Here is a 230,686-nt window from a genome sequence, read left to right as displayed (position 1 = left end):
CGTAGGAGCCCTCCCCGTTGTAGGCGTCCCCGGGGCCGCCCGTGCTGACGGCCACCAGCAGCTCCTTGCCGGCCAACGCGTTGCCGGTCGAGCCGTAGGCCCAGCCGTAGAGGAGGACGTCGTCGAGCCACTGCTTGAGCAGGGCGGGGGTGGAGTACCAGTACATGGGGAACTGGAGGACGACGCGGTCGGCGGCCTCCAGGGCGGCCTGCTCGGCGGCGACGTCGACCTTCTGGTCGGGGTAGATGTCGTACATGTAGCGCACGGTGACGTCGTCACCGAGGGTCTCGGCCTTGGCGGCCAGGGGACGGTTGGCGCGCGAGGCGGACATGTCGGGGTGGAAGACGAGGACGAGGGTCTTCATGAACGCTCCTGCTTTCAGGTGGTGATGGTGGACGGTGAGCCGGCCGGTCGGTGACCGACGGCGTCGTGCCCGCCTGCTCGATGCTACGCACAGGCGGCACAGGGCGGGGGCCTTACGGAGCCCGCGGTAGAGGCGGTCCTCACAGTGTGTTGTCCAGCTGCTGCATGGCCGCCTGCGTCGTTGAGCCCGGTGCGCAGGTCCAGACGATCATCTGCTGGGTCGGTGCGGTGGCACAGGTCAGGGTCGACCACTCGAACTCGAGGTCGCCGGCCGTCGGATGGTGCAGACGCTTGGTCCCGGTGGTGCGGATGTTGACCTCTCGGGCGTCCCACCAGGCGGTGAACTGCGGACTCAGTGCGGACAGCTCCTCCACCAGGGACAGCAGCCGGGGGTTCTCCGGGTCGTAGGCGGTGTGCATGCGCAGCTGGGCGATGGCCAGCTGCGCCACCCCGTCCCAGTCGGCGTAGAGGGACCTCAGGGACGGCTCGGTGAAAAGGAGCCTCACGAAGAGGCGCTGATCCACCGGCACCTGAGCGAAGTCGATGAAGACCCGGGCGGCCAGCCGGTTCCAGGCCAGGACCTCCGTGAGTGGTCCGATGACGAAGGCCGGGGTGTGCTCCAGGCTGTCGAGGATCCTCTGGGTGGTGACATCGACCTTCGGGTCCTCCTGCTGCTGGAGATGGTGGAGGGGATTGTCCACGGCGAGCTTGAGCATGTACATCCACCCGTCCGGGCTCAGGTGGAGCGCCTGCGCCAGGTTGGCGAGCACCGGAAGCGACGCGGTGATGCGCCCCTGCTCGATACGCGTGTAGTAGTCGGTGCTGATACTGGCCAGGGCCGCCACCTCCTGGCGGCGCAGGCCGGTGACTCGCCTGCCGTCCTCGGCATCCGGCAGTCCCACCTCCTCGGGCGTGCGTTCGTAGCGACGACGGCGCAGAAAAGCCCCGAGCTCGGTGCTCCGGTAGGTGCGAGGCATCATTGCGCTCCTCACTCTAAGTTCTTCGCGGTTACAGGTACAGGTCAGTGGCGTTGAGGGCATACGTGCCCGGACGCCCAGGAGCGCGGCGGCATACCCGACGGCGGGCCCAGCGGAAGCGCCGTCGGGCCCGCCGTGAGTGAGTACGAGGTCGAAGGAGTCAGCTGATCTCTTCGACCACCCGCTGCGCCAGAGGCGTGGCAGAGCCGGGGTTCTGGCCGGTGAACAGGTTGCGGTCGACCACCACGTGGGGCTCGAAGGGGGCAACCTCGGAGTAGTCCGCGTGCAGATCCGAGATCAGACGGTCCTGCAGGAGCCACTTGGCGCGGTCGGCCAGACCGTTGGCTCGTTCCTCTCGACGTCGGCCACCGCGATCGGCTCACGCAGCTCGGTGGCGGCGTAGTAACCGGTCACAAAGACGTGGTCAGTTCCCTCAGCGCCATAGAAGTTCTCCGGCGTGGCCTTCAGTGAGGTGAGATGAGGGAGGAGCCTGCCGAAAAAGTCTGCGGTCACCTGGGGCCAACCGTGGTACACGCCTCCGAAAGGTGCTCCTGGAGTGATGTCCCAGACGAGATCGTCCGCGACGATCTCGTCAACGACATCGGGAGCCATTCCTGAGTCGTAGAGCCTACGGACAAGGGCCACATTTGCGTCGGACATGGTGGTAAGTACTCCTGATCCGGATACCTGGTACCCAGGAAGACTGGTCCCCGCAAACAGGTTCCTATGTTGATACGTAAATCTTCATAGTGAACGCGTGGGACTCGTTCTTTACACTAAGCGGAGCACCCGGCCGACGTCGTATAGTGGAGTTTAAACGAGATTATTTTGTGAGTCGGTAGGGGAACTTGTTTGCCTGGATGAAGGTCTCGAATGCTTGTCGGGTTTGGGGGAATGTGGCTCTTTGGTGGTTGCTGATACTGTCCTTTGCTTCTTTCCAGACGTGCTCGATGGGGTTCTCGTCGGGGCTGTAGGCGGGTAGGTTGATCAGGTGGATCCTCTCGAGGTTCTTGATGGTCTTGAGGCTGTTTGTGAGCTTTGCTGAACGGTGCCAGGAGGCGTTGTCCCACACGATGACGATCTTCTTCTTGTCGGGGTGCTTCACGGTCAGGTCGATCAGGGCCTGGGTGATGGTGCCGGTGTCCTGCCAGTCGAGGGTCATCAAGTCGACGGTGCCGTCGGTCTCGTGCAGGAAGCCGATGTAGGACTGGGCCTGGCGGCGGCGGTCGACCTCCAGGCGGGCGGCGTCCCCCCGGCGGATCCACGCCCTGCGCACGATCGCCTCGTGCTCGATACGCACCTCGTCGGCGCACACCACCATCACCTCGGGATCGGACCACTTGCGGACGATCTCGGAACGGATCTGGCTCATGCGCTGGTCAACGTCCGCCTGGGGCGGGCGGCGCTGGTCAACGGTCTGGGGGCGGTGGAAGGACAGGCCCGCCATGTGCAGCAGGAACCGGTAGGAGGCGGCAGAGGCGTACTCCACCTCGAAGTGGTCGTAGACCCAGGCCGCCAGATGGGGCACGTCCCAGAACCCGATGGGCAGGCCCTGCTCCGACGGGGGCCGGGACAGTACCCCGGCCACCTCCTGGCGCTGGGTGGCGGTGAGCCTGGAGGCGTTGAGGTTGCCGGCGTGACCGGTGTGGATTGAGGCCAGGCGGTACCGGTTCCACTCCCGAGCCCAGCTGCGCACCGTCTCGGGCGTGCGCTCGACGACCTGGGCCACGACCGCGGTATCCACACCCTTGGACAGCAGCACGACCGCCTCGGACTTCAAACGCATCAACCTGTAAGGCGCCTGGTGCTTATAGCCCTGCAAAACAGTCCACTCATCATCACTAACCACGACCCTGTCCATCCCAGCATGATATTCCGCCCTCGACCCGAGAGCTCACACGAAACGCCGACAACACAAGAGACGACAACAAAAGAAGCCAGCACCAGCAGCCAAGCACCCCACGAGAAAGCGACACCCCCACATCGGACGCCCCACGAATACCCGATCACCAACCCAACAACAAAACCAGCAACACGAATCTTGTTTTAATCACACTATAGCAGGAAAGGGGGAAGGATTCCTCCCCCAAATGTTCGCGGCGACCGGTTCAGCTGAGTGGTCCCGTGAAGGGGAACTCGGCGGGGTCGTAGGACTGCTCGGGGTGGTTCGGCCAGCCGCTGGATGAGCGTCCCCGGTCCAGTGCGGCGACCTCGGCCAGCTCCTGCGCGCTCAGCTCCAGATCGGCCGCCGCCAGGTTCTCCACCATGCGTTCGCGGTGAACCGTCTTGGGGATCGTGATGACACCGGTCGCCACCTGGAAGGCCAGGGCCACCTGAGCGGGCGTGGCGTCGTGAGCCTCGGCGACGCGTTCCAGGACGGGCTCCCTCAGGAGCTCCGACCGGCCCGCCCTCAGGGGGCTCCAGGCCTCGATCCTGATGTCGTAGGGGGCCAGGGTCTTCTGCAGCCGGCGCTGCTGGAGGTAGGCGTGCGTCTCCACCTGGTCCACGACCGGCGGGATGTCGGTGGCCCGGACGATCTCCTGGACCTCATCGCCGTAGAAGTTGGACAGGCCGATGGACTTCAGCAACCCCGCCGCGCAGGCGTCCTCCAGGGCCCGCCACGTGCTGAGGTCGTTGCCCTGGGGCCAGTGGATGAGCATGAGGTCGATGTAGTCCAGGCCGAGGGCCGCCAGCGACTGCTCGATGGCGCGCTTGCCCGCCCGGTGACCGGAGACGGCGAGCTTGGTGGTGACGAACAGGTCCTCGCGGGCCACGCCGTCGGACACCGCACCGCGCACGGCCCGCCCCACCCCCTCCTCATTGCGGTAGTACTGAGCGGTGTCAATGAGGCGGTACCCCACCTCGATCGCCTCGCGCACATGGTGCTCGGTCTCGGACTCCGGGGTCTGGTAGACCCCCAGTCCCAGGACGGGAATCCGGGTGCCGTTGTTGAGGGTGATGTGCTTCATGGCTGCCTCCGAGTCGTCTGAGCGGGTGGATCGGTGCCGCGGGTGGCTGGCTGTGCGTGCGTGGAGAGTGCGGGAGTGATGGCGGGCGTGGAGTGCGTGGGAGCTGTGCGCAGACGGGCCTCCCCGCAGGCGGCGCTGACGGAGTGCGCGCCTGCGGGGAGACTCGGTGATGATCGGTGGTGAACGGGGTGCCTCCGGTGCGCGGCTGGCACGTGGTACGTGACTGGTGTGACCGCGGGGAGCGCCGGAACCGGATCAGGGCTCCAGGAGCACCTTGATGGCGCGGCGCTCGTCCATGGCCTTGTAGGCCTCGGCGGCCTCCTCCAGGGGCAGGCGCAGGGTGAAGACCTTGCCCGGGTCGATCTCGCGCTTGAGGATGCGGTCGATGAGGTCGGGCAGGAAGCGGCGCACGGGGGCGGGACCGCCCAGCATGTTGACCTCTGCCCCGAAGAGCATGTCACCGGGCAGGGAGACGCCGTGGGCCACGCCGACGAAGCCGAGGTGCCCGCCGGGGCGGATGGAGGCGAAGGCCTGGTCCATCGAGGCCTGGTTGCCCACGGCCTCGACGACGCCGTGCGCCCCGTAGCCGCCGGTGAGCTCCTTGACCTTGGCGGCGCCCTCCTCGCCCCGCTCGGCGATGACGACGTCGGCGCCGAACTCGCGGGCCAGCGCCGCCCGGTCCTCGTAGCGGGAGAAGGCAATGACCCTCTCGGCGCCCAGGGCCTTGGCGGCCAGGACGGCGGACAGGCCCACGGCGCCGTCGCCGACCACCGCGATGGTCTTACCGGGCGCGGCGCCGGCGGCCACGGCCCCGAACCAGCCGGTGCCCAGCACGTCGGAGGCCGTCAGGAGCGAGGCGATGATCTCCGGGTCCTCGGGCTTGCCGCCCGGGACGGCGACGAGGGTGCCGTCGGCCAGGGGCACGCGGGTGTACTCGGCCTGGGTGTCGCCCATGAAGCCGCCGTTGGCGCAGCGGGACTGGTAGCCGTCCTCGCAGATCTCGCAGGTGTTGTCGCTGATACAGAAGGAACCGACGACGAAGTCGCCGACCTTGATGCTGGTGACGTCGTCGCCGACCTCGACGACGGTGCCCACGTACTCGTGCCCCATGGGGCGGGCCTCGTCCACGGGGGAGATGCCGCGGTAGGGCCACAGGTCCGAGCCGCACACGCAGGCGGCCTCGAGCTTGATGACGGCGTCGGTGGGGTCGACGACGTGGGGGACCTCGCGGTCCTCGACGCGCACGTCGCCGGGGGCGTGCAGAACGACGCCGCGCATGGTGGTGGGCAGGGCGGTGGCAGAAGCAGTCACAGGTAAGTCCTCACATCAGTGCGGGTTGATATGTGGAGCATAAGGCGGCCCGCCGCGCCGGTCCACCGCGTGGGAGGTTCTGTCAGGGCCACCCACGGGTGCGGGGAGGTGTCCGGGACGGCGTCAGAGCTCGGCGTGTTCGGCCTGGATACCGGCAAATGTCGCTGCCGGCGGCCGGGGCCGGTGATCGCGCTCGGCCGAAGCCGTCAGCCGGTTCTACCGTTCCTGCTCGGCCTGCTCGTCCGACGTCGCCGCGTCGGTTCCGCGCGGAAGCGGCAGCACCAGCGGGGTCCCGGTGAGCGGGTCGGAGATGACCTGGACCGGCAGGCCGAAGACCTTCTCGACCATCTCGGCGGTGACGACCTCCTCGGGCCTGCCGTGGGCCAGGATGCTGCCCGCCCGCATGGCGATCACCTCGTCGCCGTAGCGGCAGGCCTGGTTGAGGTCGTGGAGCACGGCCACGATCGTGGTTCCCAGCTCGGAGTTCAGGTCCCGGCACAGCTCGAGCAGATCCACCTGGTGGGCCAGGTCCAGATAGGTGGTGGGCTCATCGAGCAGGAGGATGTCGGTGCGCTGGGCCAGGGCCATCGCCACCCACACCCGCTGGCGCTGACCGCCGGAGAGGGCGGCCACGTGCCGGTTCGCCAGACCGACGACGTCGGTGCGCTCCATGGCCTCGGTGACGGCCGCGTCGTCGTCGGCCGACCACTGGTGCAGGAGCGACTGGTAGGGGTAGCGCCCGCGCGACACCAGCTCGTGGACCGTGATCCCGGGAGGGGCGATCGAGGACTGGGCCAGCATGCCCACCCGCCGGGCCAGCTTCTTGGGTGCCAGGGAGGCGATGTCGCGGCCGTCGAGGACCACCTGGCCGGCCCCCGGGGAGATGACCCGGCTCATGGCGCGCAGCAGCGTGGACTTCCCGCAGGCGTTGGGGCCCACGATCATTGTCACCGCGCCGGGGGTGATGGCCGTGCTCAGTTCCTCGATGACGGGGTGGCTGGGGTGGTAGGACAGGGAGATGCCCCGGACGCCCAGGCCCGTGGTGGGGACCTGGGCGTCCGCGGCTGCCTCTGATGAGACGGGGGAGGGCACGGACTACTTCTTCTTCATGGAGTCGGAGACCGTGGTGAGGATGGTGCGGATGGCTGTCGGGCCGGCGTTGAGGAAGAAGGCGTCGTCGTCGACCTGGACGGCCTGCTTGGCGTCGACGGGGGTCAGCGCCTGCCACAGGTCCAGCGAGGTGACCTTCGAGGCGTCACCGCCCTGGACGCCGTAGAACAGCCAGTCGCCGTTGGCCTGCTCGAGCTGCTCGGCGGAGATGTCCTTGGAGGTGTCGTCGGTGAACTGCTGGGTGTCGGGGCGGGCCACGCCCATGTCGGACAGCACCGAGCCGGCGGTGGAGATCGGGCCGAAGATGCGCAGGCGCTCCTCGTTGTGACGCAGCAGGGAGACCGTGGGGTTGCCCTCGATGGCGGCGCCGGCCTTGGCGGCGTCGGACTGGTAGGTCTCGATCCACTTCTTGGCGGTGTCCGGCTTGCCCAGGGCGTCGGCCACGAGCAGGAAGTCCTGCTTCCAGTACTGACCGGTGCCCTGCGTGACGACCGTCGGGGCGATGGCCGACATGGAGGCGTAGACCTCGTCGGCCTTCTTGATGGCGGCGTTCATGAGGATGATGTCGGGGGCCAGGTTGCTGACGGCCTCCACGCTGGGGTCCTTGCGGGAGCCGATGCCCGTGATCGAGCCCAGCTGCTCGGCCTGCTGGGGGAAGGCCTTCTTGAGGTACTCGGGGACGGCCTCGGCCCCGTCGCCCTTGGTGGATCCTACCGGGACGGTTCCCAGGGTGAGGACGGCGTCGAGCTGGCCGGTGGCGATGACGACGACCTTGGTGGGGGCGGCGGGGATCTCCGCGCTGCCCTTGAAGTGGACGACGGTGCGGGGGAAGACGTCGTCGGCCTGGCCCGAGCCCTTGCCCTCGGGCATGCCCGTGGGCACCGAGGAGGTCGGGGTGGGCTTGGCGCCCGCGGAGGCGGAGGAGCCCGAGGAGGCCATCGAGTTCGAACCTGAGTTGCTGGAGGAGCAGGCGGCCAGGACGGGCAGAGCAGTGGCCAGTCCCGCGAAGGCAAGTGCGGAACGGCGGCTGTAGAGCGATGTCATGTGCTTAGGCTAGCCTCAGCCAAACCGCTTTGATCAAGAACCAACCCGGAGGAAACGTGGCAAGAGTGGGCAAGATCGCCTTCCGGTCCCATGTTGGTGCTGTGCTGCTCATCTGCCTGGTGCTGCTCGCGGCACTGACCCTCGTCAGCCTCGCCGTCGGAACCCGCGGCCTGAGCCTGGAGGAGATCATCACCGGGTTGACCGGGCAGAGGAGGACCATCGCCTCCATCATCATCTGGAGGATGCGCATGCCGCGCACCGTGCTGGCGATCGTCGTCGGGGCCGCCCTGGCCGTGGCCGGGGTCGTCATGCAGGGGCTGACCCGCAACCCGCTGGCCGAGCCCGGAATCCTCGGCGTCAACGCCGGAGCCTCCCTGGCCGTGGTCCTGTCGCTGTCCGTCCTGGGAGTCAGTGACGTCAGCGGCTACCTCTGGTTCGCCTTCGCCGGGGCCGCCCTGGCCGCGGGGCTTGTTCACCTCATGGCCCGCCGCAGTGCCGACGCCGGGCCGGCGCGCCTGGTGCTGGCCGGGGTGGCGCTGGGGGCCAGCCTGCGTGCCATCACCGGCACCATCACGATGTACGACTCCAAGACCTTCGACTCCTACCGCTTCTGGGTCCTGGGGTCGCTCGCCAGGCGCGACGCCGGCCTGCTGGTGTGGATCGGGCCCTTCCTGGCCGTCGGCCTGGGGCTGGCCCTGGCCTCCGGACTCACCCTCAACGCCCTGGCGCTGGGGGAGGAGCAGGCCAAGGCCCTGGGCGTGAGCCCCGCGCGGGCACGCGCCCTGGCGCTGGCCGCCATCACGCTCCTGTGCGGGGCGTCGACGGCGGCCGTCGGCCCGATCTCCTTCGTCGGGCTCGTGGTGCCCCAGGTGCTGCGGCTCGCCCTGGGGGCGGACCAGCGCAAGCTGCTCGTGGTCTCCCTCGTGGCCGGGCCGATCCTGCTCCTGGGAGCCGACATCCTGGGCCGCGTCCTCATCGTCCCCGCCGAGATGGAGGCCGGCGTCGTCACCGCCTTCATCGGTGGGCCCGTCCTGCTGGCCATGGTGGTGCGTCGCATGGGGGTGAGGACCCGATGAAGGACCCGATGAGCCGACCCCCCTCGAACCAACGGCTTCAAGACGTGGTGGAGCCGCAGGAGAGGCCGGAGGGCCCGGAGCGGTCGGAGCGGCCCGCCTACCTGGGGCCTCCCATCTCCGTCAGGAGGCTCCCCGTGGGGCCCCGGCAGGAGCTTCTGCTCCACCGCCGCGCCGTCACGGTCACGATCATCCTGGTCCTGGCGGCCCTGGCGGTCATGGTGCTGACGGTGCTGACGGGCACCTACAACATCTCAGCGGCGGACGCCCTGGGGACGCTGCTGCGCGGAACGGGAAGCGACCTGGACCGCTTCATCGTCATCGACCAGCGACTGCCGCGGGCGCTCGCGGCCGTGCTGGTGGGGGCGATGCTGGCACTGTCGGGGGCCATCTTCCAGAGCCTGTCCCGCAACCCCCTGGGCAGCCCCGACATCGTCGGCTTCACCACTGGCGCCTCCACGGGAGGGTTGCTGGCGATCCTGCTGGTCTCCGCCTCCTCGACCTACCAGATCGGTGCGGGCACGATCATCGGCGGTCTGGCGACGGCGGGGATCGTCGCACTCGTGACGCTGCGCCGCGGTGTGGGCGGCGACAACCTCATCCTGGCCGGTATCGCCCTGTCGGAGATGCTGTCGGCGGCCAACAGCTACCTCATCTCCCGCGCGTCCCTCCAGAGCGCCGAGGCGGCCAAGGCCTGGCAGTACGGCTCCTTCAACGCCATCTCATGGGGACAGGTCCGCCCGCTGCTCATGGCGGCGATCGTGCTGCTGCCGCAGGTGGTCTGGTTCGTTCGGCCCGCGGCCATGCTGGAGATGGGCGACGACGCCGCCACCAGCCTGGGGATGCGCGTCGGAAGAATCCGTGGGGCGATGCTGGGCTACGGCGTCGTGCTGGCGGCCGTGTGCGTGGCCGTGGCCGGGCCGATCGGCTTCCTGGCGCTGGCGGCCCCGCAGCTGGCGCGGCGTCTGAGCCGGTCGGTCGGGATCACGATGGTCGCCTCGGCCGCCATGGGGGCCCTGCTTCTGGGCGGGGCCGACTTCCTGGCACAGCGGCTGCTCAGTCCTTTCCAGATCCCGGTGGGCCTGATCAGTGCCGCGCTGGGCGGGATCTACCTCATCTGGCTGCTCATGTTCCCCACTGACCGTGCTGGGCAGGCCGGTTGAGGTTCTGTCCGGGGTTTTCCACAGGGTGGTGTCCGGGTCTGGCGGTGGGTGGGTGTGTGCGGGTAGTGTCAATACACCGCTCGGACGGACAGTGTTGCCCGGCCCGGTGGTGTGAGGAGTTGTGTCGGTGGCGAGGAGGCCTTCCGCAGATGAGTACGTCTCTACGATCCCCTGCGACTACGCGCCCACGACGGTCGGTGGCCGACCGTGGCCGGCCTGGAACGCGTCGCAGGCGCCGCCGTGCGGCAGCCGGTGTGGTGGCCGTGTGCGCGCTGGCGCTGGGCGCGGCTGGCTGCTCGCTGAGGGACGCGAGGGCTGAGGCCAGTGTGAGTGCCAGTGCCAGTGCCTCGGCGGCCGTCGCCCGGGCCGAGAAGGGCCTGGCCGAGGCCAAGGCCTCCGCCACCGCCTCGCGTGAGGCGGCCCTGACCCCTGAGCTGCGGGCCCAGCGCGAGGCCGCCCTGGCCGAACCCGCACCCGTCAAACCCCCGAACATGAACGACAAGACAGGTGAGGGTGCGTCACTGACGGCGTGGTACTTTCTCGAGCTCTACCGCTACGCCTACATGACCGGCGACACCACCGAGCTCGCCGCCATGAGCGAGGACCGCTGCCAGTTCTGCCGATCCGTTATAGACCGAGCCACCAAGCTTCACCAGAACGGCGGCTGGGCGGACAAGTGGGAGCAAGAAATCACAGACTTCACGTTCTACGAGAAGATCGACGGATACGACTACAATGAACTGGATGTCACTGCCAATCAAGGGCAGGTGGTATCGCATCCTGAAGTGGGAAGTGACCCAATAATCTCCGCTCCTAAGGAGAATCAAGTTCTGGACTTCTCGGTCCGATACAACGGAACTCGCTGGATGATTGGCGGGGTAGAGGTGTTAAACAAATGAGTTTTCGCCGTCATATCGTTGTGGTAGCAGTGGTTTGTGTGATGGCGCTGTCGCCAACCGCTGCGAGCAGCCCGGGTACTTCTCAGGACTCTGGAGCGCCCATAAGCTGGGAGGCAGAGGCTGGCGATAATCATGTGGTTACTCATGGAGAACGCCGCGAAACTGTAGCACCACCCCAGCCAGCAGAACAACCTGACTCTCCCGCGTCGCCTGGAACAACGGTCCAATACTCAGATAGTCAAACCAAGGCGGCAACGTCTCATGGACGCTGTAAGCCCTATCAAGACGAAAACAAGAAGATGCAGGCTGTCTGCAACTGGGATAAGCCTGCTGAGCCCACACCGCATCAGGACCCCGCCCCGGAGATGGGACCTGTCACGATCACCACCCGCCAGGCCGCCACCCTCATCGCCTCCGGCTCAGGCATCACCCGCCAACCACCCGGCCCCAGGGTCATCATCTCCAAGGCCTTCATCGTCTACACCGACCCCAGCCCCCGCTACCAGACCACCACCATCCTGGGCACCCCCATCGACGTCGAGTTCACCCCCACCTCCTACACCTGGAACTGGGGAGACTCCACCACCACAACCACCACCGACCCCGGCCACCCCTACCCCAACCACACCGTCACCCACTACTACCAGCACACCGCCACCGGGGTCACCACCACCCTGACCACCACCTGGAGAACCCGCTACCGCCCCCAAGGCGACACCCAGTGGCGCACCATCGAGGGCACCATCACCACCACCGAGACCTCCACCCCCTACGACCTCGTACGCATCGTCACCTACCTCACCGACGACGCCGAAGAAGCCCAAGGCCACTAACGAGCCCCCAACACATCAACCGGATGCCCAGGCCTTCATGCCGCCCTCGAGGCTGAGGAGCCGGCCGGGGTAGCCGGCCGATTTCAGGGCCTCGACGGCCCGGGCCGAGCGCGCCCCGACGGCGCACACGACCACGGTCGGACGGCTCCCGTCCAGCTCATCCATCCGCGCTACCACCTCGCGCAACGGAATGTGCAGGGCGCCTTCCATCGGCTCAAGCGCCACCTCGACATCCTCCCGGACGTCCAGCAGCGCCGGCGGTTCGGCGCTTTCCAAGAGCCTTCGGAGCCCGGTGGCAGAGACTGAGTTCTCGCCGTCCTCGCCGCATGCGCCGTCGTTCTCACTCGGCTCGGGATCAGGGACCCCGGCGTTCCCGGGCCTCATGGACGGTGTGCAGGAAGCAGTCTCCGCCGCCAGCTCCGTGATGCTCGGGTCATCCCCGCACACCGGGCAGGCCGGGTTCTTCGCCACCGGAATCTCCCGCAGGCGCGCCCCCCAGGCGTCCAGCACCGCCAGACGCCCCAGCAGCGGCTCGGCGCCTCCAATGATGAGCTTCAGCGCCTCGGCGGCCTGTATTGTCCCGATGATCCCGGGAAGAACCCCCAGCACTCCGGCCTCCGCGCAGGAGGGCACCGAGCCCGTGGGCGGAGGTGTCGGGTGCAGACACCGGTAGCACGGCCCCCGTCGGGCGTCGAAGACCCCCACCTGGCCGTCGAAGCCCAGCACCGCCCCGTGCACCAACGGCAGCCCCAGCATGACGGATGCGTCATTGACCAGATACCGCGTGGGGAAGTTGTCCGTGCCGTCGATGACCACGTCCCAGCCGTGCAGCAGACCCAAGGCGTTGTCGGCGCTCAGACGCGTGCGGTGGGTGATGACCTCGACGTCGGGGTTGAGCGCCCTGATCGCCTCGGCCGCAGAGTCCACCTTGGGGCGGCCCACGGCGGCGCTCGTATGGATGACCTGGCGCTGAAGATTGGTGACGTCGACGTCGTCGTCGTCAATGAGACCGATCGCGCCCACCCCGGCGGCCGCCAGGTACAGGGCCGCCGGTGACCCGAGACCGCCGGTGCCGATGAGCAGGGCTCGGGCGGCCCGGATGCGCTGCTGGCCGACCACCCCCACCTGTGGCACGAGCGCGTTGCGGTGATAGCGCTCCAGCTCCTCACGGCTCAGCGGTCGCAGATGCTCATCGGCGATCACCGAGCCGTAGGTGCGCTGGTCGACCCTGATCATGGTGTCCTCATCTCTATTCGCTCCTCGTTGATGCTGTCTTGATCTCCGGTGCTGGAGGTATCAAGCCCGGCGGCCCACGATGCGCACCTGCACCGCCTTGATGACGCAGAGGACCTCCCGGCCCTCGGTGATGCCGAGCTCGGCAACGGCCCCCGCCGTGACCGCCGCCGACAGGTGCTGGCCCTCCTCCAGCTCCAGGTGCACGCTCACCAGAGTCCCGGAGCGCTCCAGCCCCGTCACCCGGCTGGCCAGGACGTTGCGGGGACTGCCGTGCGGGGCCTCGCGATAGAGGGCGACGGCGTCGGGCGGCACCAGCGCGATACCGGGGGCACCGGGGTGACGGGCCCCGTCCCGATCGGCCTGACCGCCCGCATTGTCCTCGGCAGGGCCTTCCTGCGGGCGACCGTGAACGACCCGCCCCGAGGGCAGCCTCAAGGCCGGGGCCCCGGCCTCGCCGTTGAGAACACCCGTGAGCACGGCCGTCCCCGTCAGGCGGGCGACGAAGTCCGAGCGCGGCGCGGACAGCACCCGCGCCGTCGGCCCCTGCTCCACCACCCGGCCCCGGTCCAGGACGACGACGTCCTCGGCCATCGCCGCCAGGTCCAGGACGTCGTGCGTCACCAGCAGCAGCGTCAGGCCCTCCTCGGCGCACCGGCGCGCCACCAGGCGGCGCATCTCCTGGCGGGCCGTCACGTCTAGGGCCGACATCGGCTCATCGAGAACCAGCAGGCGCGGGCCCGTTGCCAGAGCCCGGGCCAGGGCCACGCGGGCGGCCTGCCCGCCCGAGAGCGCTCCGCCCGGGCGGGAGACCAGGTGAGTGGCCCCGACGGCGGCCAGCTCGGCCCGGGCCCGACGGATAGCCTCGCCCCGGCCCACCCCCTGGCAGCGCAGTGCGAAGACCACGTTGCCCAGGACCGACATGTGGGTGAAGACCCCCGGGTCCTGGCTGAGCAGCGCCACCCGACGGCGCCCCGCCCGCACGAAGCGCCCGGGGTCGTCCAGGACCCGCCCGCCCAGGAGCACATGGCCGCGCTCGGCGTCCAGCAGACCCGCCACCACGGAGCAGACCGTCGACTTGCCCGAGCCGTTGGGTCCGATGAGTGCCACCGTGCGCCCGGCCCCCACCTTCAGGTCGACGACGACGTCGCGCGCCTCCAGCGCGAAGGCGACACGCAGGTCCTGGCCCCGTGCAGGCCCCCTGACCGGTGCGGCGCGGTGGGAGCCCGTGAAGCCTGCGGCAGCGTCGGGCTCAGCAGAGACGAGAGCCTCGGCGGTGGGTGCCAACGGGTGTACTCCCTCGGAACGGTCCACAGGGGCGGGGCGCAGCGAGCCGGCCAGACGGGACCAGTCCACGGTGGTCGCCCCGACGATGAGGAAGGACAGAGCGATGAGCACGGCCGCCAGAGCCAGTGAGGTGGCCGTGTCCTTCTCCCGCTCCAGGTAGATGGCCAGCGGCATCGTGCGGGTGACCCCCTCCTTGGAGCCGGCGAAGGCGATCGTCGCCCCGAACTCGCCCAGGCTCCGGCCCAGGGCCAGGGCGGTGCCACGAGCCAGCGCCGGGGCCGCCAGCGGCAGCGTGACCTGGACCAGGACCCGCCACGGCCCCGCCCCCAGGCTCCGGGCGACCGTCTCGGCCCGCCCGTCGCGGCTGCGCAGCGCCGCCTCCAGGGTCACCACCAGGAAGGGCATGGAGACGAAGACCTGGGCGATGACCACCGCCGTGGTGGAGAAGGCGATGGGCAGGCCCCACTGGCGCAGCTGGGCACCCAGGATCCCGCGGTTGCCCAGGGTCGACAGCAACGCGATTCCGGCCACCACCGGCGGCATCGTCATCGGCAGGACCGCCAGGACCCGCGCCAGCCGCACGCCCGGCCAGCTGCGGGACAGCAGCAGCGCCAGCGGCACGCCCAGCACCACGCAGGCCGCCGTGGAGGCCACGCAGGTGCGAAGCGACAGCCACAGGGCCGTCCGGGCCGACGGCGTCGCCAGCAGCTGGGGCAGCTGCCCCCAGGACACGCGCGTACCCATGCCCACCAGGGGCAGGACGATCGCGCAGCCGCCCAGGAGCGCCAGCACCGTGACAAGCACCGGCAGCGGTGAGTGAGCAGCCCGCCCGCGCCGGGTCAGGACGCGGGCGGGTCGCGACTGCGGTGAGGGTCGCGCAGTGGAGGGCATCGAGTTCACAGGGCCATGTCTACAGCGGCTACAGCGTCTACAGCGTGCGCTGCGCGAGCGGCGTGAGCCCTCACGGGGCCGTCGTCTCGACGGTGGGCTTGTCCGCCTCCGGGGAGCTTGACTCACCGGCGGTCGCGGCCGCAGACGGAGCGCCGCTACTGCCGGTGCTCGCCCCGGCAGTAGCGGTACCGGGAGCCCCGAAGCCGTGCCTGGCCAGGACCTCCTGGCCGGTCTTGCCGGTGACGGCGTCGATGAAGACCTTGGCGCCCTCGGGGTTCTCGGGGCTGGCGGTCTGGGCGATCGGGTAGTGGTTGACGACGCCGCCGTCGGGGATGTCGATCTTGTCCGCCTTGTCCTTGGCGGCCGCGGCGTCGGTGGTGTAGACGATGCCGGCGTCGGCCTCACCGGACTCGACCTTGCCGCGCACGTCGGTCACCTTCTGCTCCTCGGAGACCGGGTTGAGGGTGACGCCCAGGGCGGTGGCGAGCTTCTGGGTGGCCTCGCCGCAGGGCACCTCGGGGGCGCAGACGACCAGGTTGGCGCCGTCGAGCGAGGAGTCCAGGCCGGTGATGTTCTTGGGGTTGCCCTTGGGGACGATGAGGGTCAGGACATTCGTGGCGAACTCGGTCTGCGTGCCGACGAGCTTCTGGTCCGCGGCGTCCTTCATGGTGGAGGTGTTGGCGGTGGCCAGGACGTCGGCGCTGTTGCCGCCGGCCAGCGAGGTCACGAGGTCCTGGGAGCCCTGGAAGTCGAAGGTGACGTCCAGGCCGGGGTTGTCCTTCTCCACGGTCTTCTCGATCTCCTCGAAGGCATCCTGGAGGGAGGCGGCGGCCAGGACCGTGACCTTGCCCGTGGCCTTTCCGGATCCCGCTGCCGTGGCGGCGCCGGTGGAGCTGTTGCTGGCGGCTCCGCCGCAGGCGGCCAGCGAGAAGGCGGAGATCATACTGACGGCGGCGATCGCTGCACGGTGGGTGATACTCATGAGTCCGAGTCTCCTTGTCGAGGTCGGGGCGAGCGGTTCAGGCGCCTTGGGAGGGGGTGATGTCGTTGAGCCCCTGGTTGCCGGTTCCCTGGGTGCGCACCAGGGTCCATCCGCGTGAGGGAGCGGTGGTGGAGGTGGCCGCCTCGCGGGAGCGGTAGACCACGTAGGGGCGGGTCACGTAGCCCACGGGCGCGGAGACCGCGTGGACCAGGCGGGTGAAGGGCCAGACCGCCAGGAGCAGGAAGCCCACGACGATGTGGAGCTTGAAGGAGACCGGCACGTCGCTCATGAGCTCGGGGCGAGGCTGGAGCACCAGCACCGAGCGCAGCCAGGGGCTGATGGTCTCACGGTAGTCGTAGCCGTGCTCATCGGTGAGCTGGTTGAGGACCGTGGCCGCCGTCCCCAGCAGGACCGGCACGATGAGGAAGCAGTACATGACCAGGTCGTTTCGGGTGGTGGCCAGGCGCACGCTCTTGACGACGACGCGCCGGTAGATGAGCCCGGCCAGGCCCAGGATCGTCATGATGGCCGCCGCCGTGCCCAGGTAGGTGGCGCCCAGGTGGTACATGTGCTGGGAGACGCCCAGCATCTCGGTGACGTCCTTGGGCACCAGCAGCCCGACGACGTGCCCGCCCATGACCATGAGGAAGCCCAGGTGGAACAGGGGCGAGGCCAGGCGCAGGATGCGCGACTCGTTCCACTGGGAGGACCGGGAGGTCCACCCGAACTGGTCGGTGCGCCACCGCCAGGCCATGCCGGCCACCAGCAGCACGAGACTGGCGTAGGGCAGGGCCACCCACAGGAGGTTCTGCTGAATCGGGCTCATGTCATGCTCTCCTGGCTGCTCGTGGGGCGGAAGGGCCGGTCAACGGCGAGGGGGCCGGCGTCGTCGGCGGGCCGGACAGGTTCGGGTGGCGCACGGGAACGCTCGGGAAGGGCAGGGTGCTGGTGACACCGACGGTCTCGGTGGGCGGTCCGGCCGCCACGAGGGCGCGCACGCGCTCGGCGGTGGCCTCGTCGATCCGCGGCAGGGTCATCGAGACCGCCTCCACCAGCCCCGCGTAGGGGGAGGCGGCGTCGGCCAGGGCGCTGCGCAGCACCTCGATGCCCTCGCGGTGGGAGGACAGGAGCGCATCGGCCACCTCGTCACCGCTGCGGGCGGACAGCTCGAGGACCACCGGCAGGTAGTCGGGCAGCTCATCGGCGGCCATCTCGTAGCCGGCCGCGGCCAGCGCCTGCTTGAAGGCCAGCAGCGCGGCGCCCCGGTGGCGGGTGTCGCCCACCGTGTAGTACGTCAGGTACAGGCAGCAGCGCCGACGCCGGTCGAAGACCTCCACGTAGTGCTCGGCCATGGCCCGCTCGCCGCGGCGTCGGGCCACGCTGATGAACTCCTCCAGCACGACGGCCACCTCCGCGGGCAGGCGATCCAGCTCGGCCTCGACGGCGTCCAGGCGCCCGGCCAGGGTGCCCTCGACCGGGTAGTCCAGGAGCAGGGCCGCCGCCATGTGCACGGTGGCACGCTGGGAGGCGTCCAGCGGCACCTCGGCAGGGGGCGCAAGGACTCGCGGGGCGCGGACGAAGGAGACCATCTCAGCGGTCCCTCGGGACGGGACGGACCGGGCCGGCCGTCGAGGCGGTACGGGAACCGGTGGTGGTGCCGCGCGAGCCCGTGCGGGTGCCGGCTCGCGTCGTCGACCCCGGTGATCCCTGGCCGATGACCTCGGGCACGCCGACCTCCGGCATCCCCGGCAGCCCGGGGCCGGCGGCGGGCACCGGCTCGCGGCGCACGGTCGGCAGCGGCAGGCTCACCGGGCCGCTGCCGACGCCGCCCTGGCCGTGGAAGGAGGCGACGTCGGGGTGACAGCCCGCCGGCGCCCCCTCACCCAGGAGGGTCCGCACGTCGTCGCCCATGTCCGCCATGCCCCGCGGGACCTCGGGCTTGGTCGTGGGGATGACGTAGCGGTCGTCGTACTTGGCGATGGCCAGCAGCCGGTACATGGCCTCGAGCCGCTGCCCGCTCAGACCCACGGCGGCGGCGATGGCCGGGTCGGGCTCGCGGCCCAGGCGCACGTCGCGCATGTGGGAGCGCATGGCGGCCAGGCGCCGCAGCACGAGCTCGACCGTGTTGGTCTCACCGGCCGTGAACAGGCCCGCCAGGTACTCCAGCGGGATGCGCATCTCGGACACGGCCGTCAGCAGCACCTTGTGGTCCTCACCGTCCAGGCCGGCGGCGGCCACCTCGTCAACGACCGGCGAGAGCGGCGGGATGTACCAGACCATCGGCATGGTGCGGTACTCGGGGTGCAGCGGCAGGGCCACCTCGTAGGTGTCGATGAGGTCCCAGATGGGGGAGGCCTGCGCCGCCTCCACCCAGCTGGCGGGGATCCCCTCGGCCTGGGCCCCGGCCACGACCTGCGGGTCGTGGGGGTCGAGGAGGATCTCGCGCTGAGCCATGTAGAGGTCCTGCGGGTCCTTGACGGCCGCGGCCTGGGAGACCCGGTCGGCGTCGTAGAGCAGGACCCCCAGGTAGCGCAGGCGACCCACGCAGGTCTCCGAGCACACGGTGGGCTCACCGACCTCCAGGCGCGGGTAGCACAGGGTGCACTTCTCGGCCTTGCCGGTGGCGTGGTTGAAGTAGACCTTCTTGTAGGGGCAGGCCGACACGCACATGCGCCAGCCGCGGCAGGCGTCCTGGTCCACCAGGACGATGCCGTCCTCGGTGCGCTTGTACATGGCGCCCGACGGGCAGGCGGACACGCAGGTGGGGTTGAGGCAGTGCTCGCAGATGCGCGGCAGGTAGAACATGAAGGCCGACTCGATGTCGGTGCGCACCTTGGTGCCCATGGCCTCGATGACCGGGTCCTGCTGAAGGGTCTCCATGGAGCCGCCCAGGTCGTCGTCCCAGTTGGGGCCCCACTGGATCGTGGACATGTACTCGCCCGTCAGCTGGCTCCTGGCGCGGGCCACCGGCAGGGTCGGGGAGTCCTTGGGAGCCGAGAGCAGACGGTCGTACTCGTAGGTCCACGGCTCGTAGTAGTCCTCGACCGTGGGCATCTCGGGGTTGGCGAAGATGTTGACCAGCCGGCGCAGGCGCCCGCCCGAGCGGGGGCGCAGGCGGCCCGAGGCCGTGCGCTCCCAGCCGCCGCGCCAGGTGTCCTGGTCCTCCCACCCCCTGGGGTAGCCGACGCCGGGACGGGTCTCGACGTTGTTGAACCACATGTACTCGGTGCCCTCGCGGTTGGTCCAGGCCTGCTTGCAGGTCACTGAGCAGGTGTGGCAGCCGATGCACTTGTCCAGGTTCATCACCATCGCGATCTGGGCCATGACCTTCATCAGAACGTCACCTCCTGGTTGCTGCGGCGACGGATGAGCGTGACCTCGTCGCGGTTGTTGCCCGTGGGGCCGATGTAGTTGAAGGCGTAGGACAGCTGCGCGTAGCCGCCGGCGAAGTGACTGGGCTTGAGCACGATCCGGGTCAGCGAGTTGTGCGTGCCCCCGCGCCGGCCGCTGGACTCGGTCAGCGGGGTGTTCATGGTGCGCTCCTGGGCGTGGTGCATGAAGACCATGCCCTCGGGGATGCGGTGGGAGACGATGGCTCGGGCCGCCACGATGCCGTTGCGGTTGTAGGCCTCGACCCACTCGTTGTCCTTGACGCCGATCTTGTCGGCGTCCTGGGGACTCATCCAGATGGTCTGGCCCCCGCGTCCCAGCGTGAGCATGTGCAGGTTGTCGAAGTACTGGGAGTGGATCGCCCACTTGTTGTGCGCGGTGATGTAGCGCACCGCCACCTCCGCCGTTCCCGCCCGGCTCGTGCCCACCGAGCCGGGGGCGGCCTCCCCGTAGAGGGCGTGGAAGTCCAACGGCGGTCGGAAGATCGGCAGGGCCTCGCCCATGTCCAGCATCCAGTCGTGGTCGAGGTAGTAGTGCATGCGCCCGGTCAGCGTGTGCCAGGGCTTGGCGTGCTCCACGTTGACCACGAAGGCCGAGTAGCGCCGTCCGCCGTGCTCCGAGCCGGACCACTCCGGGGAGGTGATGACGCCCTGGGGCTTGACCTGGGTGTCGGCGAAGGTGATGAGCTTGCCGGCCTCCTCCTCGCTGAGCTCGACCAGCGTGGTGCCGGTGCGCTGGGACAGCGTCTCCCAGCCCTCGGTGGAGATGCGCCCGTTGGTGGTGCCCGACAGGGCGAAGATCGCGTCGGCGGCGCGGATGTCGGTGTCGATCAGGGGCCGGCCGGCCGCCTGGCCGTCGGTGGAGACCCCGTGGTTGCGGGCCAGGCGCTCCACCTCCGGGCCGGGCCTCAGCATGATGCCCTTGCACGGCAGCCCCAGCTTCTCGGCCAGGGGGCCCAGGGCGTCGAACTTGGCCCGGATCTGGGTGTAGTCGCGCTGGGTGGGCACGAGCTTGGGCATCGTCACCCCCGGCACCCACTCCTGGGGCAGGGCCGAGACGTCGCCGTGCGCCATGGTCATGGCGTCGGGGGTGTCGTGGTTGAGCGGCGCGGCCACGACGTCGGTCTGGGTGCCCAGGTAGCGCGGCGCCCAGGCGGAGATGAGCCCGGCCAGGGCCTGGAAGACCTGGAAGTCGGTGCGCGCCTCCCACGGCGGGTCGATGGCCGCGTTGAAGGAGTGCACGAAGGGGTGCATGTCGGTCGAGGAGATGTCGTGCTTCTCGTACCAGGTGGCCGCCGGCAGGACGACGTCGGAGTGCAGGGTGGTGGAGGTGTTGCGGAAGTCCGCGGTCCACATGAGGTCGAGCTTGCCGACCGGGGCCTGCTCGCGCCACGTCACCGAGGCGGGCCGCTGACCGGGCGGGGTCTCGACGGCGTTGACGTCGTTGTCCGCCCCCACCATGTGGCGCAGGAAGAACTCCGTGCCCTTGGCCGAGCTGCCCAGCAGGTTGGTGCGCCACGAGCACAGGATGCGGGGGAAGTTCTCGGGGGCGTCGGGGTCCTCGCAGGCGAAGCGCAGCTCACCGGAGCGCAATTGCTCGACGACGTAGTCCTTGGGGTCCATCCCGGCCTCGGCGGCCTGCTGGCCCAGCAGCAGCGGGCTGCGGTTGAAGGTCGGGTAGGACGGCGTCCACCCGCGCTTCATGGCCTCGACCATCGTGTCGGTCGTCGTCTTGCCCGCCAGGCTCCCCGGCCCCAGCGGCGAGGCCAGGCGCTCGGCCGATGTGGTGTCGTAGCGCCACTGGTCGGTGGTGATGTACCAGAAGCCGGTGGAGATCATCTGCCGGGCCGGGCGGTGCCAGTCCAGGGCGAAGGCGTACTGCTGGAAGCCGCTGAGCGGGCGCACCTTCTCCTGACCCACGTAGTGGGCCCAGCCGCCGCCGTTGACGCCCTGGGTGGCGCACATGGAGGTCAGCGCCAGGATCGTCCGGTAGATCTGGTCGGCGTGGTAGTAGTGGTTGATGCCGGCGCCCATGACGATCTGGGAGCGGCCTCCTGACTCCACGGCGTTGAGGGCGAAGTCGCGCGCCACCCGGATGATGGCCGGGCCGGGCACGCCGGTGATCTCGCTGGCCCAGGCGGGGGTGCCCGGCACGGTGGCGTCCTGGTAGTCCGCGGGCCAGTGGCCCGGCATGCTCGGCCGCTCGACGGCGTACTGGGCCAGGAGCAGGTCGTAGACGGTGGTGACCAGGCGCTCCCCGATCCGCGTGACCGGGACCCCGCGGCGCACGACGCCGCCGCCCACCGAGCCCTCGGGGGTGGCCGAGCCGGGCAGGTCGAAGCGGGGCAGGAGGACCTCGGCGGCCTGGACCCTAGGGCCCTGGTCGTGCAGGTCCAGGATGCTCATGACCGGGTCGACGCCCTCCATGAGCAGGTTCCACCGGCCCTCGCCCTCGGGGGTGAAGCGGTCCGCCAGGGTGCCGCCGGGGTCGGCCGGGCCGCGCCTGCGGTCCCACACGAGCGGGCGGAACTCGTTCCTCGGGGCGCCGGTGGCGACGCCGTCGACCTCGGAGGCCGTCACGAAGCGGCCGGGCACGTAACCGGTGCCGTCGGGGGAGGGCTCCAGCCCGATGAGGAAGGGGGAGTCGGTGTGGCGGCGCATGTAGTCCAGGAAGAAGGGCTCGCGGCGAGCGACGTGGAACTCCTTGAGGATGACGTGCCCCATCGCCTGGGCCAGGGCGCCGTCGGTGCCCGGGGCCACGCGCAGCCACTGGTCGGCGAACTTCGTGTTGTCGGCGTAGTCCGGGGAGACGGCCACGACCTTCTGCCCGTGGTAGCGGGCCTCGGTCATGAAGTGGGCGTCCGGGGTGCGGGTCAGGGGCAGGTTGGAGCCCCACATCATGAGGTACTGGGAGTTGTACCAGTCCCCGGCCTCGGGGACGTCGGTCTGGTCGCCGAAGACCTGCGGGGAGGCCGGGGGCAGGTCGGCGTACCAGTCGTAGAAGGAGAGCATCGTGGCGCCGATGAGCTCGTGGAGGCGCCCGCCGGCTCCGTAGGAGACCTGGGACATGGCCGGGATGACGGAGAAGCCGGCGATGCGGTCCGGGCCCCAGGTGCGGATGGTGTGGACGTAGGCCGCCGCGACGATCTCCATGGCCTCGTCCCAGCCCACGCGCACCATGCCGCCCTTGCCCCGGGCGGACTTGTAGGCCCTGGCGGTGGTCGGGTCACCGGTGACCTGCGCCCAGGCGGCCACCGGGTCGTCATTGTTGGCGGCCTTCGCGGCGCGGAAGGCGTCCAGCAGGACCGAGCGCACGTAGGGGTAGCGGATGCGCGTGGGGGAGTAGGTGTACCAGGAGAAGGCCGCGCCGCGCGGGCAGCCCCGCGGCTCGTACTCGGGCATGTCCGGACCCGTGGTGGGGTAGTCGGTGATCTGCTTCTCCCAGGTGATGATGCCGTCGGAGACGTAGACCTCCCAGGCGCACGAGCCGGTGCAGTTGACCCCGTGGGTGGAGTGGACCATCTTGTCGTGGCTCCACCGGTGCCGGTAGAAGGTGTCGGACTCGCGCCCGCCGGTCAGGAACAGGCGGCGGGCGTCGGCCGAGGCCTGCCCCCGACGCAGGTAGGAGCCCAGCGTGAACAGTCCGGGGGTCTCCTCGACCTGGTGGTCGGGGCCCGGGACGATCCCGGGGCCGGTGGGCTGGGTGCCGGTGGTAGTCATCAGTGGTCCTTGGTTCGTGAAAGGGGCCTTCGAGGCTGGTGGCGGCGGGCGGGAGGGTCAGCCCGGGCGCTTGGCGCCGGGGGCGGCGTAGCGGACCCAGCAGATGACGGCGCACACGACGCAGAAGGCCGCGCAGCCGTAGAAGAAGACGTGCGTGGGCATGAGGGTGAGCGCGATCCCGACCAGGAAGGGCCCCAGCGAGGCGACGGCGGCGGTGAATCCGATGGCGCCGCCGGCCTGTCGCTTGGGCATGATCATCGGCATCTGCTTGAAGGTCGAGGCGTTGCCGACTCCGGCGAAGAAGAACATGGCCAGCAGTCCGATCATGAAGACGGTGAAGTCGGCCGGGTCGTCCGCGCCCGCGACCAGGTAGCCGCACCAGGCCATCGTGACGGCCATGCCGATCGCCGAGACGAAGGTCCAGATGGCCCCGCCGAAGCGGTCGCACAGGGGGCCCCAGGCGAAGCGCAGGAAGGAGCCGATAAGGGTGCCGATGAAGGCGTAGGAGGCGCCCTGGGGCAGCTCGGAGGCGGCGAAGCTCTTGGCCAGGTGGGAGCCGGCCCCGTAGTTGTTGTTGATGATGTTGGCGGTCTGGGCGGCGAAGCCGGAGAAGACGCCGAAGGTCATGATGTACAGCACCGTCATGAGCCAGGTGTCGACGTTGCCGAAGATGTCCATCTGCTCCCTGATGTTGGCCTTGACCGGGACGTCCTTGATGTAGCGGAAGGTCAGGGCGGCCGCGATGAGGGACCAGGGCAGGAAGAACACGGTGGCGTTGACGACCATGGGGGCGCCCTCGTGGTGGGGCGCGACCCAGGTCAGGCCCAGCAGGCTCGTGCTCATCAGGAAGGGCGCGGCCAGCTGGATGACGCTCATGCCCATGTTGCCCAGGCCTCCCTGGAGGCCCAGGGCCGTGCCCGCCAGGCGCTTGGGGAAGTAGAAGCCGGTCGAGGGCATGTAGCCGGAGAAGGTGGCGGCCCCGATGCCGCAGGTGAAGGACAGGGCTAGCAGCACCCCGAAGGAGGTGCCCGGGTTCTGCACGGCGAAGAACCAGCCGAGCATCGGCAGGATGTAGAGCAGGGAGGACCAGCCGATCATCCTGCGCGTGCCGATGGTGGCGGGCAGGAACATGTAGACCAGGCGCAGGGCCCCGCAGGACAGCCCCGGCATGGAGGTGATCCAGTAGATCTGGTTCTTGGTCAGGTGGAAGCCGATCTCATTGAGCCTGGGGGCGATGGCGCTGGGCAGGAACCAGACCGTGAATCCCAGCATGAGGGAGAAGGTGGTGATCGCCAGGGTGGTCCAGGCGATCTTCGCGGACCAGTTCTCGGGCTCCTCGGGGTTCCACCCCGTGAGGACGCGTCCGGAGGTGTCGAGCGTGGACATGGGGCTCCTGTGTGTGGGGCTCGGTCACCTGGGCGACGGCGCCGTGACCGGAGGCGGTGTGAAGGTGTCTGTGAAGGTGTCGGTGAGTGCGCGGAGGCGCACGTCACTCATGATGCATGTCGGGGAATCTTCCTCCAGGGTGCGGCCGCATCCCCTGGGAATGCTGGGAGAAACGGTTTTCGAGACGGAATAAATATGGCTTAAAATAGGAAGAATAGGTGTCACTTAATTCTGTCGACCGGCTGGTCCTGACCTTGTCGGGACCAGCCGGGCACGTGGGGCTACGGTGAGTCCATGAGCCAGACCCCGATCGTCCAGAAGGGCCTCGTGCCCCTGCCCGAGCCCGTCAAGGGCGCCGTCATCACCGTGTCCGACCGCTGCGTCAGCGGGGAGCGCGAGGACCTCTCCGGCCCGCTGGCCCAGCGCCTCCTGGCCGAGCACGACGTCGTCGTCGACGCCGTGGACCTCGTGCCCGACGGCGTCGAGCCGGTGCGCGAGGCGATCACGCGGGCGGTGGCCGCCGGCGCCCGGGTCGTCCTGACCACGGGTGGCACCGGGGTCACGCCGCGCGACCTCACCCCAGAGGCCACGGCCCCGCTGCTGACGACCCGGCTGGAGGGCATCGAGGCCCAGGTCCGCGCCCACGGCCTGAGCAAGACCCCGCTGGCCGGCCTGTCGCGCGGCCTGGTGGGAGTGACCTCCCGCGGCGACGACGGCGCCCTGGTCGTCAACGCCCCCGGCTCACGCGGCGGGGTCAAGGACACCGTCGCCGTCATCGGCCCCCTGGTGCCCCACGTCCTTGAGCAGCTCGGCGGCGGGGACCACTGAGCCCCGCACCGCCTGCCTCACCGCTGTCCTACCGCTGCCTTGCCGCTGTCCTACCTCGGTGACGGTGGCGAGGACCTGCTACTCCGGCGTGCCGGAGTCCCAGGCGCGGACCTCGGCCCAGGTGTCCAGGTCCCGCACGACGCCCTGCGGCACGGGCAGCGCCGTGACCCGCAGGGCCCCGAGAGCCCGGCGGACGGCCACATCGCGCAGTGGCGTCCCGCCCGGGGCGACCGCCGCGGCCAGTGCCCGGCGGCGGTAGAGGCCCAGCAGGTACTGGGTGTGGTCGCCAACCCGGGCGCAGGCGCCGTCGAGCTCCCGCTCGCCGTCACGCAGCGCCTCGATGAGGGCCGGCAGCGCCCGCCACGAGGACGGGGCGTCGCAGGTGAGGACGCCGGCCGGCCCGGCAGCCGGTTCGCACTGGCTCAGGCGCGCCAGACCGGCCGCGATCCCGGCGACCGGCCCGCCCAGCGGCGGGTCCTCCAGTGCCCGCAGGATGCCATCGGGCAGTGCCACCTCCTCAGGCGCGACGACGCACACGTGCCCCAGCAGGAGGCCCTGTCCCCGCAGCTGTTCCAGGCCTGCCAGGACGTGGTCGAGCAGGCGCGCCCCGCGGGCGACGACGTCGGGCTTGGAGGCCCCATCCAGCCGCCTGCCGGTCCCTCCGGCCAGCACGACGACGTCGATGGCGAACCCACCAGGGGGAGCGGCCGTGCCCGCGGCAGAGGCGGCAGAGCCGGTGCCGGCGGCCCAGGTGTCCTTGGCGGCCCTGGGGCCGCGGTCCGCCGGCCGGTCAGGCGCCGTCACCGCGCACCCAGTCCCCGGAGCGGCCCCCGGACTTGGCCACCACCTTGGCCTCGCGCAGCTCGACGCCGCGGTCCACGCCCTTGACCATGTCGACGATCGCCAGGCCCGCCACGGTGGCGGCGGTGAGCGCCTCCATCTCCACCCCGGTACGGTCGGCCGTGCGCACGGTTGCCTCGATGCGCACGCCGCCGTCGGCGACCTCCAGGTCCACGCGCGCCCCGTGCACGCCGATGACGTGCGCCAGCGGCAGCAGCTCGGGGACCTTCTTCGTCGCCGCGATCCCGGCGATGCGCGCCACGGCGAGTACGTCGCCCTTGGGGACCGAGCCCTCGCGCAGGGCGGTCACGATCGCCTCCGAGCAGGCCACGAAGGCAGTGGCCCGGGCCTCACGGACGGTCGGGGTCTTGGCGGTGACGTCCACCATGTAGGCGGCGCCGGCCTCATCGAGGTGGGTCAGGGTGATCTCTGGGCGGGGTTCCATGACGAGGCTCCTTGAGTGGATGGGGTGGATGGGAGGGCGTGGGGCTGCTCGTCGCGGACGCACCATAGGCATTGACGGCGCACCCGCGGGGGCCGTCCGCGGGCCCTCAGGTGCGTCCGCGCGTACCGGCGGGACCGGTCCTGCCAGGGGGATACAGGGGGATGAGGGCCAGCTCGTCGCCGACGTCGACCGCCTCGACCTCGGCGCCCACGACCGCCAGCGCCTGCGCGGCGGGCAGAGAGGCCACCAGGTGCGAGCCCGAGCCCAGCCGGTGGGTGGGCGTCACCCAGGGCAGACCCTCACCGGTCCCGGCACCGTCCTTGGAGCGGTCTTCGGAACCGTCTTCCGCAGCGGTCGGGTGAGTGGGCGGGGCGGTGAAGCGCACCGGCACGTGCTGCCGTCGACCCGGCGGCGTCCGCCAGGCCGCCGCCGCGCGTGCCGTCAGCGGGGGACAGCCCGGGGGCGTCCCAGTACGCCATGCGGCGCTCCCCTCGGCGTCCTGCCCGGCCAGGCGCGCCAGCGCCGGGGCCACGATCGTGGTGAAGGAGACCAGGACGCTCACCGGGTTGCCCGGCAGGCAGATGATCGGAACCCGCCGGCCGTCGTCGGCGCGCACCCAGCCGTGACCCTGGGGCTTGCCCGGCTGCATGGCCACCTTGACGAAGTCCAGACGCACCTGAGCCTGCCCGCCCCGCTCCTGCCGGGCCAGCATCGTCAAGGGGTCGAAGGCCCCCGCGGACACGCCCCCGGAGGTGACGATGAGGTCGGCGCTGTCCGCGGCCCGGCGCAGCACCACGGCCAGGTCCTCGGCCGTGTCGCCGCTTCGGTCCACGCCCGTGCACAGGGCCCCGTGCTCGGCGACCAGGCCGGCCAGCAGCAGGCCGTTGGAGTCCGGGATCGTGCCGGGGGTGAGTGCCTGCCCGGCGTCGCGCAGCTCGGCGCCGGTGGAGACCACGGCCACGCGCACCCGCGGCGGCACCCGCACCGATCCCAGCCCCACGGAGGCCAGGGCGGAGAGCCCGGTGGCGGACAGCCTCGTCCCCGCCGCCATGACCGGGTCGCCCGCGCGCACGTCCTCTCCGGCGCCGCGCACATTCGTTCCCGGTCCGACCTCCGCGCGGATCTCGACGCGCCCCGGCAGCGGGTGCGGGCCGGCAGCCTGATCGGTGTCCTCCACCTTGACCACGGCGTCGGCACCCTCGGGCAGCATCGCCCCGGTCATGATCCGCTGCGCGCTGCTCGGGACCAACGGGGCCGGTGCGGCACCCGCCGGCACGTCCCCGGTCACCGGCAGCACCACCGGCGCCTGCGGCGAGGCACCGCTCGTCTGCTCGGCGCGCACCGCATAGCCGTCCATCGCCGAGTTCGTCCACGGCGGCACCGGGACGGCCGCGACCACGTCCTCGGCCAGCACCCGCCCGTGCGCCTCGGCCAGCGCCACGCGCTCGCCCTCCAGGGGCACGAGCGGCTCCAGCACCTGGGCGACGTAGTCCTCCAGAGGGATCAGCTGCGCCATAGCGGTCCTTTCTCCACGAGTCTCAACGAGCCTGACTGGGCCACCGCGATTGAGCCCAGGGGCCTCGCGACCCGTCAGCGGGTCGGCGGCGACGCGGCGAGGCCGGTGGCACGGTGCCGTCGTCGCCCCCGTCGCATCCCTATCATGCCTGTTCGGTCCGCCCGGTCGGCGTAGGTATGCTCCCGATCGGGACAAGCCCGACCTCAGCAGTGTCCCAGCTCAGTACGACGCCCAGGACGAGGAGACCTTCGTGAGCACCAGCCCCCGCAGCGCCGGGCCCGCCCGCGTCGTGCGCGCCGAGGTCACCGAGGCGCCCATCAGCCTCACCGAGCTCGCCGACGCCGTCCACGACGCGGCCGCAGGCGCCGTCGTCACCTTCGAGGGCGTCGTCCGCAACCACGACGACGGCCGCGCCGTCACCGGCATCGGCTACTCCTGCCACCCCACCGCCGGCCAGGTCGTCGAGCAGATCGCCCACGACGTCGCCGGAACCGGCCGGGTACGCGCCCTGGGCGTCGTCCACCGCGTCGGCGACCTCGCCGTCGGGGACGCGGCCCTCGCGGTCGCGGTCAGCTCCGACCACCGCGCCGAGGCCTTCGCCGCCTGCAGCCGGATCGTCGAGGAGGTCAAGAAGCGCCTGCCCGTGTGGAAGCGCCAGACCTTCACCGACGGCACGGCCCAGTGGAGCAACCTCGCCTGACGGTGTCCCTTCATCGCCGAGCCGGGCACTTCTCGCGCAGCCGGACAGAAAAACCGTAGGGCTACGCGAGAAGTGCCCGGCTCGATGCAGATGGGGCCGGCTGGGGGCGGAGTGGGAGACAGTAGAAGACAGTTGGGAGACTCAGCCGCCGGCGAAGGGCGGCAGCACGTCGACGGCGTCGCCATCGGCCAAGGGGGTCAGGGAGTCGGCCGGGGTGGAGACCGAGTTGACCAGGAAGCTGCAGATCGGGACCACCCGCGCCATCTCCAGCCCGCGCCCGGCCAGATGCTCGCGCAGGCCCGCCAGCGTCGTGCCGACGGGCAGGTCGAGGCGCTCCTCGGGACGACCGGCGGCGTCCGCGGCCGCGGCGAAGTAGCGCAGGGTCACCGACAGCGTCTCAGACTGCGTCTGAGAGCCTGTTTCCGGTCGCGACTGCGCCTGTGCGGCGCTCGCGGGCTGGGGGGAGGGACTCATGGGGACTCCTTCATCGGATATGGCTTGGGCTCGGATGAGTATCAGTCAGCCGCCGATGGCCGACATGGTGCGCTGCGGCCTGGCGAAGCCGTCGGCCACGGGCGGTGCGTCCGAGCCGTGCGCGCGGGGCTTGAGCCAGGTGGCCCCGGCCCAGATGCGGATGAGCTCATCGTCGTCGGCCCCGGCGCGCATGGGGCCGCGCAGATCGGTCTCGGTGGTGGAGAACAGGCAGGTCATGAGGCGCCCGTCGGCCGTGACGCGGGTGCGGTCGCAGTCCGAGCAGAAGGGCGCGGTGACCGAGGCGATGATGCCCACGCTCCCGGCCGGGTGGGCCCGGCTCTCATGCGTCCCCGCCGCCACGTGCCACAGGGCCGCCGGGCGCCGGTCGGGGCGGCCCGCCTCGGTCAGCGTGAAACCGTCCGCTCGCAGAGCCGCCAGGACCTGCTCGGCCCCGACGACGTCCCGGCTGCGCCAGGTCTCGCGCGGTCCCAGCGGCATGTGCTCGATGAAGCGCAGCTGCCAGCCGCGGCGCAGGCACTCGGCCAGCAGCCGGGGCGCGCGCGCCTCCACGGTCCCGGGCAGGGCGACGGCGTTGACCTTGATGGGGAACAGGCCGGCCTCCTGGGCCCCGGCGATCCCGGCCAGGACGTCACCGAGCCGGTCCCGTCGGGTGATGGCGGCGTAGTCCCGGGGGTCCAGGGAGTCGATGGAGATGTTGACGCGGTCCAGGCCCGCCTCGCGCAGACCGGCGGCCCGCTTCTCCAGGCCCAGGCCGTTGGTGGTCAGGGCGATATCCGGCTTGCCGCCGGCCGCCGTGCGCAGCGTGGACAGGGAGGCAACGACCTCCTCCAGGTCCCGGCGCAGCAGGGGCTCGCCCCCGGTGAGGCGGATCCGCTCCACCCCCAGGCATTCGACGGCCAGGCGCCCCAGCCGCGTGAGCTCGGCGGTGGTCAGCAGGTCCGGGGTGGGCAGCCACTCCAGGCCCTGAGCCGGCATGCAGTAGGTGCAGCGCAGGTTGCAGCGGTCCGTGATGGACAGGCGCAGGTCACGCACGGTACGCCCATACCGGTCGGTGAGACGGTCCACAACGCCGTCGGGCACCAGGGCCGCCAGCTGTGGAATCGGCTCGGCCGGGCGGACCGGTACGGGTGACCCGGCTTCCCCTGCCGACCTGGCCGAGTCGGGCAGCACCGTCCGGGCCCTCGGCATGGGCAGGTCCGTGAGGCGAGCACGGGAACCGCCCGCGCCGACGACCTCGGAGCTGACGGCGTCGAGTGGCGCTGGCGTCATGGAGCGAGCATATCGGCCGGACGATTCAGGCCGGCAGGCGCGCTGCCCGGTCGGGAATCAGGCGGTGCGCAGGATCTCGACGCGGGCGAAGCCCTCGGACTCCTCCAGCAGCGTGTGCTGGAAGGTGAAGGGCAGCTGGTCGATCTGGGCCAGTAGCGGGGTGGGGACGTGCGGGGCCACCAGGTCGAAGCCCTCGCCCGGGTTGAGGGAGGAGGCCGCCCCGATGACCGCGGCGTGGCGCAGACGGTGGGGGATGGCGCGCGCGTCCAGGGTCAGCCGCTCGTCGCTGTGGCCGTGGCAGCCGCAGCCGTGCTTCTTCTCGGTGACGGGCAGCAGCTCGGGGTTCTCGCTCATAGGGGTCTCCTTCAGTGCGTTCGTACTGGTGGGCGCGACCTTACTACCGAGGCGGGCCGGCGGGAACGCGCGTCCGCTCCCGGCGGCACAGTTCCCATCGTCAGGAACCGGGGTGCGCCACCTCTCGAACACGTTTCCAGCCCCGTTGGATACGGTTGGCCCGTGGAGACGGACAAGCCGGCATCGGCGCCAGGAGCGCATCCCGAGGCGCAGGGCGCCGACGGAGCATCCGACCGTCAGACCCGGACCTGGACAGTGACCGCATCGACCTCATCGACCTCGTCGACCGTATCCACCGGCATGACCACTGGGACGGCTACTGGGACAGCTACTGGGCCGGCCCACTGGGTGACCACCCGGGTGGCGCCGCGGCTGGTGGCCCTGGCCCTGGGCGCCGCCTGCATCCTCATGGGCCTCAACGCCGCCCTCCTGCGCCTCAACCTGCCCGCCCCTGTCGATGGCGCCACCCTGGCGGCGCTCCACGGCCCCCTCATGCTCGTCGGCTTCCTGGGCACCGTCATCGCCCTGGAGCGGGCGGTCGCGGCCCGCACGCCCTGGGCCTTCCTCGCCCCGCTCGGCAACGCCGCGGGCTGCCTGACCCTCATGGCCGGCGCCCCCGATGTCGGCGGCCGGGGACTCATGACCGCCGCGGCCACCATCCTGTGCGCCATCTACCTGCGGGTCCACCGACGCGCCCCTAGCGCCGCCGTCGACGTCGAGGCCATGGGAGCAGTCGCCCTCCTGCTGGGAGACGTCCTGTGGCTGGGCGGCCGCGGCATCGAGGACGTCGTCCCGCTGTGGCTGCTCTTCCCCGTGCTCACCATCGTCGGCGAGCGCCTCGAGCTGGCCCGCATCGCCTTCCTCGACGAGACGGTCGAGACCGTCGTCGAGGCCCTCTCCGGTGCCGCCGTCCTGGGCTCCTGCCTGCTGCTGGTCGGGTCGGGCGCCCACCTCGTGGCCGGCCCGGCCCTGCTGGGACTGGCCGTCATCATGGCCTACTACGACGTCGCCCGGCGCACCGTCCGCGCCCGCGGCGGGGTCCGCTTCATGGCGGCCTCCATGCTCGCCGGATACGTCTGGCTCGCCCTCGCCGGGGCGGTCTGGTCGCTGTGGGGCCTGGAGGGACTGGGCGGCTCGGCCTACGAGATCGTCATCCACGCCATCACGGTCGGCTTCGCCTTCTCCATGATCCTGGCCCACGCCCCGGTCATCATCCCCGCGATCGTCCACCGCTCCCTGCCCTACCACCGGCTCATGTGGCTGCCCTACGTCCTGCTGCACGCCGGCCTGGCGGTGCGCGTCGCAGGCCTGCTGGCCGGGGCCGCCGGCGCCTGGCAGGTCGGGGGAGTCGTCGGGGTGGCGGCGATCCTCGTCTTCATGGTCCTCACCCTGGCTCGTGTCCTCACCTCCGGCAGCATCCGCAGGGCTGTCCGGACGGGCCGCCCGGCCACGGCGCAGGCTCCCGGTGCGACGACGACGCCACGAGGCGGGAGCCCGGTATGAGCCTGTCCATCGGCTCTCCCGGTACCCGGCCCGGCCCCGGGCGGCCGCAGGGCGCGGGCGGTCGCCCCGCCAGGAAGCCCTCCCGGCGCACCACCCAGGTGCGCCGCAACGCCGTCGTCATGGCCTGGCTGCTGGCCGCCGCGGTCCTGGCGGCGCTGACGATCGTGGGCCCCCTGGTCTCCTGGGGCACCTGGCTGCCCCTGCACGCCCTGCTCCTGGGCGGGATCGGCAGCGCCATCACCATCTGGTCCGCCCACTTCGCCGACACCCTCCTGCACCGCCCGGCCCTGGGCGGCGCGGCCCTGCTGGACGCGCGCCTGTACGCCCACAGCCTCGGCACGGTCATCGTGCTGACCGGCATCACCATGGGGCACCAGGTGCTGGCCCTGACCGGAGCCGGCATCGTCATGGCCCAGGCCCTGACCGGCGTCGTCGCCATCACCGTGCAGTACCGGCGCGCCATCGCCCCGCGCCTGGCATCCCTGGCCATCCACTACGCCGTCGCCCTTGTCCTGCTGGCCACCGGCGCGCTCCTGGGCTTCCTCATCTCCTGGTCCAGTGCCCGCGGGCGCTCCAACCTGGCCGACGGCTTCTACCTGGCCCACACCACCACCATGCTGCTGGGCTTCGTGGGCACCACCGTCCTGGGCACCCTCACCGTCCTGTGGCCCACGATGCTGCGCACCCCCATGGAGCCGCAGGCCGCCCGCTGGGCCACCCGCGGCCTGCCCTACCTCGTGTGCGGCACTACGCTCGTGGCCGCCTCCGGGTTGTGGCCGCCCCTGGCCGGCCTGGGCACCCTGGTCTACCTCGGCGGAGCCTGCGGGGTCCTCGTCCCCGCCTACCGGACCGCCCGCCGGGTCCCGCCGACCTCCTTCGCCACCGCCTCGGCCACGGCCGCCGTCTCCTGGTTCGTCGGCTGCGTCGCCGTCCTGGGGGCCCGCATGGCCCTGGCCGACGACGTCGCCGCCGCCCGCGACGCCATCCACACCCTGCGCCTGCCCCTGGCCGCCGGCTTCGCCCTGCAGATCCTCGTGGCCGCCCTGAGCTACCTCGCCCCGGTGATGCTCGGCGGCGGGCCCGCGGCCACCCGCGCCACCAACGCGATCATGGACCGCCACGCCGCCTACCGAGTCACCGCCGCCAACGCCTGCCTCCTGCTCGCGGTCAGCCCCGCCGTGCCCTGGCAGGTGCGCGTCGTCGCCGGGGCCCTGGCCGCGCTGGTGACCTCCTACCTGCTGGTGGGCATCGTCCTGTGCCTGCGCGAGCTCTCCCGCCGCAAGCGGGCGCCACGCGCAGCCGGTACACCCACCGCACCCGACCCGACAGACCCCGCGGGCCGCCGGCCCGCCCAGCCCCGAGAGGGACCCCGATGACGACACCCAGCGATCGCACGCCCTCCCCGGACTCCCCGGAGGAGGCCGCCAAGGGCGCCGTACCGAGTGCCGTACCGAGCACCGGCCAGACCGACGCCGCCCACCGCCGGGCCGTCACGGCCGGTACCGCCCCGGCCATCGACCGCAGCCGCCGCCAGCAGGCTCAGTCGGCGGGCTCGTCCGGAGCCTTGGCAGCAGCCGGTTCGACGGCGTCGTCAGGGTCGGCAGGGTCATCAGCGTCAGCAGCATCATCGTCGGGCGGCCTGCTGCACTCCGCCGACCGCCGCGGCGTTCTCATGGGCCTGCTCACCGCCGGCGCGGCCGTCGTCGTCGGCAGCGTCATGGGCAACCGCGGCCAGGGCGGAACCACCCAGGACGTCCGGGCAACCGGCAACACCGTCAACGCCACCATCAAGGTGGAGGGCATGCGGTTCGTTCCCGACACGGTCGACGTCACCCCCGGCGACCGCCTCGTCCTCACCCTGGACAACACCGCCGACCAGGTCCACGACCTCGTCCTGGCCACCGGCCAGTCCACCGGGCGCGTCGCCGCAGGCGCCACGGGCACGCTCGACGCCGGCGTCGTGGCCGGGCCGGTCGAGGGCTGGTGCTCCATCGCCGGACACCGCGCCCAGGGCATGGTCTTCCACGTCACCGCCGGCGGAAGCGGGGCGAGCGCCCACCAGCACGGAGCCGGCCAGAGCGGCTCAGCCGGTTCGGGCGGCGACGCCGTCCCCGACTACTCCGCCGCGCTGCCCGCCGACTTCACCGCCTTCGACGCCGCCCTGCCGGCGGCCCCCACCAACCCCGACGGATCGAGCGGGCCGGTCACCCACCGCCACACCTTCACCGTCAAGGAGCAGGTCATGCAGGTCGGCGGCGGCGTCACCCAGCGGCGCATGACCTTCAACGGCCAGGTCCCCGGCCCCGTCCTGCGCGGCAAGGTGGGGGACACCTTCGAGATCACCCTGGTCAACGACGGCACCATGAGCCACTCCATCGACTTCCACGCCGGTATCACCCCGCCCGATGAGGCCATGCGCTCGATCAACCCCGGCGAGTCCCTCGTCTACACCTTCACCGCCCAGCACTCGGGGATCTGGCTCTACCACTGCTCCACCTCACCGATGAGCCTGCACCTGGCCTCGGGCATGCACGGCGCCGTCATCATCGACCCGCCGGGCCTGAGCACCGTGGACCGCGAGTACGCGATCGTCGCCTCCGAGGTCTACCTCGGCCCCGAGGGCGGCGAGCCCAGTACGGACAAGATCGCCGCCAAGACCCCGGACCTGACCACCTTCAACGGGGTGGCCTTCCAGTACTCCCAGCAGCCCCTCAAGGCCCGCGTGGGCGAGCGGGTGCGCTTCTGGGTCATGGCGGCCGGCCCCTCGCTGCCGACCTCCTTCCACGTCGTCGGGCTGCAGTTCGACCAGGTCTTCTTCGAGGGCGCCTGGATGCTCGGCGGCCCCAGCCAGATCGGGGCCGCCTGGTCCGGCGGCTCCCAGGCCCTCGGGCTGCAGCCGGCCCAGGGCGGCTTCGTCGAGTGCGTCGCCTCCGAACCGGGCCACTACGTATTCGTCACCCACGCCTTCGCCGACATGGAGAAGGGCGCCCGCGGCGTCCTGGAGGTCACCGCCTGAAGATGGGCCGGGCCTTGTGGCACGGCCCCGAGCGTCTCTGAGCGCGGCACTCGGCCCCGGGCGACTGTGCCCGGGGCCGAGGCCTTGCGATCTCAGTAGTGGTTGGCGGGGTGGACGGTGGCGGTTGTCAGAGCTGTACGGCTCAGGCGACGTCGGCGTGGACGACCTTGAGCTCGGGCTCCTGCTGACTCTGCTGGGCCGGTTCGGCAGGACTGATCTGGCAGCCGTCGGGGCCGTTGGGCAGGAACTTGATGCGCTCGTAGGCCGCCGGGTCGGGGCCGACGACTGCCCGCAGGAACCCCTCGTGCATAGTGCACACCAGGTCGCGCGGCCGGTGGCTGCGCGTGACCAGCGGGCAGGAGCGCAGAACGACGGTGTCGCCGCAGACCTCCGGGGCGAAGCCCATGACTGCGAGGTAGGGGATGAGGGCAGTGACCCGGTCCACCTCCTCGCCGTCGACGGTCGACTCCGCGACGGTGCCGGGGGTCAATTCGGCCCAGCGGCGACCGATCTCCAGGGCGGTGGCGTGGGCCTCCTCGCCCTCACCCAGGGTGTCGGCGATCGCGTCGAGCAGCAGTAGGTAGGCGTCGACCATCTGCTGGGGGTCGGGCGCCGTCGAGGCGTAGCGCAGAGCCGGGCGGCCCCGCTTGCCCGTCGGCTTGGTGGACACCGTGACGAACCCGGCGTCGACCAGGGCGTCGAGGTGCTCACGGACGGTGTTGTGGTGCAGGTTGAGTGCGCTGGCGACCTGAACGGCCGTCATCGCGTCGTTTGAAGCCTCCACGACCTCCAGGACGCGCCGGCGCGCCGCTGAGAGGTTGGCGCGCGCAGACAGGTCGCCCAGGGCGGGACGTGGAAGTGAAGGGATCGGACGGTTGTGCATGTCCTGAGACTAACGCGCTTTCGCTTGTGGGAACCGTCAAAATCGGCTTGTAGTTGAATCCTGCAACGGCCTTGTGATGTGAGTTTTAGCACACACCCTCCGATGAGGATTCCGTTGAATCGTGAAAAACTCAGTGTTGGCGCCGTTTTGGCCGGGTCATGGCCCAGTAGGTGGGCAGGCGACCCTCAGAGTCAAGGATCGCGCTGTCGACGAAACCGTGACGCTCATAGAAGGATGCCGCTCGGCGTGTCGTGGCCTCCAGGTGGGCGGCCGTGACGTCGGCGTCTACTCGCTCCAGGCCTCGGCGCAGGAGCGCGGCCCCGGTGCCGGTGCCCCGAGCATGCGGAGCGACGGCGATCATGTACAGGTACCAGTGGGGCTCTTGAGGGCGCTTGGCCTCGCACATGGCGCCGTCGAGCAGGCACAGCTCCCACGCCTCCCCCAGAAGGTTCAGGTCGAGTCCGGCCGGTGTCTCGTCGTACGGTCTGAGCGGGCCGGCGGGGGCGTCCCACAGGGTGACCCCGATGAGATGACCGGCGTCGTCGACGGCTAGGTCAACCATCGCCCCGGAGTACTCAGAGTTGAGGTAGGTGGCGCTGAGCTCCACGCGGTGCAGGTGCTCCAGGGCGGCGCGCGGGTCGGGGGCGGCGCCGGCGATGGCACTCATGAGCGGGTCTACCAGGAAGACGTCGGTGAGCAGGTCGCACACGGCATCGAGGTCGGTCGCCTCGGCGGGACGCAGATGAGGGCTGGGCATGGTCACGCCCCTGTATTTACCACGGCAGGCACCCTGCTCTCCTCCGGGACGACCGGCAGGCGGCGGGCATGGGGCGCTGCGAGAGCCTCTGAGCCGCGTCGGGAGCTCTCAGGACCGCTTGTGGGGCGCCGTCGCTTCGGGGCGGAGGGGTGCTCAGGGCTTGGTGGGATCCTCGGCCTCCAGCGAGGGCGCCAGCAGCCGCCGGAAGGAGTCGACCCGTTCGCGCCGACCCCTGGGCGCGGCCGAGTCATCAGCCGACTCAGCCGCCCAGGCGTCCAGCACGCAGTCGACGGCGCCGTCCTCGTGGGTGCAGCCGCGCGGGCAGTCCTCGGCCACGGCCGCCAGGTCCGGGAAGCCTCGCAGGACGTCCGCGCTGCTGACGTGGGAGACCCCGAAGGAGCGCACGCCGGGGGTGTCGATGACCCAGCCACCACTGGGCAGTTCGAGAGCCTGGAGGCTGGTGGAGGTGTGGCGGCCGCGCCCGGTGACCTCGTTGACGTGGCCGGTGGCACGGTCTGCGCCGGGGACGATCGCGTTGATGAGCGTCGACTTGCCGACTCCGGAGTGGCCCACGAGCACCGAGACGGTGCTGGTAAGCGCCCGGCGGATCGCCTCGACGCCGTCGTCGGCCCGCTCGGCCGGGCCGACGGCCTCGGGTGTTCCGGTCTCCGCCTGGCCGCAGTGGGGGTGCAGGCGCGTGGCCAGGCAGCGCACGCCCAAGGGGCTGTAGAGGTCCGTCAGCGGGGCGGCGTCGGCCAGGTCGGTCTTGGTGAGCACGATGAGCGGCTCCATGCCGGCGTCGTAGGCGGCCACGAGGTAGCGGTCGATCATCCGCGGACGAGGCTCGGGGTCGGCCACGGCGGCGACGATGACGAGCTGCTGGGCGTTGGCGACGATCGCCCGCTCGGTCCCGGCGGCGTCCCCGTCCTCGGCGCTGCGGCGCAGCAGGGTGGTGCGCTCCTCGATACGGACCATGCGGGCCAGGGTGCCGCTGCGTCCGCTGGTGTCCCCGACGACGGCGACCCGGTCCCCGACGACGACCTTGCCGCGGCCGAGCTCGCGGGCCTTCATGGCGGTGATGTCACCGCTGGAGTCCTCGGTGAGTCCCGGGTCATCGAGGCGGATGCGGTAGTGGCCCCGGTCGATGCGGGTGACCATGCCCAGGACCGCGTCGGCGTGGCTGGGGCGCTGCTTGGTGCGGGGGCGCGAGCCCCGGCCGGGGCGGACCCGGACCCGGGGGTCGTCGGTGCCGATATCGCGTCGGGCCATCAGGCGCCGGCTCCCTGAGCGTCCGGGAGCGTGCCCGAGTCCGTACCCGGCCGGGGGCTCGGCTCGTCGCCCGCGGTGGCGAGCATGGCGTCCCACAGGCCCGTGAATCCGGGCAGTGTCTTGGAGGTGCACTCGACGTCGTCGAGGGTGACCCTCTCCACGCCCAGGCCGATGATGGCGGCGAAGGTGGCCATCCGGTGGTCGGCGTAGGCGTGCAGGGCAGCGCCGTGCAGCGGCGCGGGGCGGATGATGAGCCCGTCGGCGGTCTCCTCGGCGTTGCCGCCCAGGCGGCGGATCTGGGTCGCCAGGGCGGCCAGGCGGTCGGTCTCGTGCCCGCGCAGGTGAGCGATGCCGGTCAGGGCGCTGGCGTGGCCCTGCGCCCCGGCCAGGGCCGCCAGGGCGGCGACCGTGGGGACGAGCTCGCCGACGTCGGACAGGTCCGCCTCGATGCCAGTGAGCCGCCCGGTGCCGCTGGCCGTCAGGGTGGAGTCAGTGGAGGAATCAGTGGTGGAGCCGGTGAGGGTCACGGCTCCGCCCATGCGGGGCAGGAGCTCGCGCCAGGCGTCGCCGGCCTGGGTGGTGGCCGCCGGCCAGTGGGGGACGCTCACCCGGCCGCCGGCCACGAGGGCCGCCGCCAGGAACGGCCCGGCGTTGGACAGGTCCGGCTCGATCGTCACCTGCCCGCCGCGGGGACGGCCGGGGTGGACCCGCCAGGTGCGCTCGCCGTCTCCGGCCCCGGGGGAGGGCTCGTCGACGGCGACGCCCCGCTCGCGCAGCGTCGCCACCGTCATGGCCACATGCGTCAGCGAGGGGACGGCCCCGGTGGGGGTGAGCTCCAGGCCGCCGGGCAGGAGAGCGCCCAGGAGCAGCAGGGCGGAGACGAACTGGGAGGAGGCCGAGCCGTCGACCGCCACCTGGGCGCTCTCGGCGCGCAGCAGGGCGCCGTCACCGGGCCCCACGCGCACGGGCAGGAAGCCGGGCTCACCGAGGTAGGTGACCTCCGCGCCCAGCAAGGCCAGTGCGTCGAGCAGCGGCGCCATGGGACGGCGCCGGGCGGCCTCGTCCCCGTCGAGGACGACCGGGGCGTCGGCCAGGGCGGCGAGCGCGGGCACGAAGCGCATGACGGTCCCGGCCAGGCCGACCTCGATGCGGCCGATGCCGTCGGGGCCGGCCTGCACGTGCAGCGGCAGGGGAGCCGGGGTGACGCGCAGCCGCGTTCCCGAGGCGTCCAGGTCCTCGAAGCGGGCGCCGAGCACGCTCAGGGCGGCGATCATGAGCTCGGTGTCGCGCGAGCGCAGGAGCCCGGTGAGCGTCGTCGGCGCGTCGGCGACGGCGGCCAGCAGCAGGGCGCGCGCGCTCAGCGACTTCGACCCCGGCAGCTCCACGACGGCGTCCAGCGCCTCCGCCGCCACCGGGGCGCGCCACGGCGCGGTCGAGCCGGCTGAGGTGACTGAGCCGGCTGAGGCCGCAGCAGCACCGGCAGTCCCGGGGCCGTCGGTCATACCAGCGCCTCGACGACGGCGTTGAGGGTCGTCGAGGGGCGCATGACGGCGTCGGTCAGGGCCGCATCGGGGCGGTAGTAGCCGCCGATGTCCACCGGTGAGCCCTGGACGGCCAGCAGCTCGGCCTGGATCGTGTCGTTGAAGGCCTCGAGCTGCTGGGCGATCGGGGCGAAGACGGCGGCGAGCTCGGGGCTGGTCTCCTGGGCGGCCAGCTCGCCGGCCCAGTACAGGGCCAGCCAGGCGTGCGAGCCGCGGTTGTCGACCTGGCCCAGGCGGCGAGCCGGTGAGCGGTTGTCCTCCAGCAGCCGGGTCGTGGCCGCCTCCAGGGCGTCGGCCAGGACCTCGGCGCGGTCGTTGCCGCTGACCTGGGCCACGTGGTGGAGGGCCTCAGCCAGGGCCAGGAACTCGCCCAGGGAGTCCCAGCGCAGGTAGTCCTCCTCGAGCAGCTGGCGCACGTGCTTGGGGGCCGAGCCCCCGGCGCCGGTCTCGTACAGGCCGCCGCCGTTCATCAGCGGCACCACCGAGAGCATCTTGGCGCTCGTGCCCACCTCGAGGATGGGGAACAGGTCCGTGTTGTAGTCGCGCAGGACGTTGCCGGTCACCGAGATCGTGTCCTCGCCGCGGCGGGCGCGCTCCAGGGACAGGCGCGTGGCCGCCATCGGGTCGAGGACGCGGATATCCAGGCCCTCGGTGTCCTCCTCGGCCAGGTAGCGGCGCACCAGGTCGATGAGGACGGCGTCGTGCCCCCGCTCGGGGTCCAGCCAGAAGACGGCCGGGGCGCCGGTGGCCCGGGCCCGGGTGACGGCCAGGTGCACCCAGTCGCGCACGGGGGCGTCCTGGGTGGTGCAGGCCCGCCAGATGTCTCCGGCCTCCACCTCGTGGGACAGCAGCACCGTGCCGGGCTCGGCGCCGGCGCCCTCAGTGACGACGACCTCCACGGTGCCGTCGGCCGGGACGAGGAAGGTCTTGTCGTGGCTGCCGTACTCCTCGGCCTTACGGGCCATGAGGCCCACGTTGGGAACCGAGCCCATGGTGGCCGGGTCCAGGGCCCCGTGGGTGCGGCAGTCATCGATGACGGCCTGGTAGACCCCGGCGTAGGAGGAGTCCGGGATGACGGCTATCGTGTCGGCGGTCCGGCCGTCGGGCCCCCACAGGTGGCCGCCGCCGCGGATCATGGCGGGCATGGAGGCGTCGATGATGACGTCGCTGGGCACGTGCAGGTTCGTGATGCCGCGGTCGGAGTCCACCATGGACAGGCGCGGCCCGGCGGCGAGCTCTGCCTCGATGGCGGCGCGGATCTGCTCGCCCTGGGGCAGGGCCTCCAGGCCGGCCAGGATCGAGGCCAGGCCGTCCTCGGCGCGCAGGCCCGCCTCGGCCAGCGCCTCGCCGTAGGTGGCGAAGACGCCCGGCAGGGCGGCGCGCACCGCGTGACCGAAGATGAGCGGGTCGGAGACCTTCATCATCGTGGCCTTGAGGTGCACCGACAGCAGCAGGTCCTCGTCCTTGGCGGCGGCCACCTGACGGGCCAGGAACTCGTCCAGGGCGGCGGCGCTCATGAAGGTGGCGTCCACGACCTCCCCGGCGCTCACCGGCAGCGACTCGCGCAGGATGACGGGGGCCGCGCCGTCGGCCGGGCGCAGCCGGATCTGCAGGGTGCCGGCCTCGGGGACGACGACGCTGCGCTCGTTGTGCCGGAAGTCGCCGGCCTCCATCGTGGCCACGCGGGTGCGCGACTCCGGCGACCAGGCCCCCATCGAGTGCGGGTGGGAGCGGGCGTAGGCCTTGACGGCCGCGGGTGCCCGCCGGTCGGAGTTGCCCTCGCGCAGGACGGGATTGACGGCGCTGCCCTTGACGGCGTCGTAGGCGGCGCGCGCCTCACGCTCGGCGGGCGTAGCGGGGGCGTCGGGGTAGTCGGGGACCTCGTAGCCCAGGGCCTGCAGCTCGGCGATGGCGGCCTTGAGCTGGGGCAGCGAGGCGGAGATGTTGGGCAGCTTGATGATGGTGGCCGTGGGGGACTGGGTGAGCTCGCCCAGGCGGGCCAGGTCGTCGTCGGCCAGGGAGAAGGCCGCCAGGATCCGCCCGGCCAGTGAGATGTCCGCGGTCCCCACGCTCACGCCCGCCCGCTGGGCGAAGCCCCGCACGATCGGCAGGAAGGAGTGGGTCGCCAGCATCGGCGCCTCGTCGGTCCAGGTGTAGATGACGTCGGGCTCGGCGGCCTGGGCCGACTGGCGTGACTGGGCCGGCTGGGCGGACTGGACGGTCATAAGGGCTCCCTGCGTGTCGATGACGTGTCTGCGCGTGATGAGATGGGCTGGGGTGGACCTGAGGTGGACAGGGCGAGACTAGTCGCCACCTGTGACGCCCAGGTGACGGCGGTACCGGAGCGGGGCCGGGGCCAGCGGGCCCGGACGCGGACGGCTCAGGCGGTCGCGTAGCGCTGGCGGACCGCCTCCTGGGCGGCCTCAATCGCCTCACGCTGCAGACGGGAGTTGCGCATCCGCCAGGCCAGGGAGGGCCTGCCCTGACGGTCGACGGCGGCCAGGACCAGGCCGGCGCCCACGGCGGCTCCGCGCAGCAGACCGGACAGGGCCTCCTTGCGGGCCTGGGTCCCCTTGACCGCCCACACGGGGTTGTTGACGACCGTGAGCGGAACGTTGAGGGCCGCCAGGACGGTGGCGTTCGTGCGGGGCGCCCGGCCGGCGGCCAGCCCCAGGCCGGCCACGAGGCTCACGGCGCCCGAGGCGCGGGTGAGCATGCGGGCGTCGGAGGTGAGCACCGGCGGCAGGCCGGCGCGCTCCAGGGTGGGGGCGACCTTCTCGAACTTCTCCACGTGGCGCGACGGGCGCACGAGGGCGTCGAGCCCATCGACGATGAAGGGCGCAGCGAGCATCGGGCGGGCGAAGGAGCGCAGAATGTTCATGTCCCCATCCTGACGCACCGGGGCGGCTCGGGCCAGCAGTATCGCCGCTCGAACGTGGCGCGCGCCTCGCTGAGCGCGGACGGGGAATGAAACCGGGTCACCGTCCTGTTGGTCAGGACATGAGCACTCAGCAGCCGACCGCGTCGACGTCGAGCCGCACCGCCCGACGTCGCAGCGCACCAACGAGCGGCCCGCGGCGCCGGCACGACCGGCTGGGCGGGCCCGGCGGGCACGCCTCACACGGGCCGACCCGGCCCGATGCCGGATTCCCGGGCCGACCCGCCACATTGACCAGGCCCCTTGGCGCTGATGACGGCTGGGAGGCCCGCCTCGGGCTAGGCTCGTGGACGATGACGGACATCGACGACCACACAGACGAGATCGCCCTGGATGAGGTGATCGATCCCGACGACGGCGCGGACGGCCTGGACCGGGCCCCCGCTGACGAGGACGAGGCGGCCCGGGCGGCCCGCTTCGAGGCCGAGGCCCTGCCCTACCTGGACCAGCTCTACGGTGCCGCCCTGCGCATGACCCGCAACCGGGCCGACGCCGAGGACCTGGTCCAGGACGCCTACGCCAAGGCCTTCGGCTCCTTCCACCAGTACCGGCCCGGCACCAACCTCAAGGCCTGGCTCTACCGGATCCTGACCAACACCTTCATCAACTCCTACCGCAAGAAGCAGCGTGAGCCGCTCCAGTCCGACGCCGACGCCGTCGAGGACTGGCAGCTGCACCGGGCCGCCTCCCACGACTCGGTGGGGCTGCCCAGCGCCGAGAACCTCGCCCTGGACGCCCTGCCGGACTCCGACATCAAGGAGGCCCTGGGTCAGCTCACCGAGGACCGGCGCCTGGCCGTCTACCTGGCGGACGTGGAGGGCTTCTCCTACAAGGAGATCGCCGAGATCATGGACACGCCGATCGGGACCGTCATGTCACGGCTGCACCGGGGGCGCCGCCAGCTGCGCGAGCTGCTGGCCGACTACGCCCGCGAGTACGGCTACGGGGAGGAGGAGAAATGAGAGACCGTATGGAGCCGGCGGCCGGCAACGAGACGAGTGCTGAGGCTGCCGGGACCAACGAGGTCGCAGCCGGGGTCCCGGACTGCTCCTGCGCCGAGGCCCGTGCCCACCTGGAGGCCTTCCTCGACCGCGAGTGCACCGCCGACCTCACCGAGCGGCTCGCCCAGCACGTCGCCACCTGCCCGTACTGCTCGCGTATCGCCGACGCCGAGACCCACCTGCGCGAGATCCTGCGCTCGCGCTGCGCCGAGCAGGCCCCTCCCGAGCTGCGCGCCCGGGTCCTGGGGCGCCTGTCGACCCTGCGCGCCACCGCGGTGAGCGTGACGACGACGTCGACGACGACCCAGACGCGGACGACTGCCTCCGGGCGGGTCGTGCGCATCGTGGAGTCCCGGGTCGAGTCCTCTCGGACCGTTCACGTCGAGGGCGACTGAGGGCGCCTCGTCTCGAACGGGGCCGGTTCCGCCCCGGTGCCCGACCTCCGTCCGCAGTGGCGTGTGGTCGCCTTCACCGGCTGGTCGGCGGCGCGAGACTGGCCGGGTCAAGTCGCCGTGTGCGACAATCAGCGGCGTTCCGTGCCCCCTCGTGGGGCAAGTCCAGACACGAGGAGGCAGTTATGAGCAAGCGCGGTCGTAAGCGTCGTGCACGTGCGAAGTCCAGCGCCAACCACGGCAAGCGTCCCAACGCCTGAGCCGGGTAGCGCACCGAGCGCGGCACCCCCAGACGCGATAAGACGTCGGCCGGTCACCACCACGGTGACCGGCCGACGTCGTTCCCGGAGCCGTTCCCGAACCGTCCTGGAAGCGGATCGGCGCCGACCCGGAAACGCCCTGCTCAGGTGCTGACTCGGTGTCGCATTCTGGGTCCTACGGCCTTGACCGCCGTGAGAGGCTGACGTGTGAGCCGCGGAACACAGTGGTGGTTCGTGGTGTGGGAACGCCGATCGTTATCCACCCGCGCTCCACGACTGATTCCGTTGGCATGGCCTTGATTCCTCCTCCTCAACGATGGCGGTGTGACATGAACCTCAGGAATCTGACAGCGAAAGACCAGTGGACACTCTCCGACAACTCTCTCCTGCGGCGCATCCTCGTGTGCTTCCTGGGGGAGGTGATCACGGCCGTCGGGATCGCGATCTGCCTGGAGGGCAAGAGCGGCGTCGACCCCTTCACGGCCTTCCTCCAGGGCGTCTCCCACGTCTCGGGGATCTCCTTCGCCGCGATCGTCCCGATCGTCAACATCATCATGCTGATCCTCGTCTTCCCCTTCGACCGGTCCATCTTCGGACTGGGGACGGTCATCAACTTTACGATCGTGGGCGTCCTGGTGGACTACATCCGCCCGATCTACCGCAGCTTCTTCCACATCGAGTACTCCTTCGGCAGCATGCTCCTCCACCTGGCCATCGGTCTGCCGCTGTTCTGCCTGGGGGTGTCCATGTACATCACCTGCGACCTGGGACAGTGCCCCTACGACGGGATCGCCCCCTCCCTGAGGCGCCACTTCCCCCGCTACAGCTACCGCGCCTACCGGGTGGTCCAGGACATCATCACGATCCTCCTGGCCCTCCTGCTCATCAGGTTCGACCTCTCGCTGGGCATCATCGCCCTGGGGACGGTCATCATGGGCTTCTTCATCGGCCCCATCGTCGGCTTCTTCAACAAGCACGTCTCCAACCGCCTCGTGGGGATCTCCGGCGACATCTTCGCCGCCTCCGCGTCCGCCTCGCAGGCGTCACCGGCCCCGGCCTGACCGGCGCCCCGGCAGCCTCTCAGGACTCGGGGCGCTCGACGCCGAGCCACTCGTACCAGCCCCGGTGCAGCACCAGCCAGGCCAGCAGCCCGTAGCCGGCCTGGCCCGGGTGCGTGCCGCCGGCGGCGGCGACGTCGGCCGTCCACTGCTCGTGGTTGCGCAGCGGCTCGAAGGCGTCCACGTAGGGCACGTTGCGGCGCAGGCACACCTCCTCGGCGGCCTGGGACAGCTGGGCGGTGGCGTCGGGATCGGCCTCGGGCAGGGGCGGGGGCCCGACGACGAAGCACTCGCGGTGGTCGGAGGCGGCGGTGTCGAGGATGTTGGCCAGGGCCAGGCGGGAGCGGGCGTAGGAGATGCCGGCGAGCACGTCGGCCACCCCCAGCCCCACCACGAGCCGGTTGATCCCGGTGTGCGTGGAGCGGCGGGCCACCTCGGGTCCCCAGCGGTCGGACATTTGCGCGGTCGTCTCCCCGGGAACCGCCAGTGAGGTCCACAGGATGTCGGCGTCCCGGGGCGTGCGGGCCATGACCCGGCCCGTCCATCCCAGGGCGCGTCCGTCACCATGACCGGCCACCAGCTCGTCGCCGATGAAGCTCAGCCTCGTCTCACGCATGGCAGCGCCTCCTCATGCCTCATGATTCCTCATGCTGCCTTGACATTATCGTGACCTCGCGCTGTGGCGCGGGAGGCTGACGGCATTTCGGCGGGGTTGGCCGGGTATGACCAGCATGCTCTCAGTCTCGGGCGAAGGCCTGGTGGACGATCTCCTCCTGCTGGGCGCGGTGGACGCCGGCGGTTCCCACGGCCGGGGCGGCGGCCTCGGGGCGCGAGACCAGCGTGGGCAGCACGCCTCCGGTCAGGTCGGTCGGCAGGTGCAGCGCCAGGTAGGGCCACATGCCCTGGTTGGCCGGCTCGTCCTGCACCCACACGAGCTCGGCCCCGCCGAAGGGCGCCAGCGCCTCGGCGATGGCCTCGGTCTCCAGCGGGTAGAGCTGCTCGAGGCGGACGATGGCGGTCCTCGTGTCCCCGGTCCTGGTGCGGTGGGCCAGCAGGTCGTAGTAGACGCGCCCCGAGCACAGCAGCACCCGGTCCACGCCCTGACCGGCCGCAGCCGCCAGGACGGCGTCGTCGACCTCGCCGATGACCGGCTGGAAGGTGCCGGAGGTGAAGTCCTCCACCGGCGAGCAGGCGGCCTTGAGGCGCAGCAGCTGCTTGGGGGTGAAGACGATGAGCGGGCGGCGCGGGCGGCTGTAGGCGTGCTCGCGCAGCAGGTGGAAGTAGCTGGCGGGCGTGGAGGGCTGGGCGACCAGCATGTTGTCCTGCGCGCACATCTGCAGGTAGCGCTCGATACGGGCCGAGGAGTGGTCGGGGCCCTGACCCTCCTGGCCGTGGGGCAGGAGCATGACCAGGCCGGAGCGCTGCCCCCACTTCTGGGCGGCGGAGGTGACGTACTCGTCGATGACGGACTGGGCGCCGTTGGCGAAGTCGCCGAACTGGGCCTCCCACACCGTCAGCCCTTCGGGCCGCTCCACCGAGTAGCCGTACTCGAAGGCCAGGGCGGCGTACTCGCTGAGCAGCGAGTCGTAGATCTCCAGGGGCGCCTGGTCCGGGGTGAGGAAGCTCAGCGGCGTCCACTCCTGGCCGGAGGCGTGGTCGTGCAGGACGGCGTGGCGCTGGGCGAAGGTGGCGCGGCGCGCGTCCTCACCGGCCACGCGGATCGGCACTCCCTCCATGAGCAGGCTCCCCAGGGCGATGAGCTCGCCCAGGCCCCAGTCGATGCCGCCGGCGCGAGTGGCCTCGCGGCGCTTGGCGAGCATGGCCTGGAGCTTGGGGTGGACGGTGAAGGACTCGGGCCAGGCGACCTGGGCGTCCCCGATGCGCTCGACGACGTCGCGGGCCACCGCCGAGGTCCAGCCGATCATCATGCCGCTGCCCGCCAGCTGGGAGGAGGGGACCTCCAGGGAGGAGCGGGGCACGCCCACTTTCGTGGGGTCGGACAGGTCCTGGGTGGAGGCGTCGGTTCCTGACGCGGTCGCGCCGTCGGCGTCCTTCCCGCCGTCGACCTGGACACGGGCCTCGGTGAAGATCCGCTCCAGCTCGCCCTGGTAGCTCTCGGCGATCTCGTGGGCCTCCTCCGGGGTGATGTCGCCGCGCCCCACGAGGGCGGCGGTGTACACCCCGCGGGTGGAGTCCAGGGAGTCGATGAGCCGGTACATGAGCGGCTGGGTCATCGAGGGGTCGTCGCCCTCGTTGTGTCCGCGGCGCCGGTAGCAGATGAGGTCGATGATGACGTCCTTGTGGAAGGTGCGCCGGTAGTCGTAGGCGTGGCGGGCCGTGCGGGCCACCGTCTCGGGGTCGTCGGCGTTGACGTGGAAGATCGGCACCTGCAGGCCCTTGGCCAGGTCGGTGGCGTAGGTGGTGGAGCGGGCCGAGGCCGAGCCGGTGGTGAAGCCGATCTGGTTGTTGACGATGATGTGGACGGTGCCGCCGGTGCGGTAGGCGGGCAGCTGGCTCATGTTGAGGGTCTCGTAGACCACGCCCTGCCCGGCGAAGGCCGCGTCGCCGTGGACGAGGACCGGCATGACCGTGTAGCCCCGCTCGCCCAGGCCGATGCGGTCCTGCTTGGCGCGCACGATCCCCTCGACGACGCCGTCGACCGTCTCCAGGTGGGAGGGGTTGGCGGCCAGCGACACGCGGGTGGACACGCCGTCGGTCCCGGAGAAGACGCCCTCGGTGCCCAGGTGGTACTTGACGTCCCCGGTGCCGGCGCCCTCGATGACGCCGTTGCCCTCGAACTCGTCGAAGACCTGCCCGTAGGACTTGCCGGCGATGTTGGTGAGCACGTTGAGCCGGCCGCGGTGGGCCATGCCGATGACGACCTCGTCGAGGCCGTCGTGGGCGGCGGCGTCGAGCAGGCGGTCCAGGGCCACGATGAGGGACTCCCCGCCCTCGAGGCTGAAGCGCTTCTGGCCCACGTACTTGGTCTGCAGGAAGGTCTCGAAGGCCTCGGCCTGCTCCAGCTTGGTGAGGATCCGACGGCGCTCCTCGTCGCCGACGTCCTCCCACTCGCGCTCCAGGCGCTCCTGCCACCAGGTGCGCTGGGCCGGGTCCTGGATGTGCATGTACTCCACGCCCACCGTGCGGCAGTAGGCGTCGCGCAGCATCTTGAGGATCTCGCGCAGGGTGGCGCGGTCGCGCCCGCCCAGGCCCCGGGTGGGGAAGGAGCGGTCCAGGTCCCACAGGCTCAGCCCGTAGGAGGTGATGTCCAGGTCGGGGTGGCGGCGCAGGCGGTAGGTGAGCGGGTCGGTGTCGGCGGCCAGGTGGCCGCGCTGTCGGAAGGCGTGGATGAGCTCGGCCACGCGCGCCGGCTTGCCGGTCTCCAGCTCAGGGTCGTAGGTGGTGTCGCGGGCCCACTCGACCGGCTCGTGGGGGATGCGCAGGGACTCGAAGGCCCGGTTCCAGAAGCCGTCCAGGCCCAGGAGCTTGCGCTCCACCAGGCGCAGGAACTCGCCCGAGGCGGCGCCCTGGATGACGCGGTGGTCGTAGGTGGAGGTCAGGGTGACGACCTTGCCGATGCCCTGGCGGGCCAGGGTGTCGGGGCTGGCGCCGGCGAAGGCCGCCGGGTAGTCCATGCTCCCGACCCCCACGATGAGCCCCTGACCGGGCATGAGACGGGGCACCGAGTGCAGGGTACCGATCATGCCGGGGTTGGTCAGGGTCACGGTGGTGCCGCGGAAGTCGTCGAGGTCCAGCCTGTTCTCGCGGGCCTTGGCGACGAGCGCCTCGTAGGCCTCGACGAATCGCGACAGGTCCATGAGGTCGGCCTGCTTGATGGAGGGCACCAGCAGGCGGCGCTGCCCGTCGGGGCCGGGAACGTCGATGGCCAGGCCGAAGGCCACGTGGGCGGGCTCGCGCAGGACCGGCTTGCCGGCCTCGTCGACGCCGTAGGAGACGTTCATCGAGGGCATCTCGGACAGGGACTCCACCACCGCCCAGCCGATGAGGTGGGTGAAGGAGACCTTGCCGCCGCGCGTGTGGGCCAGGTGGCTGTTGATGATGGCGCGGTTCTCGATGAGGACCTTGGCGGGGACGGCGCGCGCGGAGGTGGCCGTGGGCATGGACAGGGAGTCGTCCATGTTCCTGGCGGTGCGGGCGGCCGCGCCCTTGAGCCGGGTGGCGCCGTCGTTGCAGGCCTCGCCCTCCAGATCGTGGACGTGGTGGGCGGCCAGGCGCTGGGCGTAGGGGGAGGTCGGGGGAGCGGTGTCCGACGGCGGGGCCGGGGGCAGGTCCGAGCGGGTGACGTCCTGGATCGCGGAGGAGCGGCGCTGGGGGACCGGGGCCTGGGGCGTGATCGTGGCCCGGCGGGGCTCCCCGGGGGCCGAGGACGCGAAACCGTTGCCGTCACCGTTCGAGGCCGTGGAGCTCGGCCGGCGCAGGCCGGCGCTCGGGTCGGTCTCGAAGAGCTCACGCCACTGGGGGCTCACGGAGGAGGGGTCCGCCGACCAGGCGACCCGCATCTCCTCCACCATCCACTCGTTGGCGCCGAAGCCTGGGCTGGTCTGGTCCGTGGGCACGTCGGGTCTCCTCGGTGAACTCGTCAGTCTGCCGTCCCGGCGGTGGGGCCATGGGTGGGACCCGGGGAGGAACGGCGGTGTTCGTAGGACATCCTAGGAGGTGAAGAGCGTCTCAGGCGAGCAAATGCGGGACTAAGGACACATGCGTGTCCCGACCGTGACGCCGCTCGCGGCGCGGCTCGTGACCGTCCTGAAGGAGCGCTGCGGTGGTACCGTTCGGTCACTATGCGATCGGCTTCCCGCCGGGCCCGCAGGCGCCGCGTCCGCACGCGCCGCGCCTCCTCGCCCGCCTCTGACCACCCCCACCCCGACTCGTCCACCGAGCACACTGGGCGCACTGACCGGCCCGCCTCCGGCTCCTGCGCCGCGCCCCGCCTGGGGGAGGGGCTCGCATGACCGACTGGCTCATGATCGCCGTCGGCGTGGTCCTCACCGTGGGAACCGCCCTGTTCGTGGCCGGTGAGTTCTCCCTGGTGGCCCTCGACCCCTCCACCGTCGAGACCCGCGCCGCCGCCGGGGACAAGCGCGCCGGCACCGTGCGGCGCGCACTGGGGCGCCTGTCCACCCTCCTGTCCGGCGCCCAGGTGGGCATCACCCTGACCACCGTGCTCCTGGGCTACACGATGCAGGCCGCCCTGGCGAACCTGCTCACCGACCTCATGAGCCGCTGGCTGGCCGCCTCCGTGGCCACCGGCGCCGCGGTCGTCATCGCGCTCATCGTCGTCAACGCCTTCTCCATGGTCATGGGCGAGCTCATCCCCAAGAACGCCACGCTGGCCGACCCCATGCGCGCCGCCGGCTTCGTGGCCCCCTTCCTCATGGGCTTCACCACCCTGCTCAAGCCCCTCATCGTCGTGCTCAACAACGCCGCCAACGCCGTCCTGCACGCCATGGGCATCGAGCCCGCCGAAGAGCTCAGCGGTGCCCGCAGCGCCGGTGAGCTCGCCTCCCTCGTGCGCCACAGCGCCGAGGAGGGCACCCTCGACGCCTCCACCGCCACCCTGCTCACCCGCTCCATCGGCCTGGGCGAGCTCACCGCCGTCGACGTCATGACCGACCGCGGCCGCCTCCATACTCTTGAGGCCGACGACTGCGCCGACGACGTCGTGCGCCTGGCCCGCGCCACCGGCCACTCCCGCTTCCCCGTCATCGGCCGCGACGTCGACGACGTCATGGGCATCGTCCACCTGCGCCGCGCCATCGGCGTCCCCTACGAGCGGCGCGCCGACGTGCCCGTGGCCTCCACCTCCCTCATGACGCCCGCGCCCCGCGTGCCTGAGACCATGCCGCTGGCCGACCTGCTGGTCGAGCTGCGCGCCCAGGGCTCCCAGATGGCGATCGTCGTCGACGAGTACGGCGGCACCGCCGGCGTGGTCACCCTTGAGGACGCCGTCGAGGAGGTCGTCGGGGACGTCGCCGACGAGCACGACCGCCGCCGCGCCGGCGCCCACCTCGACCCCTCGGGCCACTGGGTCGTTCCCGGGTGGATGCGCCCCGACGAGCTCGCCACCCGCGCCGGCATCCAGGTGCCCGACGACGGCCCCTACGAGACCCTCGGCGGCCTGGTCATGACCGAGCTCGGCCGCATCCCCGCCGTCGGCGACGTCGTCGAGCTGCCCCACGCCTCCCTGAGCGTCGACGCCATGGACGGGCGCCGCGTCACCCGCCTCCACGTGCGCCCCACCGACACCGACGCGGCCCCGGGCGCCCAGGAGGGGAAGCGCCGATGAGCACGCCCCTGGCCCTCCTGGTCACCGTCATCCTCCTGGCCGGCAACGCCTTCTTCGTCGGCGCCGAGTTCGCCGTCACCTCCTCGCGCCGCAGCCAGCTCGAGCCGCTGGCCGAGGCCGGCGACGCCCGCGCCACCACCGCCCTGTGGGCCCTGCAGAACGTCTCGCGCATGCTGGCCACCGCCCAGCTCGGCGTCACCCTGTGCTCCACCGGCCTGGGCGTCGTCGCCGAGCCCGCCATCGCCCACGCCCTCGAGCCGCTGCTGGCCGCTGTCGGCGTCGGGCACGCCGGCTCCCACGCCGTCGCCGTCGTCATCGCCCTGGTCATCGTCGTGGGCCTGCACGTCGTCGCCGGGGAGATGGTGCCCAAGAACATCTCGATCGCCTCCCCGGAGAAGGCCGTGCGCTGGCTCGCCCCGCCCCTGGTGTGGTGCTCGCGCGTCTTCAGTCCGGTCGTCAACGGGCTCAACGGCTTCGCCAACGGGGTCCTCAAGCTGCTGGGCATCGAGGCCAAGGAGGAGATCTCCGCGGCCTTCAACGCCGAGGAGGTCGCCTCCATCGTCGAGCGTTCCACCGCCGAGGGGGTCCTGGAGGACTCCACCGGCCTGCTCAGCGGCGCCCTGGAGTTCTCCGAGGAGACCGCCGGCAGCGTCATGGTGCCCCTGAGTGAGCTCGTCACCCTCCCCAAGGGCTGCACCCCGGAGGAGGTGGAGCGGGCCGTGGCCTCCACCGGCTTCTCCCGCTTCCCCCTCGTCGCCGAGTCGGGGGCTGACGCTGATGGAGGAGACGAGAGGGAGCCCGTCATCACCGGCTACCTGCACCTCAAGGACATCCTCTACGCCGACGGCGCCGACCGCAGTGAGCCGGTCCCCGCCTGGCGGGCCCGCGCACTCGTGCCCGTGGGCTACGACGACGAGGTCGAGGAGGCGCTGGCCGCCATGCAGCGCTCGGGGGCCCACCTCGGGCACGTGCGCAACGCCCAGGGCCGGTTCGTCGGCGTCCTCTTCCTGGAGGACATCCTCGAAGAGCTCGTCGGCGAGGTCAACGACGCCATGCAGCGCGAGGAGCACCAGCGCCGTGATTAAATCGTGATCTCACGGCGGCGCCCAGTGGATAGCCACAACGCGGGCCGTGTTGGTCGCCGGTGGTCGGCCCGCCGGCGGAACCCGGCGATCCGGGGTGGATTCGTTCGTATGACACGTGTTTCCGCCTCTGCATCGACATGATAGGAATAACCTTTCGACTTGTCTGAGAAGTACAGGTCACACAAAGGTGTGCTGGTTCTCCTGGCAAGACCCACAGCGGACCGCTACTGTTTTAACCGAGCACAACCTGAGACTGTCGCCCCGGCAGCCAGACACGTCGTCAACCACCGGGTCTCCGGTGCCGACGACTTCCCCTATGACACCAGCCACCTGGAGGCTTCCCGCGTGACCCCGCAGCCCATGAGTCGACGCCAGCGTCGCGAGGCGGAACGTGCTGCCGAAGTCGCTCGCCAGCTCGCCGAGGTGGAGGCTGGAGCCGGCGAGCCGTCAACGTCGACGACGCACACCACTCACGTCGCCGGCCCAACTCGCCGCTCGCGTCGTGACCTCCACTCTCACCGCTCCCAGACCGGCGCCCCCAGCGCCGTCACCGCGCCGAGCCCCTCCGCCCTCCCGGACGTTCCGGTGGCCCCTCAGAAGCAGAACCACCCGCAGCGGCCCGTGACCCAGGCGGCCCCTTCGGCTGCGGCCCCGCCCGCGCGATCAGGGGCGCACGCGGCCGCAGGACCGGCGCGACCGGCACCCGCCGATCAGGCCGGGAGGGGTGACCAGCAGCAGGTCGCCCCGATGAGCCGCATGGCCCGTCGGCGACAGGGCGCCGTCCAGCAGCCCGTCCAGCACGCGGATCCGGGCCCTCGCGCACATGCTGCGACCGAGCCCGCCACTCCTTCCGTGCCTGCGGCGGGCCCTGTATCGAACGCTGTGCCGAATGTGATGGCCGCTGCGCCGCATGCGGCCTCGAGCACCGTTCAGCCCTCCCCGGCGGCACCCTCCGTCTTCTCCGCCAGCCCGCAGGTGCGCGAGGAGACGCGTCCCGCTCGGCGCTCCCGCAAGGACCTGCGGGCCGCCCACGTCTCCGAGGACACTCGGCAGACGCGGGAGAACCCCGCCGTCGCGAGCCCGCAGGCGCCCCAGTCTCCTCAGCCTGAGGCCCAGCCGGAGAGCCGTCGCAGCCGACGTCGTTCCCAGGCCGCCGGGCAGCCCGCCGTCTCACCGACACCATCGGCGCCCTCGGCCCTGTCGCCGCTGGTGGCGGCCTCCCCGGCCGAGTCCACCTCCAGCCGTGAGCCGGCAGCCGGTCAGCCCGTCGGCAGCACTCCGTGGTGGGCCGCCAGCGGCGCAGCCCCCGCCTCGCCCAGCACGGCGCAGTCCCACAGCCACGCAGCCCCCACCGGGCCGGGTACCGCTGCGGCACCTGGTGCCGCCACCCGGCCGGAGAGCCGCCGCAGGAGGCGCGCCTCCGCGGCGACGCCCGCCGGCGTCTCGGTCAAGCCCGTCGTCGCCTCCACCACCCATCACAGTGCTCCCAGTGCCTCCAGTGCTCCGGCGAGCATCTCCACCCCGACGCCGCAGTCCGGACCCGAGGTGAGTGTCGAGGCCGCCCCCATGGCGTCGTCGGCTCCCGACGTTCCCCATGAGATCCGCTTCTCGCGGCGGATCACGGACTTCCGCGGCGCCGAGACCGTTGAGGTCCCCGAGGTCCGTAGGCTCATGGCGGCCCGCAAGGCCGGGGTGCCCCTCGCCGACGAGGCGGCCATCCGCGCCGCCAAGGCCGACCAGAAGGCTCAGAAGGCTCAAAGGACCGCGTCGGCGAGGAGGCCGATGGAGGCCGAGGAGGCCGGGGCCTCGGACGAGGCTGCCGCGGCGACGCCGTCGGCCAGGGTGTCCGCGGCCTCCAAGCCGGAGACTCACCGCGACTCCTCAACCGGGCCGGCTCCCGTGCGCCCCGCCCGGCGCCGCACCGGATCCGGGATCCTGGGACGCACCGCCGTGCTGTCGGCCCTGGCCATGGCCACGGTCCTCGCCCCGCTGGCCAACCATCTCGACAACACTCCGCTGGCCTCGGCCGCGATGAAGATGCACGCCGGAGCCGCCGCGCCGAGCCAGGCCGCCGCCGGGACCAGGCCGTCGTCCGTGGCCAGCGCCGTGCTCGGCAGCGATGACCTGGATGAGGACTCCGACACCCAGCTGTCCAACGTCCCCGACGCCGCCACCCGAGCCAGGATCCGCGAGGCCTACCAGAACGCCGCCAAGACCTGCTCCTCGGCGACCGGCGCCTCCGGCGACACGAGCGCCTTCAGCTCCAAGCCGCAGCTGTTCTACCCGATGCTCCCGGACACCTACACGATCTCCTCCGAGTACGGCTACCGCACCCACCCCACCCTCGGCATCCAGAAGCTTCACGCCGGCCAGGACATGGCTGCTCCCGTGGGAACGCCCATCTACGCGGCCGCGGCCGGCACCGTCACCACCGCGGGCATGGTGGATGGCACCGGAACCGTCACCATCAAGCACGAGATCGACGGCCAGGTCTGGTACACCAGCTATCTCCACATGTATGAGGACGGCATCTACGTCAAAGCCGGCGACACCGTCACGGCCGGCCAGATGATCGCCGGCGTGGGCAACACCGGCCGGACCTCCGGTTCGCACCTGCACTTCGAGGTGCGCACCAAGGACGACACCGCCGACGAGTCCACGGTGGAGCCGTGGGGCTGGCTCAAGCAGCACGGCGCCGTCGAGCTCACCACCAACTGCAGCTGAGGGAGACCCACTGTGCCGCCTGCCGCGTCACGAACCCGCCGTCCTGCCGTCATCGCCCACCGCGGCGGCGGGCGCGAGGTTCCTGAGAACACCTGGAGCGCCGTCGAGCACGTGGCCGCGCTCGGGCTGGAGTGGATGGAGACCGACCTGCGGCTGACCGCCGACGGCATCGTCGTCCTCAGCCACGACGAGGACCTGCGCCGGACCGCGAACGACCCCCGCACCGTTCGCGAGGTGATGTGGGCCGAGCTGGCCGACCTCGACTCCGGCGACGGGCGCGGTTTCGTCAGACTCGACGACGCCTTGCGCGCCCACCCGACGATGAGGTTCAACGTCGACCTCAAGGACTCCAGCGTCGTCCAGGCCGCCCTGCAGACGGTGCGCGACGCCGAGGCCCTCGAACGGGTTCGCTTCGCCTCCTTCTCCGCCCGGCGGCTGGCCGTGCTGCGTCGTCAGGAGCCCCGGGCCATGACCTCCCTGGGCGTCAGCGACGTGCTCGGGCTCATGCTGCGCAGCGAGGCGGCCGTCCCGCTGCCGCAGACCCGCTGGGGCTGGACCCGGGGGAGGGCCGACGCCGTCCAGGTCCCCGAGAGCTACCACGGCGTCCCGGTGATCACCCGGCGCTTCGTCGCCTCCGCGCACACCGCCGACCTGGAGGTCCACGTGTGGACGGTGGACGAGCCGGCCCAGATGCGCCGGCTGGCCGACCTCAACGTCGACGCCATCATGACCGACGTCCCCACCCTCGCCCTCCAGACTTTGGGCTGACCTCGCCCTCCAGGCCCTGGGCTGAGCCGCGTCGGCTCCCGGCACCCGCCGTTCGTCCCACCCAGTCCCGTCCAGTGACGGCCGACGGCGTCGCAGGCCGAGCCGGGCACCTACTGCACGAGGTCGGGGTTGCAATGGCCGGGAGCTGACCGCACTGCACGGGACTCCGGTCCTCGTGGAGTGCACCCGGACCTCCCCCAGTAGCACCCCGTCCTCGTGCAGTACGGATGGGCGTCAGCGGAACACGGTGCACTTTCGTGTCCACCCACGGATATGACCTCTCACTGGATCAGGGCGCAGAAATGTCACTGTCTCCTGTCATGATTGTGACCTGACTTGGCTCATTGCGGGGTGGTTGGGTCGCTGGGGGTGTGGTTGTGGTTGGGATTGTGCGGGTTGCGTGGGTGGGGGTGCGCACTAACGTGGGGGTATGAGTCCGTACGTTCGCGCGGTCAGGACGGCGTCGGGGGCCCGTGCGGTGCAGATCGTGTACTCCTCCCGCAAAGGAGCCCGCAGCATCGAGCACATCGGCTCAGCCCATGACGATGCTGAGCTGGCGGCGCTTAAGGAGGTCGCCAGGCAGCGTCTCAACGCTGGCCAGCTCGGCCTTGACCTGCCGGGCCTGAACGGTGCGGACGTCGGGGGAAAGGGACCGCAGGCGCTGGCTGGGGCCGGGCGCGTAGCGCCGATCACCTCCAACCGGATGGGAGTGCTCCTGGAGACGCTGGAAGCGGCTTGGAAGGCAGTGGGCCTGGACGGGCTCGGTGGTGCTGACGAGGTCTTCCGCCAGCTCGTTACCGCCAGGCTGATCGAGCCGACCAGCAAGCAGGACTCCCTGCGGGTCCTGGCCGAGGCAGGTCTGACGCCGGTGTCCTACGCCACGGTCAAGCGTCATCTGCCCCGCTACGCCGCTGAGGAGTTCACCCGGGGCCTGTCGCGCCTGCTGGCCGGACGCGCCCGCATCGACCGGGCCTCGCTGGTCCTGTTCGACGTGACGACCCTGTACTTCGAGACCGACAAGGCCGACGGTTTCCGCGAGCCGGGCTTCTCGAAGGAAAGACGCCTGGAGCCGCAGATCACGGTAGGGCTGCTCACCGACGAGACCGGGTTCCCTCTACGGGCCGAGGCCTTTGAGGGCAACAAGGCCGAGACCGCCACCATGATCCCGACGATCAACGACTTCATGAACGCCTACAACCTCGACGACGTGGTGGTCGTCGCCGACGCCGGGATGATCGGCGCCGCCAACAAGCAGGCCCTGGAGGCAGCCGGCCTGTCTTACGTGCTGGGCTCACGCACCTCACGCGTCCCCCACGTGATCAGCTCCTGGCACGACAGCCACCCCGACCAGGACGTCCCCGACGGGCTGACCCTGACCCAGCCCTGGCCCGCCGGAGCCAGCGACCAGCGCCGTGACGAGACCATCTGCTACCGCTACAGCGCCGACAGGGCCCGACGCACGCTACACGGGATCGACACCCAGGTCGCCAAGGCCGAGAAAGCCGTCGCAGGAAAGATCCCCGTCAAACGCAACCGCTTCGTGCACCTGTCCGGCGCCACCAGGAGCATCAACCGCGACCTGGAGACACGGGCCCGGACCCTGGCCGGGTGGAAGGGATACGTCACCAACCTGCCCAACCCCGACCCCGAGACGGTCATCGGTGCCTACCACCGCCTGTACAACATCGAGAAGTCCTTCCGCATGTCCAAGTCCGACCTGAGAGCACGCCCCATCTACCACCACCTGCGCCAGTCCATCGAGGCCCACCTGACCATCGTCACCGCCGCCCTGGCCATGGCCCGATGGCTGGAGAACACCACCGGCTGGTCCATCAGACGCCTGATCACCACCAGACGCCTGATCACCACCGCCCGCCGCTACCGCACCATCACCATCAACATCACCGGACACACCCTCACAGCCGCCGCCCCACTCCCACCCGACCTCATCCAAGCCCTCAACAACATCCACCACGACACTAAATGAGCCAACTCAGGTCACTGTCTCCTGTCATGATTGTGATGCCTCCACGGCGTAACCCCGGGTCAATGCAGAAGACGCTCTGCCGGGGAGTGCACCGAGAGGAGGTGACCTCTGGGCATGTCGAAGAACCGGAAGCGCCGACGTCGTCGAGCGGTGGCGCGTAAGGGGATGACGGGCAGGCAAAGAGCCCAGATCTGGCGGACGGCCTTGGAAACTGTTCCGCCGTTGATCTGGGCCCTTGCGGCTCTGATCAGCGTCCTTAGACGTTGATGTCAACATCCCAGAAGAGTCTGGGGAGTCGGGCATGAGTGGTGCTCGACTCCCCTTCATTGTGCCATACGAACGACATGGGGCGAGGGGGTATGTCAAGATCCAGATGTAACTTCTCGTCACGAACTACACTTGTCGTATGACCATTGCATCAGTTCAGGACACCGATTCATTGACCGTCCACGAGGCCGTCGGCGCCGCCGTGAACCAGGGGCTGTTCCTGCTTCACAAGACTCGCCGCAGCCTCGCCAGTCACCTTGGAATGACCGGCCCTGCGGTCAGCCGCAAGCTTCAGGGCACCACAGGGTGGAGCGTCGAGGACCTGATTCTCACGGCCGAGTTCCTCGGCGTTGACCCCGCCTCTCTGCTGCCTCGCAAGGTCGAGGAAACCCCCGCCGCGGGTGGCGACGGGGGCTCGGGGGTGGTGCCCCGGACAGGATTCGAACCTGCGACCTTCTGCTCCGGAGGCAGACGCTCTATCCACTGAGCTACCGGGGCCCGAGGCGTGACTGTACCAGCGTCCCGCCCCAGGAGCGAAACTGACGGACGACTGCGACATGTCCCACGAAGCCCCGCGGTCGCCGGCCTCCCTCGCGATCCGGCCCGGCCGATGACGGTACGCTGACGCGCGTGACTCCAGAAGAGCTTGCCGCAGCCATCCGCACCGTCCTGGAGGAGGCCTCCGCCGAGGGCTCCCTCGCCCTGCCCGCCGCCGAGATCCCCGACCCTCGCGTTGAGCGCCCCCGCAACCGCGACCACGGCGACTGGTCCACCAACGTCGCCATGCAGCTGGCCAAGAAGGCGGGCACCAAGCCGCGCGATCTGGCGGATCTCCTCGTTCCCCGCCTTGAGGCCCTCGACGGCGTCGCCTCCGTGGAGGTCGCCGGCCCCGGCTTCCTCAACATCCGTCTGGACGCCGCCAGCGCCGGTGAGCTCGCCCGCTCCATCGTCGAGGCCGGCGAGGCCTACGGTCGCAACGACTCCCTGAGCGGCCAGCACATCAACCTCGAGTACGTCTCGGCCAACCCCACCGGCCCGGTGCACCTGGGCGGCGCCCGCTGGGCCGCCGTCGGCGACTCCCTGGCCCGGATCCTGGCCGCCTGCGGCGCCACCGTCACCCGCGAGTACTACTTCAACGACCACGGCACCCAGATCGACCGCTTCGCCCGCTCCCTGCTGGCCTCCGCACGCGGCCAGGAGACCCCCGAGGACGGCTACGGCGGCGCCTACATCGGCGAGATCGCCCAGCAGGTGACCGCCGACGAGCTGGCCGCCGGCCGCCCCGACCCGGCCACCCTGCCCGACGGCGAGGCCGCCGAGGTCTTCCGGGCCCGCGGCGTCGACCTCATGTTCGCCGCCGTCAAGGCCGAGCTCCATGCCTTCCGCTCCGACTTCGACGTCTTCTTCCACGAGGACTCCCTGCACACCTCCGGCGCCGTCGAGCGCGCCATCGCCCGCCTGCGCGAGCGGGGCGTCATCGAGGAGCGCGACGGCGCCACCTGGCTGCGCACCACCGACTTCGGCGACGACAAGGACCGTGTCCTCATCAAGTCCGACGGTAACGCCGCCTACTTCGCCGCCGACCTCGCCTACTACCTGGACAAGCGCGAGCGCGGCGCCGACTGCGCCATCTACCTGCTGGGCGCCGACCACCACGGCTACATCGGCCGGATGATGGCCATGTGCGCGGCCTTCGGGGACACCCCTGGCACCAACATGCAGATCCTCATCGGCCAGCTCGTCAACCTCGTGCGCAACGGCGTCCCGGTGCGCATGTCCAAGCGAGCCGGCACCATCGTCACCCTGGAGGACCTGGTCGACGCCGTCGGCGTGGACGCCGCCCGCTACGCCCTGGCCCGCTCCTCCATGGACTCCATGATCGACATCGACCTGGACCTGCTGGCCTCCTCCACCTCCGACAACCCCGTCTACTACGTCCAGTACGCCCACGCCCGCACCCGCAACGTGGCCCGTAACGCTGCCGAGCACGGTGTGAGCCGCGACCCGAATGAGGCCCCCTTCGAGCCTTCGGCCCTGGACGACCCGGCCGACGCCGCCCTGCTGGGGGTCCTGGCCCAGTTCCCCGCCACCGTGGCTCAGGCCGCCTCCCTGCGCGAGCAGCACCGCGTGGCCCGCTACCTCGAGCAGCTGGCCGCCGCCTACCACACCTGGTACGGCGCCACCCGCGTCACCCCCCGTGGGGACGACGCCGTCAACGCCGGCCACGTAGCCCGCCTGTGGCTCAACGACGCCGTCGGGCAGGTCCTGGCCAACGGACTCGGCCTGCTGGGCGTCTCCGCACCTGAGAGGATGTGACACCATGACGAACCAGATTCCCGCCGGTGAGCCGCCACTTGGGGCCCTGGCCTGCCCCGAGCCCGAGGACCGCCCCGACCTGTGGCCAACGACCGCACGGCGTACACCCGACGGCGAGCTCGCCCTGGGCGGGCTGAGTGTCTCCGAGATCCTCACCGACGCCCCCAGCCCCGTCTTCGTCCTGGACGAGGCTGACCTGCGCGGCCGCGCCGCCGCCTGGAGCGCCGCCGTGGCCGAGGAGTTCTGGTCCGGGTACGGACTGCGCGGCGGTGAGGCCTTCTACGCCGGCAAGGCCTTCCTCACCACCACGGTCGCCCGGTGGGTCCTGGAGGAGGGCATGGGCATCGACGCGGCCAGCCGCGGCGAGCTCGCGGTGTCCCTCGCCGCCCTGCAGGAGGTGGACGGGGTGGAGGCCACTATGGCCGCCACCCGTGTGGGCCTGCACGGCAACGGCAAGACGCAGGCGGAGATCGCCGTCGCCCTCACCCATCACCTGGGCCACGTTGTCCTCGACTCCCTCGAGGAGATCGAGCTTGCCGTCCGTGCCGTGCGTGACCTGCGTGCCAGTGGCGTCTACGGGCCCGAGGAGACCGGCAAGGTCATGGTGCGCCTGACCACCGGTATCCACGCCGGCGGGCACGAGTACATCTCCACCGCCCACGAGGACCAGAAGTTCGGCCTCTCCGTCCACGCCGGGACCGCCCGTCAGGCCATCGACGCGATCATCGCCGCCCCCGAGCTCGAGCTGCACGGGCTGCACTCCCACATCGGCTCCCAGATCCTGGACCTGGCCGGCTTTCGGGAGGCCGTCGGCGTGGTGCTCGGCCTGCGCCACGAGGTCGCCGTCGACACCGGACACCTGTGCCCGGAGGTCGACCTGGGCGGCGGCTACGGCATCGCCTACACCGGCGCCGACCCCGTAGCGCCCTCACCGGCGCAGGTCGCCCGCACCCTCGCCGAGGCCGTGCGTGAGACCTGCGAGCGCCTCGGAGACGAGGTCCCCACCGTCTCGATCGAGCCCGGCCGCGCGGTCGCCGGCCCGACGACGGTCACGCTGTACACCGTCACCGGTCTCAAGCGCGTCGAGCTGGGGGAGGGGACCTCGCGCCTCTACGTCAGCATTGACGGCGGCATGAGCGACAACATCCGCCCCGCCCTCTACGAGGCCGCCTACACGGCCCTGGTCGCCAACCGCCGCCCCGACCCGCAGGCCGGACTGGTGCGCAGCCGGGTGGTGGGCAAGCACTGCGAGTCCGGCGACGTCGTCGTCCGGGACGTGGACCTGCCCGCTGACCTCGCCGTCGGCGACGTGCTGGCCGTGCCCGCCACCGGCGCCTACGGGCGATCCATGGCCTCCAGCTACAACCTCTTCACCCGCCCCGGCGTGCGCTGGGTCCGCGAGGGCGAGTCCGGCTGGATCCTGCGTCCTGAGACCATCGAGGACCTGCTGCGTCTGGAGGGCTGAGGCCCGTATAGACTCCGGGCATGGGTGACAGTGACCGGGACTACCGCAGAGCCTTCTACAGAGCGCTGAACGTCTATCAAGGTGCTCGGCTCCTCAGCGAGGAAGAGGAGTTCGAGCGCTACTATGTCCCGATCTACGACCAGCCCGACGGTCCGGCCGGACCGGACCTGGTTGCGGAGATCGCCACCGCGATCGACTTCACCGCCGGTGGTTCGGTCCAACTGCTCTCAGGCTATCGCGGCGCTGGAAAGACCACCGAGCTCCTGCGGCTATGCCAGGAGCTCGATCGTAACGTCTACGTCCCCGTCTACTTCGACATCGAGGATTACTTCAACACCGAGCTTCCACTGGAAGTGGGAACCTTTCTCATTGGCCTCGCGGCCGGTTTCGTTGACAACTGCGAGGCGATCGACGGACTCAAGCAGAAGCTGTACCGTCGGGTTCAGACCTTCTTCCAGCGCCTCAACATTGATGCCGAGGTCAGCGCCTCCGTCAACGGGGGACCGGCCTCTCTTGACCTGAGGGCGACGCTTCGCGACGACGAGAGTTTCCGGGCGCAGGTCAAGAAGGCCCTGGAGTCCAACCGCAAGACGTTCAAGGAGGAGATGCATGCCTTCTTCAGCGATCTCGTGAGTAGCCTCCCTGCAAACAAGACGCCGGTCTTCATCGTCGACTCCATTGAGCACTATCGGGGGCGGTCATCCACCTTCGACGAGGTCCGTGACTCCGTGGAGTCGATGTTCTCCCTCTACGCCTCGGAGCTGGCACTGCCCGGGATGCACGTGGTCTATACGGTGCCGGTGTACGTCAAACCCACCGGGTGGGGTGGTGAGATCTGGCCGGTTCTCAATGTCAAGGTGCGGGAGCGCAGTGGCGAGAACTGCCAGGAGGGCATCGACCTGCTGCGTCAGGTGCTGGCCCAGCGTGCCCCGGACGGTGACGTGGAACGGCTCCTGGGGGCGGAGGTGGACCGGGTGATCCGAGCCTCAGGTGGCCTGTTCCGTGAGCTGTTCCGGCTGGTCTCGAGCCTCCTGCTCAAGAACGGCCCGCTTCCCGTGAGCCCCGAGGACGTCGACCAGGTCGAGCGCCAGCAGCGTTCTCAGGCCGTCGCCGGGTTGACTCAGGAGCAGTGGACGATTCTTCGCCAAGTGAAGGAGACTCACCAGCTCATCGTGCCTCGGGAACTGACCTCGGAGGCTTGGACTCTCCAGGCACTCGGGTACGTGTTGTGTTATCGCAACGGAACGGTCGACTGGTTCGGGGTGCACCCCCTGCTGGAGAGCCTTCTCGACGAGGGCTAGCATGCGCGTCCCGACTGCCCCCTCGACGGTGAGCGTCGACCATGCCTGGTCCGATCTGCGCCGCCACTTGGAGTGGACGAGGAATGAGCCCACCGTCGTGATGATTGCGACACAGACTCGTGCCCAGACTCAGGACATGAAGGAACGTGCCGCACTGTGGTGCCAACGGGCTCATGAGCCCTGGTCTGAACCGGAGTGGCTTCTGACCTCATGGCTGAGCCGCCACCTCCCCGTTCCCGGTGTTCTCTTCCTGGATCTGTGGGATGACGAGGTACGTCGTAGCGTCTTGTACGCACTCAACGAGATGCGGATACGCCTGGCTCGTCCCGGGAGCGGATGCGTCATCGTCTGCGGGCCGTTCGCCTTGCTCGGTGACGCCTCCCACGAGGCCGCAGACCTGTGGTCCATCCGGTCCTTGACCTGCGTCATCGGTTCCAGTTCCAGGGAACTGGTGGACCGGCCGCAGCGCCGCGAAGAGGACGACAGTTCTAGCTCCGTGGGAGCAAACGATGGTTCTCGGCATCGCTCTACCTGGAGTATTACTGTTCCTTCGGATCGGCGGACACCCGAACTCGCCATCACCATCCGGGAGACGGACCGGGCCCGGCGTCTGCTGCCTACCGAGCCCTGGAGGGCCAGAGAGGTCCTGGATGCTCTGCCCGAGGATCCATCTCCGTTGGCGTCGGCATTCAGAGGACTGACCGGCGCCGAGATCGGCGGTCTGCTCGACGACGCCGTCACCGTGGAGGTGAATCTCAAGGCCGTCCTGGAGACCCTCGCTGATTTTCCGGCCCCTCTCCGCTCTCAGGTGGCGGATGCGGTTCTGGACATCGCCATGACTTTCGGAGCTGTTGACGTTGCCGAACCAGCAGCTCGGGAGCTGGAACGGTTGGCTCGGGGGCTGGAGGAGTCGTTGGGGACGCCTGAGGCGCACCGTTATCTATCGGTGGCTTTGGACAATAAGGGCGATGTGGCTCGGGCTCGTGGTGATTGGAATGCCGCGGAGGCTGCTTACCAGGAGTCGCTGGGGCTGGCTCGGGGGCTGGAGAAGGAGTTGGGGACGCCGGAGTCCCGCCGTGACCTGTCGATCGCCTTGAACAGCGTCGGGCGGGTGGCCGAGACCCGTGGTGACTGGGATGCTGCAGAGACTGCTTACCAGGAGTCCCTAAAGATCCGGAGAGACTTAGCAGAGTCGTTGGCAACGCCGGAGACTCAACGTAACCTGTCGATCGCCTTGAACAGCGTCGGGCGGGTGGCCGAGACCCGTGGTGACTGGACCTCGGCTAAGGCTGCTTACCAGGAGTCGCTGGGGCTGGCTCGGGGGCTGGAGAAGGAGTTGGGGACGCCGGAGTCCCGCCGTGACCTGTCGATCGCCTTGAACAGCGTCGGGCGGGTGGCCGAGACCCGTGGTGACTGGGATGCTGCAGAGACTGCTTACCAGGAGTCCCTAAAGATCCGGAGAGACTTAGCAGGGTCGTTGGCAACGCCGGAGACTCAACGCGACTTGGCGGTCGCTCTGGGCAATGTGGGGCGGGTGGCCGAGACCCGTGGTGACTGGGATGCTGCAGAGACTGCTTACCAGGAGTCCCTAAAGATCCGGAGAGACTTAGCAGGGTCGTTGGCAACGCCGGAGACTCAACGCGACTTGGCGGTCGCTCTGGGCAATGTGGGGCGGGTGGCCGAGACCCGTGGTGACTGGGATGCTGCAGAGACTGCTTACCAGGAGTCGCTGGGAGTGATTCGGGGGCTCGTGGAGGAGCTGGGGACGCCGGAGACTCAACGCGACTTGGCGGTCGCTCTGGGCAATGTGGGGCGGGTGGCCGAGACCCGTGGTGACTGGGATGCTGCAGAGACTGCTTACCAGGAGTCGCTGGGAGTGATTCGGGGGCTCGTGGAGGAGCTGGGGACGCCGGAGGGTCGCCGAGACCTGGCGGTTGCCCTCGATCATGTGGGTGACATGGCTCATGCTCGTGGCGACTGGGATTTGGCGGAGTCAGTTTACAGGGAATCCCTGAAGATCCGGAGGGGCTTAGCGGAGTCGTTGGGGACTTCGGAGGCTCGTCGGGATCTGTCGGTTGTCCTAGATAATGTGGGGCGGGTGGCTCGGGCTCGTGGTGACTGGGATGCGGTGGTGGCTGCCTACCTGGAGTCGCTGGAGATCCGGAGGGAGCTCGAGGACCTGCTGCGTCTGGAGGGCTGACGCTCCTCACGTCTCACCGAGCGTCTCACAGGGGCGCCGTCGTTCCAGGAACAGCTCCTGCCTCGACGGCGCCCCTGAGTGTGTCCCAACAGGTAGGTGCAAGAGGTCTGAAGGCGGTAGTCGTCTGAGAAAATGCTGAAGGCAACTGTGGCTCAACAGAGATGAAGGCTGTCTGTTTGGAGGCTTGGAACAACCGCAACGCGGTCTCTCTGATAGGAGGGGCACAGTGCCAGCACAGGTACAGCACATGAATGTTGTGGAATACCTACAAGATCGCGTCGTGCCGGTTGTCTGAAACCTAGATCACAGTTGTGTTGAGATTGTGACCTCGTGCGTGTTTTGTGTGTTCGCTACTCCCAAACAGTCGGTTTGTGAAACAGTGGTCTTTGTCATCACGGGCAGCCTTTCCGTCTCCTGAACGGCTGGTGGAAGCGTCCGGTGGTGGTTCACGAGGCAGACCCTTGTCATCTATGCCAGGAATCCGGAGATCCCATGAACACATTGTCCACGGGCGCCACCTCTCGGCCGGCCCTCTCACGAGGGGCGGTGAGGGGACTCGTCGCCATCCTTGCTCTCTTCCTTGTCGCGATCATGTCCCAGCTCTCGCCCCAGGCGAGCGCCGACGAGAACAAGAGCGTCAACGTTTCCAACCTGTCTCTGACACGTGTGGACGGCAACAACGTTGAGCAGGAAGGAAAGCTCAACTACTACGACCTCGCTCGCCTGAGCTTCGACTGGAGCGGCGTCGACGCCAATCTCAAGTCGGGCGACTCCTTCACGATCGGTCTGGGTGAGTACTTCACCAACCTGCAGAACAGCGCCACCCACCCGATGACCGTCGAGTACGGCGGCAAGGACGTCGAGGTCGGCACCTGCACCCTCACCGTCAAGGACGTCACCTGCACCTTCAACTCCAAGGTTGACGAGCTCAAGGCCGCCGGCTTCCACAACTTCAAGGGCAGCGGGTCCGCCCTGGTGGCGGTCGCCAAGACCACCGACGCGCAGACCGTCGACCTGACCGCCAACGGCATGACCACCGCTGTCACCCTGCCCGGTGGCGGCGGTATCGGCGGCCCTGACGAGAGCAACTGGGAGCTCACCAAGTGGGCCTCCAGCTTCTACAACAACTACAAGGAGCTGACCTGGGGTGTGAACTTCGGGACCAACCAGACCACTGGTGACAAGCTCGGCAAGACCTTCGACGGCTCCCGCCAGACCATCGTCTTCACCGACACCCTCGGCGGCGGTATGAGCTTCAACCAGGCCGACGCCACCCGCACGGTCCTCAACCTGCGTCCCGCGGACGGCAAGTCCATCCCCGTGACCAACGCCGCCGGCCAGGACTCCACCACCCAGTACGGTGACTTCGACGTCAAGGCCAGCTACTCCGAGGACAGCCGCACCGCCACCTACGAGGTGACCGGTCCCTTCCAGAACGGCACCAACTTCACCCTGGAGTACCCGGTCTCCTTCGTGGACGCCAACGGCAACGCCGTCGCCGCCACCCAGGGTGCCGCCTACGAGAACACCGTGAACCTCAACGGCACTGACCTGACCAGCACCCAGCAGCAGTCCTACGTCCAGTACTTCGACATCTCGGTCCAGATGGAGCCCGGCTTCGGCGGCTTCAGCGTGACCAAGGTCGTTGAGGGCAGTGCCGCCGCACAGGCCGCCGGCTCCTCCTTCGTCGTCGACGTCGCCTACGAGCTGCCGGTCGCCGCCAGCTCCTACCCTGACTGGAAGGCTCCCGAGGGTCAGAAGGCCACCGGCGAGGGCCGCACCGGCACCTCCTCCATCACGGTCAAGCCGGGTGAGCCGGTCGCCTTCGAGGGCACCTTCCCCGTGGGCACCAAGATCACGCTGAGTGAGGACACCTCCAAGGCTCAGCCCGCCGCCTCCGGCTACGGCTGGGGCGAGCCCGCCTTCTCCGTGGACGGTCAGAACACCAACACCTTCACCATCCGCGACCAGGAGGTCGTCAAGGTCTCCCTGACCAACACGACGACCACCACCACGACCCCGCCGACCACCACGCAGCTGCCGCCCACCGAGTCGAACCCGCCGGCCACCGTGGCGCCGCCGAGCACCCCGGGTGCTCCGCAGACCACTCCGGCCGCTCCGGTTCCGCCCACCTCCACCCCGAACACGCCGTCCAGCACCCCGCCGCTGGCGCACACCGGTGCTAACGCCGTTGCGCTCCTGCTGCTCGCCGGTGCCGGCCTGGGTAGTGGCGCCCTGCTCATGGCTCGCCGCTGCAAGGCCTCCTGAACGCGGGTAACCGCTTCTCGAGCCTGAGCGCTCTGCAAAAGTCCAGTGGTCCCGTCCGGTTCACCCGGGCGGGACCACTGGCGTTGAGCGGTGGTCGCCTTCCCAGAGGCCCTCCTGCCCGGCAGTGACTGTCTGCCTCGAGCAGGAGCAGTCAACGGGCTGACTCAGCCCTAGGGGTGAGTGCTCCTCCCCATCAATCGTTCTCTCGGGGGTCACGTCGTTGGCACGCCGGTCCCTAGCCTTGAGGCATGAGCGCCACCACATCGTCCTCACCCTCCTCTCTGAGCTCCTTCGTCTCCTCCCTGGAGCAGCCGCCCCCGGCGTGGGCCAGGCCCGACGACGGGGCGTTTCCGATGCCCACGAGTCTGACTCGGGTGATCGGTCGACTGCTCAAGCAGATCATCTGGCGCCGCTGAGGATCCCGGGCCGCGTACCCGCAGGCGGACGTGCACGCTTCCTGAGGGCGATGACCCTTATGCTGGCCCGCAGCGACCGCCAGCACAGGCGGACAGCCGGACGGACGTCCCCGTCGTGCCCGGCTCCATCGCATCACCCAGTCGAAGTGCCCGCGCACGGCACGCAACACAGCAAGGTGGTCATCCCGTGGCTCAGGAGCTTTCACCCGCCCAGCGCACCCTCACCGTCGGCGTCCTCGGCGCCGGGACCGTCGGCAGCCAGGTCATCCGTCTGCTCACCGAGCAGGCAGACGACTTCGCCGCCCGCTCCGGTGCGCGCCTCGAGATCACTGGCGTTGCCGTACGCGACGTCAACGCGCCGCGCGACGTCTCCGTCCCCCGAGACCTCCTTACCGATGACGCCACCGCCGTCGCCACCGGAAACGACCTGGTCATCGAGCTCATCGGCGGCATCGAGCCGGCCCGCACCCTCATCCTGGCCGCCTTCAAGGCCGGGGCCAGCGTCATCACCGGGAACAAGGCACTCATCGCCGCCCACGGCCCCGAGCTCTACGCCGCCGCGGCCGCCGCCGGCACCGACTTCTACTACGAGGCCGCCGTCGCCGGTGCCATCCCGGTGGTCTACGCGCTGCGCGAGTCGATGGCCGGGGACCGCGTCACCAGCGTGCTGGGCATCGTCAACGGCACCACCAACTACATCCTCGACGAGATGAGCACCAAGGGCCTGTCCTTCGAGACCGCCCTGGCCACCGCCCAGGAGCTGGGCTACGCCGAGGCCGACCCCACCGCCGACGTCGACGGCCTGGACGCCGCCGCCAAGGCGGCCATCATCGCCTCGCTGGCCTTCCACACCCGGGTGGGTCTCGACGACGTCTCCGTCCAGGGCATCCGCGAGGTCACCGCCGACGACATCCGCGAGGCCCACGCCTCGGGCTGCGAGCTCAAGCTGCTCGCCATCGCCCAGCGGCGCGACGACGAGCACGCCCACGGAGTCTCCGTGCGAGTCCACCCCGCCCTGGTGCCCAGTGACCACCCGCTGGCCAGCGTCCACGGCGCCTACAACGCCGTCCTCGTCGAGGCCGAGAGCGCCGGGCGCCTCATGTTCTACGGGCAGGGCGCCGGAGGAGCCCCGACCGCCTCGGCGGTCCTGTCCGACGTCGTCGCCGCCGCCGCCCACCGGGTCCACGGCGGGCAGGCTCCCCGCGAGTCGTCCTACGCGCACCTGCCCGTCCTCGGCCCGGAGGCGGCCGTCACCCGCTACCAGATCCAGCTGCGCTCCGACGACGCCGTCGGTTCCCTGGCCGCCATGGCCTCCGTCTTCGCCGAGAACGGGGTCTCCATCAACTCGGTGCGCCAGAGCGCCTACGTCACCGCCGACGGCAGCGACGACCAGGCCGTCGTCACCTTCGTCACCCACCCGGCCCCGGTCTTCCACCTCGATGCCGCCGTCGAGGGACTGCGCGCCTCGGACCGGGTCGCCGAGATCGTCTCCATCCAACGCGTCGAGGGTGAGTGACATGCGCATCGTCTACGAGCGCGCCGCCGTCCGCGTTCCGGCCACGACGGCGAACATGGGGCCCGGCTTCGACTCCTTCGGCATGGCGTTCCGCTACTACGACGAGGTCTCGGTACGGCCGATCACCGGCATCACACGGGTCATCGTCGAGGGCGTCGGCGCCGAGACGGTCCCCACCGATGACGACAACCTGGTCGTCCAGGCCCTGCGGGCCGGCCTGGACGCCGTCGGCGCCCCGCAGGCCGGCTTCGAGATGCGCTGCGTCAACCGGATCCCCCACGGTGGAGGCATGGGGTCCTCGGCCAGTGCGGCGGTGGCCGGGCTCATGCTGGCGCGCGGCCTCATCTCCGAGCCGGAGGCCCTCAGCGACGACCGGATCTTCGCCCTGGCCACCGACTTCGAGGGGCACCCCGACAACGTCGCCCCTGCCGTCTTCGGGGGCGCGACCGTCGCCTGGGTCGAGCGCGGCGGGCACCCGCGCATGGCGCCCATGCCCGTGGACGCCTCCCTGGGGGTCAGTCTGCTCATTCCGCCGTCTACCACGCGCCTGTCCACCAAGGAGGCCCGCCAGGTCCTGCCCGTCTCCGTGCCGCGCGAGGACGCCCTGTTCAACACCTCCCGGGCGGCCGTGCTCATGCTGGCGCTGGCCGGACGCCCCGACCTGCTCATGGCCGGCACCGAGGACCGGCTTCACCAGGAGTACCGGCGCGGGGTCCTGCCCGCCTCCATGGCGGTCATGGACTCCCTGCGCGAGCAGGGGTACCCCGCCGTCATCTCCGGGGCGGGGCCCACGGTGCTCGTCCTGTCCACCCTGGCCGACCAGACCCGCTTCGCCCTGGAGAACCACGGTTGGAGCGTGCTCAGTCCCGGCATCGACACCCGTGGTGCGGTCCTGACCTCCTGAGCCGCAGCCGGCTGTTTCCGCATCGCTTCCCGAGTGGGGGCGCCCTCAAGCGAGAGGGCGCCCCCACTCCGTGTCTGCCTCTGCTCCTACCCGATGACTCCGCCCTCATCTCTGCCGGCTCGGCCCCGCGATGGGGAGCGCGTCACACTCGAGTAGTTGAGAAATAAACTATGGATGTCTCCGGTTTCATCAGTCAGCAAGGAACGAGCATCGAACCGGTGCAGAGGTAGAGAAAGGACGTGTCATGCAGTTCGGAATCTTCACGGTCGGAGACATCACCACCGACCCGGCCACCGGCAAGGCCCCCAGTGAGCACCAGCGCATCAAGAACACCGTCGAGATGGCGGTCCTGGCCGAGCAGGTGGGCCTGGACTTCTTCGCCACCGGGGAGCACCACAACCCGCCCTTCGCGCCGTCGTCGCCCACGACCCTGCTGGCCAACATCGCCGCGCGCACGGAGTCGCTGCTCCTGACCACCGCGACCACCCTCATCACCACCAACGACCCGGTGCGCCTGGCCGAGGAGTACGCCTACCTCCAGCACCTGTCCGACGGTCGCGTCGACCTCATGATGGGGCGCGGCAACACCGGGCCGGTCTACCCCTGGTTCGGCAAGGACATCCGCAAGGGCATCTCCCTGGCGGTGGAGAACTATGACCTGCTGCGCCGCCTGTGGCGCGAGACCAACGTGGACTGGGAGGGCGAGTTCCGCACCTCGCTGCAGGACTTCACCTCCATGCCCCGCCCGCTCGACGGCGTCCCTCCCTTCGTGTGGCACGCCTCCATCCGCTCGCCCCAGATCGCCGAGCAGGCCGCCTACTACGGGGACGGCTACCTGCACAACAACATCTTCTGGCCCATCGACCACGTCAAGAAGATGGTCGACCTCTACCGCGAGCGCTTCGCCTTCTACGGTCACGGCACCCCCGAGCAGGCGATCGTGGGCCTGGGCGGGCAGGTCTTCGCCGCCAGGAACCAGGCCGAGGCCGTCGAGCGCTACACGCCCTACTTCCGCAACACCTACGTCTACCAGGGGGCCGGCCTGGAGGAGATGACGACCCACACGCCGCTCGCCGTCGGAACACCCGAGCAGATCGTCGAGAAGTACCTGACCTACCGGGACGCGATCGGCGACTACCAGCGCCAGGCCTTCAACGTCGACATGGGCGGCGTCCCCCACCGGGAGGTCATGAGGCAGATCGAGTACCTGGGTACCGAGATCGTCCCGGCGCTGCGCGCCGAGCTGGAGTCCACCAAGCCCGAGGGCGTCCCGGACGCGCCGCTCCACCCGCGCCACCGTGCCCTGCTGGAGGGGACCGAGCCTCCGGTCGAGGAGCCCTTCTCCCTGTCCAACGAGTTCGACCCGCTCACGGGCCGGAAAGTGAGGATCTGAGATGAACCGCGAAGCACTCGACCCGACCGGCCAGGTGCAGGAGGGGGATGGCATGGCTGCCGGTATGGCCGCGCCCGTCGCCCCGTCCGGGGGCACCCAGTCCCTGGCCGGCTCGCCGACCTACGACGCCTACGCCAACACGCAGATGGGGCGCCTGAGCCGAATCGTGGCCCTGCACGCCGGGGTCTCCGAGCCCTCGACCTCCCAGATGCTCGCCGAGCGGCTGGCCGAGTCCACCCGCAGGGCCCTGGAGGCCGACTCCCGCCTGGCCAGTATCGAGGTCATCGGGCTGCGGCCCCTGGTCAAGGACATCGCCCTGGCCAGTGTGGGAGGGCCGGTGTCGGCCGAGCTGCAGAAGGTCGTCGACGCCCTGGCCGCGGCCGACGGCGTCGTCCTGGTCAGCCCCGTCTTCCAGGCCTCCTACTCCGGGCTGTTCAAGTCCGCCATGGACGTGCTGCCCGCCGGCACGCTCGAGGGCGTTCCCGTCCTGCTGGGCGCGACGGCCGGCACCGCCCGCCACAGCCTCGTCACCGAGACGGCGCTGCGGCCGCTGGCCACCTACATGAAGGCCCTGCCGACGACGACCGCCGTCTTCGCCGCCAGTGAGGACTTCGGGGCCGCCTGGCAGACACCGGCCTCCTCGGACCAGCCCGAGGCCCCCTTGAGTGAGCGGGTGGCCCGGGCGGGGCGCGAGCTGGCCACGCTCATCGAGCGCTTCCCACGGCGCGCCCCGCTCGACCCGCTGGCCGACTTCGCACCCATGGGCGATCTGCTGGGAGGCCGGCGCGGCTGAGGCCGTCGGGCCGGGGAGAGCAAGGGCCTAGCAGGGACCCGTTGTGTATGTCCGAGTGAGGGCCAGTTCTCACCGGTCGCCGACGCCGCGGACGCACCGTAGGGCCCGCGGACTGCCCCCTTTGGGGCCGTCCGCGGGCCCTACGGTGCGTCCGCGAGGGTTGATGGAGGCGCCCGGCAGGATCTGGGGGCGGTCGGCGGTGTGGTCGGGTCGAGCATGTGTGGAATAACGGCGGAGTGTTCGGCGTTGCTCACCGGTGTTCCGTTAGGCACTGCGCGAAGGGGCTGCTATGCTGACGCCGTCGGCCGCGCGGATTGCACCACGCCGCTGACCGCACCAGCCCCGGACCTGAGGCTCATGCCTCAGCAGGAACCGGCAGTGCATGACCCTCCCCGTGAACGATTCCGGGGGAGTCTCCCCAGTTGAACGTCTCCTCCCGCGGAGCGTCATCACACCGTTAGGACACTCGTGACCGAGACCTCCAGCGCCCAGCCCTCGCTTTCCACCATGCGTCTGGCCGAGCTCCAGTCGCTTGCCAGCTCCATGGGCCTCAAGGGCATCTCCCGCATGCGAAAGAGTGAGCTCGTGGCCGCCATCCGTCAGGCGCGCGGCTCCTCCGCCCCTGACACCCACAGCGCGTCGAGCACCTCGTCCGACGCCGGGGCGACCGACGCCCCCGACTCCTCTTCCTCCTCCTCCTCCGGCGAGTCCTCGCCGGAGCCCACCCAGACCACCGCTTCCGGACGCTCGCGCCGTCGCCGCGCCACCGCGGCCTCCGGTGCCCCCGAGGAGCAGCAGTCCTCCCCGGCTCTCGACCTCGGCATCGACCTGCCCGACCGGTCCGGATCCTCCAGCAGCTCCTCTACCGGTGACTCGGGCAGCGGCTCCGGTCGTGACGAGGAGCGTCCCGCCCGCGGCCGGTGGCGCGAGCGCACGGAGCGTTCCGAGCGCTCTGAGCGAGGCGATCGCGCCGAGGCCGGCGATGGCGGTGACTCCTTCGGCCGCTCCGAGCGCGGTGAGCGCTCGTCCCGGGACCAGGTCCGCCGCGGCCGCCGGCGCGCCCAGGCCTCCGCCGGCGCCCCCGAGAACCAGGAGCGCTTCTCGCGCGAGCCCCGTACCGACTCGCCCGAGGACCACGCCGATGCCAAGGCCGCCCTCATGCGCGACCTGGCCGACGCCACCGGAACCTCCGTCGTCGAGCCCCAGGAGCGTTCACGCCGTGGCCGTGACGGTAACGACGACAACGACGGCTACGACGACGAGCGCGGCGGGCGTCGCCGTCGGGGCCGTAAGCGCGGACGCGACCGCTTCGACCGGGACGACCGCGACGGCGGTCGTGAGAGCGGCCGCGAGGGCCGTGACGGCAACAGCGGCCGCAACCGCAACCAGTCGCGTGAGGACGAGGTCCTCCTGCCGGTGGCCGGCATCCTGGATGTCACCGACAACCAGCACGCCTACCTGCGCACCTCCGGCTACCTGCCCGGGCCCAAGGACGTCTACGTCTCCAACCAGCTCATCAAGGACAACGGGCTGCGCGCCGGCGACGCCGTGACCGGCTGGGTCCGTGAGGGCGGAGAGTCCTCCACGCCCCACCAGGGCGGACGCAACAACCGCCGCCAGAACCGTGCCGGCCGCGTCAAGTACAACCCGATGGTCAGCGTCGAGACCGTCAACGGCATGGACGCCGAGCGCTCCAAGCGCCGTCCCGAGTTCGCCAAGCTCACCCCCCTCTACCCCCAGGAGCAGCTGCGCCTGGAGACCACGCCCAAGGCCGTCACCCCGCGGATCATCGACCTGGTCTCGCCCATCGGCAAGGGGCAGCGCGGGCTCATCGTCTCCCCGCCCAAGGCGGGCAAGACGATCGTCCTGCAGCAGATCGCCAACGCCATCAGCGTCAACAACCCCGAGGCCCACCTCATGGTCGTGCTCGTCGACGAGCGCCCCGAGGAGGTCACCGACATGCAGCGCACGGTCAAGGGCGAGGTCATCGCCTCCACCTTCGACCGGCCCGCCTCCGACCACACGATCGTGGCCGAGCTGGCTATCGAGCGGGCCAAGCGCCTCGTGGAGCTGGGGCAGGACGTCGTCGTGCTGCTGGACTCCATCACCCGGCTCGGACGCGCCTACAACCTGGCGGCCCCGGCCAGCGGCCGGATCCTCTCCGGCGGTGTGGACGCCTCAGCCCTCTACCCGCCCAAGCGCTTCTTCGGCGCCGCCCGCAACGTGGAGAACGGCGGCAGCCTGACCATCCTGGCCACGGCCCTGGTGGAGACCGGCTCCAAGATGGACGAGGTCATCTTCGAGGAGTTCAAGGGCACCGGAAACATGGAGCTGCGCCTGTCGCGCCAGCTCGCCGACAAGCGCATCTTCCCGGCCGTGGACGTGGCGGCCTCCGGTACCCGCCGCGAGGAGCTGCTCATCGACCCCGCCCAGCTCAAGATCATGTGGCGCTTGCGCCGGCTCTTCGCCGGGCTCGAGCAGCAGCAGGCCCTGGAGCTGGTGCTGTCCAAGCTCAAGGACACCCAGTCCAACGCCGAGTTCCTCATGGTCCTGTCCAAGACCACCCCGGCCGGCACCTCGCTGGCCGACGGCGAGGACGAGTAACGCAGTCGGGTTCGGTGCAGGTTCCTCGGGCCTCAGTCGAACCCGGCGGGTGCCCGGTCTCACGCGGCACAACCGTTGCGTGGTCGCCGCGGCCGGTGGCAAAATCTGCTGCTGGCCTCCGGTTCACCTGCGCTTCCGCGTGGGACCCGGGACCCTCTGACGCTTAAGGAGAAACCTATGAAGCAGGGCATCCACCCCGACTACGTGGCCACCACGGTCACGTGCACCTGTGGCAACACCTTCGAGACCCGCTCCACCGTCACCTCCGGTGAGATCCGCGTGGACGTGTGCTCGGCCTGCCACCCCTTCTACACCGGCAAGCAGAAGATCCTCGACACTGGTGGCCGCGTTGCCCGCTTCGAGGTCCGGTACGGCAAGCGCAGCAAGTAGCCGCGTCCAACGACGCCGGCGGCCGGCTCCCAGAGCCGCCGTCGGCGTCGTTCGCATATCGCCCGCGTATCACCGGCGCGCATCAGCACGACTCCTAGCCCGTGAAGGAACCCGAGTCCATGAGTGAGGACTTCTCCGCCGCAGAGCCGCTCCTGGCCGAGTACGCGGACATCGAGGCCGAGATGGCCGGGCCGGCCGCCGCCGACCCCGGCGCCATGCGTCGGCTGGGGCGCCGCTACGCCGAGCTGGGCAGGGTCGTGGCCGCCTACCGGGCCTGGAAGACCGCCAGCGCGGACCTGGCTGACGCCCGCGAGCTGGCCGCCGAGGACGAGGACTTCGCGGCTGAGGTGCCCGCCCTGGAGACGGCTGCGCAGGAGGCCGGCGAGCACCTGCGCGAGGTCCTCGTGCCCCGCGACCCCGACGACGCCCGTGACGTCATCATCGAGGTCAAGGCCGGCGAGGGCGGTGAGGAGTCGGCACTGTTCGCCTCCGACCTGGCCCGCATGTACTCCCGCTACGCCGAGCGTCAGGGCTGGGCCGTGGAGGTCCTCGATGCCACCGACTCCGACCTGGGCGGTTACAAGGACGTGCGCCTGGCCATCAAGACCCGCGGACCCGTGGAGCCCCAGGACGGGGTGTGGGCGCACCTGAAGTACGAGGGTGGTGTCCACCGCGTTCAGCGCGTCCCGGTCACCGAGTCCCAAGGGCGCATCCACACCTCGGCGGCCGGGGTCCTGGTCATGCCGGAGGCCGACGACCCCGGCGAGCTCCAGATCGACGCCGCGGACCTGCGCATCGACGTCTTCCGGTCCTCGGGCCCGGGGGGACAGAGCGTCAACACCACCGACTCGGCCGTGCGCATCACCCACCTGCCCACCGGGATCGTCGTGTCCATGCAGAACGAGAAGTCCCAGCTGCAGAACAAGGAGGCGGCCATGCGGGTCCTGCGGGCCCGGCTCCTGGCCGAGCGGGCGGCTGAGGCCGCCGCCGAGGCCGCCCAGGCCCGCCGCAGTCAGGTGCGCACTGTGGACCGCTCCGAGCGCATCCGCACCTACAATTTCCCTGAGAACCGGATCGCCGACCACCGCACCGGCTTCAAGGCCTACAACCTCGATGCCGTTCTCGATGGTGATCTCGGCCCGGTGATCGCCTCGGCCATCGCCATGGACGAGGCCGAACGGTTATCCCAGGTGGGTGAGGGCAGTGGTTCCTGAGTTGTGCGGCGGCGCGCCGGCGGGCGCGGTGGACCGTTACGGGCTGCGGGCGCTGGTGCGCCAGGCGGCCGGACGGCTGGCGGCGGCCGGAGTGACCAGTCCCCAGGTCGACGCCCGGATCCTGGCCGAGCACCTGCTGGGGCGGGCCCTCCTCCTGGCTGACGGCGCCGACGGCGACTTCCCGGCCGCCTACGACGCGCTGGTGCTGCGCCGCGAGTGCCGTGAGCCGCTCCAGCACATCATCGGGCGCATGTGGCTGCGGGGCGCCGAGCTCATCAGCCGCCCCGGCGTGTTCATCGTGCGCCCGGAGACCGAGGTGGTGGCCGGAGCCGCCATCGAGGCCGCCCGCGAGGTGATGACCAACGGCGGGGGAGTGGTCCTCACCGCCGACCTGTGCACCGGCTCGGGCGCGATCGCCGCCTGCATCGCCAAGGAGGTGCCGGGCGCCCGGGTGGTCGCCGTCGAGATCAGCGAGACGGCCGCGGCCCTGGCCCGCGAGAACTGCGAGCGGCTGGTTCCCGGACGTGTCGAGGTGATCCACGCCGACGCCACCGACCCGCTGGTCCTGCACGATCTCAACGGGCTGGTCGACGTCGTCGTCTCCAACCCGCCCTACGTGCCGGCCGGCGCCGTGGAGGACACGGAGACCTCCCGCCATGAACCCACCGTGGCGCTCTACGGCGGTGGGCCCGACGGGCTGGACATCCCGGTCGACGTCCTCGTGCGCTCGGTCGCCCTGCTGCGCACCGGCGGCGTGCTCGTCATGGAGCACGACCATGAGCAGGGGGCGCTGCTGCGGGCGGCCGCGCTCGGAGCCGGCTTCAAGCAGGCCGAGACCGGTAAGGACCTCACTGGCCGTGACCGCTACCTGCGCGCCGTGAGGTAGGCCCTTTCTCCGGGCTGATGGTGGTTGGGGAGCTTGTCTGCCTTCGCTGCGCCGAGCTCCCTGGCCAGGTTCCAGCAGTTCTGAGAGAATAGCCGTGTGTCTGCAAGAGTGGCGATTGATGCTCAAGCGCTGTCGGCGGCGTGCGCCCGGTTCGGTGTTGCTCGACTGCGTCTTTTTGGCTCAGTGCTGACCGATCGTTTCGATCCTCATGCCAGCGACATCGATTTTCTTGTTGACTTCCAAGCGGGGCGCGAGGATCGATTTGCCGATTTCTTTGGTCTGCAGGATGAGTTGACGAGGATCTTCGGCAGGAAGATTGACCTGATCGTTGCGGAGTCGGTCAAGAATCCTTACTTCAAGTCCTCGGTGCTGAGGAACGCTGAGGATGTCTATGCGGCCTGAGTCCTATGCTCACGTTTGGGATGCTCTTCAGGCAGTGCAGGCCCTGGGATGATTCATGCAGGGTGTGAGTGAGGAGGAGTACCTGTCAAATCTGATGTTGAGCTCTGCTGTTGAGCGGCAGATCGAGATCCTCGGTGAGGCGCTGAATAGGGTACGGCGATCCGATCAACACGCGGCTGACAAAATTCCCGACCTTCATCAGATTATTGGTATGCGCAATATCATCGCCCATGAGTATGGCAGTGTAGATGGTCGAATTGTCTGGGCTGCGGCAAAAACTCGGGTACCGTCGCTGGAGACGGTATTGATGAGGCTGCTCAACGAAGAGTGTTGAATTGTTTTCAGGAGTTTCTATCCTGTTGGCATAGTGGTCGACGAATTGAAGATCATGCCTAATCCGTTGTTTCAGTCGGTGGCGAGTCGGTCCGCTGACTCACGGATCACCGCCGTCGCGTCCTCGAGGAAGGCGACCAGCTGATCGACCTGGGGAGCGGGCCAGTCCTGAACCAGGGCAGTCAGCTGCTCGTTCGCAGGACGGAACACCGTAGCCAGCCGGTCCGTACTGGCCACCTGAATGGTGAAGGAACGCAGGTCCTTCTTGCTGGGACGGCGCTCGATCCATCCGTCGCGGCTCAGCCGACCCAGGACGCTGGCCATCGTCGTCGTCGCCATCCGTGTGCGACGAGCCAGCGCGGTCGGCGTCTGCGGGCCCTCCCGGTGCAGAATGTCCAGGACGGCCAGATCGCTCTCATTGAGTCCCAGTCGGCCTGCAACGGCGCGGTTGCTGGCGGCCAGCTCGCTGTTCATGGCGCGCAGCGCCCGAATCAGACGCTGATCGTGAAGCGGCTGCCCCAAACGATCCTCCTCCTGCAGAGCCGACGTCGCTATCGGTGCAAAGCACCTGTCAACGCACGCTGACAACGAGCTTGCCGCGGACATGTCCCCCGGCCAGCTCCTCGTAAGCAGTCCGGACGGCCTCAAGCGTAAACGGGTACAGGCCGGCTGTCTCCACCGTGATCACCCCGTCGGCCACCAGGTGCGCGACCGCGTCAAGATCGCCCGGCTGAGCGTGCCGGGCTCCGGTGAACTGCGCGCCCCTCAGGAGTGCCCGAGGCGAGGGGACCAAGGTACCGATGGAGTGACCCGACAGGCCCAGAGCGAATCCGAGCCCGGTGTAGTCGCCTCCGTAGCAGTCGAAAAGCTTCGTCACCGGTGACGGCGCAGCCTTGCGCAGTCGGTCGAGCAGCCCGTCACCGTAGGCCACGGGAATGGCCCCCAGGCGGCGGAGGTAGTCGGCGTTGCGCTCGCTCGCGATCCCGATGACCGTGGCACCCCGGCTGACGGCCACCTGCACGGCGAGAGAGCCCACACCGCCGGCAGCAGCGCTGATGACCACGACGTCCTGCGCCTGCAAGTCCAGTCGCCTGAACGCCCCACAGGTGGTTTGCGCGGCGACCCCCAGAGAGGCCGCCACCTCGAAGCTCATGTCCTTCGGCTTCACGGTGAGGTCACCGACGGGTGCTATCAGCTCGGTGGCGAGCGCGCCCCGGGGGCTCACCTGACCCGGAGCGCTCCTCAGGGTTCCGAGCACGGCGTCCCCGACGTGCAACCCTCCCGAACTCGCCGTGCGTGCCCCACCCGCACCGACGGCCTCGACAATGCCGGCGAAGTCGTGGGCGACACCCCGAGGGAAACGAGGCGTGCGGCCGTTGCGCACGGGATGGATCAGGCGCTGAATGTTCTCGACGACGCGCAGGTCCCCGCCGAAGGTCTTGAAGTCGATGGGGTTGAGACCGACGGCGTGAACGGCGACCCGCACCTCGCCGTCGCCCGGTTCCGGATCAGGGACCTCAGCCTCCTCCAACACCTCGGGGCCGCCGATCCTCCGGTACTGAACGATCCGACTCATGAGACTCTCCTGGACTCGCTTCTCCGCAGTGAAGGCTCTCCATCGTGAGGGAACGTGACGTGGCCTTCGCCCAACACCATACGTCGTTAGTACGAAATTCGCACTAGATCGATCCCGGGAAGCCACCGAGAGAGTGGTCCGCAACATGGCACTGCCGATACCTGGCGCAGCGCAGAACGAACCGGCAGAATAGTTAGCGCTCGCACACTCTCCGACGAGACGTGCTCGGTCACCGCACAGGGGCGGTGATGAGCACGTCCGGGCCTACCGTCCAGGCGCTCTACGCGCCTTCGTCCTTTACCGCGAACGGAGTCGTTCATGACCACGTCCTTCGAGTACAAGGAGGCCGCTCGTGAGCAGCGCTTCGTCATCAGCGAGACCCGATCGCTCTGAAACATCCTGACAACTGGAGGTCACCGATATGTCGCAACCTACTGCGCGCCGTTCCTTCATCGCCCTGTCCTCAGCCACAGCCCTTGCGGCCATCGGCGGGTGCTCGATCCTGGGACGGGAGGATGAGGCGGACGCGCCTCGCGGGCAGACCACGCAGGTCGCCATCGCAACCGACTCCTCGCGCACGATCGTCGTCTACTTCTCCATGCCTGAGACGGACAAGACGACCGGCCTGACTGAGGAGGAGGAGAACTCCGTCGTCGTGGTGGACGGCAAGGCCCTGGGCAACACCCAGTACGTCGCCCAGCTCATCGCCCAGGAAACCGGGGCGCAGACGACGCGGATCGAAACCGTTGAGGCCTACCCGCTGGACCATCAGCGGCTCAGTGACAAGGCGCAGAAGGAGCAGGACGACAAAGCGCGTCCGCAGATCAAGAAGCTTCCGGACATGAGCGGCTACGACACGATCTTCCTGGGCCACCCCATCTGGGGCTCCGACATCCCAATGCCTCTGTACACCTTCCTGGAGCAGACGGACCTGAAGGGCAAGACCGTCGTCCCCTTCTCCACCCACGGTGGTTCCGGCCTGGCCGGGACCCCGGAGGCCATTGCGGGTGCCGCGTCGGGCGCCACGGTGAGCGACCACGCCCTGTCCGTCTCACGTGACCAGATGGACGGCGCGCCCCAGGCCGTCACCTCCTGGCTGTCGGAACTGGGGCTGTGACGAGGGCTGCCGTCGACGACGCCCAGCCGACGTCGTCCTCACAGCCCAATGCCGAGAACCGGCTGCGCAGGAGGCATCTGCTGGCTCGTCTGACGTTGTGGGCCGTGGCCGTCGTGCTTCCCCTGCCCCTGGTGGCGGCCTACGGAAGCCAGGCCATGGGGCCGCTGGTCGTGCGTCAGGCGGTTGCTCTGTCAAGCCCCGGGTTTTGTGGAGGCTGGTTTAGTTGGTTGTGGTTGTTCCTGGCGGTGGTGGTCGTGGTGGGTGTCGGGGGCCCAGGCGGCTTCGTGCTCGGCGGGGGTGCGCATGCCGATGGCGGAGTGAGGGCGAATGGTGCCCGTACCAGTGGACCCACTCGGCGGTGGCGACCACGGGCGGCGTCGATGTCCTCCCAAGGTCCCTGGTTACGGATGAGCCCCGGCCTTGTACAGCGAGTTGAGCGCCTCGGCCAGAGCGTTGTCGTAGGAATCCCCCTTAGAGCCTACAGAGGCGACTGCCTCGCAGTCTGATAGGGCCTGCCCGTAGCGGATGGACCGGTACTGCACGCCGCGGTCGCAAGTGGTGCACCAGGCCAGAGAGATCAGCCCCGGTGCGTTTTCGCTGCCAGACGGCCATCTTGAGGGCGTCCAGAGCCAGGTCGGTGCACACTGGCCGGTAGGTGGTCTGCCACCCCACGATCCGCCGCGAGAACACGTCGGTGACGAAGGCGACGTAGACCCACCCCGAGAACGTACGCACATAGGTGATGTCGGCGACCCACAGCTCGTTGGGCCTGAACGCGCTGAAATGCCTTTTGACGAGGTCGGCCGGGCACCGGTCCGGAGGTGCCGAGCGGGTCGTCCTGGGCGACTTGGCGCGCCTGACACCGTGCAGACCCAGGTCGCCCATGAGCCGCTCGACGGTACAGCGGGCCACGTGACCGGCTCCGTGACGCTCGGCGACCTCAAGGGCGACCCCGCATCACGTGCATCTTGCGGGCCCCCAGCACCGAGTAGCTGGTTCTTGTGGACCCTGGATATCTCCGCCTTGAGGGCCTCGTCGAGCAACGACCTGGCTGATGGAGGACGGCTACGACGGGCGTAGCAGGCACTCGGGGCGATCTGCACACCAGCCTCGCTGAGCGTGGCGCAGATCGGCCAGGCCCCGAGCTCCTCCTTCTTGGCCTCGATGTACTGACAGATCAGCGCGACGGGCGCTCACACTCCGCCGCGAAAAAAGCCGACGCGCTCTTCAGGATCGCGTTGGCTCTTCGCAGCTCTCGGACCTCCCTTCTCCAGCTCCTTGATCCGCTGCGCTTCATCGGTGGTGGTTCCCGGTCTTAGACCACCATCGACCTGGGCCTTCTTGACCCAGGAGCGCAGAGCCTCGGGGTGGACTCCCAGCTCCTCGGCGATCCTGCGGATCGCGCCCTTGGCCCGCGCCGGGTCGGCCAGCGCCTCCAAGGCCCGTCCTCGTGGCCCGCTCGCGCAGCTCATCGGGGTACTTCCTCTGTCCCATGACAGTGATCCTTCCGTGTCATCACCGCCTCCATCAAACCCGGGGCGATTCACTGGGGCTGGCAGCCCTGGTCCTGGCCTGGCTGCACCAGCGGACTACCTACGGAGCCGATCCCCTCGGGGCCCGTCTGGGGACATGGGCCTGGTACCTGTCGATCGCGACGGTGTCCCTGGCGGTCTTCTTCCTGTCCGGGTGGATCGTCGACCACGTCCCCGGGGCCGCGAGGCTGCGCTCCTGGCTGGAGCGTCTGCTGCCCCACGGCCTGGGGGTGTGGCTCCACCGGATCAACCTCGTCATCGTGGTGATGGTCCTGGTCCACGCCCATATCCTCGTGCGGCTGCGCGGCGGGTACGTGGGCTTTCTCCTCCTGCTCGACGTCGTCACCGCGGCGGTCCTCATCGCCTGGGCGTGGTGGGCCTGGCGGCGGCGCCGGCCCCGCGCCACCGTCATGGTCAACGAGGGCCTCAATGCCGATCTGCGCAGGCTCGTGCTCGCTCCGGATACTCCGATGAGCCGTCTGGAGCCGGGCGACGTCATCTTCATCAAGGTGGTCCCGCGCTCGTGGAGTGCGGCGCTGGCGCGCCTGTGGCGCCAAGGGGTGCCCGGGGACTGGCATCCCTTCTCGGTGACCGGTGCCGACCCCGAGCGCCTGAGCTTCCTCATTCGCCAGCTCGGAGACTTCACCCGTTCCCTGTCGGAGCTTCCTGTCGGTGCCCGCGTGGCGGTGCAGGGACCCTACGGGCGCTTCGGCCGTATCGCCGAGGCTGGTGGTGATCGTCCGCTCGTCCTGGTGGGAATGGGAGCGGGCAGTGCGCCGCTTCTCAGCATGATCGAGACCTACGCGCGTCGTCGGCCGGTGCACCTCCTGTGGAGCGTGCGTCCCGCCGGCCGTGAGGCCGCCACGGCCCTGGTCGCGCCCTACCGGGACGCTGCCCGCCTCACGGTGCAAGAACGCCGCTTCACCGAAGACGACCTGACCCGGATCCTGCAGGACCGGGAAAAGACCCTCGGTCAGTTCTTCATCGTCGGTTCTCCCCGAGCAGTCATCGCGATGCGTCGCACGCTCCACCGGGTCGGGGTCCCGCGCGGTCATCTCCACGACGAACGCCTGACCATGTGACGAGACGGGCAAGGGCCAGGGGACTGACCTACGAACCCTCGCTCGAGCCCTCGTTGGTGGCCTGCCGGTAGCGGCGTGAGGCGTCCGTGACCCGGCTGATCAGGGTGGCCAGGGTCCTCAGGTTCTTCTCGCCGATCTCCTGGCCGACGGCGTCGGCCCAGGCGTGCTGCTGCGTGGCCAGTGCCGCGACTGCTCGCCTTCCCTTGGCCGTCAGACCGAGCAGGTTCTGGCCGCGTCGCCCGGGGTTGGGCTGCCAGTGCGCCCAGCCCCGGGCGACGACGTCGTTCGCGACCCGTTGCACGCTCTGCCTGGTCAGCCCCAGACCCACCCGGCGCGCGATCTCGGCGACCGGCAGCGGCTCGTCCAGGACGGCGCCCAGTACCCGCCACCGGGCGGGGGTCAGCTCATGAGGCGCCGTGATCGCCGCGGCCGCCTCCAGAAACTCCCCGTTGAGCGCGAAGACGGGAAGGACCAGCGCCGTCAGAGCATCGCCCTCAGGCGTTCTGCCAGGCACTGGTCGCCTCCATGAGAGCCGCGTAGCTCTTCTCATCGCCACTGAGGAACAGCGCCTCCCAGGCATCGGCCATCGAGGTGGGCACGAGCCCGGTGACCCGCATGACCTCAGCAGTGAAGGGAATAGCAGCAATGCCTGAGGCCGTCGTCACGCCCCGGTCGGTCACCACCGGAGCCTCCACATAGTGCGCACCACCGACGTATCCGCTGGACTCAAGGTACGAGGCGGCGTTCGAGGTGTGCTGACGGGTATCCAGGAAGCCGGCGCGGGCCAGCAGGAGCGTGGCGCCACAGATCGCCGCCACCGGAACCCCTCTGCCCATGAGGCGCTTGACAGCCTCGATGAGCCGCTCGTGCCCGGAGGCGTAGTGGTCCCCTCCGGGAATGACCAGGGCGGCGAGCGAGCCGGCGTCGGCGAGCGCCTCCAGGTCATCGAGGTCGGCCTCCGGCGTGAGCGGCAGGTTCCCGAGGGTGCGCACCGGCTCCAGGTCATCGCCCACGAGCAACAGCCGGAACCGCCTGGGCTTGAGCCGCTCCGCACCGGCGAGCTGAGTGGTGAGGTAGGCGTACTCCCAGTCCGCCATGGTCTCGGTCGTGTACAGGGCGATGGTCCGCATCTCGGTTCCTCCCCGATCGGTGTCCGTGATCCGTTGACTGTGCGTTAACCACACATTGACAGCATGTTGTCAACAGTGACAGTGTGCTGTCAATGATGGAGGTGGAGCCTGCGGGCGCGCTGAGTGCGGAACGTGTCGGTGGGCTGGCCTAGGCTTGGGTCCGAGATGAACGCGATGAACTCCCTCTTCGGTGCCCTGCCCATGCCCGGCTCCAGCGGCGCGGCCACGCCTCCGCCCGAGGCCGCGCTGCCCTCCCTCATCCCCACCGGCGGTGCCTTCGACGACGACTCCTGGGCCGACGTCGAGGCGCCCGAGGAGGACTGGGGCCCTGAGGACGCCCCGCCGCCCGAGGACGAGGCCTCCGTCGCCCCCACCTGGGAGGAGCGCCAGGACGAGGTCTCGGCCCTGGTCGCCCGGGCCCAGGCCAACGCCGCCGCGGCCCGCGCCCGGGCCGGCGAGACCGCGCCGTCGGGCCGCCCATCCGGTCCCGCCTGGGGCGTGACGGTCTCGGACCCGGCCGAGTTGGTCGCCGGCCTCAACCCCGCCCAGGAGGCCGCCGTCACCCACTCGGGCGCTCCGCTGCTCATCATTGCCGGGGCCGGGTCGGGCAAGACCCGGGTCCTGACCCACCGCATCGCCCACCTCATCGCCACCGGCCGCGCCCGCCCCGGCGAGATCCTGGCCATCACCTTCACCAACAAGGCCGCCGCCGAGATGCGCGAGCGCGTCACCTCCCTGGTGGGGCCCGCCGGCGAGCGCATGTGGGTCTCCACCTTCCACTCCGCCTGCGTGCGCATCCTGCGCCGCGAGCACGAGGCCGCCGGCCTGCGCTCCACCTTCTCCATCTACGACGCCGCCGACTCCACCCGCCTCATCACCCTCATCGTGCGCGAGCTGGGCATTGACCCCAAGCGTTTCACCCCCAAGACCTTCGCCCACCGCATCTCCGACCTCAAGAACGAGCTCATCACCCCGGCCCAGTTCGCCGAGCGGGCCGTCACCTCCAACCCCCTTGAGCGCCACCTGGCCGAGGTCTACCGCGCCTACGCCGAGCGCCTGAGCGCCGCCAACGCCCTGGACTTCGACGACATCATCATGCGCACCGTCGCCCTGCTCCAGACCCGCCCGGCCGTGGCCGAGATGTACCGGCGCCGCTTCCGCCACATCCTGGTCGACGAGTACCAGGACACCAACCACGCCCAGTACGTCCTCGTGCGCGAGCTCGTCGGCGGGCCCGGCACCTCCGGGGCGGGCTCGGCGCTGGCGCCCGGCGAGCTCACCGTCGTCGGCGACTCCGACCAGTCCATCTACGCCTTCCGCGGCGCCACCATCCGCAACATCGAGGAGTTCGAGCAGGACTACCCGACGGCGCGCACCATCCTGCTGGAGCAGAACTACCGCTCCACCCAGAACATCCTCTCGGCCGCCAACGCCGTCATCACCCGCAACAGCGGACGGCGCGAGAAGAACCTGTGGACCGCCGCCGGCGACGGCGCCCCCATCACCGGCTACGTCGCCGACTCCGAGCACGACGAGGCCCGCTGGATCAGCCAGGAGGTCGACCGCCTGGCCGACGAGCACGGCGTGCGCCCCCGCGACGTCGCCGTCTTCTACCGCACCAACGCCCAGTCCCGCGCCCTCGAAGAGGCCTTCATGCGCTCCGGCCAGCCCTACAAGGTCATCGGTGGCACCCGCTTCTACGACCGCCGCGAGATCAAGGACGCCATCGCCTACCTGCGCGCCGTCGACAACCCCGACGACGACGTCAACCTGCGCCGCATCCTCAACGTCCCCAAACGGGGCCTGGGGGACAAGGCCGAGGGCGCCCTGGCCGAGCACGCCGCCCGCTACGCCGTCTCCTTCGGGCAGGCCGTCGCCGACGCCGCCGGAGCCCCCCGGGAGGTGCCGGCGGACGGGGGCGACGACTCCGACGGGCAGGACCCCTCCGCCACTGAGGCCGGCGAGCCGCCCGAGGTCGAGGGACTGACCACCCGGGCCCGCAACCAGGTGCGCGGCTTCCACGAGCTGCTCACCACCCTGCGGCACATGGTCACGGCCGGCGACGGCGTCGCCGACGTCCTGGACTCCGCCCTGGACGCCTCCGGCTACCTCGCCGAGCTGCGCGCCAGCGACGACCCCCAGGACGCCACCCGCGTGGAGAACCTCGCCGAGCTCCACTCCGTGGCCAGCGACTTCCAGGCCGCCAATCCCGACGGCACCCTGGCCGACTTCCTCGAACGCGTCTCGCTCGTGGCCGACTCCGACCAGCTCCCGCCCAGCGCCGACCTGGAGGACGAGGAAGCCCGGCGAGCCGAGGAGCAGGGGCAGATCACCCTCATGACCGTCCACACCGCCAAGGGCCTGGAGTTCCCGGTCGTCTTCGTCACCGGCATGGAGGACGGCACCTTCCCGCACACGCGCTCCCTGGCCGAGGAGACCGAGCTCGCCGAGGAGCGACGCCTGGCCTACGTGGCCCTCACCCGCGCCCGCGAGCGCCTCTACCTCACCCGCGCCGCCGTGCGCTCGGCCTGGGGGGCCGCCAACGCGATGCCCGCCTCCCGCTTCCTCGACGACGTCCCGGACGAGACCATCGACTGGAAGCGCCTGGCCTCCTCCATGGAGGCGCTGCGCGGCGGCGGCACCGGCTGGGGGAGCAGCTGGGGTGAGGGCGGCTTCGGCTCGGGCGGACGGCGCTTGGGAGGAGGGCGGCGGGGCTCCTACTCCGGCGGCTACTCCGACGACGATGACTTCGCCCCACCCGTCGGGGCAGGCGCCAAGCGCTCGGGCAAGCTGGGGCGCGTCGAGACCGCCCAGGACCGGGCCGCCAAACGCGCCTCGGCCCGCCTCGAGGCCCGCGGCAAGCAGGGCGTCACCTCTCCGGTTGGTGGAGCCGGGGGAGCTGCCGGAGGCGCCGGCGCCACCGAGGACCTGCCCGCCGCCGTGGCCGGACTGAAGCCCGGGGACCAGGTGCGGCACGACTCCTACGGGGTGGGCACCGTCGTCGGGCTGGAGGGCAAGGGGCGATCCCTGACCGCCCGCGTCGAGTTCGTCATCGACGGCGCCCCCGCCACCAAGCGCCTCATCCTGCGCTACGCCCCCGTGACCAAGGTCTGACCGTCCAGGCTCCCGTATCCGGGACCTCCCTGAGCACAGGATCAGGGGCGGTTCCTCCCGGTGGGGGAGGCGCTGCCACCGGAGGGGAGGGGATGCTGGGGCCATGAGCAGCGTGGTTCCTCCTCCGGCTTCTACGGCAGAAGCACAGCCTCGTCACCTTCTGGACCGGCTCGTTCCGGTCAGTCCTCAGTGGCGCACTCCTCCGCGAAAGGCCGAGCGCCTCGGCTGGCTCCAGCTCCTTCTGGGAGTCCTGATCGCCTTCGTCGTCCAGCTCCTAGCCGGAGCCCTCGCGCTGGCCACCGGTTTCACCCGGCTCAAGGCCGGCGGCGGCACGGAGGCCCTGCCGGGCTCCATGCTCGTCATGGCGATCGCCGGGGCGCCGCTGGCCCTGTTCGGGTACTGGCTGCTGGTGCGCTTCGTCGGCGGGCGACCCGTTATCGAGCTCGGTGGGCGCCGGGCGGCGCTGCGCGAGCTCGTCGTCGGGCTGTCCATCGGGGCGCTGCTCATGTGCGCCGTCATCGCGGTCCTGGCCCTGCTCGGCTCCTACCACGTGGTGGACGTCGGCTGGAGCACGGGGATCCTGACGGGCCTCGGGGCCGGAGTCTATGCCGGATTCGTCGAGGAGATCGTCGCCCGCGGGGTCCTGCTGCGCCTGATCGAAGGATGGTTGGGGACCTGGTGGGCGCTGGGAATCACCGCCGCGCTCTTCGGCGTCGCTCACCTCGGCAACCCTCATGCCACGGCCTTCGGCGCCGTCGCGATCGCGTTGGAGGCGGGCATCCTGCTGGGCGCCTGCTACCTGCTGACCCGCCGCCTGTGGCTGGCGATCGGCGTGCACATCGCCTGGAACTTCGTCCAGGGCGGCATCTTCGGCTCCGACATCTCCGGCATCGGGACAGGGCGCGGGCTCATCGAGGCCCGCTTCACCGGCCCCGACCTGCTCACCGGCGGGTCCATGGGGATCGAGGGCTCCATCGTCGCGATCGTGCTGTGCACGGCTGCCGGTGTAGCCATGCTGGTCACGGTGCGCCGGCGCGGGCTCATCGTCCCGCCCCGCTGGCGGCGCAGCTAGGTCGTGTTGCGAAAGCACGGCGAGGCATCCGCGGGTTCGTAGGGTAGGTCGCGCGGTCGTACCCTTTACCCCTCGAACGCGCGACCTACCCTACGACCGCGACGAGGCGCGTGCCTTGCTGCGGCTCTGAGAGATCCCCGCGGGCCTAGTTTCGCAACACGACCTAGTTGTTGTGGGTCATGAGGTTGTAGTCGTGGGGGCAGCGGGGCTTGGGCTGTCAGGATGGGTGGTGCTGAATCATCCTTCTGACATAGAAAGCCCTGCTGCCATGACCCACCGTAACGCTCCGCTGACGCCTCAGGGCCGCTACCGGCTCGTGATGCGTGTCCAGTCCGGTCGTCCTATCGCCCATGTAGCCGCCGAGGCCGGCATCGCCCGCGCCACGCTGTCGAAGTGGGTCGCCCGTTACCGCCAGGGCGGAACCGAGGCGCTTGAGGACCGCTCCAGCGCCCCAGTCCACCGTCCCACCCAGACCAGTGCCGAGACGGTGGACCTCATCGAGCACTGGCGCCGCACCCACAAGTGGTCTGCCCGCCGCATCAGTCATGAGCTCGCCGCGCGCGGGACAGTGGTGTCGGTACGTACCGTGACCCGCTGGCTGGACAGAGCCGGCCTGAACCGACGCCGCGACACCAGGCCCCACCGGGCAGTCCAACCGGGTCAGCAAACCTATCGTGGCCCGTTTCCCGGGCCACATGATCCACCTGGACGTCAAGAAGGTCGGACGCATCCCACCCGCAGGGCGGCTGGAGGGCCCACGGGCGCGGTACCCCTGAGGCGAAGGCCTCCAAGCGGGGCAAGGCAGCCAGGATCGGCTACACCTACCTGCACACCGCTATCGACGGTTTCTCCCGCCTGGCCTACACCGAGGCCCTGGATGACGAGAGGGCCTCGACCACGATCGGCTTCTTCTGCCGGGCCCGGGCCTTCTTCGCCGACCACGGCGTGACCAGGCTCGTGCGGGTCGTCACTGACAACGGAGCGAGCTACCGGGCCCGGGCCTTCACCACAACCATTACCTCCCTGGCCTCACGCCACCAGAGAATCCGCCCCTACACCCCGCGCCACAACGGCAAGGTCGAGCGCTACAACCGCATCCTGGCCGAGGAGTGCCTCTACGCCCGCAGCTACTCCTCAGAGCAGCAGCGCCGCGACGCCATCGCCGTGTGGAACCACCACTACAACTACCATCGGCCCCACACCGCCTGCCACAACCAGCCACCCGCCACCCGCGTCCCAGCACACGTCACCAACGTCATGACCTCATACACCTAGTGCCTGGGGCCGAAGGTGGAGTCGTCCAGCCGGCGCAGGACGCGGGCCGGGTTGCCCACCGCCAGGCTGTCGGCGGGAATGTCCTTGGTGACCACCGAGCCCGCGCCGATGACGCAGTTGTCCCCGATGCTCACGCCGGGGCAGACGATTACCCCGCCGCCCAGCCACACGTTGTCGCCGATCGTGATGGGGTCGGCCGCCTCCAGGGAGCAGGCCCGCGGCGTCGGCTCCAGGGGGTGGACCGGGGTGAGCAGCTGGACATTGGGACCGATCTGGCAGTGCGCGCCGATCCGGATCTCCACCACGTCCAGGGCCACGAGCCCGTAGTTGGCGAAGGTCCCCTCACCCACGGTGATGTTATCCCCGTAGTCCACGCGCACCGGTGGCAGGAGACGGGCCTTGTCACCCAGGCCGGGGATCGCCGAGCGCAGCAGGTCCCAGCAGTCCTCCTCGCCCTCGGCGAAGGCCCGCTCGAAGCGGTAGAGCATCTTGCGGGCGTGCGCCGCGATCCTGGCACTGTCCGGGTCGTCGGAGACGTACCAGTCGCCGGCGAGCATGCGCTCGCGGTTGGTGCGGTCATCGCCGACGAAGTACGGCTCGGCCTCGGGGAAGCGCGGGGCGGGGTTGTCACTCATGCCCGCCAGCCTAACCGCGACCCTCGACGTCGCCCGATGGTTTGAGCCCATCACAGCGCCGGTTCCCGGCGACCGTCGCCGACTCTTTCAGTGGGGCAGCACCTCCGCCACGGCCGAGCGCAGCGTCTCCGGCAGGCCCAGGGACTCCAGCTCCCCGAGGAGCGCGGTCCCGTCCAGGCCCCGCTGCACGGCGCCCCAGGCCTGGTCCTTGGCCGCGTAGGCCACGCGCGCCGCATCCAGGATCTCGTGGACCTCGCCGCGCCAGTCGGCCGGAGACTGCTCCACGCCGCGCAGCACCAGCCCGACGCCGTCGGCCAGCTCCTGGCGGCTCAGCTCACCCAAGTGCACGAGCGTGCCGGCCCCCAGGGTGAAGCCGTCGCCGTCCACCTCCTGGGTGGTCAGCCGGCGCGCCTGGCCGGCCACCCTCAGCAGGGCGTCAGACACCCGGCAGGCCAGAAGCCTCACCGTCACCAGCCGCAAGTCCGGGACCACCTCGTCGGCGCCCTCCAGACGGATACGGAGCACCACGTCTCCAGTGTCTCCAGTGCCTCCGCTGCCCCCGCCGTCCTCGGCATCCGGCCAGGTGAGCTCCATACGGGTGCGGGCAACCCGGTCCGAACCGGGATCGGCCGAACCGTCGTCCTCCTCCAGGGTGAAGGATCCCGAGCCTCCGGGCACGACGACGACCTCCAGCTCGCGAGGATTGTCCCCGGCCGCCTCCGTCAGGCTCCCGGCCAGCGGGATGACCGACCCGGCCCGAGCCAGGACGCCGATGCGGTCCAGGGGACGCGACAGGCTCAGCATGCGCCCGTGCCCGCCGGTGGTGGCCTCGTAGCGGCGCCCCGTGGGCAGGTCGTACCAGACGCCGTCGGGCAACCAGGTCATCTCCCGTCCCAGGCCGGTGGCCTCATCCAACGGGGAGGTGAAGGGCACCACCAGCAGGTCCCCGAAGCAGAAGCTGTTCCGGTGCTCGTAGGAGGACATCTCCCGCGGGTGGTCGTGGTAGAGCGGACGCACCGGTCCCACGCCCTCACTCACCGATCGCCGCGCCCACGTGTACAGGTAGGGCACCAGCCGGTGACGCAGCCGCAGATGCGCCTCCATCGTGGCGCGCGCGTCGCGCGAGTAGCGCCACGGCTCCTTGGAGGTGAAGGCCGAGTTCGACGAGTGCAGGCGGTTGATCGGCGAGAAGCAGCCCAGCTGGAACCAGCGGGCCGCCATCGCGTCGTCGCTCGTGCCCAGCATGTGCCCGCCGATGTCGTTGGACCACCAGAAGTAGCCGATGTTGGCGGCCGTGGCCGTGAACCGCGGCTGGAAGCGCAGCGAGGCCCAGCTGATGATCGTGTCCCCGGAGAAGCCCACCGGGGTGCGGTGGCTGGAGGCGTCGGCGAAGCGCGAGAAGGTCACCGGCCGACGGCGCTCCACGCCCCCTGAGGCCACCGGGCGCTCGCGGCCCGAGTCGAGGTAGTGGACGTGGTTGAGCATCCACAGCGGGTCCAGGCCGGGAACCGTGGTGCTGCCGCCCTGCTGCCAGTCCAGCCACCAGAAGTCCACGCCCTCGTCCTCCAGGCGATGGTGGAGACGCGAGAGGTAGGAGCCCATGAAGTCCCGGTCGGCGACGTTGAAGGGCACGTCCTGCCCGCCGGCGGCGTCCAGGCCCAGGTCGGCGCACACCTCCTCGTAGGCCTCCTCGTGGCGCCGCACCCCCTGGGCCGGGTGGACGTTGAGCGTGGTGAGCATGCCCCGCTCGTGCAGACCCTCCAGGAAGGCCCGTGGGTCCGGGAACAGCTCCCGGTTCCAGGTGTAGCCGGTCCAGCCCGTCCCGATCGCCGGGTCGATGTCGGTCAGGTGCCAGTCCATGTCGATGACGGCCACGGAGAAGGGCAGCTCCTCGGCGGCGAAATGGTCCATGAGCGCCAGGTACTCCCGGGCGCTGTAGGGGTGGTAGCGGCTCCACCAGTTGCCCAGCAGCGCCCGGGGGATCAGGGGGCTCGGACCGGTGAGGTTGAAGAAGTCGCGCAGCGCCTGCCGGTAGTCCTGGCCGTAGCCGAAGACGTAGAGGTCCTGCGCCCCGTCACCCAGGCGGTTGCCGGGCTCACGGGGCCGAACCCACTCGTCCTCGGTGAGCAGCAGCGAGGACGAGTCGTCCAGGGCGGTGATGCCGCTCAGGCTCAGCAGCCCCGGGTCCAGCCTGACAGCGCCGTCGGCCTCATCGAGGGTGCGGGTGGTGCCGCCCAGGTTCGTTGGGAAGGCCTCCTGGGGGTCCCACACGTCGCCGTGGTGCCAGGTGCCGCCGTGGGCGTGGAGCGCCGTCGAGCGCAGCCTGACGCTGAGTCCCGACGAGGAGAAGCCCAGCGAGGGGACGTGGGTCAGGTGCAGGTGCTCGGTGATGATCTCCAGGCGGTCCTCGCCTCGCACCACCCGGAACGACGGCGGCTCGCCGAGGTCCCGGTTGACGACCAGCTGGGTGGCGGCGTCGGTGAAGACGCCGGTGGGGGAGAGCTCCATGCGGATGAGACGCGAGGTCAGCACCGTGAACCGGCAGCGGCCCTCAGCCGTCGAGGAGCCGACGACAACGGCCTCCGGGCGGGCGACGGCCGGGCGCGGTGCGTCGGGGGCATCGGAGAGAGGAGAAACCAACGGTCGGCCTTTCACAGCGGGGTCGTCAGGGACGTCGCAGGGATCGTCACAGGGATGCGGCGGGGGGAGACGCGCCTTCGCGGCCAGGGCTGCTGGCCGAGGCGCAGAAACTCATCATAATCGGCCATGGCTCGCAGCGCTTTCTGACACAATCGTTGCCGGGCCGGCAGGCCCCGTCGACCCCGGCGGCGCGGTCGGGACAGGCCCCGAGCCGCAGCCCTCCATCGTCGCCGTCGTTCATCCTGGTCCCGTTCGCGCCCTGATGGCGCCGGCCCCCTGCCCTGTTGTCATCCCGTTCCCCTCTCGCGCCGGTAGGAAGGAAGTCGCCCGTGACCCGCCTCGCACCCCTGGTCGTCTCATCCCACCACGTCGGCGACGAACCGGACTGGTGGCGCCGCGCCGTCGTCTACCAGGTCTACCCCCGCTCCTTCGCCGACTCCGACGGTGACGGGATCGGTGACATCCCGGGCCTGACCAGCCGCCTGGACCACCTCGACGAGCTGGGCGTCGACGTCGTGTGGCTCAGCCCCGTCTACCGCTCCCCGCAGGACGACAACGGCTACGACATCTCCGACTACCAGGACATCGACCCCCTCTTCGGCACCCTGGACGACCTCGACGCCCTCATCGACGGGCTCCACGCCCGCGGCATGCGGCTGGTCATGGACCTCGTCGTCAACCACACCAGCGACGAGCACCCCTGGTTCACCGCCAGCCGCTCCTCAACGCAGGACCCCAAGCGCGACTGGTACATCTGGCGGCCCGCCAAGCAGGTCGACGGGCTGGCCCCTGGGCAGCCGGGCACCGAGCCCACCAACTGGGGGTCGGCCTTCTCCGGGTCGGCCTGGGCCTGGGACGAGGACACCCAGGAGTACTACCTGCACCTCTTCTCACCCAAGCAGCCCGACCTCAACTGGGAGAACCCCGAGGTGCGCCGCGCCGTCCACGAGATGATGACCTGGTGGCTGGACCGCGGCGTCGACGGCTTCCGCATGGACGTCATCAACTTCATCTCCAAGACCTACCCGCTCACCGACGCGCCCCAGGGACCCGGCGAGCTCTACGGCAACGCCTTCGCCGCCGTGGCCAACGGCCCGCGCATCCACGAGTTCCTGCACGAGATGAACCAGCAGGTCCTCGCGCCCCGCCCCGGCCACGTCATCACCGTCGGGGAGATGCCCGGGGCCACGCGCTCCGAGGCCGCCCTCTACACCGACCCCGCCCGCGCCGAGCTCGACATGGTCTTCCAGTTCGAGCACGTCAGCCTCACCGACGGGCCGGGCGGCAAGTTCGACCCGCAGCCACTCGACCTGGTCACCCTCAAGACCAACCTGGCCCACTGGCAGGCCGCCCTGGCCCCCGTCACCGAGCCCTCCGGCGTCGTTGCGGCGGAGAAGGGCTGGAACTCCGCCTACTGGGACAACCACGACCAGCCCCGCGCCGTCTCCCGCTTCGGCGACGACGACCCCGCCTGGCGCGTCCGCTCGGCCAAGACCCTGGCCACGATCCTCCACACCCACCGCGGCACCCCCTACGTCTACCAGGGCGAGGAGCTCGGCATGGCCAACACGGTCTTCCGCGGCATCGAGGACTACCGGGACCTGGAGTCCGTCAACCACTTCCACGAGCGCGTGCGCGCCGGCGACGACCCGGCCGCCGTCCTAGCCGGACTGGCCCCCATCTCCCGCGACAACGCCCGCACCCCCGTCCAGTGGGACTCCAGCGAGAGGGCCGGCTTCACCACCGGCGAGCCCTGGATCGACCTGGCGCCCGACCACGGCACCGTCAACGCCGCCGCCCAGGTGGGTGTGCCCGGCAGCGTGTTCGAGCACTACCGCTCCCTCATCGCCCTGCGGCACGACGACGACGCCCTCGCCCTGGGCACCTTCCAGCTGCTGGCCGCCGACCACCCCACCGCCTGGGTCATCGTGCGCCAGTGGCGCGCCCCCGAGGAGGACGGCGGCCACCTCGAGCAGCTGCTGCTCATCGCCCAGTGCTCCCGCGAGGACCTGCCACTGACCGGCGAGGGCGGCCTGCTGACGGCGCTCGCGGCCCAGGGCCTGGAACCGGACCAGTGGGCGGGGGCCGAGCAGGTCCTGCGCGCCGGCGACCCGGACGTCCAGCCGGGCTCAGGGCACGCGGGCGTGCCGGAGTCCCTGGCCGGCTGGGACTCGGTCCTGCTGCGCCGTCGGGCCTGACGTCGGGCCCGACGAGGGACGGGTGACGTTTCTGTCGGAATAGGCTGCACGGACTCGATGTTGTCCATCCTGGACGCGCCCGGTGTCCAGGAGAGGAGCACGTCGTGGAGTTCAGTCAGGTCGTCGCCAAACGCCACTCGGTACGAGACTTCACCGACCGGCCCGTCTCCCGCGAGGACCTGGTTGACATCGTGCGCACCGCCCAGCGGGCGCCGTCGTGGGTGAACTCCCAGCCATGGCGGGTCTACGCGGCCACCGGCTCCACGCTGGAGACCATCAAGGAACGCCATGCCGCGGACGTCGCTGCCGGAAGGAAGGGAAGCGCGGAGCTTCCGGTCAAGGCGCGTTCGCTGTGGTCACAGCGGACGCAGGCGAATATGGCGGCGCTCGGCGAGCAGATCGGTGCCGAGCTCGGTGAGGGCGCCCAGGAGTTCCAGGCCTCGCAAGGGCGACTGTTCAACGCCCAGGCCGTTCTCTATGTGACGATCCCGGTCGACTCCACCCTGTGGTCCTTCCACGACCTGGGCGCTTTCACCGCGATGCTCGCCCTGGCCGCGGCCGACAAGGGTCTGGGCTCCATCAACGCCTACCAGCTCGTCATGTACCCCGACGAGGTCCGCCAGACCATGGGAATCGGAGCCGACGAGACCCTTGCCGTCGGTATCGCCCTGGGCTACGCCGCTGACTCCGCGCTGGCCGGATTCTCCCCCTCGCGCGTTGAGGTCGACCAGATCCTGACCGTCAAGGAATGAAACGCGGCGCCCACGGGCTCACAAACGGACTGAGAACGCTTGAGAACAATGCCTTGAGCAAAAGGCCTTGAGCAAGACGCTCGAAGGGAGAGCCGCAGGCCCGTCCGACAGCATCGGCTCGCGACCTCAAGGGCTGAAGGCTCTGATATGAAGAATGATCTCACTCGATAAAGAGATACAGAGAGGGCGTCAATGCCGGAAACCGATTCTCCTGGCCGCACCGCCGTCGTTACCGGGGCCACCGGCACGATCGGCTCGGCCGTGGTCCACAAGCTGGTCGAGTCGGGGTTCCGGGTCGCCCTCATCGCCCGCAAACGGCGTCGGATCGAACGGATGCAGACCCACCTTCCGCAGGGCGCCCAGACGCTGAGCTGCCCGGCGGACGTGACCAGCGCCTACGAGATCATCGAGGCCCGAGAACGGATCCTGGACAGCTACGGTCCGCCCGACCTGCTCGTGTGCGCGGCGGGTGTGCGCCGCGCCGCGCCCTTCGAGGAGGCCATCCCCGCCGACTGGCGGCTGATGATGTCCACCAACCTGGCCGGGACGCTGCATACGGTGCAGATCTTCGCCCCCGACATCCTGCGTGCCGGGGAGCGCGGCGAGCGCGCGGACATCGTCCTCATCGGGACGGGGACGGCCTACGAGCGCCAGCACGCCTACTCCGTGTTCTCCTCTCTGGGCGCCTCCGTCGGACAGTTCGCCAAGCACCTGCGCGCCGAGTACGGGCCGCGGGGCGTGCGCGTCCACCACCTGCCGGCCATGTTCACCGCGGGAAGCTTCTTCGCCACGAGCAACTTCGGGGCCAACCGGGCCACCAGCATCCACCACGACGTCATCCGTGAGATGCCGGAGGATGTGGAGACGATCAGCGGTGAACGGGTCGCAGACGAGCTGGAGTTCATGGTCTCGCTGCCCGCGCACGTGAACCTGGCCAGCGCCACGATCCAGCCGGTGGGGAACCGCTGATGGGGCAGATGATCGGGCGCGTGCGCAGCGCCTACACCGCCTTCCGCGGCCGCGACACCTCCGGCGCGATCCTCCTGCTGGCCGCCACCATCATCGCCATCGCCTGGGCCAACCTCGGCGGGCACTCCTACGAGGAGTTCTGGCACACCGAGCTCGCGATCTCCCTGGGCAGCGCCGAGATCCGGCTCTCGCTCCAGCACTGGATCAACGACGCCCTCATGATGCTGTTCTTCTTCCTGGTGAGCCTGGAGGTCAAGCACGACTTCATCATGGGGGAGCTGCGCGAGTGGCGGCGGGCCAGCGTCCCCGTCATCGCCGCCCTCGCCGGCCTGATCGTTCCGGCCCTCCTCTTCTTCTGGTTCAACGCCGGGGGCGAGGGCGCCTCCGCCTGGGGGATCGTCATCTCCACCGACACCGCCTTCGTCATGGGCATCCTGGCCGTCTTCGGCAGCCGCCTGCCCACCCAGCTGCGCGCCTTCCTCGTGACACTGGCCGTCGTCGACGACGTCGGTGCGCTGCTGGTCATCGCAACCGCCTACACCGAGACCATCCACCTGGGCCCCCTGGCGGTGGCCGGCGTCGTCGCCTTCCTGCTGTTCCTGCTCCAGCAGTCCAGGCCTCACCGGATGGCCGTCTACGTCATCTCCGGCGTGGTGCTGTGGCTCGCCGTCTTCGCCTCGGGCGTCCACGCCACGATCGCCGGCGTGATCCTGGGCCTGCTGCTGCCGGTCTTCCCGCCCGAGCGCAGCGCGGTCCAGCAGGCCGAGGAGCTCACCCGCGTCTTCCGGCGGACCCCGGTGGCGGCCACCGGAAGCGCCGCCATGGACGGCATCATGCGCTCGGTGTCCATCAACGAGCGCCTCCAGCTCATGCTGGCGCCCTTCGTCAACCTCGTTGTGGTGCCGGTCTTCGCCCTGTCCAACGCGGGCGTCATCATCACCCCGCAGACCCTCAGGCAGGCCTTCACCTCGCCGCTGACCTGGGGCATCATCGTCGGTCTGGTCGTCGGGAAGGTGGTGGGCATCTTCGGTGCGACCGTCCTGGCGACCAAGCTGCGGATCGGTGAGCTGGCGCCGGGCGTCGGCTACCGGCACGTCGGTGCCGGATCGATCCTTACCGGGATCGGCTTCACCATCTCGCTGTTCATCGTGGACCTGGCCCTGGAGGACCCCGTCCTGCAGTCCGAGGCCCGCATCGGCGTGCTGGCCGCCTCCCTGCTCTCGGCGGGGCTCGGCATGCTGGCCATGTCCGCCACCGCGCGCTACGACGCCCAGCACGCTCCGGCCCACAAGCGTCTCAACCGGCCGGTCGACCCCGAGCGCGACCACATCGATGGTCCCGTGAACGCACCGCTCACCCTCGTGGAGTACGGCCGCCTGGGCAGCCTGGACGATGCCGCCATCGACGACGTCGTCCAGGAGCTGCGCGACTACTTCGGCCCCGAGCTGCGCTTCGTCTACCGGCACAACCCCATGGATGACCCCGCTGCCGAGCAGGCCGCCCTCGTCATCGAGGCCGTCAGCGCCCAGAGCCGCGACCTGTTCTCACCCATGCGTCAGGAGCTGGGCCGCCTGTGCCAGGACGAGGAGATCGATCAGCAGATGCTGCGGCGCGCCGCCATCGACGTCGGGGCGAACCTGCCCCGCCTGGAGGAGGCCATGCGTCAGCAGGTCCACGCCCCGCGGGTGCACGACGACGCCGACGACGCCATCTCGCTCGGGCTGACCACGGCCCCGACCTTCTTCATCAACGGTGAGATCTACGAGGGACCGGCCGAGACCGATCACCTCATCGCCGCGCTGGAGGCGGCCAGGGACGCCCTTGAGCAGCAGGACGAGCAGTCCCAGCAAGGCCGTGAGAGCGCCGATGTCCCAGCCGGTATCCCAGGAGCAGCAGGAGGTAGGCCATGAGCCCGCGAACGATCGTCGTCACTGGTGGCGCCTCCGGCGTCGGCCTGGCCATCGCCCAGCGGGCCGTGGCAGAAGGGTGGAACACCATTGTCGTGGACCGTCAGGAGCCGCTCGGCGAGATCGATGCGCGCGTCGTGCGCTGCGATCTCAAGGACGCTGACGCCACTCACGACGCCCTGGAGCGCATCGTGCGCGAGGAGGGGCAGGTCGATGCCTTGGTGGCGAGCTCGGGCGGAATGCTGGGCGGGCCCTTCGACTCCAGGCAGGCCGAGGAGTGGGTCGAGCGCATGACCACCGACGTCGCCACTGTCCTCAGGGCGGTGCGCCTCCTCCTGCCCGCCCTCAGGCGGGCCGCCGAGGCCCGGGGAGTCGCGGACATCATCGTCATCGGCTCGATTGCCAGTGACGTCGCCTTTGAGCACGCGGCCGTCTACGGGGCCACGGCAGCGGCCCGCAACGCCCTGGGGGAGCAGCTGAGGGTGGAGCTGCGAGGCGACCGGGTGCGCTCGCGCACGATCGCGATCGGCTACGTGGAGACGGCGGCCACCAAGGGGCGCGACATCCCCGCACTGACCGAGCAGATCGCCGCAGCGCCCCTGCACCCAGAGGACATCGCCACAATCGTGCACCACCAGCTGAACCTGCCCCAGGACGTCATCGTGCGCGACATCGAGGTGGTCCCCACCGCCCAGGGCTGGGCCTGAGACTCAGGTCCCTCGGCCTCGTCGTCGGCCCAGGAGGTGGATGACGACGGCGGTGACGGCCGCGCCGACGAGCAGGATGGCGGCGTTGAGCCACGAGATCTCGAAGTCGGGCAGGTTCTCGCTCTGGAGCTGGCCGATGAACAGGCCCAGCGCGTTGCCGCTGACGTGCAGCCCCAGGGCGAAGAAGACCGACCGCAGCCGCACCACAGACCAGCCGGCGAGCAGTCCGAAGAGCACCTTGTGGAGGATCTGCCAGGCGTAGCCCCCGGTGCTGGTCTCCGAGGTCAGCCAGGTCGGAAGGTGCAGGGCGGTGAAGGAGACCGTGGTCACCAGCACCGCAGTAGCGGCCCCGAGGCGCTCGTGCACCGGCGCGAACAGGGTGCGTCGCAGGGTGATCTCCTCGGGCACCGCGTTGTACACGATGCCCACCGAGACGGCGAAGAACAGGGCGTGGAGCACCGTGGACGCGGTGATCTCCGGCTTCCACAGGGGGCCGGTGCCCGTGGGGCCCATCCAGGCGTGCAGGCCGCCGAAGGCGATCCCCGCCAGGGAGCCGGCGGTGAAGAGCGCGGTTCGGCTGTGGGTACTGCCGGAGGCGACGAGGTCGCGCCAGCCGCGGTGCAGCGGCCCCACCCAGAGCATCAGTCCGCCGAGGTGAAGGACCGGGAGCATGAGGATCCACGGTCCCTGAAAAAGCGCCAGGGCTATTCCCAGTGCCGGGGACCCGGCGAGCAGAACGAGCGAGACGGCGACGGCGCCGCCAGGTGCCGGCGGCCGCTCGGTGCCGTCACCGGCGCGCCACGTGCGGCGAGGAGACGCGGCATGGCGAGGGGGTGCGGCATCGCTGTGACGATCCATGGTGATTCCGGTGAGAAGTGGCTGTCTGTCGCGATCCGCGCAGGAGTATACGTTCGATCGGAAGAATTAATGACCCTGACACGTGGCAGGAGGTTGATGCTATCGATGGTTACTGATGCCGCTGCGAGCGCTGTCGTCGCCGGAGCCGGGCGGCTGCCGGTCTCCACCAGGTCGGCGCGGTCAGTGCGGTGACGGCGAGGACGACGACGACCAGCGCCACTAGCGTCCACACCCCGGCTCGGGCCAGTTCCCAGGTGAAGATGATCCCGAAGACCGGGGCCCTCTGGGTCGTGGCGAGGACGGCGCCGGCACCCGCCAGCGCCAGGACCGGCACACTCGCCTCCACCCCGCCGGTCTGAAGCGCCAGCGCCAGGGCGGCCCCGGCGCTCGAGCCCGCGGCCAGGGACGGGGCCAGGCGACCGCCGGTGGCGCCGGCCCCGAGCGTGAGGCCGGTGAGGACCGGCTTGAGGGCGACGACACCCAGCAGCACGACCAGGGCCGCTCCCGGAGCATCGGCCGAGGCGTCCGTGGTGGCACCGAGGGCCACCTCCATGGCGTCGCGACCGTTGCCGACGACGGCCGGAACCCACAGGCTCACCAGCCCTGTGACGAGCCCCGCCACCCCGATCGCCGCGGGCAGCCACCGTGCGGCACGAACCCGGCGCCGCAGCATCCAGGACCACAGCCGCCTGGCCCCTACGCCCAGAGCGGCGGCCACCGGCACCACCGCGACCAGTCCGAGCGCGGTTGCCGGTGACGGACTCGGCGAGGCGACCCCGAAGGTCGGGCGCCCGTGGGAGTGCAGCCAGGAGACGAGCGTGGCGATGACGCACACCGGAACCGCCACGGCGACCCCGCGCCGCCGCATCCCGGCGACCATGACGAGCTCGACGGCGTAGGCGGCCCCGCCCAGCGGCGCGTTGTACATGGCAGCCAGGCCCGCCCCGGCGGCCGAGGCGATGAGGATCGCCCCGTCGGCGCCTCCGATCCCCAGCCGGGCGACGAGACGGGCCGCCACGGCCCCGGCGGCCAGGCGCGGGGCGCCCTCCCGACCCACCGAGTTGCCCGAGCCGACGGTGAGGACCTGGTTGACGGCGTCGACGAACGGGCGCGCGAGCCCCATCCTGGAGGCGGCCCTCCCGGAGGGGTCCGCGACGGCGCTCTCCACATCGGCGACTCCGCCGGTCGCGCGCAGCCACCACCACACGCCGCCGGCGACGACGCCTCCCGCGGCGGGGGCGAGCACGCGCCGCCAGGGCGGGGCGGCGGCCAGGCGCTCCAGGAGCCCGCCGTGGGTGACGCCGTAGAACAGCGACTCGAAGACCTCCAGGAGCAGTGCCATCGCGATCCCGATGAGGCCCGCGGCCACGCCCGCCAGGACGGCGGCCACCAGGAACCGGGGACGGGTCAGCGTGCGCACCCCAGGCACGATACCTGTACCCGCTGATCCGGCCGCGTTCCGGGCGAGCCGTCAGCGCGCCGCGTCGTCGACCGCCTCACCGAAGTCGGGCACGTCCTTGAGCGCCAGGGTCCCGCTGTTCTGGCTGACCAGGCCGATGGCCGGGCGCAGGCCCAGCCACCACTGGTGGCGGGGGCGGCGGTGCTCGCGGTCGAGCTCGTCGTTCATGCGGTCCAGCGGGTGGTGGGAGACCTTGCCCTCCACCAGGCCCACGTAGGAGGCGATCGGCTCGCCGCGCTTGAGGGCGCCGGCCAGCAGGTCCAGCGAGTAGGCGACGAGCTTGGTCGCCATGATCCGGTCGAAGGCCGTGGGGCTGCCGCCCTGCTGCTGGTGGCCCAGGATCGCCTCGCGCACGTCGTAGAGGTCCTTGCCCTCCTCGGCGAAGATGTGGGCCAGGACGTCGGTGGTGTAGTTGACGCTGGCCCGCTCGTTGCGGATGACCAGGTAGAGGCTGCGGCCCGAGCGGAAGGACTCCACCATCCGCTCGGAGTCTGCGGCCAGGCCCTTGAGGGTGATGCCCTCCTCGTTGAGGTAGACCTTCTCCGCGCCGGTGGCGATACCGGACATCAAGGAGAGGTAACCGCACTTGCGGCCCATGACCTCGGCGACGAAGCAGCGGTGCGAGGCCGCCGCGGAGAGCTTGATGGAGTCCAGCGCCGCCACCGCGTTGTTCAGGGCCGTGTCGGTGCCGATGCTCAGCTCGGAGCCGGGCAGGTTGTTGTCGATGGAGGCCGGCACGCACACGATCGGGATCTGGAAGGCGGGGTAGCGGTCCCGCTCGGTGACCAGTCGGTAGGCGCTCAGGTAGGCGTTGTAGCCGCCGATGACCAGCAGGGCGTCGATCTCCTGGAGCTCGATGGCCCGTCCCAGGGCGTAGAGCTGCTCGATGGTGGGCACCTCGCGGCGGGTGCCCAGCTGGGCGCCGCCATCACCGACCCAGCCCTCGACGTCGGCCCAGGTCAGCTCCCGCACATCGCCTTCGAGCAGGCCGGGGAAGCCCCCGTAGACTCCCAGCATCGTGAAATCGTGGTCGAGGCCCAGACGCACGGCCGCGCGCGCCGCCGTGTTCATCCCCGGGGCCAGGCCGCCGGCGTGGATGATGGCGACCCGCTTGGGACGGTCGCAGGCCGACGGCGTCGAACCCGCATCGGTGGCCGGCTCGGCGGGAGGCGTGGACATGGTCTCGAACAGCTCGAGCATCTTGCCGAAGCTGGCCCCGCGGGCCTGGATCGCCCCGAGGTAGTCATGGGCGGACACAAGGTCCTTGACGGCGCGGGTAGCCGCGATCTGCTCCATCATCGGCAGGCGGCGGATGCGGTTGTGGCGCTCGGCGATGATGACCGGCTCGCTGCCAGGCTCCATGGCCACCACCTCGCGGGCGGCGGCGCAGCCCAGCAGCGTGGACATCCAACGGTCGTAGGCGCTGGGGCGGCCACCGCGCTGGACGTGACCCAGGATGGTGACGCGGGCGGCCTCACCCAGATTGTCGGCAATGACCTGGCGGACGTCGTCGGCACTGATGCGGTTGCCCTCGCGGTCGGTGGCGCCCTCGGCGACGATCACCATGGACTCGCGGCGTCCGGCCTCCCGGCCCGCCTTGAGCTTGGAGCACATGTCCTCCTCCCAGTCCTTGCCCGGGGGGAGCTCGGGGACCAGGACGTAGTCACAGCCCCCGGCCACGGCCGCCATGAGGGCCAGGTAGCCGCAGTGGCGGCCCATGACCTCCACCACGAAGGTGCGCTGGTGGGAGGCAGCTGTTGAGGAGATGTCGTCGATGGCCTCCAGGATGCGGTGGAGGGCGGAGTCGGTGCCGATGGTCATGTCGGCGCCCACCAGGTCGTTGTCGATGCTGCCCACCAGGCCGGTCACCATGAGGACGGGGTGGGCGGCGGCCGTCTCGGCTGTGATCTCGCCCTTGGCGACGAGCTCCTCGAGCAGGGAGGGCCAGTTCTTGCGGAACTCGTTGGTGCCGGTCAGGGACCCGTCCCCGCCGATGACCACGAGCCGGTCGATGCCGTGCTCCAGGAGGTTGCGGGCGGCCGCCAGCTGGCCGGCGCGCTCACGGAACTCCGCGGAGCGGGCGGTGCCGATGATGGTGCCCCCGCGCTGGAGGATGGAGCCGACCGAGTCCCACTCCAGGGGACGGATCCCGTCACCACCGGCCACGGCGCCGGCCCAGCCCTCCATGACCGCGTAGGGCTTGGCCCCCAGGCGGATGGCGGTGCGCACCACTGCCCGCACGGCCGCGTTCATGCCCTGGGCGTCACCGCCGGAGGTGAGGACCCCGATGCGCAGGGGCTCGCCGTCCAGGCCGAGGACCGGGCCGGGCGACGAGTCGGTGGGGGAGGGGGCGGTGTCTGGTGACATGGCGGCTGGCATGTGGGGTCCTTCCCTGGGGTCGCCGGTGGGCCTGGCTCCCGGCGTCGGCCGGGAGGGCATCAGCCCTTATTGTTGCTGGTGAGCGCCGCCACGTCATCCGCCTGTGGTCCCAGGAGCGTTTCCTTGCTGCGGCGTCCGCGCATTCGTCGGTTCCAGGTGAACCTCCAGGAGGAGGGGAGCGATGTTGTCCCCCTGCTTTGGGAGCAGGGGGACAGTAGGTCCACGGGCTAAGGAGTTTACCGGTCGCTGCGGGCGCGGAACCTGTGGGCCTCGGCGTCGAGGACGCGCTTGCGTCGTCGACCCCACCGCCTGCCGCTCCAGAGGCCGAGCAGCACCACGGCGCCGACCAGTGCGCTCGTTGCCGTCAGTGCGGGCATAACAATTCTCCCTTCCCATGATGCTAAGTGGGGTCGTTGGTGACTTATGAGGCCTATTTGTCGAGTGCGGAAACTGCCCTAGCTTTATGGATCGGAGGTGATGTATTTGAGCTTGTGGATTACTCTCGTGAAACACGAGTGTAAAAATGTCTCCTAACGGAGGTGATTATAGTGGAGTTTAAACGAGATTATTTTGTGAGTCGGTAGGGGAACTTGTTTGCCTGGATGAAGGTCTCGAATGCTTGTCGGGTTTGGGGGAATGTGGCTCTTTGGTGGTTGCTGATACTGTCCTTTGCTTCTTTCCAGACGTGCTCGATGGGGTTCTCGTCGGGGCTGTAGGCGGGTAGGTTGATCAGGTGGATCCTCTCGAGGTTCTTGATGGTCTTGAGGCTGTTTGTGAGCTTTGCTGAACGGTGCCAGGAGGCGTTGTCCCACACGATGACGATCTTCTTCTTGTCGGGGTGCTTCACGGTCAGGTCGATCAGGGCCTGGGTGATGGTGCCGGTGTCCTGCCAGTCGAGGGTCATCAAGTCGACGGTGCCGTCGGTCTCGTGCAGGAAGCCGATGTAGGACTGGGCCTGGCGGCGGCGGTCGACCTCCAGGCGGGCGGCGTCCCCCCGGCGGATCCACGCCCTGCGCACGATCGCCTCGTGCTCGATACGCACCTCGTCGGCGCACACCACCATCACCTCGGGATCGGACCACTTGCGGACGATCTCGGAACGGATCTGGCTCATGCGCTGGTCAACGTCCGCCTGGGGCGGGCGGCGCTGGTCAACGGTCTGGGGGCGGTGGAAGGACAGGCCCGCCATGTGCAGCAGGAACCGGTAGGAGGCGGCAGAGGCGTACTCCACCTCGAAGTGGTCGTAGACCCAGGCCGCCAGATGGGGCACGTCCCAGAACCCGATGGGCAGGCCCTGCTCCGACGGGGGCCGGGACAGTACCCCGGCCACCTCCTGGCGCTGGGTGGCGGTGAGCCTGGAGGCGTTGAGGTTGCCGGCGTGACCGGTGTGGATTGAGGCCAGGCGGTACCGGTTCCACTCCCGAGCCCAGCTGCGCACCGTCTCGGGCGTGCGCTCGACGACCTGGGCCACGACCGCGGTATCCACACCCTTGGACAGCAGCACGACCGCCTCGGACTTCAAACGCATCAACCTGTAAGGCGCCTGGTGCTTATAGCCCTGCAAAACAGTCCACTCATCATCACTAACCACGACCCTGTCCATCCCAGCATGATATTCCGCCCTCGACCCGAGAGCTCACACGAAACGCCGACAACACAAGAGACGACAACAAAAGAAGCCAGCACCAGCAGCCAAGCACCCCACGAGAAAGCGACACCCCCACATCGGACGCCCCACGAATACCCGATCACCAACCCAACAACAAAACCAGCAACACGAATCTTGTTTTAATCACACTATAAGAGGAGTGTGCGTCGTTGCATGAATCTGCTCCTTGTGTTTGTTGTGCTTCGACGTAGGATGAGTTCGATAGAACTCATCGTCTATTATACACACAGAATCGGTTTCTGTGGTGTCGTTGTGGAGAATTTGTGCATATTCAAAGGTTGTTCTACCCCTTCTTTAAGGTGTTTCGGAAAGGTGTTGTAGAAACTACAAAACTACCATTACTTAAGTTGTGGTAACCTACAAAATTAATTGATGCAACAACTAGATGTTAATTTTCCTTATAATTTGTCTTGATTAGATTATGGTTGATGGGGAGATTTTCAGCTGAGAAGATCAATGACTTCGCCAATGATGTGTACATTCCTGACCTCTCCCAGTCCCTGTGGGAAAAGTACGTTCTCGACGGCGCTCGTGGCCGGCGGAGGCCCCGGTGCGCACGCCCCGCCGTGAGACGCTGCGACCACGCTGGGTGAGACGCCGCCGCTTCGCGCCCGTGTCCGCCCTCCCAACCGGCCACTGGGACGTTAGGCTCAATACCGGTGCCCGCCCGGCCGACGTCGGCCCGCGCCCTCAAGCCATCCACATGCCCCGAGAGGATCAGCTGCATGGATCTCTACGAGTACCAGGCCAGGAACCTGTTCCGCCAGCACGGCGTCCCCGTGCTCAACGGCGCCGTGGCCACGACCCCCGAGGAGGCGCGCAGCGCCGCGCAGTCCCTCCTCGACGCGGGTAGCGAGCTGGTGGTCGTCAAGGCCCAGGTCAAGACCGGCGGCCGCGGCAAGGCCGGCGGCGTCAAACTCGCCCGCACCGTTGAGGAGGCCGAAGCCCGCGCCCGCGACATCCTGGGCATGGACATCAAGGGCCACACGGTGCGCGCCGTCCTCATCTCCGACGGCGTCGACCTCGACGCCGAGTACTACTTCTCCATCCTCCTGGACCGCACCGAGCGCCAGTACCTGGTGATGTGCTCGCGCGAGGGCGGCATGGACATCGAGACCCTCGCGGCCGAGCGCCCCGAGGCCCTGGCCCGCATTGGCATCGACCCGCTTCAGGGCATCACCCCCGCCGTCGCCCACCGGATCGTCGAGGCCGCAGGCTTCGAGGCCGGCCCCCTGGCCGACGAGGTCGCCGCCGTCATCGAACGCCTTTGGGAGGTCTTCACCGCTGAGGACGCCACCCTCGTGGAGGTCAACCCCCTGGTCAAGGCCACCGACGGCCGCATCATCGCCCTGGATGGCAAGGTCACCCTTGACGACAACTCCCGCTTCCGCCATCCCGCTCACGCCGAGCTCGTCGACTCCACCGCCACCGATCCCCTGGAGGCCCGTGCCCGCGAGGCCGGCCTCAACTACGTGCGCCTGGAGGGGCAGGTCGGGGTCCTGGGCAACGGCGCCGGCCTGGTCATGTCCACCCTCGACGTCGTCGCCGGGGCCGGCGAGCGCCACGGCGGCATGAGGCCCGCCAACTTCCTCGACCTGGGCGGCGGCTCCTCGGCCGAGGTCATGGCCACCGGTCTGGAGGTCGTCGCCTCCGACCCCCAGGTGCGCGCCATTCTCGTCAACGTCTTCGGTGGCATCACCTCCTGCGACACCGTCGCCCAGGGCATCGTGACCGCCGTCGAGTCCCTGGGCGGGCTGCCCAAGCCCGTCGTCGTGCGCCTGGACGGCAACAATGCCGGCACCGGTCGCGCCATCCTGGCTGACGCCGCCATTGAGGGCGTCACCGTCGTCGACACCATGGACGGGGCCGCCGACGTCGTCACCGCCATCGCCGAGCAGATCAGCGGCCGGCCCGCTGGCAAGGAGGCCTGAGACATGAGCATCTTCCTGACTGAGACCGACCGCGTCATCGTCCAGGGCATGACCGGCTCCGAGGGCCGCAAGCACACCACCCGCATGCTCTCGGCCGGCACCAAGGTCGTCGCCGGCGTCAACCCCCGCAAGGCCGGCACCACCGTCACCTTCGACGTCGCCCCCATCGGCCCCGGTGCCGGTGAGGTGCAGGCCGGAACCGTCGAGGTCCCCGTCTACGGCACTGTCGCCGAGGCCAGGCAGGCCACCGGCGCTGAGGTGAGTGTCGTCTTCGTCCCGCCCACCTTCGCCAAGGGCGCCGTCGTCGAGGCCGTCGACGCCGGTGTGCGACTCGTCGTCGTCATCACCGAGGGCATCCCGGTGGCCGACGCCACCTGGATGCGAGCCTACGCGGCCGACCGCGGCGTCCAGATCATCGGCCCCAACTGCCCGGGCATCATCTCCCCGGCCCGCTCCAACGTGGGCATCACCCCGCCCGACATCACCGGCCCCGGCCCCCTGGGCCTGGTCTCGAAGTCCGGCACCCTGACCTACCAGCTCATGCACGAGCTGTCCGACCTGGGCTTCACCACCTGCATCGGCATCGGCGGGGACCCGGTGGTCGGCACCACCCACATCGACGCCCTGGCCGCCTTCGAGGCCGACCCCGACACCCGCCTGGTCGTCATGATCGGCGAGATCGGGGGCGACGCCGAGGAGCGGGCCGCCGCCTACATCCGCGAGCACATGACCAAGCCCGTCGTCGCCTACGTCGCCGGCTTCACCGCCCCCGAGGGACGCACCATGGGCCACGCCGGCGCGATCGTCTCCGGCTCCTCGGGCACCGCCGAGGCCAAGAAGACCGCCCTGGAGGCCGCCGGCGTCCGCGTGGGCCGCACCCCCAGCCAGACCGCCGAGATCGCCCGTGACCTCTACCGCAGCCTGGCCGATGAGGTGAGCGCTTGAGCCCGGAGCGGTCGCGAGTCACTGCCCTGACGTCCTGGACCCTGTGGTCCCTGCGCGTGGGGATCGAGTCGGTCGGACTGACCTGGCTGGTGGTGGTGCTGCTGACGGTCGCCGTGTCCATGGCGACCTCCAGCCTCAGTGCCGCGGCCGCCCTGAGCACGGGCGAGGCGCTGCGCGCCGGAACCGCCCTGTGGAGCCTCGGCTTCGGGGGGATGATCACCTCGTCCTCCCAGGACCAGGGGGCTCTCAGTCTGCCGCTGTTGGGGCTGACCCTGGTGCAGGTGGGCTGGACCTGGAGCTGCGTGCGGCGCGCCCGCCCCACCCGCCCGGCGGCCGGGGCGGCCATCGTCGTGGCCTCCGCAGCCGCCGCCGTCCTGGCCTGCCTGACCGGCCCCAAGGGGCTGGAGACCTGGCCGGCCGTGGGTGGTATCGCCGCGATCACGGGCGCCGTCGTGGGCATCCAGCTCCAGCGCTCCGGGAACGGCTGGCCGGCCCTGACCCGATGGTGGGAGCGCCGCCCCCACTGGGTCGGCCCGGCCCTGTCGCTGGCCTACGGGGCCGCGCGGGCCCTGGTGCTGCTCAGCCTCCTGGTGGCGGCCGCGGCCGTCTTCACCGGAGCCGGTCGGGTCTCGGTCCTGCACGACGCCCTGGCCGGGGGCGGCTTCGTCTCGATGGCCGGCCTGGTCCTGCTCCAGCTCGGCTGGGTGCCGACCCTGCTCGTCTGGGGCTGCTCCTGGCTCATCGGCGCCGGCTTCTCCGTGGGCACGGGGACGGTCTTCGCCCCCGACCGTGTGGTGGCCGGCCCCGTACCCACCCTGCCGCTGCTGGGACTGCTGCCGACGGCGCCCCTGAGCACCGTGGGCCTGTGGCTCCCGCTCGTGGTGACGGCCGGGGCGATGGTGGCCGCCTGGCGGCGTCGATCGGTTCTCAACGCCCTGAGGGTGCGCTACGCCGTCAGCGCCGCCGGTCTCGCGGCCGTCCTGGTGGCCGGCGGCGTGGGCCTGCTGTGCCTGGCCGCCTCCGGCTCCGTGGGCCCCGGCCGGATGACCGACGTCGGCCCGCAGATCCTCTACACGGTGATCCTCGTCCTCGTGGAGGTCGGGGTCGGTCTGGCCGCCATGGCGGTCCTCGCCCACCCCTACACGCGCACCTGGGCCCGGGGCGCCCTGCCCGAGTCGATCCTGCCGGCCTCGCGCTCCCAGGAGCCGGCCGAGGCCGATCGCAGCGACGAGGAGGACGAGGCCTAGCGCCGTCGGATCCTTCAGGCTTAGCGGGCCGGGGCGTCCGCGCTGCTCAGGGCGCTGATCGCCGTGTCCACGCCGTCGATGAGCTCGGGCGTCACCGCGAGGCTGGCCGACCCGGCCCGATAGGTCATCCCGGGGATGGGGGTGTAGAGGACGTTCGCCTCCAGGCTCGCGCGTCCCTCCTTGAGGGCCTGCCACAGCTCGGGGGAGTCGTGGAAGAAGCGGGTGACGCGCTCGTCGGTGGCCAGGTGCTCCAGGACGTTGTCGGCCGACTTGTGCGCCGCCCGGCCCGGCAGCCGGCGAGGAGGAATGTCGGTCTCGTCGTCGTCATCGATGGTGGGGGCCGCCCCCTGGTACTCGACGACGACCAGCTGGGCCCCGTCGGGGGACAGCGCCAGGGCGTGGACCGGGCTGTCGACCGGCCGCTGGTCGATGGCGCTGCCGCGGAAGGCGTCGGTGATGCGGAAGCCCTCCAGGATGGCGAACTGCTCGCCGTTGCCGGTGTTGAGCCGGCGCGAGAGCCCGAGGATCTCGGCCTGCTGCTCGGCCACCGAGGCGGCCAGGTCGCGCATCTCGCCGACCACGCGCGAGTCGGCCCCGGAGTCGGCCAGCTCGGCGACGGTCTCATCGAGCCGGCTGGGCGCCAGGGCGTCCACACCGACGACGCCCAGGGACTCGGCGAGCTTCTGAAGACGCGCGATATCGGCCTCGACCGCCACCTGTCGCTTGGTGCGCGCCGTGAACAGCTCCTGGCTCTCGGAGAAGCTCTCGGCGACCCGGATCCGCCGGTTGACCGAGAGCTCGGCGGCCAGGTCCGTGCCGCCACCGGCCGGGCTGGCGCTCAGGGCCGAGCGCGGCATGTAGGTCGTCGCGAAGTCCAGCAGGCTCAAGGCCGCCTGGCCGGGGGTGAGAGTGACCAGGTAGCCCGCCAGGCTCCCGGACGACGGCGCCGTGCTGATGCGGCGCCCGGGTGCACCCAGGGTCAGGAGGAGTGAGAGGCTCAGGGCGGCCACGGCCAGGGCGCCGATCGCGTAGAGGAGCCCCTGGGTGCCGCTCAGGGCGCCCCACCACTGGGAGAACAGGCGCGGCAGCGCCGAGAGGAACAGGTCGTCCGCGGTCTCCTTGAGCCCGGGGGGCAGCTGCCAGACGGTGCGCACCTCGTAGATGCAGCACAGCAGGAACAGCACGACGCTGACCACGAGGATCCCCAGTCTGAAGCCCTGACGGGCGTTCGGCTCGGCCCCCGGCGTCGTGGCCTCCATGGCGTCCGCCCTGACGCCGCGCACCTGCTCGGCGGTGGCCCTCCCGGCCCGCATGGCGTAGAGGCGGCCCTGACGCAGGTCGCCGTAGGCGCCCCAGGTGACGGCCAAGTCTCCCCAGGTGAAGTTCGCCAGCGCCACCACCGAGACGATGAGGGCGCGCACGAACGGCGGCGCCTCGGTGAGGTTGGGGTAGCGGGGAGCCGGCGCCCCGGCCACCGTCCAGCCGTGCACGCCGGCGTAGGCGCGGCGGTGAGCATCCAGGAGCAGGCAGGCGGCCATGAGGATGACGGACAGCGGGATGGTGCTCAGACCCCCGCCGTTGATGCGCCACAGGAACATGAGCAGCGCCGGGAAGCCGCCGCCGGAGTCGCTCTGGCCGAGCTGCTGGGCGATCCGGGCGGTGTAGGTGGCGTGGTCGCTGACCGACTGCAGGATGACCACCGTCGGCAGGATCCAGGCCACGATCCGCAGCCACACGAGGTTCCTGGCCCCCTCGAAGGCCGGCGAGTCCTTGAGACGCCACAGCGTGATCGCCAAGGCCACCGCCATGGTGATGTTGGCGGTGCTCACCTGGTAGCTGACGGCCAGGACGTTGCTGTTCTCCTGGGTCATGGACCCCGAGGTCCACGGGTTGAAGGAGAAGGGCAGACGCCCGTTGCCCAGGACCGAGGAGAGCATGCTGCTGTTCTCAAGCGCCCGGATGCCGTCGTTGATGGCCGTCAGGCCGGCGCCGGCGGCGAAACCGAGCAGGGCCCAGTCGGAGGCGGCCAGGCGGCGCATCCGGCCCGGTGCCAGGAACACCACGAGGACCAGGGGCACCAGCGGGCTGAGCACCTCCAGGGCGACGGTCAGAGCGATACTCATCCCGTTGCCCATGACGGACAGTCCCGCCCGGGTGCGCACGGAGCTCATGATCATGGCCACGATGAGCGACCACACGGCGCCGACGCCGTACATGAGGACCACCGAGCGCCAGCTGATGGTCCGGGTACGCGACAGCAGGGTCACCACCATGAGGCACACGGCCATGAACGCCGCCGGCACGGCCGCGTAGGCCAGTCGCGGCACCATGACCAGGGCGGCGATGAGCAGGGGGATCATGAGGGCGTAGGCTCCGCGCACCACCAGGTTCAGAGCGCTGGATAACCCCGGGTGGCGGCTCCACCAGCGCCGGTAGGCGGAGGCGGCCTCCTGCCACCGCTCGGGAGGAACTCCGCGGTATACCGGTGTTGCTGCGATGTTGATGGGCGCAGTCATGCTGTGGACTGTATGACGTATCTAAAGCCGCTCGCAAGGAAACGGGCCGTTCGGTCGGCCGGTTCACCGGTGATGTCGCTGCCGGTGAACCGGCCGACCGAACGTTGAGTGAGCGCCGGGTGAGCGTCCAGCGAGTTCGTCAGGCGCTGTAGGTCCTGCCGGTCAGGGTCTCCACGGCGAGGCGGCCCAGGGCATTGGCCGCCAGGGGGCTGTCACCGGTGAGCAGGAGGCGGTCGCGGTGGACCTGGCCGCTCATACCATCGTTGACGATGGTCAGGCCCTGCTGCTTGAGACGCTCGCCCAGCATCCAGGTCAGCTGCCCGGGCAGGTAGCCGATCTCCACGTTGGCGCCCTTGTCCAGGGCGTCGGGGAAGACGCACAGCGAGTAGCCGGCGAAGTAGGAGGCCCCCTCCTCGTCGGTGGCGGCGCACAGGGCGGCCGGGCCGTGGCACAGGGTGATGACCGGGCGGTCGTTCTCCAGCGCCCACACCAGGGTGTCCTTGATGTCGGCGCTGTCCGGAACGCCGCCGCCCATGGCGCCGTGGCCGCCGGGGATGAACACCGCGGCGTACTCGGAGTCCTCACCGAGCTCGGTGGCGACGACGTCGGCCAGGCGCTTGGGGTGCTCCAGGGCGGGCAGCAGGCCCTCGTAGGCGGTCTTGACCGCCTCATCCTTGGCGGGGAACGCCCACATCTCGAACTTCGCCAGGTTGCCTGACAGCGTGGCCACCTCGACCTCGTAGCCGGCGGCCTGCAGGTGCATGAGGGGCAGCAGGGTCTCCACCGGGTGGTTGCCGGTGGAGAACAGCTTGCCGCCCTGCGTGGGCAGGTAGCGCTCGTCCACGGCGATGGCCAGGATCTTGCGGGGGCCGGAGGTGACCTGGGGCGCCCCGACGGCGCCGTCGAAGTCGGTCCTCGCCGGGACGTACTGCCCCAGCGAGTACTCGGAGGGGAAGAAGGCGTTGTGCTCGGCCCGGTCCGGGACGGAGGTCTTGGAGGCAGTCATACTCATCAACCTCTCCTCTAGTTGATCGGACTAAAATAGGAGTAAAGTAAAGGTAACTGATGGTGCAAGTGCGCGCTGGGTGGGCCCCGCCGGATTCTTCGAGAGCGATCAGCGGCGCCGGCGGCCCTGACGGATGGATAAGACGCGGATCCCTCCACCTGGAACCAGGCCCGGAATCGTCTCCAGAAACGCACCCGGAGCTGCCCTCGGAGCCACGCCCGGACACGAGTCCCGGGATCGCTGGGACCGCTGCGAGTCAGGCGCGTGAGCGGATCCACCCGATAGGATGGGGGCGGCCGCAACTGGCGAGGGTGGGGCACCACCGGGGAGTGGCCGAGGCCGTCCATGAACGGGACGTCGCCCGCCTGGGCGTCCCGCACCCTCACGCCGCACCAGGAGCGCCATGTCCCCGTCGTCGTCCTCCCAGTCATCTCAGCCGGACCAGACCGTCAGCCAGCCCGCCGCGGAGGCGGTTCCCACCACCCCCGTCCCCACCGAGGGCCTCGTCAGCCCCGACCGCCTCCCCGTGCGACGCGCCCTCGTCTCCGTCTACGACAAGACCGGCCTCGTCCCACTCGCTCACGCCCTGGCCGACGCCGGCGTCGAGATCGTCTCCACCGGCTCCACCGCCGCCACCATCGCCGCCGCCGGCCTGGCCGTCACCCCGGTGGAGGAGGTCACCGGCTTCCCCGAGTGCCTTGAGGGACGGGTCAAGACCCTCCACCCGGCCGTCCACGCAGGCATCCTCGCCGACCGCCGCAAGCCCGACCACCTCGACCAGCTCCAGGCCCTGGGAGTGACCCCCATCGACCTGGTCGTGGTCAACCTCTACCCCTTCAGCGACACCGTCGCCTCCGGCGCCCCCTTCGACGCCTGCGTCGAGCAGATCGACATCGGCGGGCCCACCATGGTGCGCGCCGCCGCCAAGAACCACCCCGCCGTCGCCGTCGTTACCAGCCCCGCGAGCTATGACGACGTCGCCGCCGCCGTACGCGAGGGCGGCTTCACCCTGGCCGCCCGACGCCGCCTGGCCGCCGAGGCCTTCGCCCACACCGCCGCCTACGACGCCGCCGTGTCCACCTGGCTGGCCGGGCAGGTCGAGGCCGACGCCGCCGGCGTGGCCGATGCCGAAGGCGACGGTTCCGGCGAGCCGGCCGCCCTGCCCGCCTACGTCGGCGCCGGCTACGAGCGCCTGGCGAGCCTGCGCTACGGGGAGAACCCCCACCAGCGCGCCGCCGTCTACCGCACCGCCGGGGCCGGCGGGGGAGTGGCCGGCGCCCGTCAGCTCCACGGCAAGGCCATGAGCTACAACAACTACACCGACACCGACGCCGCCGTGCGCGCCGCCTACGACCACGGAGACGCCGTGACGGTCGCCGTCGTCAAGCACGCCAACCCCTGCGGCATCGCCGTGTCCGCCGCCGGCGACGTCGCCGAGGCTCACCGCAAGGCCCACGCCTGCGACCCGGTCTCCGCCTACGGCGGCGTCATCGCCACCAACGCCACCGTCACCGCCGAGATGGCCCGCCAGATCAAGCCGATCTTCACCGAGGTCGTCGCCGCCCCCGCCTTCGACGACGAGGCCGTGGAGATCCTGTCCACCAAGAAGAACCTCCGCCTGCTCGTCGTCGAGCCCCCTCAGCGCGAGGGCTACGAGATCAAGCAGGTCTCCGGCGGCGCCGTCATCCAGGAGCGCGACGTCCTGAACGCCCCGGGCGACGACCCGGCGACCTGGACCCTGGCCGCCGGGCCCGCCGCCGACGACGCCCTGCTGGCCGAGCTCGCCTTCGCCTGGCGCTCGGTGCGCGCCGTGCGCTCCAACGCGGTCCTCCTGGCCCAGGACGGCGCCACCGTCGGGGTGGGCATGGGGCAGGTCAACCGCGTCGACTCCTGCAGGCTGGCCGTTGAGCGCGCCAACACCCTGGGCGCCCGCTCCACCGGCGACGCCGCGGCTGGCGGCTCCCAGAAGGAGAAGGGAGCCGTCGGCGGGGCCGACGCCGCCGAGGTCCTGGGCGAGGCGGGCAGCGCCGCCGTCCCGGAGCGCGCCCGCGGGGCCGTGGCCGCCTCCGACGCCTTCTTCCCCTTCGCCGACGGCCTCCAGGTCCTCATCGACGCCGGGGTGCGCGCCGTCGTCCAGCCCGGCGGGTCCATTCGCGACCAGGAGGTCATCGACGCCGCCCAGGCCGCCGGCGTCACCATGTACCTCACCGGCACCCGGCACTTCGCCCACTGACGACCGAGGCAGGGGGCACCGAGGCGGGGGATGGGGGAAGAAGGTCGTGGACCCGCGCCCTGGTGCGCCGATAGGCTCTCCACCGTGACTCACGACCCGCATCCCCGGCAGGCCGAGCACAAGGAGCCCTACCGCACCATCTGCGTCGTTCTCGTGGCCATCGGCCTGGCGGCGGTTCCCGCCATCGCGCTGCTGGGACACCGCCGTATCGCCGTCCTGTGGGCGGCCACCGGGATCCTGGCGCTGGCCATCGTCCGGATCCAGCGCCCCGACGGCACCTGGCTGGCGGCGCGCAGCCGCCTGTTCGACGTCGTCTTCGGCATCGGCCTGGCCGCCGTCCTGTTCCTCCTGTCCCCGTACGTCAACCTGCCCCACGTCCTGTGAGCGGCGGTCCCACACCACCGGCAGCGCTGATTTCTCCAGTCGTTCCGTTCACGCGACTGACTGTGATCTGATCCCTCAGAGTGCCCATTTCCTGGTCCCGGGCGGCGCCGCGACCGATCGGTATGGCACGCTGAGCCCATTGAAGACGTCTCGTCACCTCGTTTCGCACCCTGAAGGTCCCCTATGACAAGCACTCCCTCGGCCCCTCCATCGCTGGGCCACCGCCTCAGCCACAGCATCCTGACCTGGGTCATCGGCGCCATCCTGGCAGCCCTGATCCTGGGGTCGATCCGGGTCGGCGGCCACCCGATCATCCCCAAGGCGGTCGGCAACGTCTTCGCGACCTTCTCCGACCTGTTCAGCCAGTTCCTCAACTTCGCCATCCCGCTCATCATCATCGGCCTGGTGACCCCCGCCATCGCCGACCTGGGGCGCGGCGCCGGCAAGTGGCTCGGCATCACCACGGCCCTGGCCTACACCTCCACCCTCTTCGCCGGCTTCCTCACCTTCCTGGTGTGTGCCGCCACCTTCCCCCGCCTGCTCGCCGGGACCTCCCTGGCCGACGTCGCCAAGCCCGAGGGAGCGCTCAGCAGCTACTTCACCGTGGAGATGCCCCCGCCGGTGGAGGTCATGACCGCCCTGCTGCTCTCCTTCATCTTCGGCATCGGTCTGTCCCTGGTTCCCCGGGGAGTCCTGCGCAAGGGCTCCATCGAGTTCCGGGCCATCATCACCCGGCTCATCGAGCGGATGATCATCCCGCTGCTGCCGCTGCACATCTTCGGCATCTTCCTCAACCTCACCTACACGGGCGCGGCGGGCTCGGTCATGAAGGCGCTCCTGCGGGTCGTCGTCGTGGTCCTCATCCTCGAGGTCGTCATCCTGGCCATCCAGTTCGTCCTCGCCGGGATCATCGGGCGCCGCAACCCGCTCAAGGCCCTGCTCACCATGGTCCCGGCCTACCTGACGGCTCTGGGCACCTCGTCGTCGGCGGCCACGATCCCGGTCACCCTGCGCCAGACGCGGAAGAACGGCGTGTCCGACGCGGTGGCCTCCTTCACCATCCCCCTGTGCGCCACGATCCACCTGGCGGGGTCGACCTCGAAGATCTTCTCCTTCGCCTTCGCCATCGTCCTCACCCAGGACCTGCACGTGAGCACCGCCCAGTGGGTCGGCTTCATCTTCATGCTCGGCATCACGATGGTGGCCGCACCGGGTGTGCCCGGGGGCGCCATCATGGCGGCCACCGGACTGCTGTCATCCATGCTCGGCTTCGACGACCAGCAGGTCGCCCTCATGATCGCCACCTACATCGCCCTGGACTCCTTCGGGACCGCCACCAACGTCACCGGTGACGGCGCCATCGCCATCATCGTGGACCGCATGGCCGGCGGCTCCGTCAACGACGAGGGCGACCCGGAGAACGTCCGCGAGCTCTCCTTCGACGGCATGGCCTACCTCAACGCCGTCAGCGTCGAGGGCGTCGTCAGCCCCGAGGAGCTGGAGGCCTCGGCCGCCGCCACCCGCTCCGGGGAGTAGAACGCGTCCACCTACGAATCGGGCGCCGAGAGTCACCGGGACTCTCGGCGCCCGATCGGCATGTGGGGGTCAGTGTCCGCGGTTGGTGAGCGTGCGCAGCGGCCCGGGCTCGGCCAGGAGCTTGGCCGGCGGGCCCGCCTGCACCACCGTCCCGGCGTCCATGACGACGACGTGGTCGGCCTGCTCGGACCACTGCAGGCGGTGGGTGATCTCGATGATCGTGGCCTGCGGCAGGTAGGTGCGCACCCCGATGCGCACGCGCTCGTCCAGCTCGGGGTCCAGATGCGAGGTGAACTCATCGAGGATGAGCACGCCGGGACGGGCCAGGAGGGCCCTCGCCAGCGCCAGGCGCTGGCGCTGGCCCCCGGACAGGGACTGGCCTCGCTCACCCACGAGCGTGTGGTAGCCGTCCTCGAGGGCCTCGATGTCCTCATCGATGCAGGCGGCCCGGCAGGCCCGGCGCACCTGGGCGTCACTGGCCGACGGCGCCGCCAGGCGAACGTTGTCGATGATGGAGGCGCGCATGAGGTGGACCCGCTGATCCACCATGCCGATCTCCTGGTAGAGGCTGATGGCGCGCAGGTCGGCCACGTCCTGGCCGTCGACGAGGATGCGGCCCGACTCGGGCTCGTCGAAGCGCAGCGCCAGCTGGGCCAGCGTCGACTTGCCCGAGCCGGAGGCTCCCACGATGCAGGTCCACTTGCCGGCCCTGGCCCTCAGACTCACCCCGTGGACGGCCTGCGCGGCGGTACTGGGGTAGGAGTAGCTGATGTCCTGCCACAGGACCTCGTGGGAGATGCCGCTGGTCAGCTCGTGGTCGCCGTCGCTCACCTCCACGGGGGCGTTGACAACCTCCCACACCCTCTCGGCCGAGGCGAAGGAGGCGTTGAGCGCCCCCGAGAGCTCCTCGACGCCGCGCACGGTCTCGCTCATCCGCAGCACCGCCGCCGCAGTGGCGGCCAGGAGGGGGACGCCGGCACCGGAGCCGGTGGCGGGCAGCATCGCCCCGACCATGACGACGACGATCGGCGCGGTCAGGCTCGCCAGCTGGTTGACGCCCCGGCGCACGGAGGCCCACTGGCCGCCGGGCCGCGAGGCCCCGATGATCTCCGCATCGATCCTGGCCATCTCATCGAGGCGCTCCTGGCTGCGCCCGTACCCGACGACCTCGCTCATGCCCTGAACGGTGTCGGTGACGTGCTGGGTGAGATCCGCCCGCGCCGCCGAGGTCGAGCGGGAGGCCTCCAGGGAGGGCGCGAAGCCCAGGCGGGGCACGACCAGCAGCTGGAGTACCGCGAAGGGGAGCGCCGCCAGCGCCACCAGCCAGGACACCTTGAGGCCGATGACCGTGAGCACCACGACCGGGGTGATGACGGCCGAGACAGCCGGGGCGAAGGTGTGGGCGAAGAACACCTCGATGCGGTCCACGTCCTTCGTGGCCCGCGACAGCAGGTCGCCCGAGCGCGACGTCGCACTGACCCTGGGGGAGCGGGGGATGAGCGAGCGGAAGATCTGCCCGCGCAGCAGCTCAAGGGCCTTGAAGGCCACCAGGTGGCCGAGGAACTGCTCGGTGTAGCGCAGCGCCGCCTTGAGCAGGGACAGTCCCGCCATGACCGCCAGCACCGGCCAGATGGCGGGCAGGGGCGCACCGGTCGAGACCGCCAGCCCCATCCGGGCCACGGCATAGGCCCCCAGGGAGAACAGGGCCACACCACTGAGCAGGTCGATGGTGCGGCACAGCGTGGAGCCCAGCAACGGCGACAGGACCGGGCGGGTGACCTGGAGCAGCCAGCGCACCAGCGTCGCACGCGACGGGTGCTCCTGCCCAGGCGCGCCGGCCTGAGCCTTCGCGCTCCGCCGACCCGATCGGCCGGCCCCCTGCGACCGGGGCACTGATGAACGCCTGGACTCGATCACGCCTGCTCCTCCCCGTGGTTTCCGGCAACCGCCTCCGGGGCGCTGCCACCGGCCTGACCGGTGCCGTCCTCGGCGTCACCGGTCTGGGCGGGGCCGGCGCCGGGTCCTGCGCCGTCGGCGGTGGGGGCGGCGGGGGCAGTGACCACGAGTCCCCGGGCCTCGACCCTCACGGTCCGGTCAGCAGTCGTCAGCGCCCCCGCACGGTGCGAGATCGTGATGACGGTCCGGCCCCGGGCCAGCTGCTCGATGGACTCGACGATGGCCGCCTCACTGGCCAGGTCCACCTGGCTGGTGGGCTCGTCCAGGAGCAGCACGGGACGGTCGGCCAGGAAGGCGCGAGCCAGGGACAGCCGCTGGGCCTGACCGCCCGAGAGCCCCAGGCCCGCCTCGCCGACCTGCGTCTCCAGCCCCTCGGGCATGAGGGCCACCTCCTTGTCCAGGCGGGCCACCTCCAGGGCGTGCCACATCTGCGAGGGGGTCGCGTAGGGCTGGGCCAGGCGCAGGTTGTCGGCGATCGTGCCGGTGAACAGCCACGTCGTCTGCGCCACCAGGGCCGAGGCCGCCCGCACCTGCTCCTGGGTGGCGGCGGTCAGCTCGGTGCCCTCGATGCGCAGGGACCCGGCGCTGGGCAGCAGGTTCCCGGCGAGCATCGCCATGAGCGTGGACTTACCCGCCCCCGAGGGTCCGACGACCGCCAGGTGCTCGCCGCGGCGCACGGTCAGGCTCACGTCCTCAAGCACTGGCTCCTCGCCCCAGGTGGCCTCGACGTCGTCGAGCACGACGCAGGCCTGCGCCCCGGCGGCCGGCCGGTCCTGTGCCGCGGGTCGCGCAGTGGAGCGGGGCAGGGGACGAGACAGGATCCTGCGGATGGCGCGCTGGTTGGCCATGCCTCCCATCCCCACGTAGAAGAAGGCCCCCACGTGGTCCAGCGGCTCCAGGAGCACGTAGGAGGTCAGCACGATCGCCAGCGCGTCGCCGACCTCGATCGCACCGGTGGACAGGCGGACCAGGGCCAGGCCCGCGGCCACGGTGATGAGGAAGAGCGAGAAGAGGCCGTCGGTGAGCAGGATGACGAGCTGGTTGCCGGCCAGCAGCCCCATGACGGCGCGCCGGTTCGTCTCCCCCTCCAGGCGCAGGCGGGCGCTGGTGCGCTCCGCGGCCCGGGCCAGGGTGAGGGTCCGCAGCCCCTGGATGGCGTCGAGGTACTCGGCGGCCAGCCGCATGCGCGCCCGGCGCGAGTCCGACGACGAGGCCCGCAGCCGCGAGTGGGCGAAGGCGATGAAGGCCGGCACCACGACGACGGCCGTACCCAGCACCAGGGCGGGGACGACGTCGACGGCGGCCGCCAGCTCGACGAGCACCAGCAGGGGCGCCGCGGCTGCGGCCAGGGTGGGGGCCAGGAAGGTCTGGCGGTAGAGGGCCACGCGCTCGGCGCCGTCGGTCAGCAGGGAGGCGGTGGCGCCGCTACGGACGTCGGCGGCGCGCGCCGGGCCCAGGCCCAGCAGGTGAGCCAGCGTGAGCCGGCGCAGGTGGGCCTCCTCGCTGAGCGCGCTGGAGCGGGCCACCCGCTGGGCCAGCAGCTGGCAGGCCGCGCTCAGGGCGGCCGCTGCCAGCGCCTGGGCCAGCAGGCCGGACGCCGACGAGGAGCGCAGGAGTGCTCCCAGGGCGCGCCCGGTGGAGATGAGGCACCACCCCGAGCCCAGGGCGCCCAGCAGCGTCAGGCCGAAGGAGGCGGCGCCCGCACGGCGCCCTGCGGGTGAGGAGACCACGGGTGGAGGGGTGGAGCCGCGGCGCAGCGGCGCCGGAAGCGGCACGAGGGATCGGCGTGAGCTCATCACGGTCCTGGAGGCGAGAATCGGGCTGGGGGAGGACTCCAGCGTATCGACCAGGACGGGGTGCTGTCAGGAGCGGTCAGGATCTCGTTGAGATCACCGGCTACCAGCAGGATCTCCACCACCACTGGCCGACGTAGTGGTGAGAGTCACGAAATGTGGTGGATCGGTGTGTTCACCTGCGCGAACGTCATAGCGTTGTCCTGCCGGGCTGCCGCCTGCGGCCCGCGACGACACACGTCTCGAAGGAGTCCTCGATGGCAAACGCTCCCGTCAACATCACCGTCACCGGTGCTGCCGGCAACATCGGCTACGCGCTGCTGTTCCGCATCGCCTCCGGTGCCCTGCTCGGCCCGGACCAGCGCGTCAACCTCCGCCTGCTGGAGATCCCGCCGGCCGTCAAGGCCGCCGAGGGCACCGCCATGGAGCTGTTCGACTCCGCCTTCCCGACCCTGGGCAGCGTCGACATCTTCGATGACGCCAAGGCCGCCTTCGAAGGCGCCAACATCGCCTTCCTCGTGGGCTCGATGCCTCGCAAGGCCGGCATGGAGCGCGCCGACCTGCTCTCCGCCAACGGCGGCATCTTCGGTCCTCAGGGCGAGGCGCTCAACGCCGGCGCCGCCGACGACATCAAGGTTCTCGTCGTGGGCAACCCCGCCAACACCAACGCCCTCATCGCCGCCTCCCACGCCCCCGACATCCCCGCCTCGCGCTTCACGGCCATGACCCGCCTGGACCACAACCGCGCCCTGGCCCAGCTGGCCACCAAGGCCGGCTGCCACGTCACCGACATCGACAAGGTCACCGTCTGGGGCAACCACTCCTCCACCCAGTACCCCGACCTGACCCACGCCACCGTCAAGGGCGCTCCCGTCACCGACATCCTGGCCGACCGCACCTGGGTCGAGGACGACTTCATCCCGACCGTCGCCAAGCGCGGCGCCGCCATCATCGACGCCCGCGGCGCCTCCTCGGCGGCCTCTGCCGCCTCTGCCGCCATCGACCACGTGCACGACTGGGTGCTGGGCACCTCCGGGGCCTGGACCTCCTCCTCGGTCATGTCCGACGGCTCCTACGGCGTGCCCGAGGGCATCATCTCCTCCTTCCCCTGCACCTCGGAGAACGGCGAGTGGAAGATCGTCCAGGGCCTGGAGATCGACGACTTCTCCCGCGGTCGGATCGACGCCTCGGCGGCCGAGCTCGTCGAGGAGAAGAACACCGTGGCCTCCATGGGGCTCATCTGAGGTCTCCCGGCTGACACGTCGTCGGTCCTCACTGGTCCTCGCTGCCTGCTTGGCAGCGAGGACCTTTTTTCTGCCCGTGCCCAGGGCAGGCGAGGAGGACCGGTGCCGTTACTGGTATAGACATGTGACGACTTACCAGATTAATGATTGTTAACGCAACATACGTTTGAGTTTCGCTCAGCTTGGGTCTACTCTTCGATGCCGAGATCAGATGACTCTCCGTCATCTCCGCTCACCTCCCGCGGCAACGGTGCCGTGGTCATGAGACAACGTCGTTTCAAAGGAGCAGTCCCATGCGTTCCACCCACTACCTCTCCCGCCGCACCGTCCTGGCGGGACTGGGTACCACTGCAGTCGCCGCCACCCTGGCCGCCTGCGCAACCTCCGCCAGCTCGGGCTCGAAGTCGGCCGGGGCCGCCGGTGAGGGGGACGCCAGCGAGGTCGACGTCGTCACCTGGTGGTCGGCCGGCTCGGAGAAGCTCGGCCTGGATGCCCTCATCAAGGTCTTCAACGAGCAGTTCCCCAAGACGAAGTTCGAGAACAAGGCCGTCTCCGGTGGTGCCGGAAGCCAGGCCAAGCAGAAGCTCGCCGCGGACCTGGCCGCCAAGAACCCGCCGGACACCTACCAGGCGCACGCCGGCGCTGAGATCAAGGACCACATCGAGGCCGGCTACCTGCTGGACGTCTCCAGCCTCTACGAGGAGTTCAAGCTCAACGAGGCCTTCCCCGCCACCCTCATGGACCGGCTCAAGGACTCCGACGGCAAGATCTACTCCGTGCCCTCCAACATCCACCGGGCCAACGTCGTGTGGGCCTCGGTGCCCGCGCTCAAGGCCGCCGGGCTCGACCCGACCAAGCCGGCCACCACCATCGACGCCTGGATCGCCGACATGGAGAAGGTCAAGGCCGCCGGGCTGACCCCTATCACCATGGGTATGGCCTGGACCCAGCTCGAGCTGCTCGAGACCATCCTCATCGCCGACCTGGGGGTGGACGCCTACAACGGGCTCTTCGACAGCAAGACCGACTGGGGTGGCGCCGAGGTCACCAAGGCGCTCGGGCACTACAAGACGATCGTGGGCTACACCGACTCCTCCCTCTACACCGAGGACTGGGAGCCCGCCATGAAGCCCGTCATGGACGGCAAGGCCGCCTTCAACGTCATGGGTGACTGGGCCGTGGCCGGCTTCGATGCCGCCGGCAAGAAGGCCGGGGAGGACTACATCTACTTCCCGGTCCCGGGCACCGAGGGCGTCTTCGACTTCCTGGCCGACTCCTTCACGCTGCCCGACGGAGCCAAGCACCCCGGCGGCGCCAAGAACTGGCTCAACACGATCTCCTCCAAGGACGGCCAGATCGCCTTCAACACCGTCAAGGGCTCGATCCCCGCGCGCACGGACCTCAGCGACGAGGAGAAGGGCAAGTTCTCCGAGTACCAGCGCTCGGCCATGGAGTCCTTCGCCAAGGACAAGATCGTCTCCTCCATCGCCCACGGCGCCGCCCTGCCCGCCAAGGCCACCAACGCGATGAACGACGCCCTGACCAAGTTCGCCCAAGGAGCCTCCGACGTCACCGCCCTCCAGGCGGACCTCAAGGCGGCTGCCGCCTCCTGAGCGGCTCCCGGGGGTGGGGGCGGGCTGAGCGTCCGCTCCGGCTCGTTCCCGCCCCCGGCCAGCCGGCCGCAGACCTGTCACCGATCAGTCACTGAACCAGTTACTGACCAGTCACTGACCAGTCACAGACCGGCCGGCTGTCGCTCATCACCACCATGTGCGGCTTGACCCGCCGCCAACGCATCAGGAGAACCTTGTGAGCACCAAGAGCGTCCCCGTGCGGCGCCGTCGGGCGAGCTGGAGGCAGTGGGGACCCGGACTCCTGCTCATCTCGCCCTCGATCATCCTCGTCGGCATCTTCGTCTACGGGATGATCGGGATCAACATCAATACCTCCCTGCTGGACATGCACACCGCAGGACAGGTCTCCGGGCGCAAGGGGACCAGCGTCGTCGGGCTGAGCAACTTCACCACCCTGTTCACCAACCCCGACTTCCGGCACTCCTTCATCAACCTCATCCTGTTCACCGTCACCTTCCTGGCCGGCACCCTCGTCGTCGGCTTCCTGTGGGCCTGGCTCCTGGACCGGCCCATCAAGGGCGAAGGGGTCTTCCGCTCGATCTTCCTGTTCCCCATGGCCGTCTCCTTCGTCGCCTCCGGCGTGGTGTGGCGGTGGCTGCTCAACTCCGCGCAAGGGGAGCAGGCCTCGGGGCTCAACCGGCTCTTCGAGATGACCGGCCTGAGGTTCCTGGAGAACTCGTGGACCCAGAACACCACCTGGGGAATCCTGGCCATCGCGCTGCCGGCCGTGTGGCAGCTGGCCGGATACGTCATGGCGCTGTTCCTGGCGGGCTTCCGCGGCATTCCCGACGACCTGCGCGAGGCCGCCCGCGTCGACGGCGCCAGCGAGTGGCAGCTCTACAAGTCGATCATCTTCCCCCAGCTGACCCCGATCGCCCTGAGCGCCGTCATCATCATCGGGCACATGTCACTGAAGTCCTTCGACCTCATCATGTCGATCACGGACCAGCGGACCTACTCCACCAAGGTCCCGGCCATCGACATGTTCAACTTCATGACGGACAACGACTACTCCAACGCCGCCGCCGTCGGCACGATCCTGCTGGTCCTGGTCGCCATCGCCGTCATCCCCTACCTCATCCACGACGCCAAGGGCAGGAGGTGAGCGGCGATGGCGCAGAATCTCTCGCAGACTCTCCCGACGCGCTCCCGCCGTCCCGGCTGGGGTCAGACCGTCCGCTTCCTCCTGCTGCTGGCCTCGGTGATCCTGGTGCTCATCCCGGTCTACGTCCTGCTGGTCACCTCCTTCAAGGGATCCGCCGACGCCGATCCCTCCCGCACCTGGTACCTGCCCGAGGTCTGGGTCACCAAGAACTGGTCCAACGCCTGGAACCAGCTCAGCGGAGGGCTGCTGCGCTCCCTGGCCCTGGTCATCCCCTCCTCGATCATCTCGGCGATGCTGGGCAGCGCCAACGGATTCATCCTGTCCAAGTGGCGCTTCCCCGGGGCCAACGTGGTCTTCACCCTCATCCTGTTCGGCATGTTCATCCCCTACCAGGCCGTCATGATCCCGCTCATGCGGCTGGTGACCAGCGTCGACCTGGGCTTCGGGATCCACACGCTCATCCTCATGCACGTGGTCTACGGCATCCCGATCACGACGCTCATCTTCCGCAACTACTACGAGACGATCCCCAGCGAGCTCATCGAGGCCGCTCGGGTGGACGGGGCCGGAATGCTGCGTACCTACGCCTCGGTGGTGCTGCCGATCTCGGTGCCCAGCTTCGTCGTCGTCCTCATCTGGCAGTTCACCTCCGCCTGGAACGACTTCCTGTTCGCCCTGTTCTTCGGCGGAGGGGCCCAGTCCGGGCCGGTGACGCTGGCGCTCAACAATCTGGCCCACGGCTCGATCCTGGCCGACTACGGAGCCTCCATGTCCGGCGCCCTCATCGCCTCGGTGCCCACCCTGGCGGTCTACATCCTGTTGGGTAAGTACTTCGTCGGTGGTCTCATGGCCGGATCAGTCAAGGGCTGAGGAGGCGCGCAGCACGGCCTGCCCTCTTACAGGACACCCGCGGCGTACCCGCTGTCACATCTGGCTCCCGCCCCCGGCTTGGGGGTGGGAGCCAGATGTGGTGAGATCGGGGTATGGCACGTCGCAGATCCAAGCGCCCCTACGGGCAGGGGCACATCCCCCTGAGCATGGACCGGCTCGCCTCGGTGCCGCGCACCCAGACCGGCCCCGGCGGGGCCGACTTCACCGTGCGCTACCTGCAGGGCGGGGACAAGCCCTACACCTGCCCCGGATGTCACCGCGTCATTCCCGCCGGCACCGCTCACGTGGTGGCCTGGACCAACGAGTCTCTCTTCGGGGCGGACCGGGGGCTGGAGGAGCGGCGCCACTGGCACACCTCCTGCTGGGAGCGCAGGCTCTGGTAGCCCGACCCGGTCCGGCAGCCCGCCGGGTACTCACACCAGCGGCTCGGGGGAGCGCTCCTCCCAGCCCGGCAGCAGGCGGTCCAGGGCGAAGCGCAGCGGCACGATGTCGCCGTCGCGCCCGCCCTCGCCGATGGTCATCGGCACCGGCTGGCTCTCGGGCCTGACCCCGCTCAGACGCCGGGCCAGGCTCAATGGCATCGACAGGACGTAGAAGCGCCCGTCGGTGTCGATGCCGACGGTCTCATCGGCTCTGAGGTACCAGCCGCGCAGCGGGGTACGGGCGCTGCCGCCCGAGTAGCCGCGTACGCGCAGCGGAACCGCTTCAAGCCCCTCATCGTGGGCGACCCTGAGGAAGAGGCCGACGATGCGGGCGGCTCGGGCCTGCTCGGCCTCCTGACGCTCCTGAAGCATGCGGGCCCGCTGGACAGCCGCTCGACGACGCGACGCCGCCCAGTCGGAGTCCCCGGAGCCACCAGGGCCGCAGGCGCTGGATGACTCCTGCCCCGACCGGGCGGCGTCGTCGGCTGTCACGCTCGCGCCTCAGCGGCGCCCCTTGCCCTGACGGGGGTGGCGGTTGCCGGCGTTGCCGGAGCCCCTGGCGGGGGCAGGCACGTTCTCGATGCGGCCGCCCTTCTGGGTGTTCTTCGGGGTCGGCTGCGCACCCGCCTGCTGGCCGCTGCTCGATGCCGCGGCGGCCGTCCTGCCGGCCGGGGCGGAGGCGGAGGTGGCCGACGGCGCCGAGGTCGCCGAGGTCGCAGAGGCACCACCCGAGCCGGCGGCGTTGGCAGCGTTGGCGCTGTTGGCGCTGCCACTGCTGGCGTCGCTGCTGGCGGCCGGCTCCGCCGATGCGGCCGAGGACTGCTCCTGCGCCGGCTCCTGAGCCTCCTGGGGCAGGGCCGCGACATGGTCGCTGAAAGTGGGGGCCTGGGGCAGGACACCACCCAGGACACCGCGCATCTCGGTGAGGTAGGCGGAGACCGAGTCGCGCTGGCGCTCGAGCTCCTGGAGCTGGCGGGCGGCCACCTGAGCGGTGACGTCGGCGTCGGCACGGGCGTCGCTGACGATCTGCTCGGCCTCGATCCGGGCCTGGGCCAGGGTCTCCTCGGCCTGGGCGACCGCCTCCTCCTGGCGCTTGCGGGCCTCGGAGTCGGTGCGAGCGCGGACCTCCTCGGCACGGGAGAGCGCCTCCTGAAGACGCTCCTCGGCCTCCTGGGCCTGGACCTGGGCCTGCTCCTGCATCTCGCGGATGCGCTCGCGGGTGGCCTCGTGGGCGTCGGAGTCCTCCTGGGCGGCCTGCTCGTGCGCCGCGGCGATCTCCAAGGTGGCCTGCTGGCGCAGCTCGGTGGCCTCGGCGCGGGCGGCGGCGGCCTCATCGGTGGCCGAGCGGCGCAGGGTCTCCGACTCGTTGCGTGCAGAGGTGAGGATCTCCTCGGCCTCGCGCTTGGCCTTGCCGACGGTCAGCTCGGCCTCCTGCTTGGCGGCCGAGAGGATCTCGTCGGCCTTCGCCGTGGAGGTCTTGTGCAGCTCGTCGGCCTCGGCCGCAGCGGCCTCGCGGTTGGCAGTGGCGTCACGCTCGGAGGTGATGGCGATCTCGGCGGCCTGCTTGCGCGCCTGAGACAGAACCAGCGCGGCCTCGCGCTCGGCGGTGGCGCGCATCTCGGTGACGGCCGCCTCGGAGTCGGCGGAGATCTGGGCGGCCTTGCGTGAGGCGGAGGAGACGAGCTCCTGGGCGCGGGCCTCGGCGTTGGCCAGGGCGGTGGAGGCCTCTCCCTGGGAGCGGGAGCGCAGCTCGCTGGCCTCGCGGCGGGCGTCGGCGAGCAGGGTCGCCGCCTCGGAGGCGCTGCGCTCCGAGAGGTTCTTGGCGTTGGTCCGGGTACGGGTCAGCAGCGCATCGGCCTCGGCGTTGGCCTTGGACAGTACGGAGGCGCTCTGCTCCTCGGCGCTGCGCAGCAGCTGCTCGATCCGGGAGCCCAGGCCGGCGTAGGTCGGCTTGTCGGACTCCCGCAGCCGGCGCTGCGCGTCGGCCAGCTCACCGGCCAGGGTCATGGCGCGCTGGTCAAGACTGGCGACCTCACGACGCGCGTCGGCCAGCTGGCGCGAGAGCTGCTCCAGCTTCCGGTCGACCTGGGCGCGGTCGTAGCCGCGCATCGTGATGGCAAACTCGCTGTATTCCTCAGCCACGTCGGGCTCCTCCTCCTGGCGAGCCGGGGACGCTCACCACCAGCCCAAGCGTAACGATTGGGCACGATCGGGACGGTCGTCACGAAAGGGTGACGATACGCACAATCTAGCAGGATGAGGCCCGGTTCCGGGCGGAGTGAGCGGGGCGGTCGAGGACGCGGCCGGCGCCCCGGAGGGCGCGGCCCGGACGCGGGGCGTCGTTTCTCCGAGTGTTCCTCCGGCCCACCGCTGACAACCGGTCGCTGTTTGGTGGGCGCTCCCGGCTTTTTCTGCCGGCCGGGTCCCGGGAGAGAACGCTTCGCTCAGCGCGTGCCCCGTTGTGATTTTGCGCCGAGGTCGGTGCGGTCGCGGGGTCCGTCATGCGATTCTGGTGCCCGGCGGGCGCATGGTGAGCGCTCGCAGCGGTGTCCGGCTCCGTAGCCGGCCGTCGTCAACCGTGTCCGCGAGCATAGGAGACCCGCGTCGTGAGTCGACGTATCTTGAGCGTGGTGGTGACCGTCCTCGGGCTGGTCCTCATCGCCCTGGCCGTTTGCTCGGCCACCATCTGGAAACCCAGCTCCAAGGTCGAGGCGACGCTCGCCTCCGGTCCTTCCCAGCCCTACGTCGTCACGGCCCCCGGGGTCCTCAGCAGCGCGGAGTCCGACGTCGCCGTGACCGCGAAGTCCTCCGACGGTAAGGACGTCCACCTCTTCGTGGCCCGTGCGGCCGACGTCGAGGCCTGGCTGAGCCCCGACGCCGACAACGCGCTTCCCTACACGGAGGTCACCGGTATCAATGCCGACTCCGGCACCCTGACCGCCAGTGACCAGACCCAGTACTGCCCGCCGCCCTCCGCCACGCCTGCTGCCTCCGCCACGGCCAGTGCTCAGCCCTCGGCCTCCGCCCAGGCGGGCGCGACGCCGTCGGCCTCCGGGGCCTCCGGGTCGCAGTGCTCGGAGCGCAAGGCCAGTGGAGTGAGTGCCTCGGGCTCCGACCTCTGGCTCGGGGAGAAGACCGGCGGCTCGTCGGTCACCTTCAACACCGCCGAGACCGCCGACCGCGCCCTGCTGCCGCGCAAGAACGTCGACGAGCAGACCGTCGTCATGGCGATGACCGACGGCAAGGCCCAGGCCCCCAGCCTGACGATCAGCTGGTCGCGCCAGGTGGAGACGCCCTGGTACTTCTACGGCGGCCTGGTTCTGGGCGGCCTGTTCGTGCTGGCGGGCGCCTTCCTGTTCTTCATCGATCTCCAGCTGCGTCGCGCCGACGTCGAGCGGCGGACTCGCTCGGCCGAGCGCGCGGCCCGCATCGCCAACGCCGACTCCGTCTCCACGGAGGGCATCCCCCAGGTGGACGATCCCGACCGGCAGCTGACCCGCCGAGAGCTGCGGGACAAGGAGCGCGCCGAGGCCTCCGGCGAGGCCTGGACCGACCCGCGTACGGGCCGCGTCTACCTCGACGGCATCGAGGCCCCCTCCGTCCCCCAGGCGCCCGAGATGCCTCCCGCCGGCGGCTACGGCGATGGCCTCAGCGGCGGCTTCACCGGTGGCTTCGATGGAGCCGGTGGAGGCTACGGTCAGAGCTACCTCGGACAGGAGGATCAGGCGGTTGCGGGGGTTGCCCGCGGCTCGTCAGTCGTTCCCGGCCTCGATGAGGCCGCTACCCAGCAGTACCGGGCCTCCCGCGGGCTGGAGGGGCTCCAGGACGGTGAGGCGCTGGCGATCGCCTCAGACGACGCCGACGTGGCAGGTACGCCCGGGTTCCCCGACTTCACCGGCGCGCCGGGAGGCGCCGAGGCTCCTGCGCACACCAGTCACGTGAGCCACGTGGCCCCGGGCGCGGAGCCGGCGCCCGAGCAACCTGAGGTGCAGGACCACACCCGCTTCGCCCCTCAGGAGCACCAGGAGGAGCCCCATGGCAGCCACGTGGCGGTCGAGCCGGACGAGCGGCGCACCCTCGAGGGCGACACCGATGAGATCGAGGGGCTGACGGCGTCGGCCCCGCCTCAGGACCCCAGCATCCAGGTGCCGACCGGTTTCGCCCAGCCGGGGGCTCAGCCGTGGCCGGTCACCGACCAGTCCCGACCGGAGCCGGTCGCAGGACCTGAACCGCAGCCCGTCGAGACCGAGGACGCCGGTGAGAGCTCCTCCTCGGCCGTCTTCACGGATCCGTCCACGACCGTCTCGTGGCCCAGCTACTCCGGCGGCGTCGAGCTGCCTCCCACCGCCGACCCGGCCGCCATCCAGGCCGCTGACGCCGAGCCCCTCGGCGAGCCCGACCCCACCGCGGACCCCCACCACCAGGAGCACGCATGAAGTCCACCCGTCGAGCCTTCCTGAGCGCAGGCGGCGCCTCCGCCCTCGCCCTGAGCCTGGCCGCCTGCTCGAGGTCCCAGAGCGCCAAGACCGCCGAGACTCAGGCCTCCGGCACCCCGATCGCCGAGCCCGTCCTCAATGACAAGCAGCTCTCCGAGATCCTCCAGCGCGTCCAGACCGGTCTGGCGACAGCGGACAAGGAGAAGAACGCGGACAAGCTCAAGGAGGTCATGTCCGGTCCGGCGGCCCGGATCCGCGCGGCCGAGTACGCCACGGCCTCTGCCAGCGGGAACAACGATCTCATCCACCCCGTGACCACCACGATCCAGGGCGGGGCAGTGGGCCAGACCGTCGGCTTCCCCCGCAACGCCGCAGCGGCGTCGGAGGGCGCCAGCCCCTCGATCCTGTCCCTGGAGCAGAACTCGGCGCGCGACCAGTTCAAGGTGTGGGCCTGGGTGCAGGGGTTCTCGGAGCAGAAGAACATTCCGGTCCTGACCAAGCAGTCGGCTCAGCGCGCCAAGCAGGTGACGGCCGACTCCACGGGCCTGGTCGCCACCCCCCAGGCGGTCCTGGACGCCTATGTCGATGCGCTCAACAACCCCGAGGGCGAGAACGGCAAGGCCTTCCCCGATGACCTGCTGCGTCAGAAGATCCAGGCCACCCGCGCCACCAACCTCAGCTCACTGGGCGAGGTCACCGTGACGGCGGCCGCCGGTCAGGACGGCTTCCAGGGACTCCAGGTGGAGGAGGGGGACGGTGGGGCACTGGTCTTCACGACCCTGACCTACACGGTCGTCTACAAGCGCACGGTCGACGGCTCCGATCTCACCCTGCAGGGCGACGTCGCCGCCCTCATGGGAGGCAACCAGAAGATCGTCGGCACGGTCACGGCCACCTACGACTCCATGGTCGCCTTCGCCATCCCCAAGGAGGGCAGCAGCGAGAAGGCGGCGATCCTGGGAGCCGAGACCGCGCTCATCAAGGTGGACCGGGACGACTCCCAGACGCCGGCCCCCACGGCCGCGGCGTCGGCCAGACCGTCCTGAGCGCCTCCGATCCCCGGCCCGACTCCGTGACCACCCTGGTGACCACTGCGATGACCATCGTGACTGTGCGGAGCCGGGCCGCTGGCGCGCTCACGCCTCCGAGCGACGAGTAGTGATGAGCAAGGCCTGCCGGTCGCGCCGGAGCTGAAGGACACCGAAAGACCCCGACCAATGAAGCAACCGGGCTGCGGCCCGAGGAAGGCAGCTGTCAATGAGTATGTTCGGCGCCGTCGACCTGTCCAGTTTCGCCCCCGCCACCAAGTCGGCCGGTCCTGCCGGGAGGGCCCCGACTCCTGCGACGACTCCCATGGCCGGCGGCCCCGGAGCCGCCGGCGGCGGCCTGCCGGTACCGCTCGTGGTCGACGTCGACGCCTCCAGCCTGCGTGACGTCGCCGAGGTCTCCACCCAGGTCCCCGTCATCGTCGTCCTCCACAGTCCGAGAAGCCAGGCCAGCGCCGACCTCGCCGCCGTCCTGGAGCAGCTCGCCGGACAGTACGCCGGCCGCTTCCAGCTGGCGCGCGTGGACGTCGACGCCGCCCCGGAGGTCGCCCAGGCCCTCCAGGCCCAGGCCGTCCCCACGGTCGTGGCCCTCATCGCCGGCCAGCCGGTGCCCATGTTCCAGGGCCCGGTGCCCGAGGAGCAGCTGCGCTCGGTCATCGACCAGCTGCTGGAGGTGGCGGCCGCCAACGGTGTCAGCGGTACCATCGCCGTCGACGCCGCGGCCGGCGTCGATGCCCCGGAGGTGCCCGAGGAGACCGAGGTCGAGCGCGCCGCCCGTGAGGCCATCGAGGCCGGTGACTTCGCCGCCGCCGAGGAGGTCTACACCCACGCCATCGCTCAGAACCCGGGCGACGACGAGCTCAAGGTGGCCCGTAACCAGGTGCGTCTCATGGCCCGCCTGGACGGCCAGGACCCCCACGAGCTGCTCGCCGCTGCCGATGCCGCCCCCACCGACCTCGATGCCGCTCTGGCCGGGGCCGACGCCGCCCTGGCCCTCGGCGACGTTAACGCCGCCCTCGGCAGGGCCCTGGAGGCTGTGCGCACTCACCAGGGCGAGGAGCGCGAGAAGGCCCGCCTGCGTCTGCTCGAGCTCTTCGAGGTCATCGGCTCCACCTCTCCGGAGGTCGCCCAGGCCCGCCGCCGCCTGGCCACCATGCTCTACTGAGCTCTACTGAGCACCTGCACCGCCTCGTCGGTAAACGTCAGTGCCCCTCACCGCTCAGGTGAGGGGCACTGACGTATCGACCGTGAGGATCAGGCGATCGGCTCGGGGCCGATCTTCCAGACCTCGCGGGCGTAGTCGCTGATGGTGCGGTCGGAGGAGAAGCGGCCCGAACGGGTGATGTTCACCCAGGCCTTGCGCTGCCAGGCGCGGGTGTCGGCGTAGTCGGCCGCCATGGCGTCCTTGGTCTCGCGGTAGGAGGCGAAGTCTCCCAGGACGTAGTAGACGTCGGCCGGCTCGTAGGAGGGCTCCAGGAGGCTGCGGCGCAGGTCGGCGAACCAGCCCGAGCCGTTGTCGTCGAGGGTGCCGTCGGTGAAGGCGTCCAGGACGCGCTTGAGCCCGGGGACGTTCTCGTAGTGCCAGCCCGGGTCGTAGCTCTCACGCAGGGAGGGCAGCTCGTCCTCGGTGGCGCCGAAGATGTAGGCGTTGTCGTCGCCCACGGCCTCGAGGATCTCCACGTTGGCGCCGTCGAGCGTGCCCAGGGTCAGAGCGCCGTTCATCATGAACTTCATGTTGGAGGTGCCCGAGGCCTCCTTGCCGGCCATCGAGATCTGCTCGGAGACGTCGGCGGCCGGGATGATGTGCTCGGCCGGGGAGACGTTGTAGTTGTGGACGAAGACGACCTTGATGGTCTGGGAGACGACGGGGTCGTTGTTGACGAGCTTCGCGATGGCGTTGATGAGCTTGATGACGCCCTTGGCCCGGATGTAGCCGGGAGCCGCCTTCGCCCCGAAGATGAAGACCCGCTTGGGGACCTGAAGGCCCGGGTCCTGCTTCATGCGGAAGTAGAGGTCCAGGATGTAGATGGCGTTGAGCAGCTGGCGCTTGTACTCGTGGAGGCGCTTGATCTGGACGTCGAAGATGGCCTCGGGGTCGATCTCGATGCCCTCGCGCTGGGCGATCCAGGCGGCGAAGTCCACCTTGTTGGCGTGCTTGACCTCGGCCAGGCGGTCGTAGAAGGAGTCGTCGACGGCGTCCGTGAAGTCGCTCAGGACCGAGAGGTCCTTGACCCAGGCGTCCGAGCCGGTGACCTCGTCCAGCAGCGCCGACAGCCGCGGGTTGCACTGGCGCAGCCAGCGGCGGGGGGTCACGCCGTTGGTCTTGTTGTTGAAGCGCTCGGGCCAGATGGCGTGCCACTCGCCCAGGGTCTCGCGCTTGATGATCTCGGTGTGAAGCGCGGCCACACCGTTGATGGAGTAGGAGGCGTAGCAGGCGATCCAGGCCATGCGGACGGTGTCCCCGGAGACGGGGGCCATGTAGTCGATGGTGCCCTGGTCCAGGCCGCGCTCGGCCATCTCGACGCGGAAGCGGCGGTCGATCTCGCGGACGATCTCGGTGATGCGCGGGAAGAGGCGGTCGAAGATGGAGATCTCCCAGGTCTCCAGGGCCTCGGCCAGCACCGTGTGGTTGGTGTAGGCGAAGGTCTTGGTGACCACGTCCCAGGCCGCCTCCCAGCCCAGGTGGTGCTCGTCCATGAGGATGCGCATGAGCTCGGGGATGGCGAGCACCGGGTGGGTGTCGTTGAGCTGGATGGCGTTGTAGTCGGCGAAGCCGGACAGGTCCTCGCCGTGGTGGTTCACGTAGTTCTCGACGATCTGCTGGAGGGAGGCCGAGCAGAAGAAGTACTGCTGGCGCACCCGCAGGACCTTGCCCTCGTAGGTGGTGTCGTTGGGGTAGAGGACGCGGGAGATGTCCGAGGTGCGCTCGCGCTCGACGATGGCCTCGGTGAAGCGCTGGGAGTTGAAGGCGTCGTAGTCGAACTCCTCGACCGGCTCGGCCTTCCACAGGCGCAGGGTGCCCACGTTCCTGGTGCCGTAGCCGGTGATGGGCATGTCGTAGGGGATGGCGCGCACGGTCATGTCCCGGTAGCGCACCAGGCGCTGGGCCTCCTCGTGGCGGATGACGAAGGGGTAGCCCTCCTCCATCCAGGGGTCGGGGTGCTCGGTCTGGAAGCCGTCCTCGAAGAGCTGCTTGAACAGGCCGTAGCGGTAGAGGATGCCGAAGCCGTTGACCGGCAGGTCCAGGGTGGCGCAGGAGTCCAGGAAGCAGGCGGCCAGGCGGCCCAGACCGCCGTTGCCCAGGGCGGCGTCGGGCTCCTGCTCCAGGACGTCGGTCAGGTTGACGCCGAAGGCGCCGACGGCCTCGCGCGCCTCGTCGACCATGCCCAGGTTGGACAGGTTGTTGAGCAGGGCACGACCCATGAGGAACTCGGCGGAGAAGTAGTGCTCCTGACGCCCGGCGCTGTACTTCTGCTCGGTGGCGTACCAGTCGTCCGCGATGGTGTCGACGACGGCGGCGGACAGGCCCTGCCAGACCTCCATGAGGGTAGCTGCGGTGGCGGGCCGTCCAGATACGGCGCGCACCTGCGCGGGGGCGCTCGTGACCAGCTTCTGTGTCATTCTTCTTCCCTTGTCAGGCTTCGTGGTCGCCGACTGCAAGTTGTTGCAGCGGACTGAAATCAGCGTACATCGACGAGGGCCGGGCCGCCTGGCCTGCGCAGGGGGCACAGGGCGCTGGAGGCCGCGCGCCTGTGCGAGACAGGACCCAGACTACCGGCTCATACCTGAGTTGGCTCATTTAGTGTCGTGGTGGATGTTGTTGAGGGCTTGGATGAGGTCGGGTGGGAGTGGGTCGGCGGCTGTGAGGGTGTGTCCGGTGATGTTGATGGTGATGGTGCGGTAGCGGCGGGCGGTGGTGATCAGGCGTCTGATGGACCAGCCGGTGGTGTTCTCCAGCCATCGGGCCATGGCCAGGGCGGCGGTGACGATGGTCAGGTGGGCCTCGATGGACTGGCGCAGGTGGTGGTAGATGGGGCGTGCTCTCAGGTCGGACTTGGACATGCGGAAGGACTTCTCGATGTTGTACAGGCGGTGGTAGGCACCGATGACCGTCTCGGGGTCGGGGTTGGGCAGGTTGGTGACGTATCCCTTCCACCCGGCCAGGGTCCGGGCCCGTGTCTCCAGGTCGCGGTTGATGCTCCTGGTGGCGCCGGACAGGTGCACGAAGCGGTTGCGTTTGACGGGGATCTTTCCTGCGACGGCTTTCTCGGCCTTGGCGACCTGGGTGTCGATCCCGTGTAGCGTGCGTCGGGCCCTGTCGGCGCTGTAGCGGTAGTAGATGGTCTCGTCACGGCGCTGGTCGCTGGCTCCGGCGGGCCAGGGCTGGGTCAGGGTCAGCCCGTCGGGGACGTCCTGGTCGGGGTGGTTGTCGTGCCAGGAGCTGATCACGTGGGGGACGCGTGAGGTGCGTGAGCCCAGCACGTAAGACAGGCCGGCTGCCTCCAGGGCCTGCTTGTTGGCGGCGCTGATCATCCCGGCGTCGGCGACGACCACCACGTCGTCGAGGTTGTAGGCGTTCATGAAGTCGTTGATCGTCGGGATCATGGTGGCGGTCTCGGCCTTGTTGCCCTCAAAGGCCTCGGCCCGTAGAGGGAACCCGGTCTCGTCGGTGAGCAGCCCTACCGTGATCTGCGGCTCCAGGCGTCTTTCCTTCGAGAAGCCTGGCTCGCGGAAACCGTCGGCCTTGTCGGTCTCGAAGTACAGGGTCGTCACGTCGAACAGGACCAGCGAGGCCCGGTCGATGCGGGCGCGTCCGGCCAGCAGGCGCGACAGGCCCCGGGTGAACTCCTCAGCGGCGTAGCGGGGCAGATGACGCTTGACCGTGGCGTAGGACACCGGCGTCAGACCTGCCTCGGCCAGGACCCGCAGGGAGTCCTGCTTGCTGGTCGGCTCGATCAGCCTGGCGGTAACGAGCTGGCGGAAGACCTCGTCAGCACCACCGAGCCCGTCCAGGCCCACTGCCTTCCAAGCCGCTTCCAGCGTCTCCAGGAGCACTCCCATCCGGTTGGAGGTGATCGGCGCTACGCGCCCGGCCCCAGCCAGCGCCTGCGGTCCCTTTCCCCCGACGTCCGTACCGTTCAGGCCCGGCAGGTCAAGGCTGAGCTGGCCAGCGTTGAGACGCTGCCTGGCGACCTCCTTAAGCGCCGCCAGCTCAGCATCGTCATGGGCTGAGCCGATGTGCTCGATGCTGCGGGCTCCTTTGCGGGAGGAGTACACGATCTGCACCGCACGGGCCCCCGACGCCGTCCTGACCGCGCGAACGTACGGACTCATACCCCCACGTTAGTGCGCACCCCCACCCACGCAACCCGCACAATCCCAACCACAACCACACCCCCAGCGACCCAACCACCCCGCAATGAGCCAAGTCAGGTCATAGGCGATGGTGCCGGGTGCAGATAGTCGGGTGCGGATCAGGGCCGTCGTCCTCGGTACCCGCGAGCACGCGGTGGGGCGGGAGGCCCTTCGCCTCCCGCCCCACCGCGGCGTGTGATCGCAGACTGCGCCGGCCGGTGCTCAGCCGGTGCCAGTCGGTGCTCGGCCCGTATCAGTCCTGAACCGGACGCAGGAAGACCGCGCCCATCGGGGGGACCCGCAGGCGCACCGAGGCCGGGCGCCCGTTCCACGGCAGGTCCTCGGCCTCGACGTGACCCAGGTTGCCCACGCCGGAGCCGCCGTACTCCTCGGAGTCGGTGTTGAGGACCTCCTCCCAGTCCCCGGCGAAGGGCAGGCCCACCCGGTAGCCCTCGTGCGGGGTGCCGGCGAAGTTGATGATGCAGACCATGAGGTCGGCCTTGCCGTCGGCGTCGGTCCCCTTGCGCAGGTAGGACAGGACGTTGTGGTCGCCGTCGCCGGCCTCGATCCACTCGAATCCCCGGTGGGAGAAGTCCTCCGACCACAGGGCCGGCGAGCTCAGGTAGAGGCGGTTGAGGTCGCTGACCAGGGCGAGCAGCCCCTGGTGGCCCGGGTCGTCCAGGATCCACCAGTCCAGGGAGTTGTCCGCGTTCCACTCGGTCCCCTGACCGATCTCCTGGCCCATGAACAGCAGCTGCTTGCCGGGGTGGGACCACTGGTAGGCGTACAGGGCGCGCAGGCCCGCCAGCTCCTGCCAGGGGTCTCCGGGCATCTTGGACAGCAGGGAGCCCTTGCCGTGGACGACCTCGTCGTGGCTCAGCGGCAGGATGAACTGCTCGGAGAAGGCGTAGACGAGGGAGAAGGTCAGCTCGCCGTGGTGGTAGCGGCGGTTGACCGGGTCCTCGGCCAGGTAGCGCAGGGTGTCGTTCATCCAGCCCATGTTCCACTTCAGACCGAAGCCCAGGCCGCCGTACTCGGTGGGGGCGGTCACGCCGGGCCAGGCCGTGGACTCCTCGGCGGCCATGATGATGCCGGGGTTCTTGCGGTAGGCGGTGGCCGTGGCCTCCTGCAGGAAGCTGATGGCCTCCAGGTTCTCGCGGCCGCCGAACTGGTTGGGGTGCCACTGGCCGTCCTGGCGCGAGTAGTCCAGGTAGAGCATGGAGGCCACGGCGTCGACGCGCAGGCCGTCGACGTGGAACTCCTCGAGCCAGTACAGGGCGTTGGCCACCAGGAAGTTGCGCACCTCGTTGCGTCCGAAGTTGAACACGTAGGTGCCCCAGTCGGGGTGCTCCCCGCGCTGCGGGTCGGGGTCCTCGTACAGCGGGGTGCCGTCGAAGCGGGCCAGGGCCCACTCGTCCTTGGGGAAGTGGGCGGGCACCCAGTCCAGGATGACGCCGATGCCGGCCTGGTGGAGCTGGTCGACCAGGTAGCGGAAGTCGTCCGGGGTGCCGAAGCGGGAGGTGGGTGCGTAGTAGCTGGTGACCTGGTAGCCCCAGGACCCGCCGAAGGGGTGCTCGGCGATCGGCAGGAACTCGACGTGGGTGAAGCCGGCCTCCTTGACGTAGGGGACCAGCTCATCGGCCAGGCCGCGGAAGCCCAGGCCCTGGCGCCACGAGCCGATGTGGACCTCGTAGATGCTCATCGGGCCGTTGTGGGGATCGGTGGTGGCGCGCTTGGCCATCCACTCCTGGTCCTCCCACTCGTGGAACTGGTCGGTGACCACTGAGGCGGTGGCCGGGGGGACCTCGGTGGCCCGGGCCATCGGGTCGGCCTTCTGGTGCCAGGAGCCGTCGGCGAAGCAGATCTCGAACTTGTAGCGCGCGCCCACGCCGACGCCGGGGACGAAGAGCTCCCACACGCCGGACGAGCCCAGGGAGCGCATGGCGGTGGCCGTGCCGTCCCAGTAGTTGAAGTCGCCGACGACGCGCACGGCGCGGGCGTTGGGGGCCCACACCGCGAAGGCGGTTCCCTCGACCTCGCCCATGGGGCCGTCGTAGCGCTTGACGTGGGCGCCCAGGACCTCCCACAGCTCCTCGTGGCGGCCCTCGGCGATGAGGTAGGTGTCCATCTCGCCCAGGGTGGGCATGTAGCGGTAGGGGTCGTCGACGGTGGTGGTCTCGTCGCCGTAGGTGACCTTGATGCGGTAGTCGGGGACCTCCTGGCCCGGCAGGACCGCGACCCACACGCCGTCCTGCTCGTGGGTGGCCGGGTAGGTGCCCTCCTTGGTGACGACGACGACGTTGTCGGCCAGGTGGCGGACGGTGCGGACGGTGACTCCGTCCTCGCCCACGTGGGCGCCCAGGACCTCGTGCGGGTCGTGGTAGCGCGCGTAGGCGACGTCGGCCAGAACCCAGGGGTCCACGGGGATGGGGGCGAGGTCGGCCGGGGCTGGGGACCTGGGGTCGTTCTCAGGGGTGTTGGCGCTCATACAGCAACTCTTCCATGCGTCGGTGATTAGCGGGTGCTTTTGGACGTCGAACCGATGGGGATGATGGGGAAAAGAGATCGTTCCGTGCTCAGCCCTCCGTGCGCTTGGTCAGGACCGAGTCGATCCCCGCCACGGGGATGCCCAGCCAGTCGGGGCGGTTGCGGGCCTCGTAGACGGCCTCGTACAGGGCCTTGTCGAGCTCCAGGCAGGTCAGGACCGTCTGGCGCGCGTCCTGCGCCTGCGCGGCGGCCTGTGACGGGTCTTCCGAGTCGGCCGGTGAGCCGTGCCCGGGGGCGGTCTCGTCGCGCGCCTGGCGGTAGCCGTCCTCGAAGGCGGTGCGCACGGCAGTGAGCCAGTCGGGGTGTGGCGCCTCGCCGACGGCCGCGGCGTAGTCGAAGGAGCGCAGCATCCCGGCCACGTCCCGGGCCGGCAGGTCGGGGTCGGAGCGCTGGGCCAGGGGCCGTAGGGGCTCGCCCTCGAAGTCCAGGACGTACCAGCGCTGCTGGCCGTCGATCTCATGGAGCACCTGCCCCAGGTGGTAGTCGCCGTGAATGCGGGTGATCGGCTCCAGGGCGGGCAGCTCCTCGAGCCGCGCCAGCGTCTGCTCCACCTTGAGCTCCAGGGCGGGGATGTGGCCCGAGAGCTCGGGCACCTCCTCCAGCGCCCACCGGGCCCGCTTGCGCAGGGCCGCGGCGAGCTCGGCCGGCGCGGGGGCGCGGCTCGTGCCCAACGAGGCGGCCAGGTGGTGGTGCATCTGCGCGGTCGTGCGTCCCAGGTCCCGGGCCAGGGCGACGGCGCGGGCCCGTACCGGCCCGTCGACGTCGTCGGTGGAGGCCAGGGAGCAGAACAGCTCGAAGCCGTCGTCGGCGCGGGGGACGAAGCTGCACGCCACCGCCGAGTCGGTCGACTCCTCCAGGGCAGGCTGGCCGCAGCCGCCGACACGTGTCCAGGTCAGGGTGGACCAGGCCACCGGTGTGCGCACCCGGTCCCAGCCGCTGCGGGCCAGGGCCACAGAGAGCTCGACGTCGGGGTTGCGTCCGTGCTCCAGGACCCGCAGCAGCTTGACGATGAGGTCACCGGTGGCGGCGTCCTGCTCACCCAGGGCCTCGGCACCGCTGGCGGGGGCCGGCAGGATCACGGAGGTGTTGGACTGCTCCCCGGTGGTCACCCGCAGCCTCGGGGCGCGCTGGGCGATGGCCAGGGCGCCGTCCGGGCCCAGGACGGTGCCCGCCTCCAGCGCGCTCAGGGCCCAGGCGCGCCAGAAGGCCGGGTGGTGGGCGCCGTCGACCAGGGCCACCGGCGACGGCGCCCCGCCGGAGGCGGTCTCCAGCAGCAGGCCGTGGTTGCCGGGAGCCTCCCCCGGGGTGGCGAAGGAGTCGAGCGCGTCGGCGGCCTCCAGCACCACGGGGACGTGCAGCAGCACCATCCCGTCGCTGTGGCCGGTCTCGGCCTGGTTCCCCCTCAGGGCCGCGACGACGAGGTCGCGCACGCCCGCCTCCGGCTCCCAGGAGCCGATGATCCGCAAGGAGCCCAGCGGCGGCGCGGCGTCCCCCTTGAGGGGGAACCAGCGGCGCTCAAGCATCCACGGCCCCAGGGCCGCCAGGATCTCGGCGTCACTGGGCCAGCTCGACGGCGCCTCGGCGCTGCGCAGCGAACCCGGGGCCGGTGCGGTCGAGGCCGGGTTCTGCGCCTGCTCGGAAGCGGAGGTGGACTCGGTGGGCATCAGGCATCCTCGCTCGGGTGGGTGTCGTGGTCTCCACGGGCGGCATCGGTCGGGGGCTCCGTGGCGTGCGGTTCCCCGGGACCCTGGCGGCCCTCGCCCGGCTGCGCGGCGGGCTCGTCCCGCTCGACGGACAGCCAGTAGTAGCCGCGTGCGCCCAGTGTCAGGGTCAGTCGTCCGTCCTCGTCGACCGACGGGAAGGCGCAGCCCCCGAACAGGTCGGTGGTGCGTCTCCCGGCCAGCTCGGGCACCTCGATCGTCACCGAGCGGGGCGTGGCCGAGAGGTTGGCGACGCACAGCAGGCTCTCGGCGCCCTCCACCGAGGGCTCGTCGCAGCGCGTGTGCGCCAGCACGGCGTCGTCACTGGTGGGGCGCAGGCGGAAGCCACCGCGTCCCAGTACGGGGTGGGAGCGGCGCAGGTGCAGGATCCGCCGGGTGAAGTGCAGCAGCGAGTCGGGGCGGCCCATCTCGGTGGCCACCGTCAGGTGCGCGTAGCCCGGCGCCTGGATGAGCGGCAGGGTCAGTGCGCCGGGGTCGACGACGGTGGAGAAGCCCATGTTGGGGGAGTCGTCCCACTGCATGGGGGTGCGCACCGCGTCGCGGTCCTCCAGCCAGATGTTCTCGCCCATGCCGATCTCGTCGCCGTAGTAGAGGCAGGGGCTGCCCGGCAGCGACAGGAGCAGGGCGTAGGCGAGCTCGACCTCGGCCCGGGAGGCGTCCAGGAGCGGGGCCAGACGGCGCCGGATCCCGATGTTGGCGCGCATGCGCTCCTCGGGGGCGTACCAGGCGTACATCTGGTCGCGCTCGGCGTCGGTGACCATCTCCAGGGTCAGCTCGTCGTGGTTGCGCAGGAAGGTACCCCACTGCCCGTGGGCGGGGATGTCGGGGGTCTTCTCCAGCACCCAGCGGATGGCCTCGGCCGAGCCCTGGCGCAGCGCGTAGAAGATGCGCGGCATGACCGGGAAGTGGAAGCACATCGTGCACTCCGGCGCCTCCTCGGTACCGAAGTACTCCACGACGTCGTCGGGCCACTGGTTGGCCTCGGCGATCGTGATCGTCCCGGGGAACTCCCGGTCGAGCATCTCGCGGATGCCCGCGATGATCTCGTGGGTGCCGGGCAGGTTCTCGCAGCTGGTGCCCTCGGACTCGGTCAGGTAGGGGATGGCGTCGAGGCGGAAGCCGTCCACACCGGTGCGCGCCCAGAAGCGGATGACGTCGTGGATCGCCTCGATGACCGCCGGGTTGCGGTAGTTGAGGTCGGGCTGGTGGGAGAAGAACCGGTGCCAGTAGAACTGGCCGCGCTCGACGTCGTAGGCCCAGTTCGACTCCTCGGTGTCCACGAAGATGATGCGGGCGTCGTCGTAGGCGGAGTCGTCGTCGGCCCACACGTAGAAGTCCCCGTAGGGGCCCTCGGGGTCCGAGCGGGAGGCCTGGAACCAGGGATGGGCGTCGGAGGTGTGGTTGACGACCATGTCGATGACGATGCGGATCCCGCGCTGGTGGGCCTGGTGGACCAGCTCGCGGAAGTCCTCCATCGTCCCGTAGCGCGGGTCGATGGCCGTGTAGTCGGAGATGTCGTAGCCGCCGTCGCGGATGGGCGAGGGGTAGAAGGGCGGGATCCACACGCAGTCCACGCCCAGCCACGCCAGGTAGTCCAGGCGGGAGATGAGCCCGCGCAGGTCACCGATCCCGTCGCCGTCGGAGTCGGCGAAGGAGCGCAGCAGCGCCTCGTAGAAGACGGCCGTGCGGAACCATTCGGGGTCCGCGCTGATGCCGGGGCGGGCCTGGGCGGGCAGGACCGGCACCCCGGGGATGGGCGGTGCCACCGTCATCGGCATGGGGATCCCGCCACTGGGGGTGGGGATCGCCGTCATGGGGGGCGGCACGGGTACCGACATGGGTGCCGCACCGGGCTGGCCCATCTGGGCGAACTGGGCGGGCTGACCGGGCTGCAGCGGCGGGACACCCGGAACCTCGCCACCGAGCGGCATCGGGGTCGCGCCCATCGGGTCCGTACTCACAGCGGCTCCACGGAGAAGACGTGGGCGACCTGCCCGGCGAAGGGGTCGAGGCGCACATAGTTCTGACCCGACCAGTCATAGGAGTCCCCGGTGAGCTCATCGGTCACCTTGACCACCGGGCGCGAGGCGTCCACCCAGCCCGGCAGGCCCAGGGCCTCCAGGTCGAGGTAGACCTCGCCGGCCCGGGCCCCGTGCGGGTCGAGGTTGACCACCGTCAGGACGACGTCATCCCTGCCCGTGGGGCTGTGGAAGGCGTCCACCCGCTTGGAGTAGGCGATGATCTGGTCATCGCTGGTGGGGTGGAAGTAGACGTCCCGCAGCTGGCGCAGCGCCGGGTGGGAGGCCCGGGCGGCGTTGAGGCGCGTGAGCAGGTCCTCGATGCCGTTGCGGCGCGCCGCGGCGAAGTCACGCGGCTTGTACTCGTACTTCTCGTTGTCGATCTGCTCCTCGTAGCCCGGTCTCGGCGTGGACTCGGCCAGCTCGTAGCCGGAGTAGATGCCCCAGGTCGGGCTGAGCGTGGCCGCCAGCACGGCGCGCAGCTTGAAGGCCGGCACCTTCCCGTTGGTCATGAAGGGCGTGAGGATGTCGTGCGTGGTGGGCCAGAAGGCCGGGCGCAGCAGGTGGGCGGTCTCCTTGCTGAGCTCCATCGTGTACTCGATGAGCTCCTCCTTGGTGTTGCGCCAGGCGAAGTAGGTGTAGGACTGGTGGAAGCCGATCATGCCCAGGGTCCGCATCATGGCCGGGCGGGTGAAGGCCTCGGCCAGGAACAGCACGTCCGGGGACTCGGCGTGGATCTCGGCGATGAGCCGCTGCCAGAAGGCCAGGGGCTTGGTGTGGGGGTTGTCCACGCGGAAGATCGTCACCCCGTGCGCGATCCAGGTGCGCACGACCTCCAGGATGGCCTGGTAGATGCCCTCGGGGTCGTTGTCGAAGTTGAGCGGGTAGATGTCCTGGTACTTCTTGGGCGGGTTCTCCGCGTAGGCGATGGAGCCGTCGGCCAGGACCGTGAACCACTCCGGGTGCTCGGCCACCCACGGGTGGTCCGGGGAGCACTGGAGCGCCAGGTCCAGGGCCACCTCCATGCCGAGCTCGCCGGCCCGGGCCACCAGGGCGTCGAAGTCCTCGAAGGTGCCCAGGTCGGGGTGGATGGCGTCGTGGCCGCCGTCGGGCGAGCCGATGCCGTAGGGGGAGCCGGGGTCCCCGGGCCGGGCCGTCAGGGTGTTGTTGCGGCCCTTGCGGTTGGTGGTGCCGATCGGCGAGATCGGCGTGAGGTAGAGGACGTCGAAGCCCATGGCGGCGATGCGGTCCAGGCGCTCGGCGGCGGTGCGCAGCGTGCCCGAGTGCCAGGTGCCGTCCTCGCCGACCCCCGAGCCCAGCGAGCGCGGGAAGATCTCGTACCAGGCGCCGGTCAGGGCGCGCTCGCGGTCCACCTGGAGGGGGTACTCGGCGGTGGGGGAGACGTGGTCGCGCAGCGGCAGGCGCTCCAGGGCCGCCTTGACCGAGTCGGCCAGGCCGGCGGCCAGGCGGTCGCTCACGGGGTTGGAGGGGTCGCGCATGATCCACACGGCGTCGTTGAGGGCCTTGGTGCCCTCCTCGTCACGGCCCTCGACGGCCAGTGCCCGGTCCAGGACCCGGGCGCCCTCCTCCAGCATGAGCTCGACGTCGATACCGGCCGGCACCTTGATGCCGGCGTCGTGGCTCCAGGTGGCGTACGGGTCCGACCAGCCCTCGACGCGGAAGCGCCAGTCGCCGGGGGCGTCGGGGGCCAGCGAGGCCTCGTAGCGGTCCAGGCCCGGGGCGATGTCGTGCATGCGGGCGCTCGGGCCGTCGCTGCCGTCGGGGCGAACCAGGACCGCGGTGGCTCCGTAGCGGTCGTGCCCCTCGCGGAAGACGGTGGCGCGGATCGGGATGACCTCCCCGACGACGGCCTTGGCCGGCCAGCGCCCGTCCTCGACGACGGGGAAGACCTCGGTGACCGGGATCCGGCCGATCAGCGAGTGCTGGGCCGGCTGGGGCCCGCTCGCCCTGGCCGGCTGAGCCGCTGCGGATGGCGTCGACGCTGCATCGGGCGCCGTGGCGGGCGCGTCGGTCGGAGCGGCAGCGGACTTGGAGGAACGGGGGGACTGCTTCTTGCCGGCCTTGGGCGTCGTGTTAGGAGTCACAAGGGCAAGACTACGGTGAGAAACGACCTGAGTCACATGTCCGACCGCACGACGCCGATCGGCCCGGTACGCGCGTCGCGAACCGGGCCGATCGGGGCCAGTGAGCCGGAGGGCCCGGGGACGCCTCCTGACGCTCACCGGCTCTCAGTAGTTCATGTGCATGGCGGTGCGGACCTCGTCGAGGGTCTTGGCGGCGACCTCGTTCGCCCGGGCATTGCCCTGGCCCAGGACCTCCAGGAGGTAGTCCTCGTTGGCGGCCAGCTCGGCGCGGCGGGCGCGGATGGGGGCGAAGAACTCGTTGACGGCCTCGGTGGTGACCTTCTTGAGGGTGCCCGCGCCGCCGTCGCCGATGCGCTCGGCGATCTCCTCGGGCGCGCCCGCACCGCACAGGGAGGCCAGCATCAGCAGGTTGGCCACCTCGGGGCGTCCGGCCGGGTCGTAGGTGATGGCGCGGTCGGAGTCCGTCTTGGCCTTCTTGATGGCCTTGGCGGTCTCATCGGCGCTCATGCGCAGCTCGATCGTGTTGCGTCGCGACTTGCTCATCTTCTCCCCGTCCAGGCCCAGCAGCATCGGGGCCTGGCTGAGCAGGGCCTCGGGGCGGCGGAAGACCGGGTGGTCCTTGACGGCCCGCCCGTAGCGCTTGTCGAAGCGCTGGGCGATGAGGCGGGCCTGCTCCAGATGGGGGAGCTGGTCCTTGCCGACGGGCACGAGGTTGGCCTGGCAGAAGAGGATGTCGGTGGCCTGGTGGACCGGGTAGGTGAGCAGCAGGCCGGTCATGGCGCGCCCGTCGGTGGCTTCCAGCTCGGACTTGACCGTGGGGTTGCGGTGGAGCTCGGACTCGGTGACCAGGGACAGGAAGGGCAGCATCAGCTGGTTCTGGGCCGGGACCGCGGAGTGGGCGAAGATCGTCGAGCGCTGCGGGTCCACGCCCACGGCCAGGGCGTCGGTGACCAGGGACAGGACGCGCTCGCGGATGGGACCGACGCCGTCGCGGTCGGTGATGACCTGGTAGTCGGCCACGAGGATCCAGGTGTCCACGCCCGCGTCCTGGATCGTCTTCCAGGAGTGCATGGTGCCGAAGTAGTGGCCCAGGTGCATGTTCCCGGTGGGGCGCACCCCGGTGAACATCCGGTAGCGGCCGGGGTTGACGGCGATATCGGCCTCGATCTCGGCGGAGCGGGCGATCGATCGGGCCAGGGAGGCGTCATTGGTGGCGTTGGCCAGGGCCTCCTCGGCCGCGGTAGGGGTCTGAGTCATGGCCTCATCCTAGGGGGTGGTGGGGACGCCGCGGGCCGGGGGCGACACCGACAGGGGTCCGCCCCTCAGTCGTCGGCGGGCTGGGTGGCCAGGGCCCGTTCCAGCTCCTGGCGGGCCTGGGCCACGCGCTCAGGCGTGAAGGAGCTGTTGTGGCCGACCAGGGCCAGCCCGTCCAGGATCTCGGCGCCGTAGCGGTGCCCGTGACCCGCGGGCACGTTCATCGCACGCGGCAGGTCCGCACTGACCTGGAAGAAGGTGATGTAGGGCATCCAGTGCATCGCCGGGGACCGGTCGATCCCCGGACGCTCCCGCAGCCAGTCCGGGTTCTCACGGATGAGCCTGGGCGACCACCACACCACCGGGTCGCTCGCGTGCTGGATGTAGAGGATGCGCTGGTCTCCCCAGGTCGTGTCCCCTGCGAAGGACTCCATATCCGTCTCATCCTGGGCGAAGCGAACCGTCAACCCGGCCGAGTAGGTGGGATCCACCTCCCGGGTCCCCGGGTCGCGCCGTGTCACCAGGTCCCGCCACAGCCGAGAGGAGTTGGGAGGCCCCACCCACAGGACGCCGTCGACCGAGTCCAGGACTCCTGCCAGGTCGTCGAAGGCCGCCTCGCCCGCCAGGACCCCCATCGACTCCCCGTACAGCAGGAGCCGGGGCCGGTCGCCCTCGGGGAGCGTCTTCCACCAGGCCACGATGGCCGTCACCAGCGCCTTGCCCGACGCCCGGGCCTTGTCGGTGTCCGCGATGAACTGCACGCCGGAGGGCAGGTAGGAGTACTGGGCGGCGGCGATCGCCGTGTCGCCGTCGTAGAGCACCTCCAGGGACAGGGCTGCCACCGGGTCCACCCAGCCGGTCCCCGTCGTCGGAGCGATCATGATCGCCGAGCGGGAGGCCGCCCCGGTGCGCTTGAGCTCCTCGACGACCAGCGCGGCGCGGGCCTCGTCACTGCTGGCGCTCTCCAGCCCGGCGTAGACGCGGATCGGCTCACTGGCGGGTCGGGAGGTCACCTCCTCAAGCCCCTGGGCGCTCAGGCCCCGGCCCACGAAGCGCTTGCCATAGGCCCCCAGGGACTCCCAGGACACCAGCGAGTCCGGAGAGCCTGAGCGCTCCGCCGCCGTCGGCCTCGGCGTCGAGGGCGGGTCGGCGCTGTTGCGCACGGAGAAGGCCGACTCCGCGCCCCGGATGATGATGCCCGGGATCGCCTGGTTGACCAGCGCGAACACCAGTACCAGCACGATGATCCAGGAGGACACCGACCGCACCGGAAGAGGCAGGCGCTGCGGCAGGTGCCGGCGCAGCCAGGTCTCCAGGCGCAGGAAGCCACGTCCCACCATTACCAGGGCCATCCAGATGCCGAAGCCCACCGGGAAGACCAGCAGGTACTGGGTCGGCGTGTAGGCGCGGTAGTCGGTCAGGGCGGCGACCTCCTGCTGCCAGTGGACCGCCCGCAGCAGGATCGCGTTGAGGACCACGACGACGATGACGGTCAGCGCGATCTCCGCCCGCCGTCTCCACCGGGGTACCCAGGACGGCAGGCTCCGACCACTGGCCTCCCACAGGACCCGCACCACCGTGCTCACCCAGGTGCGCCAGTTCCACGACAGCCACACCCCCACCAGGTAGCCGGTCGCCGCGCACAGCCCGCAGGCCACCCCCTGGAAGAGGATGTCACGAGGGATGAGGGAGGGCGTCAGCGCCAGGACGAAGAACACCGAGCCCAGGACCAGTCCGGTCGGGTCCGGACGCAGACGGTCCCAGGCACGTTCAGCAAGAGGGGGAAGAGCCGGCATCGGTCACCAGCCTACGACCTGCGCGGCGAGCTAGTGCGCGCCGACCTTCTCGTCCTGCTCCGCCTGGGCGCCCGCCTTGAGGGTCTCCAGGAGCTCGCCGGAGAAGTAGACCCGCAGCGACAGCGGCTCCAGCATCGTCGTGTCTCCCGGGCGGTCCTGGTGGCAGTCCGTGAGACTCTCAGTGGTCTGTCCGGTAGGGCCGCTGGCCACCGTCTTGACCTCCTTCACCTCCCCGGAGCCGTCAGTCTCGACGATGACGTCGGCCTCCGTGTCCTGCGGGCTCCGGCTGACGCGACGCGCCTGAGAGAAGGGGGCCGTATGGGGCTGAGGGACCGCCCAGGTCGAGTCCCAGGCCAGGTGCCAGTCGGTACCCCGCCCCTCGGGCAGGACGACGTCGACCTGGTCCAGGGCGCCGTTGATGACCACGAGCATGTCGTCATCGTTCCAGGGGCGGCCCGAGCGCAGCATCTGGACCACGCGGGTGTGCGGGTCGTGCCAGGACTCCCCGTCCATCGGCACGGCGTCACCCCGGTACCAGGCCAGGTCAGGGATCGTGTCGCCCTCCAGGACCTGCCCGGTCGCGAAGCGCGAGGGGCGCACTACCGGGTGGGTCTGGCGCAGGTGGATGAGGAAGCGGGTCGTGGCGACCAGGTCGCGCTGCCAGACCTCCAGGTTCCAGTCGACCCAGGAGAGCACCGAGTCCTGGCAGTAGCAGTTGTTGTTGCCCTGCTGGGTGCGGCCCATCTCGTCACCGCCCAGCAGCATGGGGGTCCCGGCGCTCAGCAGCATGGTGGCCAGCAGGTTGCGCATGGAGCGACGACGCAGCACCTCGATCGGTCCGCCGTTGATGCCCTCGACGACGTCGCCCTCGAAACCGTGGTTCCAGGAGCGGTTGTTGGAGGTGCCGTCGCGGTTGTCCTCCTTGTTGGCCAGGTTGTGCTTGTGGTCGTAGACCACCAGGTCACGCAGCGTGAAGCCGTCGTGCGCCGCCACGAAGTTGACCGAGCCCAGAGGGCCGCGGCCCCCGGGGAACTCCCCGTGGCTGAACAGGTCCGCGCTGCCCGACAGGCGCGTGGCCAGGTCGCGCAGGTCCGAGCCCAGGCGCCCCTTGGAGATCTCCGAGGCGTCGTGCAGCCAGAAGGCGCGGGTGGTGTCGCGGAAGTGGTCGTTCCAGTCCTGGAAGGGCTCGGGGAACTGGCCGGTGCGCCAGCCGCCGGGGCCCACGTCCCACGGCTCACTGATGAGCTTGACGGTGCTGAGCACCGGGTCGGTGGCGATCGCCGTGAGCAGCGGGTGGCGCGGTGAGAACTCCGCGGCATGGCGCCCTAGGGTGGTCGCCAGGTCGAAGCGGAAGCCGTCCACGCCGACCTCGGTGACCCAGTAGCGCAGCGAGTCCAGAACCATCCGGATCGCACCGGTGGCCCGGAAGTCCACGGTGTTTCCCGTACCGGTGACGTCCATGTACTGCGCCGGCAGGTAGGGGGCGTGCAGGTAGTAGTCCAGGTTGTCCAGGCCGCGCAGGCTCAGGGAGGGACCGTCCACCCCGCCCTCGCAGGTGTGGTTGTAGACGACGTCGAGCACGACCTCCAGGCCGGCCTCGTGGAGCATGGAGACCATGCCGCGCACCTCGTCCAGGACGGCCTGCGGACCGGCGGCGCGCGCCGCGGCCGTGGCGTAGGAGGGCTCCGGGGCGAAGTAGCTCAGCGTGGAGTAGCCCCAGTAGTTGGTCAGGTCCCGCTTGGTCAGGAAGGGCTCGGTCACCGAGGCGTGGATCGGCAGCAGCTCGATCGTGGTGACCCCCAGGCCCTTGAGGTGCTCGACCGTCACCGAGTGGGCCAGGCCCGCGTAGGTGCCGCGCAGCTCCTCGGGAACGCCCGGCAGCTTGTAGGTCAGGCCCTTGACGTGGGCCTCGTAGATGATGGTGCGCTCGCGGGGCACGTGCGGCCCCGGGACCACCGGGAAGGTGTCACCGGTGATGACCCCGACGACGCTGTGACCGGCCGAGTCCAGGTGCGATGGCCGCCACGGCTCGGCCGCGGGGACCAGGTCTTCGGTGACCTCGTGCGCGTAGACGGCCGGCCCCAGGTCCACCTGGCCGTCCAGGGCGCGGGCGTAGGGGTCCAGCAACAGCTTGCGGGGGTTGTAGAGCAGCCCCTCGTGCGGGTTCCAGGGCCCGTAGGCGCGGTAGCCGTAGCGCTGGCCGGCGCCGACGCCCGGGACGTGGGCGCTCCAGACGCCCCGCGAGGGGCCGTGCATCCCGATCCGGGTCTCCTCCGCCACTGCGCCGTCGGCGCTCATGGTCAGCAGGCACAGGTCCATGGCCGTGGCGTGCGGGGCGTGGACCGCGAAGTCCGCGCCGTCACCGCTGAGAGTGACGCCCAGCCCGTGGTCGGGAGCTGCTGGCAGCTCGGCGCGCGGTGCTGGAGCGGGCTCTGGCGTCGAAGGCATGGGTCCATTGTCCTGGCGCCCGCAGGTCGCTACCACTTGAGGGGCAGTGAGGTCTCACTCGTGCGAGTGCGCCGCGTCGCGTTTATCCGTCACCGTGATGCGCCGGCGTCATCCTGTCGTCATCATGCGGGCGCCTCGCGGGCGTGTCCGCTCCGGTGCGATCCGGGCCCTGACGCGGTGTCAGGGTGACTCAGCGCTCAGTGGTGAGATGCTGCTGTTATGGCACCCTTGAGCGCATGAGAATCGTGGTCTGCATCAAGCACGTTCCCGACGTGCAGTCCGAGCGCCGCCTCGAGGGCGGCCGGCTCGTGCGAGGCGAGGAGGACGTCCTCAACGAGCTCGACGAGAACGGCGTCGAGGCTGCCGTCTCCCTGGCCGAGGAGGCCGACGGCGAGGTCATCGCCCTGACCATGGGGCCCGAGGACTCCGAGGACGGGGTGCGCCGAGCCCTCCAGATGGGGGCCGACTCCGGGATCGTCGTCGCCGACGACGCCCTGGCCGGCGCCGACGTCGTCACGACCGCCCGGGTCCTGGCCGCCGCTATCGAGCGCATCGGTGAGGTCGACCTGGTCGTCACCGGTATGGCCTCCCTGGACTCCCTGACCTCGATGCTGCCTGGCGCGCTGGCCGCCGCCCTGCACCTGCCGGCCCTCACGCTGGCCAACCAGTTCGAGGTCGACGGCGGCGCTGTCACCGTCACCCGCACCGTGGGCACCGTCCGTGAGGTCGTCAGCGCCCCCCTGCCCGCCCTGGTCAGCGTCACCGACCAGGCCAACGAGCCCCGCTACCCCAACTTCGCCGCCATGCGCGCCGCGAAGAAGAAGCCCGTCGACTTCTGGGACGCCTCCGAGCTGGACCTCCAGGTCGCCGACCCTGCCGTGAGCGTCGTCGACGACGAGGCCCGGCCCGCCCGCGAGGCCGGCATCATCCGCACCGACGCCGGTGAGGCGGGCCGCGAGCTCGCCGCCTGGCTCGTGGAGAACAAGCTCGTCTGACGGTGAGCCGAGCCGCCGCAGGCCGTCACCCCTCAGCGAGGGACGCCTGAGCCCGCGGTGCCGCCTCACCCGCCTCACACCACCTGCGAAAGAAGCTGATTCCCATGCTCGACGCCCCCATCCTCGTCCTGATCGACCTTGAGACCGCCGAGGCGGCCCCCGCACCCACCGGACCCAGCCTGGAGCTGCTCACCGCCGCCCGAGGTCTGACCAGCGGCGACGTTGTCGCCCTGGCCCTCCAGCCCCTGGGTGATCCGGCCACCGCGGCCCTGGCCGCTGCGGGCGCCACCCGTCTGCTTGCCGCCGACCTGGGCGAGTCCGCCCACCTGCCGGCCACCGCGGCCGACGCCGTCGTCGCGGCCGTCGGCGCGGTCCAGCCGGCTGCTGTCCTGGTCGTCTCCGACTACCGCGGCAAGGAGCTCGCCGGACGGGCCGCCGTCCTGCTCGGCTCGGCCTGCGTCTCCGACGCCACCGCCCTGGAGGTCACCGGCGCCGGGGATAGCGCCACGCTGCGCGCCTCCAAGCTGGTCCTGTCCGGCTCCTGGTCCACCACCGCCTCAGTCGGCTCGGGAGGCAGTACCCCGATCATCGCCGTGCGCCCCGGCATCGCCGAGGTCGCCGCGGCTGACGGCCCGGTGCTCGCGGCCGAGCCTCTCCAGGTGCCCGTCAGTGCCGAGGCCGCTGCCGTGCGTCTCGTCTCGCGCGAGGCCACCTCCGTCGCGGCCGGTCCGGCCCTGAGCGAGGCCCGTACCGTCGTCGTGGGCGGTCGTGGGGTGGATGGGGACTTCGACCTGGTCCGCTCCCTGGCCGAGCCGCTGGATGCCGCCGTCGGAGCCACCCGCGTGGCCTGCGACGAGGGCTGGATCGAGCGCAGCGCCCAGATCGGCCAGACCGGCGAGACCATCTCCCCGCGCCTGTACATCGGCCTCGGCGTCTCAGGCGCTGTCCACCACACCAGTGGCATCCAGGGGGCCGGCACCGTCGTGGCCGTCTGCGACGACTCCGAGGCCCCTATCTTCGAGATGGCCGACTTCGGCGTCGTCGGCGACGTCACCGACGTCGTGCCCCAGCTCGTCGAGGAGCTCGCCAGGCTGCGCGGCTGAGAAGCTTCTCCAACGACATGGTGGGGGCGCACCGTCGATCTGACGGTGCGCCCCCACCATTCGTGCCGTTTCAGGCAGTATCGGGCCGAGTCAGTTGGTCTTGTGCCCGATATCGGTGATCGTGAAACCCTCCTCGTCCGAGGTGAGCACCAGCCAGGAACCGTACTCGGCCTGAGCGGAGTACATGGGGGTGGGCTGCATCCAGGGCTTGGAAGGATCATCTGAGGTGATCGGGCAGACGATCGAGCCCAGAGGCAGATCCTGTGTCAAGGCCATTGAGGCGCCCGAGGAGTCCTTGGAGCCGGCCAGCAGACAGGTGACCACCTTGCCCTTCCCGGGCAGGAAGGCGGTGCGCAGCGTGGCGTCGCCCGCTTGCTTCGCCCCGGCGGGCTGATCCAGGGACGAGAGCACTGCGGGGTCGACCTGGTTGGCAACCCTGCTGTCCTCCTTGGCGGCCAGAGCGTTGTAGACGCCCTGGACCGTGGCCAGTGACGGGCGATGGATGTCCTGGGTCGGCAGGTGGTAGACGACGTCGAACAGCTCCAGGGAGTCTCCGTCCCACTGCGCGGTGACCGTGGCCGAGGCGCTGCCGCCGCAGGTCACGCATGACTCGTCGCCGGAGATCCGCAGCTGCGGCTCATCGAAGACGATGGTGCCGCCGACGACGCGCAGGTTCTCCATGTGCGGGGCGGACACGTAGCCGATCTCGTTGGTCTCGGCGTCCATGACGAGTGAGCCGACCATCTCCTTGTCGGCGTTGTAAGCGGCAAGAACATCGAACCCGTAGGTGGGATTGTCCGCGTTGCAGTCCAGGACGGTGACCATGACCGGCGTGCTGCCGAACAGGCCCTGTTGCGCCGCCTTCATGGAGATCGTGTTCGACGCGCTGACCCCCACGCCGTTGCCTCTGGCGGTGCCGGCGGCCTTGCCGTCGGAGAAGGTGACCGTCGTCTTCTCAGGGGCCTGCTTGACCATGTCAGCCCTCGTCACGCCTCGGCCTCCTCCGCTGAAGGCCTCCGCGCAGATGCCCGGCACGTCGAGGCTCGCGTTCTCCAGCGTCTTCAGGTCGGGCGTGTCCGCGGAGGTGGGGGCTGAGGTCGGCAGCGTCGTGGCTCGGGTTGAGCTCGAGCCGGAGTCGAAGGCCAGGACCGACGTCGTCGAGCCGTTGAAGACCACGACGTAGCCGTCCCCGGCCGCCCATGAGGTCACCGGGGTGGAGACCTGCCAGATCGTGGCGCCGTCGATCGGGTCGAGGGCGCGCAGCGAGTCGGGGTGGGCCATGACGATGGCGCCCTTGCTCATCTGCCAGCGCGGCGGTGTCTCAGTGCCCAGACCGTTGAGCGCGCCTGCGCCGTCGGGCAGCTTGCTCGACCACAGCACGGTGCCTCCGTCGAGGGCCGCCATGGTGACGCCGTCACTGACGACCCAGACCTCACGGCTTGACGGCAGGTTGACGCCGACGACCTTGCGGGGCGCCTCGACGCGGGCCGCCCACACCGGCTTGGAGCCGTCGAGGCTCAGGCCGGAGACCTTGTCCTGGTTGACGCTCACGGCACCGTCCTTGCTGACGGACAGCGGCACGTCGTCGGAGGGCGCCTCGCTCAGACGCACCGAGGTGGGTGCTGATGCCGGGGCCGGGGAATCCGATGCCGATGGTGCGGCGGAGGCGGCCGGGGAAGCCGTCGTGGAGCCGTCAGGCGATGAGGGGGCGGGTGAGGAGTCTGATGCGGTGGCGGAGGTCTGCGGAGAGGACTCGGGGGAGGAGGCGGGGGATGGCGCCGTCGACGAGGTCGAGTCATCGGCCGACGTGCTGGAGCCGCTCGGCTCCTGCTGCCCCGGCTCCTGTGAAGGGGAGGTTGTGGTGGCGGCGGCGGAGACCGTGGACGGCTTGGCGGGGCTGTTGATGCCGGAGGCCAGGTCGATGCTGATCCGCTCTCCGCAGTCGAGGGACTTGGTGCTCATCTTGCAGTTGAGGCTCTGGCCCGCCAGCTCGTCGGGGACGGGAACCTGCCAGGCGGCGTGGGAGGCCGAGGGGCTCGCGCTCAGAGCCACCAGGGTCTCCCGGCGGTCCGCGATCACCCGCAGGATCGTCAGCTGCTGGTTGACGATCGCCGTTGTGCCGCTGGAGTCGAAGGGTGCTGCCGTGGGCTCCTTGCCGAGGTTGGACAGGTCCTGCTGGGCCTTGAGGATCGGGGCCTTGACCAGTGAGAGCGGATCGGAGTCGCGGGTCAGTGCCCACAGGCCTCCGCCGCCCAGTGCGAGGACCAGGGCGAGGACGACGCTGAGGATCACCAGGCGCCCCCGTCGGGGGCGTTCGGGTGACGACGGTGCCATGGGGGTGGGGTCGAACCCGGCGGGTGGCACGGTGGGTGATGGGTATTCGGGCGAGGGAGACGCGGAAGAGGGGACCTCAGGGAAGGAGAGAGGTTGCTCCTGTACATTCGGGCGAGGGAGACGCGGAAGAGGGGGATGGAGTTTCGGGAGACTGAGATTCGGGAGACGGAGACATGGGCACAGCGTAGAAGGAAACAGGCCGGCCGAAAGGCGAAATAGATGATCGATCAACTGGTAGATATTCGCGCGACTATTCGTTCGGTTATTCCCGCGAGAATACTTATTCCGTTTGCTCTCCGATTTGGAGACTGTCTGTCATTCCTGTGCATTCCTGTGATGTGTGCGTCCGCGTCCGGGTGGGGCGGCGTGAGTGTCCGGATGTTCCGGCTTGACGCCGTCGCCGGTCTGTGTCACTGTATTAGTGCAGTAATACAGACGGTCTGACGAGGTCGCCTGTGCTGCGCTCATGAGCAGTACCCGTCCCCGAGCACCAGGAGAGTCATGGATCTCGACGACTCGCGCCCGATCTGGGTCCAGCTGGCCGACGACTTCCGCCGCCGGATCGTCTCCGGTCAGTGGCCCCCGGGCACCAAGGTCCCCAGCGTGCGCGAGCTCGCTGCGGGCACCGGAGTCAACCCCAACACCGTCCAGCGCGCCCTGGGTGCGCTGGACGGTGAGGGGCTCACCGCGACGGAGCGCACTGCCGGGCGCTTCGTCACCACGAAGGAGAGCGCCATTGACTCCGTGCGTCGGGACCTGGCCTCCGGGGCCACGGACGCCTACATCGACACCCTCACCGCCATCGGCATGGACCTGGACCAGACCACCGCGCTCCTGACCGAGCGCTGGTGGGCCCCGGACCGACAGGGCCGCCAGACCACAGGAGACGCGTCATGAGCGCACAAACCCTCAACAGACCCACCACCATCCCCTCCCTCGACGGCGCCGACCTGCTGGTCGTCGTCGAGAACCTCACCAAGACCTACCGGGGCCGACCTGCGCTGGACGGGCTGAGCCTCGAGCTCCCGCCCGGGCGGATCATCGGCCTCATGGGCTCCAACGGCTCGGGCAAGACCACCCTGCTCAAGATCCTGGCCGGGGTCCTGGCCGACTACGACGGGCAGGTCCGTATCGCCGGACATGCCCCCGGATCCGAGTCCAAGGCTCTCGTCTCCTTCCTGCCCGACGCGAGCTTCCTGGCCTCCAACCTGACCGCCCCGGCGGCCATCGCCCAGTACCGGCGCTTCTTCGCCGACTTCGACGCCGACAAGGCCGCCGAGCTCGTGCGCTTCTTCAACCTGCCGACCGACCGCACCCTCAAGGAGATGAGCAAGGGCATGGGCGAGAAGCTGCGCATCAGCCTGGCCATGTCGCGCCGGGCCCGCGTCTACCTCCTCGACGAGCCGATCTCCGGGGTCGACCCCGCAGCCCGTGACGTCATCCTCAGCGGCATCCTGCGGGACTTCGATCCCGAGGCGCTCATGCTCATCTCCACCCACCTCATCGCCGACGTCGAGCCCATCATCGACTCCGCCGTCTTCCTCAAGGACGGCCGCCTGCTGCTGGCGGGTGACGCCGACGACCTGCGCCAGGACCGCGGTATGAGCCTGGACGCCCTGTTCAGGAAGGAGTACCACTGATGTTCACCACGCTGTTCATCGAGGAGGTTCGGACCCAGGCTCGGCGCAACGCCGGAGTCGTGGGGATCGTGGCGGTCATCGCCGCCGGATTCATACTCCTGAGCCTGCTCGAGCTTCCCGTGGTCTCCTCGATGCTGCTGGCCGGCGCGTTCGTGGCGCTCGTGGCCATGCCCGGCGTCGTGAGCGTCCAGGTCGGCATCGAGTACTGGGCATCCATGTACGGTGCGCGCGGCTACCTCACCATGAGCCTGCCGGTCAAAGGACGCGTGATACTCGCCGCCAAGACGCTGTACGCCGTGATCGCGGTGCTGGTGTCTGCGGCGGTGGCGACGCTCCTCGCCATCGGTTGGTTCGCCGCCTACGCGCACCTGGTCGGTGCCACGCTCGGGCAGCTCCTCGAACCGGTGCGTCAGATGATCAGCACGGTGGGAACCGGCATGGTCGTGTTCTACGGGCTGACCGTCGTTGAGGGCGTCGTTGTGACGATTATCGAGGTCGCAGCGGTGATGAGCATTGGCGGGCAGGGGCGCTGGAACCGGCTCGGCTTCGGGGCGCCGGCAGTCGGCCTGGTCATCCTCTACGCGGTCAACCAGGTTGTGGGCCTGGTCGCCACGGTGCTGCTGCCGCTGTCGCTGGATCTGGCCAGCGGGCGGATCGTGGGGCGCATGATGCTCCCGCAGTTCATCGAGGCCGCCCGAACGGGCCAGGACCCGCACCTGGTGGGAATCGGCTCCGTCGTGGCGGCGCCGGTCCTGGCTGCGGTCCTGGTCTGGTGGGCGGTGCGCGCGATCGAGCGGCACACCTGCTTGCGCTGACCGGGGGTGAAGGAGCCCGGTACCTCGGCGCTCGGGGCGCGGTGACTACGCCGTGGCCCTGGGCGCCGCTGTGCCGCTGGCCTTGGGGGCCGCCGCGTCGAAGGCGGCGGCGACGACGTCGGCGTAGTCGGCCGGGTTGACCAGGGCGATGCCCTGGGTGCGGTCCGCCAGGAGGAGCAGATTGTCCCCCGGGGCGAGATTGAAGATCTCCCGGACCTCCTTGGGGATGACGATCTGCGACTTGGGACCGAGCCTGACGGTTGCGATGTAGCGCTCCGGGTCCTGGGCAGTGAGGTCAGGTGGGTTGCCGGGTTGTGTGTCCGACGGAGAATCGGCGGACGTGTCGGCTGACATGCTGAAGGATCCCTTTCCTGCTGGGGCTGCTGGGCGCCGGGGGTGCCTCAACCCTAGCCCTTTCACGCAGTGACGGCGCGGTGGGAGCTCACAGGGCGGTCCACCGGTTCAGGCGACGGCGCGGCTGGTGGCCTGCTCGGAGGTGACGGTCGCCTGGGCCAGGACCTGGTCGCCGTCGGTGCCGCCGTAGATGACCAGGCTCTGACCGGCGGCCACGCCGCGCAGGGGGGTGACCAGGTCGGCGTGCAGGAGGCCCGAGGTCTCGTCGACGCGGACGCGGGCAGGGACCGGGCGGCCGTGGGCGCGCACCTGGACGCTGGCCTCCTGCCAGCCGACGGCGGGGGAGTCGCCAGGGCCGGGGACTGCGCCGACGCCGTCGGCGAGCGGCTCGGGCTCGGCCAGCAGGATGAGCCCGTCGCCCTCGACCGTCGTGCGGCTCAGCAGCTCCTCGGGGCCGACGACGACCTCGTTGGTGGCTGGGCGGGTCTCGATGACGTAGCGGGGGCGGCCGTCGTCGGCGGGGCGGGACAGGCCCAGGCCCTTGCGCTGGCCGACGGTGAAGCCGAAGTATCCCTGGTGGGTGCCCAGGACCTGGCCGTCGGGGGAGACCATGGCGCCCTCGTGGGCACCGAGCGAGCGGGTCAGGAAGCCGCGGGTGTCGCCGTCGGCCACGAAGCAGATGTCGTAGGAGTCCGGCTTGGAGGCCACCGGCAGGCCACGGGCCTCGGCCTCGGCGCGCACCTGCGCCTTGGAGGGGGCATCGCCCAGCGGGAAGAGGGCCCGGGCCAGGCCCTCGCGGCCGGAGACCGCCAGCACGTAGGACTGGTCCTTGGCGGTGTCGACGGCGCGGCGCAGCCTCAAACCGGTGGTGTCACCGGGGCGGCCGGAGGCGGCGCCACCGCTCAGGCGCGCGTAGTGGCCGGTGGCGACCGCATCGAAGCCCAGGGCCAGGCCGCGCTCCAGGAGGGCGTCGAACTTGACGCGCTCATTGCAGCGCACGCAGGGGTTGGGGGTGCGGCCGGCGCGGTACTCGTCGAGGAAGTCGGCCACGACGCGCTCCTCGAACTCCTCGGACAGGTCCCACACGTAGAAGGGGATGCCGAGGATCTGGGCGGCCCAGCGGGCGTCGGCGGAGTCCTCGATGGAGCAGCAGCCGCGTGAGCCCGTGCGGGTCTGGGCGCGGTTGCGGGTCAGGGCCATGTGGACGCCCACGACCTCGTGACCGGCGTCGACGGCGCGCGCTGCGGCGACGGCGGAGTCGACTCCACCGGACAGGGCGGCCAGGACGCGCACGAGGATCTCCTTCACGCAAGCGGGTACAGCCGTGGCAGGCTACCGCAGGTCGACGCCGGCAGGGGAGTCGGGACAACTCAGAAGACGTTGTGGTGACCGGCATAGGATTGGGCCAGAGGAAGGAGCTGCGATGTTTGATGACTTGGTACCCTACATGGTTGTCGTCGCCATGCTGTTGTATGTCTGGGTTCTGGCAGGCGGCCGAAAATATCCCATGACGAAGCGTGAGCTGGAGCGCCTCCACTTCCGACAGGCCTATAGCCTGTCGATCGACCGTATGCTCTCGGAGAGTCCGCTGGATCGCGACGAGGTCAGGCGCCTGCGTGACTCGGGAAGAAGAAACGGGCGTGTGCGAGCCGTGCGATACGTGAAGAAATGGGATCCGGTCCCCCTCGAGATCGCCGTGGAGTTCGTTGATCGTGTTTAAGCGTTAGCTATATGAGGTCAGGACTGTCTGACGTCCGCGGCCTCGTGCTTGGCGGCTCTGGCAGCGATGGCGGGCTGCTTAGCGGGAGGCGAACTCGTATCCGGCACCAATGAGAGTCCTGAGCCATTCGCTCTGCGCGGCTTCCATCGTCTTTACGACGACGTGATGGTTCCACCGGTTCGCACTGACCTGGGTGACGCGGTGGACGTTCGGATCCTCCAGGGGCTGGTCGAGCCTCACGTTCAGGAACAGGGTGCCGTCGGCTGTCTTCTCGTAGGCCCACGCCCAGAGGAACTTCCGGTTGACGGAGAAGCTGACCTGGGCCGTCAGGTGCTTCGTGACGTCACCAAGAGACACGACGTAGGACTCGATCACCGTGTACATGGCGGCCGTCGCGGGCTTGCCGCGGAATTCGCCGATCATCTTGTTCGAGGTAGCGGACACGGGGACTCCTCAGTACGAGAGGCGCTGCCCGAATGGAGGTGGCCTTTCGGTGTTCTCCCATAGCTCTCCCGCGTGAGACGCCACTGGGAACCCTGGAGGCGGCGGGCAGGACTACGCCATCCTAGCCGTCGTCGCCTGCACGTATCCGAGTGAATCAGGCTGATTATCAAGGTGCGTTGACTGCTGGCGCCGCGACGGAACCCACCGCCACCAGGTGATGCACCGCCACGCCCACTCCAGGGGGCCGTAGGTGAACCGGGAGAGCCAAAGGCGGCAGAGTATCCACTGGGTGGGCAGAACTGCAGCAGCGACGATGAGACCGGGAACCACATCGAGAGTCGAACGTGAGTCAAGCAGCACTCCCGCCGGCACCATGACGAAGGAGGCGGTGACGTAGCAGGTCAGCGCCATACGGCCCAGAGGGTCGAACACCGCACTGAGAACCCGGCGAGTTGGCGTGCGCCAGAGCAGCGCCAGAACACAGACATAGAGACAGGCCATGAGGCCGCCGGCCACTCCACCTGCGGTGGAGAAGCGGGGATCACCGATCCCGGTGGCCTGCCAGAGCATCGCAGCCGTGCCGGCGGTGGCAAAGACGAGCGCAGCCGCGCCGATCCGACGGTCGGCGTGCTCAAGACGAGCCGGCAGGCCGTAAGCCTGAGCCGCCGATCCTAGAAGGAACAGTCCTGGTATCGAGGCTTCTCCTCCGCCCAACACCGCGTAGGCTCCCGCCGTCGCCAGTAGCCCGAGTATGGCCGGCATTAAACAAAGTTTCCTTCTGGGGTTGTGTTGTCGGGTGGTTTTGGGGGTATCGATATAGAATGTGTGTGTGGTTGTTGATGTGACTGCGGAGGAGCGGGATGTTCTTCTGGCGTGGAAGAAACGCGGTGACTCGTTCGTCCTGGTGCGTTTAAAGGCTGAGGCCATTTTGTATGCCTCTCGTGGTGTCGGCACGGGTGTTATCGCTGAGATGGTCGGCCGCAGCCGCAGGACGGTGAGCAACTGGCTGCGCCGCTGGCGGTGCTCCAGGTTGCACTCGGTTGTCACTGGGCACGCCGGCAACGAGAACGCCGCCAAGCTCACCCGCGCCCACAAGGAGCAGCTCAAGCGGATCCTGAGTAGGCCACCGGCCCAGAGCGGGATCAGGGCGGACTTCTGGGACGTACCGGCCCTGCGTGACGTGGTGCGGATCAAGTTCGGCGTGGAGTACGCCTCAGACTCCTCCTACCAGCTGCTCCTGCGCTTCGTGGGGATGAGCTTCAAGCTGCCCGACCCCTTCGACAAGCGCCGCGACGAGGCCGCCGTCACCGAGCGAATGGACCAGGTCCGTCAGGAGGTCGCCGACCTGCTGGCCCGGGGCTGGGAGGTCTACACCGTCGACGAGGTGCGCGTCGAGCACGAGGCCGTCACCCGGCGTATGTGGCTGCCCACCGGCCGTCGGACCAAGATCTATGTCGACCGAGAACGCTCGGCCCAGTCTTTCTTCGGCGCCCTGAGCCTGACCAGCAAGCAGGTGCGCGTCTACCCCATCGAGGGCAACCAGAACGCCGAGCAGGTCACCCTGGCCCTGGCCCGTCTGGTACGCGAGACGGCAAACGACAAGATCGCTGTTGTTCTTGACAACGCCGGCTTCCACCACGCCAAGGCGGTCACTGACCTGTATGAGCCCGGCCAGGCCCTGGAGCGCGTCAGGCCGATCTACCTACCTCCTTACGCGCCCGACCACAACCCAATAGAGCACGTCTGGAACACCGCCAAGAAGAACATCTCAAACATACAACGAGACAACCCCGAGGAAACCTACACCGCATTCACCAGCTACATCACCAGCCGCACCTTCGACTACGACTTCGAGCACCTACCCATCACACCAACCCAAGAAAAGCTTGATTAAAGACCGCCATAACAGTCGTATGGAGCGCTTGAGCTTGAGGATGAAGGGGAGCAGGATGATTCCCCCGATCGCATACGAGCGCAAGACCCCATTGGGGTAGAGAACGGAATTGAGCGCCCCGATCGCCAGGAGCGCTACCAGGCGGCGCAGCAGGATCTTCCAGGCGGGGGCGCCTTGGCGGGATGCGGAGTCGATGACGAACCCCATGCTCATTCCGAACATGAAGCAGAAGATCGGGACGAAACGGGTCGACACCAGGTAGTACAGAGCATTTTCGGCCACAGGGATCTGCCGATGAATCTGAACCTCAGCGTTCTGGCCCAGATTCATGATGTCGGCGGCGTTGACCAGGAGGATGCCCATGACAGCGAAGCCGCGCAAGGAGTCAAGGAAATGGAAACGAACGTTGGTGCGCATGGGAATGACCGTAGAGCCCAGCGATGTTCATCGTGACTGGTGAAGGCTCTTTTCCAACCGAGGTTGGAAGGTGACGAGCTGATTTCCAACCGGAGGATGCTCAGTCAGGTCGAGGCTCCTCACCCACGCGTACGAGCCCGCTCTCGTAGGCCAGCACAATGAGCTGGGCGCGGTCGCGCAGCCCCAGCTTGTGCAGGATCCGGTTGAGATGGGACTTGACCGTCGACTCGGCCAGGACGAGGTGCTGCGCGATCTCGGTATTGCTCATGGCGCGTCCCACCAGAGTGGCTATCTCCTTCTCCCGCTCGGACAGAGCATCAATGGCACCCGCGTATGCCGGATCTGTCCCGTGCTCCACGGGACCGCCTGAGCCGGTGGGAGCGAACCACCGCTTCAGCAGCCGGCGCGTTGCCGAGGGCGCCACCACCGAGTCGCCACGGGCCACGGCGCGGATCCCTGCCAGCAGCTTGGGCGCCGTCGTGTCCTTGAGGAGAAATCCTGAGGCCCCGGCCCGCATCGCCGCCACGAGATAGTCATCCAGATCGAAGGTGGTCAGGATAAGCACCTTGAGGTCGGGGTGGGTTCCCAGAACCGTGCGGGTGGCTGCGATGCCGTCCAACGCGGGCATCCTGATATCCATGAGGACGATGTCGGGATGGGTGGCCTTCACCATGGACAGCGCACTGACGCCGTCGGCGGCCTGCCCGACGACGCACATGTCCTTCTGAGCATCGAGAATCATACGGAAGCCGGAGCGGACCAGGTCCTGGTCGTCCGCCAACGCAATACGCAGGGGTCGGTTCATACCGGTTCACCTCCCGGGTTCTCGAATGTCGGTCCGCGCGGCCTCAGAGGGAATGCGGGCGCGCACGATGAATCCTCCGTCGGGACTGGCAGCCGCGTCCAGGGACCCACCGACCGCCGTCAGGCGTTGCCGAAGACTCGCCAGCCCCTGGCCCCCACCGGTTCCTGCCGGGGCCGGCTCGTCGGAGAGGCGGGTGCAGGCCGCCGAAGGAGAGACCCCGGTGCCGGCGGAGTCGGGGTGATCGGCAACGGTCAGGACGATCTCGTCGCCGTCCTTGTTATCCCGGTTATCCCGGTGATCGCGGTTGTCCCGGTTATTCCGGTGATCGCGGTTGTCCCGGTACTCCAGCCTCACCTCGACCCTGGCCGCCTCGGCGTGCTTGAGCACGTTGGTCAGGGACTCCTGCGCCGTCCGATAGAGGGCGAGCTGCGCCTGCGCCCCGAGAATGTTACGGCTTTCCTCAGCTCCGCTGTCCTTCAGCAGGTCGTCGAGTCGATCATCCACCCACAGGGTGACCGGCAGGCCGGTCGCGCCCACGTCGTCGACGAGCCCGGGAAGATCAGCGATGGTCGGCACCGGACGCAACGGCGCCTTAGCCACCGGGGCGTCAGGCCGAGAGCCGCCGGAAGCGGAAGGACCCGCCGCGTCCGGTGGCGGGGGAGAGGCCAGAGAACGGGTCAGGCCGCGAGTGTCCGCCAGGGCCGAGCGCGCGGTCGCCCGGATCTGCCCGAGTGCCTGAGCCGCCTGCTTCAGTCGCTCGTCGAGCGGGAGGTCAAGGTCCTCGGCGCCGTCCTCAGCACCGGCCGCCAGGTAGTGACCCGCCTCGGCCTGCACCGCGATCAGCGCCAGGGCGTGCCCGACGACGTCGTGAACCTCCCGGGCGATCTCGTTACGCAGCGCGGCATCGTGCGCCGCCTGCCGCTGCTCCTGCGCGGCCAGGCGGCTGGCCCGCAGCTGGCGACGCTGCGTGATGAACCTGCCCAGGCCCCAGGAGACGGCAGCGACGCACAGCGCGATGAGGGAGGTCTGCGCCATGTCCTGGGCCCACAGGGAGAGTGGGATCGCCCCCAGCTCATCGCGGTTCCAGTCCCACGCGCCCAGCGCGGAGCCGCCGACGACGGCTGCGGCCCACGCGGGCGTGAGCTCCCGCCTGCCCCACCGACCCACGGAGGGAGTACAGGGACATGACAACCGCCAGGTCCGCGGGCAGCGGGGAATCGACGACGCCGAGCTGCAGCGCGCACAGGACGACATGGACGCCAAGAACGGCATCGGGGTGCTCGCGGCGCCACCTCAGCACGATGATCGCCAGCGCGGCGCCGGCCGTGACGCCCCAGGATCTCGTGACTGCCCAGGTGCCCAGGATCGAGGCGCATGCCAGCGCGGCTGCGCCCAGGACCTGCGCGCAGCGGATCACGACGCCTTTGACCTGCCCGAGCATGCCTTCACTATGACAGACGGAGTAGGCCGGGAGGCCACATTCTCGAGATGGTTATCCAGTCGCTTTCCCGGCGTGTCGAGGGACGAATTTCGGGGCGTCTCGTTCTCATCGGGGTGCGGGCTCGGATATCGCGGCTGGAATCTGGAATGCTGAAGAGGATCGCCGATGCCGGGCGTTCAGGCGTCACCGACTCGGCCGGCGTGCGTCACCTTCCAAGCGCGCCTGGCCCCGTCCAGGGCAGCGGGCAGAGCGGCGAGCAGCCGCTCGACGTCGTCGATGCTGGACTCCTGGCCCAGCGAGCAGCGCAGTGTGGAGCGGGCCGGTCCCTCATCGAAGCCCATCGCCAGGAGCACGTGGCTCGGCCGGGCCACCCCGGCGTGGCAGGCCGACCCCGCCGAGGCGTCAATCCCCACCAGGTCCAGTGCCATGAGCAGCGCCTCGGAGTCGGCCTCCTCGAACCACAGGTGCGCCGTGGAGGCCACGTGGTCGGCGTCGTCCGGAAGCGTGGCGTGAGCGCCCGGAAGCGTCCCCGCGCCCTCCAGGAGCCGGCGTCGCAGCGGCGCCAGCCGGGTCTCCTGCTTCTCTCGCTCGGCGACCGCCAGCTCCACCGCCAGGGCCAGTGCCCGGGCAGCCACCACGTCCTGCGTGCCCGAGCGGATCCCCCGCTCCTGACGGCCCCCGCCCGTGACCGGTGTCAGCGCCAGGTCCCGGCGGACCACCAGCGCCCCCACGCCCACCGGCGCCCCCAGCTTGTGCCCGCTTACGCTCATCGCGTCCAGGCCCCAGCCGTGGAAGTCCACTGCGACCTTCCCCAGCGCGGCGACGGCATCGGAGTGGACCGGAACGTACCCGGGCTCATCGGGGCGCTCGGCCCCACTGGCCTCCCGAACGCGCGCCACCAGGGACGCCATGTCCTGGACGATCCCGGTCTCATTGTTCGCCGCCATGACGGAGACCAGGGACGCGGGGGAGCGGCCCGAGCCGGTCGGGGGCGCCACCTCCCGGGTCACCGAGTCGAGCGCCACGCGCCCGGCGTCATCAACCCCCAGCAGGTTCAGCCCCGCCCCCAGCTCGGCCACGGCGGTACGTGCCGAGTCCAGGACCGCCGGGTGCTCGATCGGTGAGACCACCAGCCGTCCGCCCGGCACCGCGCGCGCCCGACCCGAGACCACCAGGGCGTCGGCCTCCGTACCACCGGAGGTCAGCAGCACCTCGTGCGCGTCCACCCCCAGGGCGCCCGCCAGGCGGGCACGCGCCTCAGCCAGGAGCGCCCCCACGCGCCTGCCCGCGGTGTGCTGCGCGCTCGGATTCGCCCAGCCACCGAGGCCTCCGGCCAGGTCCTCGGCGATTTGCTGGGCGACCTCGGGTCGGACCGGGGACGTGGCGGCGTGATCGAGGTAGGTGCGCACGCTCTCAGCCTAGACGAGCCCGTTTTTGTCCAAATGGGACGACTTTGACGCTGCTTTTCTCGGGCTGCGCCGTCCCGTAACGCTCTGACCTGCACAGATGTCAATGCCTCATGATGGGCCCGGCGTCAAAGTCGTCCCATACGGACACTTTTCCGCCGGCCCACCGAACGGCGCCACAGGATAGCCTTGGATCCAGGCCCCAAGCGCTCAGGTCGGACCTGGACCGCAGGCTCCGCCCAGCGCCTCACACCTCGCCCACGATCACACCACCCACATCGGCTCCCGCCGCGATCCTCGGAGAAATCGGTATGCGAACCGGAAAAGACATCGCCGTCATCGGCTCCAACATGGTCGACCTCATCTCCTACATCCGCCGTATGCCCCGCGAAGGCGAGACCCTGGAGGCCCTCGACTTCCACATGGACTGCGGCGGCAAGGGCGCCAACCAGGCCATCGCCGCCTCCCGCCTGGGCTCACGGGTCCTCATGCTCACCCGGGTCGGCAACGACGTCTTCGCCGCCAACACGGTGGACAACTTCGCCCGCAACGGCATCGACACCTCCCACGTGCTCACCACCGATGCATCCAGCGGCGTCGCCCCGATCTTCGTCGACGAGGACTCCCACAACTCGATCCTCATCATCAAGGGCGCCAACGGCCACCTCTCACCGGACGACGTCCGCGGCGCCGAGGACGACATCGCCGCCTGCCGCCTCATCGTCCTCCAGCTCGAGATCCCCCTGGAGACCGTCTACGAGGCGATCGCGCTGGGAGGCAGGCACGGCGTCCCCGTCCTGCTCAACCCCGCCCCCGCCGACCCCGACCTCCAGCTGGAGCGGATCCGGGGCTGCGACTACATCATCCCCAACGAGACCGAGCTCGCCATGCTCACCGGCATGCCGACCGACACCCTCGACGACATCCACCGGGCCGCCGCCGTCCTGCGCGAGACCGGCATCCCCCACGTCATCGTCACCCTCGGCGAGCAGGGCGCCCTGTGGCTCTCCGACGCCGGAGAGCGGCACCTGCCCGGGATACCCGTCACGGCGCGCGACACCACCGGCGCCGGTGACGCCTTCATCGGCTGCTTCAGCCACCACCTGGTGCGCACCGGTGACGTGGAACGGTCCCTGGAGCTGGCCGTCCGCTACTCCGCGGACTCCGTCACCAAACGCGGCACCCAGGCCTCCTTCGCCACTGCCGAGGAATTCGACTCAGTCCTCCAGGACCTCACTGACTAGACCTCGGCGCCGAGGCGAGCGGTCACCTCTGGTACGGGCCTGATATTTGTCTCCTATCGGTACAGGTGTGCCCATGTGCACTTCGCAGCACGGGATGGGAGAGTGAGACCATGCGCACCGATCAGCTCGCCCTGTCCCGCTCCGCCACCGACCGCGACGCCGAGCGGCGCAGCGAGCCCGGGCTGCTGGAGCGCCTCGCCGCCGACCCCGAGACCCGGCTGCTGCTGGTCGACGCCCGTGGCCGCGTCGCCCTGACCGGCCCCGCCATCCACCCCGACCTGCCCGACGACGGCCTCACCCCGCCCAGCCTCATCGGCAGCCCCGGCGCCACCGCCTGGGAGGGCCCCGGCACCCGCAGCGGCTGGGGCCTGCCCGACCTGCGCGCCGGCTACCTCGGAGCCTCGGCCCCCACCTGCTCCCCGGACCTGACCGTCCTCTACGTGGGCCGCGAGCACGACGACGACGGCGCCCCCACCGGCCCCAGCTGGATCGCCGTCGTCGTGCCCCCGGCCCTGGAGGTCCCCGACGCCCCCGAGCCGCCCGCCACCGGCTCCGACGCCGAGGGAACCGCCGTCGACCACCCCGACCTGCGCCGTCTGCTGGAGCGCTACCCGCTCTCCGCCCTGCGGGCCATGGGCGCCCAGATGACCGCCCGCGACGCCGGCCTGGCCACCACCGCCACCGCCCTGGCCGCCTGGCACGCCCACTCCGCCTACTGTCCGGTCTGCGGCGGGCACACCGAGATCATCGAGGCCGGCTGGGCCCGCAGGTGCACCGACTGCACCACCGTGCACTTTCCGCGTACCGACCCGGCCGTCATCATGACGGTCGCCGACGAGTCCGACCGCCTCCTCCTCGTGCGCGGCGCCACCTGGGCGCCCCGGCGCTACTCCGTGGTGGCCGGCTTCGTCGAGGCCGGCGAGTCCGTCGAGGCGGCCGTGGCCCGCGAGGTGTGGGAGGAGACCGGGATGCGCGTGGCCGAGGTCGAGTACGTCGCCTCCCAGCCCTGGCCCTTCCCGCGCTCGCTCATGCTCGGCTGCCGGGCGCGCCTGGCCCCCGGCGAGGACCAGCCCCGCCCTGACGGCCAGGAGGTCGTCGAGGCCCGCCTCGTCTCACGCGACGAGCTCACCGCGGGCGCCGACGACGGCAGCATCCTCCTGCCCGGACCCACCTCCATCGCCCGTCTCCTCATCGAGGACTGGTACGGCGGTCCCGTCGTCAGCTGACCGTCACCCGACCACCGGCCGGCTCCTGCCGCTGCATGGCTGTTACCGTCGCCCGACTGCCGGCCCACAGCCACCGACTTCTTGTCGCCGATTCCTGTCACCGACCCGTGGCAGGCTGGTCCCGATGAGCCCGACCACCCCCCGCCCCGCCCCGGCCGCCCCGCCGACCCGCCGACCGAACGCCCCGCTGGATGCAGGCAGCCTCCTGGAGGCCCTCGACCCCGACCAGCGCGAGGTCGCCGAGCACCTCGAAGGACCCCTGTGCGTCCTGGCCGGGGCCGGCACCGGCAAGACCCGGGCCATCACCTACCGCATCGCCCACGGCGTGGCCACCGGCGCCTACCAGGCCACCCAGGTCCTGGCCGTCACCTTCACCGCCCGCGCCGCCGGCGAGATGCGCTCGCGCCTGGCCGACCTCGGCGTCCCCGGTGTCCAGGCCCGCACCTTCCACGCCGCCGCCCTGCGCCAGCTCACCTACTTCTGGCCCACCGCCATCGGCGGGCGCCGCCCCGACATCCAGGCCCACAAGGCGCCCCTGGTCGGCGCCGCCGCCCGCCGCCTGGGCCTGCCCACCGACCGGGCCACCGTGCGGGACCTGGCCGCCGAGGTCGAGTGGGCCAAGGTCACCATGACCCTGCCGGAGGACTACGCCCAGGCCGCCGTCGCCGCCGGACGCACCGGCGTGGCCGGGCAGGAGGCGGCCACGGTCGCCCAGGTCCTGTCCCTCTACGAGGAGGCCAAGAGCGAGCGCGGCGTCATCGACTTCGAGGACGTGCTCCTGCTGACCATCGGCATCCTCCTGGACCGCGACGACATCGCCTCCCAGGTGCGCGGCCAGTACAAGCACTTCGTCGTCGACGAGTACCAGGACGTCTCCCCGCTCCAGCAGCGCCTGCTGGACCTGTGGCTGGGGCGGCGCCGCCAGCTGTGCGTCGTCGGCGACGTCTCCCAGACCATCTACTCCTTCACCGGCGCCACGCCCGCCTTCCTCACCGGCTTCACCACCCGCTACGAGGGCGCGCGCACCGTGCGCCTGAGCCGCGACTACCGCTCCACCCCGCAGGTCGTCTCCCTGGCCAACCAGGTCCTCTCCCGCTCCCGGCGCGGGGGCGGCGGCCTGCACCTGCCCGCCGGTGCCGTCGAGCTGGTCGCCCAGCGCCCCAGCGGCCCCGCCGTGCGCTTCAAGACCTACGACGACGACATCGCCGAGGCCGAGGGCGCCGTCGCCCAGGTGCGCCGCCTGCAGGCCGCCGGGGTCCCCCTGAGCGAGATCGCGATCCTGTACCGCACCAACTCCCAGTCCGAGGTCTTCGAGCAGGCCCTCGCCGGCGCCCAGATCGGCTACCTCGTGCGCGGCGGCGAGCGCTTCTTCGAGCGAGAGGAGGTCAAGCGCGCCATGGCCGTCATCCTCGGGGCCGCCCGCACCGAGAAGGCCACCCTGACCGGTGACCTGGGCCTGGACGCGCGCACCGTCCTGTCCCGCGAGGGCTGGAGCGAGGAGCCGCCGGCCCCTCGCGGAGCCGTGCGCGAGCGCTGGGACGCGCTCAACGCGCTCGTGTCCCTGGCCGACGAGATGGCCCAGACCCGCGGCGCCGACCTCGACGCCTTCCACACCGAGCTGCGCGAGCGCGCCGACGCCCAGAACGCGCCCACCGTCGAGGGCGTCACCCTCTCCTCCCTGCACGCCGCCAAGGGCCTGGAGTGGGACGCCGTCATCCTCGCCGGCGCCTGCGAAGGCCTGCTGCCCATCTCCCTGGCCGAGGGCCAGGCCGCCATCGAGGAGGAGCGCCGCCTGCTCTACGTCGGCGTCACCCGCGCACGCGAGCACCTCATCATCTCCTACGCGCGTGCCCGTAGCGCCGGAGGCCGGGCCGCACGCAAGCCCTCCCGCTTCCTGGACGGCCTGTGGCCCACCGCGCACGGCGACCGAGCCGCCTCCCGGCGCCAGAACCGTCAGAGCGCCAAGGAGCGCGCCCGGCAGTCCGCCGCCGACTTCGAGGCCAGCAACGACCCGCGCACCATCGCCCTGTTCGAGGAGCTGCGGGCCTGGCGCTCCCAGATCGCCAAGGAGCGCTCCCGGCCCGCCTACACGGTCTTCGCCGACGCCACCCTGCGGGACATCGCCGTCGTCAAGCCCACCAGCCTGCCCCAGCTCTCACTCATCCGCGGTGTGGGCGCCACCAAGCTCCAGGAGTACGGAGGACCGGTCCTCGCCCTCCTGCGGGACTTCGAGGCCGGGAGCTGAACGGCGCCCCTTACCGGACCCTGCGGTCCGGTAAGGCTCACAGCCGTGAGCACAGGCACTCGGGGTGGCGCTCCCAGGACCGCGCCCGCCCCAGGGGCTCCTGACCGGTGACCTCGACCGAGTGCGTCGCCCACCAGGCATCGGAGCCGCTGCCCAAGGCTCCGCCCGCCTCAGGACGGTTGGCAGTAGCGTCGTCTGCAGCCTCCGCAGCGCCGTCGACGGCGCCCGTCCGTCCCAGGAGCGTGTCGATGACGGCCCGGGCCGTCAGCGCTGCCGCCTCGTGCAGGGCCAGGTGCTCGACGTCGGGCATGGGCAGGGTGCGCATCTGCGTGGCCAGCGCCGGCCAGCACGGATCCGCGTCCCGCTCCCACAGGTCCAGGCAGGTCGAGCACAGGCCGCCGCGCCCCAGGACCGGGCCGACACGCACCCCGGCCTCGCCGACGACGACCGGAAGGTGGACAACATCCTCCTGGGCGAGCCTGCGGGCCAGCAGCGGCTCCACCACGTGCGCATCCACTGTCACCATGACATCGGGGCGGGTGCGCAGCGGCGCCCGCGTCCGGACGGCGGGGAACCGCGCCGACAGGAGCGGCTCCAGGCCGCCCTCCTTGGGGGAGCGGGTGGACAGGATCGTGCCCACCCCGGCCTCCGCCAGCCACAGGGCGGTCTCCTGCGCCAGGGCGCTGATGCCGTGGACCGCCAGGACCGCCTGGGCGAGGGCTGCGCCGCGGCCCCTGGCATCGGCACCCAGCCGGTCCCAGTAGACGCCGTCGGCCCCGCCGAGCTCGCTGGTCGCGGAGGAGACCAGGACACCCTGGCGCTCCAGGTCCTCGACGATCTGCCGCGCCCGCGTCACCGGCACCCGGCTGCGCCGGGCCGCCCGGTAGACGCCACCAGCCTCCAGGCTGCGTGCCAGCTCGTCGAGCAGCCGCTGCTCGGCCAGGCTCAGGTCACTGACGATGGTGCGTCGCCCCGGGCTCGTGCCGATCTGGCTGACGCCCTGCTGGCGCCACAGGATGGCGCACCCGCCTCGAATACGCATTTGTGCCTCCTCAAGCCCTTGCGGCGTCGGCGAGGGGACACCGGAACCCCTCGTCCTGACAGCCCTGGCGACAGCGCCAGGACCTGAGCCGAGAGTGGCATGAGCCGGCCCGGGCAGCCAGAGGCGGTCACGAGCCTGTGGATAACTCTCGCGGGCCGGGCGTCGGTCGCCTGGTGGTCACTGGGCGGAGCAGGTCGCCAGGCCGGAAGTGTTGCCCGACGCGATCGCCTCGGTGGCGGTAACGGCCTCGTGCAGGGTGCTCACGGCGAAGACCTGCATCCCCTCGGGCTCGTGGCCCTTGACCTCGTCGCAGTTGCTCGCCGGGGCCAGGAAGAACTTTGAGCCGGAGTTGCGGGCCCCGGCCATCTTCTGCTGGATGCCTCCGATGGGGCCGACCTGACCATTCATGTCAATCGTTCCGGTCCCGGAGATGTCCTTGCCGCCGGTCAGGGACCCGGGGGTGATCTCGTCGACGACCCCGAGGGCGAACATCATGCCGGCGCTGGGACCGCCGACGTCGGACAGGCCGAAGGTGGCCTCCACCGGACTGTCCACCGAGATCTTGAGACTCAGCCCCAGCAGGGACCCGGTCGTGCCCTCCTGCGGGGCGATCGTGGTGAGCGCTGCGTTCACCTGCTGCTCGCCGCGGCGCACGCCGAGCGTGACCCGAGTGCCCTCCGGGATCGTGGTCATCAGCTCACGCAGCTGGGAGAAGGAGGTGATCGTGGTGGTCTGGCCGCCCTCGGGCGTGATGGTCTCCAGGACGTCCTCGGCCTGGATCTCGGTCGAGGTCTGCTGCTCGGTCACCTCGGTGACGGTCAGGTGCATGGCGCCGGCCATACCGGTCTCGATGAGCGCGGCGATGACGGCGGAGTCCTGGGAGGCGGTCATCTGGGCCTTGCCGGTCTCCTCGACCTGCTCGGCGCTCTGGTCCTGGGGGCACACCTCGTTACGGTCCACGATCCGCTTGTCCGCCGAGAACCAGGCGGCGACGAGGTCGGCGGTCGTCACCGGGTAGCCGGGGCAGCCCGACACCGAGACGGTCGTCATCCGCAGGGCGCCCTCGGTCGGATAGGTCTCGGTGCCCGTGACCTTCAGGACGTCCTGGTCCGACGACGAACCGTTGTCCAGCACGTTCCAGGTCGGGCCGGGGGCCTCGATGACCGCGTTGACCGGCACCACGAAGACGGCGACGATCAAGGCGACAACGAGGACGAACGTCCCGGCGGCCGCGGATCGCCGCAGCATGCGCCGACGGCGTTCCTCCCGGGGGGTCCGGGAGGTCTCCGTGCTCGGCGTGTCCGTCCGCTCGGCCCGACCGATCTGGTCCTCGTCATCTGCCCGGGTCCCCCGGGGGCGGTCGGGGCTGACCGAGTCCACCGCGTCGGCGGCGTCGTGCTGGTCTGGGTGCGTCACGCGCTCATCATGCGACATCTTCCTGGGGAAGGCGGACAGTTATCGATACGAACCTGGCACGAAGTCGACACAATGACGACACGGCCTCGACCGACGTCGTACCGGGACGGCGACGGGCACGCCGTGGGCGAACGGAACATGGCCCCCGCACAGGAATGGGTGCGACCATAAGGCCGTTACAGACGATGTCCAGATGAAGTCCCAGGACGACCCGGCGAGAGGAAACCCGTGAGCGAGGACGCCTTCGACGAGCTCGAGAAGATGCTCGCATCACTGTTCGGCGAGCAGATGGCCTCAGACGCCGTCGGAGCCCTGCGCTCCTCCGGAGTGGACCCCAGCTCCATCACCCAGATGCCGGGTGTGGGGGACATCTCCCAGCTCAGCCCCGGCCAGCTGCTGGCCATGCGCGCCCAGTTCCAGCAGATGTTCTCCGCCTCCACCGCCGAGCCCGTCAACTGGCAGATGGGCCAGGATCTGGCCCTGAGGCAGGCGCGCGGCGACGGCGACCCCACGGTGACCGCCGCGGTCGCCGACTCCACGCGCCAGGCCCTCCAGGTGGCCGACCTGTGGCTCGACACCGCCACCGAGCTCATGCCCGCCCCCGGGCAGCGGGAGGCCTGGAGCCGCAGCACCTGGGTCGAGCGCACCCTGCCGGTGTGGAAGGACGTGTGCGCACCCGTGGCCGAGGCCGTCACCACCGCCCTGGCCCGCACCCTGGAGAAGCAGATCCGCGACATGCCGGCCGAGATGGAGCAGGCCGCCCAGCAGATGGGGGCGCTGGGATCCATCATGCGCACCATGGCGGGCACCGCCTTCGGCCTCCAGATCGGCCAGGCCATCGGTGAGCTCGCCAAGGAGGCCCTGGGGGCCACGGACACCGGCCTGCCCCTGACCCGCGAGCCGGGCACCGCCCTGGTTCCCGCCAACGTGGCCGCCTTCGCCGAGGGCCTGGAGGTCGACGAGGACGAGGCCCGCATGTTCCTGGCCGTGCGCGAGGCCGCCACCGCCCGCCTCTACGCCCACGTGCCGTGGCTGCGCGGGCAGGTGCTCCAGGCAGTGGCCGCCTACGCTCGCGAGATCCGCATCGACACCGAGACCCTGGAGTCGGCGGTGGCCCAGGTGGACCCCAACGACCCCGACGCCCTGCGCGAGGCCCTTGAGAGCGGGCTGTTCGCGCCTCAGGAGACCCAGGCCCAGCGCGAGGCGCTCGAGGACCTGGAGACGCTGCTGGCCCTGGTGGAGGGCTGGGTGGAGGTGGTCACCGCCCGTGCGGCCGCACCCCACCTGCCCCACCTCATGGCGCTGGCCGAGATGATGCGTCGGCGCCGTGCCCAGGGCGGGGCCGCCGAGCAGGTCTTCGCCCGCCTCATCGGCCTGACCTTCCGTCCCCGCCGGGCCCGCGAGGCCGCCGAGCTGTGGGCGCACCTGGGCGCCCAGGCCGGCGACGCCGAGCGCGACGCCTTCTGGAACCACCCCGACGTCATGCCCACGGCCTCCGAGCTCGCCAACCCCAAGGACTTCCTCACCATGCGGCGCATGGCCCAGGACATCGACGCCGAGATCGACGCCGACCTGGCCTCCCTGCTGGACGGCACCCTCGGGTACGCCGAGGGCGCCAAGGAGGCGGACGAGAACAGTCCCGAGGGCCTGGGGGACCGGGTCCCCGGCCCGGCCGACCCCGCCGAGCTCCCGCAGGATCCCGGCGAGCCCGCGACCTCCGACGACGCGGACCACCGCGACCGGCCCGACGAGGCCGACGGCTCGGACGGCTCGGGTCCGGAGGGGCCGGCGACGGCCTGAGACGGGCGGGGCCCAAGGAGCGGCGTCGGCTGCCGCAGGAGCGGCTACAGGAAGGTTGTCGTCAGCGCCTCGACCAGGCCGGGCACCAGCTGCTCGCCCTGGTAGACGGAGGCATCGTCGTCGTGGCTGCGTGAGCGCAGCGCGCACCAGGACTCCCCGCTGCGCAGGACCCCCACGACCATGCGGATGTCCTCACGGTCGGGGCGCGCCCGGAGGAAGGCGAGGCGCTCGGCGGCGTCGGTGAGGGCGTCGGCCTCCTCCTGAGCCGCAGGGGGCAGGACCAGGCGCTCGACGCTGATGGCCGCGCCGTGGACGGACTCGGGCCAGGCGAGCTGGGCCAGCAGGTGCTCCAGGTCGGCGGCAGCAGGCAGCCCCTCCTGCTCCACCACCATGAGCAGCTCGGGGTCGCTGCGGGCCTCCTCCACGGTGGCGGCCTCCAGGAGCTCGGCGACGTCCGGGTCGGCCGCCAGCGCCTCGGCGGTACGCACCAGGGCGAAGACGCGCACCGGCTGGTCCCAGCCGAAGGCCGCCACGTGTGCCTCCGTCTCCGTCACCGCGCGGGCCAGGGCCCGGCCGTGAGGAGAGGCGGATCGGTCCTCACCGGGGGCGCTGACATCGTCATGCATGTCGTCACTCATTCCGTTATCGTCTCACCGGCGGTGCCGTCGGCTCCAATGACACGGTTGACACGGGTGACGCAGTGGGCACGGCCCCGCTCGCTCGGCCTTCGCGTCGCGACTGCTCGGAGTCGGTTTCTCCGCCCGGAGAAGGTTATGGGCGTGTAGCGGTGTGTGGGACGATGGCCCGAGCGGCCCTTCCGGCCGATGGCGCCGCGCTCAGCCGCCGTGCGCGAGGCCGCGCCACCACGTACGTCAGACAGGGAGCAAGATCGTGAGCACCACGCCCGACGACGAGTCCCGGGACTCCTCCTCCGAGGAGTCCTCGAGCAAGCCCTCCGGCTCGTCCCGGCAGAGGAGATCCGGGGACAGCACCGGTCTCTTCGGACTGGGGCGCATGGGGCGAGGAGGGACTCGCCCGCCCCGCACGCCGCGCAGCAGGACCGGGCGGCGTCGCCCCGGACCCCTGGCCCTGACCATCTCGATCGTCGCCGCGATCGCCGTCATCATCGGCATCATGTCGCAGGTGTGGACCGAGGTGCTCTGGTTCAGCCAGATCGGCTACGCCCGTGTGCTGTGGACGCAGTGGATCGCCGCCATCGTCCTGTTCCTGGTGGGGTTCGCCGTCATGTTCGGGGCCGTCTTCGTCTCCATGACCAGGGCCTACCGGGCCCGGGAGATCGGGATGCCCGACGACGAGGCCACCCGCAACCTCGAGGCCTACCGCACGGTCATTGAGCCCATGCGGCGTCGCCTGACCTGGGCGGTGCCCGCGGTGCTGGCCCTGTTCGGGTCGGCCTGGGAGCTGGCCCCCAGCTGGCGCGAGGTCCTCCTGGCCTTCAGCTCGCAGTCATTCGGCGTCAAGGAACCCCAGTTCGGGATCGACATCTCCTTCTACGTCTTCATCCTGCCCGCCGTGCTGACGCTCGTGTCCTTCCTGTCCGGCGTCGTGCTGTTCTCCGGGGTGGCCTCCGTCGTCGTCCACTACCTGTACGGCGGCATCTCGGTGGTGCGCAAACCCCACTTCACCAAGGCGGCACGCATCCACCTGGCGGTCTTCCTGGCCCTGTACGCGGTCATCCGGGCGGTGGGCTACTGGCTGGGACGCTACAGCGCCCTGTACGCCTCCAACTCCAAGTTCGACGGGGCCAACTACACCGACGTCAACGCGGTCATCCCCGCCAACGCGATCCTCGCCGCGATCGGGCTGGCCGTGGCGATCCTCTTCATCGCCTCCGTGCGCTCCAGCTCCTGGCGCCTGCCGATCATCGGCGTGGCCGTCATGATCGTCTCCTCCCTGGTGGTGGGGACCGCCTATCCGCTGGTCATCCAGAAGTTCGTCGTCGACCCCAACGCCCAGCGCCAGGAGGCCCAGTACATCCAGCGCAACATCAACGCCACCAAGGCGGCCTACGGCCTGGAGGACGTGGAGACCACCAACTACGAGGCCAAGACCGAGGCGTCGGCCGGTCAGCTGGAGCAGGACGCCGAGTCCACCGCCTCGATCCGTCTGCTCGATCCGGGCCTGGTCTCACCGACCTTCCAGCAGCTCCAGCAGAACAAGCAGTACTACTCCTTCGCGAACCGTCTCAACGTGGACCGTTACAAGGTGGACTCCGCCAGCCGGGACACGGTGATCGCGGTACGTGAGCTGAACCTGTCCGGCCTCGGCGAGGGCCAGCGGACCTGGGTCAACGAGCACACGGTGTACACCCACGGCTACGGCGTCGTGAACGCCTACGGCAACACGGTGGCCTCCGGCGGCTACCCCTCCTTCTGGGAGGGCGGCATCCCGTCCAAGGGGGACCTGGGAGAGTACGAGCCCCGGATCTACTTCGGCCAGTCCTCGCCGTCGTACTCCATCGTGGGCGGCAAGGACAACGGCTCGCCCCGCGAGCTGGACTACCCCGACGACGAGTCCAAGACCGGCCAGGTCAACACCACCTTCTCCGGCAACGGCGGACCGAGCGTGTCCAACCCGCTCAACCGGCTGCTCTACGCCGCCAAGTTCCAGGAGCCCAACATCCTCTTCTCCCAGGAGGTGCGCGAGGGCTCCCAGATCCTCTACGACCGGAACCCGGCCGATCGCGTCTCCAAGGTGGCCCCCTGGCTGACCCTGGACAAGAGCCCCTACCCGGCCGTCGTCGACCACGACGACAACCCGGCCACTCCCAAGCGGGTCATGTGGATCCTCGACGGCTACACCACGACGAACAACTACCCCTACGCCCAGCACGAGTCGCTGGCCCAGGCGACGGCGACCGCGGACGGTCAGGGCGGGCTGCTCGGGGCTCCGGAGGAGTCCAACTACGTGCGCAACTCCGTCAAGGCCGTCGTTGACGCCTATGACGGATCGGTCAAGCTCTACCAGTGGGATGACAAGGATCCGATCCTCAAGGCCTGGGAGAAGGTCTTCCCCGGATCGGTCACGCCCATGAGCCAGATGAGCGCCGACCTCATCGCGCACATGCGCTACCCGGAGGACCTGTTCAACGTGCAGCGCACCATCATGGCGAGCTATCACGTCAACGACGCCGCGGAGTTCTACTCCGGTGGTGACTTCTGGAAGATCCCGGACGACCCGACCACGCCCGGTCAGGACCAGCAGGCCCCCTACTACCTGACCCTCAAGATGCCGGGACAGGACCAGGCGAGCTTCTCGCTGTCCAGCGCCTACATCATCGGCGGTAACACCAACCGCAACGTGCTCACCGGCTTCCTCGCGGTGGACTCCGAGACGTCCCCGGGTACCGGGAAGAAGGGCGAGCGCAGTGCGAGCTACGGCAAGTTGAGACTTCTGGAGCTGCCACGGTCCTCGAACGTCTCAGGGCCCGGTCAGGTGCAGAACATCTTCGACTCCAACCCGGCGGCCTCCACGACCCTCAACCTGCTCTCCCAGCAGGGCTCCCAGGTCATCAAGGGCAACCTGCTGACGCTACCGGTGGGAGGTGGTCTGCTCTATGTCCAGCCGGTCTACGTCCAGTCCTCCTCCGGCACGCAGTACCCGCTGCTGCGCAAGGTGCTCGTCTCCTTCGGAGACAACGTCGGCTTCGCGGACACCCTCTCGGAGGCGCTCGACCAGGTCTTCGGCGGCAACTCCGGGGCGACGACGGGGGAGCAGGCCGTCAACGGTGATGCCGGTGCGGCCAACGACACCAACGAGACGACCGACGGCAACGATCCGACGGCGGGCGGAGGAGCGGCGGCCTCACCGGCACCCAGCGCCGCGCCCACGGCCTCTGCGAGCGCACCGGCGTCCTCGTCCGCGGACCCGTCGGCCGCGGGAGGAGACCCGAAGGCGGAGCTCAACCAGGCCCTGTCGGACGCTCAGACCGCGATGAGCGACTCGGACACGGCCAGGAGCAAGGGTGACTGGGCGGCGTACGGCGATGCCCAGAAGCGCCTCAACGACGCCGTCAACCGGGCCATCGCGGCGCAGCAGAAGCTGGGCTGAGCGCGCTCGGCCGGCCGCATGAGGGCGTGCCCTGCGACCCGCCTCACCGGGCGGTGAGCAAGGGCACGCCCTCGCTATTTGCTTTGAAGACGGGGTGGCACCTAAGGTTGGTGTCACCGACGCGGGGTGGAGCAGTTCGGTAGCTCGCCGGGCTCATAACCCGGAGGTCGCAGGTTCGAATCCTGTCCCCGCTACCACTCCAGAGGAGCCCAGTCCTTTTCAGGACTGGGCTCCTCTGCTTCGTCGGTTCCGCGATCGAGGGTTATCGGCGTGACCGTGGCGCTTGAGGATGCGTACGTCATCACGTACGCTTACGGTGTGACTGCGATTCCTGCTACCGCCGCTCGTTCTCACCTGTATCAACTCATTGATCAGGTGAACGAGGAGTCTGAACCACTGGTCATCACTGGGAAGCGCGGTAACGCCGTCCTGGTAGGGGAGGAGGACTGGCGGGCGATTCAGGAGACGCTGTTCCTGGAGTCGGTCCCTGGCATGATGGAGTCGATCCGAGCTGCCCGAGGCGAAGGCCTCGAGGCAGGATCAGAAGAACTTGTCTGGTGAGCTCATGGCGGATTGTGTTCTCTCGCCAGGCGCAGAAGGACGCGAGAAAGTTGGCCGCTTCGGGGCTCAGGCCTAAAACGGAGAAGCTCCTTGACCTCATGCGGGATGATCCTTTTACCAGGCCGCCTCGTTACGAAAAGCTTGTGGGCGATCTATCGGGATGCTACTCACGGCGCATCAACATTCAGCATCGACTCGTCTATGAGGTGTACGCCGATGAGAGGATCATTCACGTCTTGAGAATGTGGACCCACTACGAGTGACGGGCGTGTCCGTCCTGCGCAGGTTGCCGATCTACGGGGGCGGCATGAGCCTTCGGGTGAGAGGGCGGCGCCTGTATCTCCCCTATTGACACGTTCGGGGGTGGCCGCGCCGCTGGGTGGGATCTGTGCGAAACTCAAGCATGGCAAAGAAGCACCCCACCATGGACCGTTCCCTGTACGAGGCCGAGCTGCTGCGACTGCAGGCGGAGCTGGTCGAGATGCAGGAGTGGGTCAGGGCCACCGGAGCCCGCGTCGTCGTCATCTTCGAGGGCCGCGACGCGGCCGGCAAGGGCGGGGCGATCAAGCGGATCACCGAGTACCTCAACCCGCGTGTTGCGCGCGTGGTCGCGCTCCCGGTCCCCACTGAGCGCGAGCGCACCCAGTGGTACTTCCAGCGCTACATCGCCCACCTGCCCGCCGCCGGTGAGATCTGCCTGTTCGACCGCTCCTGGTACAACCGCGGCGGCGTCGAGCACGTCATGGGCTACTGCACCCCCGAGGAGCACCGGCGCTTCCTCCAGCAGTGCCCGGTCTTCGAGAGGATGCTCGTCGACGCCGGTCTCCTGCTGCGCAAGTACTGGTTCTCCGTGCCCCAGAAGGAGCAGTACAAGCGGTTCAAGTCGAGGATGACCGACCCCATGCGGCGCTGGAAGCTCTCACCCACCGACCTGGAGGCCCTGCCCCGCTGGGAGGACTACTCGCGCGCCAAGGACGAGATGTTCGTGCACACCGACATCGACTCCGCGCGCTGGCACGTCGTGGAGTCCGCGGACAAGCGCAAGGCGCGCATCAACATGATCCACCACCTGCTGGAGTCCATTCCCTACGAGCACGTGGAGCGCCCCGAGATGAAGTTCCCGAAGAAGCCCTCGTTCCCGTCGTCGGGCTACCGCCGCACCGACCGGACCCTCCAGCACGAGGTGCCCGACTACGCGGCCACGCTCAGTCAGGCCGAGGCGCCCGAGCGCTACGTGGACCGCGAGGATCAGGGGATCGGCTAGGGTCGGTGCCCCGTGTGCTCCAGCTCCTGGAAGACCTGGCCGACCGGCTCACGGATGATGAGGTCGGCGCGGGAGTCGTAGGGCGTGGGGGTCGCGTTCATGAGGACCAGGCGCTCACCGGTGTAGTAGTCGATGAGGCCCGCCGCCGGGTAGACGACCAGGCTCGTGCCGGCCACGATCAGCAGGTCCGCCTCCGAGATCGCCCGGACGGCGCTCTCGACGACGTCGTTGTCCAGCATCTCGCCGTAGAACACGATGTCCGGGCGCAGCACCGAGGCGCACTCCGGGCAGCGGGGAACCGCCCCGGAGCGGGCGCCCTCGACGTCGGACAGCGAGAAGCGCTCACCGCAGCCGGTGCAGATGAGGCGCGACCAGTTGCCGTGGAGCTCGAGGACCCGCTCGGAGCCGGCCCGCTGGTGGAGCCCGTCGATGTTCTGCGTGACCACGGCTGACAGCTTCCCGGCCCGCTCCAGGTCGGCTACGAACCTGTGGGCGGCGTTGGGGGCCACGCCCTCGCGGGCGTTCTCCTGGGCGAACCACTCCCAGTAGGCCTGCGGGTGCACGGTGAAGAAGTCGATGGACAGCACCTGCTCCAGGGGGATCTCGCGGTCCTGGTGGTAGAAGCCCGTGGCGCCCCGGAAGTCCGGGATGCCCGACTCCGTGGAGACCCCGGCGCCGCCGAAGAAGACGATGCGTCTGGACTCCTCGATCCACTGGGCGAGCAGGCTCCGCTGGTCGGGTTGGCCGGGGTGGCCGGGTTGGCCGTCCTGTTGGTCCATGCCTCCAGGCTAACGCCGGGCGTCGATCCGGCAGGGGCAGAGACGGAGCCCGTCATGGCGCCAGACGAGGTACAGGCTCAGCGCTCCGGTGAGGGTTGACAGCGTCCCGGTGACATAGCGCTCGAAGGCGCTGGTGGTGATGAAGAGGTTGAACACCGAGGCGATGAGCAGCCACAGGGTCGAGGCGTAGACGATGGCGCGTGCGGTGCGTTCCTGCAGAGGACGTCGCAGCAGGCCGCCGTACCTGAGGTAGGCAAGGGCGCAGGCGGACCAGGCCAGGAAGAAGGCCAGGTTGACCGGCCTGAGCAAGGGAGGGGAGACGGTGTATGCCCCGCCGAGAACGAACCGGCCCAGGGGAAGCCCCAGAGCCAGCAGCAGCTGCAGCACGCCGTTGGTGAGGAAGGAGACGGCGCACACGGCCGCAATCGTGGGTGACCTCATGAGAGGGACTGTACCGACCCGTCGACGTCGTATCCCCTGCATCACCCCTCAACGCTCCGTTATGCGACGGTGCCGCCTCCCGGGAGAGGGAGGCGGCACCGTCGTCGAGAGACAGCGGCTCAGGGTCAGATACCGAAGCCGACTCGGCGGGGCTCGGCCTCGCCGAGCTCGATGTAGGCCAGGGACCCGGCCGGGATGAAGACCTTCCGGCCCTTGTCATCAGTGAGGGTGACGGCCTTGGTCTTGGCGTCGGCCACTGCGGCCAGCACCTTCTCCTGAGAGTCGGAGGTCTCCAGCGAGAGCTCGCGGCTGGCGTGCTTGATTCCGATCGTGACCTGCATGGGACTCCTTCGCATCGTCTGTGTGCCGTATTGAGCGGCGTGCCGCCCGTCGGGGAGAGGCGGCTTGAACCTGCCCTGATCCTAGAGGCGCCCGGGCCGCACCATGCGTCCGAGCACCGCAGAACCGCGCCGTTTCGCGCCACGCGGACATACGGGCCGCCAGTATCCCGGAGGCTGCGGGCCCGCCGCCGATGACGATCCCTTAACGGTGCGCCTTCCATGTCGGTGGCTCGTGGTGAGATGGTCCCATGTCCCAGGACCCGATCCACCTCCTCCCGCCCCTCGAGGCGCCGGAGCTGCCCTCCGCAGACGCCGACGGGCTGCGGGTCCTGGATCGCGTGGCCGAGGGCTCCAACGTCGTCGTCCTGGGGGCGCCCGGGACCGGTAAGACCTCGCTGGCCCTGAGGCTGCTGTCGGAGGCGGTCGCCGGCGGCCGGGACGCCGTTCTGCTCGCCCCCACCCGCGCGCGTGCCGACGCACTGCGCGGCAGGGCCGCCCACCTGCTGCGAGAAGGCCACGGTGACGGCGTCGTGCGGGTGCGCACGCCCGCCGCCCTGGCCCTGACGATCCTGACCACCTCGCTGACCAGACGGCCCGACCCGCTGCCGCCCCCGGTCCTGCTGGCCGGTGCGGAGGAGGACTCCGTCCTGGCCTCGATGATCAGCACCATCACCTGGCCCGGGCTCCCCGCGGAGGCAACCGGCTCACGGGCCTTCCGCTCCGAGCTGCGCAATCTCCTGGCGCGCGCCGGTGAGCTCGGTATCACCGCCGACGAGCTGGCCGACCTCGGGCGCCGGCTCAACGTCCCCATCTGGGGGCCGTCCGCCCAGCTGCTGCGCACCTGGGACGCCCAGGGCAGAGCCAGTGCCGAGCGCAGGGCGCAGACCCGCAAGATGGACACGGCCCGCCTCCAGGACCGGGCCGTTGAGGCCCTGAGGGCCTGGGGCTCCGACGGCGTCACCGTCCCCCGGCCCGTCCCCGACCTCGTCATCGTGGACGACTACCAGGACTGCACGGCCGCCACCGCCAGGCTCCTGGCAGGTCTGGCCGCCCCGGACCCCGACGGGCACCGGGCGCAGATCGTGGTCCTGGGAGATCCGGACGTTGCGGTCGAGACCTTCCGCGGCGGCACGCCCAGCCTGCTCATCGCCGCTGAGGACCACTCAGGGCTGGGAGCCACACGCCTGCAGCTGACCACCTGCCACCGGGGAAACCCGGCGATCGCGGCAGCGGTGGCCGACCAGAGCGCCCGCGTCCCGGTGACCGGCACGGCCTCCCACCGGCAGACGACGCTGAGCCCTGGCTCCTCGGTGCGGCCTTCCTCCAGGACGCCCGATGATGACCGGCCGGCGGCACCGGCCGGTGTCGAGGCGATCCTGGCCTCCAGCACCTGGCAGGAACGCGCCCACCTTGCCCGGGCGCTGCGGCTCGAGCACGTCCACCACGCCACCCCCTGGTCGCAGATGGCGGTCATCGTCCGCAGCGCCGGAGACGTCGAGGCGCTTGCCAGGGACCTGCGCAGACGGGGCGTGCCCCTGGCCTCCCGCACGCCCGCGGTGCTGCTGCGCGCCGAACCGGCTGCCGCTGCGCTGCTGGACATCGTTCGCGCCGCCGTCCGCGGCCAGCTGGGGGAGACCAGCCGGCCACCGCAACGGGAGGCCGCCATCAACCTGCTTACCAGCCCCCTGGTAGGACTGACCACCATGGATCTGCGCCGGCTGCGCCGCCGGCTGCGCCAGCACCCCGAGGCCGCAGGCAGGAGTGCCGGCGGAGCCGAGCCTGCCGAGCCCGTGGAGCTCGTGACGCCCACCGAGCCGACTCCGGGGACCGGTTCTCGAACCAGCGCCGACACCTCCCTCCTGGCCCTGCTGGCGCAGGCCGATCAGGCCGCTGCCTTCGCCCGCTCCCTGGATGATGAGCCGCTCGGAGCTCAGGCGGGCCGGCTGCTCACCGCCGCCCGGATCATCGAGGCGCTGCGAACCGCCGTCGGCGACTCACCCGCCGGCAGCCCCCGCGATGTCGAGGCCCTGCTGTGGGCCGCCTGGAACGCCTCCGGCAGGGCCGAGGCCTGGCGGACCACCGCCCTGCGGCCCTCCGGCAGCTCGGTGCGCTCACTGCTGTCCGAGGCCGCCGAGCACGACCTCGACGTCGTCACCACCCTGTTCAAGCGCGCCGAGGTCTGGGCCGAGCGCCACCCCGGTCAGGACGCGTTCAGCTTCCTGGCCGAGCTCGACGCCGAGGTCCTGCCCTCGGACTCCGTGGCCCCCCAGGGCCGGCGCCCCGAGGGCGTCGCCGTCATGACTCCGGCGCGCTGCGCCGGGCAGGAGTGGGAGCTCGTCGTCATCGCCGGGCTGGAGCGGGACCGCTGGCCCGACCTGCGTCTGCGGGACTCCCTGACCCGTACCGGCCTCCTCGTCGACGCCGTCACCGGCCGCCTGCCAGCCGGCGGCAACGCCTCGGGAGACGGGGAAGAGGCCGGCGGCAGCGGGGCCGTCGCAGCCGCCCGCGCCCAGGTGCGCGCTGACGAGCGACGCATGCTCATCATGGCTCTCTCCCGCGCCACCCGACGCCTCCTGCTGACCGCCACCGCCGACGCCGACCACGCCCCCTCGTCCTTCCTGACGGAGATCGCCCGGACCGCCGGAATCGCCCTCACCGACGCCGACGGCGCCCCCGTCCTCAGCCCCGACACCGGAGACCTCACCCTGCGCGGCCTGGTGGGGGAGCTGCGCCTGGCGGCCGTTGCCGGAAACCTGGAGACGGCCACCGCCGCCGAGCGTCGCCGCGGGCAGGAGGCCGTCACGCTGCTGGCCGACCTCGCCAGCCAGGACGTGCCCGGCGCCGACCCCTCCACCTGGATCGGCGCGGGAGCCCCCACCTCCACAGCCCCCCTCGTCGCCGCCGGCGAGCGGATTCGGGTCAGTCCCTCCGACGTCGAGGGGCTGACCGCCTGCCCGCTCAAGTGGTTCCTGACCCGCAACGGCGGTTCGGCCCCAGCCAGCGGGGCCCAGGCGCTGGGCAGCCTCATCCACGCGGTGGCCGAGAAGGCGGAGGAGGAGCACCTGCGCGGCCCCGCCCTGCGGGAGGCCTTCGAGGAACGCCTGGGCGACCTCGGCTACCCCGACACCTGGCAAGGAGGCCTGGCCGCGGAGCGTGCCCGCGCCATGATCGAACGCCTCGACGCCTACCTGAGCGACTGCGACGCCCTGGGCATCCGCGCCGACGTCGAGCAGCCCGTCCGTGCCGATGTCGACATCCCCCTGCAGGTCCTCAGCCCCGAGGTCCGCAACCGAGCCGCCCACCGGATGTCCCCGGCTGGACTCGACGCCGTCCCCGTGAGGATCGCCGGCCGCATCGACCGTCTCGAGCACCTGGGGGACCGGGCGGTGGAGAACCCGGACGGCTCCGCTGAGGGAGCCGGAAACAGCGGAGTGCGCGTCATCGACCTCAAGACCGGCCAGCGCGTCCCCAAGGACGTCCAGCGCCATCCTCAGCTGGCCACCTACCGGCTCGCCCTGGGCGCTCAAGGGCACGATGTCGCCGGCGGGGCCCTCGTGCTCCTGGGCAAGCAGCCCTCCAAGCGGTCCGGTGACGGCTACGTCCTGGCTCCGCCGGGTGCCGCGCTCGACCCCAGCCCTGCGGCCCCTGAGCCTGAGGACAGGTCCGGTGACGAGCTCAGCGATGGTGACGCGAACGCCGCGGCAGAGGCCCCGGAGCAGTACTGGGCCGAGGACCTCGTGGCCGGCGCGGCCGTGGCCGGGCTGGGCCCCCTGCTCGAGGCCCGTACCGGCGATCATTGCCGCACCTGCATGGTCAAGGACTCCTGCCCCGTCCAGGTCGAGGGAAGGAGGGTCGTCTCATGAACCCCACCGGCTCGGGTGAGCTCACCCCGCAGGTGCTGGCGGCGGCGCTCGGCATCCACACCCCCACCGAGGAGCAGGCCCGTGTCATCGCCCACCGGCTCGGCCCGCTCCTGGTGGTGGCCGGGGCGGGCTCGGGCAAGACCGCCACCATGGCGCAGCGGGTCGTCTACCTGGTCGCCACCGGACAGGTCCGCCCCGACCAGGTCCTGGGCCTGACCTTCACCCGCAAGGCCACAGCCGAGCTCGACCAACGCATCGCCTCCCGCCTGGCCGGCCTCGGCGCCGCCGGCCTGCTGCCGACCACTGCGCCGGACGGCGGCGGGGGAGCCGGCGATGCCACCGACGTCGGCGAGCCGATGATCGCCACCTACAACTCCTTCGCCAGCTCACTGGTGCGGGACCACGGTCTGCGTATCGGCGTCGACCCCGACTCCACCCTCATCACCCAGGCCCGCTCCTGGCAGATCGTCACCTCCCTGCTCGAGGCGCGCACGCTGCCACTGCCCAGCGAGGGCCTCACCCACAACGCCAGCGCCGCCCTGGTGCTGAACGACGCCCTGAGCCAGAACCTGCTGACCATCGAGGAGGCCGCCACGGACCTGGCCGACCTGACTGAGCAGCTCACCGCCCTGGCCGCCATCAAGGGCTGCAAGACCCTGGTCGGCAAGGCGCCCGCCGTCATGAGCGAGTGGGAGGCCCTGCTCGACGTCGTCGCCGAGCTGCACGAGCACAAGCGCCGCCACGGCCTGCTCGACTTCGGCGACCAGATCGCCCTGGCCTGCACCATCGCCGAGTCCGTCCCCGAGGCGGCCGCCCAGGTGAGGGCCCAGTACCCCGCGGTCCTGCTCGACGAGTTCCAGGACACCTCGGTGGCCCAGGTGCGTCTCCTGTCCGCGCTGTTCGCCGACTCCGGGGTGACCGCCGTCGGTGACCCGCACCAGGCCATCTACGGGTGGCGCGGGGCGAGCGCCGGGGCGCTGGACACCTTCCACCAGCGCTTCAACCCCACCGGGACCACCCTCCTCGCCTCCGGGGCATCCCCGTCCGACGCCGCTCCGGTCCTGGACCTGTCGACCTCCTGGCGCAACGACTCCACCATCCTGGAGGTCGCCAACACCGTCTCGGCGCCCCTGCGCTCGGGGGTCGTCCAGGACGGGGACCCGGTGGGTGAGCACATCGCCGTCGCACCTCTGCAGGCCCGGCCCGTCGCCTTCGGCCTGGAGCCCGGGGCGGTGTACGGCGCCTTCCTCCAGGACCCGGCCGAGGAAGCCCGCACCGTGACCGCCTTCCTCGCCGAGCGCTGGTCGCCCAGCGCCGAGATGGCCGTCCTGTGCCGCACCCGCGCGCAGATGGAACCCATCGCCGTCGAGCTGGAGGCCGCCGGCCTTCCCTACACGATCGTCGGTCTGGGCGGGATGCTCTACGTCCCCGAGGTCGCTGACGTCCGCGCCCTGCTGACCGCCGCCTCCGACCCCGAGCGCGGGGACCGGGTGGTCAGGCTCCTGACCGGCTTCGGCATCGGCGCCAGCGACCTGCACGCCCTGGCGGCACTGGCCCGCGAGGTCGTCCGCCCCGCCCCGCAGGAGAGCCGGCACGGCGCCGACGGCAACGGTGACCAGGTCGAGGCCGACTCCCCGCTGCTCAGTGAGGCCCTGGAGACCCTGCTGCGATGGCACGAGGAGGGGACGGGCGAGGCGGCGCCCACCGTCGGCGTCGAGCTGACCCCGGCCGGCCTGGCCGTCGCGCTGCGCACCGCCCGGGCGATCAGACGCGTCCGGGAGGCCATGTCCCTGCCCCTGCCGGACCTCGTCGCCCTGGCCGAGCAGGCCCTCGACCTCGACATCGAGATCACCGCCCGGGTCGGCGACCCGATGGGGCACCGCGCCCTCGACTCCTTCCAGGAGACGGCCCTCGCCTTCGCCACGGACACCGATGCCGCCACACTCACCGGCTTCCTGGAGTGGCTCGACGCCGCCGAGCAGCACGAGGACGCCATGAGCGCCCCCGAGGTCGACCCCGCGCCCGGCGCGGTCCAGCTCCTGACCGTCCACGCCGCCAAGGGCCTGGAGTGGGACGTCGTCGCCGTGCCCGGCATGGACGAGCAGGTCTTCCCCTCCTACACCAGCAGTGTCAAGGAGGACCTGCGCGTGGTGGAGACCGGCTGGATGGGCAGCACCTCGACCTTCCCCTTCCCGCTGCGGGCCGATGCCGACGACCTTCCTCCCTTCACCGTCGGCGACCTCAACCCGGCGGCGACCGACAAGCCCCTCCTGGCCGAGACGATGACCGTCTACAAGGAGGCCCTGGGCCGCCAGAGCCTGCGCGAGGAGCGCCGCCTGGCCTACGTCGCCTTCACCCGGGCCCGCCACGAGCTCCTGCTGACCGGCTCCCACCTGTCCAAGACCGCCTCCAAGCCGCGTCAGCCCTCGCGCTTCCTCACCGAGCTCCGACGGCGAGACCTCCTCGTGCCCTACGCAGACGGCTGGGTGGACTTCGACGAGTCCCGCCCCAACCCGCTGACCGCCCTGACCCATGTCGGCACCTGGCCGATCGACGCCGAGGCGCCGGAGGTCAAGGCGCCGGATGCCGGGGGAGAGGGCGAGCGCGTCTCAGAGCGGGCCACCGCCCTGCGACGGGCTCGGCAGGCGACCGCCGCCCAGGTCAGGGCCGCCATGAGCGAGCTGGACCCCACCGAGCCGGAGCCCAGCGGCACCAGGGCTGAGCCGGCGGGTTCCGGACAGGGGGCGGAGGCGGTCGACGAGACACTGCGGCGCTGGCAGCTCGAGGCGGGCCTCCTCCTGGCCGAGCGCGCCAGCGCCTCGGCCGCCGTCCCCGCCGTCCGACTTCCCGAGCATCTGGCCGCCACCCGCCTGGACGACCTGCGCGCCGACCGGCAGCGATTCGCCCTGGACCTGCGTCGGCCTCTCCCGCCCGAGCCGCGCGCCGCGGGCCGGCTCGGAACCGTCTTCCACGACGCCGTCGCCCAGCGCCTGAGTGCCCGCGGCACCCTGTTCAGTCTGGGGGAGGCGGGCGTGCCCGACAACCTCGACCCCCAGGACCGGGCCCGCGTCGAGCGCTGGCTGGACACCGCCGAGAACCTGCCGCTCCTGGAGGACTACGTCCTGGCCGCCACCGAGACCGACCGGGAGATCACCATCGGCGCCACCACCCTGCGCTGCCGCATGGACGCCGTCTTCCGCCGCCTGGACGGGACCGGCTGGCTCATCGTCGACTGGAAGACCGGGCGCCGCCGGGTCCCCGTGGACCAGCTCAGCGTCTACGTCCACGCCTGGGCGGCCTCCCAGGGCGTTCCCACGAGCTCCGTGCGCGCCGCCTACGTGTACGTCGACTATCCCGCAGGGCGCGTCGACGAGCTCACCGCGGAGGGCCTGCTCAGCCTCGAGAAGATCGAGGCGGCCCTGACCCCCGACTCATCGCTCAACGAGATGACGGCTCTTCCAGCCTCCGAGCAGCCGGGCTAACGTCCGCCTGAGGAGCGTCCTCGGCTCGACCAACCCGGCCAGAGGCGGCCGGCGCGGTCCGGCACCGCTCCTCGCACTCGATGCTGTAAGGAGGCTCCACGTGCTGGTGACCTGGTCGATCCTCGCCTTTCTCGTCAGTGCCCTGTGCTGGATCGTCGGGGACGCGCTCATCGTCGGCTTCCACAGGCCCGACAAGCGCGAGCACGGCGAGTTCATTGGGCTCATGGGGGGGCGACTCCTACGCCTTCTACACGCGTATTGACGAGCGCCGCCTGCGATGGGGCGCGCTGGTCGCCAACTACTCGATCCCGCTCATGCTCGCCGGCCTCTACGCGCACTGGGTGCTGCTGCGCGGATCACCGGTCGGGATGGCGGGCGTGGTGCTCCTGGGAGTGGGGTTCAGCCTCTCACCCCTGGCCCACGCCTCCTTCTACCCGCTCGCGCTGGCCTCCGAGCGCGCCCACGCGGCCTACCTGGCAGCGAGGACGGCGAACGGTGGGAAGACAGACGACAAGGCACCCGAGCCCGCCTCCCTGGAGCACGCGCGCAGGCTCTACCGCTTCCTCATGCAGGCCTGGGTCCCCGCCGTCGGGCTGACGACGCTGGGATGGATCCTCATATGCATCGCCCTGGGCTCCGGGGCCACCGCCTTTCCCCGCTGGTCACTGCTCCTGACCCCACCGGTGCAGGCCGCCCCGTGGTACGCCCTGACCCGTCTGCCCTACCCCGGCAAGCCCCTGCTGGACGGGGCCCTGCTCAACATCGTCAACCTGGTGTGGGCCGTCGCCTTCCTCGCGCTCCTCAGCCGAGTCCCACTGACCTGATGTCGATGAGTGTCGATGAGTGACGAGGCGGGATCTAGCCCTCGTCCTCGTCGTCGACGCGCACCATCGCCACCGGGTTGGTGACGGCGTCGGGCTCCGCGGGCTCGCGCTCCCCGGGCACCGGCGCCAGCCGGGGCGTGGCCGGCTCCACCAGCGGGGCGTCACCCACCTGGGCGGCCAGGTCCTCCAGCATCGCCACCGCGTCATTGATGACCGGCTTGTCCCCGGTCCGTACCCCGTGCAGCAGCCAGCGCGCCAGGCTGAGCTCACTGACCAGCTCGGCCCGCTCGCGCAGGTGCCGGTCGACGCCCTCGGAGCGGGCGATGTCGTAGGCGTCCTCGATGGAGTCCAGGCAGTCCACCGGCGCCGAGGAGTACACCCAGGCCAGGTCCTCGGCCGGGTCTCCCACGTGCGCCTGGGTCCAGCCGCGCACGGCCACCACCGTGCCACCGGCCACCAGCACGTTCTCCTCGGCGAGGTCGCCGTGGACCACGGTGGGCCGGAAGCGCCACAGGGCCGTGTCCTCCAGCGCCTGCTCCCAGCGGCCCAGCAGCGCCGGCGGGGTCTTGCCGGTCGCGGCGGCGTCGTCCAGCAGACTCAGCCAGCGGCGGCGCACCTCCTCGGCGTCGTAGACCGGCATGCCCGCCTCGGAGATCACCGACATCGCCAGTTCGTGGATCTCACCGAGGGCCTTGCCCAGGCCCGCCGACATCCCCGGGCCCGGGCGAAGCGCCTCCACCGGGATCGGCTTGCCCTCCACGTGCGAGCGGACCTGGACGTGGGCGCCCTTCTGGCGCAGGGACCCGCTGACGCGAGGAACGTCGAAGGAGAGCCTGCCGTCATCGACGACCCGGCCGATGCGCCGCAGCACCTCGGCCTCGGCCTCCAGGGACGCGCCGACGGCGTCGGTGCGCGCCTCATGGACCTCCCAGTGGCGGCCCTGGGTGTCGATGACCCCGATGATGTGCCGTTCCGGGGTCTCGGACTGCGGCAGCGCCAGCCGAGCCGGGTTGAGGCCGGCGACGGCGACGCTCGCCATCGCGGCCAGGGACAGGGCCGAGTGATGAGGGCGCGGCTCCTCCGCGGGCTGGGCCTGGGTGGCCGGTCGGCTGCTCGGCGGCGGGCCGGCCGATGCGCCGGGCAGCGGAGCGACGACCACGGGGGCCCGGTAGCCCTCGTCCTGCCCATCAGGCAGCTCAGTGTTCTGGTCGCCGGGCTCGTCGCGGTCATCGGCAGTCGGAGCCGCAGCGACGTCGGAGGCCGCCTCGTCGGTGAGGCTGTCGACACCGTCGTCGACATCGGTGGTGCCGGGGGCGTCCGGGAACTGCGGAGGCTGTGACATGGTCCAACCGTAGGCGACAGGTCCTACATCTCGCAGGACAGCCGCGCCCGTCCGCTGGCGGCAAACGTCAAGAACGACGAGAACCGCTCCGATGCGCCACACCTTCCGAGTTATCCACAGGCCCTGCCAAGGCAGTGGCCATTTCGTGACCAGGTGTCCTAGAGTTTATTCGTGACAGTGGTCACCGACCGGCCGGTGTGTCGGGGTTCAACGCTGAGCTCCTGGTCGAACCTCAGTCATCCTCACTTCTCCCTCTGACAACTCACACACGCTGAGAGGCATCATGGACGCTGCCGATCTCCTCCTGACGGAGGTTCGCGAGCTGGTTCGCGCTCGCGAAATCGACCCGCTCAAGGACACCTCCGCCCTTGAGCATCTCGTCACCGAGGCCGAGGACGACTACCTGCGCCGCTCCGACGCCGGACTCGTCCCACCGCTCATCGACCCCGCGGGCGCCCGCTCCCACGTGCTGGACTCCATGGCGGGCCTGGGACCGCTCCAGGGCTACCTCGACGACGAGTCCATCGAGGAGATCTGGGTCAACGCTCCCGGTCGGGTCTTCATCGCCCGCTCAGGGCGCCCCGAGCTGACCACCACGATCCTGGAGAGTGAGGACCTCGCTGTCCTGGTCGAGCGGATGCTGCGGGCCTCCGGGCGCCGCCTGGACCTGTCCAGCCCCTTCGTCGACGCCCAGCTGGCCGGAGGACAGCGGCTTCACGTCGTCATCCCGCCCATCACCTCCCAGCACTGGGCGGTCAACATCCGTAAGCACACCTCCCGCGCCTCCCGCACCAGCGACCTCGTGCGCATGGGCTCGCTGACCAGCCAGGTGGCCGCCTTCCTGGACGCCTCCGTGCAGTCCGGTCTCAACATCCTGGTCTCGGGGGCCACCCAGGCCGGGAAGACCACGATGGTCCGGGCACTGGCCGGGGCCATCCCGGGCGGGCAGCGGGTGATCTCCTGCGAGGAGGTCTTCGAGCTCGCCCTGCGCAACCGGGACTGCGTGGCCATGCAGACCCGGCCGCCCAACCTCGAGGGCGTCGGGGAGATCAGCCTGCGCCGACTGGTCAAGGAGGCCCTGCGCATGCGCCCCGACCGCCTTCTCATCGGGGAGGTGCGTGAGGCCGAGGCCCTCGACCTTCTCATCGCCATGAACTCCGGCCTTCCCTCGATGTGCACCTTGCACGCCAACTCCGCACGAGAGGCGGTCATCAAGATCTGCACGCTGCCTCTGCTGGCGGGGGAGAACGTCTCGAGCGACTTCGTGGTCCCCACCGTGGCCAGCGCCATCGACCTGGTCGTCCACCTCGACCTGGACCGGGGCGGGCGCCGCACCGTCAGGGAGGTCGCGGCGCTGTCCGGCCGGGTCGAGAACGGTGTCATCGAGCTGTCCGACATCTTCCACCGTGACACCGTCGGCAACCTCGTGCGGGGCGCAGGCGTTCCCAGCGGCGTCGAGCGCTTCAGCCGGGCCGGGCACGACCTCACCGCCCTGTTGAACGCGCGCCCCGCCAACGGCAGGGAGGTCTACTGATGGGTGCGATCGCGGGACTCCTGGCCGGCGTGGGGATGCTGCTCATCTGGCTGGCCTGCACCTCCGACCCGCCCCAGTGGCGCTCCCGGCGCTCTCGGCTCCTGGCCGACATCCTGGTTCAGGCCGGCGCCGGCCGCACCAGCCCCGCAATGTTCGTCCTGGGCTCGATCGGGCTGGGCCTGCTCACCGGGCTGGTCTTCCTGGGGGTGTCTCGCGCCTGGCCGGTCGCCGCCTCCTTCGCCGCCATCTTCACGACGATCCCCTTCCTCGTGATCTCCTCGCGGGCGCGCAACCGTCGCACCCGTCTGCGTGAGGTGTGGCCCGAGGCCGTCGACACCCTCGTCTCCGGTGTCCGGGCGGGCATGAGCCTGCCGGAGGCCCTGACCAACCTCGGTGAGCGCGGCCCGGAGGCCGTCCGCCCCCAGTTCCGGGCCTTCGCCACCGACTACGCCGCCACCGCCCGCTTCGACAGCTCCCTGGACCGTCTCAAGGCCCGCTTCGCCGACCCCGTCGCCGATCGGATCGTTGAGGCCCTGCGCCTGGCCCACGAGGTCGGCGGAACGGACCTGGGGACACTGCTGCGTTCTCTGTCGCAGATGCTGCGTGAGGACATGCGCACCCGCGGAGAGCTCGAGGCGCGTCAGTCCTGGACCGTCAACGGCGCCAAGGTCGCGGTCGCCGCCCCATGGCTCGTGCTGGCGCTGCTGTCCACCCGGCCGCAGGCGGCGGCCGCCTACGCCACCGCCGCCGGAGCCTTCATCCTCCTGGTCGGCGCTGTCGTCTCGGTGATCGCCTACCGCCTCATGCTGCGCCTGGGGCGGCTGCCCGAGGAGGAGAGGATGCTGCGATGACCGCGATGAACGTCATGCTCACCGGAGGGCTCGCGGGCCTGTTGGGGGCTGCGGGGATCCTGACCATCATCTCGGCCGTCCGCCGACGCCGCCCCACCCTCATGGCCAGGCTGGAGCCATACGTGCACCGGCAGTCCACGACCTCGGGGCTCCTGACCGCTCCTGCGGGTCTGGCCTCCGACGGGCGCACCGTCGTCGGCCTGCTCATGTCCTCCACGGCCGGTGCCCTCAACCTCGGTCGGCTGCTGGACTCGCTGGGGTCGTCGGCGGAGTCGGTCCGTCGGCGTCTGATCCGCTCCGGTTCACCGCTCAGCCTCGACCAGTTCCGGCTTCAGCAGGTTCTGTGGTCGACGACGGCGCTCCTGGTCGTCCTGGCGACCGGCGGACTGGCGGCCCTGGTCAGGACCGTCAACGTGCCCGCGCTCATCGTCCTGTCCGTCATGGCCACCGTGGCCGGGGCGGCCGCCCGGGACTGGTGGCTCAGCCGGGCCGTGGCCAAGCGGCTCTCACGGATCGAGGCCCAGCTGCCCGACGTCGTCGAGCTCCTCGCCCTGGCCGTCGGCGCGGGCCAAGGCCCCGTGGCCGCCATCGAGCGCGTCGTCGCACTCGGACGGGGCGACCTCATCGACGAGCTGGGTACCACCCTGACCGACATCCGCTCCGGCACCGTCCTGTCCACGGCCCTGGACCGCATGGAGAGGCGAGTCGGCTCCATCCACGTCACTCGCCTGTGCGAGGCGATCGTCGTGGCGCTTGAGCGCGGCACACCACTGGCGGACGTCCTGCGCTCCCAGGCCACCGACGTGCGTGAGGCGGCACGTCAGGACCTCATGGAGGAGGGCGGCAGGCGCGAGATCGCCCAGATGGTCCCCGTGGTCTTCCTCGTCCTGCCCGTCACCGTCGTCTTCGCCCTCTTCCCGGGGCTGCTCGTCCTCAGGCTGGGGGTGTGAGCGCATCCGTCATCCTCCTGATCCTCCTCCCGCCTTCAGAGCCCGTTCGACGTTCCTCCCACCAGATTCCTACTCGTCCGCAAGGAGCAGCCATGAAACGCATCCTCTCCCCGTCCCGCCCGTCTCGTTCCAGCTCCAGGTCATGGTGGCCCGCCGGCCGCCCCCGAATCGATCTGCGGGACGAGCGCGGAGACGTCCCCGGCTGGGTCTTGGTGACCCTGATGACCGCCGGACTCGTCGTGGCCCTGTGGACGGTTGCCGGTAGCACACTGACCGAGGTCTTCCTCAACGCCATCGCGAAGGTGACGAGTGCTATCTGAATGGGCTCACCGGTGCGGCGAGCCTCAGCGCCCGGACCGAGCCGTCACCCGCCGGCGCCGGATTCGCCCGCGTCCTCGGGGCGAGTCGGGCTCCGCCGTCGTCGACTTCGTCATGGTCGGCGCACTCGTCATCATCGTGTTCGTGGCGCTCCTCCAGGTCGCCCTGGGCGTCTATGCGCGCAACGTCCTCACCGACGCCGCCGGCGACGGGGCTCGACGGGCGGCTCTGGTCGGAGGTACCGAGAGCGAGGCTCGGCAGCGGGTGCAGGTGCTGTCCGACGCCGCGCTGCGCCGCGGCTACGTGGACACCGTGACGGTCTCCCGGGTCCCCTCCGACGACCTGACCATCGTTGAGGTGACGGTGACAGCGCCCTTTCCGGTTCTGGGACTCTTCGGCCCCGGAGGGACGCTGACGGTCACGGGCCACGCGGTCGACGAGGCGTCCCTGGTCCGGGAGACGTCGGAGAGGGGGCCTGACGGTGACTGACATGACCTTCCCCAGGATCACCGGACTCCTTGCCGCCTCCCTTGCGTCCGTTGTCTCTGCCGTCTCATGCGCCTCTCGGGTCTCGGTGGAGAGGCGCGCCTGCTCAATCCGGCAGCGGCTGCGGCGCCCCGTCCTTCGGCTGCGCGACGTTCTCAGCAGCTGCGGGCGGGGCATCCGGGGGCCGGTGCGCCTGGAGGAGGGCAACGCCATCGTCGAGTTCATCGGCTGGAGCGCCGTCCTCGTGGTGCCCGTTCTCTACCTCGTGGTCACACTCGCCCAGATCCAGGCCACGACCTTCGCCGTGGCTTCGGCGGCCGACGCCGCCAGCCGGGTTCTGGAGGTCGACGACTCACCGTCCGCCATGGACAAGGCCCGGGTGGCGACGGGGCTGTCCCTGTCCGACCAGGGCGTCGACGCCGACCCGGCCGGATCCCTGTCGGTCACCTGTGCCCGCGGCTGCGCTCGCGGTCAGGCTGCGACCGTCAAGGTCGCGGTCGGCGTGGACCTACCGGGCTTCGCCTCCCTGGGGATCGGTCGTGACGTCGTCGTCGTGGACACCGAGCGGGCCATCACCCTGCCGGGCAAGGAGGAGCAGTGAGAGGAGCAGTGAGAGGAAGTGCGGGGCAGAGCCTCAGGTCCCGGGGCCTCAGGGCCGTTCCTCACCGGGCCGGGGCGCTGATGCATCGGCTGCGCCGGGAGGAGGACGGCCAGACGCTGCTGCTGGGAGTCGGCCTCATCTGCGTTGTCCTCGCGATGCTGTTCGTCGCGGCCTCGGCGACCGCCGTCTACCTCGACCTCAAGACCCTCACCTCGCTGGCGGACTCGGCCGCGGCCGCGGGTGCGGACGGTGTGGATGGGGACCCGTACTACGAGGGTGAGGGGAGCGATACGGCGCCCGGCGCCCTGACTGACGCGGCGGTGAGTGCCAAGGCGGCCGCCGACCTGTCTGCCCAGCCTGCGGCGGCCAGGCTGGCGGGAGTCGCGATCGTCAGCGCCCGGGCCGCGGACAGCCGGACCGCTGTGGTGACGCTCCAGGCCCGCTCCCGCCCGCCCTTCCTGCCCTGGGGGATCATCCCGGCCGAGGGCTTCACCATCACTGCGACCGGTTCGGCCCGGATGACGACGACGCAGTGAGTCGACAGGACTCACTGCGCCGTAGCGGAGTAGCTGGTTGGGGACTGACGAGGGGGCGGCTGGGGCTTCGAGCCGTCAGGCCTGCTCGACGAAGCCGGTTGAGATGACGGGGGAGACGGGGGAGTGGCGTCGGTGCAGGTGCATCCGGGATCGCAGCTCCTCCCTCTGCCGCCGGGAGAGCTGGGCGATGTAGGCCCGCTTCACCGTGAACAGGATGTTGATGCCCACCAGGAGGTAGAAGGCGTTGGCGATGACGCTGGGCCAGGCCCCGGAGTTCGCGCAGTTGATGGTCAGCAGCACGGAGCCGGTGATGTTGAGGGCCTGGTACTTCAGTGAGTCGCCCGCGATCGTGCCCTTGGAGACCAGGAAGTAGGCCACGAGGAGCTCAGCGGCACCGATCCAGCCGCCGATAGAGATGAGGGAGGAGAGCACGTCGTTCACGGAACCGATTCTTGGCTCTCCGCAGATGAAGGTCAATCGCATCTATCTGCATGAGGGATGTAGATTTACTTCATGCGTGTCATGCCTCAGAGACTCTCGGTTCTCTTGGCCGTCCACCGTGCCGGAGGAGTCGTCGCAGCGGCAGATATCCTTCACATCACGCCGTCCGCCGTCTCCCAGCAGATTCGCCTGTTGGAGCGCGAGTGCGGTGCCCGGGTCCTTGACCGCACGCCCACCGGGGCCGTGCTCACCGCGGCCGGGAAGGTCCTGGCGGAGGCGGCCGAACGCATCGAGGACGAGCTGACCACCGTGCGCCGTGAGCTGGCGGACCTGGACGACTCCGTCCCCTCGGGTGTGGTGCGGGTGGGCAGCTTCGCCTCCGCGGTCCGTGCGCTCCTGCTGCCCCTGCTGTCGTCGCTGGCGACCACCAGCCCGGAGCTGGAGGTGATCGTCGAGGAGGTCGAGGAGCGTAACGCCCTGTCCCGGCTGCGCCGGGGCGAGCTCGACCTGGTCCTCATCGAGCGCGACGAGCACACGCTGCCGCCGGCTCCTCGAGGCATGGCCGACGTCCCGCTGCTGGACGAGTCCTGGCTCGTCGTCGTCCCGGCCGAGCAGGCGGCACCCTCCACCTTGGCGGACCTGGTCCGCGCCACGTGGATCGATCTGGCCCCGGGGACCGCGGGCGCCTTCGCCCTGGACCGTCTCGAGCGCCAGCTGGGCACGCCCCTGACGATGCGGCACGTCGCCTACGACTACGACGTCGTCCTGGCCATGGTCGGCCAGGGCCTGGGGTGTGCGCTCCTGCCCGAGCTGGCCGTCTACTCCGGGCTCGTCCCGGACGAGCTGAGCGTGGTGCGCCTGCCCGGGCTGGGCGTGCGCCAGCTGGTGGTGCGTCACCGCTCGACCCGCACCGAGCCGGGCCCGGCCACGCGAGCGGTGCTCGAGGCGCTGCTCACCCAGGCCCAGGGCCTCGAGCTGGGGTGAGGCTCGACGGCGAGTGCCCCGGGACCTCGTGGAGATCGCAGGACCGACGGGCCGGATCCGCCCCGACGGCGCCCCCGGTACGTTCTGCCGTAGACTCCCCTTCGTGGCCACTGACTTCTCCGCCGAGATCGAACGACTCCGACACACCTACGCCTCCATCGCCGCGGTGACCGACCCTGAGGCCCTGCGCGCCCGCATCGCCGAGCTCTCCGAGCAGGCCTCCGCCCCCGACCTGTGGGACGACCCCGACTCCGCCCAGGTGGTCACCTCCGCCCTGTCCCACGCCCAGGCCGACCTCAAGCGGGTCGAGAGCCTGGGGGAGCGCATCGAGGACCTCGAGGCCATGGTCGAGCTCGCCGGCGAGGAGGAGGGCGACGACGCCGCCGAGATCCTCGCCGAGGCCGAGTCGGACCTGACCGCCATCAGCAAGGACCTCTCCGACCTGGAGATCCGCACGCTGCTGAGCGGCGAGTACGACCCGCGCGACGCCGTCGTCACGATCCGCTCCGGGGCAGGCGGCGTGGACGCCGCCGACTTCGCCGAGATGCTGCTGCGCATGTACACCCGCTGGGCCGAGCGCCACGAGTACCCTGTCAAGGTCCTCAACACCTCCTACGCAGAGGAGGCGGGACTGAAGTCGGTCACCTTCGAGGTCCACGCCCCCTACGCCTACGGGACCCTGAGCGTCGAGGGCGGTACGCACCGCCTGGTACGCATCAGCCCCTTCGACAACCAGGGCCGGCGCCAGACCTCCTTCGCCGCCGTCGAGGTCATCCCGCTCATCGAGTCCACCGACCACATCGACATCCCCGAGACGGACATCCGCATCGACGTCTTCCGCTCCTCGGGCCCCGGTGGCCAGAGCGTCAACACCACCGACTCCGCCGTGCGCATCACCCACCTGCCCACGGGCCTGGTGGTCTCCATGCAGGACGAGAAGTCCCAGATCCAGAACCGCGCCGCCGCCATGCGCGTCCTCCAGTCGCGACTGCTCCTGCTCAAGCAGCAGGAGGAGGACGCCAAGAAGAAGGAGCTCGCCGGGGACGTCAAGGCCTCCTGGGGCGACCAGATGCGCTCCTACGTCCTCAACCCCTACCAGATGGTCAAGGACCTGCGGACCAACTTCGAGGTCGGCAACCCTGATTCCGTCTTCGACGGCGATATCGACGGTTTCATCGACGCCGGTATCCGCTGGCGCAAGCAGCAGGAGACCGCCGAGGACTGAGCGAGGCGATTCTCCGAAGGCTCTTCAGAGGCGTTGCCATTATCGGGGATCCCCCCGGAGGGGGATCCCCGATTTCTTCTCCGGCGGTCCCTGGTTCTTACCGTCTGTGATTGAGGGCGTTATACGGTGGGCGTACCGTGAATTTCATGAGCGCATCACACGGAAAACCTCGGTCAGTGCAGGCCTCGTCAGCATTATCCTATCTCGAGTCCTCGAATCTCGATGGGTGTCGATCGGATCGACATGGTCGACTATTACTAGGTGGCAAGCTCCTGCGTGTTGCGATTGCGATTGTGGTGATGTTCGCATGCGCGCTCACGCCGGCATTACTGAGGCGGATTCCTGCTATGGCCGGCATTAAACAAAGTTTCCTTCTGGGGTTGTGTTGTCGGGTGGTTTTGGGGGTATCGATATAGAATGTGTGTGTGGTTGTTGATGTGACTGCGGAGGAGCGGGATGTTCTTCTGGCGTGGAAGAAACGCGGTGACTCGTTCGTCCTGGTGCGTTTAAAGGCTGAGGCCATTTTGTATGCCTCTCGTGGTGTCGGCACGGGTGTTATCGCTGAGATGGTCGGCCGCAGCCGCAGGACGGTGAGCAACTGGCTGCGCCGCTGGCGGTGCTCCAGGTTGCACTCGGTTGTCACTGGGCACGCCGGCAACGAGAACGCCGCCAAGCTCACCCGCGCCCACAAGGAGCAGCTCAAGCGGATCCTGAGTAGGCCACCGGCCCAGAGCGGGATCAGGGCGGACTTCTGGGACGTACCGGCCCTGCGTGACGTGGTGCGGATCAAGTTCGGCGTGGAGTACGCCTCAGACTCCTCCTACCAGCTGCTCCTGCGCTTCGTGGGGATGAGCTTCAAGCTGCCCGACCCCTTCGACAAGCGCCGCGACGAGGCCGCCGTCACCGAGCGAATGGACCAGGTCCGTCAGGAGGTCGCCGACCTGCTGGCCCGGGGCTGGGAGGTCTACACCGTCGACGAGGTGCGCGTCGAGCACGAGGCCGTCACCCGGCGTATGTGGCTGCCCACCGGCCGTCGGACCAAGATCTATGTCGACCGAGAACGCTCGGCCCAGTCTTTCTTCGGCGCCCTGAGCCTGACCAGCAAGCAGGTGCGCGTCTACCCCATCGAGGGCAACCAGAACGCCGAGCAGGTCACCCTGGCCCTGGCCCGTCTGGTACGCGAGACGGCAAACGACAAGATCGCTGTTGTTCTTGACAACGCCGGCTTCCACCACGCCAAGGCGGTCACTGACCTGTATGAGCCCGGCCAGGCCCTGGAGCGCGTCAGGCCGATCTACCTACCTCCTTACGCGCCCGACCACAACCCAATAGAGCACGTCTGGAACACCGCCAAGAAGAACATCTCAAACATACAACGAGACAACCCCGAGGAAACCTACACCGCATTCACCAGCTACATCACCAGCCGCACCTTCGACTACGACTTCGAGCACCTACCCATCACACCAACCCAAGAAAAGCTTGATTAAAGACCGCCATATTCAGGCTTTTGGTCTGACCCACGAGAATACTGATGGCGTGTTGGAGTCCATTGAGGTGAGTGCTTGCGTGCTGCTGATACACGGGTCGGCCACGCTGCTCGCTCTTGTCCTGTGCGGTCTCCTGCGCCGCACACTGGATCGGGGCCGTCGCGTCAGGTTGGGCCTGGAGATCAACGGCCGCGCCATGCTCTGGTTGGCCGGGATGGTTCTGGCCGCGCTCGTCGTGGATCTCGCAGCGGCCGGCATCGTCCAGGTGCTCGGTGCTGCTGGTGGCGAACAGTCCGTGTCCACGGGGCCGGCGTGGCTCGTCGCCGTGGAGTCCCTCTCCATAGCGTTCCTTCTCCAGGGTATTCCCGAGGAGATCATCTGGAGGGGCTGACTCTTCACCTCACTGGGTGCGAGGCGGTTCGCGGCGGTTGCGAGCGTTCTGGGATTCACCGCCCTCCACCTCTTCTCTCAGGGAGGCCAGCAGAACCTGCTGGAGCACATCACGTATCTCGCCCTGCCCTGCGGGTTCGCGATAACCGCGGTGATCGTTCGGTTCATCTCGGGATCGACCTGGGCCGCGATCGGCGTGCACGGAGGATTTCATGTGGTGACCTACTATGTCTCGGGCTCTCTGCACCTGCCCGGTGGATCGGTGACGTGGATCCTCCAGGGCCTGCTCTGGGCCGCGGTCGGTCTTCTCATTCTCGTGGTCCATCGCCGTCGTCGGCGGATACCGGCATCATCCTTGCCAGGGACCTGAGCCGAGCCATCGCGTGCACCGTCTCACCTCCGCCGTCGTCGCCATGGCGCAGGGGCTCCCTTAGGCTTGGCCACGGTGCGCACGGACGGGACCGACCGGTCGCCGTCGTCGCGCAGAACCTCCGCTCACACCCTGACGAAAGGCGCAGACGAGCAGTGGCTGAGTACATCTACCAGATGATCAAGGCGCGCAAGGCCCACGGCGACAAGGTCATCCTCGACGACGTCACCATGGCCTTCCTCCCCGGAGCCAAGATCGGCATGGTCGGCCCCAACGGCGCCGGCAAGTCCTCCATCCTCAAGATCATGGCCGGCATCGACCAGCCCTCCAACGGCGAGGCCCGCCTGACCCCCGGCTACAGCGTCGGCATCCTCCTCCAGGAGCCCCCGCTCAACGAGGACAAGACGGTGCTCGGCAACGTCGAGGAGGGCGTCGCCGAGATCAAGTCCAAGCTGGACCGCTACAACGAGATCAGCGCCGCCATGGCGGACCCGGACGCCGACTTCGACGCCCTCATGGCGGAGATGGGCACCCTCCAGGACGCCCTGGACGCCGCCAACGCCTGGGACCTCGACTCCCAGCTGGAGCAGGCCATGGACGCCCTGCGCTGCCCCCCGCCGGACGCCGAGGTCAAGAACCTCTCCGGTGGTGAGCGCCGCCGCGTGGCCCTGTGCAAGCTGCTCCTGGAGGCTCCGGACCTGCTCCTGCTGGACGAGCCCACCAACCACCTCGACGCCGAGTCCGTCCTCTGGCTCGAGCAGCACCTGGCCAGCTACCAGGGCGCCGTCATCGCCGTCACCCACGACCGCTACTTCCTCGACCACGTCGCCCAGTGGATCGCCGAGGTCGACCGCGGCCACCTCTACCCCTACGAGGGCAACTACTCCACCTACCTGGAGACCAAGGAGAAGCGTCTCGAGGTCCAGGGCAAGAAGGACGCCAAGCTCGCCAAGCGCCTCAAGGAGGAGCTCGAGTGGGTGCGCTCCTCGGCCAAGGGGCGCCAGGCCAAGTCCAAGGCCCGTCTGGCCCGCTACGAGGAGATGGCCGCCGAGGCCGAGCGCACCCGCAAGCTCGACTTCGAGGAGATCCAGATCCCGCCGGGGCCCCGCCTGGGCAACCAGGTCCTGGAGGCCACCAACCTCAACAAGGGCTTCGACGGACGCACCCTCATCGACGGGCTCTCCTTCACCCTGCCGCGCAACGGCATCGTCGGGGTCGTCGGCCCCAACGGCGTCGGAAAGTCCACCCTGTTCAAGACCATCGTGGGCCTGGAGCCGCTCGACGGCGGAGACCTCAAGATCGGCCAGACCGTCAAGCTCTCCTACGTCGACCAGTCCCGCGCGGGCATTGACCCCAAGAAGACCCTGTGGGAGGTCGTCTCCGACGGGCTGGACTACATCCAGGTCGGTAACGTGGAGATGCCCTCGCGCGCCTACGTCGCCTCCTTCGGGTTCAAGGGCGCCGACCAGCAGAAGCCGGCTGGTGTCCTCTCCGGCGGTGAGCGCAACCGCCTCAACCTGGCCCTGACTCTCAAGCAGGGCGGCAACCTCATCCTCCTGGATGAGCCCACCAACGACCTCGACGTCGAGACCCTGGGGTCGCTGGAGAACGCCCTGCTGGAGTTCCCCGGCTGTGCCGTGGTCATCACCCACGACCGCTGGTTCCTCGACCGCGTGGCCACCCACATCCTCGCCTGGGAGGGAACCGACGAGGACCCGGCCAGCTGGTACTGGTTCGAGGGCAACTTCGCCTCCTATGAGGAGAACAAGGTCGAGCGTCTTGGACCGGAGGCGGCCCGCCCCCACCGGGTGACCTACCGGAAGCTCACTCGCGACTGAGCGCTGGGCGATCGACCTGCTCGATCGATCGCCTCATCAGGAAATGCCATTCTTTCAGCCAGCCGGCTGAAAGAATGGCATTTCTGTAATGAAGATCGGGGATGGGGAGGAAATGAGTGGACCTATACTCGTCTTCGCCGACGACATGCCTGGGTAGCCGGCTGATGATGAATAGACAAGAAGGCGAAGATGAGTATGAGTGGATCTGGTGGCCTGGCGTAGACCGCCGTCGCCATGTGGATGCGACGTCACGGATTTCCCGATGCTGCGGCCATGGATCGGATGGTGGATACCGGCGTCCACGTGGTCGCCTCTCGCGCTGTCGCCCAGGTGAGAATCTCCCCTTCTGTTGCCACTGCGGAAGACCTGAAGCGACTGGTGGATGATTCTCAGATGAGGCCGGGATGCTATAGGATCGCCTTCTCCGTCGCAGGATTCTCCGGCGAGGCGATGCGTTTTGCTGAGGAGTGCGGTATCGGACTCCTGGTTCTTCGGCCCGACGGTTCTGCTATCCCGGTCAACGCCTGGGGTGAGAATCTTGCAGGAGTCCGTCCGGCCTCGGCTCCGCTCATGGCTGCTCCCGCTCCGCTCGCGCCGATGCCGGCTCCCGCAGTGCCGGCGAGGCGATCCTTCTGGCGTCACCCCATGACCTGGTACGTTATCGCGATCATGATGCTGGGGACCGCGATCACCGGGGTGTCGAGGATCTTCACCGAGGGTGACGTCGGCGCCTCCATCGGTACGCTGGTCATCTGCCTGCTCCTGGCGTACGTCTCCTTTCGCTACGCTCAGAAGCTGGGACGACAAGCGCGCTGGTAACCGTCCCGATAGGGAGTCTGACGGCCTGGGAGGCGAAGTGGCTTACCGGTAAAAAGCCTCATCGTATGGATTGGGGAGAAGGTCGTCAAGGGGGGGGCGACCGCTCTGATGAGTTTCGCAAGGTGGATTTTATGGTTATTTCAGGTGGTGACCTCGTGTGGTCAGGATGCCGCCTCGATTACTCCGCCACTTTGAAAGGACAATCATCATGGGTACGACAATGCTTCGCCGCATCGCAAGTGCCGGCTCGCTTCTCCTGCTTGCCGCTGGCGCACTCCTGGTTCCGACCTCGGCGGCAAGCGCCGCTGAGAGGGACGGTGTCTGTGACGCCGGGGAGGTCTGCATCTACTACAACAGCAACGGGGAAGGGTCAGTTTCCGACTTCGCTGGATCCATTCCCAGCCATGGGGCCAGTCAGCCCAACTGCTATGAGTTCAAGGGGACCGGCAATGGGCGAGGGAAGTGCGTGAAGAACAACGTGGCCTCGGTCTGGAACAGGTCAGGCGTACCGGTGACTATTTACTACAACTCTTACTACTCAGGGCCTAGTCAAACGATTCCTGATGGTGAGCCGGTGAACCTCCGTCCTGGCCTCAAGAACGAGAACACATCGCATGCGTTCATCTATCCAGGTGTGTGCAGGGACAAGGCGTGTGCTGTGTAGCGTGAAATGATGGGGAGCGTTACAAGCGGTGGCGTCAGCCAACACCGAAGGTGTTGGCTGACGCCACTGTCATAATAAACGCCCCTGATTGCGTCTCACTCGTCTTGCCTGGCAACATTGACCGTACTTAGAGCGCCTGTTGGGAGGTGTCGCGATGAGTGGGAAGACACCAGATCTCATTCCCGAAGGCGGCGTCATAGGGAGGCTCCCGTTCGATGGGGGGGGTGGCTGACCGAGGTCAGCCCCACACGCCGCGTCCCGAGCCATGGGACCAACCTGTTCGGCACCACCTACGCCTTCGACTTCGTCGCCGTTGACGATGAAGGACGCACCGCCCCCACGCGCAGCCTGCGCACGGTCTTCGCCACCGAGCCACCGGAGCTCTTCTACGCCTTTGGCCGCCCTCTGTACTCGCCCGTGGCGGGAACGGTGGTGTCCGTCCACGACGGCGAACCCGATCACGAGGCACGTCGCTCGTTGCTCACGCTCATCCCGTACGGGCTGAGCCAGCCCCGGCGAATTCGGCAGGGACTGGCCGCCATCCTGGGAAACCACGTCATCATCCAGGCCGCAGAAAGTGCTCATTACATTGGACTCGTGCACCTTCAGCGAGGTTCCCCCCAGGTGACATCCGGTGACCGAGTGCGTGCTGGTGACCAGATCGGCAGGTGCGGCAACTCTGGGAACTCCACGCAGCCCCAGCTCCATATTCAGGCGATGGACAGCCTTGATCCCCGTGCCGCAAGGGGCGTGCCGCTCCGCTTCGACGAGTTTCAACAACGCAGCCCGGGGCAAACTGGCCCGTCGTTGTTGCACGAGCGGACCTGCCCTGAGCAGGGGACTATCATCGTCCGGCTCTGATGGGACGCCTTGAAATCACCTCAGAGTCTGTGGCTCGCTATGCGCCTTGGGACTGCTACGGCCTGATTGAGATGCGCAGCGGAGGACGAGCCCGCGGGGTGGCGTGCCGGCCCTGATCGGGAACGTACTTTCTCCGCGGGGACTGCGTTCTCTCGTAGGCGACTTGGGACTGACCGCAGTCGTCTGCGGGAGCAGTACGTCCTGGAGGAGAATTGCAGTCCTCGATCCTCATGGCCATCCCCCTCCGCTGTCAGGATGGCAGGTCAAAGTCGGCAAGATCCCCGTCAGTCGCTACCAGGTGGTGGCAGACGCTGTCGCAGACCTGACGGGCCGGAGCAGGGAGCTGCAGGCCCCGTACCCAGTCACCTACTCCACGAGGTTCGGACGCTCATGGCCAAGGTGCAACCGCACTGCACGGGATCCCGGCCCTCGTGGGGTACACCCATATCAAGGCCAGTAGCACCCCGGGCTCGTGCAGTAACAGCGGCCACCGGAACGTCCACATCCCGAACCACGTCGCATCCTCATCACCTGGCCCCGCCGCAAGGCGCGCTCGAACGTCCCGGAGGGCAGGTCGCACAGGGAGAAGTAGTCATCGATGCTGCTCGCGAGCAGACCGACCTCGGTCGACTGGCTGTGGGCCAACCGTGCGAACGCTCTCACCTCGGGGCTCACCACCATGGCGTTGAACGCGTGGGCGATTGTCTGTGAGAAGAATGCATCATTCGAGGCGATGCACCAAGGTGCGCTGTGCTGTCGAGGGTACTGCGAGGATTATTCATGGCAGTCTCCGCTACCTTTCTTGAACTGCGATGGGTCTGCGGACTCTGGTGTCCACAGAAATGACATTGAAGCGGTCATGGCGGGTGCGGCACTGGTCGATCGTTGGAATTACGCCGATCCGTCAACTCGAATCCAGGTGCTGAGGCCCCAGTGTCATTTCTGTGGACACGACAGCGGCATGACCTGGGCCCTCCGGGTGACTCTTGGCCACTGAGTCCCGCCGTGAGCGTTGCGCTCGGGAGCCAGGCTCCGGTTCGAGCCTTCAAGGTACGGACTCGGCGTCTCCGTTACCCCTTTGAACGCGGTGTCCCCTGTACCCACCGCGGGCAGGATCGCCTATGGCCAGACCCGTGAATAAGCCTTTGCGCGTGGGCATATCTGCCCGATAAAGGAGGCGATCATCACTCGAAATGATTGGAACCTCAAGTGAACCATGCTGTGGCACCGTGAATGACAGCCGCGATTGACGGACCGATGATCATCGCTGTTTCTCTGCGCCGGATGCCGATGCCGACGTCGATGATCTGGACCGTCATCGCTGCTACGAGGATCAGCTTCACGGTACTGATGTCTGAGATGACGGTGAACGGAGCGACTGCGGTGATGACGCCGAGCGGAACCGCTCGGGCCGCATACATCTGGGCGAAGAATCGCTCCCCGGCACTGACCTCTCGCGACTTGCTCATCATGTGAGGCCGGAAGACGACCAGTAGTGACGACGCCGTGCTGACTGCTGCCGCGATGGCGTTGAGAACCGGTAGCACGGTAAGTAGCACAGCAATCACCGCCTTGAATCGTTTGAGACGATGGAGATGGGTGTGCAGAGAGTCAGCCGGGGATCGCGCTGCCGTCGTCGCCCTCGCCCATGCGGACGCGCCAACGGCCCGAGCCGCCGTCGGGCTCGGAGTCAGTGGGCATGCGAACCATGCCCTCCTGGGCGATGGTCGACACGAGCCTGCCCGATGAGTCGAAGACCTGGGCTCGGGCCATCCCGCGGCCGCCCTGCGAGGAGGGGGAGTCCTGCACGTAGAGCAGCCAGTCGCCCATGTCGACGTCCCGGTGGAACCACTGGGTGTGGTCGAGGGTCGCCAGGCTCATGCCCTCACTGCGCCAGGACAGGCCTTGGCTTCGCAGAACCGGCTCCAGCATCACCTGGTCGCACACGTAGGCCAGCAGTGCCCGGTGCACGGTCTGAGGGGTCTGCTCCGGGATGCGGCTGCGCGAGCGCATCCACAGGTGCTGCACGTTGTCCCGCTCCTTGCCGGGGCGCAGGTAGAGATTGCCCTCCACGTGCCTGAGGTCGAAGGCCGCCGTGCGCCCCAGGAAACGAGCCACCGGGTGGTCGATGGTGCGGAAGATCTCCAGGGCGCTCGTGAGGTCCTCGGGGCGGGGGACCGAGGGGGCGGTGACGTGGATGTCGGCGCCCTCCTGCTCCTCCTGGAAGGAGGTGAGCATCGTGAGGATCGGTGTGCCCTCCTGGGAGGCGGCAGTGCGCCGCTGGGAGAAGGACCTCCCATCGTGCAGTCGCTCGACGGCGAAGCTGATCGGCTTGTCCGGCTGGCCGCCCCGCATGAAGAAGGCGTGGACCGAGTGCGGCAGACGCTCTCCGTCGCCGTCGTCCTCGACCGTGGCTGCTGCTGCGAGCATGCCCTGGGCCACCACCTGGCCCCCATAGACCCGACCCGACAGCTGCGGCAAGGAGCTGCCGGTGAAGACGTCCTCCCCGTCACCCGCCACCAGGCTGAGAACCCGGGTCACCGAGCCGAGGGGCTCCTCCGTGGCGGCGGGGACGGGATAGGGGAGTGTCACAGACCGAGCTCCTCCAGGATCGGCAGCTGGGCGCGCACGGCTGCGCGAGCGTCCTCTGCGGTGGCGGAGGCGATGGCGATCCTTGCCAGCTCCTGGCACTCGGCAAGCGTGACGGACTTCAGGACGGCGTCGACGTCCGGCAGCGCGCGTGCCGTCATCGACAGCGAGGCGACGCCCAGGCCCACGAGCACGGCGGCCAGTGCCGGGTCCGCGGCGGCCTCACCGCACACGCCCACCGGGCGTCCCTTGGGGGATGCCCCCTCACACGCCGTACCGATCAGGCGCAGCACGGCCGGCTGCCAGGCCGTGGACAGGTCCGCCAGCGAGGACAGCAGGAGGTCGGCCGCCATGACGTACTGGGTGAGGTCGTTGGTGCCCACGGAGGCGAAGTCGGCGTGCTCGAAGAGCTTGTCCGCCATGAGCGCGGCCGAGGGCACCTCGATCATCATGCCGGCCGTCTTCAGCCCGTAGGAGCGGGCCTTGTCCGTGAACGCCTTGGCCTCGTCGGCAGTGGAGATCATCGGGGCCATGACCCACACCTTGGCCTCGGTGGCGGCCTCCGCCTTGGCCAGCGCCTCGAGCTGGTGCTCGAGGACCTCGGGGTCGCGGCGCGTGGTCCGGTAGGCGCGTACGCCGAGAGCCGGGTTGGCCTCGGTGGCGTCGGTCAGGAACGGCAGCGGCTTGTCGGCTCCGGCGTCGAGCGTGCGCACGACGACCTTCTTGCCGGGGAAGGCCTCCAGGACTCCCTGATAAGCCTCCACCTGAGCCTCGACCGTGGGCTCCTCGGGCTGGTCGAGGAAGCAGAACTCCGTGCGGAACAGGCCGATGCCCATGGCTCCGGCCTCCGCGGCGCTGCGGGCGCCGGCTGCATCGCCGACGTTGGCCAGCAGCTGGACCTCGTGACCGTCCTTGGTGGCGCCGTCGCCGTTGAAGACGCGCACGCGCGAGGCGAGCTCGCGGGCCCGGCGCAGGGCGTCTTCCGACGGGTTGATGGTGATGGTTCCCTTGGTGCCGTCCACCAGGACGATGTCGCCCTCCGCCAGCGCGTCGGTGACCTCCTCGCCGGTGCCGACGATGGCCGGCATACCCAGGGCCCTCGCCAGGATCGCGGTGTGGGAGGTGGGCCCGCCCTCGGAGGTGATGAAGGCGATGACCTTCTCGGGGTCCAGCAGCGCGGTGTCGGCCGGGGCCAGGTCCGTGGCCACGAGCACGAAGGGCTCGGGCAGGCGGGGGATGCCCGGCATGGGGGACTCGGTCAGGACGGCGACGATCCGGTCGCGCACGTCCTGCACGTCACGGGTGCGCTCGGCCATGTATCCGCCCAGGGACTCCAGCATGGTGGCCAGCGTCCCCGCGGACTCCCACACGGCGCGCTCGGGGACCAGGCGCTTCTCCCGTACCATGGCCTGCGCCGTCGAGGTCAGGGTGGGGTCGGCCGCCATCTGTGCGGTGGTCTCAAGAAGAGTGCGGGCCTCGGCCTTGGCCTCGGCGGCGGACAGTTCCAGGCCCTTCTTGACCTGCTGAGCCGCCAGCGCGATGCGCTCACACTCCTTCTCGACGTCACGGCTGGGCTCGAGAGTAGCGATCTCGGGCTCAGGAATAGGGGGCGCCATCCTGGCGACGGGGCCGGCCACAAGGCCAGGGCTCACACCGATGCCGGACAGGGTTGTGGAAGTGGTGTCGGACGCTGTCATGTGGTGCTCCTCATCGGAGACGAAAGGGGATCATCGCTCATTGTGCCCCGACTGCGGCCTGAATGAGACGTTTCCGCCAGGGGAATAACGATCTCCTCCGTAGCGCTGTCAAGGCATCTATCGCGTTCCCGTAAGGTTACGTGAGGGAACGTCACTAAGCGAGAAGGATCCCGCTGGAGGTGCCCTGCGCGGTGGGGTCGCCCCGGTCCCATCAGAGCCTCTTCAGAGTCTCTTCCTCTCCTCGCTGTCTCCTCCCCGCGTCGCCCCTGCCTGACCACGACCTCGCCGCCGTCCCGCCTGCGTCCCGACCGGCTCCTTCGCCGCGAACGGCGTGGATGTGGGATAAAGTGATCGTGACCACGAGGACCGTAGCCGCCCGGCCGACCGCATGACAGACGGGGATTGCGCGAGGACGGGAACCGAGAAGGAGTAGCCATGAGCACTGCATCAGATATCGTCGCCGGTCTTGGCGGCCAGGAGAACATCACCGACCTCGAACCGTGCATCACGCGTCTGCGCGTGGAGGTCGCCGACCAGGCGAAGGTCGACGAGGAGGCGCTGCGGGCGGCCGGCGCCTTCGGCGTGGTGCGTTCCGGCAGGGTCGTTCAGGTCGTCGTCGGCCCGACGGCGGACACTCTCGCCTCGGAGATCGCCTCCCTCTGACGCTGCCGACCCTGCCCCCGTCCCCGGATCCCCGGACGGCCGGCAGCTCGCCCGGCTCGAGCACCCAGGTGCTGGGGCCGGGCGATGTTCTTGCCCGGACGGTGTCGAGCGCATGACGGTTAGGCGGGTCCTGCCCACCGTCCTCTCCTCCGGTTGCTCAACCGGTCGCCCAACCGGCTGTGCGGTCCTGGACACACGTCCTCGGGGCTCGTCATCGGCATCGGCGTGATCCCCGGGCGTCGCGGTGAAACAGTTGCAGCAAAACCTCAGCGGACACGGTGCGGCAGGGTGCACAACCGTCAGCCGCTAGGGCACACTTGGACACTGCTAGTCCTCCTAGCGTCTGCGTCCCGTTCCAACCCACTGGTCTCCTCAGGGTTGACGGCGGAGCGCACCCCTGCTCCGCGGCACTCCACCGCACATCTGCTCACGCAAGGCTGACCCACGCACATGAACGAGTTCAACGACGACCAGGTACCTGCTTCCGAGAGCCTCAAGCACCTCGCTGAGGCGCATGGTGTCTCCACCGAGTACTGGGACTACCACGGCAACCTTGCCTCGCCCTCAAGCGCCACGCTCAAAGCCGTGCTCACCGCGCTCGGCGTGAGTGCCCGTACCGACGAGGAGATCGAGAGCTCCCTGCGGGAGGTCGAGGACGCTCCTTGGCGCCAGACGCTGGCGCCCACCGTCGTCACGCGCGGTGGCGTGGAGTCCACCGTTCCCGTCTACGTTCCCGACGGCGCCAAGGTACGGGTTCGTGTCGAGCTCGAGGACGGCGAGGTCCGTGAGCTGACCCAGACCGAGGACTGGACGGTGCCTCGGGAGGTCGATGGGATCAAGCGCGGTCGCGCCTCCTTCATCCTGGGAGCCGACCTGCCGCTGGGCTGGCACCGGCTCATCGCCGAGGTCAGCCCCGGCTCGGACTCCACCGACCAGGCGGCCCTGCAGGGGGCGCACGCCGCCCCGCCGACCGACGGCCAGGCGGAGACGGTCACGGTGACCTCGGCCCTGGCCGTCACTCCCAACCACCTCGATCTTCCCAAGAGCCTGGGAGATCGTGGCTGGGGCGTCATGACCCAGCTCTACTCGATCCGTTCACGGGGCTCCTGGGGGACCGGCGACACGGACGACCTCACCGAGCTCGCCTCCTTCCTGGGAGACCAGGGGGCCGACTTCCTGCTCATCAACCCGCTGCACGCCGCCGAGCCCGTGGCGCCCATGACTCCCTCGCCCTACCTGCCCGTCACCCGCCGCTTCGTCAACCCGCTCTACATCCGGCCCGAGAACATCCCAGAGGTCGGCCGGCTGTCCGGGCCCAAGCGCTCTCTGGTGCAGTGGGCCTTCGAGGAGGTCAAGGACAGCGACCTGAGCGCGGAGCCGATCGATCGCGACGCGGTGTGGAAGGCCAAGCGCGAGGCCCTCGAGGTCATCTTCGCCGCCGGCCGCTCCTACTCCCGTCAGCGCGACTTCGAGCGCTTCCGCGCCGAGCAGGGCGAGGGGCTGGAGCGCTTCGCCCTGTGGAGCGCACTGGTGGAGAAGCACGGCCCCCTGGAGACGTGGCCCGCCACACTGCGCGAGGCGGACTCCGCCTACGTCGCCAACGAGGCGCACCTGCTGGCCGAGCGCATCGACTTCTTCGCCTGGCTGCAGTGGATCGTCGACGAGCAGCTGGCTCGCGCCCAGTCCGAGGCACTGGCCTCGGGCATGGCGCTGGGCATCATGGACGACCTCGCCGTGGGCGTGCACTCGCAGGGCGCGGACGTGTGGTCCAACCCGGAGTCCTTCGCCTCCGGAGTCACCGTGGGCGCCCCTCCGGACATGTACAACCAGCAGGGCCAGAACTGGTCCCAGCCGCCGTGGAACCCCGAGTACCTGGCGCGCACCGCCTACGCCCCTCTGCGTGACATGGTGCGTACGGTGCTGCGTCACGCCGGTGCGCTGCGCGTGGACCATGTCATCGGCCTGTTCCGCCTGTGGTGGATTCCCGAGGGGATGGGCGCCGACCGCGGCGCCTACGTGCGGTACGACCATGAGGCGATGCTCGGCGTCGTCCTCCTGGAGGCCTACCGGGCCGGCGCCGTCGTCATCGGTGAGGACCTGGGGACCGTGGAGCCCTGGGCCCGTGACTACCTGGCCAGCCGCGGGGTGCTGGGGACCAGTGTGCTGTGGTTCGAGAAGCAGCACGACGGCTGGCCCCTCCAGCCTCAGGACTACCGCCACCTGGCTCTGTCCACGGTCAACACCCACGACCTCCCTCCGACCGCCGGCTACCTCGCCGACGAGCACGTCGAGCTGCGTGAGCGTCTCGGCCTGCTCACCGAGCCGGTCGAGCAGGTGCGTACCGAGGCGCGCATCGAGCGCGACCGGATGACGGCCCGGCTGCGCGAGCACGGTCTGCTGGGCGACGCCCCCACCGAGCGCCAGGTGGTTGAGGCGCTGCACCGCTACGTGGCGCGTACCCCCTCGGTGCTGGTCGGTATCGCCCTGGTCGACGGCGTGGGGGAGCGGCGTGCTCAGAACCAGCCCGGCACCGACCAGGAGTACCCCAACTGGCGGATCCCCCTGGCCGACGGCGCGGGCGAGGTCGTCCTGGTCGATGACCTGCCCGAGAACGCCCGCCTGGGCAGCCTGCTGTCGGTCGTGCGCGATGAGATGACCCCACGGGACTGAATCAGCCGGCAACCGGCTCGTCCCAGAGCCGATGAGACGTCGTGGCGTCAGCCGCCTCACTGGCGGCTGACGCCACGACGTACCGGCGAAACCGGATGAAGCCGGAACGCGTCGGGCCCTACGCCCAGGTCACGAGTGCGTCTCCGGCTGCGACCCTGTGGCCGGGCGGCCTCGGCTCCATCGTGGACTCGTCGCCCTCCAGGGCGATGACGGGGACGATCGGGTTGAGCCCATGGGCCTCGATCCGGTCGGGGGACCAGGTGATGACCGGCTGACCCGCGTCGACCGCCTCGCCCTCACTGGCCAGAAGGGTGAAGCCGTTGCCTCCCAGGCTCACGGTGTCCAGACCCAGGTGGACCAGGACGCTGCGGCCGTCACCGCTGGTGATGACGTAGGCGTGCGGGTGGATCTTCGCAATGGTCCCGCTGATCGGAGCCAGGGCGCTGACGTCGTCACCGGTGGCGCGCTCCGGGGCGACAGCCACCCCCGGGCCGACGATCCGGCCGGAGAAGACGGGGTCGGGCACGTCGTCGAGATCCACGACGACGCCGGCCACCGGGGACCGGACGGCCAGACTCACCGCAGGTCCTCGATGTCCTCTGCGATCGTATCGGCGTTGGGGCCGACAACGACCTGCACGATCTCACCGAGCCTGACGACCCCGTGCGCGCCCGCCGCCTTGAGGGCGGGCTCGTCCACGAGGGATCCGTCCTCCAGCTCGCAGCGCAGGCGGGTGATGCAGGGTTCGATCTCGACGATGTTGTCGAATCCGCCGAGGGCGTCGACGATGCTCTGTGCCTGGGACATGGGTTCCTCCTGGGTCTGCCGGGCAGGTGCCGGGCTCGGATGGGGTGGTGCCGGGGTGGGTGGTCAGGAAGGAGAGGGGGCGCTGTCGGTGCGGCCCCGTCGCCGATACCGGACTAGTGGTCCATACCAGTACTCTATGGTACAGGTCGCCATGGGCATGTCCAGTGCTGATCAGCGACTGGTTCTCACGGCTGCTGGCGAGCGGGGCGGAAGGCCGGTTTGGGGGCCGCCACCGGTACCCACAGCGTGTAGCGGTCGGCCCGGAACAGGGTGCGCGAGTAGTCGATCGCGCAGTGCTCGTGGAAGGTGCGCCGGGTGATGTCCAGGGTGGGGGCGTTCTCCTGGACGGACAGCAGGGCGGCCTCCTGGGCCGTGGCCGCGTGGGCCTCGATCATGTCCTCGCCCCACTGCGGGGCCAGCCCGGCCCGGGTCAGCTCGGCGTAGACCGAGAAGTTCGGGCTGGTGCGCAGCAGGTCGGGGAGGAGGGCGGCAGGGATCCAGTTCTCCTCAATGGCCATGGGGACGGCGTTGGCGGTCAGCAGACGGCGCAGGTGGTGGACCTTGGCCTGCGTCTCGAGCTCGAGCGCCTCCGCCACGGTGTCGCTGGCGGGGACGGTCTCGGCCTGCAGCATGACGACTCCGGGCTCCATCCCGCGACGTTGCATCTCCTGGGTGAAGGAGGTCAGTCGAACCTGCAGGTCGAGCTTTGGAGGGGAGACGAACGTCCCCTTGCCCTGATGGCGCTCCAGGACCCCGTCGACCACGAGGGTGTCGATGGCCTGGCGCACGGTCATCCGGGAGACCTCGAACTGCTCGCACAGCTCTCGCTCGGAGGGGACCGGACTGCCGCTGGCCAACCCGTTCCTGATGAGCTCCAGGAGGTGGTTGCGCACGATGACGTACTTCGCCGGTCTCTTGCCTGGCTTCTTGGGCATGGGGCTCCCCTGGTTGACAGTGGGTGGAGGCGGCCAGAAAGGCGAGCTGGTCGCGACCACTGCTTGCGCTCCGTCGCGTCGACTCCTCTCATTATGGCCGAAGACCGCACTCAGTGCTTGACATTGAAGGGTCTATCGGTTTTTCTGGTTGTACTGGTCCAGACGTGTTCGGTGCTGATCCGTCCCGACTACCACCGTCATGGTGACAATCTCTGACGCGGCAGTGCTGCCGCTTGATCCCGAGCTGGAGAACATCATGTCAGACAAGAAGAAGACGCGAGGCGCCTTCGCCGTTGCTCAGAGGCTGGGACGATCCCTGATGCTGCCCATCGCCACGCTCCCGGCGGCGGGGCTGCTGGTGCGGCTGGGGCAGGCAGACATGCTGGGAGCCGAGGGTCTCGCCAGGAGGCTGTCCTGGATCCAGCCCGTCGCCGATGTCTTCGCGGCGGCCGGCGGGGCGGTCTTCGACAACCTTCCCCTCATCTTCGCCGTCGGCGTCGCCGTGGGCTTCGCCAAGAAGGCCGACGGGTCCACCGGGGTGGCCGCTCTGTTCGGCTACCTGATCTACCAGGCCGTCACGTGGGTCATGTCGCCCATTGTCATGGGCAAGCCCGAGCCCCTGAGCCGTGAGACCCTCGAGTGCCTGCACGGCTTTGATCCCGCCAAGGACAAGATCACCCAGGTGGGACCCTGGAACCACGGCGTCAACCTCTGCGACGTTCCCACCCAGACCTCCATCAACTACGGTGTCCTGGGCGGCATCGTCATCGGCGTCGCCGCCGCCCTGCTCTGGCAGCGCTACTACCGCGTCAAGCTGCCCGACTGGCTGGCCTTCTTCGGCGGGCGCCGCTTCGTCCCGATCATCACCTCCGGCGCGGCGCTCGTCATCGCCCTGGTCATGTCGGCGCTCTACCCGGCCTTCAACTGGCTCATCAACGACCAGCTCGGCGGCTGGCTCATGGATGCCGGAAATTCCCAAGGCGTCGGTGGCGCGCTGGCGGTCTTCGTCTTCGGCACCGTCAACCGGCTGCTCATTCCCCTCGGCCTGCACCACCTGCTCAACTCCGTGCCCTGGTTCCAGCTCGGATCCTGCCAGACGGCGTCGGGAGGCACTGCGCACGGCGACATCACCTGCTTCTTCCAAGGGGTGGGCGGCTCGAACTCGTGGACCGGAAGCTTCATGACAGGCTTCTTCCCGATCATGATGTTCGCGCTGCCCGCCGCCGCGCTGGCGATCTGGCGCACGGCCAAGCCCGCCAAGCGCAAGGCGACCGGCGCCCTCATGATCTCGGTGGCCCTGACCGCCTTCATCACCGGGATCACCGAGCCCCTCGAGTACGCCTTCGCCTACGTGGCCTTCCCGATCTACGCCATCCACGCGGTCCTGACCGGGTCCTCCCTGGCGATCGCCAACCTCCTGGGCGCCAAGGACGGCTTCGCCTTCTCCGCCGGCGGCATCGACTACCTGCTCAACTTCGGCAAGTCCTCCGAGCTCTCCGGAGGAGTGCTCCAGGGGCCGGTCATGATCATCATCATGGGCCTGGTCTACGCCGTCATCTACTACTTCCTCTTCCGGTTCCTCATCGTCAGGTTCAATTTCAAGACTCCGGGGCGTGAGGACGACGACGTCGACGCCTTCGCCGCCGCGCAGGCCGCCGCCGCCAGGTCCACGGGCAAGGAGCCCGCGGAGCCGCGTCGGCACTGACGCTGCTGGCGGGCAGCACTGAAGCGGCCGGGGGCGGGCACGTCATGACGTGCCCGCCCCCGGCCGCCGTGGCGTGGTGACGCGGCTCGAAACGGCTACTGGCGACCGGCGGTCTCGGCGGCCTGAGCCCTGGCCACGCGCAGGGTGTCGTCGAGGTTCTCACGCACGATCCGCCGCAGAGCGGCCGGCGCCTGAGCATGGGAGTCCAGCCAGCCCTCCAGGGCAGCGGCCGGGTCTGAGCCCTCCAGGCCCACCGTGGCGCAGGACCACAGGCCGGTCAGCAGGTTCTCCGCCATGTGGAAGGTGCGCGAGGACCACACGGTGTCAATGGCCTCCACGTACGCGCCCACGAAGGGCACCAGCAGCTCGGGGTGACGCTCGACGTTGGCCAGCCCGCGCAGCACGCGCACCTGGGTCTCGTTGGGCATGGAGGCGTCATCGACGAGCGCCCGCCAGGTGGCCTCCTTCGCCTCCGGTGTCGGGATGGCGGCGCGGGCCTCGGCAGCGCGCTCACGCCCCGTGGTCGTGCGGTCCCGAGCCTCCTCGGCACGGATCTGCTCCTGTCCACCACGACCGGCGGCCACCAGCCCGGTCAGCAGGTCCCAGCGCAGGTCCTGGTCGACGTCGAGGCCCTCAAGCACCTCAGTGCCCTCCAGGAGGCCGGCGACGACGTCGAGCTGCTCACCGGTGACAGCGTGAGCGGCCAGGGCCCGCACCAGCTGGAGCTGCTTGTCGCCTCCGGCCTGGGCCGCCCGAGCCAGCTCCAGCAGCCGGTCGGCAGCTGATGGGGCGAGATCGCGCCGCACGGCTGGGGGCAGGAAGCCGGACAGGCAGGTGGTGATCCGACCCAGGAGCCCCTGGATGACCGAGGAGTGCTCCTCCACGTCCAGGGCCTGCAAGGCCGCCTCAAGGAAACGGGAGGCGGCCAGCTCGCCGTCGCGCACCATGTCCCAGGCCGAGGCCAGGACGATCGAGCGGGGCAGGGACTTGGTGAAGGCCTCGATGTGAGCCAGCCCGGAGGACAGTGAGGTCTCGTCGAGGCGGACCTTGGCGTAGGTGAGGTCGTCGTCGTTGAGGACGAGGACGTCGGCCCGCTCGGTGCCGACCAGCTCGGGGACCTGCGTCAGCTCGCCGTCGACGTCGAGCTCGACGCGGCCGGTGCGCTCCAGGCGCGCCTCGGGGCCCTGACCGGTCAGGCTGTAGCAGCCGATCGCCACCCGGTGCGGGCGCAGGGAGGCAGGCGATCCGCTCGGGATCTCCTGGCGGATGGCCGCCTGGGTGATGACGCCCTCGGCGTCGGTGGTGATCTGCGTGCGCAGGGTCGTCACTCCGGCCTCCTGGAGCCACAGCCGGGTCCAGGAGCTCAGGTCGCGGCCCGAGACCGCCTCCAGCTCACGGAGCAGGTCACCCAGCTCAGCGTTGGCGTAGGCGTGCGCCGCCAGGTAGCGCTGGATACCGGCGAAGAAGTTGTCCCTGCCCACGTAGCCCACGAGCGCGGCCAGCACCGAGGCCCCCTTGGCGTAGGTGATGCCGTCGAAGTTCACCTCGACGTCGTGCAGGTCGTTGATCTCGGCGGCCACGGGGTGGGTGGAGCTGAGCTGGTCCTGGTTGTAGGCCCATCCCTTCTCCAGGGTCTGGAAGGTCGTCCAGGCCTGGTTCCACCGGGTGATCTCGGCGGTGGCCAGGGTGGAGGTGAACTCGGCGAAGGACTCATTGAGCCACAGGTCGTTCCACCAGGTCATGGTCACCATGTCGCCGAACCACATGTGGGCCAGCTCGTGCAGGATGGTGACGGCTCGCCGCTCCACGCGGGCCTCGACGGGCCGGGAGCGGAAGATGTAGTCGTCGCGGTGGGTGACGCAGCCGGCGTTCTCCATCGCCCCGGCGTTGAACTCCGGTACGAAGATCTGGTCGTACTTGGTGAAGGCGTAGGGGGTTGTGAACAGGTCCTCGTAGTAGGCGAAGCCGCGCTTGGTCAGGTCCAGGATCTCCTCGGAGTCCATGTGCTCGACCAGGCTCTTGCGGCAGTAGACGCCCAGCGGCACGGTGCGCCCGTCGCCCGCCACGTACTCGTCGGTGGCTCCGACGTAGGGGCCGGCGACGATCGCCGTGACGTAGGAGCTCATCGGCTCAGTGGGGGCGAAGGCGAAGGTGTGGGCGTCTCCGGAGCCGTCGGAGGCCTCAGCCGGGGTCGGCTCGGGGGTGGGGGAGTTGGACAGCACCGTCCAGCCTGCCGGGCAGGTGACGGTGAAGGTGAAGGAGGCCTTGAGGTCGGGCTGCTCGAAGACGGCGAAGACCCGCCGGGAGTCGGGCACCTCGAACTGGCTGTAGAGGTAGGTCTCGCCGTCGGCCGGATCGGTGAAGCGGTGCAGGCCCTCCCCGGTGTGCATGTAGGCGCAGTCGGCGACGACGACCAGCTCGTTGTCCGCGGCCAGCTCCGTCAGTGCGATCCGGGAGTCCTCGTAGACCTCGGCGGGGTCGAGGGTACGGCCGTTGAGAGTGATGGAGTGGACGGCGGGGGCGATCAGGTCGATGAAGGTGGAGGATCCCGGCGTGGCCGTGAACCGTACGGTGGTGGAGGATCCGAAGACCTTCTCACCGCGCGTGAGATCGAGGACGACGTCGTAGCTCCGGGTGCGCACTGTCGCGCTGCGCTCGGCGGCCTCGAGACGAGTCAGGTTCTGACCGGGCATAGGAACTCCTGTCTGAAGGGGAAATGCGCCTCGTGCGGCGCCGGGCGATTGTCTCACCTTCTTGTCTCAGGCGGGAGGGTCCGCGGGTGCACGACGACGCCGGGGAGACGACACACTGCGTGTCATCTCCCCGGCGCCGGAGACAGTTCCCGTGAGTTCAGGAACAGGAGATCGGCTGAGAGCGGCTCAGGCCTTGTTGCGGCGGCGCAGGAACAGGACCGTCCCTCCGATCGCCACGAGGAGTGCGGCGATTCCGCCGAAGATCATGCCGTTCGCACCGGTGTGCGCCAGGGACCTGCCGCTGTCGTTGGTGTTCGTACCGGCAGCCTTGGTGTCGGAGGAGGACTCCTTCGCGCTTGTGCTCGCGCTCTTGTCACCCTCGGTACGGTTGTTGACCTGCTGGTCGGCTGCGGCCTTGTTCTCGCCGCCCCCCTGGTTGTTGTTGGCAGCCTTGCCGTTGGCCTGGGCCTCCCCGCTACCGTTGGCCTGGCTGTTGCCGTTGGCCTGGGTCTCCCCGCTGGCCTGGCTGTTGCTTCCTGCGTTGTTCGCGGAGCCGTTGCGCTCGGTGTTCTGGCTGTTCTGGCTCTCGCTGGTCGAGCGCTCGGAGTTCTCCCGCTCGCTGGTGGAACGCTCGGAGTTGGCCCTGTCGCCGCCTCCGTTGGCCTGGTTGTCACCGCCGTCGTTGTTCTCGGTGGTGGAGCGCTCGGTGTTCTCCGAGGAGTCACCGTTGGCCTGGTTGTTACCACCACCGTTGTTGTTGCCGCCACCGTTGTTCTCAGTGGTCTGGCCCTCGCTGGTGGAGCGCTCGGAGTTCTCGATGGTGAAGGTGTGGTTGGTCACCGTGGTGACGGTCTGGCTCGTGGCCGTCTCGCTGTGGTGGGAGCCGGTGAGAATCAGCAGGTACTCGCCGTTGGCCGCGTCGGTGGGCGCGGGCAGGTTGCCCTGGAGGTTGCCGTTGGCGTCAACCGTCAGCTCCCCGAGGGTGTAGGTGATGCTGGAGTCGCTCTTGCTCCTGAGCAGGACGGTCACCGTCTCGCTGGCGTAGAAGCCCTGGGCGTTGAAGGTGAAGGTCTGGGACTGGCTCTCGGCGCGGGCGGAGACCTCGTAGGAGCCGGTGATGCGCGTGTCGTCGAAGTAGATCTGAGTCTGCTGCTGAGTCGTCGCCTGAGCCGTCTCCGTCTTGCCGCCGTAGGTCATGCATCCGGCGCCGATGGTCCACCCGTCGGTGGTGGTGGACGCGGAGGAGCCGATGGACTTGATGAGAGCCGCCAGGTCGAGGTCAGCGGTCCAGCTGCCGTCTGAGGCCGCCTCGGTCTTGACGACGTCGGAGGCGGTTCCGTCCGGGGCGTACAGCGCGATGCCGACGGTCGCCTGCTGCCCGGTGCAGCCGGTGCCGGAGACGGTGAAGGAGGTGTTGGTGCTGGCGGAGACGAAGGTCTTCTCCTGGGTGATCCTGAAGCTGCTGCCCGACGAACCGGTCTCACTGGAGCTGCCGGGAGCCGAGGGGGTCTGGCTGGGGGGGCGGGGTGCTGGAGCTGCTCGGAGTGGCCGGGGCGCTCGGGCTGCTGGAGCTGCTCGGACTGCTCGGGCTGTTCCGGTTTGAGTCGTTGGCGAGAGCCGGGGAGGCGATGAGCGAGGCCCCGGTCATTGCGGCCACTGCGCTCGCTGCGGCCAAAGGACGTCCAAGACGCATGTGTCCTCCTAGGTTGCGGGGAACGATGGCTGCCGGCGATCCGATTCTTCACCGGCTCGTTATCTACCGTAACGAGGAATAGGGCGGGGGCGTGGGTGTGTCATGTGATACCGAGCACTTCCGATAGTGTCCTCACTCACGTGAGAAAGGTGGCGATTGCATGGGAAGGTCGTTGAAACGTTGAGATGGAGAGGAATACGCCGGTCCGACACTAGGATGATCAGGAGGTCGCCGGCTGGCAGGTCTTGGGGCTGTACCCGTAACGGGCCAGCAGGTCACGGGACTCCTGGGTGGGTGACACGACGATGGACTCGTCCCGAGGTCCTGTCGGAAGATCGATGATCGTGGTGTCGCCGGCGGCTCTGGCCTTCGACGCGCTGCGTCCCAGCGCGGCCAGATCGCTGAGCCCGGTGCCTGAGTCCAGGGTGATGTTGCCGGCGACGGTGTGCGCTATGTGACGCAGTGCCAGAGGGTTACGGGACTTCTGCCCGACGGCGGACAGTACTGCCTGCATCACCTTGACGGTGGACTCGCTGCGGCGCTGGGCGCCGTCGGCCTCACTCATGGGAACCCAGCTGCCGTCGCGCAGGATCTCCGGGTGCCGGGAGCGGACGAGCGCGAGGGCGTCGATGCCCGTGAGCCTGTGGCGGCCTGCAGAGGTCAGGTTCAGTCCGGTGTAGGCGTCCCGCACCGGTTCCGGGACGTCCACCTCGACGCCTCCCAGGGAGTCGATGATGTCGGCGAACTGGGCCATGTCGATGGTGACCAGGTGGGTGGTGGGGATCCCCAGGCCGGTGCACAGGGCGTTGACCGTGTTCTGCGGTCCGGGAACGTAGGTGGTGGCCAGACGGTCCAGCGTCCTGCCCTTGCTGTTGATGGTGAGGTCCCGGGGCAGGTTGATGACGGTGAGCCCTGTCTGCGAGGGGCGTACTAGGGCGATGACGTCGGCTCGTGTGCCCTCCACCTCCTCAGTGGTGCCGTATCGGCTCTGGTCTCCCGGCACGGTGGCGCGCGAGTCAGTCCCGAGGATCAGCCAGGTCTCGCCCGCCGCCGCAGATGACGTGGAGAGCATGGCGACGTTGACGCGTGCGGGGCGATGAGCCAGGACTGCCACGTCGGCCCCCAGAGCAAGTCCGGCGACCAGCATCATGACGCTCAGTGCAACAGTGATCTTTCGGCGTTTCGACCACTGTCTGCGGCCTTGGCCCCGGCGGCGCTGCTGAGGTGGTTGAGGAAGGCGCGGGATGTCGTCGTCGGCGCTTTCAGGGCGCTCGGAGGTGGTGGGGGAGTCTGCGCTGTGCTCGTCGTCGGCAGTGGAGTCCATGGTCTCTCTGTGTGTCAGCCCCGGGGGAGTGTCGTGGTTTCAGGTGGGGTCGTCGATGCGCCGTGCGGTGTCGGCGGGTACGACAAGACCGCCGGGGACACGGCGCACGACGGTGCCGTGTCCCCGGCGGGAAGTGTTCCCAGTCATACTGGGAGGTTGCTGTCAGGCCTTGCGGCGACGCAGGAACAGGGCGCCTCCACCGATGGCCACGAGGGCTGCGGCGATGCCGCCGAAGAGCAGACCGTTGGAACCGGTCCGCGCCAGCGGCTTGTTGGAGGTGGACGCGGCCTGAGTGGCGCCGGTGCTGGCCGGGACGCTCACGTTGCTGCCGTTGTTGCCAGGGGCCGCCGGGGCGGTGGTGCTGTCTCCGTTGCCGGAGAATCCGTTGTCACCGCTGGGGTCGTCGGCAAGCCTGAAGACGCCGTTCTCGACGACGATGACGCGATGGCCCGTGCCGCCCTCGCCGTAGCGCGCGCCCTCGAGGGTCAGCAGGTACTGGCCGTCAGCGACGCCGGAGGGGGTGGGCAGGGAGCCCTGCACCGCGCCGTTGGCGTCAGCGGCCAGCGTGCCGACCAGGTAGGTGATGGACCGGTCGTCCTTGCCGACGAGGGTCACGGTGACCTGCTCGTTGGGGGAGAAGCCGGTGGCGTCGATGGTGAAGGTCTGTGCACTGTTCTCGTCGGTGGCGACCCTGTAGGTGCCCTCCACGTCGGTGTCGTCGAAGACGATGCCGTGCTGGGCCTGCCCGCCCTGCGGCTGGCCGTAGGCCAGGCAGCCGGCGTCAATGGTCCAGCCGTCGGCCGAGCCGTCGGTCTTGGCCTCGACGCCGGTCGACTTGACGAGCTCGGGAATGTTCAGCGTGGTGGACCAGCTGCCGTCCTCACCGGGCTTTGCCGTCACGATGGTGGACATGGTGCCGTCGGGGGCGTACAGGGCGATGCCGACGGTGGCGTCCTGGCCGGTGCAACCGGTTCCGGACACCGCGAAGGCGGTGTCGGTGGTGGTGACGGTGTGGGGCTGGTCGTCGGCGAACTTGATGCTGCCGTCGGCCAGGGCGGGGGAGGCGGTAAGGGTGGCGCCGATGACGGCGGTCATCACGCTCGCGGCGGCCAATGGGCGTCCAAGACGCATGAGTACTCCTAGATCTATGGGTATAGGTGGCAACCGGTGAGTCGGGGTGTCACCGCGTCGTTATCTACCTTAGCGTTCGATGTGAGGAGGATCCATCGTTTTCTGTGAATGAGGCGTTGGCCTCAGTATTAAACCGCCGTGATTCGTCTCACCCGCCCCGGTGAAGCTGGGTGAACCGGCGAGCGCGGATGAATCGTGGACGAATACTGAGGCCGGTTACCAGATTGACACCCGTTTCTCCGGAGCCAGCCACAGGGCGTCGTCGGGCGCCACGTCGAAGGCCTCGTAGAAGGCGTCGACGTTGCGCACGATTCCGTTGCACCGGAACTCGGCGGGGGAGTGCGGATCCACGGTCAGAAGCAGCTCGGCGTAGTCCGGGCGGTTCTTGGAGCGCCAGATCCGCGCCCAGGAGTAGAAGAAGCGCTGCATGCCGGTCAGCCCGTCGATGACCGGGGCCTGGTCCACGGAGTCGATACCGGCGTCGGCCAGGGCCAGGGCGTAGGCCTTGAGGGCGATTCCCAGGCCGCCCAGGTCACCGATGTTCTCCCCGATGGTCAGGGCGCCGTTGACGTGGGGGATCTCCGACTCCGCCGTGCCCGCGGCCTCGTGCTTGGCGGTGACGACCTCGGGCGTGTAGGCGTCGTACTGGCTGATGAGCGCCCGGGTGCGCTCGGTGAAGGCCTCTCGGTCCTCCTGGGTCCACCAGTCGCTCACCTTCCCGGTGCCGTCGAAGGTCGACCCCTGGTCGTCGAAGCCGTGGCCGATCTCGTGACCGATGACGGCGCCGATACCCGCGTAGTTCACGGCGTCGTCGGACTGCGGGTCGAAGAAGGGCGGCTGCAGGATCGCGGCGGGGAAGACGATCTCGTTCATCGTGGGGTTGTAGTAGGCGTTGACCGTCTGCGGCGTCATGTGCCACTCGTCGCGGTCCACCGGCTTGGCCAGCTTGCTCAGGGAGTAGGCCATGTCGGCCCGCTCCACGCTGCGCACCGACGCCAGAACGTCCCCGGGGGTGACCTCGACGGCGGAGTAGTCCCGCCAGCGCACCGGGTAGCCGATCTTGGGGGTGAACAGCGCCAGCTTGTCCAGGGCGCGCTCCCGTGTGGCGGGACTCATCCACTCCAGTGAGGAGATGGACTGGCGGTAGGCCTCGATGAGTCGGCCCACCAGGGCCTCCATCGCCAGCTTGTGCGACGGCGGGAAGTACCGCTCGACGTAGATCTCGCCCAGCGCCTCGCCCAGGCAGGACTCCACCAGTCCGACGCCGCGCTTCCAGCGGGCCCGCAGCTCGTCGGTTCCCTGGAGCGTGCGGCCGTAGAATCCGAAGTTCTCCTCCACAAAGGCGCGTGAGAGCAGCGTCGCCCGCCCGTGAACGACGTGCCAGGCGGCCCAGGCCTTGAGGTTCGCCAGGTCGGTCCCCTGCCAGACGCCGGCCGCATGAGGCAGGTAGTCGGGCTGGGTGACGATGGCCTCGTCGAGGAACGTGGTCTGCTCGATGCCGGCGGCCCGGGCCGCTGCACGAACTCCCTCGCGCCACTCCTGCCAGGGCAGGTCCGGCGCCGAGTCGACGATCTCCTGCCAGGACATCGGATTGTTCATCTTCTCCACGTCGCGGCAGGTGACGCGGTCCCAGTGGCCCTTGGCCAGAGCGGTCTCCACGGCCATGACCTGCTCGGCAAGGCTCTCGCCGGAGGCGCCGAAGGACCCCGTCAGACCGGCCAGCTCGAGCATCCTGGCCACATGAGCCACGTAGGCCTGGCGCAGCGGGGCCTGCGCCTCCTCGCGGTAGTAGGACTCGTCCGGCAGTCCCAGACCCGACTGACCGATCCAGCTCGTGTAGCGCTCCGGGTCGTTGATGTCGACCTCGACGTCGGCGCCGACGACGCCCATGAAGCCGACCGGCGTCATCTCTCCGAGCACCCTGGCCAGCTCCTTCTTGGAGTCGGCGCCCAGTACCGGCGCCAGCTCCTCGGCCAGGGGAGCGGCGCCGAGCTCCTCCAGGTGCTCCTCGTCCATGAAGGCCGAGTAGAGGGCGCCGATACGGCCCCGGTTCGTGGCCAGGACCTCGGGGACCTCCTGCGGCGGGACGGTGGAGAAGGCGTCGGCGAGCTCCTCGACGATCTGGCGGCAGGCCGCCTCGGCCTCGTCGCGCAGGGCGGTGAAGGCGCCGCTGCTGGGACGGTCCGCCGGGATCTTGGCGGTGGCGAGCCAGCCGCCGTTGACGAAACGGAACAGGTCGTCCTGGGGGCGGATGGAGGAATCAGTGGTGGCCGTCTCCAGGACACCGGCGAGAACCGCGTCCTCGGAGCCGGGTGAGACGTCAGAGGAAGGATCGGGCGAAGAGGTCGGCGAGGCGTCAGTCATAACGGACACGCTAACCCGGTCCGCCCCCGCCGGGCGTATTGACGACGCTCACGCTCTCCTGGTGCGAAGCGCTGTTCGCGTGAGGCACAATCCTGTCCATGCGCATCCATATCGCCTCCGACCACGCCGGCTTCGATCTCAAGGGCGCGGTGATCGAGCACCTGCGGGAGGAGGGGCACGACGTCATCGACCACGGAGCCCACTCCTACGACCCAGATGACGACTATCCCGCGTTCTGCCTGGCCTGCGGTGAGGCCGTGGTGGCCGACGCCGGAAGCCTCGGCATCGTTCTCGGGGGGAGCGGCAACGGAGAGCAGATCGCCGCCAACAAGGTTGACGGGGTGCGTGCGGCCCTGGCGTGGTCGATCGAGACCGCTCGGCTGGCCCGGCAGCACAACAACGCCAACGTCGTTGCCCTGGGCGGGCGCATGCACGACCTGGGCGCGGGCCTGGCGATCATCGACGCCTTCCTCGCCGAGCCCTTCAGCGGGGACGAGCGCCACGTGCGCCGCATCGCCCAGCTCGCCGACTACGAGATGCGTATCCACGACGGCGTCGCCCCTGCCGGAGGTCCCTCCGGAGCCCCCAGCATCACCCCCGCCGGGGCCTGACCGGGCCGCCGCATGCCGGAGGGCCACACCATCCACCGGCTCGCCGCCGCCCTGGACGAGCTCTACGGTGGGCAGAACCTGCACGCCTCCTCCCCGCAGGGGCGGTTCGCCGACGGGGCGAGCCGCCTGGACGGCCAGGTGCTCCTGGGCAGCCAGGCCCACGGCAAGCACCTCTTCCTGCCCTTCGGGTCTCGCGCCGACATGTCCCTCGACGACGCCTCCGTCACCTGGTTGCGGATCCACCTGGGCCTCTACGGTTCGTGGACCTTCGACGGCGACCGCGAGTTCACCGCGCCCCACGCCATCGGAGCACCCCGCCGGCGTGTGGGTGAACGCGGTGAGCACGCCCTCAAGGGCGGGGGAGGATCCGCCCTGGCCGGGCTGAGCGGTGGGGCCTCCGACGCCGTCGGCACTCAGGGAACCGACAGCCGCCCCACTCACCTCGGCCCGGATCCCTATGAGTGGGAGCCGCCCGAGCCGCGCGGTGCGGTGCGGCTTCGGCTCCTGGGCCGGCACGGGGTGGCCGACCTGACGGGGCCGGCGGCCTGCGAGCTGCTGGACGCCGAGGGCGTGGCCGCCGTGCGCCGTCGGCTGGGGCCCGACCCGCTGCGCGCCGACGCCGACGTGGAGGCCTTCGTGACCAAGGCGCGCTCGCGGCGCAAGAGCATCGGCGAGCTGCTCATGGACCAGGCCGTCATCTCCGGTGCCGGCAACATCTACCGGGCCGAGACCCTCTTCCGGGTGGGCGTCTCGCCCTTCCGGGCCGGCAACCGTGTCAGCGAGGAGCGGCTGCGGGCCATCTGGGAGGACCTGCGCCCCCTCATGGAGTACGGCGTGGACACCGGCTTCATCACCACCGTCGACCTCGAGGACGTCCCCGACCCTCTTCCGCCGGACGATCCCGAGGCCGGGCGGTGGTACGTCTACCACCGCACCGGCCGCCCCTGCCTGCGCTGCGGGACCCCGGTGGCCGAGCGGGAGGTGGCGGCCCGTCGCCTCTTCTGGTGCCCCTCGTGCCAGGCCCGCTGAACCCGTACGCCGGCCGCACGACCAGGAGGGTCGGGCTGCGGGGCCGGCGCAGGACATAAGGTGTCCGCATGTCGACCCCTTCGCCCCGCCTCCACTCCTCGAGCTGGTCCTCTCAGACCGTCGGCCTGCTGACCCGGGAGCACCATCTGGACGTACCCCTGGACCGCAGCGGACAAGGCGACCCGGCCCCGGACGGAACGACCTCCATCACCGTCTACGCCCGCGAGATCTCGG

General features: G+C 69.9%; 181 protein-coding genes, 2 tRNA genes, 2 pseudogenes and 1 riboswitch (2 of these 186 cut by a window edge). Of the genes and pseudogenes, 99 read left to right on the top strand and 86 right to left on the bottom strand.

Going from position 1 to position 230,686, the window contains the following annotated elements:
* From EL340_RS07160 to EL340_RS07125, 8 genes are all read right to left on the bottom strand, one after another.
* Window positions 1–364 carry the 5' portion of an NAD(P)H-dependent oxidoreductase gene (locus EL340_RS07160; protein WP_126414033.1) on the bottom strand. 188 nt of this gene lie to the left of the window's left edge, so the window shows 364 of its 552 coding nt (coding positions 1–364); it begins with the start codon at window positions 362–364; the stop codon falls past the left edge of the window.
* Between the two features lie 139 nt (window positions 365–503).
* Entirely contained in the window at window positions 504–1,340 is an 837-nt protein-coding gene (locus tag EL340_RS07155) for a helix-turn-helix domain-containing protein (protein WP_126414032.1), read from the bottom strand.
* Between the two features lie 297 nt (window positions 1,341–1,637).
* Window positions 1,638–2,000: a nuclear transport factor 2 family protein gene (locus tag EL340_RS07150; protein ID WP_126414031.1), complete on the bottom strand. Its 363-nt coding sequence runs from the start codon at window positions 1,998–2,000 to the stop codon at window positions 1,638–1,640.
* A gap of 163 nt (window positions 2,001–2,163) precedes the next feature.
* On the bottom strand, window positions 2,164–3,126 hold the full coding sequence (locus EL340_RS07145; RefSeq protein ID WP_232022928.1) for an IS630 family transposase: 963 nt from the start codon (window positions 3,124–3,126) through the stop codon (window positions 2,164–2,166).
* A gap of 322 nt (window positions 3,127–3,448) precedes the next feature.
* Window positions 3,449–4,309, bottom strand: a complete 861-nt coding sequence (locus EL340_RS07140) for an aldo/keto reductase (RefSeq protein ID WP_126414030.1) — start codon at window positions 4,307–4,309, stop codon at window positions 3,449–3,451.
* Between the two features lie 255 nt (window positions 4,310–4,564).
* Window positions 4,565–5,587, bottom strand: coding sequence for a zinc-binding dehydrogenase (locus tag EL340_RS07135; RefSeq protein WP_126415367.1), 1,023 nt, complete (start codon window positions 5,585–5,587; stop codon window positions 4,565–4,567).
* A gap of 249 nt (window positions 5,588–5,836) precedes the next feature.
* On the bottom strand, window positions 5,837–6,712 hold the full coding sequence (locus EL340_RS07130) for an ABC transporter ATP-binding protein (protein WP_126414029.1): 876 nt from the start codon (window positions 6,710–6,712) through the stop codon (window positions 5,837–5,839).
* A 3-nt stretch (window positions 6,713–6,715) separates the two neighbouring features.
* Window positions 6,716–7,774, bottom strand: coding sequence for an ABC transporter substrate-binding protein (locus tag EL340_RS07125; RefSeq protein ID WP_126414028.1), 1,059 nt, complete (start codon window positions 7,772–7,774; stop codon window positions 6,716–6,718).
* 101 nt (window positions 7,775–7,875) lie between these two features.
* Here EL340_RS07125 and EL340_RS07120 point away from each other — a divergent pair, with 101 nt between their 5' ends.
* The 4 genes from EL340_RS07120 to EL340_RS15360 all read left to right on the top strand — a co-directional run bounded on the left by EL340_RS07120 (window position 7,876) and on the right by EL340_RS15360 (window position 11,742).
* Window positions 7,876–8,850, top strand: a complete 975-nt coding sequence (locus EL340_RS07120) for a FecCD family ABC transporter permease (protein ID WP_408608574.1) — start codon at window positions 7,876–7,878, stop codon at window positions 8,848–8,850.
* Window positions 8,851–8,951: 101 nt separating this feature from the next.
* On the top strand, window positions 8,952–10,010 hold the full coding sequence (locus EL340_RS07115) for a FecCD family ABC transporter permease (protein ID WP_408608582.1): 1,059 nt from the start codon (window positions 8,952–8,954) through the stop codon (window positions 10,008–10,010).
* Window positions 10,011–10,336: 326 nt separating this feature from the next.
* Complete coding sequence (locus EL340_RS07110; protein ID WP_309341038.1) at window positions 10,337–10,909, top strand: DUF6318 family protein; 573 nt, start codon at window positions 10,337–10,339, stop codon at window positions 10,907–10,909.
* A gap of 365 nt (window positions 10,910–11,274) precedes the next feature.
* Window positions 11,275–11,742, top strand: a complete 468-nt coding sequence (locus tag EL340_RS15360) for a zinc transporter (protein WP_232023261.1) — start codon at window positions 11,275–11,277, stop codon at window positions 11,740–11,742.
* A gap of 15 nt (window positions 11,743–11,757) precedes the next feature.
* Here EL340_RS15360 and moeB read toward each other — a convergent pair whose 3' ends face one another.
* From moeB to EL340_RS07065, 8 genes are all read right to left on the bottom strand, one after another.
* On the bottom strand, window positions 11,758–12,978 hold the full coding sequence (moeB, locus tag EL340_RS07100; RefSeq protein ID WP_126414025.1) for a molybdopterin-synthase adenylyltransferase MoeB: 1,221 nt from the start codon (window positions 12,976–12,978) through the stop codon (window positions 11,758–11,760).
* A 60-nt stretch (window positions 12,979–13,038) separates the two neighbouring features.
* On the bottom strand, window positions 13,039–15,153 hold the full coding sequence (locus EL340_RS07095) for an ABC transporter permease (protein WP_197722397.1): 2,115 nt from the start codon (window positions 15,151–15,153) through the stop codon (window positions 13,039–13,041).
* A 70-nt stretch (window positions 15,154–15,223) separates the two neighbouring features.
* A complete protein-coding gene (modA, locus tag EL340_RS07090; RefSeq protein WP_126414023.1) occupies window positions 15,224–16,135 on the bottom strand; it encodes a molybdate ABC transporter substrate-binding protein in 912 nt (303 codons plus the stop codon).
* Between the two features lie 37 nt (window positions 16,136–16,172).
* Window positions 16,173–16,961, bottom strand: coding sequence for a respiratory nitrate reductase subunit gamma (gene narI / locus EL340_RS07085; protein WP_126414022.1), 789 nt, complete (start codon window positions 16,959–16,961; stop codon window positions 16,173–16,175).
* 1 nt (window position 16,962) lies between these two features.
* A complete protein-coding gene (gene narJ, locus EL340_RS07080; protein WP_126414021.1) occupies window positions 16,963–17,724 on the bottom strand; it encodes a nitrate reductase molybdenum cofactor assembly chaperone in 762 nt (253 codons plus the stop codon).
* 1 nt (window position 17,725) lies between these two features.
* On the bottom strand, window positions 17,726–19,468 hold the full coding sequence (gene narH / locus EL340_RS07075; RefSeq protein WP_232023260.1) for a nitrate reductase subunit beta: 1,743 nt from the start codon (window positions 19,466–19,468) through the stop codon (window positions 17,726–17,728).
* Entirely contained in the window at window positions 19,468–23,244 is a 3,777-nt protein-coding gene (locus EL340_RS07070) for a nitrate reductase subunit alpha (protein WP_126414020.1), read from the bottom strand. Before EL340_RS07070 ends, narH begins: the two co-directional genes overlap by 1 nt.
* A 57-nt stretch (window positions 23,245–23,301) precedes the next feature.
* Entirely contained in the window at window positions 23,302–24,630 is a 1,329-nt protein-coding gene (locus EL340_RS07065; RefSeq protein ID WP_126414019.1) for an MFS transporter, read from the bottom strand.
* Window positions 24,631–24,924: 294 nt separating this feature from the next.
* Here EL340_RS07065 and EL340_RS07060 point away from each other — a divergent pair, with 294 nt between their 5' ends.
* Window positions 24,925–25,458 carry a MogA/MoaB family molybdenum cofactor biosynthesis protein gene (locus EL340_RS07060; RefSeq protein WP_126414018.1) on the top strand — a complete coding sequence of 178 codons (534 nt, stop codon included), beginning with the start codon at window positions 24,925–24,927 and terminating at the stop codon, window positions 25,456–25,458.
* A 78-nt stretch (window positions 25,459–25,536) separates the two neighbouring features.
* Here the strand turns inward: EL340_RS07060 and mobA are convergent, their stop codons facing one another.
* The 3 genes from mobA to EL340_RS07045 all read right to left on the bottom strand — a co-directional run bounded on the left by mobA (window position 25,537) and on the right by EL340_RS07045 (window position 28,259).
* Entirely contained in the window at window positions 25,537–26,262 is a 726-nt protein-coding gene (gene mobA / locus EL340_RS07055; protein WP_408608573.1) for a molybdenum cofactor guanylyltransferase, read from the bottom strand.
* Window positions 26,249–26,743 carry a cyclic pyranopterin monophosphate synthase MoaC gene (gene moaC / locus EL340_RS07050; protein ID WP_126414017.1) on the bottom strand — a complete coding sequence of 165 codons (495 nt, stop codon included), beginning with the start codon at window positions 26,741–26,743 and terminating at the stop codon, window positions 26,249–26,251. Before moaC ends, mobA begins: the two co-directional genes overlap by 14 nt.
* A gap of 106 nt (window positions 26,744–26,849) precedes the next feature.
* A complete protein-coding gene (locus EL340_RS07045; protein ID WP_126414016.1) occupies window positions 26,850–28,259 on the bottom strand; it encodes a molybdopterin molybdotransferase MoeA in 1,410 nt (469 codons plus the stop codon).
* Window positions 28,260–28,509: 250 nt separating this feature from the next.
* Between EL340_RS07045 and EL340_RS07040 the strand changes: the two genes are divergently transcribed.
* A complete protein-coding gene (locus tag EL340_RS07040) occupies window positions 28,510–28,959 on the top strand; it encodes a molybdenum cofactor biosynthesis protein MoaE (RefSeq protein ID WP_126414015.1) in 450 nt (149 codons plus the stop codon).
* A 141-nt stretch (window positions 28,960–29,100) separates the two neighbouring features.
* Here EL340_RS07040 and EL340_RS07035 read toward each other — a convergent pair whose 3' ends face one another.
* The 3 genes from EL340_RS07035 to EL340_RS07025 are packed head-to-tail and all read right to left on the bottom strand — an operon-like array spanning window position 29,101 to window position 31,077.
* Window positions 29,101–29,433, bottom strand: coding sequence for a MoaD/ThiS family protein (locus tag EL340_RS07035; RefSeq protein ID WP_126414014.1), 333 nt, complete (start codon window positions 29,431–29,433; stop codon window positions 29,101–29,103).
* 45 nt (window positions 29,434–29,478) lie between these two features.
* Window positions 29,479–30,723, bottom strand: a complete 1,245-nt coding sequence (moaA, locus tag EL340_RS07030) for a GTP 3',8-cyclase MoaA (protein WP_126414013.1) — start codon at window positions 30,721–30,723, stop codon at window positions 29,479–29,481.
* 57 nt (window positions 30,724–30,780) lie between these two features.
* Window positions 30,781–31,077 carry a DUF2249 domain-containing protein gene (locus EL340_RS07025; RefSeq protein ID WP_126414012.1) on the bottom strand — a complete coding sequence of 99 codons (297 nt, stop codon included), beginning with the start codon at window positions 31,075–31,077 and terminating at the stop codon, window positions 30,781–30,783.
* A 162-nt stretch (window positions 31,078–31,239) separates the two neighbouring features.
* Here EL340_RS07025 and EL340_RS07020 point away from each other — a divergent pair, with 162 nt between their 5' ends.
* Genes EL340_RS07020 through EL340_RS07010 form a run of 3 tightly spaced genes read left to right on the top strand, consistent with a single transcriptional unit; the run spans window position 31,240 to window position 35,596 of the window.
* Window positions 31,240–32,580, top strand: coding sequence for a DUF8744 domain-containing protein (locus tag EL340_RS07020; protein ID WP_408608572.1), 1,341 nt, complete (start codon window positions 31,240–31,242; stop codon window positions 32,578–32,580).
* Window positions 32,577–33,956 (top strand): hypothetical protein, encoded by a 1,380-nt coding sequence (locus EL340_RS07015; protein WP_126414011.1) that lies wholly within the window; start codon window positions 32,577–32,579, stop codon window positions 33,954–33,956. The genes EL340_RS07020 and EL340_RS07015 overlap by 4 nt, the downstream gene beginning before the upstream one ends.
* Window positions 33,953–35,596, top strand: coding sequence for a multicopper oxidase domain-containing protein (locus EL340_RS07010; RefSeq protein ID WP_126414010.1), 1,644 nt, complete (start codon window positions 33,953–33,955; stop codon window positions 35,594–35,596). Before EL340_RS07015 ends, EL340_RS07010 begins: the two co-directional genes overlap by 4 nt.
* A gap of 142 nt (window positions 35,597–35,738) precedes the next feature.
* Here EL340_RS07010 and EL340_RS07005 read toward each other — a convergent pair whose 3' ends face one another.
* From EL340_RS07005 to EL340_RS06980, 6 genes are all read right to left on the bottom strand, one after another.
* Complete coding sequence (locus tag EL340_RS07005) at window positions 35,739–36,479, bottom strand: helix-turn-helix transcriptional regulator (RefSeq protein ID WP_126414009.1); 741 nt, start codon at window positions 36,477–36,479, stop codon at window positions 35,739–35,741.
* 130 nt (window positions 36,480–36,609) lie between these two features.
* Window positions 36,610–37,236 (bottom strand): GNAT family N-acetyltransferase, encoded by a 627-nt coding sequence (locus EL340_RS07000; protein WP_126414008.1) that lies wholly within the window; start codon window positions 37,234–37,236, stop codon window positions 36,610–36,612.
* Window positions 37,237–37,389: 153 nt separating this feature from the next.
* On the bottom strand, window positions 37,390–38,505 hold the full coding sequence (gene rsgA, locus EL340_RS06995) for a ribosome small subunit-dependent GTPase A (protein WP_126414007.1): 1,116 nt from the start codon (window positions 38,503–38,505) through the stop codon (window positions 37,390–37,392).
* Window positions 38,505–40,007 carry a 3-phosphoshikimate 1-carboxyvinyltransferase gene (aroA, locus tag EL340_RS06990; protein WP_126414006.1) on the bottom strand — a complete coding sequence of 501 codons (1,503 nt, stop codon included), beginning with the start codon at window positions 40,005–40,007 and terminating at the stop codon, window positions 38,505–38,507. The genes rsgA and aroA overlap by 1 nt, the downstream gene beginning before the upstream one ends.
* Entirely contained in the window at window positions 40,004–42,271 is a 2,268-nt protein-coding gene (locus EL340_RS06985) for an NADP-dependent isocitrate dehydrogenase (protein WP_126414005.1), read from the bottom strand. The genes aroA and EL340_RS06985 overlap by 4 nt, the downstream gene beginning before the upstream one ends.
* Window positions 42,272–42,426: 155 nt before the next feature.
* Window positions 42,427–42,927, bottom strand: coding sequence for a DoxX family protein (locus EL340_RS06980; protein WP_126414004.1), 501 nt, complete (start codon window positions 42,925–42,927; stop codon window positions 42,427–42,429).
* A 350-nt stretch (window positions 42,928–43,277) separates the two neighbouring features.
* Here EL340_RS06980 and EL340_RS06975 point away from each other — a divergent pair, with 350 nt between their 5' ends.
* The 4 genes from EL340_RS06975 to EL340_RS06965 all read left to right on the top strand — a co-directional run bounded on the left by EL340_RS06975 (window position 43,278) and on the right by EL340_RS06965 (window position 45,698).
* Entirely contained in the window at window positions 43,278–43,946 is a 669-nt protein-coding gene (locus EL340_RS06975; RefSeq protein ID WP_126415362.1) for a sigma-70 family RNA polymerase sigma factor, read from the top strand.
* On the top strand, window positions 43,943–44,380 hold the full coding sequence (rsrA, locus tag EL340_RS06970) for a mycothiol system anti-sigma-R factor (RefSeq protein ID WP_126414003.1): 438 nt from the start codon (window positions 43,943–43,945) through the stop codon (window positions 44,378–44,380). Before EL340_RS06975 ends, rsrA begins: the two co-directional genes overlap by 4 nt.
* 182 nt (window positions 44,381–44,562) lie before the next feature.
* Entirely contained in the window at window positions 44,563–44,637 is a 75-nt protein-coding gene (locus EL340_RS15930) for a 50S ribosomal protein bL37 (protein ID WP_370538935.1), read from the top strand.
* A gap of 329 nt (window positions 44,638–44,966) precedes the next feature.
* Window positions 44,967–45,698 (top strand): YczE/YyaS/YitT family protein, encoded by a 732-nt coding sequence (locus EL340_RS06965; protein WP_126414002.1) that lies wholly within the window; start codon window positions 44,967–44,969, stop codon window positions 45,696–45,698.
* Window positions 45,699–45,717: 19 nt separating this feature from the next.
* Here EL340_RS06965 and EL340_RS06960 read toward each other — a convergent pair whose 3' ends face one another.
* Window positions 45,718–46,311 (bottom strand): GDSL-type esterase/lipase family protein, encoded by a 594-nt coding sequence (locus EL340_RS06960; protein ID WP_003785741.1) that lies wholly within the window; start codon window positions 46,309–46,311, stop codon window positions 45,718–45,720.
* A 121-nt stretch (window positions 46,312–46,432) separates the two neighbouring features.
* Window positions 46,433–50,272 (bottom strand): multifunctional oxoglutarate decarboxylase/oxoglutarate dehydrogenase thiamine pyrophosphate-binding subunit/dihydrolipoyllysine-residue succinyltransferase subunit, encoded by a 3,840-nt coding sequence (locus EL340_RS06955; RefSeq protein WP_126414001.1) that lies wholly within the window; start codon window positions 50,270–50,272, stop codon window positions 46,433–46,435.
* A 225-nt stretch (window positions 50,273–50,497) separates the two neighbouring features.
* On the opposite strand from EL340_RS06955, the gene EL340_RS14915 reads away from it, so the two are divergent.
* The 6 genes from EL340_RS14915 to EL340_RS06930 all read left to right on the top strand — a co-directional run bounded on the left by EL340_RS14915 (window position 50,498) and on the right by EL340_RS06930 (window position 58,566).
* Window positions 50,498–50,668 carry a hypothetical protein gene (locus EL340_RS14915; protein ID WP_164719355.1) on the top strand — a complete coding sequence of 57 codons (171 nt, stop codon included), beginning with the start codon at window positions 50,498–50,500 and terminating at the stop codon, window positions 50,666–50,668.
* A complete protein-coding gene (locus EL340_RS06950) occupies window positions 50,665–52,002 on the top strand; it encodes a hemolysin family protein (RefSeq protein WP_126414000.1) in 1,338 nt (445 codons plus the stop codon). The genes EL340_RS14915 and EL340_RS06950 overlap by 4 nt, the downstream gene beginning before the upstream one ends.
* Window positions 51,999–53,087, top strand: coding sequence for a hemolysin family protein (locus tag EL340_RS06945; protein ID WP_126413999.1), 1,089 nt, complete (start codon window positions 51,999–52,001; stop codon window positions 53,085–53,087). Before EL340_RS06950 ends, EL340_RS06945 begins: the two co-directional genes overlap by 4 nt.
* 345 nt (window positions 53,088–53,432) lie before the next feature.
* A complete protein-coding gene (locus EL340_RS06940) occupies window positions 53,433–55,811 on the top strand; it encodes a M23 family metallopeptidase (RefSeq protein ID WP_126413998.1) in 2,379 nt (792 codons plus the stop codon).
* A gap of 12 nt (window positions 55,812–55,823) precedes the next feature.
* Window positions 55,824–56,579 (top strand): glycerophosphodiester phosphodiesterase family protein, encoded by a 756-nt coding sequence (locus EL340_RS06935; protein WP_126413997.1) that lies wholly within the window; start codon window positions 55,824–55,826, stop codon window positions 56,577–56,579.
* Between the two features lie 430 nt (window positions 56,580–57,009).
* The gene (locus EL340_RS06930; protein ID WP_126413996.1) at window positions 57,010–58,566 is read left to right on the top strand and encodes an IS1634 family transposase; all 1,557 of its coding nucleotides are present in this window, start codon (window positions 57,010–57,012) and stop codon (window positions 58,564–58,566) included.
* Window positions 58,567–59,255: 689 nt separating this feature from the next.
* Here EL340_RS06930 and EL340_RS06925 read toward each other — a convergent pair.
* Window positions 59,256–59,331, bottom strand: a tRNA-Arg gene (locus tag EL340_RS06925).
* 132 nt (window positions 59,332–59,463) lie between these two features.
* On the opposite strand from EL340_RS06925, the gene argS reads away from it, so the two are divergent.
* The 16 genes from argS (at window position 59,464) to EL340_RS06845 (ending at window position 79,235) form a co-directional block, all read left to right on the top strand.
* Entirely contained in the window at window positions 59,464–61,149 is a 1,686-nt protein-coding gene (gene argS / locus EL340_RS06920) for an arginine--tRNA ligase (protein ID WP_126413995.1), read from the top strand.
* Between the two features lie 4 nt (window positions 61,150–61,153).
* Entirely contained in the window at window positions 61,154–62,614 is a 1,461-nt protein-coding gene (gene lysA / locus EL340_RS06915; protein ID WP_126413994.1) for a diaminopimelate decarboxylase, read from the top strand.
* 20 nt (window positions 62,615–62,634) lie between these two features.
* Window positions 62,635–63,915, top strand: coding sequence for a hypothetical protein (locus EL340_RS06910; protein WP_126413993.1), 1,281 nt, complete (start codon window positions 62,635–62,637; stop codon window positions 63,913–63,915).
* A gap of 676 nt (window positions 63,916–64,591) precedes the next feature.
* Window positions 64,592–66,115 carry a tetratricopeptide repeat protein gene (locus tag EL340_RS06905; protein ID WP_164719354.1) on the top strand — a complete coding sequence of 508 codons (1,524 nt, stop codon included), beginning with the start codon at window positions 64,592–64,594 and terminating at the stop codon, window positions 66,113–66,115.
* 546 nt (window positions 66,116–66,661) lie between these two features.
* Window positions 66,662–68,383: a DUF7926 domain-containing protein gene (locus EL340_RS06900; RefSeq protein WP_232023259.1), complete on the top strand. Its 1,722-nt coding sequence runs from the start codon at window positions 66,662–66,664 to the stop codon at window positions 68,381–68,383.
* A gap of 248 nt (window positions 68,384–68,631) precedes the next feature.
* Window positions 68,632–68,799 carry a hypothetical protein gene (locus EL340_RS14910; protein ID WP_164719353.1) on the top strand — a complete coding sequence of 56 codons (168 nt, stop codon included), beginning with the start codon at window positions 68,632–68,634 and terminating at the stop codon, window positions 68,797–68,799.
* A 187-nt stretch (window positions 68,800–68,986) separates the two neighbouring features.
* Complete coding sequence (locus EL340_RS06895) at window positions 68,987–70,315, top strand: homoserine dehydrogenase (protein WP_126413990.1); 1,329 nt, start codon at window positions 68,987–68,989, stop codon at window positions 70,313–70,315.
* 1 nt (window position 70,316) lies between these two features.
* Window positions 70,317–71,219 carry a homoserine kinase gene (thrB, locus tag EL340_RS06890; RefSeq protein WP_126413989.1) on the top strand — a complete coding sequence of 301 codons (903 nt, stop codon included), beginning with the start codon at window positions 70,317–70,319 and terminating at the stop codon, window positions 71,217–71,219.
* A gap of 244 nt (window positions 71,220–71,463) precedes the next feature.
* Window positions 71,464–72,612, top strand: coding sequence for a CE1758 family FMN-dependent luciferase-like monooxygenase (locus EL340_RS06885; RefSeq protein ID WP_126413988.1), 1,149 nt, complete (start codon window positions 71,464–71,466; stop codon window positions 72,610–72,612).
* 64 nt (window positions 72,613–72,676) lie between these two features.
* Entirely contained in the window at window positions 72,677–73,405 is a 729-nt protein-coding gene (locus EL340_RS06880; protein WP_232023296.1) for a CE1759 family FMN reductase, read from the top strand.
* Between the two features lie 468 nt (window positions 73,406–73,873).
* Entirely contained in the window at window positions 73,874–76,009 is a 2,136-nt protein-coding gene (gene rho / locus EL340_RS06870) for a transcription termination factor Rho (RefSeq protein WP_126413987.1), read from the top strand.
* Window positions 76,010–76,186: 177 nt separating this feature from the next.
* Complete coding sequence (rpmE, locus tag EL340_RS06865) at window positions 76,187–76,399, top strand: 50S ribosomal protein L31 (protein ID WP_126413986.1); 213 nt, start codon at window positions 76,187–76,189, stop codon at window positions 76,397–76,399.
* 119 nt (window positions 76,400–76,518) lie between these two features.
* A complete protein-coding gene (gene prfA / locus EL340_RS06860; RefSeq protein ID WP_126413985.1) occupies window positions 76,519–77,613 on the top strand; it encodes a peptide chain release factor 1 in 1,095 nt (364 codons plus the stop codon).
* A complete protein-coding gene (prmC, locus tag EL340_RS06855) occupies window positions 77,603–78,499 on the top strand; it encodes a peptide chain release factor N(5)-glutamine methyltransferase (RefSeq protein WP_126413984.1) in 897 nt (298 codons plus the stop codon). The genes prfA and prmC overlap by 11 nt, the downstream gene beginning before the upstream one ends.
* Window positions 78,500–78,595: 96 nt before the next feature.
* Window positions 78,596–78,901, top strand: coding sequence for a nucleotidyltransferase family protein (locus EL340_RS06850; RefSeq protein ID WP_126413983.1), 306 nt, complete (start codon window positions 78,596–78,598; stop codon window positions 78,899–78,901).
* A gap of 64 nt (window positions 78,902–78,965) precedes the next feature.
* Entirely contained in the window at window positions 78,966–79,235 is a 270-nt protein-coding gene (locus EL340_RS06845) for a HepT-like ribonuclease domain-containing protein (RefSeq protein ID WP_164719352.1), read from the top strand.
* Between the two features lie 71 nt (window positions 79,236–79,306).
* Here EL340_RS06845 and EL340_RS06840 read toward each other — a convergent pair whose 3' ends face one another.
* Both EL340_RS06840 and EL340_RS06835 read right to left on the bottom strand, forming a co-directional pair.
* Window positions 79,307–79,708: a MarR family winged helix-turn-helix transcriptional regulator gene (locus EL340_RS06840; protein WP_126415360.1), complete on the bottom strand. Its 402-nt coding sequence runs from the start codon at window positions 79,706–79,708 to the stop codon at window positions 79,307–79,309.
* Window positions 79,709–79,805: 97 nt separating this feature from the next.
* Window positions 79,806–80,810, bottom strand: a complete 1,005-nt coding sequence (locus EL340_RS06835; protein ID WP_126413981.1) for an NADP-dependent oxidoreductase — start codon at window positions 80,808–80,810, stop codon at window positions 79,806–79,808.
* A 421-nt stretch (window positions 80,811–81,231) separates the two neighbouring features.
* Between EL340_RS06835 and EL340_RS06830 the strand changes: the two genes are divergently transcribed.
* Window positions 81,232–81,927 (top strand): flavodoxin, encoded by a 696-nt coding sequence (locus EL340_RS06830; protein ID WP_126413980.1) that lies wholly within the window; start codon window positions 81,232–81,234, stop codon window positions 81,925–81,927.
* A 191-nt stretch (window positions 81,928–82,118) separates the two neighbouring features.
* Here the strand turns inward: EL340_RS06830 and EL340_RS15925 are convergent.
* Window positions 82,119–83,421: pseudogene (locus EL340_RS15925) on the bottom strand (IS3 family transposase).
* Here EL340_RS15925 and EL340_RS06815 point away from each other — a divergent pair.
* A complete protein-coding gene (locus EL340_RS06815) occupies window positions 83,420–84,541 on the top strand; it encodes a ferric reductase-like transmembrane domain-containing protein (protein WP_126413979.1) in 1,122 nt (373 codons plus the stop codon). The pseudogene EL340_RS15925 and the gene EL340_RS06815 sit on opposite strands and share 2 nt — an antisense overlap.
* 28 nt (window positions 84,542–84,569) lie before the next feature.
* Here EL340_RS06815 and EL340_RS06810 read toward each other — a convergent pair whose 3' ends face one another.
* The gene (locus EL340_RS06810) at window positions 84,570–85,055 is read right to left on the bottom strand and encodes a MarR family winged helix-turn-helix transcriptional regulator (RefSeq protein WP_126413978.1); all 486 of its coding nucleotides are present in this window, start codon (window positions 85,053–85,055) and stop codon (window positions 84,570–84,572) included.
* Window positions 85,036–85,671: a DJ-1/PfpI family protein gene (locus tag EL340_RS06805; RefSeq protein ID WP_126413977.1), complete on the bottom strand. Its 636-nt coding sequence runs from the start codon at window positions 85,669–85,671 to the stop codon at window positions 85,036–85,038. Before EL340_RS06805 ends, EL340_RS06810 begins: the two co-directional genes overlap by 20 nt.
* 165 nt (window positions 85,672–85,836) lie before the next feature.
* Between EL340_RS06805 and EL340_RS06800 the strand changes: the two genes are divergently transcribed.
* The 3 genes and pseudogenes from EL340_RS06800 to EL340_RS06790 all read left to right on the top strand — a co-directional run bounded on the left by EL340_RS06800 (window position 85,837) and on the right by EL340_RS06790 (window position 91,132).
* Window positions 85,837–88,785, top strand: coding sequence for an ATP-dependent helicase (locus EL340_RS06800; protein ID WP_126413976.1), 2,949 nt, complete (start codon window positions 85,837–85,839; stop codon window positions 88,783–88,785).
* A gap of 103 nt (window positions 88,786–88,888) precedes the next feature.
* Complete coding sequence (locus EL340_RS06795; protein ID WP_126413975.1) at window positions 88,889–89,857, top strand: CPBP family intramembrane glutamic endopeptidase; 969 nt, start codon at window positions 88,889–88,891, stop codon at window positions 89,855–89,857.
* A 268-nt stretch (window positions 89,858–90,125) separates the two neighbouring features.
* Window positions 90,126–91,132: pseudogene (locus tag EL340_RS06790) on the top strand (IS481 family transposase).
* Here the strand turns inward: EL340_RS06790 and EL340_RS06785 are convergent.
* Complete coding sequence (locus EL340_RS06785) at window positions 91,129–91,767, bottom strand: sugar O-acetyltransferase (protein ID WP_126413974.1); 639 nt, start codon at window positions 91,765–91,767, stop codon at window positions 91,129–91,131. The pseudogene EL340_RS06790 and the gene EL340_RS06785 overlap by 4 nt on opposite strands.
* 87 nt (window positions 91,768–91,854) lie before the next feature.
* On the bottom strand, window positions 91,855–94,407 hold the full coding sequence (locus EL340_RS06780) for a TIM-barrel domain-containing protein (RefSeq protein WP_126413973.1): 2,553 nt from the start codon (window positions 94,405–94,407) through the stop codon (window positions 91,855–91,857).
* A 329-nt stretch (window positions 94,408–94,736) separates the two neighbouring features.
* Between EL340_RS06780 and EL340_RS06775 the strand changes: the two genes are divergently transcribed.
* The 5 genes from EL340_RS06775 (at window position 94,737) to EL340_RS06755 (ending at window position 100,940) form a co-directional block, all read left to right on the top strand.
* Window positions 94,737–96,605, top strand: a complete 1,869-nt coding sequence (locus EL340_RS06775) for an alpha-glucosidase (protein ID WP_126413972.1) — start codon at window positions 94,737–94,739, stop codon at window positions 96,603–96,605.
* Window positions 96,606–96,709: 104 nt separating this feature from the next.
* On the top strand, window positions 96,710–97,357 hold the full coding sequence (locus EL340_RS06770) for a nitroreductase family protein (protein WP_126413971.1): 648 nt from the start codon (window positions 96,710–96,712) through the stop codon (window positions 97,355–97,357).
* A 192-nt stretch (window positions 97,358–97,549) separates the two neighbouring features.
* Window positions 97,550–98,326 carry an SDR family oxidoreductase gene (locus tag EL340_RS06765; RefSeq protein ID WP_126413970.1) on the top strand — a complete coding sequence of 259 codons (777 nt, stop codon included), beginning with the start codon at window positions 97,550–97,552 and terminating at the stop codon, window positions 98,324–98,326.
* Complete coding sequence (nhaA, locus tag EL340_RS06760; protein WP_197722360.1) at window positions 98,326–100,236, top strand: Na+/H+ antiporter NhaA; 1,911 nt, start codon at window positions 98,326–98,328, stop codon at window positions 100,234–100,236. The genes EL340_RS06765 and nhaA overlap by 1 nt, the downstream gene beginning before the upstream one ends.
* Window positions 100,233–100,940 carry an SDR family oxidoreductase gene (locus EL340_RS06755; protein WP_126413969.1) on the top strand — a complete coding sequence of 236 codons (708 nt, stop codon included), beginning with the start codon at window positions 100,233–100,235 and terminating at the stop codon, window positions 100,938–100,940. Before nhaA ends, EL340_RS06755 begins: the two co-directional genes overlap by 4 nt.
* 3 nt (window positions 100,941–100,943) lie before the next feature.
* On the opposite strand, the gene EL340_RS06750 is transcribed toward EL340_RS06755, so the two are convergent.
* The 4 genes from EL340_RS06750 to EL340_RS06735 form a co-directional block, all read right to left on the bottom strand.
* Window positions 100,944–101,798: a CPBP family intramembrane glutamic endopeptidase gene (locus tag EL340_RS06750; RefSeq protein WP_126413968.1), complete on the bottom strand. Its 855-nt coding sequence runs from the start codon at window positions 101,796–101,798 to the stop codon at window positions 100,944–100,946.
* A 109-nt stretch (window positions 101,799–101,907) separates the two neighbouring features.
* On the bottom strand, window positions 101,908–103,218 hold the full coding sequence (locus EL340_RS06745; RefSeq protein WP_126413967.1) for a chloride channel protein: 1,311 nt from the start codon (window positions 103,216–103,218) through the stop codon (window positions 101,908–101,910).
* A gap of 51 nt (window positions 103,219–103,269) precedes the next feature.
* On the bottom strand, window positions 103,270–105,636 hold the full coding sequence (locus EL340_RS06740) for a 6-phosphofructokinase (protein ID WP_197722359.1): 2,367 nt from the start codon (window positions 105,634–105,636) through the stop codon (window positions 103,270–103,272).
* Window positions 105,637–106,201: 565 nt separating this feature from the next.
* Window positions 106,202–107,164 (bottom strand): IS630 family transposase, encoded by a 963-nt coding sequence (locus tag EL340_RS06735; RefSeq protein WP_232022928.1) that lies wholly within the window; start codon window positions 107,162–107,164, stop codon window positions 106,202–106,204.
* Between the two features lie 866 nt (window positions 107,165–108,030).
* Between EL340_RS06735 and sucC the strand changes: the two genes are divergently transcribed.
* The 3 genes from sucC to EL340_RS06720 are packed head-to-tail and all read left to right on the top strand — an operon-like array spanning window position 108,031 to window position 111,428.
* Window positions 108,031–109,236, top strand: coding sequence for an ADP-forming succinate--CoA ligase subunit beta (gene sucC / locus EL340_RS06730; protein ID WP_126413966.1), 1,206 nt, complete (start codon window positions 108,031–108,033; stop codon window positions 109,234–109,236).
* Between the two features lie 3 nt (window positions 109,237–109,239).
* Window positions 109,240–110,181: a succinate--CoA ligase subunit alpha gene (gene sucD, locus EL340_RS06725; protein ID WP_126413965.1), complete on the top strand. Its 942-nt coding sequence runs from the start codon at window positions 109,240–109,242 to the stop codon at window positions 110,179–110,181.
* Entirely contained in the window at window positions 110,178–111,428 is a 1,251-nt protein-coding gene (locus tag EL340_RS06720) for a cell division protein PerM (protein ID WP_126413964.1), read from the top strand. Before sucD ends, EL340_RS06720 begins: the two co-directional genes overlap by 4 nt.
* A 20-nt stretch (window positions 111,429–111,448) precedes the next feature.
* On the opposite strand, the gene EL340_RS06715 is transcribed toward EL340_RS06720, so the two are convergent.
* Window positions 111,449–113,944 (bottom strand): hypothetical protein, encoded by a 2,496-nt coding sequence (locus EL340_RS06715; RefSeq protein ID WP_126413963.1) that lies wholly within the window; start codon window positions 113,942–113,944, stop codon window positions 111,449–111,451.
* Between the two features lie 139 nt (window positions 113,945–114,083).
* The gene (gene hchA, locus EL340_RS06710) at window positions 114,084–114,956 is read right to left on the bottom strand and encodes a glyoxalase III HchA (protein ID WP_232023257.1); all 873 of its coding nucleotides are present in this window, start codon (window positions 114,954–114,956) and stop codon (window positions 114,084–114,086) included.
* A gap of 282 nt (window positions 114,957–115,238) precedes the next feature.
* A riboswitch (ZMP/ZTP riboswitch) is annotated at window positions 115,239–115,328 on the top strand.
* 25 nt (window positions 115,329–115,353) lie between these two features.
* On the opposite strand from hchA, the gene purH reads away from it, so the two are divergent.
* The 3 genes from purH to EL340_RS06690 all read left to right on the top strand — a co-directional run bounded on the left by purH (window position 115,354) and on the right by EL340_RS06690 (window position 119,103).
* Complete coding sequence (purH, locus tag EL340_RS06700) at window positions 115,354–117,183, top strand: bifunctional phosphoribosylaminoimidazolecarboxamide formyltransferase/IMP cyclohydrolase (protein ID WP_232023256.1); 1,830 nt, start codon at window positions 115,354–115,356, stop codon at window positions 117,181–117,183.
* Window positions 117,184–117,267: 84 nt separating this feature from the next.
* Window positions 117,268–117,567 (top strand): DUF3017 domain-containing protein, encoded by a 300-nt coding sequence (locus EL340_RS06695; RefSeq protein WP_126413961.1) that lies wholly within the window; start codon window positions 117,268–117,270, stop codon window positions 117,565–117,567.
* A 183-nt stretch (window positions 117,568–117,750) separates the two neighbouring features.
* Window positions 117,751–119,103, top strand: coding sequence for a dicarboxylate/amino acid:cation symporter (locus EL340_RS06690; protein WP_126413960.1), 1,353 nt, complete (start codon window positions 117,751–117,753; stop codon window positions 119,101–119,103).
* 69 nt (window positions 119,104–119,172) lie between these two features.
* Here EL340_RS06690 and EL340_RS06685 read toward each other — a convergent pair whose 3' ends face one another.
* Together EL340_RS06685 and EL340_RS06680 are read right to left on the bottom strand one after the other, a co-directional pair.
* On the bottom strand, window positions 119,173–121,020 hold the full coding sequence (locus EL340_RS06685) for an amino acid ABC transporter ATP-binding/permease protein (protein WP_408608571.1): 1,848 nt from the start codon (window positions 121,018–121,020) through the stop codon (window positions 119,173–119,175).
* Window positions 121,017–122,855, bottom strand: coding sequence for an ABC transporter ATP-binding protein/permease (locus EL340_RS06680; protein WP_126413959.1), 1,839 nt, complete (start codon window positions 122,853–122,855; stop codon window positions 121,017–121,019). The genes EL340_RS06685 and EL340_RS06680 overlap by 4 nt, the downstream gene beginning before the upstream one ends.
* 254 nt (window positions 122,856–123,109) lie before the next feature.
* Here EL340_RS06680 and EL340_RS06675 point away from each other — a divergent pair, with 254 nt between their 5' ends.
* The 5 genes from EL340_RS06675 to EL340_RS06655 all read left to right on the top strand — a co-directional run bounded on the left by EL340_RS06675 (window position 123,110) and on the right by EL340_RS06655 (window position 128,109).
* Window positions 123,110–124,096, top strand: a complete 987-nt coding sequence (locus EL340_RS06675; protein WP_126413958.1) for a malate dehydrogenase — start codon at window positions 123,110–123,112, stop codon at window positions 124,094–124,096.
* 293 nt (window positions 124,097–124,389) lie between these two features.
* Window positions 124,390–125,709, top strand: a complete 1,320-nt coding sequence (locus tag EL340_RS06670; RefSeq protein ID WP_126413957.1) for an ABC transporter substrate-binding protein — start codon at window positions 124,390–124,392, stop codon at window positions 125,707–125,709.
* Between the two features lie 196 nt (window positions 125,710–125,905).
* Entirely contained in the window at window positions 125,906–126,835 is a 930-nt protein-coding gene (locus EL340_RS06665) for a carbohydrate ABC transporter permease (RefSeq protein ID WP_126413956.1), read from the top strand.
* A 6-nt stretch (window positions 126,836–126,841) separates the two neighbouring features.
* Window positions 126,842–127,705 carry a carbohydrate ABC transporter permease gene (locus EL340_RS06660; RefSeq protein WP_126413955.1) on the top strand — a complete coding sequence of 288 codons (864 nt, stop codon included), beginning with the start codon at window positions 126,842–126,844 and terminating at the stop codon, window positions 127,703–127,705.
* A gap of 113 nt (window positions 127,706–127,818) precedes the next feature.
* Window positions 127,819–128,109 carry an Rv1322 family protein gene (locus EL340_RS06655; RefSeq protein WP_126413954.1) on the top strand — a complete coding sequence of 97 codons (291 nt, stop codon included), beginning with the start codon at window positions 127,819–127,821 and terminating at the stop codon, window positions 128,107–128,109.
* A gap of 30 nt (window positions 128,110–128,139) precedes the next feature.
* Here the strand turns inward: EL340_RS06655 and EL340_RS06650 are convergent, their stop codons facing one another.
* On the bottom strand, window positions 128,140–128,640 hold the full coding sequence (locus EL340_RS06650; protein ID WP_126413953.1) for a hypothetical protein: 501 nt from the start codon (window positions 128,638–128,640) through the stop codon (window positions 128,140–128,142).
* Between the two features lie 9 nt (window positions 128,641–128,649).
* Window positions 128,650–130,290: a DivIVA domain-containing protein gene (locus EL340_RS06645; RefSeq protein WP_126413952.1), complete on the bottom strand. Its 1,641-nt coding sequence runs from the start codon at window positions 130,288–130,290 to the stop codon at window positions 128,650–128,652.
* A 464-nt stretch (window positions 130,291–130,754) separates the two neighbouring features.
* On the opposite strand from EL340_RS06645, the gene EL340_RS06640 reads away from it, so the two are divergent.
* The 3 genes from EL340_RS06640 to EL340_RS06630 all read left to right on the top strand — a co-directional run bounded on the left by EL340_RS06640 (window position 130,755) and on the right by EL340_RS06630 (window position 134,795).
* A complete protein-coding gene (locus EL340_RS06640; protein WP_126413951.1) occupies window positions 130,755–132,584 on the top strand; it encodes a hypothetical protein in 1,830 nt (609 codons plus the stop codon).
* Window positions 132,581–133,630, top strand: a complete 1,050-nt coding sequence (locus tag EL340_RS06635; RefSeq protein WP_126413950.1) for a DUF8094 domain-containing protein — start codon at window positions 132,581–132,583, stop codon at window positions 133,628–133,630. Before EL340_RS06640 ends, EL340_RS06635 begins: the two co-directional genes overlap by 4 nt.
* A gap of 211 nt (window positions 133,631–133,841) precedes the next feature.
* A complete protein-coding gene (locus tag EL340_RS06630) occupies window positions 133,842–134,795 on the top strand; it encodes a tetratricopeptide repeat protein (RefSeq protein ID WP_126413949.1) in 954 nt (317 codons plus the stop codon).
* 89 nt (window positions 134,796–134,884) lie between these two features.
* Here EL340_RS06630 and EL340_RS06625 read toward each other — a convergent pair whose 3' ends face one another.
* The 9 genes from EL340_RS06625 to glgX all read right to left on the bottom strand — a co-directional run bounded on the left by EL340_RS06625 (window position 134,885) and on the right by glgX (window position 152,874).
* Window positions 134,885–137,251, bottom strand: coding sequence for a glycogen/starch/alpha-glucan phosphorylase (locus EL340_RS06625; protein WP_126413948.1), 2,367 nt, complete (start codon window positions 137,249–137,251; stop codon window positions 134,885–134,887).
* Window positions 137,252–137,425: 174 nt separating this feature from the next.
* Window positions 137,426–138,964 (bottom strand): IS1634 family transposase, encoded by a 1,539-nt coding sequence (locus tag EL340_RS06620; protein WP_126413947.1) that lies wholly within the window; start codon window positions 138,962–138,964, stop codon window positions 137,426–137,428.
* Between the two features lie 274 nt (window positions 138,965–139,238).
* Window positions 139,239–141,473, bottom strand: a complete 2,235-nt coding sequence (glgB, locus tag EL340_RS06615; protein ID WP_126413946.1) for a 1,4-alpha-glucan branching protein GlgB — start codon at window positions 141,471–141,473, stop codon at window positions 139,239–139,241.
* An 88-nt stretch (window positions 141,474–141,561) separates the two neighbouring features.
* Window positions 141,562–143,196, bottom strand: coding sequence for a phosphotransferase (locus EL340_RS06610; RefSeq protein ID WP_126413945.1), 1,635 nt, complete (start codon window positions 143,194–143,196; stop codon window positions 141,562–141,564).
* Complete coding sequence (treS, locus tag EL340_RS06605; protein WP_408608581.1) at window positions 143,196–145,091, bottom strand: maltose alpha-D-glucosyltransferase; 1,896 nt, start codon at window positions 145,089–145,091, stop codon at window positions 143,196–143,198. Before treS ends, EL340_RS06610 begins: the two co-directional genes overlap by 1 nt.
* A 119-nt stretch (window positions 145,092–145,210) precedes the next feature.
* Window positions 145,211–147,376: an alpha-1,4-glucan--maltose-1-phosphate maltosyltransferase gene (locus EL340_RS06600; RefSeq protein WP_269471649.1), complete on the bottom strand. Its 2,166-nt coding sequence runs from the start codon at window positions 147,374–147,376 to the stop codon at window positions 145,211–145,213.
* Window positions 147,377–147,520: 144 nt separating this feature from the next.
* Window positions 147,521–148,633 (bottom strand): tryptophan--tRNA ligase, encoded by a 1,113-nt coding sequence (gene trpS / locus EL340_RS06595; protein ID WP_126413943.1) that lies wholly within the window; start codon window positions 148,631–148,633, stop codon window positions 147,521–147,523.
* Window positions 148,634–148,698: 65 nt separating this feature from the next.
* Window positions 148,699–150,426 carry an alpha/beta hydrolase gene (locus EL340_RS06590; RefSeq protein ID WP_126413942.1) on the bottom strand — a complete coding sequence of 576 codons (1,728 nt, stop codon included), beginning with the start codon at window positions 150,424–150,426 and terminating at the stop codon, window positions 148,699–148,701.
* Window positions 150,427–150,456: 30 nt separating this feature from the next.
* The gene (glgX, locus tag EL340_RS06585) at window positions 150,457–152,874 is read right to left on the bottom strand and encodes a glycogen debranching protein GlgX (protein WP_126413941.1); all 2,418 of its coding nucleotides are present in this window, start codon (window positions 152,872–152,874) and stop codon (window positions 150,457–150,459) included.
* A gap of 236 nt (window positions 152,875–153,110) precedes the next feature.
* Between glgX and EL340_RS06580 the strand changes: the two genes are divergently transcribed.
* Window positions 153,111–153,869 (top strand): electron transfer flavoprotein subunit beta/FixA family protein, encoded by a 759-nt coding sequence (locus EL340_RS06580; RefSeq protein ID WP_126413940.1) that lies wholly within the window; start codon window positions 153,111–153,113, stop codon window positions 153,867–153,869.
* Window positions 153,870–153,973: 104 nt separating this feature from the next.
* Window positions 153,974–154,972, top strand: coding sequence for an electron transfer flavoprotein subunit alpha/FixB family protein (locus EL340_RS06575; RefSeq protein ID WP_126413939.1), 999 nt, complete (start codon window positions 153,974–153,976; stop codon window positions 154,970–154,972).
* 90 nt (window positions 154,973–155,062) lie between these two features.
* On the opposite strand, the gene EL340_RS15730 is transcribed toward EL340_RS06575, so the two are convergent.
* Window positions 155,063–157,306: a hypothetical protein gene (locus EL340_RS15730; protein WP_269471648.1), complete on the bottom strand. Its 2,244-nt coding sequence runs from the start codon at window positions 157,304–157,306 to the stop codon at window positions 155,063–155,065.
* A 501-nt stretch (window positions 157,307–157,807) separates the two neighbouring features.
* Here EL340_RS15730 and EL340_RS06565 point away from each other — a divergent pair.
* The 3 genes from EL340_RS06565 to EL340_RS06555 are packed head-to-tail and all read left to right on the top strand — an operon-like array spanning window position 157,808 to window position 159,761.
* Window positions 157,808–158,203 (top strand): GntR family transcriptional regulator, encoded by a 396-nt coding sequence (locus EL340_RS06565; RefSeq protein WP_126413938.1) that lies wholly within the window; start codon window positions 157,808–157,810, stop codon window positions 158,201–158,203.
* Window positions 158,200–158,946 carry an ABC transporter ATP-binding protein gene (locus tag EL340_RS06560; protein ID WP_126413937.1) on the top strand — a complete coding sequence of 249 codons (747 nt, stop codon included), beginning with the start codon at window positions 158,200–158,202 and terminating at the stop codon, window positions 158,944–158,946. The genes EL340_RS06565 and EL340_RS06560 overlap by 4 nt, the downstream gene beginning before the upstream one ends.
* Window positions 158,946–159,761 carry a hypothetical protein gene (locus EL340_RS06555; protein WP_126413936.1) on the top strand — a complete coding sequence of 272 codons (816 nt, stop codon included), beginning with the start codon at window positions 158,946–158,948 and terminating at the stop codon, window positions 159,759–159,761. The genes EL340_RS06560 and EL340_RS06555 overlap by 1 nt, the downstream gene beginning before the upstream one ends.
* A 45-nt stretch (window positions 159,762–159,806) precedes the next feature.
* On the opposite strand, the gene EL340_RS06550 is transcribed toward EL340_RS06555, so the two are convergent.
* Together EL340_RS06550 and mnmA are read right to left on the bottom strand one after the other, a co-directional pair.
* Window positions 159,807–160,115, bottom strand: a complete 309-nt coding sequence (locus tag EL340_RS06550; RefSeq protein ID WP_126413935.1) for an AbrB/MazE/SpoVT family DNA-binding domain-containing protein — start codon at window positions 160,113–160,115, stop codon at window positions 159,807–159,809.
* 108 nt (window positions 160,116–160,223) lie between these two features.
* On the bottom strand, window positions 160,224–161,408 hold the full coding sequence (gene mnmA, locus EL340_RS06545; RefSeq protein WP_126415352.1) for a tRNA 2-thiouridine(34) synthase MnmA: 1,185 nt from the start codon (window positions 161,406–161,408) through the stop codon (window positions 160,224–160,226).
* A 130-nt stretch (window positions 161,409–161,538) separates the two neighbouring features.
* Here mnmA and EL340_RS06540 point away from each other — a divergent pair, with 130 nt between their 5' ends.
* Window positions 161,539–161,835: a hypothetical protein gene (locus EL340_RS06540; RefSeq protein WP_126413934.1), complete on the top strand. Its 297-nt coding sequence runs from the start codon at window positions 161,539–161,541 to the stop codon at window positions 161,833–161,835.
* A gap of 78 nt (window positions 161,836–161,913) precedes the next feature.
* Here EL340_RS06540 and EL340_RS06535 read toward each other — a convergent pair whose 3' ends face one another.
* Both EL340_RS06535 and EL340_RS06530 read right to left on the bottom strand, forming a co-directional pair.
* Complete coding sequence (locus EL340_RS06535; RefSeq protein WP_126413933.1) at window positions 161,914–162,279, bottom strand: DUF5655 domain-containing protein; 366 nt, start codon at window positions 162,277–162,279, stop codon at window positions 161,914–161,916.
* A gap of 111 nt (window positions 162,280–162,390) precedes the next feature.
* Window positions 162,391–163,041, bottom strand: a complete 651-nt coding sequence (locus EL340_RS06530) for a DUF418 domain-containing protein (RefSeq protein ID WP_232023255.1) — start codon at window positions 163,039–163,041, stop codon at window positions 162,391–162,393.
* Window positions 163,042–163,108: 67 nt separating this feature from the next.
* On the opposite strand from EL340_RS06530, the gene EL340_RS06525 reads away from it, so the two are divergent.
* Window positions 163,109–164,173 carry an IS630 family transposase gene (locus EL340_RS06525; protein ID WP_126413152.1) on the top strand — a complete coding sequence of 355 codons (1,065 nt, stop codon included), beginning with the start codon at window positions 163,109–163,111 and terminating at the stop codon, window positions 164,171–164,173.
* Here the strand turns inward: EL340_RS06525 and EL340_RS06520 are convergent.
* From EL340_RS06520 to EL340_RS06505, 5 genes are all read right to left on the bottom strand, one after another.
* Window positions 164,138–164,590, bottom strand: a complete 453-nt coding sequence (locus EL340_RS06520; RefSeq protein ID WP_126413932.1) for a DUF418 domain-containing protein — start codon at window positions 164,588–164,590, stop codon at window positions 164,138–164,140. The genes EL340_RS06525 and EL340_RS06520 overlap by 36 nt on opposite strands.
* A 100-nt stretch (window positions 164,591–164,690) precedes the next feature.
* The gene (locus EL340_RS06515) at window positions 164,691–165,395 is read right to left on the bottom strand and encodes a response regulator transcription factor (protein ID WP_126413931.1); all 705 of its coding nucleotides are present in this window, start codon (window positions 165,393–165,395) and stop codon (window positions 164,691–164,693) included.
* Window positions 165,396–165,401: 6 nt separating this feature from the next.
* A complete protein-coding gene (locus EL340_RS06510; RefSeq protein WP_232023254.1) occupies window positions 165,402–166,430 on the bottom strand; it encodes a sensor histidine kinase in 1,029 nt (342 codons plus the stop codon).
* Window positions 166,431–166,467: 37 nt separating this feature from the next.
* On the bottom strand, window positions 166,468–166,836 hold the full coding sequence (locus EL340_RS15350) for a DUF7134 domain-containing protein (RefSeq protein ID WP_232023253.1): 369 nt from the start codon (window positions 166,834–166,836) through the stop codon (window positions 166,468–166,470).
* A 176-nt stretch (window positions 166,837–167,012) separates the two neighbouring features.
* Window positions 167,013–168,245 carry a cysteine desulfurase family protein gene (locus EL340_RS06505; protein ID WP_126413930.1) on the bottom strand — a complete coding sequence of 411 codons (1,233 nt, stop codon included), beginning with the start codon at window positions 168,243–168,245 and terminating at the stop codon, window positions 167,013–167,015.
* Window positions 168,246–168,553: 308 nt separating this feature from the next.
* Between EL340_RS06505 and rbsK the strand changes: the two genes are divergently transcribed.
* From rbsK to EL340_RS06490, 3 genes are all read left to right on the top strand, one after another.
* Complete coding sequence (gene rbsK / locus EL340_RS06500; RefSeq protein ID WP_126413929.1) at window positions 168,554–169,486, top strand: ribokinase; 933 nt, start codon at window positions 168,554–168,556, stop codon at window positions 169,484–169,486.
* A 110-nt stretch (window positions 169,487–169,596) separates the two neighbouring features.
* Window positions 169,597–170,712 carry an NAD(+) diphosphatase gene (gene nudC / locus EL340_RS06495; RefSeq protein WP_126413928.1) on the top strand — a complete coding sequence of 372 codons (1,116 nt, stop codon included), beginning with the start codon at window positions 169,597–169,599 and terminating at the stop codon, window positions 170,710–170,712.
* Between the two features lie 124 nt (window positions 170,713–170,836).
* Window positions 170,837–172,957 (top strand): ATP-dependent helicase, encoded by a 2,121-nt coding sequence (locus tag EL340_RS06490; RefSeq protein ID WP_126413927.1) that lies wholly within the window; start codon window positions 170,837–170,839, stop codon window positions 172,955–172,957.
* Between the two features lie 37 nt (window positions 172,958–172,994).
* On the opposite strand, the gene EL340_RS06485 is transcribed toward EL340_RS06490, so the two are convergent.
* Both EL340_RS06485 and EL340_RS06480 read right to left on the bottom strand, forming a co-directional pair.
* Entirely contained in the window at window positions 172,995–173,999 is a 1,005-nt protein-coding gene (locus EL340_RS06485) for a hypothetical protein (RefSeq protein ID WP_126413926.1), read from the bottom strand.
* A 177-nt stretch (window positions 174,000–174,176) separates the two neighbouring features.
* A complete protein-coding gene (locus tag EL340_RS06480; RefSeq protein WP_197722358.1) occupies window positions 174,177–175,433 on the bottom strand; it encodes a YlbL family protein in 1,257 nt (418 codons plus the stop codon).
* Between the two features lie 210 nt (window positions 175,434–175,643).
* Here EL340_RS06480 and EL340_RS06475 point away from each other — a divergent pair, with 210 nt between their 5' ends.
* Entirely contained in the window at window positions 175,644–177,215 is a 1,572-nt protein-coding gene (locus EL340_RS06475) for a zinc-dependent metalloprotease (RefSeq protein ID WP_126413924.1), read from the top strand.
* A gap of 44 nt (window positions 177,216–177,259) precedes the next feature.
* Here the strand turns inward: EL340_RS06475 and EL340_RS06470 are convergent, their stop codons facing one another.
* On the bottom strand, window positions 177,260–177,841 hold the full coding sequence (locus EL340_RS06470) for a PPA1309 family protein (protein ID WP_126413923.1): 582 nt from the start codon (window positions 177,839–177,841) through the stop codon (window positions 177,260–177,262).
* 265 nt (window positions 177,842–178,106) lie between these two features.
* Here EL340_RS06470 and EL340_RS06465 point away from each other — a divergent pair, with 265 nt between their 5' ends.
* From EL340_RS06465 to ppk2, 5 genes are all read left to right on the top strand, one after another.
* Window positions 178,107–181,286 (top strand): UPF0182 family membrane protein, encoded by a 3,180-nt coding sequence (locus EL340_RS06465; RefSeq protein ID WP_126413922.1) that lies wholly within the window; start codon window positions 178,107–178,109, stop codon window positions 181,284–181,286.
* Window positions 181,287–181,406: 120 nt separating this feature from the next.
* Window positions 181,407–181,483, top strand: a tRNA-Met gene (locus EL340_RS06460).
* Window positions 181,484–181,604: 121 nt separating this feature from the next.
* Window positions 181,605–181,847, top strand: coding sequence for a type II toxin-antitoxin system Phd/YefM family antitoxin (locus EL340_RS06455; RefSeq protein ID WP_126413921.1), 243 nt, complete (start codon window positions 181,605–181,607; stop codon window positions 181,845–181,847).
* The gene (locus EL340_RS06450; protein ID WP_126413920.1) at window positions 181,844–182,110 is read left to right on the top strand and encodes a Txe/YoeB family addiction module toxin; all 267 of its coding nucleotides are present in this window, start codon (window positions 181,844–181,846) and stop codon (window positions 182,108–182,110) included. The genes EL340_RS06455 and EL340_RS06450 overlap by 4 nt, the downstream gene beginning before the upstream one ends.
* Window positions 182,111–182,271: 161 nt before the next feature.
* Window positions 182,272–183,111 (top strand): polyphosphate kinase 2, encoded by an 840-nt coding sequence (ppk2, locus tag EL340_RS06445; RefSeq protein ID WP_126415351.1) that lies wholly within the window; start codon window positions 182,272–182,274, stop codon window positions 183,109–183,111.
* On the opposite strand, the gene EL340_RS06440 is transcribed toward ppk2, so the two are convergent.
* The 3 genes from EL340_RS06440 to EL340_RS06430 all read right to left on the bottom strand — a co-directional run bounded on the left by EL340_RS06440 (window position 183,108) and on the right by EL340_RS06430 (window position 184,672).
* Window positions 183,108–183,890 carry an NAD-dependent protein deacylase gene (locus EL340_RS06440; RefSeq protein WP_126413919.1) on the bottom strand — a complete coding sequence of 261 codons (783 nt, stop codon included), beginning with the start codon at window positions 183,888–183,890 and terminating at the stop codon, window positions 183,108–183,110. The genes ppk2 and EL340_RS06440 overlap by 4 nt on opposite strands.
* A gap of 9 nt (window positions 183,891–183,899) precedes the next feature.
* On the bottom strand, window positions 183,900–184,331 hold the full coding sequence (locus EL340_RS06435; protein WP_126413918.1) for a hypothetical protein: 432 nt from the start codon (window positions 184,329–184,331) through the stop codon (window positions 183,900–183,902).
* A 125-nt stretch (window positions 184,332–184,456) separates the two neighbouring features.
* Window positions 184,457–184,672, bottom strand: a complete 216-nt coding sequence (locus EL340_RS06430; protein ID WP_126413917.1) for a DUF3107 domain-containing protein — start codon at window positions 184,670–184,672, stop codon at window positions 184,457–184,459.
* A gap of 248 nt (window positions 184,673–184,920) precedes the next feature.
* Between EL340_RS06430 and EL340_RS15725 the strand changes: the two genes are divergently transcribed.
* From EL340_RS15725 to EL340_RS06415, 3 genes are all read left to right on the top strand, one after another.
* Complete coding sequence (locus tag EL340_RS15725; RefSeq protein ID WP_126413916.1) at window positions 184,921–188,535, top strand: UrvD/REP family ATP-dependent DNA helicase; 3,615 nt, start codon at window positions 184,921–184,923, stop codon at window positions 188,533–188,535.
* A complete protein-coding gene (locus EL340_RS06420; protein WP_126413915.1) occupies window positions 188,532–192,017 on the top strand; it encodes an ATP-dependent helicase in 3,486 nt (1,161 codons plus the stop codon). The genes EL340_RS15725 and EL340_RS06420 overlap by 4 nt, the downstream gene beginning before the upstream one ends.
* 215 nt (window positions 192,018–192,232) lie before the next feature.
* On the top strand, window positions 192,233–192,841 hold the full coding sequence (locus EL340_RS06415; protein ID WP_232023252.1) for a hypothetical protein: 609 nt from the start codon (window positions 192,233–192,235) through the stop codon (window positions 192,839–192,841).
* A gap of 34 nt (window positions 192,842–192,875) precedes the next feature.
* Here EL340_RS06415 and EL340_RS06410 read toward each other — a convergent pair whose 3' ends face one another.
* Entirely contained in the window at window positions 192,876–194,183 is a 1,308-nt protein-coding gene (locus EL340_RS06410) for a phosphotransferase (RefSeq protein WP_126413914.1), read from the bottom strand.
* Window positions 194,184–194,466: 283 nt separating this feature from the next.
* Here EL340_RS06410 and EL340_RS06405 point away from each other — a divergent pair, with 283 nt between their 5' ends.
* The 7 genes from EL340_RS06405 to EL340_RS06375 all read left to right on the top strand — a co-directional run bounded on the left by EL340_RS06405 (window position 194,467) and on the right by EL340_RS06375 (window position 199,459).
* Window positions 194,467–195,717, top strand: coding sequence for a TadA family conjugal transfer-associated ATPase (locus EL340_RS06405; protein ID WP_126413913.1), 1,251 nt, complete (start codon window positions 194,467–194,469; stop codon window positions 195,715–195,717).
* A complete protein-coding gene (locus EL340_RS06400; RefSeq protein ID WP_126413912.1) occupies window positions 195,717–196,568 on the top strand; it encodes a type II secretion system F family protein in 852 nt (283 codons plus the stop codon). Before EL340_RS06405 ends, EL340_RS06400 begins: the two co-directional genes overlap by 1 nt.
* Window positions 196,565–197,518: a type II secretion system F family protein gene (locus tag EL340_RS06395; RefSeq protein ID WP_126413911.1), complete on the top strand. Its 954-nt coding sequence runs from the start codon at window positions 196,565–196,567 to the stop codon at window positions 197,516–197,518. Before EL340_RS06400 ends, EL340_RS06395 begins: the two co-directional genes overlap by 4 nt.
* A gap of 92 nt (window positions 197,519–197,610) precedes the next feature.
* On the top strand, window positions 197,611–197,838 hold the full coding sequence (locus EL340_RS06390; protein ID WP_126413910.1) for a hypothetical protein: 228 nt from the start codon (window positions 197,611–197,613) through the stop codon (window positions 197,836–197,838).
* Between the two features lie 61 nt (window positions 197,839–197,899).
* Window positions 197,900–198,325, top strand: a complete 426-nt coding sequence (locus EL340_RS06385; protein WP_269471650.1) for a TadE family protein — start codon at window positions 197,900–197,902, stop codon at window positions 198,323–198,325.
* Window position 198,326: 1 nt separating this feature from the next.
* Window positions 198,327–198,923 carry a hypothetical protein gene (locus tag EL340_RS06380; RefSeq protein WP_232023292.1) on the top strand — a complete coding sequence of 199 codons (597 nt, stop codon included), beginning with the start codon at window positions 198,327–198,329 and terminating at the stop codon, window positions 198,921–198,923.
* An 80-nt stretch (window positions 198,924–199,003) separates the two neighbouring features.
* Window positions 199,004–199,459, top strand: coding sequence for a glycosyltransferase (locus EL340_RS06375; protein WP_126413908.1), 456 nt, complete (start codon window positions 199,004–199,006; stop codon window positions 199,457–199,459).
* Between the two features lie 75 nt (window positions 199,460–199,534).
* Here EL340_RS06375 and EL340_RS06370 read toward each other — a convergent pair whose 3' ends face one another.
* Window positions 199,535–199,900: a CBU_0592 family membrane protein gene (locus tag EL340_RS06370; RefSeq protein WP_425331255.1), complete on the bottom strand. Its 366-nt coding sequence runs from the start codon at window positions 199,898–199,900 to the stop codon at window positions 199,535–199,537.
* 72 nt (window positions 199,901–199,972) lie between these two features.
* Between EL340_RS06370 and EL340_RS06365 the strand changes: the two genes are divergently transcribed.
* The 8 genes from EL340_RS06365 to EL340_RS15920 all read left to right on the top strand — a co-directional run bounded on the left by EL340_RS06365 (window position 199,973) and on the right by EL340_RS15920 (window position 208,541).
* Window positions 199,973–200,884 (top strand): LysR family transcriptional regulator, encoded by a 912-nt coding sequence (locus EL340_RS06365; protein ID WP_126413906.1) that lies wholly within the window; start codon window positions 199,973–199,975, stop codon window positions 200,882–200,884.
* A gap of 103 nt (window positions 200,885–200,987) precedes the next feature.
* The gene (gene prfB / locus EL340_RS06360) at window positions 200,988–202,109 is read left to right on the top strand and encodes a peptide chain release factor 2 (RefSeq protein WP_126413905.1); all 1,122 of its coding nucleotides are present in this window, start codon (window positions 200,988–200,990) and stop codon (window positions 202,107–202,109) included.
* A 425-nt stretch (window positions 202,110–202,534) separates the two neighbouring features.
* Window positions 202,535–203,599, top strand: coding sequence for an IS630 family transposase (locus tag EL340_RS06350; RefSeq protein ID WP_126413152.1), 1,065 nt, complete (start codon window positions 202,535–202,537; stop codon window positions 203,597–203,599).
* Window positions 203,600–203,678: 79 nt separating this feature from the next.
* The gene (locus tag EL340_RS15335; RefSeq protein ID WP_232023251.1) at window positions 203,679–203,990 is read left to right on the top strand and encodes a hypothetical protein; all 312 of its coding nucleotides are present in this window, start codon (window positions 203,679–203,681) and stop codon (window positions 203,988–203,990) included.
* Window positions 203,991–204,514: 524 nt separating this feature from the next.
* On the top strand, window positions 204,515–206,197 hold the full coding sequence (ettA, locus tag EL340_RS06340; protein WP_009232331.1) for an energy-dependent translational throttle protein EttA: 1,683 nt from the start codon (window positions 204,515–204,517) through the stop codon (window positions 206,195–206,197).
* Window positions 206,198–206,842: 645 nt separating this feature from the next.
* A complete protein-coding gene (locus EL340_RS14905) occupies window positions 206,843–207,016 on the top strand; it encodes a hypothetical protein (RefSeq protein ID WP_164719350.1) in 174 nt (57 codons plus the stop codon).
* A gap of 208 nt (window positions 207,017–207,224) precedes the next feature.
* Window positions 207,225–207,680 carry a peptidase inhibitor family I36 protein gene (locus EL340_RS06335; protein WP_197722357.1) on the top strand — a complete coding sequence of 152 codons (456 nt, stop codon included), beginning with the start codon at window positions 207,225–207,227 and terminating at the stop codon, window positions 207,678–207,680.
* Between the two features lie 417 nt (window positions 207,681–208,097).
* Window positions 208,098–208,541 (top strand): M23 family metallopeptidase, encoded by a 444-nt coding sequence (locus EL340_RS15920; protein ID WP_408608569.1) that lies wholly within the window; start codon window positions 208,098–208,100, stop codon window positions 208,539–208,541.
* A gap of 1,205 nt (window positions 208,542–209,746) precedes the next feature.
* Here the strand turns inward: EL340_RS15920 and EL340_RS06320 are convergent.
* The 3 genes from EL340_RS06320 to ptsP are packed head-to-tail and all read right to left on the bottom strand — an operon-like array spanning window position 209,747 to window position 212,827.
* Complete coding sequence (locus tag EL340_RS06320; RefSeq protein WP_126413903.1) at window positions 209,747–210,100, bottom strand: hypothetical protein; 354 nt, start codon at window positions 210,098–210,100, stop codon at window positions 209,747–209,749.
* Window positions 210,101–210,152: 52 nt separating this feature from the next.
* Window positions 210,153–211,133: an acyl-CoA thioesterase gene (locus EL340_RS06315; RefSeq protein WP_126413902.1), complete on the bottom strand. Its 981-nt coding sequence runs from the start codon at window positions 211,131–211,133 to the stop codon at window positions 210,153–210,155.
* A complete protein-coding gene (gene ptsP / locus EL340_RS06310) occupies window positions 211,130–212,827 on the bottom strand; it encodes a phosphoenolpyruvate--protein phosphotransferase (protein WP_126413901.1) in 1,698 nt (565 codons plus the stop codon). The genes EL340_RS06315 and ptsP overlap by 4 nt, the downstream gene beginning before the upstream one ends.
* 435 nt (window positions 212,828–213,262) lie before the next feature.
* On the opposite strand from ptsP, the gene EL340_RS06305 reads away from it, so the two are divergent.
* Both EL340_RS06305 and malQ read left to right on the top strand, forming a co-directional pair.
* A complete protein-coding gene (locus EL340_RS06305) occupies window positions 213,263–213,490 on the top strand; it encodes a PTS sugar transporter subunit IIB (protein WP_009232324.1) in 228 nt (75 codons plus the stop codon).
* A 450-nt stretch (window positions 213,491–213,940) separates the two neighbouring features.
* Window positions 213,941–216,160 (top strand): 4-alpha-glucanotransferase, encoded by a 2,220-nt coding sequence (malQ, locus tag EL340_RS06300; protein WP_126413900.1) that lies wholly within the window; start codon window positions 213,941–213,943, stop codon window positions 216,158–216,160.
* A 118-nt stretch (window positions 216,161–216,278) separates the two neighbouring features.
* Here malQ and EL340_RS06295 read toward each other — a convergent pair whose 3' ends face one another.
* From EL340_RS06295 to EL340_RS06285, 3 genes are all read right to left on the bottom strand, one after another.
* Window positions 216,279–216,740, bottom strand: coding sequence for a PTS sugar transporter subunit IIA (locus tag EL340_RS06295; RefSeq protein WP_126413899.1), 462 nt, complete (start codon window positions 216,738–216,740; stop codon window positions 216,279–216,281).
* Window positions 216,737–216,967: a PTS sugar transporter subunit IIB gene (locus tag EL340_RS06290; RefSeq protein WP_126413898.1), complete on the bottom strand. Its 231-nt coding sequence runs from the start codon at window positions 216,965–216,967 to the stop codon at window positions 216,737–216,739. The genes EL340_RS06295 and EL340_RS06290 overlap by 4 nt, the downstream gene beginning before the upstream one ends.
* A gap of 185 nt (window positions 216,968–217,152) precedes the next feature.
* Window positions 217,153–217,902: a GntR family transcriptional regulator gene (locus EL340_RS06285; protein WP_126413897.1), complete on the bottom strand. Its 750-nt coding sequence runs from the start codon at window positions 217,900–217,902 to the stop codon at window positions 217,153–217,155.
* A 256-nt stretch (window positions 217,903–218,158) separates the two neighbouring features.
* Here EL340_RS06285 and EL340_RS06280 point away from each other — a divergent pair, with 256 nt between their 5' ends.
* On the top strand, window positions 218,159–219,607 hold the full coding sequence (locus EL340_RS06280; protein WP_126415348.1) for a PTS transporter subunit EIIC: 1,449 nt from the start codon (window positions 218,159–218,161) through the stop codon (window positions 219,605–219,607).
* Window positions 219,608–219,702: 95 nt separating this feature from the next.
* On the opposite strand, the gene pepN is transcribed toward EL340_RS06280, so the two are convergent.
* The 5 genes from pepN to EL340_RS06255 all read right to left on the bottom strand — a co-directional run bounded on the left by pepN (window position 219,703) and on the right by EL340_RS06255 (window position 228,812).
* Window positions 219,703–222,300, bottom strand: a complete 2,598-nt coding sequence (pepN, locus tag EL340_RS06275; protein WP_126413896.1) for an aminopeptidase N — start codon at window positions 222,298–222,300, stop codon at window positions 219,703–219,705.
* Window positions 222,301–222,486: 186 nt separating this feature from the next.
* Window positions 222,487–223,497: an LPXTG cell wall anchor domain-containing protein gene (locus EL340_RS06270; protein ID WP_232023249.1), complete on the bottom strand. Its 1,011-nt coding sequence runs from the start codon at window positions 223,495–223,497 to the stop codon at window positions 222,487–222,489.
* Window positions 223,498–224,213: 716 nt separating this feature from the next.
* Window positions 224,214–225,317 (bottom strand): LCP family protein, encoded by a 1,104-nt coding sequence (locus EL340_RS06265; RefSeq protein WP_126413895.1) that lies wholly within the window; start codon window positions 225,315–225,317, stop codon window positions 224,214–224,216.
* Window positions 225,318–225,479: 162 nt separating this feature from the next.
* Window positions 225,480–226,448, bottom strand: coding sequence for an LPXTG cell wall anchor domain-containing protein (locus tag EL340_RS06260; RefSeq protein ID WP_126413894.1), 969 nt, complete (start codon window positions 226,446–226,448; stop codon window positions 225,480–225,482).
* A 216-nt stretch (window positions 226,449–226,664) separates the two neighbouring features.
* Window positions 226,665–228,812 carry a M13 family metallopeptidase gene (locus EL340_RS06255; protein WP_126413893.1) on the bottom strand — a complete coding sequence of 716 codons (2,148 nt, stop codon included), beginning with the start codon at window positions 228,810–228,812 and terminating at the stop codon, window positions 226,665–226,667.
* A gap of 98 nt (window positions 228,813–228,910) precedes the next feature.
* On the opposite strand from EL340_RS06255, the gene EL340_RS06250 reads away from it, so the two are divergent.
* The 3 genes from EL340_RS06250 to EL340_RS06240 all read left to right on the top strand — a co-directional run.
* Window positions 228,911–229,423, top strand: coding sequence for a ribose-5-phosphate isomerase (locus EL340_RS06250; RefSeq protein WP_126413892.1), 513 nt, complete (start codon window positions 228,911–228,913; stop codon window positions 229,421–229,423).
* A 12-nt stretch (window positions 229,424–229,435) separates the two neighbouring features.
* Window positions 229,436–230,452: an Fpg/Nei family DNA glycosylase gene (locus EL340_RS06245; RefSeq protein WP_126413891.1), complete on the top strand. Its 1,017-nt coding sequence runs from the start codon at window positions 229,436–229,438 to the stop codon at window positions 230,450–230,452.
* A 68-nt stretch (window positions 230,453–230,520) separates the two neighbouring features.
* A protein-coding gene (locus EL340_RS06240) for an alpha/beta fold hydrolase (protein WP_126413890.1) crosses the window boundary here: on the top strand, window positions 230,521–230,686 show its 5' end (the start). It continues 1,133 nt past the right edge of the window; only the first 166 of its 1,299 coding nucleotides appear in the window; it begins with the start codon at window positions 230,521–230,523; its stop codon lies beyond the right edge, outside the window.

This window comes from Actinomyces viscosus (assembly GCF_900637975.1).
Classification (GTDB): domain Bacteria; phylum Actinomycetota; class Actinomycetes; order Actinomycetales; family Actinomycetaceae; genus Actinomyces; species Actinomyces viscosus.
Note: the sequence above shows the minus strand (reverse complement) of the source record. Positions and strands in the feature narration are given on the sequence as shown.

Excerpts from the sequence above, each read along its gene's own strand:
- EL340_RS06335 (WP_197722357.1), top strand. The coding sequence starts at position 207,225 with ATGGGTACGACAATGCTTCGCCGCATCGCAAGTGCCGGCTCGCTTCTC.
- EL340_RS06410 (WP_126413914.1), bottom strand. The coding sequence starts at position 194,183 with ATGTCACAGCCTCCGCAGTTCCCGGACGCCCCCGGCACCACCGATGTC.
- EL340_RS06735 (WP_232022928.1), bottom strand. The coding sequence starts at position 107,164 with ATGCGTTTGAAGTCCGAGGCGGTCGTGCTGCTGTCCAAGGGTGTGGAT.
- EL340_RS06440 (WP_126413919.1), bottom strand. The coding sequence starts at position 183,890 with ATGGACCAACAGGACGGCCAACCCGGCCACCCCGGCCAACCCGACCAG.
- EL340_RS06930 (WP_126413996.1), top strand. The coding sequence starts at position 57,010 with ATGAGTCCGTACGTTCGCGCGGTCAGGACGGCGTCGGGGGCCCGTGCG.
- purH (WP_232023256.1), top strand. The coding sequence starts at position 115,354 with ATGTCCCCGTCGTCGTCCTCCCAGTCATCTCAGCCGGACCAGACCGTC.
- thrB (WP_126413989.1), top strand. The coding sequence starts at position 70,317 with ATGCGCATCGTCTACGAGCGCGCCGCCGTCCGCGTTCCGGCCACGACG.
- EL340_RS07060 (WP_126414018.1), top strand. The coding sequence starts at position 24,925 with ATGAGCCAGACCCCGATCGTCCAGAAGGGCCTCGTGCCCCTGCCCGAG.
- EL340_RS06785 (WP_126413974.1), bottom strand. The coding sequence starts at position 91,767 with ATGAGTGACAACCCCGCCCCGCGCTTCCCCGAGGCCGAGCCGTACTTC.
- EL340_RS06520 (WP_126413932.1), bottom strand. The coding sequence starts at position 164,590 with ATGCGCACCAACGTTCGTTTCCATTTCCTTGACTCCTTGCGCGGCTTC.
- EL340_RS07010 (WP_126414010.1), top strand. The coding sequence starts at position 33,953 with ATGACGACACCCAGCGATCGCACGCCCTCCCCGGACTCCCCGGAGGAG.
- EL340_RS07035 (WP_126414014.1), bottom strand. The coding sequence starts at position 29,433 with ATGAGTCCCTCCCCCCAGCCCGCGAGCGCCGCACAGGCGCAGTCGCGA.
- EL340_RS06635 (WP_126413950.1), top strand. The coding sequence starts at position 132,581 with ATGAAGTCCACCCGTCGAGCCTTCCTGAGCGCAGGCGGCGCCTCCGCC.
- EL340_RS06985 (WP_126414005.1), bottom strand. The coding sequence starts at position 42,271 with ATGACCGTCCAGTCCGCCCAGCCGGCCCAGTCACGCCAGTCGGCCCAG.
- EL340_RS07145 (WP_232022928.1), bottom strand. The coding sequence starts at position 3,126 with ATGCGTTTGAAGTCCGAGGCGGTCGTGCTGCTGTCCAAGGGTGTGGAT.
- EL340_RS06485 (WP_126413926.1), bottom strand. The coding sequence starts at position 173,999 with ATGCGTATTCGAGGCGGGTGCGCCATCCTGTGGCGCCAGCAGGGCGTC.
- EL340_RS06660 (WP_126413955.1), top strand. The coding sequence starts at position 126,842 with ATGGCGCAGAATCTCTCGCAGACTCTCCCGACGCGCTCCCGCCGTCCC.
- ppk2 (WP_126415351.1), top strand. The coding sequence starts at position 182,272 with ATGGACCGTTCCCTGTACGAGGCCGAGCTGCTGCGACTGCAGGCGGAG.
- EL340_RS06670 (WP_126413957.1), top strand. The coding sequence starts at position 124,390 with ATGCGTTCCACCCACTACCTCTCCCGCCGCACCGTCCTGGCGGGACTG.
- EL340_RS06805 (WP_126413977.1), bottom strand. The coding sequence starts at position 85,671 with ATGCGGACCATCGCCCTGTACACGACCGAGACCATGGCGGACTGGGAG.
- EL340_RS06880 (WP_232023296.1), top strand. The coding sequence starts at position 72,677 with ATGGCCGCGCCCGTCGCCCCGTCCGGGGGCACCCAGTCCCTGGCCGGC.
- narJ (WP_126414021.1), bottom strand. The coding sequence starts at position 17,724 with ATGGTCTCCTTCGTCCGCGCCCCGCGAGTCCTTGCGCCCCCTGCCGAG.
- EL340_RS06655 (WP_126413954.1), top strand. The coding sequence starts at position 127,819 with ATGGCACGTCGCAGATCCAAGCGCCCCTACGGGCAGGGGCACATCCCC.
- rbsK (WP_126413929.1), top strand. The coding sequence starts at position 168,554 with ATGCGAACCGGAAAAGACATCGCCGTCATCGGCTCCAACATGGTCGAC.
- EL340_RS06270 (WP_232023249.1), bottom strand. The coding sequence starts at position 223,497 with ATGACCTACGGCGGCAAGACGGAGACGGCTCAGGCGACGACTCAGCAG.
- EL340_RS06610 (WP_126413945.1), bottom strand. The coding sequence starts at position 143,196 with ATGCCCACCGAGTCCACCTCCGCTTCCGAGCAGGCGCAGAACCCGGCC.
- narH (WP_232023260.1), bottom strand. The coding sequence starts at position 19,468 with ATGAAGGTCATGGCCCAGATCGCGATGGTGATGAACCTGGACAAGTGC.
- EL340_RS06755 (WP_126413969.1), top strand. The coding sequence starts at position 100,233 with ATGAGCCCGCGAACGATCGTCGTCACTGGTGGCGCCTCCGGCGTCGGC.
- nhaA (WP_197722360.1), top strand. The coding sequence starts at position 98,326 with ATGGGGCAGATGATCGGGCGCGTGCGCAGCGCCTACACCGCCTTCCGC.
- EL340_RS06965 (WP_126414002.1), top strand. The coding sequence starts at position 44,967 with ATGAACCTCAGGAATCTGACAGCGAAAGACCAGTGGACACTCTCCGAC.
- EL340_RS06265 (WP_126413895.1), bottom strand. The coding sequence starts at position 225,317 with ATGGACTCCACTGCCGACGACGAGCACAGCGCAGACTCCCCCACCACC.
- EL340_RS06555 (WP_126413936.1), top strand. The coding sequence starts at position 158,946 with ATGTTCACCACGCTGTTCATCGAGGAGGTTCGGACCCAGGCTCGGCGC.
- EL340_RS15725 (WP_126413916.1), top strand. The coding sequence starts at position 184,921 with ATGTCCCAGGACCCGATCCACCTCCTCCCGCCCCTCGAGGCGCCGGAG.
- EL340_RS06420 (WP_126413915.1), top strand. The coding sequence starts at position 188,532 with ATGAACCCCACCGGCTCGGGTGAGCTCACCCCGCAGGTGCTGGCGGCG.
- EL340_RS06565 (WP_126413938.1), top strand. The coding sequence starts at position 157,808 with ATGGATCTCGACGACTCGCGCCCGATCTGGGTCCAGCTGGCCGACGAC.
- EL340_RS14910 (WP_164719353.1), top strand. The coding sequence starts at position 68,632 with ATGAGCGCCACCACATCGTCCTCACCCTCCTCTCTGAGCTCCTTCGTC.
- EL340_RS06390 (WP_126413910.1), top strand. The coding sequence starts at position 197,611 with ATGAAACGCATCCTCTCCCCGTCCCGCCCGTCTCGTTCCAGCTCCAGG.
- EL340_RS06305 (WP_009232324.1), top strand. The coding sequence starts at position 213,263 with ATGAGCACTGCATCAGATATCGTCGCCGGTCTTGGCGGCCAGGAGAAC.
- EL340_RS06835 (WP_126413981.1), bottom strand. The coding sequence starts at position 80,810 with ATGAGTCGGATCGTTCAGTACCGGAGGATCGGCGGCCCCGAGGTGTTG.
- ptsP (WP_126413901.1), bottom strand. The coding sequence starts at position 212,827 with ATGACAGCGTCCGACACCACTTCCACAACCCTGTCCGGCATCGGTGTG.
- EL340_RS06575 (WP_126413939.1), top strand. The coding sequence starts at position 153,974 with ATGCTCGACGCCCCCATCCTCGTCCTGATCGACCTTGAGACCGCCGAG.
- EL340_RS07045 (WP_126414016.1), bottom strand. The coding sequence starts at position 28,259 with ATGGCGCAGCTGATCCCTCTGGAGGACTACGTCGCCCAGGTGCTGGAG.
- EL340_RS06625 (WP_126413948.1), bottom strand. The coding sequence starts at position 137,251 with ATGACACAGAAGCTGGTCACGAGCGCCCCCGCGCAGGTGCGCGCCGTA.
- EL340_RS06675 (WP_126413958.1), top strand. The coding sequence starts at position 123,110 with ATGGCAAACGCTCCCGTCAACATCACCGTCACCGGTGCTGCCGGCAAC.
- EL340_RS06960 (WP_003785741.1), bottom strand. The coding sequence starts at position 46,311 with ATGCGTGAGACGAGGCTGAGCTTCATCGGCGACGAGCTGGTGGCCGGT.
- EL340_RS07140 (WP_126414030.1), bottom strand. The coding sequence starts at position 4,309 with ATGAAGCACATCACCCTCAACAACGGCACCCGGATTCCCGTCCTGGGA.
- EL340_RS06395 (WP_126413911.1), top strand. The coding sequence starts at position 196,565 with ATGACCGCGATGAACGTCATGCTCACCGGAGGGCTCGCGGGCCTGTTG.
- EL340_RS07070 (WP_126414020.1), bottom strand. The coding sequence starts at position 23,244 with ATGACTACCACCGGCACCCAGCCCACCGGCCCCGGGATCGTCCCGGGC.
- rpmE (WP_126413986.1), top strand. The coding sequence starts at position 76,187 with ATGAAGCAGGGCATCCACCCCGACTACGTGGCCACCACGGTCACGTGC.
- moeB (WP_126414025.1), bottom strand. The coding sequence starts at position 12,978 with ATGATCAGGGTCGACCAGCGCACCTACGGCTCGGTGATCGCCGATGAG.
- EL340_RS06435 (WP_126413918.1), bottom strand. The coding sequence starts at position 184,331 with ATGAGGTCACCCACGATTGCGGCCGTGTGCGCCGTCTCCTTCCTCACC.
- malQ (WP_126413900.1), top strand. The coding sequence starts at position 213,941 with ATGAACGAGTTCAACGACGACCAGGTACCTGCTTCCGAGAGCCTCAAG.
- EL340_RS06510 (WP_232023254.1), bottom strand. The coding sequence starts at position 166,430 with ATGGCGCAGACCTCCCTCATCGCGCTGTGCGTCGCTGCCGTCTCCTGG.
- EL340_RS14905 (WP_164719350.1), top strand. The coding sequence starts at position 206,843 with ATGACCTGGTACGTTATCGCGATCATGATGCTGGGGACCGCGATCACC.
- EL340_RS07065 (WP_126414019.1), bottom strand. The coding sequence starts at position 24,630 with ATGTCCACGCTCGACACCTCCGGACGCGTCCTCACGGGGTGGAACCCC.
- EL340_RS06740 (WP_197722359.1), bottom strand. The coding sequence starts at position 105,636 with ATGCCAGCCGCCATGTCACCAGACACCGCCCCCTCCCCCACCGACTCG.
- EL340_RS06950 (WP_126414000.1), top strand. The coding sequence starts at position 50,665 with ATGACCGACTGGCTCATGATCGCCGTCGGCGTGGTCCTCACCGTGGGA.
- EL340_RS06910 (WP_126413993.1), top strand. The coding sequence starts at position 62,635 with ATGGGTGACAGTGACCGGGACTACCGCAGAGCCTTCTACAGAGCGCTG.
- hchA (WP_232023257.1), bottom strand. The coding sequence starts at position 114,956 with ATGAGTATGACTGCCTCCAAGACCTCCGTCCCGGACCGGGCCGAGCAC.
- EL340_RS06715 (WP_126413963.1), bottom strand. The coding sequence starts at position 113,944 with ATGACTGCGCCCATCAACATCGCAGCAACACCGGTATACCGCGGAGTT.
- glgB (WP_126413946.1), bottom strand. The coding sequence starts at position 141,473 with ATGAGCGCCAACACCCCTGAGAACGACCCCAGGTCCCCAGCCCCGGCC.
- EL340_RS07155 (WP_126414032.1), bottom strand. The coding sequence starts at position 1,340 with ATGCCTCGCACCTACCGGAGCACCGAGCTCGGGGCTTTTCTGCGCCGT.
- EL340_RS06750 (WP_126413968.1), bottom strand. The coding sequence starts at position 101,798 with ATGGATCGTCACAGCGATGCCGCACCCCCTCGCCATGCCGCGTCTCCT.
- EL340_RS06830 (WP_126413980.1), top strand. The coding sequence starts at position 81,232 with ATGTCGCAACCTACTGCGCGCCGTTCCTTCATCGCCCTGTCCTCAGCC.
- EL340_RS06430 (WP_126413917.1), bottom strand. The coding sequence starts at position 184,672 with ATGCAGGTCACGATCGGAATCAAGCACGCCAGCCGCGAGCTCTCGCTG.
- trpS (WP_126413943.1), bottom strand. The coding sequence starts at position 148,633 with ATGACTCAGACCCCTACCGCGGCCGAGGAGGCCCTGGCCAACGCCACC.
- EL340_RS06630 (WP_126413949.1), top strand. The coding sequence starts at position 133,842 with ATGAGTATGTTCGGCGCCGTCGACCTGTCCAGTTTCGCCCCCGCCACC.
- rsgA (WP_126414007.1), bottom strand. The coding sequence starts at position 38,505 with ATGGCCCGACGCGATATCGGCACCGACGACCCCCGGGTCCGGGTCCGC.
- pepN (WP_126413896.1), bottom strand. The coding sequence starts at position 222,300 with ATGCCCGGTCAGAACCTGACTCGTCTCGAGGCCGCCGAGCGCAGCGCG.
- EL340_RS06405 (WP_126413913.1), top strand. The coding sequence starts at position 194,467 with ATGGACGCTGCCGATCTCCTCCTGACGGAGGTTCGCGAGCTGGTTCGC.
- EL340_RS06245 (WP_126413891.1), top strand. The coding sequence starts at position 229,436 with ATGCCGGAGGGCCACACCATCCACCGGCTCGCCGCCGCCCTGGACGAG.
- modA (WP_126414023.1), bottom strand. The coding sequence starts at position 16,135 with ATGAGTATCACCCACCGTGCAGCGATCGCCGCCGTCAGTATGATCTCC.
- moaA (WP_126414013.1), bottom strand. The coding sequence starts at position 30,723 with ATGACGCCAGCGCCACTCGACGCCGTCAGCTCCGAGGTCGTCGGCGCG.
- EL340_RS06400 (WP_126413912.1), top strand. The coding sequence starts at position 195,717 with ATGGGTGCGATCGCGGGACTCCTGGCCGGCGTGGGGATGCTGCTCATC.
- EL340_RS06980 (WP_126414004.1), bottom strand. The coding sequence starts at position 42,927 with ATGAACATTCTGCGCTCCTTCGCCCGCCCGATGCTCGCTGCGCCCTTC.
- EL340_RS06815 (WP_126413979.1), top strand. The coding sequence starts at position 83,420 with ATGACAGTGATCCTTCCGTGTCATCACCGCCTCCATCAAACCCGGGGC.
- EL340_RS07135 (WP_126415367.1), bottom strand. The coding sequence starts at position 5,587 with ATGCGCGGCGTCGTTCTGCACGCCCCCGGCGACGTGCGCGTCGAGGAC.
- EL340_RS07025 (WP_126414012.1), bottom strand. The coding sequence starts at position 31,077 with ATGAGCGAGAACCCCGAGCTGCTGCCCGTCACCGAGAAGAAGCACGGC.
- EL340_RS07150 (WP_126414031.1), bottom strand. The coding sequence starts at position 2,000 with ATGTCCGACGCAAATGTGGCCCTTGTCCGTAGGCTCTACGACTCAGGA.
- EL340_RS06375 (WP_126413908.1), top strand. The coding sequence starts at position 199,004 with ATGCATCGGCTGCGCCGGGAGGAGGACGGCCAGACGCTGCTGCTGGGA.
- EL340_RS06470 (WP_126413923.1), bottom strand. The coding sequence starts at position 177,841 with ATGCATGACGATGTCAGCGCCCCCGGTGAGGACCGATCCGCCTCTCCT.
- EL340_RS07125 (WP_126414028.1), bottom strand. The coding sequence starts at position 7,774 with ATGACATCGCTCTACAGCCGCCGTTCCGCACTTGCCTTCGCGGGACTG.
- sucC (WP_126413966.1), top strand. The coding sequence starts at position 108,031 with ATGGATCTCTACGAGTACCAGGCCAGGAACCTGTTCCGCCAGCACGGC.
- EL340_RS06380 (WP_232023292.1), top strand. The coding sequence starts at position 198,327 with ATGACCTTCCCCAGGATCACCGGACTCCTTGCCGCCTCCCTTGCGTCC.
- EL340_RS06550 (WP_126413935.1), bottom strand. The coding sequence starts at position 160,115 with ATGTCAGCCGACACGTCCGCCGATTCTCCGTCGGACACACAACCCGGC.
- EL340_RS06590 (WP_126413942.1), bottom strand. The coding sequence starts at position 150,426 with ATGCCGGCTCTTCCCCCTCTTGCTGAACGTGCCTGGGACCGTCTGCGT.
- EL340_RS06530 (WP_232023255.1), bottom strand. The coding sequence starts at position 163,041 with ATGCCGGCCATACTCGGGCTACTGGCGACGGCGGGAGCCTACGCGGTG.
- EL340_RS06680 (WP_126413959.1), bottom strand. The coding sequence starts at position 122,855 with ATGAGCTCACGCCGATCCCTCGTGCCGCTTCCGGCGCCGCTGCGCCGC.
- EL340_RS06285 (WP_126413897.1), bottom strand. The coding sequence starts at position 217,902 with ATGCCCAAGAAGCCAGGCAAGAGACCGGCGAAGTACGTCATCGTGCGC.
- nudC (WP_126413928.1), top strand. The coding sequence starts at position 169,597 with ATGCGCACCGATCAGCTCGCCCTGTCCCGCTCCGCCACCGACCGCGAC.
- EL340_RS06620 (WP_126413947.1), bottom strand. The coding sequence starts at position 138,964 with ATGAGTCCGTACGTTCGCGCGGTCAGGACGGCGTCGGGGGCCCGTGCG.
- EL340_RS06250 (WP_126413892.1), top strand. The coding sequence starts at position 228,911 with ATGCGCATCCATATCGCCTCCGACCACGCCGGCTTCGATCTCAAGGGC.
- EL340_RS06540 (WP_126413934.1), top strand. The coding sequence starts at position 161,539 with ATGTTTGATGACTTGGTACCCTACATGGTTGTCGTCGCCATGCTGTTG.
- aroA (WP_126414006.1), bottom strand. The coding sequence starts at position 40,007 with ATGACCGACGGCCCCGGGACTGCCGGTGCTGCTGCGGCCTCAGCCGGC.
- rsrA (WP_126414003.1), top strand. The coding sequence starts at position 43,943 with ATGAGAGACCGTATGGAGCCGGCGGCCGGCAACGAGACGAGTGCTGAG.
- EL340_RS06795 (WP_126413975.1), top strand. The coding sequence starts at position 88,889 with ATGAGCAGCGTGGTTCCTCCTCCGGCTTCTACGGCAGAAGCACAGCCT.
- EL340_RS06840 (WP_126415360.1), bottom strand. The coding sequence starts at position 79,708 with ATGAACAGCGAGCTGGCCGCCAGCAACCGCGCCGTTGCAGGCCGACTG.
- EL340_RS06560 (WP_126413937.1), top strand. The coding sequence starts at position 158,200 with ATGAGCGCACAAACCCTCAACAGACCCACCACCATCCCCTCCCTCGAC.
- EL340_RS06255 (WP_126413893.1), bottom strand. The coding sequence starts at position 228,812 with ATGACTGACGCCTCGCCGACCTCTTCGCCCGATCCTTCCTCTGACGTC.
- glgX (WP_126413941.1), bottom strand. The coding sequence starts at position 152,874 with ATGCCTTCGACGCCAGAGCCCGCTCCAGCACCGCGCGCCGAGCTGCCA.
- EL340_RS15730 (WP_269471648.1), bottom strand. The coding sequence starts at position 157,306 with ATGGCACCGTCGTCACCCGAACGCCCCCGACGGGGGCGCCTGGTGATC.
- EL340_RS07095 (WP_197722397.1), bottom strand. The coding sequence starts at position 15,153 with ATGCCCTCCACTGCGCGACCCTCACCGCAGTCGCGACCCGCCCGCGTC.
- lysA (WP_126413994.1), top strand. The coding sequence starts at position 61,154 with ATGACGAACCAGATTCCCGCCGGTGAGCCGCCACTTGGGGCCCTGGCC.
- EL340_RS14915 (WP_164719355.1), top strand. The coding sequence starts at position 50,498 with ATGCGATCGGCTTCCCGCCGGGCCCGCAGGCGCCGCGTCCGCACGCGC.
- EL340_RS06945 (WP_126413999.1), top strand. The coding sequence starts at position 51,999 with ATGAGCACGCCCCTGGCCCTCCTGGTCACCGTCATCCTCCTGGCCGGC.
- EL340_RS06515 (WP_126413931.1), bottom strand. The coding sequence starts at position 165,395 with ATGAACCGACCCCTGCGTATTGCGTTGGCGGACGACCAGGACCTGGTC.
- moaC (WP_126414017.1), bottom strand. The coding sequence starts at position 26,743 with ATGGAACCCCGCCCAGAGATCACCCTGACCCACCTCGATGAGGCCGGC.
- narI (WP_126414022.1), bottom strand. The coding sequence starts at position 16,961 with ATGAGCCCGATTCAGCAGAACCTCCTGTGGGTGGCCCTGCCCTACGCC.
- EL340_RS06290 (WP_126413898.1), bottom strand. The coding sequence starts at position 216,967 with ATGTCCCAGGCACAGAGCATCGTCGACGCCCTCGGCGGATTCGACAAC.
- EL340_RS06260 (WP_126413894.1), bottom strand. The coding sequence starts at position 226,448 with ATGCGTCTTGGACGCCCATTGGCCGCCGCGAGCGTGATGACCGCCGTC.
- EL340_RS07015 (WP_126414011.1), top strand. The coding sequence starts at position 32,577 with ATGAGCCTGTCCATCGGCTCTCCCGGTACCCGGCCCGGCCCCGGGCGG.
- sucD (WP_126413965.1), top strand. The coding sequence starts at position 109,240 with ATGAGCATCTTCCTGACTGAGACCGACCGCGTCATCGTCCAGGGCATG.
- treS (WP_408608581.1), bottom strand. The coding sequence starts at position 145,091 with ATGTCGGTACCCGTGCCGCCCCCCATGACGGCGATCCCCACCCCCAGT.
- EL340_RS06580 (WP_126413940.1), top strand. The coding sequence starts at position 153,111 with ATGAGAATCGTGGTCTGCATCAAGCACGTTCCCGACGTGCAGTCCGAG.
- EL340_RS06480 (WP_197722358.1), bottom strand. The coding sequence starts at position 175,433 with ATGTCGCATGATGAGCGCGTGACGCACCCAGACCAGCACGACGCCGCC.
- EL340_RS06800 (WP_126413976.1), top strand. The coding sequence starts at position 85,837 with ATGAACGCGATGAACTCCCTCTTCGGTGCCCTGCCCATGCCCGGCTCC.
- EL340_RS06490 (WP_126413927.1), top strand. The coding sequence starts at position 170,837 with ATGAGCCCGACCACCCCCCGCCCCGCCCCGGCCGCCCCGCCGACCCGC.
- EL340_RS07000 (WP_126414008.1), bottom strand. The coding sequence starts at position 37,236 with ATGCCCAGCCCTCATCTGCGTCCCGCCGAGGCGACCGACCTCGATGCC.
- EL340_RS06765 (WP_126413970.1), top strand. The coding sequence starts at position 97,550 with ATGCCGGAAACCGATTCTCCTGGCCGCACCGCCGTCGTTACCGGGGCC.
- EL340_RS06975 (WP_126415362.1), top strand. The coding sequence starts at position 43,278 with ATGACGGACATCGACGACCACACAGACGAGATCGCCCTGGATGAGGTG.
- EL340_RS15350 (WP_232023253.1), bottom strand. The coding sequence starts at position 166,836 with ATGCTCGGGCAGGTCAAAGGCGTCGTGATCCGCTGCGCGCAGGTCCTG.
- EL340_RS07005 (WP_126414009.1), bottom strand. The coding sequence starts at position 36,479 with ATGCACAACCGTCCGATCCCTTCACTTCCACGTCCCGCCCTGGGCGAC.
- EL340_RS15360 (WP_232023261.1), top strand. The coding sequence starts at position 11,275 with ATGGGACCTGTCACGATCACCACCCGCCAGGCCGCCACCCTCATCGCC.
- EL340_RS06365 (WP_126413906.1), top strand. The coding sequence starts at position 199,973 with ATGCGTGTCATGCCTCAGAGACTCTCGGTTCTCTTGGCCGTCCACCGT.
- EL340_RS06885 (WP_126413988.1), top strand. The coding sequence starts at position 71,464 with ATGCAGTTCGGAATCTTCACGGTCGGAGACATCACCACCGACCCGGCC.
- prfA (WP_126413985.1), top strand. The coding sequence starts at position 76,519 with ATGAGTGAGGACTTCTCCGCCGCAGAGCCGCTCCTGGCCGAGTACGCG.
- EL340_RS06690 (WP_126413960.1), top strand. The coding sequence starts at position 117,751 with ATGACAAGCACTCCCTCGGCCCCTCCATCGCTGGGCCACCGCCTCAGC.
- EL340_RS06280 (WP_126415348.1), top strand. The coding sequence starts at position 218,159 with ATGTCAGACAAGAAGAAGACGCGAGGCGCCTTCGCCGTTGCTCAGAGG.